Annotated in this window: 142 protein-coding genes, 6 tRNA genes and 1 other RNA gene (1 of these 149 running past the window's edge); 46 read left to right on the top strand and 103 right to left on the bottom strand. The window is 64.4% G+C overall.

Annotated elements, in window-relative coordinates:
* Positions 1–2 precede the first annotated feature (2 nt).
* From CSQ85_RS01025 to CSQ85_RS00965, 13 genes are all read right to left on the bottom strand, one after another.
* A tRNA-Arg gene (locus CSQ85_RS01025) sits at positions 3–76 on the bottom strand.
* A 120-nt stretch (positions 77–196) separates the two neighbouring features.
* Entirely contained in the window at positions 197–1,522 is a 1,326-nt protein-coding gene (gene clpX, locus CSQ85_RS01020) for an ATP-dependent Clp protease ATP-binding subunit ClpX (protein ID WP_150382477.1), read from the bottom strand.
* Between the two features lie 103 nt (positions 1,523–1,625).
* Complete coding sequence (locus CSQ85_RS01015; protein WP_150382476.1) at positions 1,626–2,327, bottom strand: ATP-dependent Clp protease proteolytic subunit; 702 nt, start codon at positions 2,325–2,327, stop codon at positions 1,626–1,628.
* Positions 2,328–2,332: 5 nt separating this feature from the next.
* On the bottom strand, positions 2,333–2,947 hold the full coding sequence (locus CSQ85_RS01010) for an ATP-dependent Clp protease proteolytic subunit (protein ID WP_107040650.1): 615 nt from the start codon (positions 2,945–2,947) through the stop codon (positions 2,333–2,335).
* Between the two features lie 52 nt (positions 2,948–2,999).
* Positions 3,000–4,442, bottom strand: coding sequence for a chloride channel protein (locus tag CSQ85_RS01005; RefSeq protein ID WP_150382475.1), 1,443 nt, complete (start codon positions 4,440–4,442; stop codon positions 3,000–3,002).
* A 164-nt stretch (positions 4,443–4,606) separates the two neighbouring features.
* A complete protein-coding gene (gene tig / locus CSQ85_RS01000; RefSeq protein ID WP_150382474.1) occupies positions 4,607–5,974 on the bottom strand; it encodes a trigger factor in 1,368 nt (455 codons plus the stop codon).
* Between the two features lie 54 nt (positions 5,975–6,028).
* Positions 6,029–7,279, bottom strand: a complete 1,251-nt coding sequence (locus tag CSQ85_RS00995) for an HRDC domain-containing protein (protein ID WP_395956120.1) — start codon at positions 7,277–7,279, stop codon at positions 6,029–6,031.
* Between the two features lie 43 nt (positions 7,280–7,322).
* A complete protein-coding gene (locus CSQ85_RS00990; protein ID WP_150382472.1) occupies positions 7,323–7,997 on the bottom strand; it encodes a DUF3000 family protein in 675 nt (224 codons plus the stop codon).
* Positions 7,998–8,067: 70 nt separating this feature from the next.
* Positions 8,068–8,946 (bottom strand): pyruvate formate-lyase-activating protein, encoded by an 879-nt coding sequence (gene pflA / locus CSQ85_RS00985; RefSeq protein ID WP_107040453.1) that lies wholly within the window; start codon positions 8,944–8,946, stop codon positions 8,068–8,070.
* 230 nt (positions 8,947–9,176) lie between these two features.
* Positions 9,177–11,552 carry a formate C-acetyltransferase gene (gene pflB / locus CSQ85_RS00980; RefSeq protein WP_150382471.1) on the bottom strand — a complete coding sequence of 792 codons (2,376 nt, stop codon included), beginning with the start codon at positions 11,550–11,552 and terminating at the stop codon, positions 9,177–9,179.
* Between the two features lie 273 nt (positions 11,553–11,825).
* Positions 11,826–12,047, bottom strand: a complete 222-nt coding sequence (locus tag CSQ85_RS00975) for a hypothetical protein (protein WP_150382470.1) — start codon at positions 12,045–12,047, stop codon at positions 11,826–11,828.
* Positions 12,048–12,069: 22 nt separating this feature from the next.
* Positions 12,070–13,767, bottom strand: a complete 1,698-nt coding sequence (locus tag CSQ85_RS00970) for an NAD+ synthase (RefSeq protein WP_150382469.1) — start codon at positions 13,765–13,767, stop codon at positions 12,070–12,072.
* 21 nt (positions 13,768–13,788) lie between these two features.
* Positions 13,789–14,949, bottom strand: a complete 1,161-nt coding sequence (locus tag CSQ85_RS00965; protein WP_150382468.1) for a M20 metallopeptidase family protein — start codon at positions 14,947–14,949, stop codon at positions 13,789–13,791.
* Between the two features lie 101 nt (positions 14,950–15,050).
* On the opposite strand from CSQ85_RS00965, the gene CSQ85_RS00960 reads away from it, so the two are divergent.
* The 5 genes from CSQ85_RS00960 (at position 15,051) to CSQ85_RS00940 (ending at position 19,072) form a co-directional block, all read left to right on the top strand.
* Positions 15,051–15,866 carry a Cof-type HAD-IIB family hydrolase gene (locus tag CSQ85_RS00960; RefSeq protein ID WP_190972858.1) on the top strand — a complete coding sequence of 272 codons (816 nt, stop codon included), beginning with the start codon at positions 15,051–15,053 and terminating at the stop codon, positions 15,864–15,866.
* A gap of 151 nt (positions 15,867–16,017) precedes the next feature.
* Positions 16,018–16,857 carry a MetQ/NlpA family ABC transporter substrate-binding protein gene (locus CSQ85_RS00955; protein WP_150382467.1) on the top strand — a complete coding sequence of 280 codons (840 nt, stop codon included), beginning with the start codon at positions 16,018–16,020 and terminating at the stop codon, positions 16,855–16,857.
* 119 nt (positions 16,858–16,976) lie between these two features.
* The gene (locus CSQ85_RS00950) at positions 16,977–17,789 is read left to right on the top strand and encodes a methionine ABC transporter ATP-binding protein (RefSeq protein WP_150382466.1); all 813 of its coding nucleotides are present in this window, start codon (positions 16,977–16,979) and stop codon (positions 17,787–17,789) included.
* A 2-nt stretch (positions 17,790–17,791) separates the two neighbouring features.
* A complete protein-coding gene (locus CSQ85_RS00945; RefSeq protein WP_150382465.1) occupies positions 17,792–18,472 on the top strand; it encodes a methionine ABC transporter permease in 681 nt (226 codons plus the stop codon).
* Positions 18,473–18,532: 60 nt separating this feature from the next.
* Positions 18,533–19,072, top strand: a complete 540-nt coding sequence (locus CSQ85_RS00940) for a peptidylprolyl isomerase (protein WP_107040446.1) — start codon at positions 18,533–18,535, stop codon at positions 19,070–19,072.
* A gap of 144 nt (positions 19,073–19,216) precedes the next feature.
* Here CSQ85_RS00940 and CSQ85_RS00935 read toward each other — a convergent pair whose 3' ends face one another.
* The 3 genes from CSQ85_RS00935 to CSQ85_RS00925 all read right to left on the bottom strand — a co-directional run bounded on the left by CSQ85_RS00935 (position 19,217) and on the right by CSQ85_RS00925 (position 22,413).
* A complete protein-coding gene (locus CSQ85_RS00935; protein ID WP_150382464.1) occupies positions 19,217–21,547 on the bottom strand; it encodes a RelA/SpoT family protein in 2,331 nt (776 codons plus the stop codon).
* An 88-nt stretch (positions 21,548–21,635) separates the two neighbouring features.
* Positions 21,636–22,118 carry a dUTP diphosphatase gene (gene dut, locus CSQ85_RS00930; protein ID WP_150382463.1) on the bottom strand — a complete coding sequence of 161 codons (483 nt, stop codon included), beginning with the start codon at positions 22,116–22,118 and terminating at the stop codon, positions 21,636–21,638.
* A 1-nt stretch (position 22,119) separates the two neighbouring features.
* The gene (locus CSQ85_RS00925; protein WP_034530006.1) at positions 22,120–22,413 is read right to left on the bottom strand and encodes a DUF4193 domain-containing protein; all 294 of its coding nucleotides are present in this window, start codon (positions 22,411–22,413) and stop codon (positions 22,120–22,122) included.
* A gap of 191 nt (positions 22,414–22,604) precedes the next feature.
* Between CSQ85_RS00925 and sepH the strand changes: the two genes are divergently transcribed.
* Positions 22,605–23,705, top strand: a complete 1,101-nt coding sequence (gene sepH, locus CSQ85_RS00920; RefSeq protein WP_150382462.1) for a septation protein SepH — start codon at positions 22,605–22,607, stop codon at positions 23,703–23,705.
* Positions 23,706–23,733: 28 nt separating this feature from the next.
* Here sepH and CSQ85_RS00915 read toward each other — a convergent pair whose 3' ends face one another.
* Positions 23,734–25,017, bottom strand: a complete 1,284-nt coding sequence (locus CSQ85_RS00915) for an alkaline phosphatase family protein (protein WP_150382461.1) — start codon at positions 25,015–25,017, stop codon at positions 23,734–23,736.
* A gap of 135 nt (positions 25,018–25,152) precedes the next feature.
* Here CSQ85_RS00915 and CSQ85_RS00910 point away from each other — a divergent pair, with 135 nt between their 5' ends.
* Together CSQ85_RS00910 and CSQ85_RS00905 are read left to right on the top strand one after the other, a co-directional pair.
* Entirely contained in the window at positions 25,153–27,861 is a 2,709-nt protein-coding gene (locus tag CSQ85_RS00910; RefSeq protein WP_150382460.1) for a DNA gyrase/topoisomerase IV subunit A, read from the top strand.
* A 706-nt stretch (positions 27,862–28,567) separates the two neighbouring features.
* Positions 28,568–28,753 carry a hypothetical protein gene (locus CSQ85_RS00905; protein WP_150382459.1) on the top strand — a complete coding sequence of 62 codons (186 nt, stop codon included), beginning with the start codon at positions 28,568–28,570 and terminating at the stop codon, positions 28,751–28,753.
* On the opposite strand, the gene CSQ85_RS13290 is transcribed toward CSQ85_RS00905, so the two are convergent.
* Genes CSQ85_RS13290 through CSQ85_RS00890 form a run of 3 tightly spaced genes read right to left on the bottom strand, consistent with a single transcriptional unit; the run spans position 28,740 to position 31,085 of the window.
* Complete coding sequence (locus CSQ85_RS13290; protein WP_223846746.1) at positions 28,740–29,729, bottom strand: tetratricopeptide repeat protein; 990 nt, start codon at positions 29,727–29,729, stop codon at positions 28,740–28,742. The genes CSQ85_RS00905 and CSQ85_RS13290 overlap by 14 nt on opposite strands.
* A gap of 16 nt (positions 29,730–29,745) precedes the next feature.
* Positions 29,746–30,246, bottom strand: coding sequence for a hypothetical protein (locus CSQ85_RS00895; protein ID WP_150382458.1), 501 nt, complete (start codon positions 30,244–30,246; stop codon positions 29,746–29,748).
* Positions 30,243–31,085 (bottom strand): J domain-containing protein, encoded by an 843-nt coding sequence (locus CSQ85_RS00890; protein ID WP_150382457.1) that lies wholly within the window; start codon positions 31,083–31,085, stop codon positions 30,243–30,245. The genes CSQ85_RS00895 and CSQ85_RS00890 overlap by 4 nt, the downstream gene beginning before the upstream one ends.
* A 142-nt stretch (positions 31,086–31,227) precedes the next feature.
* Here CSQ85_RS00890 and CSQ85_RS00885 point away from each other — a divergent pair, with 142 nt between their 5' ends.
* Complete coding sequence (locus CSQ85_RS00885) at positions 31,228–32,076, top strand: response regulator transcription factor (RefSeq protein WP_150382456.1); 849 nt, start codon at positions 31,228–31,230, stop codon at positions 32,074–32,076.
* Here the strand turns inward: CSQ85_RS00885 and CSQ85_RS00880 are convergent.
* The 6 genes from CSQ85_RS00880 to CSQ85_RS00855 form a co-directional block, all read right to left on the bottom strand.
* Complete coding sequence (locus CSQ85_RS00880; protein WP_150382455.1) at positions 32,073–36,848, bottom strand: DEAD/DEAH box helicase; 4,776 nt, start codon at positions 36,846–36,848, stop codon at positions 32,073–32,075. The genes CSQ85_RS00885 and CSQ85_RS00880 overlap by 4 nt on opposite strands.
* A gap of 41 nt (positions 36,849–36,889) precedes the next feature.
* Entirely contained in the window at positions 36,890–38,080 is a 1,191-nt protein-coding gene (locus CSQ85_RS00875) for an MFS transporter (protein ID WP_150382454.1), read from the bottom strand.
* A 100-nt stretch (positions 38,081–38,180) separates the two neighbouring features.
* A complete protein-coding gene (locus tag CSQ85_RS00870) occupies positions 38,181–39,170 on the bottom strand; it encodes a ribokinase (protein ID WP_150382718.1) in 990 nt (329 codons plus the stop codon).
* 82 nt (positions 39,171–39,252) lie between these two features.
* Positions 39,253–41,523 carry a DNA gyrase/topoisomerase IV subunit B gene (locus CSQ85_RS00865; protein ID WP_150382453.1) on the bottom strand — a complete coding sequence of 757 codons (2,271 nt, stop codon included), beginning with the start codon at positions 41,521–41,523 and terminating at the stop codon, positions 39,253–39,255.
* A gap of 88 nt (positions 41,524–41,611) precedes the next feature.
* Positions 41,612–43,111, bottom strand: a complete 1,500-nt coding sequence (locus CSQ85_RS00860; RefSeq protein ID WP_395955997.1) for an RNA polymerase sigma factor — start codon at positions 43,109–43,111, stop codon at positions 41,612–41,614.
* A gap of 160 nt (positions 43,112–43,271) precedes the next feature.
* On the bottom strand, positions 43,272–43,931 hold the full coding sequence (locus CSQ85_RS00855) for a DUF4192 domain-containing protein (protein ID WP_150382451.1): 660 nt from the start codon (positions 43,929–43,931) through the stop codon (positions 43,272–43,274).
* Positions 43,932–44,141: 210 nt separating this feature from the next.
* Between CSQ85_RS00855 and CSQ85_RS00850 the strand changes: the two genes are divergently transcribed.
* Positions 44,142–45,221, top strand: a complete 1,080-nt coding sequence (locus tag CSQ85_RS00850) for a polyprenyl synthetase family protein (RefSeq protein ID WP_150382450.1) — start codon at positions 44,142–44,144, stop codon at positions 45,219–45,221.
* A gap of 48 nt (positions 45,222–45,269) precedes the next feature.
* Entirely contained in the window at positions 45,270–47,621 is a 2,352-nt protein-coding gene (locus tag CSQ85_RS00845) for a protein kinase domain-containing protein (protein WP_150382449.1), read from the top strand.
* A 117-nt stretch (positions 47,622–47,738) separates the two neighbouring features.
* Here CSQ85_RS00845 and CSQ85_RS00840 read toward each other — a convergent pair whose 3' ends face one another.
* Positions 47,739–48,452 (bottom strand): lysophospholipid acyltransferase family protein, encoded by a 714-nt coding sequence (locus tag CSQ85_RS00840; RefSeq protein WP_150382448.1) that lies wholly within the window; start codon positions 48,450–48,452, stop codon positions 47,739–47,741.
* 49 nt (positions 48,453–48,501) lie between these two features.
* On the opposite strand from CSQ85_RS00840, the gene CSQ85_RS00835 reads away from it, so the two are divergent.
* Positions 48,502–49,107 carry a hypothetical protein gene (locus CSQ85_RS00835; protein ID WP_150382447.1) on the top strand — a complete coding sequence of 202 codons (606 nt, stop codon included), beginning with the start codon at positions 48,502–48,504 and terminating at the stop codon, positions 49,105–49,107.
* Positions 49,108–49,245: 138 nt separating this feature from the next.
* Here the strand turns inward: CSQ85_RS00835 and trpD are convergent, their stop codons facing one another.
* The 3 genes from trpD to CSQ85_RS00820 all read right to left on the bottom strand — a co-directional run bounded on the left by trpD (position 49,246) and on the right by CSQ85_RS00820 (position 54,683).
* Entirely contained in the window at positions 49,246–50,301 is a 1,056-nt protein-coding gene (gene trpD / locus CSQ85_RS00830) for an anthranilate phosphoribosyltransferase (protein ID WP_150382446.1), read from the bottom strand.
* Between the two features lie 240 nt (positions 50,302–50,541).
* Positions 50,542–52,503, bottom strand: a complete 1,962-nt coding sequence (locus CSQ85_RS00825; protein ID WP_150382445.1) for a methyl-accepting chemotaxis protein — start codon at positions 52,501–52,503, stop codon at positions 50,542–50,544.
* A complete protein-coding gene (locus CSQ85_RS00820; protein WP_150382444.1) occupies positions 52,500–54,683 on the bottom strand; it encodes an efflux RND transporter permease subunit in 2,184 nt (727 codons plus the stop codon). Before CSQ85_RS00820 ends, CSQ85_RS00825 begins: the two co-directional genes overlap by 4 nt.
* Before the next feature lie 186 nt (positions 54,684–54,869).
* Here CSQ85_RS00820 and CSQ85_RS00815 point away from each other — a divergent pair, with 186 nt between their 5' ends.
* Positions 54,870–55,598 carry a TetR-like C-terminal domain-containing protein gene (locus tag CSQ85_RS00815; protein ID WP_150382443.1) on the top strand — a complete coding sequence of 243 codons (729 nt, stop codon included), beginning with the start codon at positions 54,870–54,872 and terminating at the stop codon, positions 55,596–55,598.
* A gap of 77 nt (positions 55,599–55,675) precedes the next feature.
* Here CSQ85_RS00815 and secA read toward each other — a convergent pair whose 3' ends face one another.
* From secA to CSQ85_RS00765, 10 genes are all read right to left on the bottom strand, one after another.
* Positions 55,676–58,570: a preprotein translocase subunit SecA gene (secA, locus tag CSQ85_RS00810; protein WP_150382442.1), complete on the bottom strand. Its 2,895-nt coding sequence runs from the start codon at positions 58,568–58,570 to the stop codon at positions 55,676–55,678.
* Between the two features lie 315 nt (positions 58,571–58,885).
* On the bottom strand, positions 58,886–59,551 hold the full coding sequence (hpf, locus tag CSQ85_RS00805; RefSeq protein ID WP_150382441.1) for a ribosome hibernation-promoting factor, HPF/YfiA family: 666 nt from the start codon (positions 59,549–59,551) through the stop codon (positions 58,886–58,888).
* A 248-nt stretch (positions 59,552–59,799) separates the two neighbouring features.
* Positions 59,800–60,172, bottom strand: an RNA gene (rnpB, locus tag CSQ85_RS00800) — RNase P RNA component class A.
* A 58-nt stretch (positions 60,173–60,230) separates the two neighbouring features.
* Positions 60,231–60,944, bottom strand: a complete 714-nt coding sequence (locus tag CSQ85_RS00795) for a regulatory protein RecX (RefSeq protein ID WP_150382440.1) — start codon at positions 60,942–60,944, stop codon at positions 60,231–60,233.
* Positions 60,945–60,946: 2 nt separating this feature from the next.
* Positions 60,947–62,182 (bottom strand): recombinase RecA, encoded by a 1,236-nt coding sequence (recA, locus tag CSQ85_RS00790; RefSeq protein ID WP_190972815.1) that lies wholly within the window; start codon positions 62,180–62,182, stop codon positions 60,947–60,949.
* A 310-nt stretch (positions 62,183–62,492) separates the two neighbouring features.
* Positions 62,493–62,726, bottom strand: coding sequence for a DUF3046 domain-containing protein (locus CSQ85_RS00785; RefSeq protein WP_107042058.1), 234 nt, complete (start codon positions 62,724–62,726; stop codon positions 62,493–62,495).
* A 65-nt stretch (positions 62,727–62,791) separates the two neighbouring features.
* Complete coding sequence (locus CSQ85_RS00780) at positions 62,792–63,313, bottom strand: helix-turn-helix domain-containing protein (RefSeq protein WP_150382439.1); 522 nt, start codon at positions 63,311–63,313, stop codon at positions 62,792–62,794.
* A 64-nt stretch (positions 63,314–63,377) separates the two neighbouring features.
* Positions 63,378–63,962, bottom strand: a complete 585-nt coding sequence (locus CSQ85_RS00775) for a CinA family protein (RefSeq protein ID WP_150382438.1) — start codon at positions 63,960–63,962, stop codon at positions 63,378–63,380.
* A gap of 9 nt (positions 63,963–63,971) precedes the next feature.
* Complete coding sequence (gene pgsA / locus CSQ85_RS00770) at positions 63,972–64,625, bottom strand: CDP-diacylglycerol--glycerol-3-phosphate 3-phosphatidyltransferase (protein ID WP_190972814.1); 654 nt, start codon at positions 64,623–64,625, stop codon at positions 63,972–63,974.
* 108 nt (positions 64,626–64,733) lie between these two features.
* Positions 64,734–67,592, bottom strand: a complete 2,859-nt coding sequence (locus CSQ85_RS00765; RefSeq protein ID WP_150382436.1) for a DNA translocase FtsK — start codon at positions 67,590–67,592, stop codon at positions 64,734–64,736.
* A gap of 95 nt (positions 67,593–67,687) precedes the next feature.
* On the opposite strand from CSQ85_RS00765, the gene CSQ85_RS00760 reads away from it, so the two are divergent.
* Positions 67,688–68,422, top strand: a complete 735-nt coding sequence (locus CSQ85_RS00760; protein ID WP_150382435.1) for a Fic/DOC family protein — start codon at positions 67,688–67,690, stop codon at positions 68,420–68,422.
* A 55-nt stretch (positions 68,423–68,477) separates the two neighbouring features.
* On the opposite strand, the gene miaA is transcribed toward CSQ85_RS00760, so the two are convergent.
* Together miaA and miaB are read right to left on the bottom strand one after the other, a co-directional pair.
* Positions 68,478–69,488: a tRNA (adenosine(37)-N6)-dimethylallyltransferase MiaA gene (miaA, locus tag CSQ85_RS00755; protein WP_150382434.1), complete on the bottom strand. Its 1,011-nt coding sequence runs from the start codon at positions 69,486–69,488 to the stop codon at positions 68,478–68,480.
* Positions 69,475–70,935, bottom strand: a complete 1,461-nt coding sequence (gene miaB / locus CSQ85_RS00750) for a tRNA (N6-isopentenyl adenosine(37)-C2)-methylthiotransferase MiaB (RefSeq protein WP_190972813.1) — start codon at positions 70,933–70,935, stop codon at positions 69,475–69,477. Before miaB ends, miaA begins: the two co-directional genes overlap by 14 nt.
* A 29-nt stretch (positions 70,936–70,964) precedes the next feature.
* Between miaB and CSQ85_RS00745 the strand changes: the two genes are divergently transcribed.
* The gene (locus CSQ85_RS00745; RefSeq protein ID WP_223846745.1) at positions 70,965–71,765 is read left to right on the top strand and encodes a GTP pyrophosphokinase; all 801 of its coding nucleotides are present in this window, start codon (positions 70,965–70,967) and stop codon (positions 71,763–71,765) included.
* 50 nt (positions 71,766–71,815) lie between these two features.
* Here CSQ85_RS00745 and CSQ85_RS00740 read toward each other — a convergent pair whose 3' ends face one another.
* The 5 genes from CSQ85_RS00740 to CSQ85_RS00720 all read right to left on the bottom strand — a co-directional run bounded on the left by CSQ85_RS00740 (position 71,816) and on the right by CSQ85_RS00720 (position 78,493).
* A complete protein-coding gene (locus CSQ85_RS00740) occupies positions 71,816–72,769 on the bottom strand; it encodes a DMT family transporter (RefSeq protein WP_190972812.1) in 954 nt (317 codons plus the stop codon).
* A gap of 168 nt (positions 72,770–72,937) precedes the next feature.
* Positions 72,938–73,855, bottom strand: a complete 918-nt coding sequence (locus CSQ85_RS00735) for a Bax inhibitor-1/YccA family protein (RefSeq protein WP_150382431.1) — start codon at positions 73,853–73,855, stop codon at positions 72,938–72,940.
* 152 nt (positions 73,856–74,007) lie between these two features.
* Entirely contained in the window at positions 74,008–76,254 is a 2,247-nt protein-coding gene (locus CSQ85_RS00730) for an ArnT family glycosyltransferase (RefSeq protein WP_150382430.1), read from the bottom strand.
* 113 nt (positions 76,255–76,367) lie between these two features.
* Entirely contained in the window at positions 76,368–77,243 is an 876-nt protein-coding gene (locus tag CSQ85_RS00725; protein ID WP_223846744.1) for a dolichyl-phosphate beta-glucosyltransferase, read from the bottom strand.
* A 551-nt stretch (positions 77,244–77,794) separates the two neighbouring features.
* On the bottom strand, positions 77,795–78,493 hold the full coding sequence (locus tag CSQ85_RS00720; RefSeq protein ID WP_150382428.1) for a DUF4190 domain-containing protein: 699 nt from the start codon (positions 78,491–78,493) through the stop codon (positions 77,795–77,797).
* Between the two features lie 279 nt (positions 78,494–78,772).
* On the opposite strand from CSQ85_RS00720, the gene CSQ85_RS00715 reads away from it, so the two are divergent.
* From CSQ85_RS00715 to CSQ85_RS00705, 3 genes are all read left to right on the top strand, one after another.
* The gene (locus CSQ85_RS00715; RefSeq protein WP_150382715.1) at positions 78,773–80,074 is read left to right on the top strand and encodes a sensor histidine kinase; all 1,302 of its coding nucleotides are present in this window, start codon (positions 78,773–78,775) and stop codon (positions 80,072–80,074) included.
* A gap of 126 nt (positions 80,075–80,200) precedes the next feature.
* Positions 80,201–80,896, top strand: a complete 696-nt coding sequence (locus CSQ85_RS00710) for a response regulator transcription factor (RefSeq protein ID WP_263390557.1) — start codon at positions 80,201–80,203, stop codon at positions 80,894–80,896.
* Positions 80,897–81,037: 141 nt separating this feature from the next.
* Entirely contained in the window at positions 81,038–83,158 is a 2,121-nt protein-coding gene (locus tag CSQ85_RS00705) for a GmrSD restriction endonuclease domain-containing protein (RefSeq protein WP_150382427.1), read from the top strand.
* An 18-nt stretch (positions 83,159–83,176) separates the two neighbouring features.
* On the opposite strand, the gene CSQ85_RS00700 is transcribed toward CSQ85_RS00705, so the two are convergent.
* The 17 genes from CSQ85_RS00700 to CSQ85_RS00620 form a co-directional block, all read right to left on the bottom strand.
* A complete protein-coding gene (locus tag CSQ85_RS00700) occupies positions 83,177–84,658 on the bottom strand; it encodes a ComEC/Rec2 family competence protein (RefSeq protein ID WP_223846742.1) in 1,482 nt (493 codons plus the stop codon).
* A 311-nt stretch (positions 84,659–84,969) separates the two neighbouring features.
* The gene (locus tag CSQ85_RS00695) at positions 84,970–85,572 is read right to left on the bottom strand and encodes a ComEA family DNA-binding protein (protein WP_190972811.1); all 603 of its coding nucleotides are present in this window, start codon (positions 85,570–85,572) and stop codon (positions 84,970–84,972) included.
* 267 nt (positions 85,573–85,839) lie between these two features.
* The gene (gene leuS, locus CSQ85_RS00690) at positions 85,840–88,782 is read right to left on the bottom strand and encodes a leucine--tRNA ligase (RefSeq protein ID WP_150382425.1); all 2,943 of its coding nucleotides are present in this window, start codon (positions 88,780–88,782) and stop codon (positions 85,840–85,842) included.
* A 210-nt stretch (positions 88,783–88,992) separates the two neighbouring features.
* The gene (gene brxL / locus CSQ85_RS00685; protein ID WP_150382424.1) at positions 88,993–91,272 is read right to left on the bottom strand and encodes a BREX system Lon protease-like protein BrxL; all 2,280 of its coding nucleotides are present in this window, start codon (positions 91,270–91,272) and stop codon (positions 88,993–88,995) included.
* Positions 91,273–91,356: 84 nt separating this feature from the next.
* Complete coding sequence (gene pglZ, locus CSQ85_RS00680; protein ID WP_150382423.1) at positions 91,357–94,002, bottom strand: BREX-1 system phosphatase PglZ type A; 2,646 nt, start codon at positions 94,000–94,002, stop codon at positions 91,357–91,359.
* A gap of 91 nt (positions 94,003–94,093) precedes the next feature.
* Positions 94,094–94,471, bottom strand: a complete 378-nt coding sequence (locus CSQ85_RS00675) for a type II toxin-antitoxin system PemK/MazF family toxin (protein WP_223846741.1) — start codon at positions 94,469–94,471, stop codon at positions 94,094–94,096.
* A complete protein-coding gene (locus CSQ85_RS00670) occupies positions 94,471–94,728 on the bottom strand; it encodes an AbrB/MazE/SpoVT family DNA-binding domain-containing protein (protein WP_150382421.1) in 258 nt (85 codons plus the stop codon). The genes CSQ85_RS00675 and CSQ85_RS00670 overlap by 1 nt, the downstream gene beginning before the upstream one ends.
* A gap of 430 nt (positions 94,729–95,158) precedes the next feature.
* A complete protein-coding gene (locus CSQ85_RS00665; protein ID WP_190972810.1) occupies positions 95,159–96,199 on the bottom strand; it encodes an RES family NAD+ phosphorylase in 1,041 nt (346 codons plus the stop codon).
* Between the two features lie 44 nt (positions 96,200–96,243).
* Positions 96,244–97,233, bottom strand: coding sequence for a sce7725 family protein (locus tag CSQ85_RS00660; protein WP_150382419.1), 990 nt, complete (start codon positions 97,231–97,233; stop codon positions 96,244–96,246).
* Between the two features lie 25 nt (positions 97,234–97,258).
* Entirely contained in the window at positions 97,259–97,957 is a 699-nt protein-coding gene (locus tag CSQ85_RS00655) for a sce7726 family protein (protein ID WP_150382418.1), read from the bottom strand.
* A 14-nt stretch (positions 97,958–97,971) separates the two neighbouring features.
* The gene (locus CSQ85_RS00650) at positions 97,972–98,601 is read right to left on the bottom strand and encodes a hypothetical protein (protein ID WP_150382417.1); all 630 of its coding nucleotides are present in this window, start codon (positions 98,599–98,601) and stop codon (positions 97,972–97,974) included.
* A gap of 40 nt (positions 98,602–98,641) precedes the next feature.
* Positions 98,642–102,403, bottom strand: coding sequence for a BREX-1 system adenine-specific DNA-methyltransferase PglX (gene pglX / locus CSQ85_RS00645; protein WP_150382416.1), 3,762 nt, complete (start codon positions 102,401–102,403; stop codon positions 98,642–98,644).
* Between the two features lie 43 nt (positions 102,404–102,446).
* Positions 102,447–106,181 carry a BREX system P-loop protein BrxC gene (gene brxC / locus CSQ85_RS00640; protein WP_150382415.1) on the bottom strand — a complete coding sequence of 1,245 codons (3,735 nt, stop codon included), beginning with the start codon at positions 106,179–106,181 and terminating at the stop codon, positions 102,447–102,449.
* Positions 106,178–106,927, bottom strand: a complete 750-nt coding sequence (locus tag CSQ85_RS00635; protein ID WP_150382414.1) for a DUF1788 domain-containing protein — start codon at positions 106,925–106,927, stop codon at positions 106,178–106,180. The genes brxC and CSQ85_RS00635 overlap by 4 nt, the downstream gene beginning before the upstream one ends.
* Positions 106,928–107,018: 91 nt before the next feature.
* Positions 107,019–107,753, bottom strand: coding sequence for a DUF1819 family protein (locus tag CSQ85_RS00630; RefSeq protein WP_150382413.1), 735 nt, complete (start codon positions 107,751–107,753; stop codon positions 107,019–107,021).
* Between the two features lie 135 nt (positions 107,754–107,888).
* On the bottom strand, positions 107,889–108,233 hold the full coding sequence (locus CSQ85_RS00625; protein ID WP_150382412.1) for a type II toxin-antitoxin system PemK/MazF family toxin: 345 nt from the start codon (positions 108,231–108,233) through the stop codon (positions 107,889–107,891).
* A complete protein-coding gene (locus CSQ85_RS00620) occupies positions 108,230–108,499 on the bottom strand; it encodes an AbrB/MazE/SpoVT family DNA-binding domain-containing protein (RefSeq protein ID WP_150382411.1) in 270 nt (89 codons plus the stop codon). The genes CSQ85_RS00625 and CSQ85_RS00620 overlap by 4 nt, the downstream gene beginning before the upstream one ends.
* Before the next feature lie 94 nt (positions 108,500–108,593).
* Here CSQ85_RS00620 and CSQ85_RS00615 point away from each other — a divergent pair, with 94 nt between their 5' ends.
* Positions 108,594–109,742, top strand: coding sequence for a zinc ribbon domain-containing protein (locus tag CSQ85_RS00615; protein WP_190972809.1), 1,149 nt, complete (start codon positions 108,594–108,596; stop codon positions 109,740–109,742).
* A gap of 268 nt (positions 109,743–110,010) precedes the next feature.
* On the opposite strand, the gene CSQ85_RS00605 is transcribed toward CSQ85_RS00615, so the two are convergent.
* Positions 110,011–110,850, bottom strand: a complete 840-nt coding sequence (locus tag CSQ85_RS00605) for a nitrilase-related carbon-nitrogen hydrolase (RefSeq protein WP_150382408.1) — start codon at positions 110,848–110,850, stop codon at positions 110,011–110,013.
* Between the two features lie 219 nt (positions 110,851–111,069).
* Between CSQ85_RS00605 and CSQ85_RS00600 the strand changes: the two genes are divergently transcribed.
* On the top strand, positions 111,070–112,383 hold the full coding sequence (locus CSQ85_RS00600; RefSeq protein WP_223846740.1) for an ATP-binding protein: 1,314 nt from the start codon (positions 111,070–111,072) through the stop codon (positions 112,381–112,383).
* Positions 112,384–112,504: 121 nt separating this feature from the next.
* Here the strand turns inward: CSQ85_RS00600 and CSQ85_RS00595 are convergent, their stop codons facing one another.
* The 6 genes from CSQ85_RS00595 to CSQ85_RS00565 all read right to left on the bottom strand — a co-directional run bounded on the left by CSQ85_RS00595 (position 112,505) and on the right by CSQ85_RS00565 (position 122,596).
* Positions 112,505–113,410 carry an ABC transporter ATP-binding protein gene (locus tag CSQ85_RS00595; RefSeq protein WP_223846739.1) on the bottom strand — a complete coding sequence of 302 codons (906 nt, stop codon included), beginning with the start codon at positions 113,408–113,410 and terminating at the stop codon, positions 112,505–112,507.
* 160 nt (positions 113,411–113,570) lie between these two features.
* On the bottom strand, positions 113,571–114,818 hold the full coding sequence (gene glgA, locus CSQ85_RS00590) for a glycogen synthase (RefSeq protein ID WP_150382406.1): 1,248 nt from the start codon (positions 114,816–114,818) through the stop codon (positions 113,571–113,573).
* A gap of 254 nt (positions 114,819–115,072) precedes the next feature.
* A complete protein-coding gene (locus CSQ85_RS00585; RefSeq protein ID WP_107042556.1) occupies positions 115,073–115,549 on the bottom strand; it encodes a hypothetical protein in 477 nt (158 codons plus the stop codon).
* A 163-nt stretch (positions 115,550–115,712) separates the two neighbouring features.
* The gene (locus CSQ85_RS00580) at positions 115,713–117,251 is read right to left on the bottom strand and encodes a glutamate synthase subunit beta (RefSeq protein ID WP_150382405.1); all 1,539 of its coding nucleotides are present in this window, start codon (positions 117,249–117,251) and stop codon (positions 115,713–115,715) included.
* Between the two features lies 1 nt (position 117,252).
* Positions 117,253–121,824, bottom strand: coding sequence for a glutamate synthase large subunit (gltB, locus tag CSQ85_RS00575; protein WP_150382404.1), 4,572 nt, complete (start codon positions 121,822–121,824; stop codon positions 117,253–117,255).
* 175 nt (positions 121,825–121,999) lie between these two features.
* Positions 122,000–122,596 carry a TetR/AcrR family transcriptional regulator gene (locus tag CSQ85_RS00565; RefSeq protein WP_150382403.1) on the bottom strand — a complete coding sequence of 199 codons (597 nt, stop codon included), beginning with the start codon at positions 122,594–122,596 and terminating at the stop codon, positions 122,000–122,002.
* A gap of 209 nt (positions 122,597–122,805) precedes the next feature.
* Here CSQ85_RS00565 and CSQ85_RS00560 point away from each other — a divergent pair, with 209 nt between their 5' ends.
* Together CSQ85_RS00560 and CSQ85_RS00555 are read left to right on the top strand one after the other, a co-directional pair.
* Positions 122,806–124,134, top strand: coding sequence for an NADH:flavin oxidoreductase/NADH oxidase family protein (locus tag CSQ85_RS00560; RefSeq protein WP_150382402.1), 1,329 nt, complete (start codon positions 122,806–122,808; stop codon positions 124,132–124,134).
* A gap of 316 nt (positions 124,135–124,450) precedes the next feature.
* Positions 124,451–124,762 (top strand): DUF2442 domain-containing protein, encoded by a 312-nt coding sequence (locus tag CSQ85_RS00555; protein ID WP_150382401.1) that lies wholly within the window; start codon positions 124,451–124,453, stop codon positions 124,760–124,762.
* A 45-nt stretch (positions 124,763–124,807) separates the two neighbouring features.
* Here the strand turns inward: CSQ85_RS00555 and CSQ85_RS00550 are convergent, their stop codons facing one another.
* The 4 genes from CSQ85_RS00550 to CSQ85_RS00535 form a co-directional block, all read right to left on the bottom strand.
* Positions 124,808–125,287: a flavodoxin gene (locus CSQ85_RS00550; RefSeq protein ID WP_150382400.1), complete on the bottom strand. Its 480-nt coding sequence runs from the start codon at positions 125,285–125,287 to the stop codon at positions 124,808–124,810.
* A gap of 96 nt (positions 125,288–125,383) precedes the next feature.
* Positions 125,384–126,907 carry an amidohydrolase family protein gene (locus tag CSQ85_RS00545; RefSeq protein ID WP_190972808.1) on the bottom strand — a complete coding sequence of 508 codons (1,524 nt, stop codon included), beginning with the start codon at positions 126,905–126,907 and terminating at the stop codon, positions 125,384–125,386.
* Positions 126,908–126,944: 37 nt separating this feature from the next.
* The gene (locus CSQ85_RS00540) at positions 126,945–130,301 is read right to left on the bottom strand and encodes an FtsX-like permease family protein (RefSeq protein ID WP_223846738.1); all 3,357 of its coding nucleotides are present in this window, start codon (positions 130,299–130,301) and stop codon (positions 126,945–126,947) included.
* Positions 130,295–130,996, bottom strand: a complete 702-nt coding sequence (locus CSQ85_RS00535; RefSeq protein WP_150382398.1) for an ABC transporter ATP-binding protein — start codon at positions 130,994–130,996, stop codon at positions 130,295–130,297. The genes CSQ85_RS00540 and CSQ85_RS00535 overlap by 7 nt, the downstream gene beginning before the upstream one ends.
* Positions 130,997–131,291: 295 nt before the next feature.
* Between CSQ85_RS00535 and CSQ85_RS00530 the strand changes: the two genes are divergently transcribed.
* Complete coding sequence (locus tag CSQ85_RS00530; protein ID WP_150382397.1) at positions 131,292–131,972, top strand: TetR/AcrR family transcriptional regulator; 681 nt, start codon at positions 131,292–131,294, stop codon at positions 131,970–131,972.
* A 38-nt stretch (positions 131,973–132,010) separates the two neighbouring features.
* Here CSQ85_RS00530 and CSQ85_RS00525 read toward each other — a convergent pair whose 3' ends face one another.
* Together CSQ85_RS00525 and CSQ85_RS00520 are read right to left on the bottom strand one after the other, a co-directional pair.
* A complete protein-coding gene (locus CSQ85_RS00525; RefSeq protein ID WP_223846737.1) occupies positions 132,011–132,430 on the bottom strand; it encodes a GntR family transcriptional regulator in 420 nt (139 codons plus the stop codon).
* Positions 132,427–133,422, bottom strand: coding sequence for a hypothetical protein (locus tag CSQ85_RS00520; RefSeq protein WP_190972807.1), 996 nt, complete (start codon positions 133,420–133,422; stop codon positions 132,427–132,429). Before CSQ85_RS00520 ends, CSQ85_RS00525 begins: the two co-directional genes overlap by 4 nt.
* 221 nt (positions 133,423–133,643) lie before the next feature.
* On the opposite strand from CSQ85_RS00520, the gene bcp reads away from it, so the two are divergent.
* The gene (gene bcp / locus CSQ85_RS00515) at positions 133,644–134,162 is read left to right on the top strand and encodes a thioredoxin-dependent thiol peroxidase (RefSeq protein ID WP_150382709.1); all 519 of its coding nucleotides are present in this window, start codon (positions 133,644–133,646) and stop codon (positions 134,160–134,162) included.
* A 2-nt stretch (positions 134,163–134,164) separates the two neighbouring features.
* Here bcp and CSQ85_RS00510 read toward each other — a convergent pair whose 3' ends face one another.
* From CSQ85_RS00510 to CSQ85_RS00480, 7 genes are all read right to left on the bottom strand, one after another.
* Positions 134,165–135,157, bottom strand: a complete 993-nt coding sequence (locus CSQ85_RS00510) for a Gfo/Idh/MocA family protein (protein WP_150382395.1) — start codon at positions 135,155–135,157, stop codon at positions 134,165–134,167.
* A gap of 196 nt (positions 135,158–135,353) precedes the next feature.
* Positions 135,354–136,691, bottom strand: a complete 1,338-nt coding sequence (gene hemW / locus CSQ85_RS00505; protein ID WP_150382394.1) for a radical SAM family heme chaperone HemW — start codon at positions 136,689–136,691, stop codon at positions 135,354–135,356.
* A gap of 169 nt (positions 136,692–136,860) precedes the next feature.
* Positions 136,861–138,741, bottom strand: a complete 1,881-nt coding sequence (gene lepA, locus CSQ85_RS00500) for a translation elongation factor 4 (RefSeq protein WP_107042540.1) — start codon at positions 138,739–138,741, stop codon at positions 136,861–136,863.
* Between the two features lie 157 nt (positions 138,742–138,898).
* Positions 138,899–139,159, bottom strand: a complete 261-nt coding sequence (rpsT, locus tag CSQ85_RS00495) for a 30S ribosomal protein S20 (RefSeq protein ID WP_043163770.1) — start codon at positions 139,157–139,159, stop codon at positions 138,899–138,901.
* 82 nt (positions 139,160–139,241) lie between these two features.
* Positions 139,242–140,024, bottom strand: a complete 783-nt coding sequence (locus CSQ85_RS00490) for a trimeric intracellular cation channel family protein (protein WP_190972806.1) — start codon at positions 140,022–140,024, stop codon at positions 139,242–139,244.
* 308 nt (positions 140,025–140,332) lie between these two features.
* On the bottom strand, positions 140,333–141,460 hold the full coding sequence (locus CSQ85_RS00485) for a branched-chain amino acid aminotransferase (RefSeq protein WP_107042546.1): 1,128 nt from the start codon (positions 141,458–141,460) through the stop codon (positions 140,333–140,335).
* 223 nt (positions 141,461–141,683) lie between these two features.
* Positions 141,684–142,316, bottom strand: a complete 633-nt coding sequence (locus CSQ85_RS00480; protein WP_107042547.1) for a 50S ribosomal protein L25/general stress protein Ctc — start codon at positions 142,314–142,316, stop codon at positions 141,684–141,686.
* Positions 142,317–142,659: 343 nt separating this feature from the next.
* On the opposite strand from CSQ85_RS00480, the gene CSQ85_RS00475 reads away from it, so the two are divergent.
* Complete coding sequence (locus tag CSQ85_RS00475; RefSeq protein ID WP_150382393.1) at positions 142,660–143,667, top strand: alpha/beta hydrolase; 1,008 nt, start codon at positions 142,660–142,662, stop codon at positions 143,665–143,667.
* Between the two features lie 130 nt (positions 143,668–143,797).
* Here CSQ85_RS00475 and CSQ85_RS00470 read toward each other — a convergent pair whose 3' ends face one another.
* Genes CSQ85_RS00470 through CSQ85_RS00460 form a run of 3 tightly spaced genes read right to left on the bottom strand, consistent with a single transcriptional unit; the run spans position 143,798 to position 146,693 of the window.
* Positions 143,798–145,222 (bottom strand): NAD(P)(+) transhydrogenase (Re/Si-specific) subunit beta, encoded by a 1,425-nt coding sequence (locus tag CSQ85_RS00470; protein ID WP_107042549.1) that lies wholly within the window; start codon positions 145,220–145,222, stop codon positions 143,798–143,800.
* Complete coding sequence (locus CSQ85_RS00465; protein ID WP_101622745.1) at positions 145,223–145,522, bottom strand: NAD(P) transhydrogenase subunit alpha; 300 nt, start codon at positions 145,520–145,522, stop codon at positions 145,223–145,225.
* A 19-nt stretch (positions 145,523–145,541) separates the two neighbouring features.
* Positions 145,542–146,693 carry an NAD(P) transhydrogenase subunit alpha gene (locus tag CSQ85_RS00460; protein WP_150382392.1) on the bottom strand — a complete coding sequence of 384 codons (1,152 nt, stop codon included), beginning with the start codon at positions 146,691–146,693 and terminating at the stop codon, positions 145,542–145,544.
* Positions 146,694–146,938: 245 nt separating this feature from the next.
* Here CSQ85_RS00460 and CSQ85_RS00455 point away from each other — a divergent pair, with 245 nt between their 5' ends.
* The gene (locus tag CSQ85_RS00455) at positions 146,939–148,996 is read left to right on the top strand and encodes an AMP-dependent synthetase/ligase (protein ID WP_150382391.1); all 2,058 of its coding nucleotides are present in this window, start codon (positions 146,939–146,941) and stop codon (positions 148,994–148,996) included.
* 88 nt (positions 148,997–149,084) lie between these two features.
* Here the strand turns inward: CSQ85_RS00455 and CSQ85_RS00450 are convergent, their stop codons facing one another.
* From CSQ85_RS00450 to CSQ85_RS00420, 7 genes are all read right to left on the bottom strand, one after another.
* Positions 149,085–150,899: an AMP-dependent synthetase/ligase gene (locus CSQ85_RS00450; protein ID WP_150382390.1), complete on the bottom strand. Its 1,815-nt coding sequence runs from the start codon at positions 150,897–150,899 to the stop codon at positions 149,085–149,087.
* A gap of 153 nt (positions 150,900–151,052) precedes the next feature.
* Positions 151,053–151,751: a M23 family metallopeptidase gene (locus CSQ85_RS00445; protein ID WP_150382389.1), complete on the bottom strand. Its 699-nt coding sequence runs from the start codon at positions 151,749–151,751 to the stop codon at positions 151,053–151,055.
* 197 nt (positions 151,752–151,948) lie between these two features.
* Positions 151,949–152,024, bottom strand: a tRNA-Gly gene (locus tag CSQ85_RS00440).
* Between the two features lie 33 nt (positions 152,025–152,057).
* Positions 152,058–152,130: transfer RNA gene (locus CSQ85_RS00435), tRNA-Val, on the bottom strand.
* Positions 152,131–152,181: 51 nt separating this feature from the next.
* Positions 152,182–152,253 (bottom strand) — tRNA-Val (locus tag CSQ85_RS00430).
* Between the two features lie 43 nt (positions 152,254–152,296).
* A tRNA-Cys gene (locus CSQ85_RS00425) sits at positions 152,297–152,367 on the bottom strand.
* Between the two features lie 29 nt (positions 152,368–152,396).
* Positions 152,397–152,469 (bottom strand) — tRNA-Gly (locus CSQ85_RS00420).
* Between the two features lie 211 nt (positions 152,470–152,680).
* On the opposite strand from CSQ85_RS00420, the gene CSQ85_RS00415 reads away from it, so the two are divergent.
* Positions 152,681–153,508, top strand: coding sequence for a PAC2 family protein (locus CSQ85_RS00415; RefSeq protein ID WP_223846736.1), 828 nt, complete (start codon positions 152,681–152,683; stop codon positions 153,506–153,508).
* Between the two features lie 123 nt (positions 153,509–153,631).
* Here CSQ85_RS00415 and CSQ85_RS00410 read toward each other — a convergent pair whose 3' ends face one another.
* A complete protein-coding gene (locus tag CSQ85_RS00410; protein WP_107041689.1) occupies positions 153,632–154,555 on the bottom strand; it encodes an undecaprenyl-diphosphate phosphatase in 924 nt (307 codons plus the stop codon).
* 201 nt (positions 154,556–154,756) lie between these two features.
* Here CSQ85_RS00410 and CSQ85_RS00405 point away from each other — a divergent pair, with 201 nt between their 5' ends.
* Positions 154,757–155,548 carry a fructosamine kinase family protein gene (locus tag CSQ85_RS00405; protein ID WP_150382706.1) on the top strand — a complete coding sequence of 264 codons (792 nt, stop codon included), beginning with the start codon at positions 154,757–154,759 and terminating at the stop codon, positions 155,546–155,548.
* A 108-nt stretch (positions 155,549–155,656) separates the two neighbouring features.
* On the opposite strand, the gene CSQ85_RS13285 is transcribed toward CSQ85_RS00405, so the two are convergent.
* The 5 genes from CSQ85_RS13285 to CSQ85_RS00385 all read right to left on the bottom strand — a co-directional run bounded on the left by CSQ85_RS13285 (position 155,657) and on the right by CSQ85_RS00385 (position 158,787).
* Positions 155,657–156,163: a tyrosine-type recombinase/integrase gene (locus CSQ85_RS13285; RefSeq protein ID WP_223846735.1), complete on the bottom strand. Its 507-nt coding sequence runs from the start codon at positions 156,161–156,163 to the stop codon at positions 155,657–155,659.
* Positions 156,052–156,846 (bottom strand): tyrosine-type recombinase/integrase, encoded by a 795-nt coding sequence (locus CSQ85_RS00400; protein ID WP_223846734.1) that lies wholly within the window; start codon positions 156,844–156,846, stop codon positions 156,052–156,054. Before CSQ85_RS00400 ends, CSQ85_RS13285 begins: the two co-directional genes overlap by 112 nt.
* Before the next feature lie 50 nt (positions 156,847–156,896).
* Positions 156,897–157,307: an ImmA/IrrE family metallo-endopeptidase gene (locus tag CSQ85_RS00395; RefSeq protein ID WP_150382388.1), complete on the bottom strand. Its 411-nt coding sequence runs from the start codon at positions 157,305–157,307 to the stop codon at positions 156,897–156,899.
* Positions 157,304–158,314: a RhuM family protein gene (gene rhuM / locus CSQ85_RS00390; protein WP_150382387.1), complete on the bottom strand. Its 1,011-nt coding sequence runs from the start codon at positions 158,312–158,314 to the stop codon at positions 157,304–157,306. Before rhuM ends, CSQ85_RS00395 begins: the two co-directional genes overlap by 4 nt.
* 77 nt (positions 158,315–158,391) lie before the next feature.
* Entirely contained in the window at positions 158,392–158,787 is a 396-nt protein-coding gene (locus tag CSQ85_RS00385) for a hypothetical protein (RefSeq protein WP_150382386.1), read from the bottom strand.
* Positions 158,788–158,953: 166 nt separating this feature from the next.
* Between CSQ85_RS00385 and CSQ85_RS12965 the strand changes: the two genes are divergently transcribed.
* Positions 158,954–159,124 (top strand): hypothetical protein, encoded by a 171-nt coding sequence (locus CSQ85_RS12965; protein WP_190972805.1) that lies wholly within the window; start codon positions 158,954–158,956, stop codon positions 159,122–159,124.
* Positions 159,125–159,174: 50 nt separating this feature from the next.
* Positions 159,175–159,435: a helix-turn-helix domain-containing protein gene (locus CSQ85_RS00380; protein WP_150382385.1), complete on the top strand. Its 261-nt coding sequence runs from the start codon at positions 159,175–159,177 to the stop codon at positions 159,433–159,435.
* A gap of 2 nt (positions 159,436–159,437) precedes the next feature.
* Here CSQ85_RS00380 and CSQ85_RS00375 read toward each other — a convergent pair whose 3' ends face one another.
* A complete protein-coding gene (locus tag CSQ85_RS00375) occupies positions 159,438–160,058 on the bottom strand; it encodes a hypothetical protein (RefSeq protein ID WP_150382384.1) in 621 nt (206 codons plus the stop codon).
* 236 nt (positions 160,059–160,294) lie between these two features.
* A complete protein-coding gene (locus CSQ85_RS00370; protein ID WP_150382383.1) occupies positions 160,295–160,492 on the bottom strand; it encodes a hypothetical protein in 198 nt (65 codons plus the stop codon).
* A 131-nt stretch (positions 160,493–160,623) separates the two neighbouring features.
* On the opposite strand from CSQ85_RS00370, the gene CSQ85_RS00365 reads away from it, so the two are divergent.
* A complete protein-coding gene (locus CSQ85_RS00365; protein ID WP_150382382.1) occupies positions 160,624–160,818 on the top strand; it encodes a hypothetical protein in 195 nt (64 codons plus the stop codon).
* A 114-nt stretch (positions 160,819–160,932) separates the two neighbouring features.
* On the opposite strand, the gene CSQ85_RS00360 is transcribed toward CSQ85_RS00365, so the two are convergent.
* Positions 160,933–161,436: a hypothetical protein gene (locus CSQ85_RS00360; protein WP_150382381.1), complete on the bottom strand. Its 504-nt coding sequence runs from the start codon at positions 161,434–161,436 to the stop codon at positions 160,933–160,935.
* A gap of 72 nt (positions 161,437–161,508) precedes the next feature.
* On the opposite strand from CSQ85_RS00360, the gene CSQ85_RS00355 reads away from it, so the two are divergent.
* The 15 genes from CSQ85_RS00355 to CSQ85_RS00295 form a co-directional block, all read left to right on the top strand.
* Positions 161,509–161,706 (top strand): hypothetical protein, encoded by a 198-nt coding sequence (locus CSQ85_RS00355; RefSeq protein WP_150382380.1) that lies wholly within the window; start codon positions 161,509–161,511, stop codon positions 161,704–161,706.
* 322 nt (positions 161,707–162,028) lie between these two features.
* On the top strand, positions 162,029–162,241 hold the full coding sequence (locus CSQ85_RS00350; protein ID WP_150382379.1) for a helix-turn-helix transcriptional regulator: 213 nt from the start codon (positions 162,029–162,031) through the stop codon (positions 162,239–162,241).
* Positions 162,238–162,384: a hypothetical protein gene (locus CSQ85_RS12960; protein ID WP_190972804.1), complete on the top strand. Its 147-nt coding sequence runs from the start codon at positions 162,238–162,240 to the stop codon at positions 162,382–162,384. Before CSQ85_RS00350 ends, CSQ85_RS12960 begins: the two co-directional genes overlap by 4 nt.
* Entirely contained in the window at positions 162,381–162,773 is a 393-nt protein-coding gene (locus CSQ85_RS00345; RefSeq protein ID WP_150382378.1) for a hypothetical protein, read from the top strand. Before CSQ85_RS12960 ends, CSQ85_RS00345 begins: the two co-directional genes overlap by 4 nt.
* Positions 162,770–163,267, top strand: coding sequence for a hypothetical protein (locus CSQ85_RS00340; protein WP_150382377.1), 498 nt, complete (start codon positions 162,770–162,772; stop codon positions 163,265–163,267). Before CSQ85_RS00345 ends, CSQ85_RS00340 begins: the two co-directional genes overlap by 4 nt.
* The gene (locus tag CSQ85_RS00335; RefSeq protein WP_150382376.1) at positions 163,264–164,100 is read left to right on the top strand and encodes a recombinase RecT; all 837 of its coding nucleotides are present in this window, start codon (positions 163,264–163,266) and stop codon (positions 164,098–164,100) included. The genes CSQ85_RS00340 and CSQ85_RS00335 overlap by 4 nt, the downstream gene beginning before the upstream one ends.
* On the top strand, positions 164,097–164,567 hold the full coding sequence (gene ssb, locus CSQ85_RS00330; protein ID WP_150382375.1) for a single-stranded DNA-binding protein: 471 nt from the start codon (positions 164,097–164,099) through the stop codon (positions 164,565–164,567). Before CSQ85_RS00335 ends, ssb begins: the two co-directional genes overlap by 4 nt.
* Before the next feature lie 2 nt (positions 164,568–164,569).
* Positions 164,570–164,722 carry a hypothetical protein gene (locus CSQ85_RS12955; protein ID WP_190972803.1) on the top strand — a complete coding sequence of 51 codons (153 nt, stop codon included), beginning with the start codon at positions 164,570–164,572 and terminating at the stop codon, positions 164,720–164,722.
* A 16-nt stretch (positions 164,723–164,738) separates the two neighbouring features.
* Positions 164,739–165,059: a hypothetical protein gene (locus tag CSQ85_RS00325; protein ID WP_150382374.1), complete on the top strand. Its 321-nt coding sequence runs from the start codon at positions 164,739–164,741 to the stop codon at positions 165,057–165,059.
* Between the two features lie 284 nt (positions 165,060–165,343).
* Positions 165,344–166,300, top strand: coding sequence for a hypothetical protein (locus tag CSQ85_RS00320; protein WP_150382373.1), 957 nt, complete (start codon positions 165,344–165,346; stop codon positions 166,298–166,300).
* Positions 166,297–166,599 carry a hypothetical protein gene (locus CSQ85_RS00315; protein WP_150382372.1) on the top strand — a complete coding sequence of 101 codons (303 nt, stop codon included), beginning with the start codon at positions 166,297–166,299 and terminating at the stop codon, positions 166,597–166,599. Before CSQ85_RS00320 ends, CSQ85_RS00315 begins: the two co-directional genes overlap by 4 nt.
* Complete coding sequence (locus tag CSQ85_RS00310) at positions 166,596–166,781, top strand: hypothetical protein (protein ID WP_150382371.1); 186 nt, start codon at positions 166,596–166,598, stop codon at positions 166,779–166,781. Before CSQ85_RS00315 ends, CSQ85_RS00310 begins: the two co-directional genes overlap by 4 nt.
* Positions 166,778–167,599 carry a hypothetical protein gene (locus tag CSQ85_RS00305; RefSeq protein ID WP_150382370.1) on the top strand — a complete coding sequence of 274 codons (822 nt, stop codon included), beginning with the start codon at positions 166,778–166,780 and terminating at the stop codon, positions 167,597–167,599. The genes CSQ85_RS00310 and CSQ85_RS00305 overlap by 4 nt, the downstream gene beginning before the upstream one ends.
* Positions 167,583–167,786 (top strand): hypothetical protein, encoded by a 204-nt coding sequence (locus tag CSQ85_RS00300; protein ID WP_150382369.1) that lies wholly within the window; start codon positions 167,583–167,585, stop codon positions 167,784–167,786. Before CSQ85_RS00305 ends, CSQ85_RS00300 begins: the two co-directional genes overlap by 17 nt.
* Positions 167,787–167,795: 9 nt before the next feature.
* A protein-coding gene (locus CSQ85_RS00295; RefSeq protein ID WP_150382368.1) for a hypothetical protein crosses the window boundary here: on the top strand, positions 167,796–167,848 show its 5' end (the start). The gene runs 169 nt beyond the window's last position; only the first 53 of its 222 coding nucleotides appear in the window; its start codon is at positions 167,796–167,798; the stop codon falls past the right edge of the window.

Genomic DNA, 167,848 nt, shown 5'->3' with positions numbered 1-167,848 from the left:
TGTGCGCCGGACAGGATTCGAACCTGCGACCTGCTGATCCGTAGTCAGCTGCTCTAATCCGCTGGGCTACCGGCGCATGTTGCCCTCGCGGCAACTCGAGATATATTACATGCTTCTTCGATTCATGCAACTCGGCGTGTCGCGCTTGGACGACGATATATGCAGGCCGTATCCGAACCCGTGCACAGCCCCGCACTCAGGCCGTCCGAAGCTGTTCCGAGCGCACGAGCTTCGGCTCCGAGCGCCCCAGCACCGCGGCCTCGTCGACGATCACCTGACCGACGTCGGGCATGCTCGGCAGCCGGAACATCGTGTCCTGCAGCGTACGTTCGATGATCGATCGCAGCCCGCGCGCCCCGGTGCCCTGCTCTATGGCGGTGGCGGCGATCGCGCGCACCGCCTTCTCGGTGAAGGCGAGGTCCACCCCGTCCACCGCGAACAGCTTCATGTACTGCTTGACCAGCGAATTGGCGGGCTCGACGAGCACGGCCGCCAGATCGTCCTCGGTGAGCTCGTCGAGCACGCTGATCACCGGCAACCGCCCGATGAACTCGGGCAGCAGGCCGAAATCGGCGAGGTCGTCGGCGGTGACGTGCCGCAGCACGTCCCTGTCGGGCACCTCGTTGTCCCGCCAGGAGGCGGAGAAGCCGCTCTCCCTCGCCCCCAAACGGTTCTTGATGATGTCGGGCAGGCCGACGAACGCGCCGCCGCAGATGAACAGGATGCCACGCGTGTCGATCTGCACGGTCTCCTGATCACGGTGCTTGCGCGTGCCCTCCTCGGGTACGGTGGCGATGGTGCCTTCGAGGATCTTGAGCAGGGCCTGCTGGACGCCCTCGCCGGACACGTCACGCGTGATGGAGGTGTTCTCGCCGGATTTGCGGGCGATCTTGTCGATCTCGTCGATGTAGATGATGCCGTGCTCGGCGCGCGACACGTCGCCGTCGGCCGCCTGGATGAGCCGTTGGAGGATGGTCTCGACGTCGTCGCCCACGTATCCGGCCTCGGTCAGCGTGGTGGCGTCGGTGATGACGAACGGCACGTTCATGACCTTGGCGAGCGACTGGGCGAGGTAGGTCTTGCCGACGCCGGTGGGTCCCATGAGCAGGATGTTCGACTTGGCGACCTCCACCCCCGCGAGCGGATCGGCTCCGACGGCCCCGGGACCCATGTCCAGCACCCCGGCGTGATACCGCCCGAGCTGGCCCGCGGCCTCGTCGAGTTCCATGTTGACGCGCTTGTAGTGGTTGTACACCGCCACCGACAGCGCGCGCTTGGCGTCCTCCTGCCCGATCACGTAGCGGTCGAGATAGGACTTGATCTGCATGGGCTTCGGCAGCTGGAGGGCGTTGACCTCGGCGTCCTTGCGGCGTTCGTCGGAGATGATGCCGACGCACAGCTCGATGCATTCGTCGCAGATGGCGGCGCCCTGCCCGGTGACGAGCTTGCGGACCTGATGCTCCGTCTTGCCGCAGAACGTGCAGGCCGGCACCTCCTCGTCGTAGCTCATCACACGGCCCATGCGCCCTCCCTGTACTCCCCTGTATGCGGGACTCCCTCATGCGGGTATGCCGAAATACAACATTACCCCCGGTCCCGCGGGATCAGGGGTAATGACGGACCGCTCACTGGCGGTGTTCGAGCACCTCGTCGACGATGCCGTAGTCCTTGGCCTCCTGGGCCGTCAGGAACGTGTCGACCTCGATGTCCTTGCGGATGCGCTCGACGTCCTGGCCGGTGTGCTTGGCGAGCGTGTTCTCGAGCCATTCGCGCATGCGCAGCATCTCGCGGGCCTGGATCTCGATCTCGGTGGCCTTGCCGAAGCCCTGGTCGATGGCGGGCTGGTGGATGAGCACGCGGGCGTTCGGCAGCATCAGGCGCTTGCCCTTGGTGCCGGCTGCCAGCAGTATCGCGGCAGCGGAGGCGGCCTGGCCGAGGCAGACGGTCTGCACGTCGGGCTTGATGTACTGCATCGTGTCGTAGATCGCGGTCATGGCGGTCATCGAGCCACCGGGCGAGTTGATGTACATCATCACGTCGCGGTTCGGGTCCTGGGACTCGAGCACGAGCAGCTGGGCCATGATGTCGTCGGCGGAGGTGTCGTCCACCTGCACGCCCATGAAGATGATGCGGTCCTCGAACAGGCGCGTGTACGGGTCCTGCCTCTTGAAGCCGTAGGGCGTCTTCTCCTCGAACTGCGGCAGGATGTACCGGTTCTGCGGGGCGAACGCGGCCTCGCGGCGTGCGGCGGGCATGAAGCCCACGACTCCGGCGGGACCGGCCAGACGGTCGACGCGTGCGGCGAACTTCGCTTCCTCGCTTGCCATGCTTGTCACTCTCCCTTCGTCATCGAATCGTGCGTGGTGATGATCTTGTCCACGAAACCGTATTCCAGTGCCTCGCTGGCGGTGAACCAGTGGTCGTACTCGTTGTCGCGGTAGATCTCCTCGACGGTGTGGCCCGTCTGCTCGGCGGTCAGCTCGCTCATGGTCTTCTTCATGTCCATGATGAGCTCGGCGTTGATGCGCACGTCGGTGGTGGTGCCGCCGATGCCGCCGGAGGGCTGGTGCATGAGCACGCGGGCGTGCGAGGTCAGGAAGCGCTTGCCCTTCGTGCCCGAGCTCAGCAGGAACTGGCCCATCGAGGCGCACATGCCGAGGCCCACGGTGGCCACATCCGGCTCGATGAGCTGCATCGTGTCGTAGATGGCCATGCCCGCGGTGATGGAGCCGCCGGGCGAGTTGATGTACAGCCAGATGTCCTTCTTCGGATCCTCCGCGGCCAGCATCAGCATCTGCGCGCAGATGCGGTTGGCCATATCGTCCTTGACCTCCTCGCCCATCCAGATGATGCGGTCCTTGAGGAGCCGGTTGAAGATCGGATCGGCGAATCCGGCCGGCGCGTCCTCGCCCGCCATGGTCGGAAGGGTTGCAAGAGTGTTGCTCACCTTGTTCTCCATTTCGAATGTCAGTCGTAAACAACAGTCAAGACTACCGCCTTCAAGCGACGGAGGCGGCGGAGGCGGCCGTTTTCGGCTCGACGCGTAGCGCGGCGAGGAACCATTGCGAGACGAACGCCGAGACCGCGACACCCAGCCCCACGGGCACGAGGAAGCCGATCGGGGTCTCGGTCAGCTCCGCCACGAGGCACATGGCCATGAGCGGCGCCTGCTGGGACGCGGCGAGCAGCGCGGCGGCGCCGATCAGCGCGCAGGCGGTCACCGAGTCGTTCGGGAAGGCGAACATCCAGACGAGACCCATCATCGCGCCCAGCGTGGAGCCGAGGGCGATGCCGGGCTGGAGCACGCCGCCGGAGGCGCCGGAGCGGATGGTGACGAGGGTCATCACGGCCTTCGCCGCGAAGGTGAGCGCAAGCACGCCGAACACGATCCAGAAGCCGTCGAGCGACAGAGGCAGCCCGGCGTGCGGCGCTGCTCCCCCGTCGGAGCCGATGAGCGTCCACGGGGACGCGGCGGCGGATGCGGACGACTGTTCCGCCCCGGACAGCGCGGCGAGGCCGGGCAGGAACGTGGAGAACCCGAGTTGGGCCGCGGCGCGGCCGTTGCCCATGACCTGCGGGACGAGGATGGCGACCAGACCGGTCAGCACGCCGGCGAGCGGCATCTGCCACAGGATCGCGGCGTCCTTGGGCTGGTGGGCGGTCGCCCATGACGAGCCCTTGCGGAACAATGCGCCGACGAGCCCGCACATGGCGCCGCACAGGAGCGCGAACAGCATCAGGCTGGGCGTGTAGTCGGGCTGCATCGCGGTCACATCGTAGAACGTGTGACGGCCCTTGACCAAGGACGCGACGAAAGCGGCGGTCGCGGACATGCCGAGGCCGAACGCCACCTTCTCGATGGTCACGTCGACGAGCAGGATCTCGACGGCGAAGAACATGCCGGCCAGCGGCGCGTCGTAGACGCCGCCGAGGCCCGCGCCGGCGGCGACTGCGACGACCATGCGCCGGTCGATCGCGCCAGAACCGCCCGTTCCATCCGTTCCTCCCGTTCCGATGTGGAACAGGTCGCAGAACCGCTGCGCAAGCATGGCGCCGAGTTCGCGCGGGGCGACCTCGCGGCCTATCGAGGCGCCGGAGCCGACGATGAAGATCTGCAGCACGACGTGCACGATCGTCTGCCAGAGCGGCATGCGCTCGCCGCCCACGGCCTTCTTGACCGACGGCACTTTGGCGCTCCTCGTGCGCAGCAGATACCAGATGACGCCCGCCACGGTCAGGCCCACGGTCACGGAGACGGCACGCCGCACTCCCGGAACCCCGAACGGGCCGGGCAGCCCCGCCCCCTCCACGTAGCCGAGCATCACATGCTCCACGCCATAGAGCAACAACGTGAGCAGGCCCGCGCCCGCACCTATCAGGGCGCCGAGCGCCAGCGTGGCGCAGGTCAGCCAGCCTATACGACGCGGATCCGGTGATCGCATGTTCCACTCCTTGCTCATGCATGACGGAAAGAGCCCGGAGTCATTACACTCCGGGCTCTTGACCTACGCATGTACGAGCAGCGTTATGAGTTGCCACACCGCGTCATCATGACGACGCGGGAACTCGTTCGCGGCCGCTAGCGCTTATCGGCGCTCATTCGCGCTCACTCGCCGTCCTTGGCGGACAGCTCGTCGGCGACCGCGGCGGCGGCGGAAGCGGCCTCGACGGACTCGGCCTCCTCATCCTCGGCGGCCTCGCCGAGGAAGGCGGACAGGTCGACCTCCTCGCCGTTGGCGGTGAACTTGACGGCGCGCATGCCGGCCAGCAGGCCCTTGGAACGGCCGACCTCCTGCACGGCGGAGCCGAGCTGTCCGTTCTTGATGATGGCCTGGATGAAGGCGTTCGGGTCCATGCCGTACTGCTGGGCGATGGAGGCGAGGAAGTTGAACACGTCGGCCTGGGAGACCTCGACGTTCATCTTCTCGGCGAGGGTGTCAAGCAGGATCTGGTCCTTGAGCTCCTTCTCGGCGCCCTCCTCGGCCTGCTGCTTCTGCTCGTCGGTGGCCTTCTCCGGGTCCGGGGTCAGGCCCTTGAGGTGCTCCTCGACGGCCGCGGCCTTGACGCCCTTCGGCACCGGGATATCGAGGCCCTCGGCCAGCTTGGCCAGGAAGGCGTCGCGCGCCTCGGTGGCCTGACGACCCTTGGCGTCCTCGCCGGCGGCCTTGCGGATGTCGGCCTTGAGCTCGTCGAGCGTGTCGAACTCGGAGGCCTCCTGGGCGAAGTCGTCGTTGAGCTCCGGGAGCTCCTCGGCCTTCACGGAGTTGACCTTGACCTTGACGGTGGCCTTCTGGCCCTCGTGCTCGCCGGCCTCCAACGTGCCCTCGAAGGTGGTCTCCTCGCCGGCGGACAGGCCGTCAAGGGCCTCATCCAGACCGTCGAGCATGGTGTTGGAGCCGAGCTCGTAGCTCACGCCCTCCTGGGAGTCGACAACCTCGCCGTCGATCTCGGCGGACAGGTCGATGTTCGCGAAGTCGCCCTTGGCGGCCGGACGGTCGACGCCCACGAGGGTGCCGAAGCGCTGGCGCAGGGTCTCGAGGCGCTTGTCGACGTCCTCATCGGTGACCTCCGGGGCGGCGATGGCGATCTCCGTGCCCTCGAACGCCGGCAGTTCGATCTCCGGGCGACGCTCGACGGTGGCGGTGAACTTGAGCTTGGTCTCGTCCTTGGCGGACTGCGGAACCTCGACGACGTCGAACTCCGGCTGGGCCATCGGGTGGATCTTCTTCTCCTCCAGGGCCTTGGAGTACAGCTCCGGCACGCCATCGTTGACGGCCTGGCCGGCGACGGCGCCGAAACCGAAACGCTGATCGATGATCTTGCCCGGAACGTGACCCTTGCGGAAGCCCGGCACGTTCACCTGCTTGGCGATGTCCTTGCGGGCGGCATCGAGGTACGGGTCGAGCTCCTCCGGTTCGACGGTGATGGTGAGCTTCACCTTGGTGGGTTCGAGGTTACGAACGCTGATCTTCACGCTAAACGCTCCTGAAAAGTCGTGTTTTCATCAATATCTGCCCGAAGGCAACCGTCACAGTATAGCGCGCGACACGGACGCGGCGATCAGCCGCACCTGCCAGTCGCGTGCGCCCTGCTCCCTGAGGAACGCCGCCACGTCGCGGTTCGCGGGCGAATCGGTCCAGCACAGGTTGCGGATGATCTGCGGCTTGATGATCACCTCGGCGGGCGTTCGCGTGTCCTCGGCGATCTGGTTAACGACGCGGCGCACGCGCTGGAGCCGCTCCTTGCGCTCGGGACGTCTGTCCCACAGGCGCATCGCGCGCGGGGCGTTCGCCTCGGCGTCCGGCACGCATCCGCCGGCCGGCATGGACGGCAGCTGGCTCGCGGGCAGCGCCAGCGCCTCCTGGATCGCGGTCTTCCACACGGATGGCTTGACCGCGCGCTGGATCGGCGCGTAGCGTTCGAACATCTTGTCCTGTTCGCCCCCGGTGTGGATGCGCACGCGTTCGTTGAGGGAGCGCACGGCGCGGAATTCGCGCGCGTTGCGGGGTTTGCGCTCGGCGGCCTCGATGATGGAGGCGTCGGCGAGCAGCAGCGTGGGGGCGATGTCGTAGCGTCGCGCGAGCTCGTCGCGCTTGGTCCACAGCGCCCTGGCGATGGCCAGGCCCCTGCGGTCCCGTCCGAGGCTGGTGATGTGCGATATGCGCAGCCACGGAATCGGATGGTCGTGCCGGGGAACCCCGGATGTGCCCTCGGCGAGGATGTGTGCGAACTCCTCGTCGGCCCACTCGGTCTTGCCGTGCGACTTGAGGTCGGCGCGCATCAGGCCCTCGAGCTCGATGAGCAGCTCCACGTCGAGCGCGGCGTAGTTGCGCCAGTCGCGCGGCAGCGGACGGTAGGACCAGTCCGCCGCCGAATGTTCCTTGGCCAGGGTGATGCCGAGGTAGTGCTCGGTGACGGCCGCGAGGCCGAAGCGGTGCAGTCCGAGCAGCCGCGCGGCCATCTCGGTGTCGAAGAGCCCCTGGGGTCTCAGCCCGAGGTCGGCGAAGCCGGGCAGGTCCATCATCGCGTCGTGGAGGATCCAGACGGCGTCGCCGACGGCCCCGTTGAATTCGTTCCAGTCGACGCCGACGCGGTTGAGCGCCACCGGATCGAGCAGGAAGATGCCCGCCCCCTCGCGTTTGAACTGGATGAGCCAGTCCTCGTGTCCGTAGCGGAAGCCGGAGGCCCGTTCGGCGTCGGCGGCCAATGGCCCGGATGCACCGGCAAGCGCCTCGCACGCCCTGTGGTATCCGGCGAGCGTGTCGGTGACGTCCGGCACTCCCCCGCGCGGTTCTTTCTGCAGTCGTGGTTCCTGTCTGGGATCAGTCAACGGTTGCGCCCTCGTTGAAGTGGATGGTGGATCGGAGGAAGCTGGCCCATGCCGCGACGTGCGCGCCGGCATCGAAGGGGACGCCGGTATGGACCGCCGGGGTAAAGGATACACGCATCTCGCATCCCGCGGAACCGCCGTCCCCGAGGGACCCGAAGGTGGTGTTCTGCGTGACGGTGACGGTCCCGCCGACGCTGTCGGGCTCGGCGGCCTTGAGCCAGCCGCACATGTCGTCCCAGTACATGCCCGGCGCCAGCGGATCGTTCTCCGCACGGGGCAACGGCAGGCTCGCGAAGGCGACGCAACGCCAGTGGGAGCCCCAGTCGGGGCGTTCGTCATTGCTGTAGAGCGTCATGATCCAGCCCGTGGCCACGGCCGGGGCCGATGACGGCAGGTCGTCGAACGGATATGTCCCGTCCGCGCCACGCCCGTGTGCCGCCGACGCCACTTCGATCGCGACCCCGATGCCGTAGTCGGCCAGGGTGGCGGGCACCGGGATCTCCCGGTAGCCCATGCCGTCGATCCGGCGCATGGCGCGTATCGACTCGACGGCGTCCCATACGGCGTCGGGGACGCCGCAAGGACGCCCCGGCAGGTCCTGCGCCGCGTCGTCGCGGGTGGTGCCGTGCGGATTCGCGCCGGTGGGAAACGCATAGATGTCGGCCATGTCTTCAGCCTACGTGCGCGTACGGCGTTTCGCGGTATCGACACGTGAAGATCGCCATGCGACCTTGCGATTAATAGACGGTGAACCCGTGCGATTCGAACTGCTTCGTGACGCGTTCGCGCAATGCGGCGTTCGGCCCCTTCTGGTTCTCCAGCGGGTACGGGATGCGCATCTCATGCCACTTCGGCCTGCCGAGCTGGTGGAAGCCGAGGACGTCGATGTGCTCGACGGAGTCGCCGAAACTCTCGCAGATCCTGGCCACATTCTCGACGTTCTCCTCGGAGTCGGTCAGCCCCGGCACGAGCACGAAACGCACCCAGATCTTCTTGCCGGCCTTCGCGAGCCTGCGGCCGAAGTCGATAGTGGGCTGCAGGACGCCGCCGGTGACCTTGTGGTAGGTCTCCTCATCGCCGGACTTGACGTCGAGCAGGCACAGGTCGATGTCCTCGAGCATCTCGTCGGTGTAGTTCGTGTTGAGGAAGCCGGAGGTGTCGAGGCAGGTGTGCACGCCCATCTCCTTGGCCGCGTGGAAGACGCGGGAGACGAACGCCGGCTGCATCATCGACTCGCCGCCGGAGAAGGTGATGCCGCCGCGCGTGGCCTTGAACAGGTCCTTGTAGCGGTCGACCTTCTTGATCATCGCGTCGAGGTAGACGGGCTTGCCGTCGCGCATCTTCCAGGTGTCGGGGTTCTGGCAGTACTGGCAGCGCAGCGGGCAGCCGGACATGAAGACGGTCATGCGGGTGCCCGGACCGTCGACGGACGTGTTGATGTCCCACGAATGGACGAAGCCGATGTCGCCGGACTTCAACGCGGCGATGCGGTCGCGTCGGTCGAGTCCGATCGGGGATTCGAATCCGGACAGGCCGCCCATGAGGGTCTGGGACGCGTACGACTTGGATTCGCGCAGCATGTGGCGCGTGGTGGTGCGGAACTGGGTTTCGGGCATCGTTGTCCTCCTGTTCCAAAAGTGATGCGTATGTCGGGTATGTGTGTGGCTTGGTATATGTGATATATGCGCATACCCGGTATGTGCGCGACCGGGTATGCGCGCTGGGCGTCGGTTTTCGAAAACGGTGTTCGGCATGACGAAGGGGCGGGATCCTTGAAAGTCCCACCCCTTCGTTCATCTATCGCCTGCGGCCTTCATGGCCGGGCGGCGTGCACCGGATGATCGGATCAGTCGGTGACGGCGCCCTGGTGGAAGGTACGGGAGATGACGTCGAGCTGCTGCTCCTTGGTGAGCTTGACGAAGTTCACCGCGTAGCCGGAGACGCGCACGGTCAGGTGCGGGTACTTCTCCGGGTGCTCGACGGCGTCCTCCATGGTCTCCTTGCGCAGCACATTGATGTTGGCGTGGTAGAGGCCATGGCCGTTGCCGGCGTCCAGGATGCCGACCAGGTTGCCGATGCGCTCGTCCTCGTCACGGCCGAGGCCGTCGGGGGTGATCGTGTTGGTCAGCGAGATGCCGTCCAGCGCGTCGTTGTAGTCGATCTTGCCGACGGAGAACATGGACGGCAGCATGCCGTGGGAGTCCATGCCGTTCTCCGGGTTGGCGCCCGGGGCGTACGGGGTGCCCTTCTTGTGACCGGACGGGAAGGAACCGGTGTTCTTGCCGTACTCCACGTTGGAGGTGATCGTCAGGATGGACTGGGTCGGGACGGCGCCGCGGTAGACCGGCAGGCGCTTGACCTGGCCCATGACCGTGGAGACGACCCACTTGGCGATGTCGTCGGCGCGGTCGTCGTCGTTGCCGTAGATCGGGAACTCGCCCTCGGTGCGGTAGCCCACGACCAGATCGTCGTCGGCGCCCTCGACGTACTCGTACTCGTGTCCCTCGAGGGTCTTGGCCTCGGCGTTGGTGATCGGGTACACCTTGGCGTACTTGATCGCGGCGAGGGAGTCGGCGGCGATGGACAGGCCGGACATGCCGCAGCCGAGGGTGCGGTACACCTCCTTGTCGTGCAGCGCCATCTCGATGGACTCGTACGCGTACTTATCGTGCATGTAGTGGATGATGTTCAGGGCCATGACGTAGGTCTCGGACAGCCACTCGAGGGCCTTCTCGTAGTTGTTCTTGACCTTCTCGTAGTCCAGGGAGCCGTCGGCCTCCGGGGTGATCGGGTCGATCACGCCCTTGTCGATGACCTGCATGCCGGTCATCTCGTCACGGCCGCCGTTGATCGCGTAGAGCAGCGCCTTGGCGGAGTTCACGCGGGCCGCGAAGAACTGCATCTGCTTGCCGACGCGCATCGGGGACACGCAGCAGGCGATGGCCGCGTCGTCGCCCCAGTGGCCGCGGATCTCCTTGTCGGACTCGTACTGGATGGCCGAGGTGTCGATGGAGATCTTGGCGCAGAAGCGCTTGTAGCCTTCCGGCAGCTTCGGATCCCAGAAGATCGTGATGTTCGGCTCCGGGCCGGGTCCGAGGTGCTCGAGGGTCAGCGTGTTGAGCAGACGGAACGAGGTCTTGGTGACCAGCGGACGGCCGTCGTCGCCGAAGCCGGCGTCGGACCAGGTCGCCCAGTACGGGTCGCCGGAGAAGATGTTGTCGTAGTCCTTGGTGCGCAGGAAGCGGACGATCCTGAGCTTCATGACGATGTTGTCGATAAGCTCCTGAGCGTCAGTCTCGGTGATCTTGCCGGCCTCGAGGTCGCGCTGGATGTAGCAGTCGAGGAAGGCGGAGTTGCGGCCGAAGGACATGGCGGCGCCGTCCTGGGACTTGATGGAGGCGAGGTAGCCCATGTAGGTCCACTGCACGGCCTCCTGAGCGGTCTGGGCCGGACGGGTCAGGTCAAGGCCGTACTCGTTGCCGAGGTTGATGAGCTTCTTCAGGGCCTTGATCTGCTCGTCGTGCTCCTCGCGGAAGCGGATCCAGTGCTCGATCTCCGGCTCGGTGAAGTCGTTGCGGTACGGCACGGAGTCCTTGTCGCGCTTCTTGAAGGCGATCAGCTTGTTGACGCCGTACAGGGCGACGCGGCGGTAGTCGCCGATGATGCGGCCACGGCCGTAGGCGTCCGGCAGACCGGTGAGGATCTTGTTGTGGCGGGCGACCTTGATCTGCTTGGTGTAGACGCCGAAGACACCGTCGTTGTGGGTCTTGCGGTACTTGGTGAAGATCTTCTTGATCTCCGGGTCCGGCTCCTTGCCTGCCTCACGGATGGCCTGCTCGACCATGCGCCAGCCGCCGTTCGGCATCATCGCGCGCTTGCAGGGGACGTCGGTCTGCAGGCCGACGATCACGTTGTCGACCTCCGGGGAATCGATGTAGCCCGCCGGGAAGGCGTCGATGTCGGCCGGGGTGTGGGTGTCCACGTCGTAGACGCGCTGCTTGCGCTCGACAGCCAGGTAGTTGTCGTCGAGGTACTGCCACAGGTGCTTGGTCTTCTCGGTGGCCGGGGCGAGGAACGACTCGTCACCCTCGTACGGGGTGTAGTTCTTCTGGATGAAGTCGCGAACGTCGATGTCCTTCTGCCAGTTGCCTCCCTCGAAGCCGTCCCACGCCTTGGCGTCCAGCTCCTCCTGAGTGAGTGCGGTAGATTCCACAGCTGTCATATCCACTCCTTGGTGTTGTGTTCTTGCGACGCACCATTGTCGTCGTTACTTCCATAGTCTAGCCGCTGGTCACTGGGAGTTAACGCAAAATACGCGTGAGCTATCTCACATTACGTTATCGTTCACAGTGACCGTTCACAGCCGAACAGGTATCGCGGCGGTCTCTCCCCCAGTCAGCCTGCGGCTGGCAGCCCCCTCGTCAGAGGAGGCCGGGTAACCGCCGATGCGCAGGCACTTCAGTGCCGGCCCCCTCATCAAGAGGGTGATCGGGCGTCAGTCGTCGGGCTGGCCGTCGTCCTGCGGACCGTTCCACTGACGGTTCCACTGGCGGTCCTGCTCCTTCCAGATCGTCTCGCGGTCCTGGAAGATCTTCCACGCGTTGAGGGCGTCCTCACGGGTCTTGTACGGCCCCATGCGCTGTTCGATGGGCGACTGCGGCCCCAGTTCCGGCTCCCCCGTATGGCTGTTGAAGTACCACCGCTTGTCCTGACTCATCGTCCGGTTCCTCCTTTCGGAACTACTCGCGGAACGCGTTGGTGATCGGCAGGCGCCGGTCGCGGCCGAACGCGAGCGCCGTGACCTTGGGGCCGAGCGGGTATTGGCGGCGCTTCCACTCGGCGCGGTCCACGAGGCGCATCACCGTGTCGACCGTCTTGGCGTCGAAGCCGTCGGCGAGCAGGTCCGCACGCCCGTGCGCATGCTCGATGTACGCGGCAAGCACCTTGTCGAGCAGCGCGTACTCGGGCAGGGAGTCGGAGTCCTTCTGCCCGGGGCGCAGTTCGGCGCTCGGCGCCTTCTCGATCGAGGAGACGGGGATCATCACCCCGTTCTCGAGCGGCGTGCCGGGGTTCCCGGCCTCGTTGCCCACGACCTTCAGTCCTCCGATGCCGACGCCCGCGGCTGCGGCGCGGTTGCGCCAGCGGGCGAGCTCCCACACGCGGGTCTTGAGCAGGTCCTTGATCGGGGCGTAGCCGCCGACCGCGTCGCCGTAGATCGTCGAATAGCCGCAGGCGAGCTCGGACTTGTTGCCGGTGGCCACGGCCAGCAGCCCCTTCGAGTTCGAGTACGCCATGACGATCACGCCGCGGATGCGCGCCTGCAGGTTCTCGGCGGCCACGCCGTCGAGGTGCAGTTGGTTCTGGTAGGCGTTGAACAGCGGTTCGATGGGCTGGACGTCATAGTGGGCGCCGATGTTGGTCGCGAGGTCGGCGGCGTCGTCTTTCGAGCCGTCGGACGAGTACATCGAGGGCATGGAGATGCCGTGCACGTTCCCGCCGCCCACCGCGTCGGCGGCCATCGCGGCGACGAGCGCGGAGTCGATGCCGCCGGACAGGCCGAGCGTGACGCCGGTGAAGCGGTTCTTGGCCATGTAGTCCTTGAGGCCGAGCACGCAGGCGGTGTACACCTCCTCGTCCGGGTCGAGCGGGGGCGCGATCTCGCCCTTGGCCTGATGGACCGTGTCGGTGTCGAGCGTCCAGAACGACAGGTCCTCCATGAACATCGGGGCCCGGGCGAGCAGCGTGCCGTCGGCGTCCATGACGAAGCTGCCGCCGTCGAAGACGAGGTCGTCCTGACCGCCGACCTGGTTGAGGTAGATGAGCGGCGCGTCGACCTCGGCCGCGCGGCGGTGCGCGAGGTCGAGCCTAACGTCGGTCTTGCCCTCCTCGTACGGGGAGCCGTTGATGGTGACGAGCGCGTCGATGTCTCGCCCGGCGAGTTCGGCGACCGGGCCGCCGTCCTGCCAGATGTCCTCGCAGATCGCGACGCCGAGGCGTGCGCCGTCGACGTCGAGGACGACGGAGCGCTCCCCCGCCTTGAAGATGCGGAACTCGTCGAACACGCCGTAGTTGGGCAGGAAGTGCTTGTCGTATCCGGCCCACACCACGCCGTCGTGCAGGACGACGAGACGGTTGTACGGCTTGTCGGTGGCGCGGTCGGTGCCGACCGTGCCGACCACCACATACAGGTCGCCGAGGTCGTCCCTCTTCAGGCGGTCGGCGAGTTCGTCGGCCTTGTCCCACGCGGCCTGACGGAACGTGCGGCGCAGGGCCAGATCCTCGATCGGGTATCCGGTGAGCGTCATCTCGGGGAAGACGACGACGTCGGCGTGGCCTTCGGCGGCCTTGCGGGAGTAGTCGAGCACCTTGTCCGCGTTGGCGTCGAGCGCGCCGACGCAGGTGTCGATCTGGGCTAATGCGAAACGAATCTGGGTCATGCTCACTATCCTATAAGCCCCTCAGGCGAGTTCCCGGCCGACGCGCAGCGCGGCGTTGACGTAGAAGTTCACGAACGCGGGCAGCGAGGCGTCGAGCCCGATGAAGCGGGGGCTGTGCCAGTCGGCGCAGCCGGGCTCCCCGTTGGAGCCGATGAACGCGAACACGGAGCGGGTCACCTCGGCGAACTCGCAGAAGTCCTCCCCCGCCATGGAGGGGCGGATCGGCTCGAGCGTGGCGTAGTCGCGCACGTCGCCCGCGACGGACCGCGCCAGCGCGGCGTCGGATACGACCGGGTCCTGGAAGTCGTCCCATTCCACGTCGGCGGTGATCCCGAACGCCTCGGCGGTGTGCCCGACGATGGCGCGGAACCGGCGTTCGGCGAGCAGGCTGTCCTCCTTGTGGAAGTAGCGCACGGTGCCCTGGAACCCGGCTTCGGCGGGCACGACGTTCCACACGCGCCCGCCGTGCACCTCGGTGATGGACAGCACCAGCGGGTTCAGCGCCGAGATGTTGCGACTGACGATGGTCTGCAGCTCGAGCACCATGCTCGCCATCGCCTCGATCGGCCCGGTGCCCTTGTGCGGATAGCCGGCGTGCGTGCCGTCGGCGTGCAGCGTGACCTGGAACCGCACGCAGCCCGCCATCATCGGATCCACGCCGACGGCGATCTCGCCGGGCGCGTAGTTGGGGTTGTTGTGGGTGCCGATGATCGCGTCCACGTCGTCGAGCAGGCCGGCGTCCATCATCGCCCGCGCGCCCTGTCCGGTCTCCTCGCTCGGCTGGAAGAGGATCTTCACCGATCCGGCGAACCGGTCGCGGTGCTCGGCGAGCCAGAAGGCCGCGCCCAGAAGCCCCGTCATGTGCAGGTCGTGGCCACAGCCGTGCATGACGCCCTCGTTGACGGAGGTGAAATCGAGTCCGGTGTCCTCGACGATGGGCAGTCCGTCGATGTCGGCGCGAAGGGCGACGCGCGGCCCCGGACCGCCCTCGCCGCGGATCAGGCCGACGACGCCCGTGGGCAGCGGGTTGTCGAGGATCTCGACGCCGTGCGCGCGCAGCTGGTCGGCCAGATAGATGCTGGTGTCGAACTCCTTGAAGCTGCGCTCGGGGTGGGCGTGCAGGTAGTGGCGGATGTCGATGAGGCTTGGATCCAACTCGATGTGCTCGATATGCTCGGTCATGCCTCCCAAGATACCCCTTGCGTCTCCTGTACACTGGGAATGTGATCGGAGGATGGGGCGGACCGCCGCCGTCCTCGCCGAGGCTGCGAAACGGGAGGTTCATCGTGACGGCTGCGGGTTCGGGCATCAAGGGCGTGTTCTTCGACATCGACGGGACGCTGACGAGCTTCGTCACGCATGTGGTCCCAGCCTCCACGATCAGCGCGTTGCACCGGCTGCAGGCCAAGGGGATCAAGGTGTTCATCTGCTCGGGGCGCGCACCGAGCCACATGACCGTCGTGCTCGACACGATCCCGATCACCTTCGACGGCATCGTCGGGCTCAACGGCCAGTACTGCTGCGACCCGCACGGCTTCCTCGCCAAGGAGCCTCTCGGCGGCGACGACATCGCCACGATCACCGCATGGCTCGACGCCCATCCGGACGTCGTGGCGAACTACTGCGAATCCGACTACGTGTACTTCAACCAGGTGACCGAGGCGATGCGCGCCACATGGCGCCAGCTCGGCAAGACCGCGCCAAAGGTGTTCATCGACGACCCGCATACGCGTCCGCTGACGCACGAGACGTTCCAGATCAGCCCGTACATCGGGTACGACGCGCAGGACGAGATCGTCTCCCTGTGCCGCAACGTGCAGGGCGTGCGGTGGCATCCCGACTTCGTCGACCTGATCCCGGCGGACGGCGGCAAGCCGGTCGGCATCCAGCGCTTCATGGACCATTACGGCTGGATGCGCGACCAGATCATGGCCTTCGGCGACGGCGGCAACGACACGACGATGCTCGCGTTCGCGGGGATCGGCGTCGCGATGGGCAACGCCACCGAGGAGCCGAAGCGCGCGGCCGACTATGTGACCGACGACGTCGACCATGACGGCGTGCTCAACGCGCTCAGGCACTTCGGCGTGCTCGACTGACGCGTACGGTACACGTAAACCGGTACGGCCCGGAATAACCCCTTATAACAAACGTCGATTACGAAACCGCGTGGCCGGCTCCCGCATGTCTGTATAGTTGCCAATCGTTACGGCGGGCAAACCGTCGCTATCGATTGAGAGGAAGAACATCATGCGTTTCACGAAGACCGCCGCGGCCGCCATCGCCGCGATCACCCTGGCAGCGTTCGGCCTGGCCGGGTGCGGCAACGCCTCCACCGCCACCAGCTCGGAGGACGACAAGACCATCACCGTGGCCGCCAGCCCGACCCCGCACGCCGAGATCCTCAACAAGGCCGTCAAGCCGATCCTCGAGAAGGACGGCTACAAGCTGGAGGTCAAGGAGTTCACCGACTACGTGCAGCCGAACACCGCGACCGAGGACGGCGAGGTCGACGCCAACTACTTCCAGCACAAGCCGTACCTCGACAACTTCAACAAGGAGAAGGGCACGCATCTGGTGTCCGTCGAGACGGTGCACTTCGAGCCGTTCGGCCTGTACCCGGGCAAGACCACGTCGCTTGACGCGCTCGCCGACGGCGCCACCGTCGCCGTGCCGAACGACGCCACCAACGAGGCCCGCGCCCTCCTGCTGCTGCAGGACGCCGGCCTGATCGAACTCAAGGACCCGGAGGACATCAACGCCACGCCGAAGGACATCACCTCCAACCCGAAGAACCTGCAGTTCAAGGAGCTCGAGGCGGCCGTCGTGCCGACCGTCATCAAGGACGTCGACATCGCCGCGCTCAACGGCAACTACGCGATCCAGGCCGGCTTCGACGTGACCAAGGACGCCCTGCAGCTCGAGAAGGCCGACGGTCTGGCCGCCAAGACCTACGCGAACATCCTTGTGGTCAAGGAGGGCAACGAGGACACCGCCAAGACCAAGGAGCTCAAGAAGGCCCTCAACTCCGACGAGGTGCGCGACTACATCAACGACAACTACAAGGGCGCCGTCGTCCCGGTCTTCTGATCGGGCCGTCGTCCAATCCACTTTCCGACCAGCGGTACGATGCCGCACGGCCCGGCGTGACAGACGCCCGCCGTGCGGCATCGCCGTGTCTTCCGAGACCTTCACGACAAGGACTGTTCATGATCCAATTCGACCATCTGAAGAAAAGCTACGGCACCGGCGCGGACGCGCATGAGGTGCTGCACGACATCAACCTGACCATCGAGGACGGCGAGGTGTTCGGCTTCCTCGGCTCCTCCGGCGCCGGCAAGTCGACGCTGGTGCGCACCATCAACCTGCTGGAGCGCCCCACCGAGGGCAAGGTGATCATCGACGGCAAGGACGTCTCGCACGTCTCCGGCCGCGAGCTGGCCGAGCTTCGCACGAAGATCGGCATGATCTTCCAGGACTTCAACCTGTTCCAGCAGCGCACCGTGCTGCGCAACGTCACCTTCCCGCTGGAGCTCGCGCACCGTCCGAAGGACCAGCGCATCGAACGCGGGCGCCGCCTGCTGCGTCTCGTCGGCCTCGAGGGTTTCGAGGACCGCTACCCCAGCCAGCTGTCCGGCGGACAGCAGCAGCGCGTCGCGATCGCCCGCGCGCTGGCGAACGAGCCGAAGATCATGCTGTGCGACGAGGCGACGAGCGCCCTCGATTCGACGACGACCGTGCAGATCCTTGACCTGCTGCGCCGCATCAACCGCGAGCTCGGCGTGACCCTGGTGATCATCACCCACTCGCTGGCCGTGGCACGCAACATCTGCGACCGCGTGGCGATGATCGACGGCGGCAACATCGTCGAGGTCGGTGAGACCGCGGAGCTGTTCGCGCACCCGAAGAGCGACATCCTCAAGGCGCTGATCGCCAGCGCGAACGAGCAGAACGGCCGCGACGAGAAGGACGACGCGGCCGGCGCCGGCACGGACACGGACGTTACGAGGGAGGATCGCTGACCATGGGACAGGTCGTTTCGCAATTCATCGCCGACTACGGCGAACTGCTGCTCGAGGGCACGCGCGACACGCTCATCATGACGGCCGTGTCGACGCTGCTCGCCTACGTGCTCGGCATCCCGCTCGGCGTGCTGCTGACCATCACCGGCCCGAAATCGCTCTGGCCGCATCGCGCGATCAACACGGTGCTCGGCTGGATCGTCAACATCGGACGCTCGATCCCGTTCATCATCCTCCTGGTGGCGATCATCCCGTTCACACGTCTGATCGTCGGCACCTCGCTCGGCGTCGAGGGCGCGATGGTGCCGCTGGTCATCTCCGCCGCCCCGTTCGTGGCGCGCGTCGTCGAGCAGTCCCTCGCGGATGTGGACGGCGGACTCATCGAGGCGGCGCAGAGCTTCGGCGCGAACAACTGGCAGATCGTCACCAAGGTGCTGCTCTTTGAGAGTCTGCCTTCGCTGGTGCGTGGCGCGGCCATCACGTTCATCAACCTGTTCGGCTACTCCGCGATGGCCGGCACGGTCGGCGCCGGAGGCCTCGGCGACATCGCCATCCGCTACGGCTACCAGCGCTACCAGTACGACGTGATGATCGTGGCCGTGGTCCTGTCCGTGGTGCTCGTGCAGGTCATCCAGTCGCTCGGCGACTGGGTAGCCCGCCGCATCGACCACCACGCGCGCTGACATCACACGCTGACACCGCGCGAACGAAGCGTTGAAGCCGATACGTTAGACTGGGGCGTTATGAGTACCATCATCATGCACACCTCCGAAGGTGACATCACGATCAACCTGTTCGACGACAAGGCGCCGGAGACGGTGAAGAACTTTCTCGGCCTCGCCACCGGCGAGAAGGAGTGGGCCGACCCGTACACCGGTCAGCCCTCCCACGAGAAGTTCTACAACGGCCTGACCTTCCACCGCATCATCAAGGACTTCATGATTCAGGGCGGCTGCCCGCTGGGCAACGGCACCGGCGGCCCCGGCTACGACTTCGACGACGAGATCGACCCGTCGCTCAAGTTCGACCGTCCCTACCTGCTGGCCATGGCGAACGCCGGTCTGCGCCGCGGCATGGACGGCAAGGTCCACGGCACCAACGGCTCGCAGTTCTTCATCACGACCGTGCCGACCCCGTGGCTCGACGGCCACCACACGATCTTCGGCGAGGTCGCGGACGACGAGTCGAAGGCCGTCGTCGACAAGCTCGAGGCGCTGCCGACCGACCGCATGGACCGTCCGACCGAGCCGGCCGTGATCCTGTCCGTCGACGTGGCCGAGTGATGTCCGCCGCGCTCTGACCCGCTCTGACCCGCTCTGACGGACGCGGCCAAGAGCAGTGCGAACAACGCGAGCAACGCGAATACGGAAGAGAGCCCCGATCCCAACTCACGGGATCGGGGCTCTCTCAATGAACAAGCGAACAGGCTACTTCATCCGGCGCAGGCGCGGCTCGGCGGAGTCCTTCGCGCCGGTGATGCGGTAGACGTCGAAGACGCCGTCGATCTTGCGCACGGCGGCGAGCAGCGTGTTGAGATGCTGCGGATCGGCCATTTCGAAGCTGAACTGGCTGGTGGCGACGCGGTCGGAGCCGGTGGAGATCGAACCGGAGATGATGTTGACGCCGTGATCGGACAGCACGCGCGTCACATCGGACAGCAGGTTGCGGCGGTCCAGCGCCTCGACCTGGATCTTGACCATGAACACGCCCTTGGTGCTGGTCCACTCCACCTCGACGACGCGCTCGGACTGGCGCTTCTCCAGATCGATCATGTTCTGGCAGTCGGTGCGGTGCACGGACACGCCCTGGTTGCGCGTGATGAAGCCGATGATCTTGTCGCCCGGCACCGGCATGCAGCAGCGCGCCAGCTTGACCCACACATCGCCCACGCCCTTGACGGACACGCCGGACGAGCTGGTGGCCTTCTGACGGCTTTCGACCGGCTTGAGCGGCAGCGCCTCCTGCTCGATCTCCTCGTCGACCTCGTCGGCGCCGGCGTCCTTGACCAGATGGGAGATGACGTTCTGTGTGGAGATCTGCCCGTCGCCGATGGCGGCGAACAGGCCGTCGGCGTTCGGGAAGTTGAGTTCGTCGGCGACGCCGACCAGCGCCTCGGGGGTCAGCAGCGTGTTGATCGGCAGGCTGCGCTTGCGCATGGCGCGCGTCAGCTCGTCACGGCCTTCCTCGATCGCCTCGGTGCGGCGCTCCTTCGAGAACCACTGGCGGATCTTGTTGCGCGCCTTCGGGCTCTTGGCGAAGCTCAGCCAGTCGCGCGACGGGCCAGCGGTGTCGGATTTGGAGGTGAGGATCTCCACCGTGTCGCCGTTCTCGAGCTTCGTGTCGAGCGGCACCAGACGGCCGTTGACGCGCGCGCCCATCGTGCGGTGGCCGACCTCGGTGTGCACGGCGTACGCGAAATCGATCGGGGTGGCGGCCGCCGGCAGGGAGATGATCTTGCCCTTCGGCGTGAACACGTACACCTCGGCCGAGCCGAGATCCTCCTTGAGGGAGCCGAGGAACTCGTTGGAGTCGGGCGTCTCGGACGTCCAGTCCGCGAGCTGCTGGATCCACTTGAGGTTGTCGGCCTCGCTCAGCTCCTGGTTCTCGGAGCCCTCGCGCTTGCGGTCGGACTTGTCCGGCGAGCTCAGGGCGCGGCCGGCCTGACCGTTCTCCTTGTACTTCCAGTGCGCGGCGATGCCGAACTCGGCGCGACGGTGCATGTCCCACGTGCGGATCTGGATCTCGACGGGCTTGCCGCCGGGGCCCACCACCGTGGTGTGCAGCGATTGGTACATGTTGAGCTTCGGCATCGCGATGTAGTCCTTGAACCGGCCGGGGACCGGGTTCCACCGCGCATGCACGGCGCCGAGCGCCGCATAGCAGTCCTGGATCGAATCGACGATGATGCGCACGCCCACCAGATCGTAGATGTTGGCGAAATCATGCCCGCGCACGATCATCTTCTGGTAGATGGAGAAGTAGTCCTTCGGACGTCCGGTGACGTACGCCTTGATGTGCTGGGCGTCGAGGTCCTCGTTGATCTCGGCGAGGATCTGCTTCAGGTACACGTCGCGCTGACCGGCCCTGCGGGCCACGAGCACGACGATCTCGTTGTAGATCTTCGGATAGATGACCTTGAAGCTCAGCTCCTCGAGCTCGGTCTTGATGGCGTTCATGCCGAGGCGGTTGGCCAGCGGCGCGTACACGTCGAGCGTCTCATGCGCCTTCTTGACCGCGCTGGAGGTCTTCACGTAACGCCAGGTGCGAGCGTTGTGCACGCGGTCGGCGAGCTTGACGACGAGCACGCGCACGTCGCGGCTCATCGCCACGACCATCTTGCGGATGGTCTCGGCCTGCGCCGAATCGCCGTACTCCATCTTGCTCAGCTTGGTGACGCCGTCCACCAGGCCTGTGACCGTGTCGCCGAATTCGGCGCGGCACTGGTCGAGCGTGTAGTCGGTGTCCTCCACCGTGTCGTGCAGGAGACCCGCGGCGACGACCAGCGGGCCCATGCCGAGATCGGCGAGGATCTGCGCGACGGCCAGCGGGTGGATGATGTACGGTTCGCCCGACTTGCGCCGCTGGGCGGAATGCTGGATGACCGCGCGACGGTAGGCGCGTTCGAGGATGGTGAGGTCCTCGCCGGGGTGGTGGACACGGCACGCCTGCATGATCGGCAGCAGCGGATTGATCGGATCCGTGCTGACCTCGCAACCCAGCTTGCGTGCGGAATCGAATTCCATCTCATCGCCTGCCATGTGCCACCTCCCTCGGTTCACGCCTTGCCACGGGCTTTTCTCTGGCTCTCTATCCTAACGCGCCTGACGCTGTTCGGACCAACGCGATTCAGGCCAGTCCGGTGGAGCCGAACCCTCGCTCGGCCCTGTCCGAACCGGGCAGGCTTTCGGCGGGGACGAACCTCGCCTCGACGTAGCGCTGGATGACCAGCTGCGCGATGCGGTCCCCCACCTCGAAGTGCGCGGTGCGCTCCGGATCGAGGTTGATGAGCGGCACCTTGATCTCGCCGCGGTATCCGGCGTCGATGGTGCCGGGCGCGTTGAGCACGGTGACGCCCTGCTTGACGGCGAGGCCGCTTCTCGGATGCACCAGACCCACGTAGCCGTTCGGCAGGGCGATGGCCACGCCGGTGGGCACCAACGCGCGTTCGAACGGCTTCAGGTCGAACGCCTCGGCGGCCCTCAGATCGGCCCCGGCGTCACCGGCGTGCGCGTAGAACAGCCGGGCGAGTTCGGCCGGCTGGTCCGGGCCGACCGCCCTGACGAGAACCTCGGTGTTCTCCGGCTCGTTGTATGCGGGATCGAAGGTCATGTCAGGCCGCGCACTCCTGGCACACGGGCTGGCCGTCGTCGGTCATGTAGGCCAGCTGGCTGCGATGCTTGACCAGGAAGCACTCGGAGCAGATGAACTCGTCTCCCTGCATCGGGATGACCGTCACGGAGGAGTCCTCGTTGCTCAGGTCCGCACCCGGCAGCTCGTAGTCCTCGGCAATGGCGTTCTCGTCGTCGTCGATGTCGCTCGAAGAGTTCTGAGAGCCCTTTCCCAGAGCCTGCAGCGATTCCTCGTCCTCGTCCTTGTTACGGGGGGAATCATAATCCTGAGCCATCGCGATCCTTTCGTCCGTACGTCCGCGCCTGGGTGACGCGGACATATCATGATTATGACCATAACGGTTATGATCATAGCGGTCCGTTGCGTTTACTCGGCATAGAATACACGATTTGAAATACTCGTAAAGTTCGACACGTGGGGCATACTTGAAGAAGTAACTCCAGTTTTACAGAAAGCGGTGCGCGCATGCCTGAGAATTCGCCGAGGGGGGCTCGTCTCGACCATGTTTCCGACGCGGGCGACCTGGTGTTCGAAGCGGGCGGCGAACGGTTCGTCGTCACGGTCGACGACGCGCTGGAACGCGCGGTGCTCGCGGCGAAGCAGATCCGCATGGAGTCCCACAGCCTGCGTCAGCCGCGCGCGAACGCCGCCCTGCCGATCTCCCGGATCCAGCAGCTGATCCGCGCCGGCGCGGACCCCGCGCAGGTCGCCGAACGATACGGCCTCGATCAGGCGCTGGTGCGCCGTTTCTCCGCGTCGGTGCAGATGGAGAAGCAGTACGCGATCGAACAGTTCAAGCGTATACCGGCGCCCAAGGAGAGCCGCGTGCGCACGGTCGAGGACCTCATCTACATGACGCTCGCGATGGCGAGGGTCGATCGCGGCACGCTCTCCTGGCAGGCGACGAGGCGCGGCCATGAGCCGTGGCGCATCTCGGCGATGTTCCTCGCCTCCGGGCGCAAGGTGCGCGCCGAATGGACGTGGGACATGCACGACAACACCGTCGTGTGCCTCAACCCCGCGGCCAAGAAGCTGCTCGGCGAGCAGAATCTGGGATTGGGCGGCGAGTCGGACATGCGCCGGCCCGATCTGGCGCCGATCATCGAAGAGTCCATGGCCCCGCAGCCGAGTCAGACGGCCGGTGACATGGACTTCCCCATCTCCCCCGCCGTCGCGAACGGACGGGCCGCCTCCGCCACGTCGCTGATGCCCGTCGTGCCGGAGCCTGATGACCCGTCGGAGGGCGGTGCCGCGGCGGACGCGACGAACGGGGACTCCCGCCCGGAGACGATGGGGGACATCCCCGTCGTGGAGGGCGATGCGTCCCGGCAATCCGCGCAACCGGAACGGACGGACGGCGTGAATGGCGATCTGCCGCCGGTCCCCGATCCGGAGGGCGGCGACCGCAAGTCCCCCGGTTCCGTGGGAACCGTGGCCGCCGGCGCGTCCGATATGTCCGACGACGCGGGCAACGGCGCACAGGACGGCCAATCGGCGCAGGCGCCGAAACGACATACGCGCCGCTCCGCGATCCCCAGCTGGGATCAGATCCTCTTCGGGGAGTGACCGCCCCGGCTGACGCCGATCACGTCGGTCACGCCACGTCGATCAGGCAGGGGATGTCCATCTCCAGCATGGTCTGCGAACCGTGCACACTGGGCAGGCGCGTGGCCTTGTCGGATTGGATGCGCGTGTCGACCAGCGTGACGGCCCCGGCGGCCTGCACGATGACGTCGCCGAGCATCGGCTCGACGCGGGGGTCGACCGGACCGAACAGCCCGTCGGCGATGGCCTCGCGCTTGGTGCGCACCAGCGCCCTGTCCTCCAGCCGGCTGCGCCATCTGCTGGCGATCGAATCGGGGTCCTCGCCCCGCTCGGCGTAGAGCATGAGCGCGCGCGGCTCCCCGCCGACCAGACGCACTCCCCTGGCGAGTTCCGGCTCGGCGGCGATGTCGATGCGCTCGCGCGGGTCGACGGTCACCATGCCGTGATCGGCGACGACGACGATCAGCGTGCCCTTCGGCGCCTCACGCTTCAACATCGACAATTGCGCGTCAATGCGTTCGAACGTGCCGACCCACTGTTCGGAATCCCATCCGTCGGCGTGACCGACCTTGTCGGCGTCGCGGATGTACAGGTATGTGAGGCCGGGTGTGCGCGCCGCGCGGGCCGCCGCACGCACGCGGTCGGACGGGGTGACGCCCGCCACGTACCGTCCGCCGCGCAACGCCGCCTCGGTCAGCGGCGATCCCTCGAACTTCGCCAGTCCCGAACTGGTGACCTCGACCCCCTCCGCGACAAGCCGCTCGAAGACGGTGGGCTCCCGCTGCAGGTCATGCGGGTCGACGAGCGGACCGGCCTTGTCCGCCTCGGCCTTCGGCATCAGCGGGTCCTTGAACTGGATCAGCTGGATGATCCGGTCGCCCTCCGGGTCGAGCTGCGTGTATCCGGCCATGCCGGTCAGACCGGGGCAGGTGCCTGTGCCGAACGTCGCCATCGCGGCCACCGTGGTGCTGGGCGCGCAGGTCGAGATCGGACGCTGGTTCGCGCCCTCGCGCATCAGCGAGCGCAGGTAGGGCGCGTGCCCCAGCCGCATGTTGAGGTTCCAGTAGCCCAGTCCGTCCACGAGCACGACGATCGCGGATGCGGCGTCGGGGAAACCAAGCGAGCGTTGGAGGGCCTTGGGGTCGGCGTGCACGCGCGTGGCGACCGGGTGCCCGATGGCGGCAGAGAGGGCCGGCAGCACGGCGGACAGATGCAGCGCGCCGCCGCGGGTACACTGTCCCGGTTGGCTTTCCGCCGCGGGCGTCCAGTCGCCGTACTCGGCAGTCTGGGTCAATCGGAGCAGTTCGTTCATTTCCGGCACATCCACACTCATATGGTTCATAGTAATCGTCGTCCGACATCTCCCGTTCGTCGACCTTCCGCCCCGTCCGGAACCGGTGGCATCGCTGCTGGTAGTATGGTGCGGGTTTGATTTTCGTCGGTTGTCTTTCGTCAGGGAGTCCGTCTTATGGCATCGCATCGCAGGAACACCGCCTCGGCATATGATCCGCGCACCGTCAAGGAGCATATCGTCGAGACGCCGTTGAACGAGGAGATGAGCAAGTCGTTCCTCGAGTACGCGTATTCGGTGATCTACGCGCGCGCCCTGCCCGACGCCCGCGACGGCCTGAAGCCGGTGCAGCGGCGCATCGTCTATCAGATGGGTCAGATGAACCTGACGCCGGACCGCCCGTACATGAAGTCGGCTCGTGTGGTCGGCGAGGTGATGGGCAAGCTGCACCCGCACGGCGATTCGGCGATCTACGAGGCGATGGTGCGTCTGGCGCAGCCGTTCGCGATGCGTCTGCCGCTGGTCGACGGCCACGGCAACTTCGGTTCGCTCGACGACGGCCCGGCCGCCTCCCGATACACGGAGGCGAGGCTCGGCCCGGCGGCGCTCGCGATGAATGCGGATATCGATGAGGACACGGTCGATTTCACGCCGAATTACGACAACAAGCTCAAGGAGCCGACCGTGCTGCCGTCGGCGATCCCGAATCTTCTGGTCAACGGCGGCTCCGGCATCGCGGTGGGCATGGCCACGAACATGGCGACGCATAACCTCGGCGAGGTGATCGCGGCAGCCAAGCATCTGATGGCGCATCCCGACGCCACGCTCGAGGAGCTCATGCGCTACGTGCCGGGCCCGGACTGGCCCGGCGGCGGCATCGTGATCGGCCGCGACGGCATCCGCGAGGCGTACGAGACGGGCCGTGGCACGCTCACCACCCGCTCGAAGACCCATATCGAGAACGTGACGGCGCGCAAGAAGGCGATCGTCGTCACCGAACTGCCGTTCATGGTGGGTCCGGAACGTGTGCTGGAGCGCATCTCGGAGGGTGTCAAGGCCCGCAAGCTGGAGGGCATCACCGGCGCCATCGATCTGACGGACCGTCATAACGGCACGCGCATCGTCATCGAGATCAAGACCGGCTACGACCCGAACGCGGTGCTGGCGCAGCTGTTCCGCCACACGCCGCTGCAGGACAACTTCACCATCAACAACGTGGCGCTGGTCAATGGACGTCCGCACACGATGGGTCTGAAGGAACTGCTCGAGGTGTGGGTGGAGCATCGCCGCGTGGTCGTGCGCCGGCGCAGCGAGTTCCGCCGCAGGAAGGCGCTCGAGCGTCTGCATCTGGTCGAAGGCCTGCTGCTCGCGATGGTCGACATCGACGAGGTCATCCAGGTGATCCGCTCCTCCGACGACGCGGACGCGGCGAAGAACCGGTTGATGGCCGTGTTCGATCTGGACGAGGTGCAGGCGCAGTACATCCTCGACCTGCGTCTGCGCAGGCTGACCCGCATGAGCCGCATCGAGCTCGAGACGGAACGCGACGACCTGAAGCAGCGCATCGAGGAGCTGGATCGTATCCTCGCCTCCGCCGAGGAACTGGACCGAGTGGTCGTGTCCGAGATGGACAAGACCGTCGAGGAGTACGGCACGCCGCGTCGCACCGTGCTGCTGGACGAGGGGCCGGACGGCTCGCTCGCGCCGGTCTTCGCCAAGGGAGATGACTCGGGCGCGTCATCCGCCGCGTTGGAGGCGGCGCGCGCCGCCGAGACGCTGTCCTCCGCCGAGGCCGACGTGGAGGCCGCGACGGCCGCACGCAAGGCCGGCGAGGACGATGCCGCCGCCGCGGCCCTGCAGATCGAGGACGAGCCGTGCGTCGTGATGATGGGCGCGACCGGCCTGATCGCACGCACCACCCCGTCCGCGATGGACGTGTACGAATCGCGTTCCGTCTCCGACAAGCGCGTGAGGAACGACGAGATCACGACGATCTTCGCGACGTCCACGCGTTCCACGTACGCGCTGATCACCTCCGCGGGCCGTCTGGTGCTCGGCCATGTGGCCGACCTGCCGGCCCTGCCGCCGTCGGACACGCTGAGCGTGACCGGCGGAGTCAAGGCCGACGAACTGATCGGCATGACGGAGAACACCGATCCGGTGCCCGGCGAGCATGTGGTCACGGCGATCGCGATGACCCCGGCCGACGGTACAGGTGAGGGTTCCGACGACTCCGATGCCGCAGCCGCGGCACCCGCCCCGCTGACGATCGGCACGAGGAACGGCGTGATCAAGCGCTGGAACCGTGAGGCGCCGACGACGATGGACTCCTGGCCGGTCATCGACCTGAAGGACGGCGACGAGGTGCTGTTCGCCGCGCCCGCCGCGGACGAGGACCGTCTGGTGTTCGTCTCCTCCGACTCCTCGCTGCTCACCTTCGAGGCCGGCAACGTGCGCCCGCAGGGTCGTACGGCCGGCGGCATGGCCGGCATCCGCCTGGCCGAGGGCGCGCATGTGGCCGCGTTCAACGTGGTGCCCGCCGGCAAGGTCGCGTGGACGTACGAGGAGGGCGACAACGGCCTGACCGCCGCGTCCGGCGCCGTGGTGCTCACCGTCGCAGGCGACGAGGACGCGCTCGCCGGTACGGAGAACGGCTCCGCGAAGCTGACGCCGCTGGAGATGTACCCGACCAAGGGCCGCGCGACCGGCGGTGTGCGCTCGCAGCGTTTCCTCAAGGGGCAGAACACGTTGATCTTCGCGTGGGTGGGCCTCTACCCGCTGCACGCCTCCACCGATTCCGGCTCCCCCGTCGAGCTGCCCAAGCCCGATATGCGCCGCGACGGCTCCGGCGTCGACCTCGCCGCCCCGATCGCGGTCATCGGCTGATCATCCACATCGGAAGTTCGTTCCCGCCGTCCTTCGGCTCCTCCTGCCCGGGGAGTCGAGCCGCGGGGCCGGGACGGACTCCCGACACAGGGCACACGGGCACTGGGTGATGTGTACCCTGAAGACCTCTGTCATGAAGACCTCCACTTCAGGCTGTCTCAGAGTTGGTCTTGGAGTCGGTAGGTGTCACAACGTGATTCCAGCCCGTTTTTCGATGCGTTGTGACAATTTTCGTTGTCACAACTCGCTCGAATCAGCAAAAAACGCACGTCGTGACAAGAACGACGATCCCGCGACGGACGACGACTGAGACCGTCCCATCGAAAAGCTTGGAATTCCGCCATTCTGACGATTCCCTTCTGCGCGTGATCGCATGTGTCGCCGACAATCCGTGTCACGACGCGCAAAAAGCGACGAAAACCACACGTTGTGACAAGGTCCCGTGCCATTCAGCGACGATTCGGAGTATTCTCACGTTGAACGGCAGTGCAGGGTGCAGAGAAACGATGCTCAACGAATGTTCCAACAGTGAGCAGGCAGAACCGAGTGGATATATGCCTCCCCTTGTCGGCCTTGTCCCACGCAGTGACGACGAGAATACGGTTTACCACCTACACTGACAAGTATGCGTTTGTCGAGGATCTCCACGTTGTATATGGTGACGACCGCGCTCAATGCCACAGACTGAACGTATCTCGGAGGTGAAATGAGCGAATATCAGGAATCCAAAGTCGGTGACGACAAGCAAAGCTGGCCGAAACCGAAACAGAGCCGGCGTGCAGGCAAAGGCATGGGCGTGGCCGGCAAACCGGCGCCTGCCTTCGCCGGTAAAGACAAACGCGCGATGCCGTTCAAAGCCACCGGGCACAAGGGTGGCATCAGCTTCCGGTGACTCGTTTCGTCCCCTGTGCCGACCGTCCTGTCAACCGGAGAGCCTGACGCATATCCATGACACCGGCCTCGGCCTCCCACAGCCTCGCATCGTATACTGAGCCACCATCGCGCACTTCCAGTTCCAGACCAGTGCGTGCAACCGAATACCAGTGGAGCGCCCGCTCATAGTCCAACGTGCATCCGCGTGCGTTTGCGTACGCCCGTGCAAGACGCAGTGCTACGCTCCCCCAGATGCGTGGCGTACCATCACGACCGTACCGGTACGCTCTCAGGAACATGTCAAGAGCCTTGGCGTAGTCAATTTTGCATCCCCTGCCTTCGGAGAGCATGTCACCGAGTTTGTAGCAACCTTCGGCGATACCGGCTTCGGCCGCGTGACGGAAGCAGTCATACGCCAATACATCCGTATCCGGCTTGGGCGGCACTTCGCCGAAGGTATCGAAATACGAGCGATAGTACTCCCCCTCGCACCTGTCATAGGCGTACACATAGCCAAGGCAGAGCCAGCCGATCGGGTTACCACGGCCCGCCGCATGCCGGTACAGGATTTCGGCGGCCTTGAAGCAGTCAATACGCAGCTCATGGTCCTCTACTCGGGTGTAGCCCATGCCCTCCCCGTAGTACATACCGCCGTAATGCAGGGCTATGTCGCCGTCAGGATCACTCAGATCCGCCACATGACAGCAGTCGTCCTCGTCGGTACCGGCGTCGTAGAACGGCACGCCTTCGGACGCCTCATCCGCATGCCCGATACCCACTGGCTCGATGTCCACGAAGTCGGGATCGGGATAACAGCCAATGCGGTCCCGTCCGGCAGTTCCGTCTTCGTCCCGTACCGGCATGGTGATGAACAGTAAAGGCAGGATGGGCCCGACCACCGGATCATCATAGAGGAAATACTCGTCGCCGTAATCGATAACGGGTATGTCATCGTGCGCGTTAATCAGCGGATTGCCGCTTTCGTCAAACACCATGGCTATGCCTTCCCGATCAATCTTTCATGACCAACCGCACCCAGATGCGATGATATTCGCCCAGCGTCTCCGTCTCCAGATATTCGGCATAGACGTGTTTGCCTGCATCCAGGAGACGCGCGATGATCTCGTTCTCATGCGCACGCACGAAGCCGATGGACGTCTCGCCGAGCAGTGCCTCCACAGTCCACGGGTCATCGGCATCATCCGGTTCGCGCCGCAGCACAATGGTCTGTCCCGTTCCAGCTTTACGTATATGCTCGAGCATGTCGGCATTCGCACCGCTGTCCGCGAATCCGCGTCCCCCGATCAGATACGTACGATCCACAAGCACGATGGTCGCCGCATATGGCTGTGGCAGTCCGAGTCCGTCTCCCGATCCCGTGAACGGCACTAACGTAAATCCATCGTCGGCAAGCGATATTAGGTCCACCGCAGCATTCCCATCATCAGAGCCGTTCCGCATCGTCTCGTCCTTCCCGTTCGCCTCGTTCGGCGTCTTCGATGCCGTTGTCATTGCTCTCGGTCCTCCTTGACCAGTCTCTCGTATATCTCATCGTAACGGGTCTGTTCCCGTTCGTATGTTTCCACTTGCGTTCTTATGACACTCACCGTCGCGCTCACCCATTCCGGGTCCGTGAGTCTGTCGCGCAACGTGTACGGCTCCGTGGAAGTCAGCTTGTCAAGTCTGGTTGTACAGGCCTTAAGCCGATCGTCCAGCAATTCGCATTCGGTTTCCAGTTCATCGACCGTCAATCGTGAGTAATCAACGTCATCCGCCATGTCCACGGTGGCTACGTCCAGCGCCCGCATGAGCTCCAGATCACCGTGGGCGAGCGCGTTCTGCGCCATGGCGTAGTAGTCGGCGCGTTCCTCATCTCCGGGGAACAGGTCGGGATGAAACCGGCGAGCCAGTTTGCGGAACAGCCTGTTCAGTTCCTTGGATTTCGCTGGTCCCATGGGACGCATGCCACTGTGCCAGCGCAGCAGGTCGTTCAGTTGCCGTGTCTCCCGCGCGATTCGCTGCTTCCACTGAGAGAACTCCGCGTCGAGTTGTTTCGTAACGGCTTCGGCGTCCACCGGTTTCCCCTGATTGGTGGACATCCTAGCCAACGCGTTTCGTCGTTTGGCACGTCGAACCGCCAGTTCCGCCTTGATCAGTCGAGTCCTCCACACGCCGATCTTGGTGGCGTAGTCGGCTTTGATCTGCGGGATCTCCTGTTGCCGGATCTCATCGATACGCGCCAGCGTCCGTGCTATGGCCGCACGCAGATCCCTTATACGTTTCATAGATTCTGCCGTCAGTTGCATGGTCTTGCGATCATATGGCCCGGCGGTGTCCTCACAATTCGCCATATCGGCTCCTTATCCTCTTCCAGTATGCCATCACCGCTAATACGTACGCATGTCCCCCGGAACGTTGGCGAGAGACCGAAGACGGGGATTATGTCCCGCGGCGATGGCATGGCTACTACACTGGGACTGCAGGAGGCGAATCATGAGACTTCTGGTGGCGGTAGGCAATACGGCGTTGTCCCATGCGATCCAAGGGACGCTCAGCAATGCCCGGTACACGGTGGTGGCGGTCGAGCCGAAAAGCATGGCCTCCCCCGAGGCGGCGCCCAAGGTCGTCGCCGCAGTGCTCCGCGAGCATACCGACGATCCGGCCGAGAAGCCGTTCGACATCGCCGTGCTCGGCTCCCCCGATCTGGTGCCTGCCGTCAAGGCGGTGCAGCCGTCGATCAGGACGCTGCTGCTCGCCACCACCGCCCTGCGCGGAAGCGTGGCTGATGCCGCGCGCGCGGCGTCCAAGGCGGTTCCGAACGCGGGGCTCGGCGGTGATACCGCCTCCGAGTCGTCCAAGTCGTCCGTTTCATCCGATCGCCCGTCTGATCAATCGCACGGTCAAACTCACGATCAGGCATCCGGTCAACCCGCCGCCTCGACGCAGCCGGCCGATCCGACGAAACCGGACGCCACACTGCGACTCCCGTTCTCCGATACGGAACTGCTCTCCTACGTCGAGTTGTTGGCGCGTGATTCCGCCGGGGCCGGCGCCGAGACGATGATGATCCGCGGCGATCTGACGCTGGACCTGACGAACCGCAAGGCGTATTTCGCCAGCACGCACAACGCGATGCCGCTGTCCCGACTGGAATACGATATCCTCGAGACGCTGGTCAGGGCGCGAGGACGGTTCGTCGGCCTCGATGAGCTGCAACATTCCGGTGGCTCGTATTTCACACAGGAAGGTCTGGTCCGCCGCGGCGTCGAATCGCTGGATCGCAAGCTGCGCAGCGCCGGTCTCATCATGACCAAGCGTGACGGCTACTATCGCGTGCTCTAGTACAGGCGCATGCCCTGTGGGACCGGGGTGAAACCGGCCTGATGCAGGACGCGCATATAGGAGTTGCTCGCGTTCAGGGGCCAGCCGTTCACGTCGGTGAAGGTGAACGTGCCGGGACCGTTGCGACGCAGGGAGTATGCCAGCTCCGTGAGAGCCGGCCTCAGCGTCTGCGCCTCACCGTCGCGATCAACGGTGAAGGGTCGCGTGGCGGCGGTATCGGAGACTTTCTGCTCCCCTTTGTCACCGAACACGGTCAGATGCTTCGATCTTGGCGTGGCGTAGGCGACGGGAGCCCCGTCGGAGAGCACCACGATGCCTCCTGCACGTCTGGTCGGCTTGCCGGCGCCGCTCGGTGTGGGCGGCCAGGCGATCGCGGAACCGTACAGGTTCGCCGGGTCCAGCACGCTGATCGCGACGGGTGAGCGCATGTGACCGTCATCGGCCGCGGTCCGGCTGCCTTCCACATTCGCGGAACCCATATTCCGCAGTGCGTCGACCGTGTCCCGCTCGGCGAACTGGGCGGCACCGAAGCCCTTCACGAACATGCCTCGCGAAAGACGCCCGTGCTCCTCCATGCGTTTGAGCAGCGGATAGATGCCGGAGAATCCGCCGAGGATACCCTCCCTGTCGATCAGGGGCTGTGCGATGACGCCGTACCGGTCGAGGAGGATCTCGACCCGTTCCAACGCCTGACGTTCCGGGGTCGTCGACGGATCACCCTCGATGTCCTCGACAGCGTCCGAACCGATCGTTTCGGTCATTCCGATCGTTGCGTCGACCGTGACTCCCGTTCCCACACCTCCGACCAGCGACCACAGGCCGCTCACGGTCATCGGGATGCGGGTCTGCACGCGGATGCGTCGACGTGACGCACGAACCGGCGTGCGAACCTTCCGACCGCCCGAACCCAAGCCCAATCCCGATCCAGCTTCCAGCGCGCGTACGGGCACGAGCGAGCTATTGGTGACCTTGCCCTGCCACACCAGCGACCATAGGGCCTCCTCGAACTGGCTGTCGGACCATGGACGCGGCGAAGCGTCCGGCGCGGGGACGTCGAGGATCTCACCGGTCTCGGGATCGACGGTCTCCACCGTCTCGATGAACCGTGCCGCGTCATCCTGCCAGCGTGCGCGGGTCATCGCGGCCAGTTGCGATACATGATAGGCGCCACCGGCCGAGAGGACGTCGAGAATGGCATCGGGAAGCGTCATACCGTCATCGGCTGCGGAAGAACCATCATCCCCATCCCCCGCGCCGTGTACCAGCAGCAGCGAATCGGCGGGATGGAAGGCGATCAGCCCCGGCTCCGACGCCTTGGTGCCGCCGGTCTTGGAGCCGATCCACACGATCTCCCCGCCGGTGATCAGCTCGTCGAGCATCGCGGGCGAGTATCCGCCGACACGCGAGGGGAACACGTTCGACTCCCACACGGATGCGGGCAGCGCCACCCCCTCAAGTTGTTCGATGACGCGCATCAGCCCGTCCACGCCCTCGTACCGTTCGCCGCCGACCGGCCCAACGCCCTGACGTTCCAGCAGGAACGACTGGTAGACGGCCGGCTCGACGGGTCGTACGGCCGAACGCGCCTTGGCGAGGGAGCGTGCGCGGATACGACGGAACACCTCCCGGTGCAGCCATTGTGTTGAGGTGGATGCCGAATCGTTCGACGCAGTGTCGATGAAATGTCCGCTGAGAAGCTCCCCGCGTCCCGCAAGCTCGTCGAGCGCATGCACGGCCTCGTCGGCCGCGATACTCAGGTCGGCGATCATCCGTTCGGCGGTGAACGGTCCATGCGTCTTCGCGTATCTGGTCACACGTCCCATCACGTCATCCGGTGCGAGGTCGTTCCAGAAGGTGCGCCCCGCGAGCTCCCCCTCGACCTCGGCGATGACGGCCGGGTCGAGCACGGTGGCCATGTCGGTGACGCCGAGCAGCCGTTCCAGCACCTCGGGGTCCATGGACAGCAACCGCACGCCGCGCTCGGCCTGCGGCACGTCGTACTGGTACATGACCGATCCGACGAATCCGAACAGCAGGTTCTCGGCGAACGGCGAGGGAGTCTCCGTCGCCACGGCCCGCAGGGCGACGTTTCCGGAGTCGAGACCGGTCATGAGCGTACGCAATGCGGGCAGGTCGTATACGTCCCGCAGACATTCGCGGGCGGTTTCGAGCAGCAGGGGGAAGTTATGCCGGACGCGCGCGGCGTTGAGCAGTTGGGCGGCGCGCAGCCGCTGCTGCCACAACGGCACGCGTTTGCCGGGTTCGGTGCGCGGCAGGAACAGCGACCGTGCGGCGCATTCGCGGAATCGGGCCGCGTACAGCACGCTTTCGCCCACCCCGGTCTCGACGATCCGTTGCAGCTCGTCCGGATCGAACAGGAGCAGTTCGCGGATGGGGATGTCGCCGACGCCGTCGGGCAGACGGATGACGATGCCGTCGTCGGCCGCATACGCCTGCCCGTCGAAGCCGTATCGTGTCTTGAGCCGTGCGGTGACGGCCATCGCCCACGGCTGGTGGACGCGCCGGCCATACGGCGAGTGGATGATGACGCGCCAGTCGCCCTCCTCGTCGGGACAGCGTTCGACGACGATGGCGGTGTCGTTCGGCACGGTTCCGGTCGCGGCCTGTTGTTCGGCGAGCAGCCTGGCAAGGTTGGATACGGCGTTGCTGTCAAGGCCGTCGGCGTGCAGACGACGTGCTGTGGATTCATCGAAGGAGGGCGACGCATCCGATGACCGCGGCGTGACGAGGCCCGCCGAAACCTCCCGCAGGAACCGTCCTTTGGCGCGGCCGAAGCCGGCGTCCCGGCCGGATTCCTCGCCATGCCAGAACGGCAGACGCGCGGTGCGTCCGGGCGCGGGCGTGACGACGACGCGGTCGCGGGTGATCTCCTGGATCTGCCAGGTGGAGGTGCCGAGGGTGATCACGTCACCGACGCGCGACTCGTAGACCATCTCCTCGTCGAGTTCGCCGACGCGGCGCTGCCCTTTGCCGGCGTCCGCCTCGGGCAGGATCACCGTGTACAGCCCCCGATCCGGGATCGTGCCACCGGAGGTCACCGCAAGCCGTTGCGCGCCGGGGCGCGCGGCGATGAGATCGGCCTCGTGGTTCCACATGAGCGGCGGCCGGAACGCGGAGAACTCCTCGGTGTTGTACGCGCCGGTCATCATGCCCATGACCGCGTCGAACATGTCTCGCGCGAGGTTCTCGAACGGCGCGGACCGGCGCACCGTTCCATACCATGCGTCCGGTTTCAGGTCGTCCATCGCGGCCGCGGCCACGGTCTGCTGGGCGAGGATGTCCAACGGGTTCGACGGTATGTCGAGCGGTTCGATATCCCCCGCGCGCATGCTCTCGATGCTGGCGGCCACGCCGACGATCTGCTCTCGCGTGAGCGGGTAGAACAGCGCGTGCGAGACGCCGCCGACGCGATGGTCGGCGCGGCCCACGCGCTGCAGCCCGGACGCGACGGACAGCGGCGGCGAGATCTGGATGACCAGATCGACCGATCCCATGTCGATGCCGAGCTCGAGGCTGCTGGTCGCGACGACGCAGCGCAGCTCGCCGCGTTTGAGCCGTTCCTCAATCTGCTTGCGGCGGTCCTTGGACACGGAACCGTGATGCGCCATCGCGATCACGTCATCCGCGCCGTGCGAGCCGACGAGCATCGTGGTCGAACCGACGACGGCGTCGTAGTGCCGGGCGAATCCCTCGCGCCCCTCGGGCGACGTCTTGTCCCCGCTTCCGGCGTTTCCGACTCCCCCGCTCCCCCGCCGTTCGGCGTACAGGTCGTTGAGACGCGCGGTGAGTTTTTCGGCGAGACCGCGCGAATTGACGAACACGAGCGTGGTGCGGTGCGCGAGGATCTCGTCGAGGACGCTCGCCTCGACCACTGGCCAGATCGACCCGGACGACCCGGAACCGGAATCCGAACCCGAGCCACTGCTGAGGTCGCGCATGTCGGGCAGAGGCTCGACGACTTTCAGGTCCATGTCGGGCCGTTGCCCGGGGTTGACGATGCTCACGGGCTGCATACCCCCAAGGAACCGCGCGGCTTCGGCGGGCGGGTTCACCGTGGCGGACAGGCCGATGCGCTGCGCCGGTCTGTGCGGCGCGTCATGCGCGCCGCCCGCGCCGTGCACAGACGTCTGCGCGCCGTCCCGTCCGGATCCGGTGATGAGGTCGTCGAGCCGCTCGAGGCTCAGCGCGAGATGCGCGCCGCGTTTGGTGCCGGCGAGCGCGTGGACCTCGTCGACGATGACGGTGTCGACGGTTCTGAGGATGCGACGGGCCTTCGAGGTGAGGATGAGGTAGAGCGATTCGGGTGTGGTGACGAGGATGTCCGGCGGATGCGTGGCGATGGCCCGGCGTTCCTTGGGCGTGGTGTCGCCGCTGCGTGTGGCCACGCTGATGGGTGGCGCCGCCAGCCCCATCGCCTCGCACTGGCGTGCGATGCCGGCAAGCGGCGCCTCGAGGTTCTTCGCCACGTCGACGGCGAGCGCCTTGAGCGGTGAGATGTAGAGGATGCGTACGCCACGCGGCCGTTTGCCTGAGGCGCCCGCGGCGATGTCGGCGCCGTCCGTCATGAGTCGGTCGATCGCGGAGAGGAACGCGCACAGCGTCTTGCCGGAGCCGGTGGGGGCGATGACGAGTGTGTTCGCTCCGGAGTGGATGACCGGCCATGCCTCACGCTGCGCTTCGGTGGGCGTGCCGAAGGCGTGTCTGAACCACTCCCGTGTGGGGTTCGAGAACGACGCCAGAGATTCGCACATATGTTCGATTATGGTGCGGGGGCGCGACTGACCGACACGGCTCACGCGCGCTTGCGGCGCAGCGATTCGTGCATCGCGACCATGAGCGCGAGGAAGACGAGCAGGTAGAACGGGAACAGGGAGATGGTCACGTACTGGGCGATGAGGCCGAACAGCGGGGGCATGAGCATCGAGCCGATGTAGGCGCACGCCATCTGCACGCCGACGATGGCCTGCGAGTTCTCCTCGCCGAAATAGGACGGCGTGGAGTGGATGATGCACGGGTAGACGGGGGCGCAGCCGAGTCCGATGATCGTCAGTCCCGCGAACACGCCGAGGTGATGCGGCAGCGGCAATAGCAGGACGATGACGCCGGCGAGGATGAGCGCCTGCCCGAGGCGGATCATCTGGTGGTCGGCCAGTCGCATGGTGAGGAACCCGCTCAGCGCCCGGCCGACGGTGATGCCGATGAAGAACAGGCTGATCCAGCTGGCAGCCTCGGCCTTGCCGATGCCGTGCCCCATGACCATGTAGCTCGCGCCCCACAGCATGCAGGTGGATTCGATGGCGCAGTAGCACAGGAACATGAGCAGGATCTCCGCGGCCCCCTTGATGGCGAGCACGCCTTTGACGCCGAGCGGTTTGCGGGCGGTTTCGACGGGCTTGCGCGCCGAAACCGGGGATTCCTCGACGGCGGCCGCACGTCTGCGCGACTTCCACAGCGGCAGGCTGACGATGAGGATCACGGTCAGTGCGATCTGCAGGAAGCCGATGTACCGGTATCCCCATGACCATCCCTGTCCGTGGGACAGCGCGTAGCCCATGACGTACGGGCCGGTCAGCGCGCCGACGCCCCACATGCAGTGCAGCCAGCTCATGTGACGGCTCTCGTAGTGGATGGCGACGTAGTTGTTGAGCGCCGCGTCGACGCCGCCGGCGCCAAGTCCGTACGGCACGGCGATCGCGAGGAGCGTCCAGTAGTTCGGCGCGATGGAGAATCCCATCAGCGCGGCCGCGGTGAGGCCGACGGACACGGCGGTGACCCGACCGGCGCCGAAGCGCAGGGTCATGCGGTCGCTCATGAGGGCCGAGCAGATGGTGGCCGCGGAGATCGTCATCGAGATGCCGCCCGCCCATGAGACAGGGGCGCCGAGGTCCTGGCTCATCGTGGGCCATGCGGCGCCGAGCAGGGCGTCGGGAAGGCCCAATGAGATGAACGACAGATAGATCACGGCGAGCAGCAGGCTTGCCATCAGCCCTCCTTTGGGGTCACAACACGCGATATGTACGGTCGTACATACTACGGTGCGCCGGAGATAAGCAGGGCGCATCACAGCGCGTCGCGTCACATGGCTACGCCTCCTGGATCGGAGCGCGGAAGTAGCCGGCGATCTCGTCGGCCGTGCCGTAGGAGGACTGCGCCCCCAGTCCGGTGGCCGCATAGGCCGCCACATAGGAGGCGATCTGCGCGGATTGGAGCAGCGTGTACCCGGCGGCGAGGCCGGCGAGCACGGTGCCCATGAACGAGTCGCCGCATCCGGTGGTGTCCTTCGCGACGATCGTGGCCGCCGGCACGCGGTGCCAGCGCCCGTCCTCGATGACGATCGAACCGTCCTCCCCCAACGTGACGACCGCACGTTCGAAACCGTAGTCGACGAACCGTTCGACCACGTCGGACCAGTCCAGCGCGTTCCAGTCGTCATCCTCGGGCGGGTCGAATTCGAGCAGCTGCGCCGCCTCGTGCTCGTTGACCAGCAGGATGTCGGTCGATTCGACGAGCTCGTGGGGCAGCTCCGCCAGGAACGGGGATTCGTTGAGCAGCACGGTCACGCCGTCGGCGTGCGCGAGGCGGGCCGCCTCGATGACGGTGGGCATCGGGCTCTCGAGGCACAGGCCCAGCACACTGGCCTCGGCGAGCGCCGTGCGGTGCGCCTGCACGTAGCCGGCGCTGACCTTGGCGTTCGAACCGGCGGAGTAGACGATGGTGTTCTCGCCGTTCGCGTCGACGGTGATGACGGTGGTGCCGCTCGGCCCCTCGGTGTGCAGGACCTCGCCGGTGTCGACGCCAGCCTCGTCGAGGCGTCCTAGAAGGAAGGCGCCGTTCGCGTCGTCTCCGATGGCGCCGTAGAAGCGCACGTCGACGCCCATACGCGCGGCGGCGGCCGCCTGATTCGCGCCCTTGCCTCCGGGCAGGATCTTCAGGGGGCCGCCGTTGACGGTCTCACCGGGTGACGGCAGACGACGGGTGGTCACGGTGTAGTCGGCGTTCATCGAGCCGACGACGGCGACCGACCCAGCCGCGTCACGAAGGCTGATCAGCCGTTCGCGCACGGCGGGAGGCATCTGGGAACGTTCGCCGCCTCTGGCGGAGGCGGAATCGGGATTCATCACGATATTCACGTCCCCTTAGCATACCCCACCGGGATCAGGTGTCGATCTTGGAGCGGTCGAAATCGTCGGCGTTCTCGACGATGAAGGCCTTGCGCGGCGGCACGTCGTCGCCCATGAGCAGGCTGAAGATCTCGCTGGCCTGGGCGGCGTCCTCCATGCGGATGCGCCGCAGCATGCGCGTGCGCGGGTCCATCGTGGTGTCGGCCAGCTGGTCGGCGTCCATCTCGCCCAGACCCTTGTACCGCTGGATGTCCGGGTTGTAGGCGATGTGCCTGCCGTCCAGATCGGCGAGCTTGGCGGCGAGCTCGTCGTCGGAGTACGTGTAGATGTACTCGCCCTTGCGCGGGCCCGCCAACGCGATGCGGTGCAGGGGCGGCACGGCCGCGTACACGTAGCCATGCTCGATGAGCGGGCGCATGTAGCGGTAGAACAGCGTCAGCAGGAGGATGCGGATGTGCGCGCCGTCCACGTCGGCATCGGTCATCATGATGACCTTGTGGTAGCGCGACTGCTCGATGTCGAAGCTCTGGCCGCTGCCGGCGCCCACCACCTGGATGATGGCCGCGCATTCCTTGTTCGACAGCATCTGCGTGATCGACGCCTTCTGCACGTTGAGGATCTTGCCTCGGATCGGCAGCAGCGCCTGGAAACCGGAGTTGCGGGCGGCCTTGGCGGTGCCGAGCGCGGAATCACCCTCGACGATGAACAGCTCCGCCACGTCGTCGTTGCCCGGCTGGCAGTCGGACAGCTTGGACGGCATGGACGCCGATTCGAGGGCGTTCTTGCGGCGCGTGACCTCCTTGGCCTTGCGCGACTGCACACGCGCGTGCATCTCGCCGACGATCTTGTCGAGCACACGGCCCGACTGCTCCTTGTAGCCGCGTTTGGCGCCGGAGATCATCTCCCCGAACTGCGCGTCGGCCATGCGCGTGACGATCGGCTTGACCTGCGCGGTGCCGAGCACATCCTTGGTCTGCCCCTGGAACTGCGGCTCGGCGATGCGCACGGTGACGACGGCCACGAGTCCGGCCATGATGTCGTCGCGCTCGATGCGCATGTTCGAGTCCTTGAGGTTCACCTTGAGCCTGCGTGCGTTGGCTTCGACGGCCTTGCGCACCTGCTTGGTGACCGAGTTCATGAGGCCGTCGACGTGCATGCCGCCGCCGGGCGTCTCGATGATGTTCACGAAGCTGCGGATGTCGGTGTCGTAGCCGTTGACCCAGCGCAGCGCGATGTCGACGCCGCAGGTGCGGGTGACCATCTGCGCGTGCAGCTCGCCGTTCTCGCCGACGGCCTGCGTCTCCTCCTCGTACGTGTCCTCGCCCTGGATGCGCCAGATGTCGCTCACGGGTTCGCCGTGCGACAGGAAGTCGACGAAGTCCCTGACACCGCCGGTGTGGCGGAACTCCTCGACGCGGGCGTGCGTGTGGCTCGCCGCGTCGGCCTTGGCGACGGCCACGGCGTCCACCTCGTCCGTGTCATCCGCCGACGCCTCGGTACCATCGCCGGCCGCGGCGGCTACCATGTCGGAGGCCGTATCGACGGGATCCGCGTCGATCTCTCGCATCTCGTCGACGGCCGCGTCCCCGGTTTCGGGCACGTTCTCGTCGACGACGGTGATCTTGAGCCCCGGCACGAGGAAACTGGTCTGCCGCACGCGGTCGATGAGCTGCTCGTACGAGAACTCGGCGGTGCTGTTGAAGATCTCCGGGTCGGCCCAGTAGCGCACGCGCGTGCCGGTGCGCTTGGCGGGCACCTTGCCGATGACCTCCAGCTCGGTGGGACGGTTCTTGCGGGTGCGCTTGAACGGCGAATCCGGCGAAGGATGCTCGGGGTCGGCGTCCGTGTAGACGCCCGGATGGCCCTGATGGAACGCCATGTGGTGGGTCAGACCGTCACGGTCGACCTCCACGTCGAGACGGGAGCTCAGCGCGTTGACCACGGACGAGCCGACGCCGTGCAGGCCGCCGACCGCGTTGTACGAGGAGTTGCCGAACTTCGCGCCCGCGTGCAGTTTGGTCATGACGACCTCGACGCCGGACAGGCCGGTCTTCGGCTCCTTGTCGACGGGGATGCCGCGGCCGTTGTCCGCGACCTCGATCGATCCGTCGGTGTGCAGGGTCACGACGATGTCGTCGCAGAACCCCGCCAGCGCCTCGTCGACCGAATTGTCGATGATCTCCCACAGGCAGTGCATGAGGCCCTGGCTGTCGGTCGTGCCGATGTACATGCCGGGGCGCTTGCGCACCGCGTCAAGCCCTTCAAGGACGGCAAGGTCCTTCGCGCCGTATTCTTCTTTGGCCATAATCCTTCCGTTGGCTGGATGAACAAGTCACATGCGAGTCATATGATGCGGATCCCGCAGGCCGAAGCACCGGCCCGCCCGCGGCGGCTCACTGGTCGAGGAAGTCGCGCAGGGTCTGCGAGCGGGACGGGTGGCGCAGCTTGGACATGGTCTTGGACTCGATCTGGCGGATGCGCTCACGGGTCACGCCGTACACGCGGCCGATGTCGTCCAGGGTCTTGGGCTGGCCGTCCTCCAGACCGTAGCGCATCTTGATGACGCCGGACTCACGCGGGGACAGCGTCTCGAGCACGCTCTTGAACTGCTCCTGCAGCAGGGAGAACGCGACCGCGTCGGACGGGGCGATGGCGTCGGTGTCCTCGATGAGGTCGCCGAACTCGGAGTCGCCGTCCTCGCCGAGCGGGGTGTGCAGGGAGATCGGCTCACGGCCGTACTTCTGGACCTCCTGCACCTTCTCGACGGGCATGTCGAGCTCGCGCGCCAGCTCGTCGGGCGTGGGCTCGCGGCCCAGATCCTGCAGCATCTGGCGCTGCACGCGCGACAGCTTGTTGATGACCTCGACCATGTGCACGGGCACGCGGATGGTGCGCGCCTGATCGGCCATGGCGCGGGTGATGGCCTGACGGATCCACCATGTGGCGTACGTAGAGAACTTGAAGCCCTTCTTCCAATCGAACTTCTCGACCGCGCGGATCAGACCGAGGTTGCCTTCCTGGATGAGGTCGAGGAAGAGCATGCCGCGGCCGGTGTAGCGCTTGGCGAGCGAGACGACGAGTCGCAGGTTGGCCTCAAGCAGGTGGTCCTTGGCCTTCTTGCCGTCGTTCGCCGCCCACTTGAGCTCGCGCTTGCGCTTGAAGTCCATCGTGTCGCCCTCGGTGTCCAGCAGGTGCTGGGCGTACAGGCCGGCCTCGATGCGCTCGGACAGGTCGACCTCCTGTTCGGCGTTCAGCAGGTTCACGCGGCCGATCTGCTTGAGGTAGTCCTTGACCGGATCGGCGGTGGCGCCCGCGGTGATCACGCGGCGCTTCGGGTTGCCGGCCTTGCCACGGCGGCGGGGCTCGTCGTCCTCGTCGTCGTCGCGTACGACGAATGCGCCCTTCTGCTTGGGCTCCTCGACGGCTTCGGGCTTGTCGTCCTCATCGTCCTCGTCATCGACATCGACGTCGTCGTCCTCATCGGACTCGTCGACGTCGTCCTCGTCCTCATCCTCGCCTTCGGCATCGGGATCGTCGACGTCCTCGCCGTCCAGCTCCTCGTCGATACCCTCGATGCCCTCGTCCTCGAGGTCGTCCCCCTCCTCGAGCTGGTCGACGGCGTCCTCGGCCTCGACATCCTTCGGCTTGTCGGGTTCCTCGGACTTCTTCCTGCGGCTCGTGCGCTTCGGCGCGGCCTTCTCGGCGGTCTTGCCGGCTGCGGTCTTCCTCGCGGTCGACTTCCTTGCGGTGGTCTTCTTCGCGGTGGTGGCTTTCGTGGCGGAGGCGGCCTTGGTCTCGTCCTTCGTTTCCTCGGTCTTGTCGCCGGCCGTCGTGCTCTTGGTAGCCAAACTTTCCTCCTCGCGGGTCCTCGCCCCGGCCTGCATATACCACATGGGCACACTTATGGCAAGGGCAAATCGTCAACTATGTGAGTAAACCACTTCATAGGGACGATTATTCCCGGATGCCGTCCGCATGCCGTCCGAGGATCATCAGACCGGGGCGAGAACACGGCGAGGACACGGTGAGGACGCGGAAGGACGAGGCACGGCGTCAGCCGCGCATGCGTCCCCGTTCATCGCAGGGGCGTGCGTCCCTGTCGGCCGCGTACAGGATGAGGGCCGCCAGCGAGCACTCCCCATCGGCCTCGAGGCTGCGCATCGCGTACATCGGGGCCCGCGGGTCCTCGACCCACCACAGGATGTAGGCGATCGACGCCAGAGGCTGCGCGGCGAGCCTGTGGGGCACCAGCATCGCCATCCGGTCGAACATCGCGATGCCGGTCCTGCACCGTTCCATATCGGGGTGCCAGGCGTCGCCGAAGGAGTCGTACATCAGGTCGCGCACGGTCAGGGCCACCTCGGGTGCGGCGGGACGCGACAGGATGTCCATCATCACGTCCCTGTCGCATTCCCCGCAGCGCGAGACCAGCGACAGGATCAGCGCGTCGCGGATCGCCAGCGTCTCGTTCATGCCGACCGCCAGCGCCGCCATGACCTCATCGTCGAGGTCGTCGTCACCGTCGTCGAGATGGTCGAGCCACTCGTCAAGGGGCCCCTCCATCCACTCCCTGTTCGCCCGTTCCGGCCCCTGCTCGCGCCGGGCGCGGCGCAGATGCTCCGTCATGTCCTCGACCAGATCCTCGATCGGCTCCTCGATCGGCCCATGGCCGCGGTCGCGATCGTCCCTGCGTCGTTTCGTGTATCTGCTCATGTCATCCTCCTTGATGAACGCTGTCGCATGGTTGGTTGGTGATTGGGTTGGGTGACGGCGATCCGCACGGCGGCCGCCGCCGGGCCCAGTATGCAGGCCGATGCGTCGCGGCCGCCACGCACGCGGCCGCTGTGGACGAAGCCCCGCGCCATCCACCGGATGACCGCCGCGCTGTTGTAATCGCCGCGGGTTGTGGATAACTTAGAAGGCATGTGCAGAACCGACGATGACCGTTCCCTGATCGAACCCCGTATCGCCGCCCTCGTGGCCGGACGGACGGGCGCGCCCCGCGACGCGGGGGTGCCGGGCGCGTGCCAAGACGTGATGGACGAGGTCATCGCCCAGGGCGTCTCCTCGAGCGAGGGCGGCAAGCGCCTGCGCGCGCTGCTCGCCCTGACCGCCTACGACGTGTTCGGCGGGGAGTCCGGCTCGCGCGGCGCGATGGTGGACATGGCGTGCGCGATCGAGGTGTTCCAGACGGCGGCGCTGGTGCACGACGACATCATCGACGAATCCGACCTGCGCCGCGGCAAGCCGAGCGCCCACCGCGCGCTGGAGGACTGGACGGGGGACACGGCCATCGGACGCGGGCTCGGGCTGATGCTCGGGGACCTGCTGGCCACCGCGTGCGTGGCCATCGCCAACGACGCCGCCAAGGGTCTTCCCGACTCCCCCGCCCTGCTCGACGCGTTCCTGGACATGCAGCGTGAGGTGGAGATCGGACAGGTGCTCGATCTGGCGGTCGAACGGGCCGACCTCAACGACCCGGCCACGCTGGCCGAAGCGTCGCTGGGCGTGTTCCGATGGAAGACCGCCAGCTACACGACGATCGCGCCGCTGCGTCTGGCGCTGCTCGCGTGCGGCGCGGACCCCGATCGCGCGCGCCGCACGGCCGAGGCCATCGGCCTGCCGCTGGGGCTCGCCTTCCAGCTCGAGGACGACCTGATCGACGTGATCGGCTCCAGCCGCACCAGCGGTAAACCGGTCGGCGGCGACATCCGCGAGGGCAAGCGCACGGTGCTGCTGGCCGACGCGCTCGAGGCCGCGTCGAGCGTCGAACGCGGCGAGCTCATCGCCATGTTCGAGGCGGAGTCGCGTTCCGACGACGACGTGAGGCGCGCGATCGGCCTGTTCCGCTCCACGGGCGCCGTCGACCGGTCGAAGGCGCGCATCGGCGCACTGTGGGACGAGACGCGTCGGGCGATCGACGCGGCCGTGCCGGACGAGGACGGCCGCGGCCGCCTTGCCGGCATGTGCGCGAGGTTCGTGCCGGACGTGGCCGGCCGGTAGAGTAGTTCGTGACATTTCCAGCACATCGAGGAATCTACGATAACCACTATGAGTGAAGCCGCAAACGCGCCCGAAGGCCAGTTGATCGAAGGACGGTACCGCGTCGTGCGCAGGATCGCGCAGGGCGGCATGGCCACGGTGTACGAGGCACGAGACGAGCGTCTGGCACGCACCGTCGCCATCAAGGTCATGCACACGCAGCTGGCGCAGGGGCCGCACCGCGACCAGTTCATCGAACGCTTCCGCAGGGAGGCGCGTTCGGCGGCGCAGATCGCCAACCCGCACATCGTGCAGGTGTACGACACGGGCGAGTTCAACGGCCTCGCCTATCTGGTGATGGAGTACGTGCACGGCGTGAACCTGCGGTACGAGATGAACCGGCAGGGCACGTTCACCGTGCGCGAGACCCTGCGCATCATCGCCGAGACGCTCGACGGGCTCGCCTCCGCGCACCGCGTCAACGTGGTGCACCGCGACATCAAGCCCGAGAACATCATGCTCAACGACCGCGGACGCGTGCAGATCACCGATTTCGGTCTGGCGAAGGCCACCTCGCAGGCCACACTCTCCTCGACCGGCATGCTGTTGGGGACGGCCGCCTACCTGCCTCCGGAGACCATCGAACGCAACGAGGCCACGCCGCAGGGCGACCTGTACGCGGTGGGCATCATGGCGTGGGAGATGCTGGCCGGCGAGGTGCCGTTCATCTCGGACAACCCGGTCACGCTCGTCTTCAGGCACGTGCACGAGGACGTGCCCTCCGTGGCGGTGCCGTGCCCCGGCATCGACCCGTCCGTGGCACGGTTCATCGCGCATCTGACGGCCCGTTCGATCGACGCGCGCCCCCGGAACGCGGCCGCCGCGCTCGACGAACTGCAGTCGGTCGCCTCGGCGCTGTCGCCGGAGGCATGGGCGTACCGCAGACCGGAACATGACGCTTCGGCGGACGTCCGACCGGCGCCCGCCGGTCCGATGCTCGCCGGCACCGGCGCGACCCCGGTCGCCGGCGGCACGGGTGAGGCGGACGCAGCCCCCGCAGCCGGCACAGGCACGGACATGGGCACAGGCACGGTCTCCCCCCTGTTCCCCGATCATGGCACCGCAGACGGATCCGACGTCGATGCGCGGACGCTGCGCTCGCAACGTCTGCCCGACATCCCGCCGGCCCCGACGCCGTCGCCCCGGACACAGACGGTGGACCACGCGGACACGGCGCAGCCCACCGTCGCGATCGGATCGGCCGAGACACGCATGATGCCCACGCCGGAGGCCACCGGGCAGACGCAGACCATGCCGGCGACCGCCGCCGACGCCAAGGGAACCGGCGAAACCGGCGACGCCAACGGGGCCAACAGGGCCAACGCGACCGCAGACAAGGCCACGGATGGCGCCGTCGCCAAACGCAAAAGCCCGAAGAAGGCGATCCTCATCGCCGTCGCCGTCATCCTCACGCTCGCGCTGGCGGGCGGCGGCACCGGCGCATGGTGGTACTACCTCGGTCCGGGAAGCTACTGGACGCTGCCCAAACCGTCAGACGTGACCTGCACGGAAGGTCAGGCGTGCCGGATCGCCGGCGCGAAATGGCAATCGTACGAGAGCCTGCTCAAGACGGCGGGCATCCCGTACAAGACCTCGGAGGACTACAGCGATACCGTCACGCAGGGCGCGATCGTCTCCGCGAAGCTCGCCGGCGCGGATGCCGTCGTCGACGGACATGTGAGCAAACGCCACACGCAGACGCTGACCGTGGTGGTATCCAAGGGCGTCAGGATGGCGACGATCCCCACGGACATCCTCGATCCGAACTCGTCGAACGGCAAGGCGCCGCTCGACGCGCTGAAGAACGCCGGGTTCACGAATGTCAAGCACGACGAGTCGAAGGACGCCTACTCGGAGACCCTGCCCGAAGGCGTGACGCTCACCGTCTCCCCCGATCCCGGCACCACGCTCAAGCACAACGACGAGGTGACGGTCACGCTGTCGAAGGGCCCGATGCCTGTCCAGATGCCCGACATCGTCGGCCGTTCCAAGGACGAGGCCGCGCAGGCGCTGTCCGACCTGAAGCTCAAGTCGAACTTCACCGAGCAGTTCAGCGACACCGTGGAGGCCGGCAAGGTGATCTCCGCGTCCGTCGCGAAGGACACGCAGCTGCACTGGGGCGATTCGGTCGACGTGGTCGTCTCCAAGGGCCCGCAGATGGTGACGATGCCCGACGTGCGAGGACAGGCCTACGACGACGCGGCCAAGACCCTGCAGGCGCTGGGACTGGACGTGCAGAAGAGCGCGCCGCTCGGCGACCTGACGCATACGGTGCGTCTGCAGGACCCGGCCCCGGGCCAGCAGGTGCGCGTGCGCGACGCGAACGGCAAGAAGACCGTGGTGACGCTCACGGTCGTATGAGCTGAATCGCGAATCGTGTGATCGCATGATGAAGGGCGGACCCGTGAAAGGGTCCGCCCTTCATCATCCTGTGTCCAAGTTGTATCCAGACTGTGCCGGGTTTTGCCGGCCGACAGCCTACCGCGCGGTCTCGTCGGCTTCCTCGGCCTCCTGCTTCGCCTTGAGCTCGGCCTTGACCTTCTGAGCGTACTCCGGCACATATTCCTGGCCGCTGAGCTTCTGGATCGCGGCGGTCAGCTGGTCGGTGAGGGCGCGCAGATCATCGTGCGTGATCTCGTCCGCCGGCTTCTTCTCGACCTTGATCGGCTTGCCGTAGATCACCTGCGTGCGGCCCTTCTTCGGGATCGTCGTGCCGATCGGCTGGAGCTTGTCCGAGCCGATGAGCGCGGTGGGCACGATCGGGCAGCCGGTCTCGAGCGCGAGTCGGGCCACGCCGGTGTGCCCCTTGTACAGGCGCCCGTCGGGGCTGCGCGTGCCCTCGATGTGGATGCCGAACAGGTGGCCGTCCTCGATGATCTCACGCGCGTGCTCGAGCGCGCCGAGGGACTTGTTGCCGCCGGAGCGGTCCACCGGGAAGACGCCCACGGACGTGAACCACCACTTCTTGAACTTGCCCTTGATGCCCTTGCCCTCGAAGTACTCGGCCTTGCCCATGAAATGCACCATGCGCGGGCAGGTGATCGGGATCAGCGCGTCGTCGATGACGGCCAGATGGTTGGCGGCGATGATCGCGCCGCCCTTGCGCGGAATGTTCTCCAGACCCTTGGCGGTGGGACCGAGATGATGACGTGCGATGGGACCGAAGACCTTGACGAAGAACCAGTAAAGCACTGCGTTTCCCTCCCCGCGCAAACACCCGCGGCAGATTAGAGTGGTATGTATGACTGACCTCAACAATACCAACGCGGACGACGAGCGCACAAACCCCGCGCCGGATGGCGACGCGGCCTCCGGCAAGGCGCAGGGCCCACAGGCCCCGGCGGCGAAGCCGGCCGACCTCGGCAACCTCGACGAGGCGTGGGCCGCGTTCGAGGCGGAGCACCGGGACGACCTCGACGACGTGGCCTCCTCGCGCAACGCGAAACGTTTCCAGAAGCACGCCGAACGCAAGGAGAAGGAGCAGCTCTTGCATGTGCGAGACCTCGCCCCGGACTCCTTCTCCCGTACGGGATCGACCCACGGGCCGCGTGATTTCACCGGTTCCAGCTGGCTGGACACCGATGCCGTGATGGACGCCGAAGGCGACGACTTCGTGCCGCCGAACCCCAGCATCGGCCCGGTCAAGGGCACGAAGCTCGTCTTCTGGATCCTGCTCGTCGCGGGCGTGGCCGGTGTCATCGGCTCGGTGTTCGTGCCGGCGCTCACCGGCATCCTCGGCACGGTGTTCGGCGTGTGCGCGCTGATCGGGGGCGCCGGGCTTATCGTTCAGCACAAGGGCCACAAGGAGACCCGCGAGGACGAGTTCGACGACGGTGCCCGCGTCTGAAGCCTTGGGGAGCCTCGGTCGGGAGTTCACGACGCGGAACGTATGAAGGCCGCCCCGTTGCTGAGGGTGGCCTTCATGGAATCATATACCGGGACTACGGGAAGTGCGTCCGAAGCGGGACACGTCTCCCGCTTCGGATCACGCCTTGGACTTGGCGGTCTCAATCCACTTGTCGAGCAGGGTCTGGGCCTTGCCGGAGTCGACAGTCTCCTCGGCGAGCCTGTACGCCTCGCGGAACCGCTCGGCCAGCGTGCCGTCGGCGGCGTCGGAGATCAGGTGGCCGTCGGCGACGATGGCGGACGCCGTGTTGAGCAGCGCGGTGGTGCGGGCAGGGATGTCCTTGCCCGCGAGGAAGTCGCGGAACGCGGCGGCGTTGACCTCGGGCTCACCGCCCTTGAGCTGTGTGACATCGATCTTGGCGAGGCCGAGCTCGACGGTCGGGTCGAATTCGGTCTCGGTGACCTTGCCGTCGCGGATCTCCCACACGGAGACCGGGCCGGTGGGCGCGAGTTCGTCGAGACCCTCGTGCGAGGTGTAGACCATGCCGGACTGGCCGTTGGCCGCGTACACGGCGGCCATGATCGGGCTGACCTCGCGCTTGGCGCAGCCGATGGCCACGTGGGCGGGCTTGGCCGGGTTGGTCAGCGGCCCGAGGACGTTGAACACGCACGGGATGCCGAGGGCGGCGCGGATGGGGCCGACGAAGCGCATGGCCGGGTGGAAGGTGCGGGCGAACGCGAAGGTGATGCCGACCTCGTCGCCGACCTCGCCGACCGCCTCGGGCTTCAAGTCCAGGGGAAGGCCGAGCGCCTCAAGCACATCGGCAGCGCCGCACTTCGAGGAGGCGGCGCGGTTGCCGTGCTTGACGATCTTGACGCCCGCGGCCGCGGCGGCGACCGCGCCCATCGTGGACAGGTTCACGGTGGAGAAGCCGTCGCCGCCGGTGCCGACGATGTCAGTGGTCTCGCCGGAGACGTTGAGCGGCACCGCGTGCGAGACCATGGCCTTGGCCGCGCCGGACACCTCCTCGGGAGTCAGGCCCAGCTGCTGCTGCATGGCGAGGGCCGCGCCCACGGCCGCCGGGTTCGCGTTGCCCTTCATCAGATCATCGACGAACCACTCGGACTCCTCGGCGCTCAGATGGTCTCCCCCGACCAGCTTGGTGAGAATCGACTTCCATGTGATCTCTGCCATTGTTCCTCCTTGGCGCTTCACGCGCCTTCATAACCCAAGTGACGGGCCTTATTCTAGCCGTCTCAGGTTTCCTGCTCCCCCGGCTTCCATATTGCAGAACCAGCGGAACCAAGGACGGCACGATGCGACGACCGTCTGGACGAGTGGGAGCGTCGCTTGAGGCTCTACGCCGCCTCGCAGGGCTTCACCGTGAAATGAGCGGCATGTACTCCGATCCTTATGCGATCCTCGGAGAAACCGCTACTTGCCGATGCCGGGCAGGACGTAGGTGAACTGGACGCGGTCCACAGCGGTGTTGGCGGGGGCGACGAACGAATGCACCTTGAAGCCCTTGCCGAGTTTCTCGTCGATGGTCTTCTGCAGTTCGTCGAGCACCTTGTCGTCCATGCCCTTGACGGAGTCGGCGAGCTCACGGGCGCCGTCATCAAGCCGGTCTGCGCCGTCGGCGGCTGAGACGGCCCCCGAGGCGAGGCTACGAGCGCCCGAGTCCGCCGCGGCGGCTCCGGTGGCGAGGCTGTTGGCGCCGTCACGCGCGGCCGACAGTCCCTTCGCCAGCTCCTCGGCACCGGAGGCGGCGGATTGCGCCCCCGTGTTGAGCTGTCCGACGGCGGTGTGCACCGACGCCAATCCCTCGGCCAGTTGCGCAAGGGACGCCTGCGTGGCCGCGGAGTCGGCCGACGATCCGTTGGACGAACCGTTCACCTTCGCGTCGAGCTGATCCACTCCCCCGCTCAGCTGGCCGATACCGGAGGAGATGTTCGTGTAGCCGTCAAGCGCCTGTCCGAGCGCCTGATACTGCCCTTTGGCGTTCTCCACCTGCGCCATGGCGGTCACGGCCTTGTCGAGCGCCGCGATGGCCTGAGCGTCGCCGGGATTCTGCTTCACGGCGGCCAACGCCTGGGCATACGCCTGTCGCGACGCCGTCTCGGCCGCATCGATGTCGCCGCCGACCTGCGTGAGGGTCGCCTGTTGTCCGCCGTCGAGCGCCTGACGGTACTGCCCATCCCCCTGTTTCAGGGCGTCCGACCCCTGTTTGAGCGTGGTGACGCCCTGCGAGAGTGCCGTCATCTGTTCGGGCAGTCCCTTGACGCCCGCGCTCATGCGTCCGCTGGCGTCGTACAGTTGCGCCAGTCCGTCGGCCAGTTGCCGGTTGCCCTGCGCAAGTGTCCCGGCGCCTCGGGCGAGTGTTTCCGTTCCGCCGGCGAGGGATTGCGCCCCGCGGTTGAGTTCGGCGGTTCCGGTGGCGAGCGAACCGATTCCCCGGCTCAGTTCCCGGTTGCCTTGGGCGAGGGATGTCGTGCCGTCCGCCAGCTGCGCGGTGGCGTCGCCGAGTTTGCCGGTCTGCTCGGTGAGCTGGGAGGTGTCCTGATCGCGCACATCCAGCGCCATGTCGAGGCTCATCGCGATGATCTGCCATCCGGAGCTGGTGAAGTCCTTGGCCCGGCCGCGGATGGTGAACGTTCCGGTTTCCCCGGGCAGGACCATGCCGGAGACGACGGTGTTGCCGCCGGATTGGGCGAGGGCGGCGTCGCCGGCGTCGGTGATGTCGAGCGCCTCCTGCGGGAACGTGCCCTGCGCCTGGATCACGTAGGCGTCGGCGAATTCACGGGTCGCCTTGTCGGCGGATTCGTTGGGCGCGATGCGCAGGGTCATGGCGAGTTCGCCGTCAGCCCCGTCCAGCTCCTTGGCGCCGACGGCCCTGCCGTCCAGCGTGTAGTCGACGCTGACGTTCCAAGGCAGTGCGGTATCGGCCTTGAGATCACCCTGATAGTAGAACGGTTTGTTCTCGAGGGTGGTGACGTCCACCTTGCCGTTTGTCTCCTTGAGTTTGGCATCTGTGGTGAGGTTCGTGACCTTGGTGTACGAGCCCGGGTCCTGGACGGTGCGTGGCTGCCCGGCGTCGAAGGTGTTGACCACGTAGATGCCGGAGACGGCGCCGTTGGCCTTGGCCTTGATGTAAACGGTCTCGTCCTTGCCGTTCCCCTCTCCGCTATCGCCCCCATTGCTCGCCGGTGTCACCACCGCCGTGGTGTGCGCGGGTGTTCGGGACGCGTCCGTGCCCGCGGCATTCGCCGGGGACATCGCCGGAACCGTGAGGAGCACGGTCGCGAGGAACGCGGCGATGGTGGGCGCGAGGATTCTTCTGACCGTCGTGCGTCGACGGTCGGCGATGGGGTTCGTGGTGTTGTCGGTCGTGGTCATCGTGCGATCTCCTTCATGGTGTGGGTGGCGGTATTGGTCGTCAATTGGGTGGCGGGTTGGTCATTGGGGTGATCGGATCGCGCGCCGGATCGCGCGCCGGATTGTTCGTCGTCGCGGAGGCCCAGTCCGATCGAGGTGCGTCGTATCAGCCCGTCGGATACGCGGAACAGCCACGGCAGCAGCAGGAACATGAGCAGCATCGAGACGAGGGCGCCGCGGGAGATGAGCAGGCCGATCTCGCTGATCACGCCGTTGGAGGCGATGCGCCACACGGCGAATCCGGCGCTGATGAGGATCGTGGCCGAGGTGAGGATCGTGATCGCGGAATGCTGGATGGACAGGCGTGTCGCCTCATGTGGCCCGTGCCGTCGTCGCTGGTCCAGATATTCGCGTGTGTAGATGATGCCGTAGTCGACGGCCGCTCCGAGCTGCACGGCCTCGATGACGAGGTATCCGATGTAGTTGATGGTGTCGCCGGTCACGTATGGCACGGCGAGGTTGAGCCAGATCGAGATTTCGATGGCGAGCAGCACGACGACCGGAATCGCGATCGACCGGAACACGATGAGCAGCACGAGCGCGATGCTGCCGATGGAGAACAAACGCACCTTGCCGGTGTCGGCGCGCACCACATCCCTCAGATCGTAGGTGCTCACCGTCGTGCCGACCAGTCGGTAGTCCTCGCCGTAATGACGAGCGACGGTGTCACGCACCTCGGGCACAAGCGCGTAGGCGTCCTTCGATTCGGTCTGCACATCCATCGATACGACGAGACGCGACCATCCGTGCGAGATGAGCTGGTCCAGCTGATTGCCGGGGACGATGGCGGTCGGCATCGCCCTGCCGGCCATGGTGATGTACGAGGTGACGTCGGTGACGTGCGGCAGCTGTTCGACGTCGTCGATGACGGCCTGCTCATCCGACCATCGTCCTTCGGGGACCATGATGACCCATGTCTCCGAGCGGCCGAAGGCGTCGTTGACGTGGTCGGCGTCGGATTTGAGCCGGCTGCCCGGCTGCACGAAGTCAGCCGAGCCGTAGATGAAGTCATTGCGATCCTGCGCCACATAGGCGGGAACGGCGGCGATGAGGATCGCCAGCGCCGCCGGCAGGGCGATGCGCATCGAGACTCGCGCGAACCGGGAGAACGAGGGCATGAGATACCTGTGCTCCAGTGCGTTCAACGGTTTGAGACACACGAGGATCAGGCAGGGCATGAGCATCATGATCGACAGGAAGCTGAACACGATGCCCTTGGAAAGCACGATGCCCATGTTCACGCCGATGCCAAAGCGCATGACCGTCAGCGAGAGGAATCCGAAGAAGGTGACGGCCGCCGAGCTCAGGATCACCGTGAAACTGCGGATCACGGTCTCGGTCATCGCCTTGACCGGCGTGGCGCCGGGCATCTCCTTCTCCACTCTGCGGAACGTGTGCAGCAGCACGATCGCGTAGTCCATGGACACGGCGAGCTGGAGAATGGCTCCGCAGATCTGGCTGACGAAGCTGATCTCGCCGAGTATGATGTTCGACCCCATGTTCATTACGATCGCGACGCCGATGACGATGAGGAAGATCACCGGCTCGAACCATGAATGCGAGGTGATGAGCAGGATGCCGACGACGATCGCCACGGCGATGGCCATGATCAGCACGATCTCGGTGGCGGTGGATCCCTGGGCCTCAGCCGTGGTGACGCCGTCGCCGGTCATCGTCACGCGCGCCGCATGCGCTTGTTCGGCCACGGCCCGGGCCTCGGGCACCGCGTCAACCAGCTTGGACGAGTCGATGGTCAGCTGGTACAGGTACCCCTTGTCCGTTTTCCACGAAGAGACGGTGTCCGCGTCCTGGATCTCCGCCGGCGCCTTGGTGTCGACGACCGAGCCGAGCCACATGACCTCATCGACGCCGTCGATGTCGGCCAGATCGTCGGCGAGCCGGTCCGCCTGCGTTGCGGTGATGTCCTCGACGTACAGGCGCGCGTTCGGCACACCCGCGTCGAAGGACGCCTTCATGTCGTCGAGCGCGATGACGGACGGCGCGTCCTTCGGCAGGTAGTCGGCGAACGAATAGTTGACTTTGACCTGTGGATAGGCGATCGCCCCGAGTATCGTCAGCATCGCGAAGACGACGATCACGATGACGCGATGTTTCAGAAAGCCGTTGATGATCCGTCGCACCGGATACCCCCTGACAGTTTCCTTACAGCCGTGTGTTTTACTACAACTGTTGTCTTACGGGGTATCATTATTGGAGACGCCGGATCGCCTTGCAACCATCAGCTTGGACGCCTTCCGATGGATAAGCTACGAATATGACCAACAGCTGTAGGAAAAACGACAATGAACACTAAAAATGACGTCAAAATGGATCGCCGAACACGGCGCACGCGTCTTCTTCTGCAGGAGGCGCTGCTACGTCTGCTGGCCGACAAGCCCCTGAACAGGATCACGGTCACCGAACTGACGGAACTGGCCGATGTCAACCGCGTCACGTTCTACGCGCACTACCACGATGTATACGACATGTTCGACCAACTCAGGCTCGATCTGATCGACATGTACACGGACATGACGCACCGGCACACCCAGGAGATGTGCAACGGCGACTACCGGCCGTTCATTCGCGAGGTCTACATGTCACTGGACGGACGGGAACAGCTCCTCTCGCTGCTGTCGACGCCGTCCGGCTGCGGGTTGTACGCAGACATCATCGACGCGATTTCCAAGGTCTGCACCGAGACGGTCGCGCCGCAGATCACTCTGGGGATAACCACCGGCCACGCCATCGGGACCGACGGCGTGGCCGGCGCGGACGACGCGTCCGGCGCCGGCGAGACGACGACTGATCGGATGACGGTCGACCCGACGATGGTCGACCCGACGATGGCGAAGACGCTCATCGACTACCAGTTCGGCTACATCGCCGGAGGGGTCGTGAACATGCTCAAAGACTGGTTCCGCCGAGGCAGGCGGGAGTCCATCGAACTCATGGTCGGCATGACCTCGAACCTGATCTCGCATTCGGGGCCCGAGGTCTACCGGGAGAACCTGCAGCTGCTCGACGAAACGACAGAGACAGCGGAAACTCGCTGAGTAGATACGGGAAAGCCCCGCCGATTCATCATCACGTGAACCAGCGGGGCTTTCTTCATTCGTGCAGAGCGGTCAGCTCACTGCTCGTTCTGGCCGTGGCACATCTTGTACTTACGGCCGGAACCGCACGGGCACAGCGCGTTCTTGCCGGTGCCGGGGAACGTGCGGCCGTCAGCCCACGGGGTCTTGAGCTCCTCGTTCTTCGGGCGCTTGTTGGCCGGGACCTTGCCCTCGGCGTGGCTGATCGGGGCCGGGCCGGAGATGGCGGAGGTGGCCTCGCCAGCCTCGGAGGCCTTCGCGGCCTCGGCGATCGCCTGCTTCTCCTCGGCGCTCTCCTCCTCGGCTTCGGTCTCGCCCTCGCCTTCGGCGGCCTCGGCGGCGGTCTCGCCGTTCTCGTCCGGGCCGGTCGCGTTGACGGCGTCGGCCGCGGCGGAGGCGTCGGTCTGCTCCTCGGCGTCCTCGGTCCTGGCGATCTGCTGGATGTCGACGTGGAACAGCAGCTGGACGGTCTCCTCCTTGATCGCGTCGATCATGGAGTTGTACATCTGATAGCCCTCACGCTGGTACTCGACCAGCGGGTCGCGCTGACCCATGCCGCGCAGGCCGATGCCGTCCTTGAGGTAGTCCATCTCGTAGAGGTGCTCGCGCCACTTGCGGTCAAGCACGGCGAGCACGACGCGGCGCTCGAGCTGGCGCAGGCCGTCGGCGCCGAGCTTGTCCTCGAACTCGGCGTACTTGGCCTTGGCGTCGGCGACGATCACGTCGCGCACGGCCTCGACGGCCTTCTCGCCCTTCTTGCCTTCGGCGGCCTTCTCGGCCTCCTCGACGGTCACGTCGGTCGGCAGGACGGTGTTGAGCGCCTTGAACAGGCCCTCCCAATCCCAGTCCTTCGGCTTGTCGGAGCCGTTGTTGGCGCCCTTGACGTAGCTCTCCACGGTGTCGGAGATGAAGCGCTCGATGTCCTCGTGGATGTCCTCGCCCTTGAGCACCGCCTGACGCTCGGCGTAGATGACGGTGCGCTGCTTGTTCATCACATCGTCGTACTTGAGGACGTTCTTACGGATCTCGAAGTTCTGCGACTCACGGGCCTTCTGCGCGGTGCGCACGCCCTTGGAGACGCTCTTGGAGTGGATCGGCTCGCCTTCCGGCAGGCCCTTGGCCATCACGCGGGCGACGAGCTGCGTGTTGAACAGGCGCATCAGGTCGTCCTCGAGGGACAGGTAGAAGCGGGACTCGCCCGGATCGCCCTGACGGCCGGAACGACCGCGCAGCTGGTTGTCGATACGACGGGACTCGTGGCGCTCGGTGCCCAGCACGTACAGGCCGCCGAGCTCCTTGACCTCCTCGTGCTCGTCCTTGACCTGGGCCTTGACCTCGTTCAGGGTGCCCGGCCAGCGCTTCTCGTACTCCTCCGGGGTGTCCTCCGGCGAGTAGCCCTCGGACTTGAGCTTGGCGTCGGCGAGGAACTCGACGTTGCCGCCGAGCATGATGTCGGTACCACGACCGGCCATGTTGGTGGCCACGGTGACGGCGCCCTTGCGGCCGGCGACCGCGACGATCGCGGCCTCCTTGTCGTGCTGCTTGGCGTTGAGGACCTGATGCGGGATGTTGGCGACGTCGAGCAGCGTGGAGACGACCTCGGAGCTCTCGACGGACGCGGTGCCGAGCAGGACCGGCTGGCCCTTGGCGTGGCGGGCGGCGACGTCCTTGATGACGGCGGCGAGCTTCTCCTTCTTGGTGCGGAAGATGAAGTCGTCCTGGTCCTTGCGGATCATCGGGCGGTTGGTCGGGATCGGCAGCACGCCCAGCTTGTAGGTGCTCATGAACTCGGCCGCCTCGGTCTCGGCGGTACCGGTCATGCCGGAGAGCTTGTCGTACATGCGGAAGTAGTTCTGCAGGGTGATGGTCGCGAAGGTCTGGTTCTCGGCCTTGACCTCCACGCCCTCCTTGGCCTCGATGGCCTGATGCAGGCCCTCGTTGTAGCGGCGGCCCGGCAGCACTCGGCCGGTGTGCTCGTCGACGATGAGGACCTCGCCGTGGGTGACGACGTAGTCGCGGTCGCGCAGGAACAGCTCCTTGGCCTTGATCGCGTTGTTGAGGTAGCCGATCAGGGCGGTGTTGGCCGGCTCGTACAGGTTGTCGATGCCGAGGAAGTCCTCCACCTTGGTGATGCCCGGGTCCTTGATGCCGACGACCTTCTTCTTCTCGTCGACCTCGTAGTCCTCGTCGCGGGTGAGCTTCAGGACCAGCTTGGCGAAGGTGCGGTACCAGCGGGTGACGTCGCCCTCGGCCGGGCCGGAGATGATCAACGGGGTACGGGCCTCGTCGATGAGGATGGAGTCGACCTCGTCGACGATGGCGAAGTGATGGCCGCGCTGCACCAGCTCGTTCTTCTCCCACGCCATGTTGTCGCGCAGGTAGTCGAAGCCGAACTCGTTGTTGGTGCCGTAGGTGATGTCGGCGTTGTACTGCTTGCGGCGCTCCGGCGGCTTCTGCTCGGTGAGGATGCAGCCGACGTTCATGCCGAGGAAGCGGTAGATGCGGCCCATCAGCTCGCTCTGGTAGCTGGCGAGGTAGTCGTTGACGGTGACGACGTGCACGCCCTTGCCCTCGAGGGCGTTCAGGTACGCCGGCAGGGTGGCGACCAAAGTCTTGCCTTCACCGGTCTTCATCTCGGCGATGTTGCCCCAGTGCAGCGCGGCGCCGCCCATGAGCTGCACGTCGAAGTGACGCTGGCCGAGGGTGCGCTTGGAGACCTCACGCACGGTGGCGAAGGCCTCGGGCATGATGTCGTCGAGCTTCTTGCCGTTGTCGAGCTCCTGCTTGAACTTGGGCGTCTGGGCCTTGAGCTCCTCGTCGGAGAGCGCCGAGACCTGATCCTCGAGGGCGTTCACGGCCTTGGCCACGTTCTCGAGCTTCTTGATCTGGCGGCCTTCGCCCATGCGCAGGGCCTTATCAACGATATCTACCACTATTCGCTCCTGTGTCGTTCGTTACGTCCGCCGCCTGTCACATGTGTACGAACTGTTTGTCGGTCTCGTGCATCGCGTTGACGATGCACGGGCGGCGGACACACTGCCGACCATCATACGCGACATTGCCGATAACGTCGCCGTATTCCCACATTGAGGTATGGGAAGGCATGGGAAAGGTGATGGAAAAGTCGCGCGGGGCATGCGAAGGGGCTCCCCCGCGCGATGTCCTCGGCGAGGGAGCCCCTGCGATCCTTCAATGGATCATCTGGAATGGATTATTGGATTGCCATTGGATTGCGGATCGTTCCCGGATCACTTGCCCTTCGCGACGTTCTCCGGGGTGTCGATCTCGAACACGCCGTAGCTCCAGCCGTGACGGTGGTAGACGACGGACGGGCGACCGGTCTCCTTGTTGACGAACAGGAAGAAGTCGTGTCCGATCAGCTCCATCTCGTACAGGGCCTCGTCGATGCTCATCGGCTCGGCCAGGTGCAGCTTGCGGCGGATGACGATCGGCGTATCGCCGACCTGGACCTCCACGGACTCGCCCGGACCCAGATCGGAGGCGACCGCGGCGGCGGGGCTGTTGTTCGGCTCCTCCGCTTCGCTCTCCTCCACGACCTCGGGCTCGACGACGCCCAGATCGACGGGAGCGGGATTGGTGTAACCGCGACGGTGATCCTTGCGGCGGTCGCGGGTGCGGCGCAGGCGGAGGGTCAGCTTGTCGAGCGCCATGTCGAGCGCGCTGAACTCATCGGCGCTCGAGGCCTCGGCGCGCACCACGGTGCGACCGGCGATAATGGTGATTTCCACGCGCTTGGCGGTGTCCGCCTGACGCGGGTTGCCCTCGTGCGTGAGCACGATCTGCGCGCGCTGCGCATCCGGGGCGATAGCGGTCACACGATTCATCTTGCTCTCTACGACATCACGGAACCTCTGCTTGACCTGCGTGTGACGTCCGGTAACGACGATTTCCATGTGGACCTCCCTTGACTCAAGCGGTTGCCCGCTATTTGCGTCCCGATCGGCGTCTTCACCGGCCGGGTATGAATCATTGTAGACGAACCTCGCGTAAACGACGGTAGAACTCGCGGGGAGCGATATGTTTCTTTTCCGACTTCGCCGTGAAATATTCCGGTGTGTATGCTGTGCGTTTGCCGCCGACCCCAACGGATCGGGTGATCCCGGACCGGGGAGGATGCGGGAAGTCGCAGGAAACCAAAAGAAAAGTGAGACCCCTTATACCCCGGGTTCTGTCGTTCCCGCGCGAACGCGGGAACGGATGGCCATCCATCTCGACCTGACGTCGCCGCCAGGCTCTAGCAGCCTACCCGATGGCACGGGCGAGCAGCCCTTACCGCCATCTGCTTGGCCTTGCTCCCGATGAGGCTTGCCATGCGGCTCACTGTTACCAGCGGCCCGGTGGTCTCTTACACCACCGTTTCACCCTTACCCGTCGTGGACGGGCGGTCTGTTCTCTGCTGCGCTATCTCTCAGGTCACCCTGGGCGGACGTTATCCGCCATCGTGCTCTGTGGAGCCCGGAAGTTCCTCAGTCACTCGCAATGAAGTCCGCGACCGCGGCCATCAAGAGGTCTCACAAGCGGACCATTATACATAGCCCACGGATAACACCCGATACCACCTGAGCCGGAGGCTCAGTCCAGCAGTTCGTGCGCGACCCGGCGCAGCGTTTCGGGATCGTGTCCCTTTCGCCCGCCGGCCGACCACAGGCGGCGCTGGCGCACCTGCCGCTCAAGCCCCTCGGTCCGGCGCGCCACCTGACGCCCGAGCTCCCATGCGGCATCCTCGAACACGCCCTGACGCTCGGCCTCGTCGGCCACGGAGGCGGCCATCGCGCGGTCGACGCCCTTGCGTGTGAGCTCCATGACTGTTCCACGCCGGCCCATCATGCGACCGGCGCAGCTACGCACCACCGATTCGGCGTAGTCGCGGTCGTCGAGCAGATGAAGCTCGGTCAGCCGGTCGATGACCTCGTCGACGACATCCGCGGCGTATCCCCTGTCGAGCAGCCTGCCACGCAGCGTACCGGACGACCGCGCCGCGGCGTCCAGCAATCGAAGGGCCGCCTCACGGCAGGCGTCGGCGTCGGCCGGATTCTCCACCTCGCCGGATCCCCTCCCCCAGCGGGAGAACCGCGGAGTGCGGGCGGCGAGGGAATCGCCGCCATCAGACGCCTCCCCATCGGAGTCATCGACGTCGGTTCTCTGACCGGGACGAGATTGGACGGGCCTCCCCACGAAACGCTCGCGGATGCCTTCGCCGCGCATGGAATCCCCGTACGTGTGGCGCCCGGCGTCCTCCTCCGGCGCGACGGGATGGCGCCGGAGGAACTCCTCGGCACTGATCATCGTCAGGCCTTGGCCCCGGACTTCGCGGACGGGGCGGACAACGAAGCCGAGACGGCGGAACCGGCCGCGGTCTTGCCTGATTTGGCACCGGTGTTGGCCGCGGTGGCGGACACGTCCTCGGTGTTGGCGTCCGCTTCGGAGGCGGCCTTGGTGGCATCGTCCTCGGCGAACTGGTCGGTGGGCTTGATGAGGCCGAACTTCTCCTTGACCTTGTTCTCGATCTCCTCGGTGACGGCCGGATTGTCCTTGAGGAACTGACGGACCTTCTCGCGGCCCTGCCCCAGCTGGTCCTCACCATAGGTGAACCAGGAACCGGACTTCTTGACGACGCCGACCTGGATGGCCATGTCGATCACGGAGCCCTCGCGGGAGATGCCCTCGCCGTAGAGCATGTCGAACTCGGCGGACTTGAACGGCGGGGCCATCTTGTTTTTGACGACCTTGACGCGCGTGCGGTTGCCGACGGCCTCCTCGCCGTTCTTGATGGTCTGGATGCGGCGGATGTCGAGACGCACCGACGAGTAGAACTTGAGCGCCTTGCCGCCGGTGGTGGTCTCGGGGCTGCCGAAGAACACGCCGATCTTCTCACGCAGCTGGTTGATGAAGATGGCGGTGGTGCCGGCCTGGGCGAGCGCGCCGGTCATCTTGCGCAGCGCCTGGCTCATGAGCCTGGCCTGCAGACCGACGTGGCTGTCGCCCATGTCGCCTTCGATCTCGGCTTTGGGCACGAGGGCCGCCACCGAGTCGATGACGATCACGTCGAGCGCGCCGGAGCGGATGAGCATGTCCGCGATCTCCAGCGCCTGCTCGCCGTTGTCCGGCTGGGAGACGATCAGCGAATCGGTGTCGACGCCGAGCTTGCGGGCGTACACCGGGTCGAGCGCGTGCTCGGCGTCGATGAACGCGGCCATGCCGCCGGCCTTCTGCGAGTTGGCGACCACATGCAGCGCCAACGTGGTCTTGCCGGAGGATTCCGGTCCGTAGATCTCGATGATGCGGCCCTTGGGCAGGCCACCGATACCGAGCGCCATGTCGAGGGCGAGGGATCCGGTGGGGATGACCTCGACGTTCTGCTCCGGACGGTCGCCCAGCCTCATCGCCGAGCCCTTGCCGAAGCTCTTCTCGACCTGCGCCAGCGCGGCGTCGAGCGCCGCCTTGCGGTTGGGGTCAGAATCGTGCCGCAGATCCTGCGGCTGCCCCTTCGTCTTCTCTGCTGCGGCGCTTGATTTCTGTGCCATGGTGTACTCCTTCGACGGTTGTGGCTGATGATCGCCCCTCACGCTACGCAACGCGTTTCACGCTTGGCAAGGCGCACCGGCCCATGTGGTCGAAGCCCCGCCGATGTGCACAACATTCACGGACGTGCCCATGGGCGTCCCGCACGAGTCCCGCACGAGTGGAGGGGAATCGACCACATCGATTCCGCATTGTCATATTCGCTGGAGACCACTATAGCCCACAGACGCGAACATTTGTTCGAATTTTCGTCAGGACACGCCGAAAGGCACCGAAAAGGCACAAGGAAAGACGGAAAAACGATGTTCCACCTCATCGTGCGGGCATCGGCGGCGCGTTGTGATCGCGCCCCCAACGCGCCGAATCGGGGATGCCCATCTGGTCGCACAGCACGTTCCAGACGACACGGGGCTCCTCCCCCGACTCCAGCGCCTCGACGACGGTCATGTTGTCCAGCGCGGTCAGCTCCTGATCGCGCGACAGCGCCCGCCCGTAGCTGCGGCCGAACACCTCTTCAAGCAACTGCCAGAATTCACGTTCCCTCACGGGCACATAAGTGTAGCCGGTGGCCGGCCTACGCCGCCACCGGCTACTTCTTCCGTCCGACTTCGTTACGCCTCGACCATGTCGAGGCGGTCGGCGACCATGCGCAGCAGCTGCGCGGTGCTGACGCCCAGCGCCTCGGCGATGGAGCTCAGCAGTTCGGAGCTGGCCTCCTTCTGCCCGCGCTCCACCTCGGAAAGGTATCCGAGCGAGACACCGGCCTTCTCGCTGACCTCGCGCAGGGTCTTGCGGTCGCGCGAACGCAGGTCGCGCAGCACGCGGCCGATGGCCTCGCGCAACGTCAGCTCGGTCGTATCGCGCGACTGCGGCTTGGCGGACTCGACGGCGGATGCGGACGCGGCGCGGGGAGCGCGCTCGACGTTCTCGGCCTCGTCCCACATGCGACGGCGGGCCTCCTCGGCCTCATCCTTCGCCTTCTTGGCGGCACGGGCCATGATCACCTGCTGCTGGGCGAACATGACAGCGCGACGCTGGGCCGGGGTCAGCTCGCGCATGCGCGCGGTGCCCGGACGCACCATCGAAGTGGTCTTGATGTCGTTCTGCTCCTCAATGCGAGTCATCGTGCTCATAACCCCATCCCTTTCGTACGATTCGTTTGCCTTCTATTACGACCAACAGCGAACGGGACCGGTTTTATTCCTGTGAAATGCCTGTGAGTATGCTCACGATTCGCAGGAGACTGCCGACGGTGCGCGTCCGCACCTGTTCGCGGGACCCGTCGAGCCTCAGTTCGACGGCCACGGTGAGGCGGCCGTCCCGGTCCTCGACGACGCCCTGCGAGCCCGGAATCTCCCTCATCGGAGCGAGCAGGTCGGGGATCGACGGGGCAGCCGGAACGGAGATGCCGGCGTAGACGAGACCGGCCGGCTTGTCGCCGTCAGGGCCGGGGCCGGCGACGCCGGTGGTCGACAGCCCCACGATCGCGCCGTCGTATTCCGGTTGCGCGTACAGGTGCGCGGTGGACGCGGCCATCTGCCGCGCGACCTCGGGATGGACCGCCCCCTCGCGCTCGAGCAGCGCCCTGTCGACGCCGAGGATCCTGGCCTTGGCCTTGATGTCATAGGTGACGGCGGATCCCAGAAAGACCTTGGAGGCCCCCGGCACGCGCACGAAGGCGTCGGCCAGAAGACCTCCGGTCAGTGATTCGGCGCAGGCGATCTTGAGCCCGCGCCGTTCGCACCACCGCAACAGCGCCGCGGCGAGCGTGTCAGGTTGCATGTTCGCTTCCTATTCCCCCTGCTTCTTCTTCGAGCCGACGAACGTGTTGTACAGGTACACGCCGCCGGAGTACAGGCACAGCACCAGCGCCACGTAAAGCAGCGCGTAGGTGAGGAAGTAATAGCCCTGCAGCCACGCGGGCATGGCCTGCCCGTCGTCGAAGACCCAGAACGGCAACAGCAGCAGGGACAGGCCGATGCACTGGAAGAGGGTCTTGAGCTTTCCGGGCCATGCGGCGGCGATGACCTTGCCGCCGGGGCGTTCCATCACGAAGAAGCGCATCACGGTGATGCCGATCTCGCGGATGAGGAACAGCGCCGTGGCCCACCACGGGAATTCGTCGAAGACGGAGGCGACGATCAGCGCGCCGCAGGTGAGCAGCTTGTCGGCGATCGGATCCATGAGCTTGCCGAGCTCGGTGACCTGATTGTACTTGCGTGCCATCCAGCCGTCGAGCTTGTCGGTGGACGCGGCGACGATGAAGATCACACCGGCGACCCAGCGCATCGTCGGGTTGTCCTCGCCCCACGGTCCGGCGGCGATGTACAGCCCGAGGAAGATCACCACCAGCACGATGCGGGAGTAGGTGACGAGGTTCGGCGGGGCGTTCCAGCCATCAAAAAGCGACGACTTCTTGTTTTCGATAGTCTGTTCGTCAGTCATGATTCCTCACACTACCCGCACTTATCTACACCTTCGCTGGACCCATGACGAACGGAAGGCGGGTGGATGCTGACGATACGCTGGGAATCCGCCCTCCACCACCGGCCGCTACTGCAACTGGGGCTGGCCCTGCTGGCCGGCGGCCGGGCCGGACGACTGCAGCGAACCGGTCTCGCCCCTGATGAAGGACAGCACCGCCGGCAGATCCTGCGGCTGGACGAGCACCTGACGGGCCTTCGAACCCTCGGAGGGACCGACAACGCCACGGGACTCCAGCAGGTCCATCAGACGGCCGGCCTTGGCGAAACCGACCCTGAGCTTGCGCTGGAGCATCGAGGTGGAACCGAACTGCGTGGTGACGACGAGTTCCGCCGCCTGCAGCAGCACGTCCATGTCGTCGCCGATCTCCTCGTCCGGCTCGAGCCCCTTCTTCTCCGCCTCCTGGGCCATCTGCTCGATGTCCTCGCGGTATTTCGGCTTGCGCTGCGTGCGCACGAACTCGACCGCCTTGCGGATCTCCGATTCGGAGACCCACGAGCCCTGCACGCGCCTCGGCTTGGCCTCGCCCATCGGCAGGAACAGCGCATCACCCTGTCCGATCAGGGTCTCGGCGCCGGTGGTGTCGAGGATGACCCTCGAATCGGTGGCGGACGACGTGGCGAACGCCAGTCGCGACGGGATGTTCGCCTTGATCAGGCCGGTGACCACGTCGACGGACGGGCGCTGCGTGGCGAGCACCAGATGCACGCCGGCCGCTCGCGCCAGCTGCGTGATGCGCTGGATGGAGCTTTCGACGTCGTTCTTGGCGACCATCATCAGGTCGGCCATCTCGTCGACGACGACGAGGATGTACGGGTACGGGGCGACCTTGCGCCCCGAGCCGGCCGGCGCATGCACCTTGCCGGCTCGCACGGCCTCGTTGAAGTCCTTGACGTGGCGGAACCCGAAATACTCGAGGTCGGAATAGCGCGCGTCCATCTCCTTGACCACCCATTCGAGGGCCTGCGCGGCCTTCTTCGGATCGGTGATGATCGGGGTGAGCAGATGCGGGATGCCCGCGTACGCCGACAGCTCGACGCGCTTGGGGTCGACCATGATCAGACGCACCTGATCGGGCGTGGCGCGCATGATGATCGAGGTGAGCATCGAGTTGATGAAGCTGGACTTGCCGGAGCCGGTGGCGCCGGCGACCAGCAGATGCGGCATCTTGGTCAGGTCGGCCGTGACGAACTTGCCCTCCACGTCCTTGCCCACGCCGGTGAGCATCGGGTTGGGGTCGCTCATCGCGCCGGACGAACGCAGCACATCGCCCAGATGCACGATCTCGCGGTCCTCGTTCGGGATCTCGATACCGATGGCGGACTTGCCGGGGATCGGCGAAAGGATGCGCACGTCGGAACTCGCTACCGCATAGGCGATGTTGCGCTGCAGATTGGTGACCTTCTCGACCTTGACGCCGGGCGCGAGCTCGACCTCGTACTGGGTGACGGACGGGCCGCGCAGGAACCCGACGACCTTCGCGTCGACCTTGAACTGCTGGAACGTCGACGTCAGTGCGCGGATCACACGGTCGTTGGCGGGGGTGCGGGCGGCGTGCGGCTGCCCCTTGACCAGCAGGTTCAGACTGGGCAGCTGGTACGGGGGCTCGACCGCGGGCATGTCTCCGTCGGAGGTCGGATCGAACACATCGTCATCGACGCCGACGCCGGCACCCGGTGCGGCCGCGTTCGGCGTGAGCTGGCGCTCGTCGGTGTCGGCGCCGTAAGCGCCGGACCCGGCTCCCATCGCGACGGTCGGCGTCGCGGATCGAGGATCGCCGGCCTCGGAGCCGGCCGCGACAGGCGCCCACGGGTCGACGCCCACGCCGCTCGGCACGGCGGACAGCGGCACGGAGGAAACCGGCACGGCCGACGTGGCGTCGTCCTGCGCGGCGGGATCATGCGGCTCATGCGCCGAAGCGGGCATCGCGTCGAACGACGTCGGGAACGACGGCATCGACGTCATCGGCACGGTGGCCGACGGCTCGACGACCGGCGTCTCCGCGGTCTGGCCATGATGACGCGCCGCGGTGACGAACGGGTCGTCGGCCTCGTAGCGGTCCAGCGAACGGTCCTCCTCGTCCTTCCTCCCGACGAATCGTCCGAACAGTCGCTGGAACAGGGACGGCCGGCGTTTGGCGGCATCGGGGTCCTCGCCCTCCTCGGTACCGTCATGCGTGGGCACGCCGTCGGCGAACCGGATCGTGTCGTCGTCGACGCGCACCTCGCTAGGGGAACGGCCGTCCGCGCCATCGCCGTCCACATCGGCCCGCTCGCCGCGGATCCTCGCGACGGCGCCTTTGGCGAGACCCGGCAGATCGGTGACGTGCACGCCGGCGATGAGCATGATCGAGAACAGCGCGACGACGACGAACACGACGATCGCGAACGCCTTCGACAGGCCCACCTCGAGCGGCATGCCGAGCGCGTAGCCGACCAGGCCGCCGGCGTCGCGCAGCTGCTCCCAGTCGAACCCGTTCACGCCGGCGGCGCGCGCAACGTCGATGATCGAGCAGATGGACCACAGCAGCAGCCCCCAGCCGGTCATCACACGCGGGTTGTTCGATCCGCTGCCGGAATTGCGCATCAGCCTGATCGCGGTGAGGAACAGCAGCACCGGCAGCACGACGCTCATCATGCCAAGCACGCCGGCGGCGATCGAATGCAGGAACACGCCGAACGGACCGGAGACACGGAACCATTCGGAGGCGCAGAACAGCACCGCCAGTACGATCAGGATGAAGCACAGCCCGTCACGCCGGTAGGCGGGGTCGTACTCCCCCACGCCGGATATCGAACGGACCGCCGCGCCAAGCGCGCGCGGGACGGCGAGCAGTATCTTCTTCCACACCGGTTCCTCGAACTCGCCGGCGGAATCGCCTTTCGCGCCGGTTCTCCCCGTGCCTGCATCGGATCGTGTCTTTGCCATAACGTTACCAATCTACCGAACCGGCAGTATCCGGATCCCGGTCTTCACCCAATCGTCGCGAACTCTTCCCGTGCGCGATGGTCTACCATATTGGTATGACTCCAGCGGAACGTGCGAGCGCAGTCGCATTTGCACTCAGGAACTGCGCGTTGGAAGCGATGACCCCGGGCGAGGCGACGATGCGCGCCGCGGCCGGCCATGAGTCGGGCGACGTCGACGTGGCCCGGCTGATCGACGTGGCGGACGGCGAGGGGACGCCGGCCTCGGGCGTGTTCGCCCGCACCGTGCTGCTCGCCGAACGCGGATGGGAGCCGAGCGGCGATCTGCGTGAACTCGTCGCGATCCACAGGGGGCTGTTCGAGGGCGTGTTCGACGACGCGGGGCTGCTGCGCACGACGGATACGACGCGCAAGGAGACCGAAGACCCGCGGCGCGCGGATGACCCGGAGGCGTTCTTCCCCGCCGCGCTCATCGAGACCGGTGCGGCGAACATCGCCTCCGAACTGGCCGAGAAACGCAATCTTCAGGTGATGGACCGACCCAGGTTCGTAGCCGAGTTCTCGCGTATCTATGACGAGCTCGGCTACCTGCACCCGTTCCGCGGCGGCAACGCGATGACGCTGCGCATCTTCGGCTCCCGTCTCGCGCACGACGCCGGATGGGATCTCGACTGGGGATCGGTCACACGCGACGAGTACAAGCACGCCAAGCGCGCGGCGTACATGGCCGACACCTCCGCCTTCGAGCGGATGTTCGCGAGGATCATCCGGCCCGCGAACCCGACGCGCGTGTTCCTGATCGCCGGGTTCGAGCAGGGGCCGGCGCACTGACGTTTCGCTCGCTTCGCCCGCGCCGCCCGCCCCGGCCCCAGGCACTTCAGGCACTTCAGACGATGTCGCCCAGATGGTGCTGCGTGTATTCGTCGGCGCGGGCGTCGATGGCGTCGTAGTCGCCGGCGTCGGCATGGACGATGATCGCCATCGCGTTGTCCACCAGACGCGGGTTCAGGGCCTCGAGCCAGTGGATGCGCGGGTCCCGGCCGAACCAGCCCATCTGCTTGCGGGCGAGACGCCGGGTCTTCTGCGCGATGTCGATCCACGCATCGTCGTCCTCGTCCCACATGCCATCGAGCAGGTCGATCATCTGCTGGTAGCCCAGGGCCCGGCCCGCGGTGAACCCCAGATGGGGGCGCAGGCGGCGCACCTCCTCGAGGAAGCCCTGTTCGCGCATCCGCGCGGTGCGGATCTCGATGCGCCGGTCAAGCTCCCTGCGGTCCAGATCGAGGCCGATCTGCACCGAGGGGATCACGTAGCGGTAGCGCGGCAGGCTCGCCGAATACGGCCTGCCGGTCAGCTCGATGACCTCGAGCGCACGGATCGTGCGGCGAGGGTTGCGCGGGTCCATGCGTGCGGCGGCCTCGGGGTCCTTGGCCTTGAGCTCGGCGAACAGCGCGCCGGCGCCTTCGGTCCTCTCGCGCTCCTCGAGACGCTCCCTGACCGCCGGATCGGTGCCGGGGAAGCTGATGTCGTCGATCGCCGCCCGCGCGTACAGGCCCGATCCGCCGACCAGGATCGGGCGGACGCCGCGCGACTTGAGGTCGGCGATCGTCTCGCGGGCGATCCTCTGGAACTTCGCGACGGTCATCGTCTCGTCTGGGTCGATGATGTCGATCAGATGATGGGGCACGGCCGCCTGCTCCTCGGGGGTGGGCTTGGCGGTGCCGATGTCCATGCCGCGGTACATCTGGTAGGCGTCGGCGTTGACGATCTCGGCCCGCTCCCCCTGTTCGGCGAGGCGTTTGGCGATGGCGATGCCGAGACCGGTCTTGCCGGAGGCGGTGGGGCCGACGATGGAGACGACGCGGGGTTCGGTGACGGCGCTCTCAGTGACGGACATGATAGGTCTGGCCTGCCTTCGGATCGGGGTCGGCGAGCAGGTTGTGCCGGCCCGCATGGGTGACGGTGACGGTGACGAAATCGCCGATCTGCGGAATGGGCTCGCCCTCGGGCACGCGGATGTGCACGAGCACGCCGGTCTTCTCACGGCCGGTGACGCGATGTGTGTCGGAGTCCTTCTTGCCCTGCATGCCGGTGATCATGACCTCGACGTCACGCCCCTCGAACGTGGCGAGGTTCTCCTCGGTGATCTGCTCCTGCAACGCGACCAGACGGTCGAATCGGTCCTGGACCACGTCGTGCGGGATCTGCGGCATCGAGGCGGCCGGCGTGCCGGGACGCGGCGAGTAGATGAACATGAACGCTGAGGAGAACCGCGCCTCACGCACCACGTCCAGCGTGGCCTGAAAGTCCTCCTCGGTCTCCCCGGGGAATCCGACGATGACGTCGGTGGAGATCTGCGCGTCCGGCATGGCGGCGCGGATGCGGCCGAGGATATCCATGAACTTGGCGGATCGGTAGGAGCGGCGCATCGCCCTCAAGATCCGGTCGGAGCCGGACTGCAGCGGGAAGTGCAGCTGGTGCATGACGTTCGGGGTCTCGGCCATGGCGGCGATCACATCGTCGGTGAACGCGGCCGGATGCGGCGAGGTGAAGCGCACGCGTTCGAGGCCGTCGATCGTGCCGCAGGCGCGCAGCAGCTTGCTGAACGCGTAGCGGTCGCCCATGCCGTAGCCGAACGAGTTGACGTTCTGGCCGAGCAGCGTGACCTCCTTGGCGCCGTTGGCCACGCATGCGCGGATCTCGTCGAGGATGTCGCCGGGACGGCGATCCTTCTCCTTGCCGCGCGTGGTGGGCACGATGCAGAACGTGCAGGTGTTGTTGCATCCCACCGAGATCGCGACCCATGCGCTCACACGCGAGGCGCGGGCGGCGGGCAGCTCGCTGGGCAGCAGGTCGAGCTTGTCGGCGACCTCCACCTGCGCCTTGCCGGTGATGCGGTTCTGGTCGAGGAGCTTGGGCAGCACGTCGATGTTCTTCGTGCCGAAGACGGCGGACACCCACGGCGCCTTGTCCGCGATCTTCCTGCGGTCGATCTGCGCCATGCATCCGCCGACGGCGATCTGCAGGTTCGGGCGGTGGAGCTTGATGCGGTTGTATCGGCCCACGGTGCCGTACATCTTCTCGGTGGCGTTCTCGCGCACCGCGCAGGTGTTGAGCACGATCAGGTCGAGATCGTTGGACAGCACCTGCTCCTCGGTGGCCGGCACGTAGCCGTCGGCCTCGAGCACGCCGGCGATGCGCTCGGAGTCGTGCACGTTCATCTGGCATCCGAGCGTGTGGATGTGGAACACGCCCTTGCCGCGCCGTCCGGCGAGCCCCTCGGCTTCGGCGGAACCGGCCTGAATCGAGGCGCGCTCCGCCTCGGTCATCATGTCTTCATTCATAGCGGCTCATTCTATGAGACGGTCGGGTCATGCGAAGATTCCTTGTATTCCCCGCAAACGTTCAGCTCGGACGCGGGCCGAACGGTATATTGGTGTGCGTGATACTTGACCGTCATTCCAGATTGAGCAGCGCTGATCTGAAGGCCCGACTCAAGGGCCTCAATCTTTCGGACGCCACGTTCGACGCCGAGCAGATCACCGAATTCGTCGACATCATGCAGGTGTATGAGGGCGCCATGTACGAGATCTCCACGAAGCTGGAGATCCTCGACAACGAGTTCCAGGTCCGGTTCAGCCATGACCCGATCCATCACATGGAACGCCGGCTGAAGTCGGTGAACTCGATCATCGGCAAGCTCGAACGCAAGGGCCTGCCGCTGGCCGTGAACTCGATCAAGGACAACCTGTTCGACGTGGCCGGCATCCGCGTGATCTGCAACTACCGCGACGACGTGTATTCGGTGTCGAACTACCTGTCGGCGCAGTCGGATATCCAGGTGCTGCGCGTCAAGGACTACATCAAGAACCCGAAGCAGAACGGCTACCGTTCACTGCATGTGATCTACGCGGTTCCGGTGTTCCTCTCCTCCGGCGCGCACTACACGCCCGTGGAGGTGCAGTTCCGCACCATCGCGATGGACTACTGGGCAAGCCTCGAGCACGCGCTGCGCTACAAGACGGATCTGCCGGACGCCAAGCTGAGCGAGCACTCGCAGACGCTGCTCGACTGCGCGCGCTCGCTGCAGAACATCGAGGTGCAGATGCAGAACATCCACCGCGACATCAACGGCGCGCCGCAGGTCGAGGAGACCCCGAAGACGACGAGCTGAGCCGAACCGCAGTCCGACGGTTCGACGACTTAACGGCGTGGCTTGGCGGCTCAACTGCGGCTCAGCCACGCCGGCAGTTTCGCCGGCGTCTGGGCCAGCAGGGTGCCCGCGAAGATGAGGGCGCATCCGAGGTATCCGCGCGGGGTCATCACCTCGCCGAGGAAGATCGCGCCGCCGACCACCGAGAAGAACGATTCCAGACTCATCAGCAGGCTGGCTCGGGTCGGCGGCACCCACTGCTGCCCCACCGCCTGCAACGTATAGGCGACACCCACCGATCCGACGCCCGCGTAGACGATGGGCGGCCACGCGGCGGCAGCTCCGGACCAGTCGATGGACCCCTCGATGCCCGAGCCGATCCAGCTCAGGACCGCCGTGGTGCAGAACTGGACGAACGAAAGCGTGATCGCGTCGACGCGGGCGCCGAGTTCGTCGATGACGAGGATGTGCGTGGCGAACAGCACCGCCGTGAACACCAGCAGGAGATCGGCGATGCCCAACGAACCGAAGCCATCGGTCACGCACAGGAAATAGAAGCCGACGACCGCGAGAAGAACCGCGACACCGACGAGCGCGCCGATGCGACGGCGCAGGAACACGAAGGCGAGCAACGGCACCATCACGATGTACAGGGCGGTGAGGAACCCGGCGCGTCCGGCCGATTTGCCGTACAGGATGCCGTACTGCTGCAGGGTGCTCGCGGTGAACAGCACGACGCCGCAGATCACACCGACGACGAGCGGATTGGCGAGGAGGCCCTTGACTGCGGTTCCGGTGGCTGCGGTTCCGGTCCCGCCGGTCGTGGCCGCATCGACGGCGGTCTCTTCGGTTCCGCTCCGTCCGCCATGCCTGCGACGCAGCACGAGCATCACCGGCAGCAGCGAGACGGCGCCGAGGCTGAACCGCGTGGCGTTGAAGAACAGCGGCGTGACGGCGTCCATGCCCTGCACCTGCGCGACGAACGCGAACCCCCAGATCAGCGCGCACACCGTCAGGCATGTCATTCCCACGATTTCCTGTCTTCTCATAGCGTTCCAACGTAGCGCCGTCACGTTGCGGATATGAAAAGGCCCGACCACATGGTGATCGGGCCTTCGCCGTCCGGTGACGGCCGTCCGGTGACGGTCGTCGACGAGCGGACCGTCATATCAATTCATCAACGTATCAACGTGTCAGTCCCTGTTGCCGAACAGCTGCAGGATGTACAGGAACATGTTCACGAAATCGAGGTACAGGTTCAGCGCGCACAGGATGGAGATCCTCTTGACGGCCTCCGGTCCCTGCGCCTCGTACTGGGCGAACAGGGCGCGCGTGGACTGCGCGTCGTACATGGTCATGCCGGCGAACAGGATCAGGCCGAGGGCGCACACGACCTGGGTCATGCCGCTGACGCCGGGGATGAGCATGAGCACGAACTGCGAGATGATGAGCACGATCAGGCCGACCATGAGGATCGGTCCGAACTTGAGCATGTCGAACTTGGTGGTGAGGCTGAACATCGTCAGGGCGAAGAAGAACCCGGCGGTCACGCCGAGGGCGATGCCGATGGAGCCGAGATCGTAGACCATGAAGATCGAGCTCAGCGTGAAGCCCATCAGGGCGGCGTACACGTAGAACATCGCGCGGGCCGCACCGACGCTCATCTTCATGATGCGCGCACCGAGCATCACGGCCATCACGACCTGCACGATGCACAGGCCGATGAGGCCGAACATGCCGGTGGACATGAGGAACGCGTAGTACAGGCCGGTGGCCTGTCCGAGGACGGCGACCACCGCGGTGACGATGAGGCCGATGGTCATCTCGCCGTACGCCTTGGTCACCGACACACGGCGCGCCTGCTCGTAGGAGTAGGCGACCTGTCCGTCGATGGCGGCGCCGGCGCCCGCCCCCGCGGCGCTGCCGGCCCCCGCGTAGGCGTACTGAGGCTGGGCGTAGGGCTGCTGCTGGTACTGCTGCTGGTTCATGTTCGCGTACTGATACTGCGGGTTCTGCTGGTACTGCTGGCCGGCGCCGTACCCGGGATTGAGATTGCTGCCGCCCTGCGGCTCGTAGTTCGGATTGGGCTGGGGCTGCTGACCGAATGTCATGTTGGCTCCTTTTGTATTCGTTGTACCCACCATCCTAGGGGAACAAAGCTTACGATTCCATGAATACGTTCGCTGTGGACGTATGTGGACACGGAAACGGGCCCCGATTCCGTACGGAACGGGGCCCGTCGACCGATAACCGTCCTGCCGGCTCAGTCGGTCAGATCGTAGATGGTGACGCCGTCCACGGTCTGTGCCTCGAAGTTCTCGGCCACCCACGAGGCGATCTCGCTCGCGGCGTCGGATCCTCCGAGCTGGTTGCCGCCCATGCCGCCACCGGAGATGTAGTAATGGATGAGCCCCTGCTCGACGTAGCTCTTGAACTGCTCGAGGGTGGGCGCCGGATCGGAGCCGTTGAAGCCGCCGATGGCCATGACCGCCTGTTCGCTGGCGAGCTGGTAGCTGGCCGCGTTCTGCGATCCGGTGGTGGCCGCCGCCCAACGGTACTGGCCGGCATCCTCCTGCAGCATGGAGACGATCTGATCGCTGGCGGTGCCGCCGCCAAGCAGTCCGCCGCCCATGCCGCCACGTCCGCCGGCGCCGCCACGGCTGCCGTCTCCATCGGATTCACCGGTTGCGCCGGACTGCCCCGGCATCGCCGGCATGGACTGGCCGTCCGAGCTGGAGCCATCGGACTGCCCCGGCATACCCATGCCGCCGGAACCGCCGGGACCACCGCCCGGGCCTCCCATGCCGCCACCGGGACCACCGCCCATGCCGGTCGCGTTGGTGACGTTCGGACCCGCGGTGACGATCGATCCCGTATGACCAGTGGACACGGTGTATGCGGTCCATGCCAGCGGCCCGGCGGCGAGCGCCACCGTCGCGAGCGCGCAGGCCACGGCACCGGCGATGGAGATGCCGCGACGCACGGACGGGGTGCCGCGCAGGAAGCTCATGTCGCGCATCGGCGCCGCGGCGGCGGCCGCGATGACGAGCAGCAGGGTCGAGAGGAGTCCCGCGGCCATGACGATGTACTTGAGCCAAGGCAGCCATGTGGAGCGGCCGAGCAGCTCGACCGCCCAGAACGTGTTGACGAGGACGAGCGCCGTGGCGACTCCGCGCGCCCAGAACAGCTTCCGCTTGCTCCACAGCCCCGCGACGGCGATGGCGACGAGCGCGGCGACGGCCGGCGCGAGGGCGACCGTGTAGTACTGGTGGAAGATGCCCGCCATGAAGCTGAAGGTGAGCCAGGTGACGACGAGCCACGATCCCCATGCAATGACGTTCGCGCGGCGAAGGTCGGTGCGCAGGCTGCGGCGGGCGACGATGAGCCCGATCACGATGCCGGCGAAGGCGATGGGCGCGAGCCAGGCTATCTGCCCGCCGTATTCGCCGTCGAAGAGGCGGCTGAGGCCGGTCTGGCCCCACATGCCGCCACCATTGCCGCCTCCACCCATGCCGCCACCGCCGACGACGGCACCGGTCTCGTTGCCGGTGAGTCGCCCGAGTCCGTTGTATCCGAAGGTGAGTTCAAGGAAGGAGTCGGTCTGGGAACCTCCGATGTAGGGTCGGGAGCCGGACGGCACGATGACGGTGAGCGCGATCCACCATCCTGCGGAGACGATCACTGCGACCACGGCGACGAGCCCGTCGACGATACGGCGGATCAGCCCGGTGGGCGACGCCACGAGGAAGGCGAGCGCGAAGCCGGGGACGACGAGGAACACCTGCATCTGCTTGGTGAGGAATCCGAAGCCGATGCACACGCCGGCGAGGATCATCCACAGGGTACGGCGTCGGTCGCCGGCCTTGTCGCGCGGGTATTCGAGGGCGCGCATGACGGCCGCCGTGGCGCCGGTCATGAGCAGAACGAGCAGCGCGTCGGGGTTGTTGAACCTGAACATCAACGCCGCGACGGGCGTGGTGGCGAGCGTGAGACCCGCGATGACGCCGGCCCAGTTGCCCCACGCGCGACGGACGGTGGTGTAGAGGATCCACACGCTCGCCATGCCGCACAGGGCCTCGGGCAGGAGGATCGCGAAGGAGTTGAGGCCGAAGACACGGATGGACAGGGCCATGAGCCAGATGGCTGCCGGCGGCTTGTCGACGGTGATCGCGTTGCCCGAGTCGAGCGATCCCCACAGGAACGCCCACCAGTCCTGGGAGCCGGCCTGGGCGGCGGCGGAGTAGAACTCGTTGGCGTAGCCGGATGCGGTGAGGTTGACGAACATGATGACGGCGGTGAGCGTCATCATGCCGCCGAAGCCGATCCAGTCCGCGGTGGTGCGGCGGGTGGCGATGCTGGATCGCACGGTGGCGTTGCCGCCGGTGTCGACGTATCGTCCGGCTGGCATGGGGGCGCCGGAGTCCGGGCGATGGTACCGGCCTTTCGCCGTCGCGGCCGAGGAGGCTGGACGGACCTGCGAGGGGGCGGCCGATGTGGTTGAGATGGTCATGGATGAATGGTCCTTATGTCAAGTGATCGAAGCGACTAAGCGCTCTCAGCGATCAAGGTGATCGGTGAACAATGGTCCGTCGGGAAATGATCCGCGCATGAGGCGATGCACGATCAGGCGGCGGCGACGCGCATGCGGCTCAGCGTGCCGTTCATGCGCCACATGCCCTTGAGGTCCTTCTTCACGGTGTCGGGGATGTTGACCGTGCTGCCCGGGTCCTCGACCCAGCGGACGGGGAACTCGTACATGCGCATGCCGGTGGCCTGTGCCAACAGCAGCATCTCCGTGTCGAAGAACCACTCATTGTCCTGGATGTAGGGCAGCAGATGGCGCGCCGCGGGTGCGGTCATGGCCTTGAAACCACACTGGGCGTCGTGGAAGGCGGCGCCGAGCAGCACGCGCAGCATGCCGTTGTAGGTGCGTGAGATGAATTCGCGTTTCGCGGATCGCGTGACCTCGGATTCGTCGAAGAGACGGCAGCCGAAGGACACGTCGGCGAAACCGTAGACCAGGGTGCCCACGAGGGTGCCGGTCTGCGAGATGTCGGTGGACAGGTCGACGTCCATGTAGGCGACGACCTTGGCGCGCGACTCGCCCCAGGCGAGTTTGAGCGCGCGGCCACGTCCCTTGCTTGCGATACGCACGGCGCGTACCCGACCGGGGTATTGGGAGGCGAGGCGTGTGGCGATGGGCCAGGTCTCGTCGGTGCTGGCGTTGTCCGCGATGACGATCTGCCATGTGTAGGCCCAACCCTCGATCTGGCTTGAGGCAAGATGGTTCATCAGTGTGAGGACGGATTCGGCGAGCTGCTCCTGCTCGTTGTAGACGGGGATGACGATGTCGGCGTCCACGCGACCGGGCTCCCCTACACGCTCGACGATGCCGGTCGGCGTGATGCGGGCTGCACTGGATGTGCGGGATGTACGGGTTATCATCGGCTGCGATGTCGCGGCAGCTGGCGTTGTTCCTGCGGTGTTCATGGTTCCCATGGAACAATCGTTTTCCTAGCGGCGTCTTAGCCGCAAGTAAAGCGTTCCCGGCAGTCCCGGGGAAAAGGTCTCAACGTTTCCTGAACGCTTTCTGAACGCGTTCGGCCGGATTGGATCCCCCCGAGCCCCTCCATGCCCACTCCATATCCACTGCACCCGCTACACCCGCTACGCGAAGCCATCACCAGTCAATCACCGGTTCTCCGCGCAACAATCTCCGAAATCAGCCTTGAGTTCGCGAGATTGTTGCGCTGAGTCAGAGTCAGTGCAACAAATTCGGGAAATCACCGTTGATTTCCGGAGATTGTTGCACTGAGCAAGGGCAAGCGCAACAATTTCGGGAACACGGGACTCTTTTCCCGAAATTGTTGCGCCGGGATCGATATGACATAGACGCCGGGGATGCCGCACCGATGGTCACCACCCCGATGACCACCGATACCCCCGATGACCACCGATACCCCCGATGACCACCGATACCCCCGATGACCACCGATACCTCGATGGCCACCGTTATTCCGATGACCACCGGCGCGGCATCCACCGGACCGTCACTTGCCGGCGTTCCAGTCCACGGGGATGTCGCAGAACGCGTTCGCGCCCGCTCCGCTGCCGTCGTGCTTGGAGACGCTCTTGCCGTTCACGATGATCTCGCACGACAACTGGATGCCGTTCTGATCCGGGTTCTCGTAATCGCTGGAGGTGATGCTGAGCGTCGGATACTCACCGGCCTCCTTGCCGGTCATGGTCTTCTCCCACGTACCGTTGAAATCCTCCGTATGGGTTTCCCCCGTGCCCCCGTACATCGCGGTCGCGGGGCCGTTGCTGGTGGCTTTCATGGTGATCGTCCGCTCCTCGTCGGCCTTCTTCTGCTCGGCCTGACTCTGCTGGACGCTCTGCTGCAGTTCATTGGCGGCGTTGTCCATCGCCTTGCCGTAGCTGTTCTGGGTGACCAGCACGATGACGATGGCGATGACCGACAGGATCGCCGCGGCGATCGCCAGACCCTTGCCGCGTTTACGCCCCTTGGAACGCGTCGCGACGATTCCGACAATGGCGAAGACGACGCCGATCACACCGAGAACCGCGGCGAAGTTGTTGACGATCGGCACCCAACTGAGCAGCACGGCGAGCACGCCGAACACCAGTCCGACGATGGCGCTCGCGCTCAGCCCCTTGTTGACGTGGGAGGCGGGCGCGTGCCCGGGGCCCGGTCGACCCTGCTCCGGAAGCGGAATGTTGTTGGTCATGGTTCCTTCTTTCTCTGTGCGCGCGGGACTTGCGCGGTATGTCTTCGACGCTATCGGAACCGGCGCGGGGTCGTCAGTGTACGAACGGACGTTTCCGGATGCCCGTTCGGGCGGCGGCCGCGTGCGGAATGCGCCCGCATGTCCAATGGCGACGCGGCTTGCTCCGGCAATAGAGTGGGATGCATGGGATTCGAGAAGAAGCATGACGAACCGCGGCCGGCGTGGAATCAGGATGACGACGAGGTGCCGGTGCGCACGCGACGCTGGTGCGTGTTCGTCATGATCCCCGTGGCCGCGTTGTTCGCCCTGGTGCAGTGCTCGTTCGCGGCGTTGGAGTACGTGGCGAATCCCGACGGGATCATGTATGTGTGGATGGTCCTGTCCACCCTGTTGTCGATCGTGTTCCCGTTCATCCTCATCATGCGCGACCGGCATCCCGAACCGGTCTTCTGGGCGGCATGCGCGATCGTGATGGTCTTCCCGTACGATCCGATGCTCGTGCTCATGGCGATGACCTCGCTGCTGGCGCGCCGGTCGTCACGGACCCGCACAATACGGGTCATCGTGGCCGGCACGGCTGTATGCGTCTGGGCGCAGCTGCGCGACGCGCTGCATCCGGCCGAGGCGTCGCTCTGGCATCTGTTCTTCGCCAAGCCGAACACCGGCAGCAACGGCGTGCCGATCGAGATGCTCACCGGTGACGGACCGATCATCGCGACCGCGGTGGTCGCGGCACTCATCAGCGTGGCGATCGCAGCGCTCATCGGCCTGCACATCCGCTCGCGCGCGAGCCTCGACACCGCGCAGGCGAAGGCCGACGCCGCGGCCACGCATGCGGCGACGCTGCAGCACGATCTGACCAACCAACAGCTGGCCGACGCGATCGCGGCAGAAGCCCACGACACGCTCGCGCACTCCCTGTCGCTGCTGGCGTTGAACGCGAGCGCGCTGCAGGCCGAAACCGCCCGACTGGAGCCGTCGGAGACGTCCGAGTCGATCGCGCGCAAGGCCGAGGACATCCGGCGTCAGGCGGCCGGCGCCTTGGACGAGGCGCATCAGATCATCGACATGCTGCGTCACCCGCAGAGCGCCTGGGAGCAGCTCGCGCCCACGGACGAGACGGCGTTGACGCGAGAGTCGCTCGACGCATTGATCGCGCAAACCCGTGACGCGGGGCAGCGCGTCGATACGTGGATCGACATCCGGCAATTGGGCGAGCTGGACGACATATCGGCCAAGGTGGCCTACCGAGCGATTCAGGAGGGGTTGACAAACGCTCGCCGGCACGCGCCGGGCGCCCCGGTGTCGCTTGAGGTGACGGCGAATCCCGCGACGGGCGTACATGTGCATCTGAGCAATCCCATGGTAGGGCCGGGATCGAACGGGAACAACACGCCGGGAGGCTCCCCCGCCGGCGCCGGGCTGCCGGGTCTGGCGGCCCGCGCGCATTCGGCCGGAGGGACATGCCGGTACGGGTTCGACAACCGTCGCATGTTCCATCTGGACGTGCTGCTGCCGTGGCGGCGGAACGCTGGCGACGCGGCGGGCGAGATTCCGTCCGTCGCGCGTCCGGTGCAATAGGATGGCAGGGTGAGCGAAAGCGAAAGACAAGACGAGGGGCCGCAGACCAACGGCGGTAACGGCATCGGCCGGCCAACGCCAGTGGCGGACACTTCCGTCGCGCCCACGACAGCGGTCTCCGCCGCCGTGGGCGCGACGGGCGTAACGCCGCCGACAGCACCCGTGAAGGTGAGCGTCGTGGACGACGATCCGATGATCTGCCAGGCGATGAGGCTGATCCTCACCGACTATTCGTCCGGCAGGATCGAGGTCGTGTCCACGTCGACGTCCGGATCGGACGCGGTGCTGCGCGCACAGCGAGAGCATCCTGACGTGGTCCTGATGGACATCGCGATGCCCGATATGGACGGGATCGAGGCGACACGGCGTCTTCGTGCGCTCCCCCGGCCGCCGCATGTGATGATCCTGACGTCGCTGAGCCCGTCGAACACCGTCGAACGCGCGGTGGAGGCCGGCGTCGAAGGCTTCGTCTCCAAGACGGACGCTCCGGATGAGATCATCCGACGCGTGCTCGGCGTGTGCGCGGAGACGCCGCAGTTCAACGCGGCGAGCCAGCGCCAGCTCATCGGCGACCTGCACGCGCAGCAGCCGCTCTCCCGTCGCGACGAGGCCCGCGCGATGCTCGACGCGCTGCCCGAACGCGAACGAGAGGCCGTGCTGCTGGCCGCGGAGGGGATGACGAACGCGCAGATCGCCGAACGCATGTTCATCTCGGAGAGGACGGCGAAGGCGCATCTGTCGTCCGCGGCGGACAAGCTCGCGATGGGTCGCGTGCAGATGGCCCGGCTGGTGGAACGCGCGGACCTGCCGCCGCAGGTGTGATCTCGCGGGCAACCACAAGCGGGCAATCACACGGAACCACAGGAAATGCATGCGAGCGACTGACCGGATGCCGAGGCATCCGACGGAACGCTGCTAGGCTTGGAGACGACAACCGTTGCACGGGAAAGGGTCGGGGATCACATGGCCATCAACGCTAAGGAACTGCCGCTGGAGAAGATCTTCACGTCGGACTACCGGTTCTTCATCCCCTCGTTCCAGCGCGCCTACATCTGGCAACCGGAGAACATCCAGCAGCTGGTGGACGATCTGGCCGGGGCCGCCAAGACGCCCGGCACCCCCTACTTCCTCGGATCGCTGATCCTGGTGCGCACCGGCGAGGTCAACCGTTACGACGTGATCGACGGCCAGCAGCGTCTGGTGTCGCTGGCGATCATCATCGCCGCGTTGCGCGATCTGGAACGGGACTCCGAATGGATGCGTCTGCTGGACGCGCTCATCGTCGAGCCCGGCGACAAACTGCGCGGCATCAGGAACGAGCCGCGTCTGACGCTGCGCGAACGTGACGCGGCGTTCTTCCGCGAATACGTGCAGGAAGGCAATCTGGAGGCGCTGTTCGATCTGGGCGAGGAGGACTGGACCACCACCGCGCAGCGCAACATCACCCGCAACACCAAACGCGTCTATGACGAACTGTCGCGTATGAGCGAGGACGAGCGACGCACGTTCGCCTCGTATCTGGTCAACCAGGTCACATTGGTGATCGTCACCACCGACGATCTGGACAGCGCGCACCGCATCTTCGACGTGATGAACATGCGCGGTCTGCCGCTCACACCGTCGGACGTGTTCAAGGCGCGCGCCACGTCCGGACTCACATCGGTCGAGCTCGACGCGTACGCCCAGCGCTGGGACGACATCATGGACCCGCTCGGCGACGATTCGCCGGCCAGCGAGGAGTTCTTCTCCTACCTGCATCTGATCGTCACGCACAAGCCCGACAGCGACAAGCTCATCGAGGACTTCCTCACCGACGTGATGCAGCCGCATCTGGACAACGGCACGATGACGGCGTTCATCGACCAGGTGCTCGCGCCGTACGCGATGGCGTGGCTGGTCATCACGCGCCCCTCCGACACGATGCTGCCGGAGGATGTCAAGGCGCGGCTCGAATCGCTCAATGACTATCCCGGCCATGAATGGAAGCCCGTGGCCATGTGGGCGCTGGTCCATTCGTTCCGCAATCTGGGCGCCCCGGACATCTCGCCGTTCGCCTCCAGAGGGGCCAGGGCCTCGCGCGCGTCGACCACGGTGAAAACGCTTGGGGGCCATGATTCGCAGCGGCTGAACGAAATACTCGCGGCGTTGGAGCGCGTCACCGGCGTCGATACGCTGAACCGCACGGCTCCGTTCCGCCGGCGTGGGCACGCGGCCGCCGCCGTGCGCGACCTCGACAAGGGCTATCCTGTGCGCACGATCCGCGCCCTGTCGGTGTCTCCGAACGATCGCGCCGGCGCTCTGGTACGTCTGCACGGCGAGATGCAGGGCGACGACGAGCTGATCCGACTGCTGCTGGTACGCGCCAACGAGCAGGCGGCCGAAACGCACCTGTCGCGTCCGCGCAGACTCAGCGCCCTGCCGATCATGCCGGTGGTGTTCGATCCGAAATCCTCGTTCGCCGCATCCGGATGGACCCAGGACGTGCACGACTACTGGATGTACCGGCTGGGCAACATGGCGCTCGCGCAGGGCGCCGAGGACCAGCTCGACAAGCTGCCCGACTATGCGGGTCGCCGCGACCGGCTGCTCATGCGCGCCGATTCGCGCCGGTTCCCGCTGACGGAACAGCTGAAGCACTTCAACGAGTGCACGCCGGAGATGCTGCGTCACCGTCAGGAGGAGACGATCCGTCTGATCGCGGACCGTTGGGAGATCCGCTATGACGAGAACCACACCGACCTGACCAGTCAGGATATCGAGGAGCTGGCCGGCGGCGGCAGGATGTCGCGTCCGGTGCACAGCTCGCGACGGGTCACGATCAAGCAGGTCGTCGACGCCGGTCTGCTCATCCCCGGAGAGAAGCTGGTGTGGGATCGCCCGCGCAAGGGCGAACGCTGGTTCGCGACCGTCACCGAGGACGGCAGGTTCCGTCTTGACGACGGGTCCACGTACGCCTCCCCCACCGCGGCCGCGAAGGCCGCCGCCGGCGGGAAAAGCTCCGCCGGGCTGTCCGTCTGGCGTCGGACCTCGGACAACCGCAACCTCGCGGATATCTGGAAGCAGTTCCGTCAGCAGGCGGGATGACCCATCCGCTGACCTCCGTCACCGGTAGTCGTCGAGATGCCGGACCATGCGCATCGTGTCGTTCCACCAGATGCGCAGGCGGTTGCGCGGGTTCGAGGTGAACGGTTCGCCGGGCATCGCATGCTCCGCGCGGGACGGTCCCATGAACCGCGCGACCCTGATGACGACGATGATGACCGCCGCTTCGAGCGCGGCGAGGGCGAGCGCTCCCCCGACGCCTCCCGCCCACGGCATCACCGCGTGATCCCCGCTGCCCAGCCACATGGCCACGCGTTCCATGATACGGGTCCCCCACGAGGCGATCCATGCGAACGGCGTCGCGGCGTCGACGCTCACCCATGCGATGGCGAGTCCCGCAAGTCCCGCCATCGTGGCGAAATCCACGACCGGCGAGACGAGGACGTTGGCGATGACGGACCAGACCGGCAGTTGCGGTTCCAGCATCACCTGTATCGGCAATGTGGCGGTCTGCGCGGCGATCGTCATCGCGGTCGCGTCGGCGAGACGGTCGGGCAGAGCCAGGGCGATCACGTCGGCGATCGGACGGGACATCAGCACGATGCCGAGCACCGAGGCGCATGACAACGCGAACCCGTAGCTCCATGCGAGCGACGGATCGAGCGGCAGCATGACGACGACGGTCACGCACAGCGCGCTCAGCGCCTGCGTCCTGCGTCCGAGATACAGCGCGGCCGCGCCGATCCATCCCATGACGAGCGCGCGGGAGACGCTGTCCCCCGGAGCCATCAGCGCGGCGAGCACCGTCGTGACCGTTACGAGCAGCACCGCGACGATCCGCCGCGGGACGAGGAGCCTCGCGCACAGTCGCCGTATCAGACCGGCGACGATGACGAAATGCCCGCCGGAGACGGCCATCAGATGCATGATGCCGGCGGCGCGGAAACGTTCCTCCAGCCGTGTGGCGTAGGTGTCGTTGACCGGCTGGGCCTCGTAGGCGGCGGGCAGATGATCCTGCCCGAGGAACCCCATGGTGAGGCCCGGCACGAGCACCCGACCCTGTTCGGACAGGCGCGAGGTCGCACGGAAGAACGATTCCTGTACGTGTTCTCGCCAGCGTTCCGGCCATGGCTGCTCCCCGATGGCGGCGAGCCCTTCGGACGAGTGCACGGTCAGCCATAATGGGGTCGAGCCGAACCGCGCGGCGGAAAACGTTCCGGACGCGCGGTAGACGGCGCCGCGGTGGATGCGCCCGCAATCGTCGCCCGACGCGAACAGACGCACCCCGGCGCGGGATGCGACGCGCACGCTTCCGTCGTCGATGGCCTGCAGGCGCAGTTCGGCCTGACAGTCGGCCTCGCGGTTGGAGGAGACCTGCACCGGCGCCGTCACGGTTCCCTCGACGGTCAGATGACCGGTCGTCTCCCGCCCTCTGACAGCCGCCGGATCATGCCACGCGGTCGCGAGGCCGGACCATGTCACGATCGCGCCAAGGAGCGCCGCCATGATGCACACCGCGACGATCGTTCGCCCGATTCCCATATGGACGAGTCTTGTCGATATGAGCCAAATCACGGCGCATGCAATGCCCGACGCCATGATGATCACGGCCACATGATTGTTCGACACTATGTCGAACGAATTGGTTTCACCTGCATGCACACCGTTTGCATATACGTCGTCTGCACTCGCACCGCCACCTACGATCATGGTGAACAGCCATCGCGTTCCCAGACATGACGCCCACAACACGATTGCGACGGGAAGGAGACGCCGGTCGCGGCTACCGCATTCGATGCGCGGATTCCGGATTCGACGCGCCCGCCGTGTCAGAAGTCGCATCAGACCACGCATCAGACCTTCACCCCCGGACGGATCTTCTCAAGCGTCTTCGCGCCGATGCCTGACACGTCAAGGAGCTGGTCGACGCTGGTGAACCGCCCGATCTTCCGCCGATGGTCGAGGATCTTCTGCGCGGTGACCGGTCCGATGCCGGGGACGGAGTCGAGCTGCTCCAGCGTGGCGGTGTTGAGGTCGACGCGCGTGTCCGTAGGGTCGGGTGCAGGCGCAGGCGCGGGAGCGGGTGCGGCGGATGACGCACCGTCGCCGGATGCGGCTTGTCCGCCTGAATCCGGCGACGCATCGCCGCCGGTTTCACCGCCCTCACTGCCGGGAGACGGCTGATCGACGGTCTTCGATGCATCGCCCGAACGGCCGAGCGCCGCATAGTTCACCGATTGGTGGATGAGCAGCGTCAGACTGACGCAGGTGACGAACGTCATGATGAGGATCGCCGCCAGCGCGTGGGTCGCGGTGAACTTCAGACGCGGTTTGCCGTGTTTCGCCCGCCGCTCGAAGTCGTCGCCATCCATGTCCTCGCCGTGTACGCCGGTCAGCCGCGACAAGGATCGGAACTGCGATTGCGCATCATCGGGCAACGGGCCGACAACCTCCATCGATGCCGATGGCCGTGGCGGCAGCGGCACGGAGGCCATCGACGGCCGTGACGACGAAGAAAACGAACACGACGACGAACGCGGTGAACCGGAGCCGTCATCCGACGCCGCATAAGACTCGACATATGACTCAAATGGCCGGGGATCGCCGTCCGGCCGGGAATGATAAACGCCCATGCCTCCACGGTGGGAAGGCATGGGCGCGAAATCAAGTCACACGGGGAATGTGGACGAAGCCCCAGGACGAAACCCTAGGGCTTATGCACCTCACTCGGCCGGGACGATCGAGACGATCTTCGGGGCCTTGACGATGACCTTGCGCGGCTCCTTGCCGCCGAGACGGTCGGCGACCGCTTCGAGCGCGAGCTTCTGGAGCTCGGCCGGATCGATGTCCGGGGAGACCTCGAGCTTGGCGCGAATCTTGCCCTTGATCTGCACGACCGCGGTGACGGTGTCCTGACCGACATACCGCTCGTCGGCGACCGGCCACGGAGCCGCGGACAGGGACTCGTCGTGTCCCAGACGAGACCACATCTCCTCGCAGATGTGCGGCGCGATCGGGGCGAGCATGAGGATCAGCGGCTCGACGGCGGCACGCGGCACGGACTCGAGGGAGGTCAGGTGGTTGTTGAGCACGATGAGCTTGGCGATCGCGGTGTTCGGACGCATGCCCTCCATCTCGACCGTCACGTCGGCGATCGTGTTGTTGAGCAGCTTCAGGGTCTTGACGTCCGGGGCGTCCTCGCTCACATGGGCCCCGCCGGTCTCCTCGTCGATGACGTTGCGCCACAGACGCTGCAGGAAACGCATGCCGCCGACCACGTTGCGCGTGTTCCACGGACGGGACTCGTCGAGCGGGCCCATGCTCATCTCGTACAGGCGGAACGTGTCCGCGCCGTAGTTCTCGTACATGTAGTCCGGGGTGATGATGTTCTTGAGGCTCTTGCCCATCTTGCCGAACTCGCGGTTGGCGTGCTCGCCGTGCCAGGTGAACGTCGGTTCGCCGTTGGCGTCGGCCGGACCCTCCACGACCTCGTCGGCCGGCACGTACTGGCCGCGGTCGTCGGTGTAGGCGTACGCCTGGATCATGCCCTGGTTGAACAGCTTGTGGAACGGTTCGGCCGAATCCACGTAGCCCAGATCGAAGAGGATCTTGTGCCAGAAGCGCGAGTACAGCAGGTGGAGCACGGCGTGCTCGACGCCGCCGATGTACAGGTCGACGCCGCCCTCATCACCGGAGTACTTGTTGTGGTTCGGGCCCATCCAGTAGTCGAACTCGTTCTTCTCGACCATGTGGGCGGTGTCGGACGGGTCGATGTAGCGCATGTAGTACCAGCAGGAGCCGGCCCAGTTCGGCATCGTGTTGGTGTCGCGGTAGTAGGTCTTCGGGCCGTCGCCGAGATCGAGCGTGACCTTGACCCAGTCCTCGTTGCGGCTCAGCGGCGCCTCCGGGTTGGATTCGGCGTCCATCGGGTCGAAGGTGCGCGGCTGGTAATCGGGCACGTCCGGCAGACCGATCGGCAGCATCGAGTCGGGCAGCAGGTGCGGGGTGCCGTCCTCGCCGTAGACGATCGGGAACGGCTCGCCCCAGTAGCGCTGGCGGGAGAACAGCCAGTCGCGCAGACGGTAGGAGACGGTGCCCTTGCCGACGCCGGCGGACTCGAGCCACTCGTTGACCTTGGCGATGGCGTCGTCGACCCTGAGGCCGTCGAGGGAGAGCGCGTCGCCCTTGGCCTTGGTGGCCTCGACGGAGGAGTTGATGACGATGCCGTCATGGGAGACGAACGGCGCCTTGCCCTCGTAGTTGGCGAGGTCGTCGCCGGATTCGGGCAGCGGCTGGACGGTGTAGATGACCGGCAGGCCGAACTTGGTGGCGAAGTCGTAGTCTCGCTGGTCTCCGCCCGGCACGGCCATGATCGCGCCGGTGCCGTAGTCCATGAGCACGTAGTCGGCGGTGAACAGCGGCAGCTTCGCGCCGGTGATCGGGTTGATGGCGTACAGGCCGGTGAACAGGCCGGTCTTCTCGCCGGCCTCGTCGACGCGGTCCTTCGCGGTCTTCGATTCGGCCGCGAGACGGTAGGCCTTCACGGCCTCGACCGGGTTGGCGTAGCCGCCCTTCCAGTCCTCGGGGGTTTCGGCCGGCCATTCGGCGGGCACGTCCTCAAGCAGGTGATGCTCCGGGGAGACGACCGCGAAGGTGGTGCCGAACAGGGTGTCGGGACGGGTGGTGTAGATCTCCATGTCCTTGACGCCGCTCGGGGTGTCGACCTCGAAGTGCACGGAGGCGCCGTGGCTCTCGCCGATCCAGTTGCGCTGCATGAGCTTGACCTTTTCGGGCCAGTCGATGCCGTCGAGGTCCTCGATGAGGCGGTGGCCGTACTTGGTGATGCGCATCGACCACTGGCGCAGCTCACGCTGGAAGACCGGGAAGTTGCCGCGTTCGGACTTGCCTTCGGCGGTGACCTCCTCGTTGGCGAGCACCGTGCCCAGGCCCGGGCACCAGTTGACCGGGGACTTGGAGATGTAGGCGAGGCGGAAGTCGTTGAGGATGTCCTGCTGTTCGGCGTCGGTGAGGTCGGCCCACACCTTGCCGTCGGACTCGTGGCCAGGGATGGCCTTCTCGCCGTTCTCGAACTTGGCGACGAGCTCGGTGATCGGGCGGGCGGAGCCCTTCGTGCCGGACGGGTTGGTGGCGTCCTCGTCGTACCAGGAGTCGTAGATGCGCGAGAAGATCCACTGGGTCCAACGCACATAGCCGGGGTCGATGGTGGCGAAGGTGCGGCGGTTGTCGAAGCTCAGGCCCATGCGGTGCAGCTGGCGGGACATGTTGGCGATGTTCTGCTCGGTGGTGATGCGCGGGTGCTGGCCGGTCTGCACGGCGTACTGCTCGGCCGGCAGGCCGAAGGCGTCGTAGCCCATGGCGTGCAGGACGTTCTCGCCCTTCATGCGGTGGTAGCGGGAGACCACGTCGGAGGCGAGGTAGCCGAGCGGGTGACCGACGTGCAGGCCCTTGCCGGACGGGTAGGGGAACATGTCCATCGCGAAGTAGGAGGGACGTCCCTCGGCGTTGCGGCCCTTGCCGTCCTTCAGGTCGCCGGAGACGTTGGCGGCCCAGAACGTGCCTTCGTCATCCCACTTCTTCTGCCATTTGTTTTCGATGTCCTGCGCCAGTGCGGCGTTGTAACGGAACTTCGGTTCAGTCTCACTCATACCGCACGATAATACACGCGCCCGCACCAATAGCCGCCGCCCGTCGCGCATGGCGGGCGGGTGGCTTTCTACAGTTCAATAACCACACCGGTGCCATACCGAATCCGGGCCATATGGCCCATTGGGCACATTCCCGTAGTATGAGGGAACTTTAGCAAAGTCATGAAACAGCACAGCCTGCATGGCTATATGCCCTTCATCCCGAGGATTTCATTTGTCGGCACGACGGAGCCAAGTGATGCCGAACTCCGTGGTCTTGCGCAAACTCTGCTGGCGCAACTGCGGGTTGAGCCAATCACCATCGAACTTCTGGAACATATCCAATCCCTTGCCGAGAATGATGTCCCAGCCGGTATCTGTCTTAATCCAGCGATCATGGGCCGTTTCGCTGAATTGGTAGGAGAAGACGATGCCGAATTGGGCGAAATTGGATCGTATCTGCTCGAAGCTCTCCTTCTGCTGCTTCAGCCGATCTAGGTTCTCCTCGTCACTAAAACGCGGATTTCTGAACTGCCCGGTGATCAGACGCACCTGTACCTCTTCGGAATGGTCCGTATAGTTATATACGGTTTCCAAGAATTCGGACAGGTTGCGCATCTGATACGTGTTTCGGATGTACGGGTCCTGCAGCAGGACTCGCTTCGCTCCGGCCACGTAAGGTCCAAACAATCGGTTGTAGCTGACGCCTTTGCCGTCTTCGACAAACTCCTCACGCTTTTCCCTAGCCATGGCGGCTATCTTTTCTATGCGAGACATGGGTTTGGCCGGTTGGGTGGGCCCGGAAGATACAGCCACCGAAGCAGCTCCCTCCGCGGATTTCGCGTCAGGACTCTGCCCCAGAGTGGATCCGGGCATATCTACGACTCCGGCTGCCGCAGAACCAACGTCCTCACCATTCCGCTGGCCGTCCTGCCCCTCGTCAGTCATGAGCGATCCGCGGTGGTACAGCGCGGGATAGTCGATCTCCTCCAGCGTCTGCACGGCGATCGGCTTGTCCGGCGAGCCAGCCCGCGTGTAGGTGAATTCAACCTCCTCCATGGTGGAGTCGATGCGGCACAGCTGGTCCTTGACGCGCTTGCGTCCCTCGATGGCGCAGCGCAGCAGCGGCTCCATCTGCTCCGGGGTCGCCTTGCCGTCCGGGTAGATGAGCTTCATCAGTCCGGAGAAGGTCTTCCTGACGCCGTCGCGGTCGCGGGTGGTCAGGGACGGCGAAAGCGTGAAGTACGGCTCGAACGCCAGACCGTAATCCGCGTCGCGCATGTTGTGCAGGATCTCGGCGAGGTAGTCGACCACGAAACCGTAGCCGCGCGTGAACATCTCGGAGCGGATCTGCTCGAACTCCCATCCGGGCAGGTAGCAGTGGATACGGTCGAGGAACGCGGGGTCATGATACTGCTTCGGCAACTCCTCGAACAGGTCGGAGTTCTTGAGCATGTACGGCACGTTATGGGAGGTGTTGCCGACGAACACCATGGACGCCTCGGCCTGCTGCGGCAGCACGCCGCGCGAGAACGACCGGTTCGCCATGTAGTTCTTCATGATGTCGACGAGGTCCTTGCCGGCCTTCTTGGCCTTGCCCGCGAACTCGTCGAACGCGACCGTGTCCCAGTAGCCGACGAGGCCGAGCCTGCCGGTGGCGTTGTTGATGAACAGCTTCGCCACGGTGATCTCGCCGCCGGAGATGAGCACACCGTGCGGGGAGAATTCGGAGTAGATGTGCGATTTTCCGGTGCCCTTGGGGCCGAGCTCGATGAGGTTGTAGTTGCGTTCGACGAACGGGACCATGCGCACCAGATGCAGCAGTTTCGCGCGCTTCGAGAACAGTTCGGGGTTGAAGCCGATGGACTGCATGAGCAGGTCGATCCACTCGTCGTCGGTGAACCGTTTACGCATTTCGAGATAGTTCGCGCGGTCGTCGTGCGACATCTGCACCGGCGTGAGCTTCTGCAACCGCCACGGCACGTCCTTCGGGTCGCCGGAATAGGCGTAGGAGAGTGTGCACATGCACCAGATGCCGGTAACGAGCAGCTTGGGGTTGTGCTCGACGGTGTCGGAGCTGACGATCACCCCGCTGATGCCTAGGTTTTCGAACGAGGCCTCATACTGGTCGAGTTTGTCGTTGAGTACGACCTGCACCCTGTCGATGATCGAGTAACGCCCTTTTTCGCGGATCTTCGACTGGACAAGGTTCGCCTCCTCACGATGCACGTAGTTGTCGGCGAGGATGGCCTTCACATGCTCCACGCCTCCCCCGATGCTGCTCGCATCCGAGGTGGATGCGTATTTGCCGAGCAGGTATTCGAGCACGTACGTGGGCACGAGCGCGTTGCCCTTGACCTCACCGACCAGATCCTTGCGAACCGTGTACCCGGAGAACTCCTCGGTCACCTTGCGGTCGAGGTCGCTCATCTGAGGCTCCTCGGCAGTCGGAGCGGCCGCAACGGCGCCACCATCGGCCGTCTCATCCATATGCTGCTGTTCGTCTGTCATGATTCCACCTTACGCTTGAGACCTCAACGGTCTCGGGGTCCATTTCAGTTCCGGGAAATGATTCCAAATGCAACGACAAGCCGTTCAGAACTCGAATCCATCGTCGAAGACAAGTCCCCGCCGCAACCGGTATTCGGCCTTGGCGTCCAGCTCCCGCAGCTGGCTGGAACCAGCGATCCGCTCGCGCAACCGAAGCTCGACCACGGAGTTGTTGAAACCGTCGGCTTGCCCGGACAGCAGGAACGTGGCCGGCGTGTGACGGTCGGCCGGATCCTTGGATGTGGAGGCGAATGCGATCGGTACCTCATTGGAGATGAGCGTGGCCGTGCCGTCCGGGTTCACGCCCCACAGTCCGGCGAGCACGGTGCGTTCGGCGATCTTGCCACCCACCGGTTCGGCCTGCAGGAAGTCGACCGTGATCTGCCCGCTGGTGATTTGGTCGGTGTCCTGCAGGATCCTGAACTCCACCTGCCGCACATCGCCGGCGGCCGAACGTCCCTTGTTGATGTGCACCACCGGCACCACGATCTCAGGCAGCGCGGCGCCGCCGTGCACGTACCTCACCCCATCTCCTTGGATGCGCAGACGGTGGATGCCGTTGGGCACCTGGATGGTCACGCCCTGCGCCTGCGGGTCCTCCAAACCGACTTGTGACGCGGCGAACGTGGTGAACGCCGGCTTGTCGGCGAGGTTGGATCCGACGACGAAACGCCGCTTCTTCACCCAGATCACGTCGCCGGACGGGTTCTCGCTGAGCCATTCGGAGTCCGCCACGTCATGATCCTGATAGAGGAATCCATGGTCGGCGGTGACGATCATGTTGGTCACATTCGCGTTGGCCAGTCGTTTGACGATAGCATCGAGTTCGTCGAGTGCGTGCGCGCAGGCGCCGAAGGCGTTCGCTTCGCTTGCAGCCTGGTCGCCTACCGCGTCGATGTCGTTGTGGTAGACGTACAGCACGTTGCAGGATTTCACCAGATCGCGGTATTCGTCACGCTTCATGTTCAGCAGCGTTTTCGCCTCCACCGCGTGACCGTTCACCGTGGCGAGCACCGCGTCCCGCGCGGCCAGTCCGGCGGTGGGCCGCCCGTCCGCCAGCACACCGTAATGGTCAACCGGGCTCAATGTCAGGGTGGCATGCGGCAGCAGCGCGGCCATGCCGAGCTGCGTGTAGGAGGGCAGTACTCCCAGCTGCGCCTCGATCGTGGCGTTCCAGCGGCTTTGCGCGTTGATCCGTTCGCGGAACTCCTCGGCGACCTCGTAACGGAACGCATCGGAGATGATGACGGCGATCTTCTTGTTCGCGTCGGTCACCTTCTTCACGTTGCGCGTGTAGAAGTCCCGCTGCGAGGGCACGTCGTCGATCGTCCACTCGTCCAGCTTGTTGATCTGGGCCTGCCAGATCGCGCCCAGATCGGACTGATAGCACGAGTACTCGCGTTCGAGGTCGTCGGCGACCGCTTTGCCGTTGAACCTGCTGCCCGCCTTCCACGCGGCGATGAAGCGGCGGTAGCAGCCGTCGACCCCGTACAGGTCGTCCGCATACAGGCGGAAACCCTCCTGTACGGATGACACGGATTCCATGACGGGTCGGGCCGCGCGCAACCGCGTCCGCAATGCGCTGGCCGCGGCGATGATGGCGTAGTCCGAAGCGAATTCGTCATACCACAGGCCGTATCGACGCGAGCCGACGATGCGCTGCACGTCGTCGTCGGTGATATTCTCGTTGCCCAGCTCCTCGTACAGCAGATCCACAAGCTGCTCGTCGACCTCGCGGAACAGGTCGTGCGATTCCAGCTCGCCGGGGCTCATCGCGGTGATGACACGCGTGAGCGACAGGTCGTCGAACGCGGTGTCGGCCAGTTCGCGCACCACCGGCGTGAACCGGGGGTCGTTGCGCCACATGGTGAAGTCGCGGCGGATGTTCGCGTAATAGTCGGCGCCATGCTCGGTGTCGGTAAAGTTGTTCCATGCCAGGCGGAACAGCCACAATACGAAGTCCTTGACCGTCGGGTTTCCGGACTCGCCGCCCGTAGCACTGCCCGTGTCAAACCGGTAGATCCTGCGGGTGCCGGTCCAGTGGTAGTCGGCCAGTTCCATCGCCGTGATGCGGTCGATGCCGTCGGTGTCGCCCTTCGCGTACTGCGCGAGCAGTTCGCGCCAGATCGATTGCAGGCTGTGCTCCCCCGCCGGCAGGTCGAGCAGCGAGGCGATCATCTTCGCCTGGAAGTCGCGTTCGTCGTCGTTCGCGCGCAGTCGTCCGGCCAGTGCATCCACCAGTTCGTCGTCGTCGAAGAACGACTTGGTGCGCTGCATGATTCCGAGCCATGCCGTGCGCGTGGATGCGTTCGCCTCGTGCGGGAACATCTCGTTGACGATCATTGTGAGCCGGTCGGCGGTGAACAATGGCCCGTACGCCAGTTCGAGGTCCAGCAGCCAGTTGTCCTCGTCCGCGGGCAACTTGCCGGTGAGGTATACGAGGAATTTCGCGGCGGGCTGTTCGACGAGGATGCGGTATTTCACGGCGAACGGATTGCGTTCCAGCCGTATCGTCTCCACGTCGCGCAGCGCCTCGTTCTCCGCGTTCGGTCCGGCGATCTCGTCGAGCAGGTCGGCGAACTCGCCGGCCTCGTCATGCCAGAACACCACGCGGCCATCGCTGTGCGGGGTGCCGTCGAACGCCGCGAATCTCGCCGCCAGCAATCTGCCGATCTGTGTACCGCTGCTCATATGAGTTCCCTTCTGATCTTCCCACGTTGGTTGATCCCGTGTCGTTTTCACGTCAGGCATGGTGCAAGTCGCACCGTATGGATTCATGACTTCATGACAACAAGTCGCTCGACAACACCGACTGGTCGTCACGCAGCAGGCAGGACAGCAGCCGATCGGAGATCTCCTCCATGACGGAGTCCGGAGCGGTCCCGACCTTCTGCGGTTCCCTCACGGTCAGGTCAAGCGACTTGGTCTGTTCGACGGCCGCGTAACCGTTGATCAGCGCGTTCTCCTCGCCCATGATGAGCCCGACGTTGACGTGCAGAGGGTACCCGTTATCGGTGTGGGTGATGGGCGTGACGAAGGTGAGATTGCACCGGCTGTTGAATCGGTCGTTGCCGACGACGACCACGGGCCGACGCTTGTTCTGCTCGTGCCCCAGCGACGGGTCCAGATTGACGTAAACGATGTCACCATAGCGGAACATCAGATGATCTCCCCGCCCACCGGAGCACCGGTGTCGAGTTCCTCACCCTGATATTCACCGTGATACCCCTCAAACAGACGGTCCAGATCACTGGACCGGACCTCTTTGCGCACGGGGGTGAGCACCAACGAGCCGTTCTCCACCTTCGGGGACAGCAACGCCCCTTTCTGCACACCCAACTGGGCAAGCAGCGTCTTGTCCAATCTGATGGCGCAGCTGTTCCCCCACTGGGAAATCGTCACGGTCTGCATGACCATCACCACCCTTCCGTATCTACAATGTATATCCTACTGTTGCGCGGAGTCATCGGCAAGGACGTATCGGGTCGATCTCCCTGCGCCCAATCGCGAACTAATCGCGAACTAACTGCGAACTAATCGCGAACCGATTCGGCAGCATCGCGCACTCCGGATTCGGTATCCGGCACTTTCCGGCAGTATCCGGCACTTTCCAGCAGTATCTGGCAGGCCAAACACAGTATCCGGCAGTATCCGGCAGTATCCGGCACTTTCTCACTAAAATCACACCCAAGACGGAAAGCAACTACGGTGCAAATTCCCGCAGCGTCATCACTCCCTTCTCAATTTCATCCATCGCTTGCTCAACGTTCCTGCCCGACGGAATGACCTGCATACCTAGGAATTTAGGGAGACATACTTTACAAACATTTATAGCTCTCAGTATCATTTAGCGCACAATTGAATATGTCACTTCGCTAACTCGTTTAGTGTAAGTTTTATCACATTCATAGGCCCCCGGATCAAACAAGCAAAGATTCATGCCACCACTTCTTAGCGTGCTGGCATACTTCACCCCATCGTATGGCCCACCCTGCTTTTCACCCAAACTCTTGATAAGCTCAGCAATATATTGCGACGGAATGTATTCAAGAGGATTGTCCCCTCTGCGCATTGGCTTGGAAATCTCCCGGGTCATGCCGCGTAGAATATCAAGATTCGCCGCAAACATGGGTAAATCACCGCTGTCGATATCAAATGGACTGATTTCTGAGAGCTTCGATAGGTCTGCAATCGTAATGTCCCGTTTAAGTGAGAACTTTCCAAACGTCACATAATCATGCATTCCTGCACGGATCTCGTGTAAAGCCGTGTCATCCGCCTCATCATCGTTGCCCAGAGTCGTATACAACTCACTGATTCCCACCGGATTGATGCGCCCGTTACCAGCAACCCCTTGCGGCGGAGCCCCCATTTCAGCCCCCGCAGCATAGCCTTTCATATCCTTGGCGATCCTCGCACGTGTCAGCACCGTGCCTTGTCCACATGTATCTCGCGTATAGCTAATCAGACGTGCCAATTCATCAATATCGATGAAAGAGACAAAGAATCGATTATGATATTTCAGATGGTCGGCAAATTTATCCCAATCATGCTCACCTACGCGTCCATCATCACTTAATCGAACCATGCCTTGAAGAAGGGAGTCCATCGCATAACCATCGAACACTCCCTTGGGGGATTCCGCATACATTGTATCCAACAACTCTTGTGCAGTTTCTTCTGCGATAGCGAATAACCGCCATCTGCTCGATAGCTCGTGAGCTAACGTATATACATCCGCTTTGGTCTGAGTGCCACACGATTCGTAGAGCCCAATGATTGTCAGCAATGAGTACTGAAGATCAGCACATGCGCCGAACGCATATGTAGCGACGCCTTCACTCCCACAATAATCACAATCACCTTGTACGCCTAGTCCCTGCACCATACTACGCAACACATGGTCTCGGAAACAATTCACGCAACAGTTTGTCATCGGTCCGGCCTTTCAGAGAGGAACCATCCCATGAGCTCAAGATGATGCATGATGCAGAGTTTCTTGATGGTCGGCAATCCCGGATATGTATTAGTCTTCGCATGACCGATGAGCTTCTGCAGACCTATCGTCAGGTGTTCCTGTTTCATCCCGTTGCGACAATCGTGCCACACATCCAGCATTCGCGCCGTCTGCACGAATTTCTCCGGTGTCTCATGAGCATCGTCACTGACATCGGACACGAAGTGGTGAATGCGAAGATCCCATTTATCGTCGAAGTACACGATATGGAGCGCAACCGCTTTAGGCATTCCTCCATGTTCGTCATAGTTATCGCCAACAATTGAATAATCACCGAATCCTTCATACTCATCGTCATACCACATATGGTCATCTGAGAAGAACTCGTCCTGACAATCCTCCTCTCCATATGCAGCATTGTTGTCACGTTTAATGAACGGGTCTGAGAACAAGATTCTCTTCGCGACAATTCCATTACGCTCCAAGTCACGGGCAAGACGTTTGCTGTCCGATGCCGCGACAGCATGGAAATCGAAATTGCGTAGTTCTTTGATACGACCGCGATCATTTTCAGACACGAAAACAATACCACTGTCTCTCAGTAAATCGGAACCAGACTCCTTGACATGCTGCGCAACTTCTACAGCATCGTTATTTAATAGCACAGCAGGGAAAACAATTCCCAATTCCCCAGTCAACGGAATTGACTCATTGGAACCGTATATGTCCAGTCGACTGTCAAGATCAGTGGCTACAGCCAAGTCTCCCACATCCGGGTTCAAAACGACACCAAGGGACTCACCCTCCCGGCTACGAAAAGCATGCAGAACCTGCCGAAGTTGTGGCATATCGCGTATTGGCTCGATGATGGGCACTACTTGCGAGGTTAGTTTCCCTGCCGCCAATAGTTCCCGGAGCGCGAGCAGCTCATACTGACGCGCCCTAAGATACGGGTAGTAGACCATTATCAACCCCCTTGTTACGGCAACCCTACAAATGGAGAAGCTCTGCTTCTGGCACGTTCTTCATTCTATTGTAGGCAAAGTACAGGGATAGCCGTCGTTCTTCTGGAAACTGCTCCAAATCTTCGCGCGTCCAAATATTACGCTGTTTGATTGTACGCATGACCAAGGCTTGCGCTTTCAACACAGGGATGTCGAAGAACATCTCGCGGCATGCCCTATAGAACATAGCCGACGGAACATCAGGCACGGTGCCGAACTCGGTTTGCAGAATCTTCGTATACTCCGGTTTGCGCAGTACCTTCAGAAGCTCGATCTTGCTTAGATCGTCGTTGTACTCGCTTGGCTTCAACGCACATCTGAGCGCATTGCGGCGGGTCATGACGTAAATTCCGACATGCGCGCCAAATTCAGGCATGGCATCAAGACGCTCACGCAGACAAGCCAGTTTCTCTTCGGGAATCACCACGTTCACATAAGAGAACACGGTGAAATAGTCCCGCAATTGGCCTTCAAGCCGATCGAACGTATCGAGATCGGATTTGATCTCATACACCGTTCCATGCCCGTTAACAATGACAGTATCCGCAACAGAACCAGCCACCCGGAACTGTCGGAACGCTTTCGAGGTCCGCAGACTATGCGAACGCAACAATAGTCGATAAGCTACCACGTCCTGATAGAACGCTTCATTCCTCGTAACATCTTTCATATCCAGAACACTCACTTATATCCGATATATTATCTTGCTATTTCTCCTATCTGCCGAGAAATACCACGTATTGCATGCTCAATGTTTTTCAACTCTGGATTCTTCCCGCCAGAGCGGGTCATTCCTGTGCCAGGAACAGGAATAGGTGCTTTCAAGCAATCATACGCAAGAAAGTCGTAAAAATCCAGCTCATCCTCTTCTCTCAACCAAGAATAATGGACCCTTATCTTCCCTCGTAATGGAGCGCCATCTATAACATCACCTTTCCCATCTGTAATGATCCAATACACACGTTTGCTGGATTCCGGCATAAGGTCAAATGGAGTTTCCATAAACCATCGAAGATGGTCAGAAACATGATGATCATCACTAGATATAACGAATTGTTGATCCACAAGTTCAATAGTTATTGATCTTGCTGCAGTGCCTCCGGTATTTTTCAACTTCAAATCCCAAACACCGATTCCACCAATGCTGGGAATTACATCCATGGAGATATAGGGACGGTTTCTGTCCTCACTTTCTCTTTTTGCCTGTTCAGACGACTCACGTATCTGAACAGATGCCTGACGGATTTGACAGGCCGTAAAACATAATGCAATTAAAGTAAAACCTGCCCCCACCATAGCCGAGATGGCTTGAGCTGCATCAGTCCACATCAGAGTATCGTCAGCCGACATGTACATCATCCCCATTAGATCACGCCTCCAGCGGGTTGACGGGCCAGGTCCAGGATTGGACGGTTTTGCGTTTGGCTTCGATGGGTTTGATGGTGCGGAGGGATTGGCCCATACGCAGGTAGTTGACCAGCACTCCGTCATCGAGGTCGATGGGGAGGTTGCGGGTGGCGAGCGGGTAGAGGATGTCGCGCTCGTAGTCGGTGCACTCCTTGATGGCGGTGCGCAGCTTCTCGCCCTTGCGGACCTCGGACGCCTTGGAGGATGCGAGCAGGGCTTCGGACTGGGCGTTGAGCTTGCCGGTGAACTCGCGCAGGTATTTCAGCACGGTGTTCGTGGTGGCGGGCGTGTACCGGTGCAAGTAGACGAGCGCCTTGAACGTGGCCTTCTTGTCGGTGCGGCTGGAGTACATCCAGTAGATCGGCCGGTTCTTGTACATCCGCACATGGTCGTCGTAGAAGTCATCGGCGAAGTACTTGCGCAGGGGCTTGCCAAGTACCTGTTCAATGTAGGCGACGTTCTCGTTCACATGTTGTTCGTCGAGAGCCACGGCGAGGAACGTGCGGAAGCGTGCGACGAGGTCGTCCTCGAACCATTCCTCGTCGGTGACGGGGATGACGTTGTCCGCATCCGGCTCGAACGAGGGGCTCGGGATCTGCGCGTGATAGTCGTCGATGGTTTCGCCCTGCGAGGCAAGGATGAGACCCGGCTTGTCGAGCGAATACCGTCCGAACATGCAGCCGACCGCGTAGGAGATGATCTCCTTGACGACGTCCTCAGCCATTTTCGCGTCACGTTCGGCAGACGTAGCCTTCGGATAGGCGAACGCCGGATTGCGCTTCAGCGAGACGCGTTCGATCGGCACATCGCACGGCACCTCGTCGCGCACACCGTAGGCATCCGCCACCAGCTCGTTGTTCCTGATCTCGCGCTGGCGCTGCTCTTCGGCGATCTGCTTGCAGCGGGCGATGTAGGTGGGAATCGACTCAGCCAGCACAACATCTCGGCTCCCTCTGACGAGGGAGCTGTCAGCCTGCGGCTGACTGAGGGAGAGACCATTCAACACATTCAAGTTCTTGAAATCCCACGAAGTTTCGCAGGAGTCCCAATCATGACGAGAAATCTCGACTAAAGCATCAACTTCTGAACAATCAACTTGATCACAGATAGGAGTATAGCCAACTGGTCCCTGCATATAGTGTGTAGACGATCCCAGTATATTCAATATCTGAACAGCAAAAGAACTATTCATGATAGACAAAAGCACATCCGGATTACCACTCTCTGAATAGGAGAGGAAGCCACTAGTCTGATCACATATGAATCCAGCTCCATCAAAACGAAACGAAGGATCTCCGGAAGTTACCGTAGACCACGAAACAGACGGCAAAAAATATGATTCGGTATTTTGCGCTCTCGAACGCGGTTTCCCGCCATTCCCGGTACCAAAAAATCTAATTTCAGAGCCGTCGTTCTCCCAATTGACAACATATTCACGATTCCCGTACCACTTCCGAAATTCACCACCCTTGTTGTAGGAGAACCACCGTTTGCGACTCACAACAGATTCTTTGCCCGACAAGCAACCGAATAAATTACGTGATTGGCTAACTTCCCACCATTCACGTAAGAATCTCGGATTATCAGCGGTTGCCAATCCCTGTCGTGGCTTCACATAATTTACAAGACGAGTCCCATATCCAAAAGCATCTCTCATTGATTTCGACAACCAATAAGCTAATGGAGATTCAGGAATCTGTGCAAAATCATGCTGGTTAACAGTGAAAAGCAGACCGTTATTCGCCCCCTTGACGACACCGGCACAGGTACGCGCTTGGTCTTCATCTCCATGCACGTACACCAAGCGCAGGTACGTGCCCTTGCCATCAGAAACACCATTGCGAATGGTGAATGCCGTGGTAGAGACGACTTCGCCGCCAATGCTGTCGAATGCGCCGGCCCCGAGATGTGCCATCGTTTCGATGGATTGCTTTGCGAGCAATCCCCTGCGTAGTTCCTCGAACGAGGAGAGGAACATCCAGCTCTGCATGGTGATCATGCCGAGCAGTGCGTTCGGCTTGATGAATTGCAGGTTGCGCAGGATGAATGCTGCGAACAGGTCAGACTTGCCGTCCTTGTAGTGGTACTGCACGTACTGCTTGAGCAAAGTGCCCATGTTGCTGGAACCCATGTAGGGCGGGTTGGCTACGACTGCGGCATACTTGCGGGCTAGGTAAGTGGTTTGGGTGAGGACGGTGCGAGCTCGGTCGGTGAGGGTGTCGGAGAAGAGGGTGGTCTCTCCGCTGTCTCTCCCCCACCCGGCTCCGCCGGGAGCCCCCTCGTCAGAGGGGGCCGAAATAGCGGCGAGGTCGGTTGGGGGTTGGATGAGGGAACCGTAGACGTCGGCATGCTGGTAGGTGTTCCAGGTGTCGGCGTCGAGGGTCACGTTGTAGAGGTCGTTGAGCTCCTGCACTTCCGCGTCGGTGAAGTATTCGGGCGTGATGCGCTGGATATTCGGCTGCACCTGCTTGCGGAAGAAGCGGCGGTAGCGGCCGCGCGCCTTCATCGTCAGGGCGAAGGCGGCGAGGTTGGCGGCGCGTTCGTCGATCTCCATGCCGAACAGGTTGTGCTTGAGAATCAAGCCAGGGATCTCGTTGGCGGAGTAGCCGGCCTCGTCGTAGATGTCGTAGAGCAGGTCGAATGCGTAGGTGAGCATGTGGCCGGAGCCGCAGGCGGGGTCGCAGACGGTGAGGTCCTCGGGGGTGGAGATCTTGAGTGTGTCTCTCCCTCCGTCAGCTTCGCTGACACCTCCCTCGTCAGAGGGAGGCAGGATGTAGTATTCCCATGTTTTGTGGAGCTGGGATTCGGGGTGGGATTGGGTCCAGAGGCGGCCTACGGTGTTCTGAACCAAGTACTTGACGATCCAGTCGGGGGTGAACAGCTGGGTGGCGGCGGGGATCTCGGCGGCGCCGGCCTTCTTGTTCTTCTTGAAGCCGGCCATCACCTCGTCCTTGCGTTCGGCGATGTAGAACTGGTAGAGCCAGCCGATGATCTCCACGTTGCCATTGCGGGTATGGTCTCTCCCCCACCCGGCTCCGCCGGGAGCCCCCTCATCAGAGGGGGCCGAAGCAGAGGATCCGGCTCCATCGTCAGAGGGGGCCGAACCAATGCAATCGGCGACGGGCATCGCCTCCACGGCTTTGCGCAGCACGGAGTCGGAGGCGAGCAGGTCGGCGGGGAGCAGCAGCTCGTCGGCGGCACCGGCCTTGTCGAACATGAACGGCATGAACCGGTTCCAATACCCGCAATAGGCGCGCAGCAGCAGACCATAGGCCTCGCCCTGCGGATCGTTGCTGCGCTTCGTGCCGTCCAGCAGCGCGGTGATGGTGGGCACCACCTTGGTCGCCGAGCCGACGGCCGAACCGAAGACGTCCTCGTCGAATTCGCCTCGTTTGGCGGCCGACAGCACGGCCGGCAGCGCGTTCGGATTGTCCGCGTCATCACCGGACACCGCATGCGTGCGCGTGAACTCGTTGGCGTCCATGTACCTCAGGGCGACGATCCGGTTGAACCAGCGGTAGGCGTGGCGTTCCGCGGTCTTCGCGCGCCCTTCCTCGCCGCCGCCGTTGGCGCGGATCTCCTCCTCCAGCTTGGCGAACGCCGCCGGGCTATCCACCCGCGCCGCCGAATTCGGCTCCATAGCCGCATCCAGCTTCGCGCGCACCGCCTTGATGAGCTCCACGCGCGCCCACGCCGCGAACCCCTGCAATTTACTCGTGTTCATCGTTCCATTTCCTCCCGCAAGTTCCCGTCATTGAAGATACGGTTCACAGCAGAATGCGTTTTCCTTCCTTGATGGCGTCCATGAGCTTATGGCGGTATTCGTCAAGGAAGTTGTCCACGTCGGCCTCCGTGAGCAGCATCGGCTTGGGGCGCGGCGGCGTGACGCGGATCGTGCGGTTGCCCTGCTCCGCCTCGGGCGCGGGCTTGACCGCCTGCACATGCTTGGGTCCGGGAGCGACGGTCGCATCGTCACCGTTTTCCGCTGTCCCGTCCGCTTCCCGCTCTCCTCCCCGCTCACCCGGTGTGGGCGGAACCTTGTCGGGCTTGGCGGACGATTCCTGCCGCTCCGGCTGCACCTTCGCGGCGTCCAGCTGGTTGACCAGCGCCAGATACAGGTCGCCGCGCACGGTGTCCGCGGTCTGCCTGATGTCGGCGATGTACTTCGCATGCTCGATCTTGGCGGCCGCGTCGTCCAGCGAGCGCAGGGCGCCCTGCCGCGCGTCCTCGCGGGCGTCGCGGTAGGAGTCGATGCCGACGATGGTGTCGCGGATGGCGGTCACGATCCCCAGAGCGCGCCGCCGCTCCTCGTCCACCAGTTCGCCGAGATGCTGGCGCAGACCATCCAACCCCCTCTTGAACTCGTTGACCCTGTTGCCCTTGAACAACAGCGGATCATCCGCGATGGCCCGCACGGCGTCACGCTCCCGCCGGAGGTCGTCGGAGGCGAGCGTGAAGTTGGAGTCGTTGGCGTCGATCCACTCCACGCCATCGGTCAGCACGGTGCGCTGGCCGCCGTTGAGGAGCTTGCGGATCGGGCCGATCACATCCTCCATGTCGTCGAGCAGACGCTCCGTGCCATTCTCCTCGTCCTCACCGGGGAAGTCCTCCAGCAGCCATTCCTCCGATTGGCCGGTCACGGCGCGCAGACGCTCCAGCGGCCCGTTGAGCTGCCCGACGAACACGAACCGGCTGTTGGCGGCCTTCAGGGTCTCGAGGTCGTGGACCGTATCCGAAAGCCCATCCCTGATGAGCCGGGCCATGTCCTCGGCGTCGCTTGGCACCTTGCTGGCGGTCAGGCCGAGGTACTCATCGGCGAAGGTGCGCAGTTCCCGGAGCTTGCCGGCGTCATAGTGCTTCGGGATCGCCACGCGCATGCTTTCGGTCTTCTTCTGATTGGTCAGGTACTTGACCACATCGGTGCGCGGTACACGGATGCTGTCGATCACGAGATGAATCCGTCCGGTGCCGTACAGGTAGCACAGGCACGCCAGCGTATCCGCGAACGGCCAGCCGTACGGCACGGCCTCGTAATGCAGGACGACATCGCGTACGGTGGGCGTCAGGTTCCGCCTGATCTGACCGGACACGTAGTCGTAGACATCCTGGGCAGGCGTATCCAAACGGTCCTTCGCCGAATCGGCGGCACCCAACGAAGGAGTCTGGTTGGATGCATCGTCAAGCACTGCCGCCAAGTCGCGTTCGGTGTAGGAGAGCCCTTCCACCATGGTGAAGTTGGTGTACAGGCGACCGATCAGCGTCTGCATGGCCTCCGAGATGACGGCGGACGCATCCTGGCCCGTCTTCGTCTCCAACGTCGACCCGTTATAGGCGATGGTCGCCGAGCACAGGGCCTTGTTCACTTCATCACGGAGACGATGGCCCATGCCCTCAAGTTCGATGCGCTTGTCGTCGATGATGCGCTTACGCGGACCCTGCTCGTTGGAGTGGAGACGCAGGTACTTCTCGGTGCGCTCGACCATGGCCAGATCCCGCAGCAATGTCGAGCCATCGGCGTTGAGGATCACACGCAACACCTCACGCTCGCCGGACGAATGCAGGACCTTGGATTCCACCGACATGCCGTCCATCGGGGTGCCAATGTGCAGCGTGATCGGCTGGGGACGGCCCTGTGCGACGTTGTCGATGGTCAATCCATATCGGAACGAAACCTTCTGCCTGCCTTGGCCGTACTCCACGCGCAACGGCTGGCCGAGGACCTCATCACTGAGGATCTTGCCCAGACGCCCGCGAATCTGGGCGTCGTCGATGTCGGTGTTCTTGATCTCGCTTTCGACGGCCTGTTCCTCGTTGGTCAGGTACTCGTACTCGTCGCCGGTACGATGCACATAGTTCTGGCGTTCCAGCTCGTCGAGCGTCGACTGGATGCGCTGCTCCAGCCCGGGCAGGTTCTCGTCGAATCCACCGAGCACGAGGATGCGCAGGTTGCGTACGTTGGCTTTGAAACCTTTGACGTGCTTGACCAGCAGCAGCGCCTTGAGCAACGGCAACGCCAGCTGCTGGACGCCGGGGTCGAGTTCGCGTTCGGCCTCGTTGATGCGATGGTTCACCGAGCTTTGGATCGTGCCGGAGATACCGTCGTAGAAGGCGCTGAACGGGATCAGTCTGCCGACGGCATCCATCTTGTGCTCGGACAGCGCACTGCTGACGGTGGACAGCAGCGAGCGCTCTCCGACCGAGCGGTGCTGGCCTTCGAAGAATCCCGCGCCGCTCATGCCTCGCATTGCATCCTGGAACAGCGCGAACTGGTAGTTGATGAACGGATAGGTGGCGGTGAAATCATCCTCCGTGCCGAACCGGAGGTTCTTGAACTGACGCACACCGCCCTCGCCCTGGAAGGTGAACAGGGCGTCGAGCTCGTCATGATGCGCGTGCCACAGATCCTCGACCGCCGATTCGCCCTGCTCGTTCTTGGTGAGCAGACGTTTCTGGATGACCTCGATGGCATCGGCGCTGGAGAGCTTCAGATTGACCGCGAACCGGCCCTTGATCTTGGTGAAATCGCCACCCTGGCTTGCCGTACGATCGCCGATGATGGAGTCGATGTCCTCCTGGGAGGTGACGATCACCCACACACGGCCGTTGGTGCGGGAGAACAGCTCCTCGGTCACGGTCTGTAGATCGAGCATGAAGCCCGCATCCGTGCTCACGAACTGTCCGATCTCATCCACGAGGAACACCAGACGGTAGCCCTTGGGCTGGTGCTGCAGCCAGTCGTTCACATCATCAGCGAAATCGGCGATGGTCGGGTTGTACTGCTTCTGGTAGTCCTTGAGGATGTCCGTGCGCCTCTCGCCACCAGTGGCGGCGGAGAACGCCTGATCGATCTTGGGGCCACAGAACGCGGCCTGCGGGCGGCCCTTGGACCACGGCCTGCCCGCGATCAGCTCGAACTGGCGCTTGAATTCGTCAAGGCAGCCGTTGGAGTCCAGATCGCGTTCCATCTTCGCCACGTACTTGTTGGCGCCGTAATACCCGCGAGCCTCGTCGAACACGCGGATGAAGGCGTTCATGAGCGTATCCTTGCTGCCCTTCTGCGCCTTGCTGTCGATGTTGAACAGCAGGGACATGGCGGGGATGCGCAGATTGACATCCAGAAGCCCTTCAAGCGCGTGGTTCTCGGCGTCACGGACCTTGGCCTTCATGATGTCGATGACCTGCGCGCGGCTCAACGATTCGGCTCCATTCGGATGCACGCTTGCGGGAATGTCGCCCAGAATATGGGAGAGGATCTTCAGCAGGTGCGACTTACCGGACCCGAAGAAACCGGAGATCCACACGCCGTTCGTATAGCTGACGGACGTGTCGTTGTACGCATCAAGGAAGCGCTCGAGATTGAGCTGGATCTCGTTGGTCAACACGTATTCGCGCACCTCGTCGGCGAGTTTGCTGTCGTCGCTGGCCTTGATGACGCCATCGATCTTGTCGTCGATGTTCTTGTCGAAGATCCCCCTGAGCTGCAATGCACTGATGTCGTTCATGCGTCGGCTCCTTCCGTAATCGCCGTGGCAATCATTGTGTTGAGACTGAACGCGCGGTAGTAGTTGTCCGCGTCGAGACGATGGAACAGGCGCATCACCGAAACAGTCGTCGCCGTCTTCTCGTACGTTCCCGGGAAGAACACCACCACCGGCGTGTGCTCGGGGATGATGTCCTGGATGCAACTGAACAGCGCATGCGCGCGGATGTACGGATACACCCGGCCCACGCCGGTCAGGAACACCAGATCGGCCTCCTGATTCGCCGCGGCTTGCGCGTAACGCTCACGCAGAGCATCCCTGAGATCGTCGTTGTCGGGACCGAGCATGCCGGCGAGCGCCTGATAGAAATCGTCCTCCTGCAGCCTCGGCCAAGGCGTGTGACCGGTGACATCATCGAACTCGTCGTCGCCGTGCATGTCGGGCTCCTGTTCGATGGCGGAATCGAAGACGTCGTTGTCCTTCATGATTTCGATGGCCAGATCGTACAGGTCGATGACCAGCACGGCCGGGGCAGCGTCATCGTCGTCGACGGGATCCATGCCCTGCAGGCGGTCAACGAGCATCGGGATGCGACGCTCCACCTCCAGCTCCCGTTCCGGAGGATAGGCGTAGATGAAGTTCGCCGGTTCGCCGCCGGTGTCCTCGCCGTTGCGGAAACGCTTGGAACGCATAATCCCGAACAGGCCGTCGAAATCCTGCTCGACGGTCGTTCGAGGACGACGGTTCACGTCGCTGATGGATGTCATCGCTTTCCGATCTCCTTACGCCATGGTCCTGCGGCTACTGTGCCCACGTCCTGCTGCGTCCCTGTCCGCCGCCCCCGCTCAGCAGTCTTGTTCATCGGTTCCGAAGCGGGAAGAACAGGAACGATTCCGGCCTGTTGTCAAGGATACCGGTCACGGTCCTGCCCAACAGGGAAGGCAGCAGCGTGTTGTCGTCGGCATCCATCAGACCGGCCTCGCCCATCGCCCGGAACATGTTCGAACGAAGCTTGTTCGCGGTGGTGGTTTTCATCTCCTCCAGTTCGACGTGCCACATGGCCTTGTCGAGGATGAACCGATCATAGTCCTCGTAGGTCACCTTCGTGACGCCCATAAGGTAGTGGTCGCGCAGCACTTCGCTGGCGAATTCGCCGATCAGCGCGTAGTAGCGGCACATCGCCACCCACATCAGGGCCCGACAATCGGTCGCCGGCGCATCGGAATCGGCGAGATAGCGGATCTCCGTTTCGGTGAGCGCGCTCAGACGCTTGCAGACCTCGCTGACCATGCGGGTGTTCGCAGCCCGCGTCCGGATGGACAGCACGTTCTCGTCAAGGGCCTGACGGCGGATCCGTGCTATACGCTCCCCCAACTCATCCGGTTTACCGCCGACTCTCCCGCTCGTGACGGCACCCGCGACTTCATCAGTCGCGACGGTCGCATCAGTTTCATCGGCGATGGGGCCATCGAGAAAACCATTGCGCACGAACAGCGAGGCGATGATGCGACCCTGCGGCGCGAGCAGACCACCGACCGTGAAGGACAGCCGATACCGCCCACCGGGTGTTTCCGCACCATACATTCCCGCCATCGGTTTCCTTTCCTCTCGAGACTCTTCGAACAATCGCAGTATCCGACGATAATTATGCCCTTGCCCGCATCACCTTATCCAACCGGACAACCCGTCCTCGGATCTCGGCTACATCACCGTACGAGGTCGTTCAGCTCATGCGAAGCAGGCCAGAATCATCCCGGTGATGCGATCCATTTCATCACTCGGCACCCATCCGACGACTTCGGCACCCCTCGCTGCCAGATCCAGCGCCTTGAGCTGCTCCACCTCAACAAATCCCTCGATCGATTCGCCCATGGAAATCGGATGGACCGGGACATGCAACGGGTATCCGTTGTCGGTCGACGTGATGGCGCACGCCAAAGTCAGGTTGCAGGTACGGTTGAACTGTTCGTTTCCCACAACCAACAGGTACCGTCGTTTACGCTGTTCATGACCGGCCGATGGATCGAGATCCGCGACGACGATGTCTCCCCTGCGGTATCCGTTACCGGTCACAGCTCCTCCCTCCCCACGGGATTGGCGAACCCGTCCTCCGTAGGCTGCGGGCCCTGGTAGTCAGAGAACAGTGCGTCAAGGTCCGGCAGGACATATCGACCCATCCTTCGTGTGGGCGTGGAGACCGGGCGTATGACGATCGCGCCGTCCTTCACCTCCATGGTCACCGAGCTCCCCTCATGGATGCCGGCAAGCTCCCTGACCTCCCGCGGGATTCGAATTCCCTCGCTGTTCCCCCATTTCGTGACGGTAGCCGTAGCGAGCATGCGCCACCACCTCCTTACGTATACACATAAGGATATACGTTGTTCGTATCAAACGGCAAGCCGTTGCGATCGTTTTCAGCGCTATAGTGGTGCCATGAGCATGATGATGTGTCCTGAATGCGGAACAAACATCTCCGAACAAGCAAGAGTATGCCCGTATTGCGGTTTTTGCAGCGCGGATGCCGACTCGCCGATCCAAGGACGGTCGCAGTATGAGATAGTCCCCTCACTCGCCTACGACGTGACACGCGTGGGAAATGACGGGGAAGAGACTATAGATACGCTGGAAATCGTCGCCGATGACCGGAGGCGTCTCCTGCACATACTTGAAAACTGGGATCATGTGCGGTTGATGATGCCAGGCATCGTGCAATTCCTACAACAAACATTCGCCGAAGGCGACGCACAAATGGTTGCAAAGTTACCCCGGCGCTTCCAACAGCTTGTAGAAGAAGGTAAGCTTCATTTCCAGCAGGATTTGAATGGAGAGACGCTCGCGGCGCTATTTGACGACAAAGGCCACATAGTAAAGCAGGTGAGGCTGGAAATGTCCGAGCAGATTCCCGATCTTCTGCCTACGATACAACACCTTCAGACACAAGCCGCCATATCGATGGTGCTCTCGGAGATCAAAGATGTGAAGGCTGCTGTCCATGAGCTTCATGTCGAACAGCAAAACGACCGTCTGGCGAAGGTGGATACGGCATGGGACATGTTTCTACAAGCACGCGCGGTCACTGATAGGCGTCTACGTGATCAGCTGCTGATGCATGCCATCATGCAGGCGAATGACGCGCGCAGCATCCTAGCCCGGAACTTCGAAGAGCAGATGCATGCCATTGCAGATCCCAAGCGGCATGGGAAGAAAGACGGCAAAGCCGCCGATGCCTTGAACGACCTCACGGGAATCACGGATACGATTCAGATAGCCTGCAACGGATACATCGCTCTTGGACAGCCGAAAGCGAGCCATGAGGTATTGCACCAGTTTCGGACATTCATCCGAGACAATGACCTTGCCGATGAAGACACGCTGATACGGCTCAACGAGCATCTGAGCATTGAAGCGAAAAGCAAAGCGAGCGATCGTCTGGATCGTTTGACCCACCTCTTGACAGGAATAGCCCAATCGCAGGAAACATGGCCGACGACGATAGGTAGATCCGTCAATGTAGCAGCAATCGGCGATTCAGCACAGCAGAAGGAGTACCACGATGATGTTCTCGAAAAAGACCAAAACTGACGATGCGACCGCGCAGCGAGAGGAAAGCGCTCCCGAGGATCGCAGGCATTGCAAGCAATGCGGCGCCCCGCTCGCACGGGACACTAAGGGAGAGTACTGCGCGAATTGCAAAAGCAACAGAGAGGGGAAACGGAACAAGCTCCTCGTTGGCGTAGCAGCCGTTATCCCTGTCATCAGTGGTGCAGTTATGAAATATGGACCGAAAATCGCAAAGTCCATCTTCAAAAGCAAGTGATGCCTCGGCGTTCTCCAAGCTTTGACGTCGTCTTCACCCGCGCAGCACCGGGCCGGCGAAGCGGCGGTTGTTGAGGACGGGCAGAGTGCGGCGGGTATCCGTCAGTTCCTCGTGGTTGAGGTCGGCGGCGATGAGGGCGGGACCGTGGCCGTTGGCTTCGACCAGCGTCTCGCCCATCGGGTCGATGATGCGGCTCATGCCGATGTTACGGGCGCTCACCTCGCTGCACGCCAGCACGTAGCAGGTGTTCTCCAGCGCGCGGGCCGCGGTCAGCAGCGACCAGTGACGTTCCTTGAGGGGCCCGCGCACCCATGCGGCGCTCACGACAATCACGTCGGCGCCACGTACGGCCAGCGAGCGCGCGGTCTCCGGGAAACGCAGGTCGTAGCAGGTCATGACGCCGACCTGCCAGCCGTCGATGTCAACGACGGGCGGCAGTTCCGTTCCGGGCCTCACCACGTCGGATTCGCTGGCGTTGAATGCGTCGTACAGGTGCAGCTTGCGGTAGGCCGCGCGGATTTCGCCGTCGTCGATGACCAAAAACACGTTGGATACGCGGGTGCCGGGGTTTGATGTCTCCGACGACATCGGCTCGGGCAAGACATGCACCGTGCCCATCAGCGCGATGCCACGCGCCTTGCTGATGCGGCGCAGCCCGGTCACGAACGGCCCGTCCAACGGCTGCGCGTGCGCGGCGGCGAACCCATCATCATCCCCATCGCGAGCGATCAGTCCTTCGGGCAGCACCAGCAGACGCGCGCCGCCGGCCGCCGCGTCACGCGCGAACCCGTCGATGATCTCCAGATTGCGTTCCGGTTCACGCGCGACGGTGAACTGCGCCACCGTCACGGCAAGCGTCGTCAGGAATCCCATGCACCATATCATGCCACGAGACCGCACCGTGTGGATCATCAAACGCGACGAAAAACGTGACGAATGTCGATATAACGACCACACGAATCATGACGAGCGTCGATATGGGAGTCACCGAAATAGCGATAAGTGCTCAAAATAAGGTATTCCAAAATCAGATAAGTGCAATAAACGGTTTATACTGAAATCAGACGAATGTCGTCTACGGAGGTGGAAACGTTGAAACGCAAGGCTTACGAGCGTATCAGATTCTGGAAAACCCATAAGACCAAGCAGGCGTTGCTGGTGACCGGTGCGAGGCAGGTGGGCAAGACCTTCATCATCGAGGAGTTCGGCCGCGCCGAATACAAGCACATGGTCGAATTCAACCTCGTGCTTGACGACAATGCCCGACAGTCCTTCGCTCAGGCGACCAGCCCAGACGACCTGCTGTTCCGTATCTCCGTCGCGGCCAACGAGCCACTCGTTCCGGGGGAAACGTTGGTGTTCCTCGACGAGATCCAGCAATGCCCCCATATCGTGACCTTCATCAAAGGGCTCGTGGATAAGGGCGACTACGACTACATTCTCTCCGGTTCGCTGCTGGGCGTGGAACTGGAGGATGTCAGATCACTGCCCGTCGGTTATCTGGACGAATTCGCCATGTATCCGCTCGACTTCGAGGAATTCTGCTGGGCGAACGGACTCGTGGAAACCGCGTTTGACGTCGTACACGAGTGCTTTACGAACACGAGTGAGGTCCCCGATTTCATTCATCGCCGACTCATCGACTTGTTCCACCGTTATCTGCTGGTGGGTGGCATGCCGGCAGCCGTGACTTCCTTCATCGAGAACAATACCATCGACCCCGTGCGGGCCATCCAATCGAACATCCGCACATACTATGAGCACGACATCAAGCAATACGCGCCCAAGGAGAACCGGCTCACCATTCAGGAAATCTACCGGCTCATCCCCAACGAGCTGCAAAGCCAGAACCGACGGTTCCGGATCAGTTCCATCACCGACGTCAAACGATTCAGCCAGATCGAAGACGAATTCCTGTGGCTCACCGGGGCCAACGTGGCACTGCCGGTCTTCAACGCCGCCGCCCCGATCGCCCCGCTGCGAGCCAATTCGGAACGTCGGCTGATGAAGCTGTTTTACTCGGACGTCGGCCTATTGGTCGGGTCCTACGGCAAGAAATCCGCATTGGGTATTCTCGACGGCAACGCCGCGATGAACATGGGCGGCGTCTATGAGAACGTCACCGCGCAGGAACTCGTCGCGCACGGGTTCGATCACCTGTACTACTTCACCAAAAAGGGCATCGGGGAACTTGACTTCCTCATCGAGACGGACGACGGCGACATATTGGCGCTGGAAATCAAATCGGGAGCCAGATTCCGATCTCACACCGCTCTCGACAACGCTTTGTCGACGCCCAGGTACGACATCGACAAAGCCTATGTCCTCGCCGAAACCAACGTGAGCGAGAAGGACGGCGTCACATACCTTCCCATGTACATGCTATCGATGCTGCGTAACGAATAGGGCATGACGACGCCGCATCGAATCCGATCCGTCTCATTCCATGCATTCCACGCATTCCGTACGCTCCGCAGCTCCCGTGTGATGCGACTCCCCACACGGAACCGCATCACACGGAACCTCCTCACACGGCGAAGGCGGACCAGCGGTTGTGGGAGTGTTCGACCTCGATGGGCATGCCGAACAGGTCGGACAGGCGCTCGTTCGTCAGACCCTGCTCGAGCGGTCCGGTGTAGATGATGGTGCCGGCGCCGGGGTTGCCGGCGGAGTCGAGCCCCTCCTCGGTGGCGTCCTCGGCGGGGATCGGCTTGCGTCCCATGATCGCGATGTGGTCGAATCCGGCGGGGATCTCCTCCAGACGATGCGTGACGAGCACGACCGCACGGTTGGAATCCTCCTCGCCGATGCGGCTCAGCGTGCGCATCACCTGCTCGCGTCCGCCCAGATCGAGACCGGTGGTCGGCTCGTCCATGATGAGCAGCTCCGGGTTGCCCATCAGCGCGCGGGCGATGAGCACGCGGGTGCGTTCGCCCTCGGACAGGCGCCACATCTCCTTGCCCTCCAGATAGCTCACGCGGAAGTCGCTCAATAGTTTGCGGGCGCGCGCGTACTCCTCCTCGGTGTACGTGTCGCGCCAGCGGCCGGTCACGGCGGAGAGCCCGGTGACGACCGCATCGAGCGGGTCCTCGAACTCCGGGAACTGACGTCCCAGATCGGCGGACGCCAGTCCGATGCGCGTACGCAGTTTGAACACGTCGTACTTGCCGAGCTGATGGCCGAGGATGAACACACGTCCCTCCGAGGGGAAGGTGCGCGTGGCGAGCATGCCCACGGCGGTGGACTTGCCGATGCCGTTGGGGCCGAACAGCACCCAGCGCTCCCCCGCGCGGATGGTCAGGTTCACGTCGGTGATGATCACGCGTCGCTTACGGCGGAACTCGACGTCCTCGAGCCTGAGCACGACGTTGTCGGCGTCGTCGATGTCGGCGGCGCCGGCGGTGTTTGCGGTGTTGCTGGCGTTGTCGGTCATGGTGATGGATCCTCCCGTTGCCATTGGTATCTGTTCGTGTTTTCTCGTTGTGCGGTCCCGCCGATTATCGACGATGGGCCTCCCCTCATGCAAGGGAAGGCCCATCTGTCAATCGGTTATCCGTCGATCAGTCGTCTGATCGGCAGCCGATCGTCGGTCATCACTTCTGCTCGGCGAGCACGTCCTCGTAGACCTTGACGGTCTTGTCGGCGATGGACTCCCAGCTGAAGTGGTCGCGGGCGCGCTCGTAGCCGGCCTGTCCCATCTTCTTCGCGAGTTCCGGATCGGCCATGACCTTGTCGATGGCGGCGGCCATGTCATGCACGAACTTGTCCGGGTTCGTGGGGGTGCCGGTGCCGTCGCGCAGCTGCTCGATCGGCACGAGATAGCCGGTCTCGCCGTCGACGACGACCTCGGGGATGCCGCCGGTGGCGGAGGCGACGACCGGCAGGCCGCAGGCCATGGCCTCGAGGTTGACGATGCCGAGCGGCTCGTAGATGGACGGGCAGATGAACGCGTCACAGCCATGCTCGAGGGCGTTGAGCTCCGGACGGGGCAGCATCTCCTCGATCCAGATGATGTTGCCGCGCTCCTCGTCGAGCTTGGCGAACGCGGTCTTGACCTCCTCGGCGATCTCCGGGGTGTCGGGCGCGCCGGCGCACAGCACCACCTGAATGCCCTTGTCGATCAGGTGCAGGGCCTGAAGCAGGTACGGCAGGCCCTTCTGGCGGGTGATGCGGCCGACGAACAGCAGGGTCGGCTTCGAGCGGTCGATGTGGTAGCGGTCGAACACGCCCCACGCCGGGTCGTCCTCGGCGGGCGTCGCGAAATCGGACATCGTGATGCCGTTGTGCACGACGACGACCTTGTCCGGATCAAGGTCCGGGTAGGCGGTGAGGATGTCCTCGCGCATACCGCCGGAGACGGCGATGACGCGGTCGGCGTGCTCGTAGGCGTCCTTCTCGGCCCAGGAGCTCAGGTTGTAGCCGCCGCCGAGCTGCTCGCGCTTCCACGGGCGGAACGGCTCAAGGCTGTGCGCGGTGATGACCAGCGGCGTGCCGTGCAGCATCTTGGCGAGGTAACCGGCCAGGCAGGCGTACCACGTGTGGGCGTGGGAGATGTCCGCATCCACGTCGTTGGCGATCTGCAGGTCCACACCGAAGGTCTTCAGGGCCGGGTTCGCGCCGTCCAGCTCATGCGGGGTGCCGTAGCCGACGACCTTGAGCGATCCCTTCGCCTCGGCGGCGTTGGGGATGGCCGGCACGTCGGCCTCGGTGCGGGGACCGTCGAACGCGCGTACGGTCACGTCGACGCGCTCGGCGAGCACTTTGGACAGCTCTTCGGCGTGCACGCCGGCTCCACCGTAGACATGCGGCGGGTATTCACGGGTGAGGATGTCGACCTTCATTTCACAGACTCCTTCTTCGGACCGTTATCGACGTTTTCAGTATAACCGGCGACGCCGCGACGCCCCGGATTGCCGTCTGTCCGACGCGCCCTGTCCGACGCGCCCCACGTTCCGTCATCGCGAGGAAACGAAAAACGCACGACCGGTGTCGTGCGTTTTTCTATGCCGAGACATAGTCCCGGGCTTTCTCTCCCCCAGACAGCTCCGCTGACAGCCCCCTCCCAGAGGGGGCCAAGGTAACTGCCGAAGCCTGATCAGACGGCGGTGCCGTTTTGGTCGAGGTTCGGATTGTGCTTCGAATCGCCGGCCGTGAAGAACAGGCTCACGACGCCGACGATGAACACGCCGGCGACGGTGGCGACCAGCCACATCGGACGGGCGGCGCTCGGCAGCCACATGACCACGAAGAACGCGATGACGGCGATCGCGATCAGCGTCCAGCTGCCGACGCGGAACCACTGGCGGGTCGAATGCGGGGCCTTGAACGCCTTCGGGTTCCTGTAATCGGGGTTCGTGGTGAGCGTGGCGGCCTCGACATCGGTCTCGACCGTGCCGCCGGTCGGCTTCCACGGACCGACGGACTCGCCTTCCTGCAGCCTGCGGGAACGCTCCTGTAGCTGATATTCGTCGATCATTCCCGCGCGACCACGGCCGCGGGTGGAGTCGTACTGCGACGGCACTCCCCTGCGGTCGGCCTTCGCCTTGGCGCGACGTTCTGCACGATTCGGCATCTTCAAACACTCCTTCTACCGTTCATACAAGATGACACTGGGTGATACTTTACCTCAGCGCGTCACGAAAAACGCAAAACGGCTCCCCCGGTGAGAGGGAGCCGAATCACGCAAACCGTACGGGCGGATCAATCCGGATGCCCGGATCAGTCCGGATCAGTCATCAGCGCGGCAGCATCATCGGACGCTGCGAGGCCGTGATCGGGGCCGGCAGCTCGCTGACGTGCTCGCTGGACAGGTACTCGTCGACAGCGGCCGCGCAGGAGCGGCCCTCCGCGATGGCCCACACGACGAGGCTCTGGCCACGGCCGGCGTCGCCGCACACGAAGACGCCGTCCTGGGAGGTGGCGAACTTGTCGTTGCGGGCGATGTTGCCGCGCTTGTCGAGGTCGACGGGCAGCTGGTCGAGGATCGTGGTGGTATCCGGGTGCAGGAAGCCGACGGAGATGAGCACCAGATCGGCGGGCAGGACGCGCTCGGTGCCCGGCTGACGGGTGAACGGGCCGTTCTCGCCGGGGGCCACGGAAACGACCTTCAAACCGGTGACGTGGCCGGTCTCGTCGGCGATGAAGCCCTCCGCGGTGGTGGAGTTCTCGACGTGGATGCGCCCCTGCTCCTCGTCCGTGCCGATGAAGTTCACCGAATCGGTGGAGTACAGGTATTCGCCGCCCTCGGCCATCGACGTGGTCTTCTGGTAGGTGCGGGCGAAGGTCGGCCACGGCTGGTTGGCCGGACGGGTGGACGGCTCCTTCGGCATGATCTGCAGGACGGTGACGTCCTTCGCGCCCTGACGGATCGACGTGCCAAGGCAGTCGGAGCCGGTGTCGCCGCCGCCGATGACGATGACGTGCTTGTCCTTGGCGGTGATGTCGTTGACCGGCTTGACGCCGTAGATGCGACGGGTCGCATCGGGCAGGAAGTCGAGGGCGAAGTGGATGCCCTTGAGCTCGCGGCCCGGGATCTTCATGTCGCGCGGCACGCGGGAGCCGATGGCCACGACGACCGCGTCGTACCGGTCGCGCAGGTCGTCCCAGGTGATGTCCTTGCCGATCTCGACGTTGGTCTCGAATCGGGTGCCCTCGGCCTCCATCTGCTCGACGCGGCGGTCGAGCAGCGTCTTCTCGAGCTTGAAGTTCGGGATGCCGTAGCGCATGAGGCCACCCAGCGCGTCGTCCTTCTCGTAGACGACGACGGTGTGGCCGGCGCGCGTGAGCTGCTGCGCGGCGGCGAGGCCTGCGGGGCCGGAGCCGACGACCGCGACGGTCTGGTCGGTCAGGCGCTGCGGCGGCATCGGCTTGACGTAGTCGAGATCCCACGCCTGGTCGATGATCGTGCACTCGTCGTTCTTGATCATCGTCGGCGGCTGGTGGATGCCCAGCACGCAGGCCTGCTCGCACAGGGCCGGGCAGATGCGGCCGGTCACCTCCGGGAAGTTGTTGGTCAGGCTCAGACGCTGGTAGGCGTCCTCCCACTGCTCCTGCCGAACCAGATCGTTGAACTCCGGGATCAGGTTGCCCAGCGGGCAGCCGGTCATGCAGAACGGGGTGCCGCAGTCCATGCAGCGGGCCGCCTGCTCGGTGGTCCACGGCTGCAGACCGGATTCGGCGTGCACGTCGAACCAGTCCTTGATGCGCTCGGCGACGGGACGCTCCGCCAGCTCCCTACGGGTGCGGACTTTCAGGAATCCTCTCGGGTCGCCCATCTCAGTGCGCTCCTTCCATGACGTGCTCGTACACCTGCTCCCAGGCACCGGGCGTATTGAAATCGATGTGTTCCGCTTCGGCCTCTGCCATGGCCTTGGTCATGGCAAGGAAGTGCTTCGGCACGACGTGCGTGAAACGCTTCGCGGTGGCGTCCCAGTCCTCGAGCAGGCCCGCGGCGAACGCGGAGCCGGTCTCCTCGGCGTGGCGCTTGACGAGGCCGCGCACGAGGTCGGAGGTCTCGGCGTCGAGCGGTTCGAAGAGCAGCGCGCCGGACTCGACCGCCTCGGGGTTGACCTGCTTCATGTCGAGGTCGAGCACGTACGTGTTGCCTCCCGAGAAGCCGGCGCCGAAGTTGCGGCCGGTGGGGCCGAGCACGACGACCGTGCCGCCGGTCATGTACTCGCAGCCGTGGTCGCCGACGCCCTCCACGACGAAGGTCGCGCCGGAGTTGCGCACGGCAAATCGCTCGCCCGCCTTGCCGGCGACGAACATCTCGCCGGAGGTGGCGCCGAAGCCGGTGACGTTGCCCGCGATGACGTCCTCATGCGGGTCGAAGGTGACGCCGTCCTCCGGGCGGACGATGAGCCGGCCGCCGGACAGGCCCTTGCCCGCGTAGTCGTTGACCTCGCCGTAGACGCGGATGGTCTCGCCGCGCGGGATGAACGCGCCGATCGACTGGCCTCCGGAACCGTGCAGGGTCATGTCGATGGTGTCGTCGGGCAGACCCTCGGCGCCGTAGCGGCGGGTGATCTCGTAGCCGACCATCGTGCCGACGGTGCGGTTGACATTGCGGATCGGCATCTCGATGCGCACCGGTTCCTTGTGGTCGAGCGCGGGTTCGGCGAGCTCGATGAGCTTGTTGTCGAGCGCCTTCTCGAGCTCATGGTTCTGCGGCTCGGTGTTGTGCAGGATGGTGCCGGGGACCGGGCCGGACTGCTTGAGCACGTTGGTCAGGTCGACGCCGTCGGACTTCCAGCGCTTGATCGCCTCGTCCTGATCCAGGCACTCGACGTGGCCGACGGCCTCCTCGAGCGTGCGGAAGCCGAGCTGGGCGAGGATCTCGCGCACCTCCTCGGCGATGAACATGAAGAAGTTCACGACGCTTTCGGGCTTGCCGCGGAAGCGGGCGCGAAGCTCCGGGTCCTGGGTGGCGATGCCCTGCGGGCAGGTGTTCTTCTGGCAGGCGCGCATCATGACGCAGCCTTCGACGATCAGCGCGGCCGTGGCGAAGCCGAACTCCTCGGCGCCCAGCAGGGCGGCGATGACCACGTCGCGGCCGGTCTTGAGCTCGCCGTCGCACTGGACGACGATGCGCGAGCGCAGGCCGTTGAGGATCAGCGTCTGCTGCGTCTCGGACAGGCCGATCTCCCACGGGGTGCCCGCGTGGCGGATCGCGTTGAGCGGGGCCGCGCCGGTGCCGCCGTCGTAGCCGGAGATCAGCACCACGTCGGCATGGCACTTGGCCACGCCGGCCGCGATGGTGCCGACGCCGAACTCGGAGACGAGCTTGACGTGGACGCGGGCCTTCGGGTTGGCCATCTTCGCATCGTAGATCAGCTGCTTGAGATCCTCGATGGAGTAGATGTCGTGGTGAGGCGGCGGGGAGATGAGCTCGACGCCCGGGGTGGCGTGGCGGACCTTGGCGATCCACGGCGGGACCTTGGCGCCCGGCAGGTGGCCGCCCTCGCCCGGCTTGGCGCCCTGGGCGAGCTTGATCTGCAGGTCGGTGGCGTGCACGAGGTAGTCGGAGGTGACGCCGAAGCGCGCGGAGGCGATCTGCTTGATGCGGCTGTAGCGGCGCGGGTCCTCGATGCGGTCGTCGGACTCGCCGCCCTCGCCGGAGTTGGAGCGGGCGCCGATCTGGTTCATCGCGATGGCGAGCGTCTCGTGGGCCTCCTGCGAGATGGAGCCGTAGCTCATCGCGCCGGTGGAGAAGCGCTTGACGATCTCGCTGGCCGGCTCGACCTCGGAGATGTCGATCGGCTTGCGGCTGGCGTTGAACTTCATCAGGCCGCGCAGCGTCATGATCCTGTTGGAGGTGTCGTTGATGTGCGCCGAGTACTTCTTGAACATGTTGTAGTCGCCGCGCTGGGTGGACTGCTGCAGCAGGAAGATGGCCTCGGGGTCGTTCAGGTGGTCCTCGCCGGTGCGACGCCATTTGTAGATGCCGCCGGTCCTCAGGTTGCGGTGCGGGGAGGCGGTCCACTGGTTCGGGTAGGCGACGCGATGGCGGGAGGCGACCTCCTCGGCGATCTCGTCGAGGCCGACGCCGCCCACACGGGTGGTGGTGCCGGTGAAGTACTCGTCGACGACCTCCTGGCTCAGGCCCACGGCCTCGAACAGCTGGGAGCCACGGTAGCTCATGATCGTGGAGACGCCCATCTTGGCCATGATCTTGAGCACGCCGGTGGACAGGGCCTTGGTGAGGTTCTTCACTGCGGTGGCCGGATCGACCTTCACGTAGCCTTCGCGCGACAGGTTCTCGACGGATTCGAACGCGAGATACGGGTTCACACAGGCCGCGCCGTAGGCGATGAGCAGCGCGACGTGGTGGATCTCGCGCACGTCGCCGGCCTCGACGGCCATGGAGATCTGCGTGCGGGTGTGGCGGCGCAGCAGGTGGTGCTGTACTGCGGAGGTGAGCAGCAGGGACGGGATCGGGCCCCACGTGTGGTTGGAGTCGCGGTCGGACAGGACGATGAAGTTCTTGCCGTTGTCGATCGCCTCGTCGATCTCGGCGAAGATCTCGTCGAGACGCTGCTGGAGGGCCTCGCCGCCGCCAGCCACCTGATACAGGCCCTTGACGACGTACGGGCGGTAGTAGCCGCCGAGGATGCGCGCCTTGTCGAGGCGCTTCAACTGGGCCATCTCGTCGGAGTTGATGACCGGCAGCGGGATGAGGATCTTCTTGGCGTGCAGCTCGGTGTCGGACAGGAGGTTCGGCTCCGGGCCGATCGCGGATTCGAGGCAGGTGACGACCTCCTCGCGCTCCCAGTCGAGCGGCGGGTTGGTGACCTGCGCGAACTTCTGGTGGAAGTAGTCGAACAGCATGCGCGAGCGCTTGGAGAGCACCGGCAGCGGGGTGTCGTTGCCCATCGAGCCCAGCGGCTCCTTGCCGGTGTTGGCCATCGGCGTCAGGACGATCTTGAGATCCTCCTCGGTGTAGCCGAAGGCGCGCTGACGGCGCTGGACGGACTGGCCGGAGTGGTTGACGTGCTCGCGGGCGGGCAGGTCGCTCATCTCCACGGAGTTGCCCTCGACCCACTTGCGGTACGGATGCTGGGAGGCGAGGGTCCTCTTGATCTCCTCGTCGGGGATGATGCGGCCCTCGGCGGTGTCGACGAGGAACATCTTACCGGGCTCGAGGCGACCCTTGGAGACGATGTGCTCCTGCTCGATCTCGGGCAGGACGCCGGCCTCGGAGGCGAGGACGAGGTAGCCGTCGTCGGTGAGCTGCCAGCGGCCGGGGCGGAAGCCGTTACGGTCGAGCAAGGCGCCGACCTGGGTGCCGTCGGTGAAGACGATGTCGGCCGGGCCGTCCCACGGCTCGATCAGCGTGTTGTTGTACTCGTAGAAGGCCTTGAGATCCGGATCGAGCTGGTCGTTCTTCTCCCACGCGGGCGGCAGCATCATGCTGATCGCATGCGGCAGGGAGCGGCCGGCGAGGTGCAGCAGCTCAAGGCACTCGTCGAAGGTGCCGGAGTCGGAGTAGCCGGGCGTGGCGATCGGCAGCAGCGGCTCGAACTCGCCGAGCAGTTCGGAGCTCAGACGCCCCTCGCGGGCGGACAGCCAGTTGCGGTTGCCCTGGATCGTGTTGATCTCGCCGTTGTGGGCCAGCAGGCGGAACGGCTGGGCCAGCGGCCAGCTCGGGAACGTGTTCGTGGAGAAGCGGGAGTGCACGATGGCGACGACGGCCTTCATGCGCTCGTCCACCAGATCCGGGAAGAAGTGGGTCAGCTGCATGGTGGTCAGCATGCCCTTGTAGGTGATGGTGCGCGCGGACAGGGAGGCGAAGTAGACGCCCACCTCGTGTTCGACGCGCTTGCGGATGCGGAACGTCTTGCGATCCAGCTCGATGCCGGCGAGGCCGCCCTGCGGATCGGCGACGACCAGAGTCTTGAAGCTCGGCATCGCGGCGAGCGCCTGCAGGCCGAGGCCGTCGGGGTTGGTCGGCACGACGCGCCATGCGAGGACGTCGAGGCCCTCCTCGCGCACGATCCTGGCGATGGCCTGCTCCTGCTGGCCGGAGGTTTCGATGTCGCGATCGAGGAACGCGATGCCGGCGGCGTAGTGGCCGGCCCCGGGCAGTTCCGCGGGCACGGTGGCGCGCATGAACTCGTCCGGCATGCTCATCAGGATGCCGGCGCCGTCACCCGTGTTCTCCTCGGCGCCCACGGCTCCACGGTGGTCGAGATTGACCAGCACCTCAATGGCGTCCTTGACGATCTTGTGCTCAGGGCGCTTGTTGAGGGTGGTGACCATACCCACACCACAGGCGTCATGCTCGTTGGAAGGGTCATACATGCCGTCCGGAGCATGGACCGTGAGATCAAGCGGGGCTTTAAGTGTCACCGAAATCACCTCAATTATTCGCGAGCGCGCGTTGAGACGCGACTCTTGGGCTTATTGCTGTTGACAGCGTAGCGTCGCGGTGTATCGTTCACGTTTCGCTGTCCATATACCGAATTGGCGAAAAAGTCAATACCCAATTTTACGCGACTCACCGACCCCGGCGCGCTGAGCACGTTCACAATGCGGTTCGCGGTTTCGGCCGTTCCACGCCCTCGAGCAGAGCGTGAACATAGTCGTGCAGTTCGGGGCGCGTCAGCGTGTGCCCGCGCAGGTACGACCAGTCGAGGACGAGCATCAGGGTGTTGGCATAGTGATCTGCGATCAGTTCGGCCGGTAGCGCGTGGCGCTCCCGGTCGACGCAGGTGCGCATGAGGTCTCGCGAGCGTTCGGCGATAAAGGCTCGCAGGCTGGCGAACAGCGGCCCGTCGACCGGATTGTGCTCAAGCACCTCCTTCAGCAGGGCGGCGTTGTCCTCGAGCATGTCGGCCATCATGTCGAGCGCGAGGTCCACACGGCGCTCCGGCTCGGCCGATTGGAGGTCACCGATCCTTGATTTTCCGGACAGGGCGGTCCAGCAATAGGTCAGCAGATCGTCGCGGTCGTCGAAGTAGTTGTAGAACGTGGCGCGCGGATACGAGCTGCGTTCGCACAGCTCGTTGACACTGATCGACATGAGCGGCTTGGTGCGCAGCAGGTCCATCATCGCACCGGAGAAGGCGTCAAGCGTGCGCAGCGCGCCGCGGGAGAGTTTTGCATTCAGATCCTTTTTCATGTCACGTCCATTTCGTTTTCTCACTCATCCATTCGGGGCCAATCGGCAACGACACGGGGGGACGCCGGCGTGTTGCCAATGATGCCAACGGCTTTACCCTAACCTATCGTCCAGAATTTTGCAAATGTCCAAAAATGGATTATCGTACAGATCAAATGAAGTTAGACAAGTGCAAAAACTTGGACGTTCATACACAGGAAAGGAACATCATGAACGCAGACCGCACTTCGGAAATCAACCCCGGAATCGCCTCGGGGGCCGTCTCGGGGATCGCAACGCCCCTCACCCTGCCCTGCGGGGTCACGGTGAAGAACCGCTTCTACAAGTCGGCCATGAACGAGGCGCTGGCAGGGCGCGACTGCGCGCCGACCGAACGGCACGTCCGCCTCTACCGCACATGGGCGGAGGGTGGTGCCGGCGTGCTCGTCACCGGCAATGTGATGGTCGACCGTACGCAGCTCGGCGAACCCGGCAACGTCGCGGTCGAGGACGAACGCGATCTGAACATGCTGCGCCGTTGGGCCGCCGCGGGAACCCGTAACGGAGCCCATTGCTGGATGCAGATCAACCACCCGGGACGCCAGTCCCCCATCACCATCAACCAGCATCCGTACGCGCCCAGCGGCGGCAAACTGGAAGGGGACTACGGACGGTTCTTCGCCGAACCGACCGCGCTCACCGTCGAGCAGATCCACGACATCGTGCGCCGTTTCGCCACGACGGCGCGGATCGCGAAGAAAGCCGGGTTCACCGGCGTGGAGATCCACGCGGCGCACGGCTACCTCATCAACCAGTTCCTCTCGCCCGAGGACAACCGGCGAACCGACGAGTACGGCGGCGACATCGAGCATCGCGCACGATTCCTGTTCGAGGTGTTCGACGCGGTGCGCGCGGCGGTGGGGCCGAAGTTCCCGGTCGCGGTGAAACTCAACTCCAGCGACGCGCCGATCGCCGTGAAGATCGACGATCGCGGCGGGTCGTTCGCAGGCTTCGATGAGGAGGAGTCCACCTGGGTCATGAAGCAGCTCGAGAAGCGCGGCGTCGACCTGATCGACATCTCCGGCGGCACACTCGAGAAGCCGGTCATCCAAACCAACAGCGGCGCACTCGAGGATCGCAGGCGCGGCGTGTACTTCACCGAATTCGCCAGACGCGTCAAGGGCGAGCTCACCGTGCCAGTGGCCCTGACCGGCGGGTTCCGCAACGCGCGGGACATGGAGCGCGCGCTCGACGAGGGAATCACGCAGATGATCGGCATCGCGCGTCCGTTGGCCCTCGTGCCCGACCTGCCGAAGCGGATCATCCGCGACCGTTGGGACGGCAGCGTGGATCTGCCGTGGGTGACGACCGGGGTCAAGGCGCTCGACCGTGCGTTCGGCGGCATCCTCGTCATCAGCTGGTTCGAGCTGCAGATGAACCGCATCGGACGCGGGCTACGTCCCGATCCGAGGATCGGCGGATTGCGCGCGCTGTGCTTCACGATCGGCAAGCACGGCCCCGCGGCCCTGACGCCTCGCCGCCGCAAGGGCCATCAGTGAACATCCATGACAGATAGCCGAGAAACAACCGGTCGTACGCACGGCGGATGAGGGATATCAGTCATCACGGCATTGAACCGGCTCGATGCCGTGATGACTCCCCTGCTGCCCGAAATAGGAATACACTAGGCAACAAAAGACGTTTTCGTGCAGGACGCGGGATTGAAGGTGCCGGAATGCCGGAGCTGAGTCGGTTCTTCGGAATCATCATTCGCATGATGTATCAGGATGAGAAGGCATGGAACGAAGCGGTGTCCGGCCGCCCGTTCGACCGAATCAAACCACTTTCGTGAGCCAGTAAAGAAAAGAGATCGCCATGTTTGAGGTGAATGGCATCCTGTATGCGGATGAGCCCACTCAGGAACTGGAGGTACGCTCGGCCCGTATTACCGATGACCACATTATGCTGGTAACGTTCTCCACCGGCGAGACACGCCTGTGTGACTTCACTGAGATGTATGATGATGTGCCCGCTTTCGCCCCGCTGCGTGAAGAGAAAGTGTTCGAGGATTTCCACATCGATCACGGCGTTCTGACGTGGTGCAACGGTGACATCGATATTTCGCCCTCATACCTGTATGCCCATTCGTATGAGTACGCCATGCAAGGGGAACTGGCGTCAGCCTGACGGACAGGTCGACGGCGTTCACGGCGCGATGGCCGACTTTACAATTTACAGAGCCAGCCCCTCGACCCACTTGGCGAGTTTGGCCTCGCTTTCGTTTGCGCCCACGCGGCGACCCGGCACCCAATGAGCGGCGGGGGCCGAATCGTGCAACTGCACGCCGTCGGCGCCGCGCGTGCTGGACCCGGAGGTCGCGAACGTGACGATGGTCCCGCCATCCCAGTCCTCGCTTTCGAGGAACGTGCGCACCACACGCGGCGCGGTCTCCCACCACAGCGGGTACCCGACGAACACGACGTCGTAGCCGCTCACGTCGATCGGCGTCTTCAACGCCGGACGAATGGCGCGGTCACGATGCTCCACGCTGGAGCGGCTGCCGGAGTCGCGCCAGTCGAGGTCGGCGGCGGTATACGGCTCGGCGGGTTCGATCTCTTTGAGGTCGGCGCCGATCGCGTGCGCGAGACGTTCGGCGACCTCACGGGTGGTGCCGGTGGCGGAGAAATACGTGACGAGCATGCGCTTGGACATGATGCTTCCTTTCCTTCATCCCGATACGGGCAGTCTGTCGTTCGATTTCAGTAATACCCACCTCAAGCGCTCGAAGACAAACGCATGCGAGATCGATCAGCGCCGCTGGCCGGTGAAGGGCATGGGCCTGCGATGGGGCGCGACGGCCGTGCCCACGACCGAGCCGTCGGGTTCGGACACATCAGCATTGAGGTGGACGGTGAGCGGGCCGAACGGCAGACGCACGCGAATGTCGAACGAATGCCGCGTCCCGTCGCGCACGCCATCCCGGTAGGATGCCACGATTCCCATGATCTTCGCCTTGCCATGGAACGAGGTTCGGGTCATGTCATCGTAGGAGACAATCACAGGGATCGCGATTACGCCCACCGGCGAGTTGAGCCGCACGTCATAGCGGGCGGTGAGCGCCGGGTCGTCGCAGGGATCGGGTGCAAGGGGCGCGGCGGCGGCATCACGAACGGCTCCGGCGATCTGTGGGGCGGCCTCGTGCGGCGGGACGGGCACGCGCACGGCCACATGCCTATGCGGGAAGAGATCGTGCAGGAGCCGCACATACCACCGTCCGTCCCGCTCCCCCACCGCATCCCCCGTGGGCTCGGAAGCCGCCCGGGCCAATGCCGGGATCCCCGCGAGCTTCGGGTTGACGGCGAGCGCATTGCCGGTGAACGCCATGCGCTTCTGCTCCTCGGTGAGCTTGTCGGTCCCTTCCAGCGCCCGAGCCTGACCGAGCACCGCCTCGATGGGTGTGTAGGGGGTGTCCGACCCGTACAGCAGGTGGGTGTCCGGCACATTGCGTAAAAGGTCGGCGAGCTGCTTGGGCTCACTGAATCCGGCAAGGTCGTAGTACACATGGGACATGGCGTCCATATAGTCGACACGACGGTCCGGGTCAGCGAAGCGCAGCATGAACTCGAAGCTTTCGAACCGGTCGGCGAGGATGGAGACGAACGCGCCGGCATGCGGCATCACCCAGCGGATGTTCGGGAACTTGACGAACGTGTCCTCCAGCACCATGTTGGTGAAGGCCCGCGTGGTTTCCACGAAGTATTCGAAAGCAGGAAGGGACAGGCCCTCGCATGCGCCGGGCACGGACACGGGCGGCGCGGTGGGATGGACGATCGCCATTGCGCCGCGGTCGTCCAGTTCGCGCATCACCGGATCGAGTCGGGGGTCACCCAGATACACGCCATGGTGGTTGGTCGTCAGTCCCACGCCGTCGGCCTTGAGCTCGTCGAGCGTACGCCGGGCCTCCGCCGCGGACTCCTCGGCCCATGGCAGGGGCAGTGTGGCAATCAGCCCGAACCGGGTCGGGTTCTCGGCGACGATTGCCGCCCCCTGGTCGTTGATCTTCCGGGCCAGCTGCAGACAGTCGTCCGCCTGCGGCAGGAAGATATTCGGCGAGGAGAGTTCCAGATGTGCGTAGGCGATGCCGAGCAGGTCCATCTTGTCACGCTGCCAGTCGGGAGTCCAGTAGTCGGGCGTGGGATAACCGTCCGGGTTGCCGGGATAATGTGCGCGCAGGAATTCCAGGTACGCGGGAGGCAGGTAGTGCGACTGGAAGTCGACCTTGCCGCGGAAGCGCAGCGGGGCGGCATCATTCGATTCGACCGGATGGTTCATAGTTTTCCTTTCTTTCTCTTTTTTCTCCATTCCCGGCTCATTCCACGCTCTTCAACGCGCCGAGCATGTCCACGTCCTTGAGACGGCGGTACACCACCCAGCCGAGCATGGCGAGCACCACAACCACCACGGCGAGCGGCACGGCGAATGCCGGCCAGGCGAGGGCTGGGTCGAACATGACCTCGTCCGGCGGCACCTCGGTGATGATGTATCGGTGCAGGCCGGCACCGAACACGTATCCGACCAGCACTCCGAACGCGGACAGGACGATCGTTTCGCGATAGATGTACATGGTCGTCTCCCCGGTATGGAAGCCGAGCACCTTGATGGTGGACAGTTCGCGGATGCGTTCGGACACGTTGAGGTTGGTGAGGTTGTAGAGAATCACCACCGCAAGCAGCGCGGCCACCAGGATGAGCACCTCCATGATCTGGTCGAGCGAGTCGACGATCGTGGCCACCTGGTTCCTCATGGTGATGTTCTGCACCACGCCCTTGACCCCGTCCACGGTCATAAGGTCAGCTCCCTGCCTGTTGGCGTTGCCCACGGACGAATCCTTGAGACGGACCATGTAGGCGTTGGACTGGTAGTCGGCGTCGAACGCGCGACCGTAGCCGCCGGAGGACATGAACATGAAGTGACCGATGTACATTTCGGTCACGCCGTCCACGCGCACCTTGCGCTCCGTGCCGTCGGGATCCGTCACGGATATGGTGTCCCCGGCCTTGGCACCGAGCATATCCGCCATACGTTCGGAGATGATCGCGCCGCGGTCAGTCAGGACCTGCGGGTCATGCGAGACACGGTCGCGCAGGGTGATGTAGTCGCCGAAGTTGTAGGTGTCGTCGGTGACGATGAGCGTGATCGTCTGCTTATCACCCTGCTTGCCGGCGGTGGCGGTGAGCTCCTCGTAGCGGATTGGCGCGGATTGGTCGATCGCCCCATTGCCGTCGTCCCCGTCCGCCGGGGCGACGGCCTTGGATACGGCGTCGCGCTGGTCGGCGTTGTTGTCTGATTTCTCCGCCACGATCAGGTCGTAGTGTATGATGCCGCCGAACTGGAACTCGCCGATTTGGCCGATCGACGCCTGCACGCCCAGGCCCGCGGTGAGCAGCGACACTGCGCCGGCCACGCCGAAGATGGTCATGAAGCCGCGAGACTTGTAACGGAATAGGTTGCGGGCCGTGACCTTACGGGTGAAGCTCAGGCGGTCCCACACGGGCGTGATCCGCTCGAGGAAGATCTTCGAGCCCTTGGCGGGCGGTTTGGGCAGAAGCAGCGCGGCGGGCCTCTCCTTGAGCTCGCGGGACGCGGCGATCCACGCGGGCGCCACGGCGCTCGCCCATGCAAGCAGGAACGCGGCGGCGGTCACGCCGGGATGGAAGTGCAGCTCGATGCGCGGCATGGTGAATCCGGAATCATAGGCGTGGTAGACGATGAGCGGCAGGATGGTATGCCCGGCCGCCACACCCAGAATCGTGCCAGCCGTGGAGGCGGAGAAGCCGTAGACGAGGAATTTCTTCATGATGTCCGCGTTCCCATATCCCAACGCCTTGAGGGTGCCGGAATTGGTGCGCTCCTCATCCACCATGCGGCCCATGGTGGTGAACGTGACCAGCGCGGCCACGAAGTACAGGAAGATCGGGAAGATGCGCGCGAGTTTCATGACGATGTCCGCGATGATCTCGTACACGCGATATCCCTCGGAGGTGAGTCCCTCGCGCCGTCCGTCGATCGAGTACGCGGGCACTTCAAGGGTGTCCACCTTTTCGCTCGCCAGTTTGATCTGACGTTCCGCGTCGGCGATCTTCTTCTCGGCCTCGGGCTTGGCGTCATTGAATTCCTCGAGCTTCTGGTCGTATTCGTCCTCGGCCTTCTCGAGGTCGCGCTGGCCTTGGATCATCTGTGAGGCACCGTCGGACGCCGATCCGGATGCAGCCGTGGAGACGGCGTGCCCGAGTTCGGTCTGCTTGGATGCAAGCAGTTTTTGAGCTTCCGCGATCGCGGCCGCGTTCTTTTGGTACTCCTCGGATCCCTGATCAAGCTTGGCGGCCCCTTCGTTGAACTGTTCAAGGCCGCTGTTGTATTGGTTCAGCATGGCGTTGTACGTGTCCGCAGCCGTGTTCCAGTCGGCGAGCGCCTGATCGTAGCGCCCCTTGAGGCTTTGATACGCCTTGCCGGTTATCCCGGTTTTCTCCCATGAAGCGAGGAGACGACCGGTGGCGTCAAGCGCGGCCTTGGATGCATCGAGTGCCGCGCGAGCCACGGTGAGCTGCTTGCCGGCCTGATTGAGCTGCAGCCAAGCGAGTTCGAGACTGCCCTGGCCCTGATTGAGTTGCTGGGCGCCGGCAGCGAGCTGGGTTTGGGCGGCGGAGAGCGTGGAGTTGGCGGAAGCGATCTGCGAGGTTGCGCCGGCGAGTTCGGCGGCCGCGGAGGATGCCTGGTCGACGGCGTCGAGCTGTCCCTGGGTAATCTGGTCCTTGCCGGATTCGATCTGTGCCTTGGCATCATCAAGCTGGGCTTGGGCGTCCGCGAGCTGCTGTTTGGCGTCGTCCACCTGCTCTTGCGCCTTGGCGATCTGTTCGCGACGTTCGGAGCGGATGGAGTCACGGCGGGCGGCGGGCTGGTTGGCGAGCCGTCGGGAGAGCATGGTCTTGTGGTCCTGCACGCGGTCACGGTAGGCGTCATCCCAGTAGTTCAGTCCGGCTGTGTCCTCAAAGGTGACGCGGCCGATCATCGCCACTGACGAGTCGAACGTGGCCGCAGTGACCACGGCGTATCCGTCGAGTTCGCCGGATCCGGCGGTGGACTGTCCCATGTTGAGGTTGGAGACGGTGTCGCTGGCCTCCACGAAGCCGACCACGGTGAAGTCGGTCCGTCTGAGCACGGTGTCGCCGGCGATGTCCGGCATCTCGGTCACGCTGATGGAGCTGCCCACGGCGAACCGGTCGCGCTCCCCCGTGTCAAGCGCGATCTCCCCGGTCGCTTGCGGCAGCCGCCCCTCCGCGACCTCGTAGGTGGAGACGGTCTCGGGCAGCGAGTGGACGCGCAGGCTGTGATCGCTGTCCGCGATCGTCACATCCTTGAAGTAGCCGAATTCAGCGTCCTTCACACCAGCGGTTTCGCGGATGATCGCCTCGTCGTCGGCGGTCAGGCCGTAGTCGCTGATCACGGTCACATCCGCGAGATTGTGCTCGCCGTAGAACGCGCGGCCTGTGGCCCGCATGTCGGGCGCGGTGGCGAACAGACCCACGAGGGCGAACGATCCTAGGGCCATGAGGCTCACGATGGAGGCGAACCTCCCCTTGGACTTGGCGAGGGTGGCACGGATGTCGCGCCACAGCATGCGTTTGCGAGGTCTGCGAAGCCTGCGAGACGTCATAGCGCTCACCATTCCAAGTCCTCGATGTCCATGGGGTGCTCGTTGACCTCGATGGATTTAACTCGCGCGTCATGCATGTGGATCACGCGATCGGCGATGGGCGCGATGGCGGAGTTGTGGGTGACGATCACCACGGTGGCGCCCTTGACGCGGCTCTGGTCCTGCAGGATGCGCAGCACCTGCTTGCCGGTGTTGTAGTCGAGCGCACCGGTCGGCTCGTCGCACAGGAGAATCTTGGGGTTCTTGGCCACGGCACGGGCGATGGCGACGCGCTGCTGCTCACCGCCGGAGAGCTGCGCCGGGAAGTTGTCGATGCGGTCCTTCAGCCCCACATCCACGAGCGCCTGGACCGGGTCCTGCGCATCGCGCACGATTTCGGAAGCGAGTTCGACGTTCTCCCGGGCGGTGAGGTTGGCCACGAGGTTGTAGAACTGGAACACGAACCCGATATCGGTGCGGCGGTAGTCGGTCAACTGCCGTGCAGTGTAGTTCGAGATGTCCTTGCCGTCGATGATCACCTGCCCCTCGCTGTTGGTGTCCATGCCGCCCAAAATGTTGAGTACGGTCGATTTCCCTGCGCCGGACGAACCGAGGATGATTGCCAGTTCACCCTTCTCGATGCCGAAGCTCACGTCATTGTTGGCGACGATGACGGTGTCTCCCATGTGGTAGCGCTTGTAGCTGTGCACCATCTCGATATATGCCACAGGTCCTTCGCCTCCTTGTGTTCCTTATGGTTGCCTCAACCACTAAATAAACAACATGTTGATATAATGATGTCGATGATAGGAAGCGTCGGCATATCAGGTCAATCAACAACTTCCGACGATCCGTTCAGATTGAACACTGTCCCCCAAATCGTTCATATCACCATGAATCACCCATTAAAAAGACAACATGTTGATATAATGCATCGGTATCAGCATCCCCAAGCAGCAATGCAGACCCCTGCAGACCCCACGGCGCGGCCACAGTCGACCGCACGAATCCAAGGAGCACCACATGCCTTCCACCACACACACCCCAGTATCCGCGAGCACGCCGGCAAAGCGCAACACGAAGACCGAAGCCCGAATCAAGGCGGCCTTCACCACGCTGATGCAGTCCAAGGGCTTCGACGCGATGACGGTCAGCGACATCGCCCGCACCGCGGGCATCAACCGCGGCACCTTCTACATGCACTATCTCGACAAGATGGACCTGCGCCAGCAGCTCGTCGACGACGCCATCGAAGACCTGACACGCATCCTCGTCACCGACGCCGCCTCCCCTGATCGTGACCGGAAAGCCGTCTCCCTTGGCGGGAACGCCACCGCACCGCACCGGGGCAAGGCCATCTGCGACGCGTTCCAGTCGGCATCCATAGCCGACGCCCTGCGCTACATCCGCGACGACTACGCCTTCTTCAGCGTCGTCTCCCGCTCCGGCAACGACATGCAGCTCTACTACCGCATGAAGGAGGTGCTCAAACACCTCATCGTCGCGCAGGCAACGCGGTTCGGAGCCGAACCGAAAACCGACTACAACGGCATCCCCGCCGACTACGCGATGGAGATCCTCGTCTCCGCGGTCTCCTCGATCATCTGGCTGTGGATCCGCCGCGGGTGCAAGGAGAGCCCGGAGGAGATCTGCCAGATCATCGAGGTCAACAAGACCACCGCACCGGTGGACATCCTGTGGTGATCAGGCAACCTCCCCGCCGTCCATCATCCATCATCTCATCACCACTTGGCGCGCAACGCATTCACCGCCTCGTCGAAGCCCGCACCTGATCGGCGCGCCTCGCGGGCGAACGCCTCGGCGGCGGTGAGCAGCGGATCGGGCAGCGTCTCCACCCGTTTCACGCGCGCCGCACGCCCAAGTCCGGTGTCGATCAGCCCCCGCCCGGCCAGCTCCCCGTATGCCTTGGACACAGTGCCCGGCGCGATGCGCAGATCGCCCGCCAACTGCCGCACCGAAGGCAGCCGTTCGCCGCCCCGCAAGGCACCACTGCGGATCGCCGCCTCGACCTGCGCGCGTATCTGCTCGTAGACGGGCATGGGGTCGTCATCACGGACCATGATCCGCAGTTCCCCGGTCTGTGCGGGCATCGTCGTGTTCCCGACCGCCATGCTCCCGACATTGCCGCCACGCTCGATCATCGCGCATCCGCCTTCCACATCCCGATCCACAACCTCGCCGCGGCAAACACCGCCATCGCGAGGTATACAAGGGCCAGCACACCCATCACCCCGCTTACGGCCATCTGCAACAGGCCAAGCGTGGGATACACGTCGTCCGCATAGGTGGGCGGCAACGTATCGAAATTGGTACCGACCCGTCGGGTCGCCCCGCCGGCGAAATACAGCACGCCGGCGGCGCAGACCAGCATCGACCCCGAGGACAGGAAGACGACGAACTTGGTCATCGTCGAGCGCCACATGCGATCGGCCCACCCACCGCCTCCACCGGCAGCGGCCGGGGTACGCGAGATCCGCAGCAACGCGGCGCAGACGAGCACGACCAGCAGCACGGTGACCGCGATCAGGGGCAGCGCGTAGTACACGCCCGGGAACGGGCCGGACTCACCCACTACGCCGCCGTAGGCGTTCTCCTTCGTCAACCTGATCGACCGTCCTGCCCCATCGCCGTCCGTGGTTCCCATGCAGGCGGTGATGGTCAGATACCCGATGAGCATAACGGACACGACGATCGGCTGGGCGAGCACGTACCAGCGCGCGTAGGTCCATGGCTCACGGGACCGCAGCGACGCGACGCGCACACCGCCGGCTCCCCCGGAGCCATTCTCGGCGATGCCGTTGTCGTACGGCATCGCAGCCAGCCCGGCGGCGATGCAGGACGCGACGACGGGCAGCAGAGCGAGGTTGAGCCCGTACCGCAGCACCCCTCCGCACAGCCGCGCGATCAGCGTGACCGCGACGACGCCGACCACACACATGAGTACCCTGCGTCGGGCGACACCCGCCAAGGCGAAGCGCTCCCCCTCATCGAATCCGACCTGCGACGGCCTGAACTCCGACGCCCGATTCATGACCACCAGCGCGATGACGGCCACGGCCACAGCGACCACTCCCAGCCCGATCAGGATGAGCCACATCACCATCACGTCCACCAATGAGAACGGACCGAACATCACGATCGCCTCCTGTTACGCTTTGCCTGCCGCATCGGTCTCCATCGGCCATATCGGCTATACAACTGTGCCACTGGTGTGACACAGTTCAAGTGTATCACAATGATGATACGGTTTGCGAACCCACGAAAGGAGCGACCGAAGCGGGACCGCGGCAGGACAGCGGCGGGACTACGCTGACACATATGACCGATAGCACTACCGACAACACCGGCAACACCATGGACGCAACGACACAGACCCCTGCACAGGAGCCGCCGACCAGACTCGAAGCCGGTCAGACAGCACCGGACTTCACGCTTCCGGCGGTCGAACCGGACGGCACGGAATCGACGATCTCACTTGCCGATCTGACCAAGCAGGGCCGCAAGGTGATCCTCTACTTCTATCCGGCGGCGATGACGCCCGGTTGCACCACCGAAGCGTGCGACTTCCGCGACAACATGGCCCGTCTGAGCACGCTCGGATACACGGTGCTGGGCGTCTCGAAGGATCCGATGACCAAGCTGCAGCGGTTCCGCGAGCGCGATCATCTGTCGTTCCCGCTGCTTTCCGACCCGGAGCTCGGCGTGCATAAGGCGTACGCCGCCTGGGGCGAGAAGAAGCTGTACGGCAAGACGCACGTCGGGGTCATCCGTTCCACGTTCGCCATCGACGAGCATGGCGTCATCATCCTGGCGCGCTACAACGTGCGCGCCAAGGGACACGTTGATTCGCTCATCAAGCGGCTGGGAGACTGAAACTACCGTTCCTCCTCCGGGTAGGTCATCTTCCACTGGCCGACGCGGATCTCGGTCATCATGGCCATCACATCGCGCGTATAGTCCAGATGCATGACGGACGGGTCGCCGGCGATGGCCGTCTCCATATCGTCCACCTCGTAGGAGAGCGCATCGGCGGTACGCCCCGCTTCCACCACCTCCGTGCGGCCGTCGTCCACCCATGTGATGGTGGCGCGCTCACCGCGCGGATAGTCGACGACCTCCACATAGGCCCTGTCAAACACGGCGAGCCCGCGCTTGGGCTGCTTGGCGTGCAGCGACAACGTGACCGTGGCCATCTGACCGTGAGGATTGGTCAGGAGGATGCCGGCCTGCTCGTCCACGCCGGTGGGGGCGGTTTTGACCTGCGAGAGGATCCGGTCAGGCTTGGAATCCATGAACCAGCGGACGAAGGAGAGCGCATACACGCCGATGTCGAGCATGGCGCCGCCCGCAAGGTTGCGGTTGAAGAATCGGTTGGCCATGTCGTACTCCTTGTAGGAGCCGAAGTTCATCTGCAGGAGCTTCAGCTCGCCGAGCGCACCGGAGTCGATGATCTCGCTGAGCTTCCTGTAGAGCGGCATATGGTAGATGGTCATGGCCTCGGCGAGCACCACATGGTTGGCCTCGGCGAGCGCGACCGCCTCGTCCAGTTCGTCGGCATTGAGCGTGATGGACTTCTCGCACAGCACGTGCTTGCCGGCTGCGAGCGCCTTGCGCAGGAACCCGATATGCGTGTTGTGCGGAGTGGAGATGTAGATCACGTCCACCTCCGGGTCGTCGAACACGTCGTCGATGCGCTCATAGACCTTGCCGATGCCGTATTTCCCCGCGAAGGCGACCCCCTTGGCATGCGTGCGGTTGGCCACCGAGTACAGCCTGCGGCCTTTGGATTCCAACGCCTGCTCGAGCTGGTTGGCGATGACGCCGGTTCCCAGAGTCGCCCAGTTGAGTTCGCGTGTTGCCGTCGTCATCGCCGATTCCTTTCCGCCGTCGCATTGTTTCGGCATACTTTTTTGCATATCTCATCTATATAATATGCCATATTCACTTTCCATGAGGAGATGTATCGGGGAGGCGGGATGGATGAGACCAACGAAAAGGGCCGTGCCGCGGGGCTCAAAGACGAATCCTCACGCAATCACACTGAGTCCCCCGTATCCGCGGGGCTCACACGCCGACGAGATCGAAGAGGCGTTCGATGACGGCGTCGTTGAGCAGACGGCCCTTGCGGGTGGGAACGACGCGGACACCGGAGTTTCCGGCATCACGGGAATCCTGGGTCAAAGTGATGAGTCCCCCGTCGACCATCGGCATGAGCTGCGCGGGGTCGATGGGCTTGAGGCTCGAGGTGCCGACCACCCCGCTACCAGCGGCTGAGGCGATGGCACGGTTGATGCGGTCCAGATCGAGCCCTTCGCGGATGCGCAGGCCCAGCATGATGAACTCCTCGAGGTTCTCGTCCGGGGTGATCTCCTCGCTGCCCGCCCACGGCACACGGCCTTCATTGATGGCCGTGCCCCACAGACGCGGGTGCGCGATGTCCCATGCACGCAGGGCGTTCATGCCCGTGATCTGTTCCCTCGGTTGGGCCAACGCCGTCTCTCCCCCGGCCAGCTGCGCTGACAGCCCCCTCGTCAGAGGGAGCCGGGCCCCCGCATCGGCGCACGCGTTGTAATGCGAGTGGGCGCCGGGTCCGAGTCCCGACCAGTCGACGTTCCTCCAGTAGCCGAGGTTGTGACGGCTCTCATATCCGGGCCGCGCCCAGTTCGAGACCTCGTACCATTCAAGACCGGCGGCGGAGAACAGGTCGTCGGCGATCTCGTACTTGGTGGCCTCGTCGTCGTCATCGGGCTTGGGCAGTGTGCCCGCGGCGATCCGGCGCCCCATCTTTGTGGTCGGTTCGACGGTCAGCGCGTAGGCGGAGATGTGGTTGACGCCGAGGCCGATGGCCGTCTCGACCGAGGTGCGCCAGTCGTCGAGGCTCTCCCCCGGCGCCCCATAAATGAGGTCGACGCTGGTTCGAAGGCCGGCGGCGTCCGCGGCGCGCACGCCCGCCTCGACGTTCGCGGGCGTGTGCGTGCGGTCCAAGATCTTCAGCACATGCGGCACCGCCGACTGCATGCCGAAGGAGACGCGCGTGAAGCCGCCCTCGGCGAGACGGTTGATGTAGTACTCGTTGACGGTGTCCGGATTGGCCTCGGTGGTGATCTCCGCGCCGGGCTCGAGTCCCCAGATGCGTCGGATCGCATCCAGCATGGCCACCAGATCATCCGCGGAGAGGATGGTGGGCGTGCCGCCACCGAAGAACACGGTATCCGCCGGCGGTTCGTCGACGCCGTGGGCCTCCTGCCAAGCACGCACGAGTTCCATCTCACGAATGACCATGTTCGCGTAGTTGCCGCGCGATGCCCCGGCGCCTAAATCGACCGCCGTATATGTGTTGAAGTCGCAGTAGCCACAACGCCGAAGGCAGAACGGCACATGAATGTACACCTCAAACGACATTCCGATTGCCCTCCCCTCATTTCCTAGGCAGATTTCGCGTTTCCTAGGCAGGAGCTCCCCGGATACCGATACGAACACCCTTGGAAAGACAGGGATTTTGAACCATCTCCGGACCAACACCTGCCTAGGAAACGATAAAAGTGCCTAAGTTTTGCGAATCCGTTCCGGCTCAGCCTTCGGTCTTCTGCGCGGCGCGGATCTTGTCCTTGGTATCGCGGTCGTTGGAGTCCTCGCCGGTGGACAGCGCGGCGATGAACGCCTCCTGCGGCACCTCGACATGGCCAAGCATCTTCATGCGCTTCTTGCCGGCCTTCTGCTTCTCAAGGAGCTTGCGCTTACGGGTGATGTCACCGCCATAGCACTTGGCGAGCACGTCCTTGCGCAAGGCGCGGATGTTCTCGCGCGCGATGATGCGCGAGCCGATCGCGGCCTGGATCGGGATCTCGAACTGCTGGCGCGGGATGAGCTCGCGCAGCTTCTTGGTCATCATCACGCCGTAGCTGTACGCCTTGTCGCGGTGGACGATGGCGCTGAACGCGTCGACCTTCTCGCCCTGGATGAGGATGTCGACCTTGACGAGGTCGGCCGACTGCTCGCCGTCCTCGTGGTAGTCCAGCGAGGCGTAGCCCTTCGTACGGGACTTGAGCTGATCGAAGAAGTCGAAGACGATCTCGGCGAGCGGGATGCGGTAGTGCATCTCGACACGGTCGGTGGAGATGTACTCCATCGTGCCCATCTGGCCGCGGTTCTCCTGGCACAGGTCCATGACCGCGCCGATGAACTCCTTGGGGGTGATGATGTCGGCGGCAACCATCGGCTCGACGATCTTCTTGATCTTGCCGTCCGGGAACTCGCTCGGGTTGGTCACGTGGTGCACGCTGCCGTCCTCGCTCGTCACCTCGTAGGTGACGTTCGGCGCGGTCTGGATCAGGTCGAGGCCGAACTCGCGGGAGAGACGCTCGGAGACGATCTCCATGTGCAGCAGGCCGAGGAAGCCGCAACGGAAGCCGAAGCCCAGCGCCACGGAGGTCTCCGGCGCATAGACGAGGGCGGCGTCGTTGAGCTTGAGCTTGTCAAGCGCCTCGCGCAGTTCGGGGAACTGGGCGTTGTCGATCGGGAACAGACCGGAGTAGACCATCGGCTTCGGATCGCGATAGCCGGGCAGCGGCTCGGTGGCGGGACGCACGGCGGAGGTCAGGGTGTCGCCGACCTTCGACTGGCTCACGTCCTTCGCGCCGGTGATGATGTAGCCGACCTCGCCGGCGCCGAGCGCCTTGGTACGGGTCATGTCGGGGCTGATCACGCCGATCTCGATCGGATCGTGGGTCATGCCGATGCCCATCATGTGCACCTTCTCGCGATCGCGCAGCTCGCCGTCCTCCATACGGATGTAGGTGACGATGCCACGGTAGGAGTCGTACACGGAGTCGAAGATCAGGGCGCGGGCGGGGGCCTCCGGATCGCCGTGGGGCGCGGGCACCTCCATGACGATGCGGTCGAGCAGGTCGGCCACGCCCTCGCCGGTCTTGCCGGAGACACGCAGCACATCGCTCGGCTCGCAGCCGATGAGTCCCGCGATCTCCTCGGCGTGCTTGTCCGGCTCGGCACTGGGCAGGTCGATCTTGTTGAGCACGGGGATGATGGTCAGGTCGTGGTCGACAGCCATATACAGGTTCGACAGCGTCTGCGCCTCGATGCCCTGCGTGGCGTCGACGAGGAGGACCGCGCCCTCGCACGCGGCGAGCGCTCGGGAGACCTCGTAGGTGAAGTCGACGTGTCCGGGGGTGTCGATCATGCCGAGCGTGTACTCGGTGCCGTCGAAGGTCCACGGCACGCGCACGGCCTGCGATTTGATGGTGATGCCGCGCTCCTGCTCGATGTCCATGCGGTCGAGGAAGCGGTCTCGCATCTCGCGTTCGGGGACGATGCCGCTCAGCTGCAGGATGCGGTCGGCCACGGTGGACTTGCCGTGGTCGATGTGCGCGATGATGCAGAAATTACGGATCAACGACTGATCGGTGGAACCGGGCTGGTTGTGCTGGCTGACCACTGAACGTGCCTCCTACTGGCTTCAGGTCTTACTCAAGTCAAACGAAATCAGTGTACTCGACGCGAAAGACCCCGCGGACCGGATGGGTTCCGCGGGGTCTTTACGGCAATGTCGCCGATGCGGGCGACTCACACCCTGATCACCGGGTGTCTGTCACTCACAGAGCGTTGATCGCGACGGCGAGGCCGGACTTGCGGTTCGCGGCCTGGTTCTTGTGGATCACGCCGGCGCCGGCGGCCTTGTCGAGCTTCTGGGCGGCGACCTTGAAGGCGGCCTCGGCGGCGGCCTTGTCACCGGACTCGATGGCCTTGCGGGTGTTGCGGATCGCGGTCTTCAGCGCGGACTTGACGGCCACGTTGCGCTTGTGCGCCTTCTCGTTGGTGATGACGCGCTTCTTCTGCGACTTGATGTTTGCCAATGTAACTCCAAACGACGTTTGCTATAAGGACATACGAGACGTAGATGATAGCACGCGGCGCGGATAAACGACACAGCAGCAGTCACCGCTTGTCGTGCCGTTCGTCCCCGGCCTTGTCGCGGCGTCCCTGCGACGTCCCGTCCTCGCCGTCCGACTTGCGCGGGGTGATGTCCGGACGCTTGAGGTACCGGGCCTCTCCCGGCAGGTACACGTTGTGGCGTTCCATCGCGCCTGGCAGCTTGATGTTGAAGATCACCGACGTCAGGCGCATGCCGACGACCAGCGCGATGATGACCAGATCGAGCGCGATCTCCTGTTCGGCGTTGAGCAGGCCCGCCATGCGTCCTTTGCACACGAACACATCGATGATGCATCCGACCGCCGAGGGCACCGCATACCAGTGCTTGTCTCGGATGATCATCGGCACGTCGTTGAGCAGCATGTCACGCACCAATCCGCCTCCAAGCGCGGTGGCCATGCCGAGAAATACCGAGGTCATGCCGGAGGCACCGAGGTACATGGCCTTGGACGTGCCGATCACGGCGAACAGGCCGAGCGCCAATGCATCCAGGGTCAGCATCGACCATTTGAGCTTGTCGACCTCGAGATGCAGCACGGCGATAGCCACGCCCGAGGCGAGCGCGGACAGCACGGACCATCGGTCGGTGATGCCCACCGGCGGCACCTCGAGAAGCACGTCACGCAGCACGCCGCCGCCGAGCGCGGTCAGCCACGCGGTCACGAGGATGGCGAACAGATCGTAGTTCTTGTGCACGGCGGCCAGTCCGCCGACCAGACCGCAGCAGAACACCGCAAGGTATTCCACCAGCATGAAGAACACGTTGCTCTCCAGCGCCAGCTGCATGGGGTCGCCCTCCCTCCGGTGGAATTCTCATGGACACGGAACCTCATGGAACCGCACAACAAGCTACCACAGGGAGCCGGCGCCACGGCGCGTTCCCGCCAGCCGATCACATGTCACATGTCAATGGACCAGTTCGCGCTCCCGATCCTCTTGCCGGATGCGCTCGGCCAGCCACATGTTCACCAACGCGTTCCTCGACACCGCAAGATGCCCGGCTTCGCTGTCGAGACGTTCGGCCATCAAAAAACAGAAACCCCTTGGAAACATTGGTGTTCCAAGGGGTTTCGGAATGGATGGCCTAGGCTAAATCAGCACACCTTCCACATCCAGTTGTGCGGGTCCTCGACCTCGCCGAGCTGGATGCCGAGCAGCTCGTTGCGCAGGTCGACGGTGAGCTTGCCGGATTCGCCGTCGGCGACGGTCACGTCGAAGTCCTTGGACTTGAAGCGGCCGATCGGGGTGATGATGGCGGCGGTGCCGCAGGCGAACACCTCGGTGACCTCGCCGGACTTGATGTCCTCGATCAGCTGCTTGAGCGGGATCATCGTCTCGACGACGTCGATGCCGCGATCCTGCATGAGCTGGATCAGGGAGCGGCGGGTCACGCCCGGCAGGATGTTGCCGGTCAGGGACGGGGTCTCGACGTGGCCGTCCTTGTGCACGACCATCATGTTCATGCCGCCGAGCTCCTCGAGGTAGGTCTTGGTGGCGGCGTCCACGAAGCACACCTGCTGGCATCCGTTGTCGATGCCGGTGTACTCGCCGAGCAGGGAGGCGGCGTAGTTGCCGCCGCACTTGGCGAAGCCGGTGCCGCCGGGGCCGGTGCGGAACCACTTGTCCTCGACCCAGATGCTCACGGGCTTGACGCCGCCCGGGAAGTACGGGCCGGACGGGGATGCGATCACGCAGTAGTCGACCTCCTGCGGGGCGCGCACGCCGAGGAACGGCTCGGAGGCGAACATGAACGGACGCATGTACAGCGTGTACTCGCGACGGGACGGCACCCAGTCGACGTCACGCTTGACGAGCGCGGCGACGGAGCCGAGGAAGTCGTCGATGGACAGCTCCGGCAGGTAGAGGCGCTTGGCGGAGTTCTGGAAACGCTCGGCGTTCGCGTCCGGGCGGAACAGCCAGGTGGAGCCGTCGGCGTGACGGTACGCCTTGAGGCCTTCGAAGACCTCCTGCGCGTAGTGCAGCACGGAGGCGCCCGGGTCAAGCTTGAGCGGCGCGTACGGTTCGACGCGGCGGTCGGACCAGCCCTCGCCCTTGGTCCAGGTCATGTGGGTCATGTTGTCGGAGAAGACCTGTCCGAACGCCGGCTTGTCGATCAGCTCCTGACGCTTGGCGTCGGAGGCGGGGTTCTCGTTCGGCAGTACGGTGAAGGGTTCGGTCAGCTTGTCGAGCTGAGCCGGATCGTGATGCGTGTTTTCAGTCATGTTCACTTCTTTGGTATCAAGCCGCCATGGGCGGTGTTCGTTGCGAAGGTCAGTCGCGCGCTCGTGGCACGCGGTGCTGTGGGATACTCTGTCACATTCCGGCGTCCGGAATATGGTCTGGTTCACATTATGAAAGGAAACGAAAAGACCCGCGACGGTTCGGTCGCGGGTCGATTCCATTCAGATCATATGGGATCATATGCCGGATTCACTCCGGCGCCGATCACTTGGCGGCAGCGGCGTCCGCAGCCGGAGCGGCAGCGGCGTCGGCGGCCGGAGCGGCGGCCTCCGGGGCGGCGGTGGACTCGGTGGCGTCCTCCGGGACCTCGACGGTCACGACGGACTCCTCCGGATCCTCGATGTCCAGCTCGGCGCCCTCCGGCAGGACGACGTCCTTGGCGAACACCTTGGCGCCGTCGGCCAGGCCGTCGACGTTGATGACGATCTTCTCCGGCAGGTTGGCGACGTCGGCGCGGACCTTGAGCTCCTGGATGTCGACGAACGCGACGGCAGCGCCCTTCGGGGTGCCCTCGACGAAGACCGGCACCTCGACGTCGATCTTCTCGCCGGCCTTGACCTCGTAGAAGTCGATGTGCTCGACGATGCGCTTGACGGGGTTGCGCTGGACGTCCTTGACGACGGCCATGGCCTTGTCATCGCCGAAGGTCAGCTCGAACAGGGCGTTGGTGTGGCGCAGGGCGTTGGTGGTCTCCTTCATCGGGAGGGTGATGAACTTCGGCTCGGTGCCGCCGGCGTAGATGGTGGCCGGGATGCGCTTGGCGACGCGCATGCGGCGGGCGACGCCCTTGCCGAACTCGTTGCGGACTTCACCGTTGAGGGTGATCTTGGTAGCCATAATCGGACTCCTTAGGTTGGTTAACAGTGTTGTGTCACTTGTCGTTCTGTCTTGTTTGACGCCACGACGCGCCGCAGAACGATCCCCAAGGAGGAAGTATTCACGCCGAGTCGATAACGGAGGAACGAACCTTGCGGAGCGTTTCTCCCTCGCCAAAGCAACAGCATTCAAGTATATCCGCGGGCGGGACAAATGTGGCACCGCCTCGACTACCCCTCAGACCCGCTTCGCGGGCCAGCTCCCCTGACAAGGGGAGCCGCGAAATATGGTGGACGGATGCACGACGACTAGACTGGAAGGCATCGATATTGTCCAAGATATTGTCCGAGGGAATCGAGTTGCGATGAAGCGCATCAACAGGAACCTGCTCGTCGTCTCCGGGGTCGCGGCCGGCGCGATCGGCGTGATCGGCGCGGGGCTGTTCACGACCGCCGAGCTGATGTTCCGCCTGTCGTTGGACACCCATTACTCGCATTGGATGAAGCGGCTGATGTCAGGGTCGGCGGCGACACCGTACCTCGAGACGCCCCACCGCGACGCCGCCGAGGAGGCCGAGGCCGTCCGATGGTTCGAATCGGCGAAGCAGCCGGTCTCGCTGCGGTCCGAGGACGGGCTGAAGCTCAACGGATGGCTGTTCGACCCCGACTGCGCCTCCCCCGCCCCGCATCTGTATGCGATCTCGATGCACGGCTACAGCGGAGGCCCGGAGGAGATGGCGAAGTACGCGCACCGGTTCGCCCGGATGGGCTTCACCGTGCTCGTGCCCGAGCAGCGCGCCCACGGGCTGAGCGAGGGGCGCTACATCGGCATGGGATGGTTGGAGCGCCGCGACCTCATGGGGTGGATCTCGCTGATCACGGCGAGCGACCCCGATGCGCGTATCCTGCTGCAGGGCGTGTCGATGGGCGCCGCGACGGTGATGATGACCACCGGTGAGCCGGATCTGCCGCGCAACGTGGTCGCCGGGATCGAGGATTGCGGCTACACGTCGGTGTGGGACCAGTTCCTGTTCAACGCGAAGCACATGTACCACCTGCCCTCCCGCCGCCTAGGCGTGCCGGTGGTGTCGCTGATGTCCGCGATCTCCCGACGGCGCGCGGGATACGGGTTCAGGGAGGCGTCGTGCGTCGCCTCGTTGCGGCGTACGATCATCCCGATGATGTTCATCCACGGCGGCGCGGACACGTTCGTCGATCCCGGTTTCCTCGACCGCGACATCGCCGCGTGCGCCGGACCCGACCGCGAGCGCCTGCTCGTGCCCGGCGCGGGCCACGCGATGAGCGCGAGCACCGATCCGGAGCTGTACTGGAGCCGGGTCACGGCGTTCGTGGAACGGGTGTTCGGGCTGTAACCGTAACGCCGAATCCAGCCGAATCGCGTTGGGCCCCGCGAAACCGTGGGACTCAACGCGATTCGCCGCGATTCGCCGCGCTGAGTCCCGCGGAAACGAGCGGCAGTGTCCGCGCCCCCGAGGGGTCCCGTTACGCCAGCAGCTCCTTGACCGCGGCGATGACGGCCTGCAGGCTCTTCTTCGCGTCGCCGAACAGCATCTGCGTGTTGTCCTCGAAGTAGAGCTCGTTCTGGATGCCGGCGTAGCCCATGCCGCGGCCGCGCTTCATGACGACCACGTTCTGCGCCTTGTCGACGTCGAGGATCGGCATGCCGGAGACCGGGGTGCCGGGACGACGCGCGGCCGGGTTGGTCACGTCGTTCGCGCCGACGACGAGGGCGACGTTGGCCTGCGGGAACTGCGGGTTGATCTCGTCCAGATCGACGAGCTCCTCGTAGGGCACGTTGGCTTCGGCGAGCAGCACGTTCATGTGGCCCGGCATACGGCCAGCGACCGGGTGAATCGCATAGGAGACCTCGACGCCGTGCGCCTTGAGCAGCTCGCCCAGATCGGCGAGCTCGCGCTGGGCCTGCGCCTGCGCCAAGCCGAAGCCGGGCACGAAGATGACCTTCTCGGCGTAGACGAGCTGGACGGCGAGATCGTCCGGCGTGGTCTCCTTCATCGTGCCCTCGGGGCCGTCGCCCGCGGCCGCGGCGCCCGAGCCACCGCCGAAACCACCGGCGAGGACGGACAGCAGCGGGCGGTTCATCGCCTGGGCCATGAGGATGGACAGGGTCACGCCGGCCGAGCCGACGAGCGCGCCGGCGACGATCAGCGCGACGTTATCGATGGCGAGGCCGGACATGGCGACGGCAGTACCGGTGCAGGCGTTGAGCACGGAGATGACGACGGGCATGTCGGCGCCGCCGATCGGGATGACGAACACAAGGCCGTAGCACAGGGCGAACACGGTCGTCAGGATCGACCACAGCAGACGCTGCTCGGGCTGGATGCACAGCATGACGAGCGCCGCGACGGACAGGACGGCGAACAGCACGTTCCACACGCCCTTGCCGGGCAGGGCGAGCTTCTTGACCCACTTGATGCCCTGCAGCTTGCCGGCGGCGATGAGCGAGCCGGTGAACGTGACCGATCCGATGAGGATGCCGAGACCCGCGGTGATGAGCACGACGATGTCCGGCGTGCCCTCCTTGGTGAGGATGTCGTTCAGGGCCACGAGGGCGGCCGCGCCGCCGCCGACCGTGTTGAACACGGAGACGAGCTGCGGCATGTCGGTCATCTTGACCTTCTTGGCGGACACCACGCCGGCGACCGCGCCGATGAGGATGCCGACGACGAGCACGACGACGGCGACCACGTTGACGAAGCCCTTGGCGAACAGCACGATGAACGCCATGAGCACCGCGACGACCATGCCGAACGCGGAGATCAGGTTGCCCTTGCGCGCGGTCTTGGGCGAGTTCATGAAGTGCAGGCCCACCACGAACATGACGGCGGAGAACAGGTAGACGAACCAGGCGACGATGTCGATGGTTCCGACGGTTGCGGAGGCCATTTACTTCTCCTCCCCCTTCTTCTTGTTGGACTTGAACATCTCGAGCATGCGGTCGGTGACGACGTAGCCGCCGACGACGTTCATCGTGCCGAGCACCGCGGCCAGGAAGATGAACACGTACGCGAGCGGCGAGTTGGCCTCGGCTGCGACGATGACGACGCCGACGATGACGATGCCGTGGATGGAGTTCGCCCCGGACATGAGCGGCGTGTGCAGGGTGGCGGGCACCTTGCCGATCACCTCGATGCCGATGAGCAGGGCGAGCACGAACAGTGTGATGGAAACGACGAGCGTAGGCATGTTTCCTTGTCCCCTTTCTTTACTTCTTCTCTTCCGGCTGCCGTTGCGCCCCGGCGCGGCCGGACACGATCAGCGCGTCGTCAAGCTCCTCGCCCAGGTCCTGCGCGAGCTTGCCGTCGCGCACGAAGTGGGCGAGCACGTCGGCCACGTTGCGCGAGAGCAGGTTGGATGCGGTGGTCGCGACCCCGGACGCCAGATACGGCGCGCCGATGATGGTCACTCCCCCGTCGGTCACATGCGTGCCGACGGCCGAGCCCTCGACGTTGCCGCCGAGATCGGACGCCGCGCAGTCGACGATCACGGCGCCGCGCTTGAGCCCGTCGACGCCGGCCTTGGTGAGCAGCACCGGGGGCTTGCGGCCCGGGACCTTCGCCGTGGTGATGACGATGTCGAAGCCGGCGGCCTTCTCGTCGACCGCCGCCTGCTGCTGCGCCTGCTCCTCGCTCGTCAGCGCGCGGGCGTAGCCGCCCTCACCCTGCCCGGCGGAGAAGTCGAGTCCCAGATCGAGGAACTTCGCGCCGAGCGACTCGACCTCGCCCTTGGATGCGGGACGCACGTCGTAGGCGGTGACGACCGCGCCGAGACGGCGCAGCGTGCCGATGGCCTGCAGACCGGCGATGCCGGCGCCGAGCACCAGGGCCTTGGCCGGACGGATCGTGCCGGCGGCGGTGGTCATCATCGGCAGGAACGACCCGTAGGCGTCGGCGGCGAGGATCGCGGCCTTGTAGCCCATCACGGAGTTCTGCGAGGTCATCTCGTCCATCGACTGCGCGCTGGAAAGCTGTCGGGGCAGCTTCTCCATGGCGACGCCGACGAGTCCGGCCCGCTCCAGCGAGGCGACGTAGTCGGCGTCGGTGAAGGAGCCGAGCATGCCAATCACCCACTGGCCCGCCTTGAGTTTCGCGAGGACGTCGGCGCCCGGCCTGTCAACGAAGCCGAGCGCGTCGGCCTTCGAGATCACCTCGTCGCGGGTGGCGACGGTCGCGCCGGCGGCGGCGTAGTCCTCGTCCGTGTATTGCGCCGCTGCACCGGCGCCGCGTTCGATCAGGCAGGAGACGCCGCTCCTGCCGAGCCGGGTGACGATGTCGGGGGTGAGCGCGACGCGGGATTCGACATCCGACGTCTCGTCCAGCACGCCGAAAGCCACCGTGGCTTCCTTGATTCCAGCCATGAGAGCCCTTTCTGACATTGGCCGAACTAGTGTCATTGCTAGCTGTACGCCGCCCAGTGTAGCCGAAAAAGCGCGCCGCGCCGGGAAATATCCGCCAAACGGTCGGTTTCGGGTGCCTCCGGGCGCCTGCGCGCACCCTCGGACCGGGGCTTTCCCTACGCTACCGTAAGGTGACGTGTCGCGGCCCGGCGGCTAGACTGGCCTACTTGAGACAGGACATAGCAGGATTGGGCAAGGAGCGTCACGTGTCCGTTTTTTCCACGTTGAAACAGCAAACCACGAACATCACGCGGAAGGTGTTGAGGCTCGGAGACGACTTCGCGCATCCTGTGGGCGACGACTCGGGCATGGACCCAGACTACGCCGCCGACGAGGCGCGTGAGGAGATCGCCCGCGAGGGCGACATCACCCTGCCCCACACCGACGAGTGGGGTCCGGGCTATCCGACCACCACGTTCATCGACGGGAAGACCGGCCTGCTGACCGCCGAGACGGCCGGCAATCCGCCGCTCGACGAGCACACGACGATCTACAGCATCTACGAGGACCGCGCCCGCCGCATGGGCGACGAGCCGCTGTACGTGTACAAGGAACACGGCGAGTGGGTCTCGAAGACCGCCAACGAGTTCCTCGCCGAGGTGCGCAAGGTCGCCAAGGGCCTGCTGCACTACGGTCTGAAGAAAGGCGACGCGGTCGCGTTCATGTGCCGCACTTCCTACGAGTGGGATCTCGCCGACGCCGCGATCATGGCGTGCGGCGGCGTGCTCGCCTCCATCTACGACACCGACTCGGCCGAGCAGATCCGCAACATCGTCAACAACTCCGACGCCCGCCTGCTCATCGTGCAGGACACCGCCATGCGCGACAAGGCCGACGGCGCGATCGAGGACTGCCCGTCGCTCGAGCAGATCGTGTGCATCGAGACCGGCGGACTGGACGAGATCGCCGCCTATGGCGACTCGGTGAGCGACGAGGAGCTCGACGAGCGCATCAACTCGCTGCGCAAGACCGACCTGTGCTCGATCATCTACACCTCCGGCTCCACCTCCGCGCCGAAGGGTGTCGAGATGACGCACGAGAACTACTGCACCGACGCGTTCAACCTGCGCGACTACATGCCCGACCTGCTCCAGCACGACAAGCACGGCTCCATCCTGCTGTTCCTGCCACAGGCCCACACGTTCGCCCGCGCGATCAACTACATCTGCGTGGCCAGCAACCTGCGCATCTACATCGCGACCGGCATCAAGACCCTGCTCACCGACCTGCAAGTCGCCCGCCCCACCGTGATGATCGTGGTGCCGCGCGTGCTCGAGAAGGTGTACAACGCCGCCTCGCAGAAGGCCGGCCATGGCGCCAAGGGCATGCTGTTCGCGGCCGCGGTGACCTCCGCCCAGAAGTACATGAAGGAGGTGAGCGTCAACGGCAAGGCCGGCGTGCTCACCGCGATGCGCCGATCCACCTTCGACCCGATCGTCTACAAGTCGCTGCGCGAGGTGCTCGGCGGACGCATGCGCTGGATCGTCGCCGGCGGCGCGCCGCTCGATCCGGAGTTGCTGGCCTTCTTCCGCGGCGCGAACGTGCCGGTGTACGAGGGCTACGGCCTGACTGAGACAACCGCCCCCTGCGCGTTCAACCCACTCGGCGTGCCGTTCCACGAGGGATCCGTCGGCGTCCCGTTCCCGAGCTTCAAGCTGCGCATCGCGGAGGACGGCGAGATCCAGGTGGCCGGCCCGGTGGTGTTCCACCGCTACCACAAGAACGACGAGGCCACCGAGAACGCATTCACCCCGGACGGCTGGCATATGACCGGCGATCTGGGCCGTCTCGACAACGACGGGTTCCTGTACATCACCGGCCGCAAGAAGGATCTCATCATCACCGCCGGCGGCAAGAACGTGGCGCCCGGCCCGATCGAGGAGGTCATCCAGCGTTGCGAGATCGTCTCGCAGGCGCTGGTCCTCGGCGACAAGCGCCCGTTCATCTCCGCGCTGATCACGCTGGACGAGGAAACGCTGCGCCCGTGGCTCGAGGCCAAGGGCCTCGACCGGAACATGTCGATGGAGGACGCGGCGAACAACGCGGCGGTGCGAGCCGAGGTGCAGAAGTGGGTCGATCAGGCCAACGAGGGCGTCTCCCGCGCCGAGTCCGTGCGCAAGTTCATCATCCTGCCCGAGGAGTTCACGCAGGAGAACGGCCTGATGACCGCGTCGCTGAAGGTCATCCGCCCGAAGGTGATCAAGCGCTACGCCACGCTGCTCGCCACGCAGATGTACACGAAGAAGACCGCTCCGCATCAGTGACGGCCGGCGGCCTTCCGCCGCGTAATTCCGATTCCGCAAATCGGCCCCCTCATCAGAGGGGGCCGATTTGTTCTTAGTTCATCCTAGTTCAGCGCTTGCCGGCGTAGATCACGTTGTCGATGAGATCCCGGTAGCGTTCGGTGATCGCCTCGCGGCGAGCCTTCATCGAGGCGGTGACGAGGCCGTTGTCCTCGGTGAAGTCGTCGGGCACGATCTCGAACTTGCGGATCGACTCGGCGCGGGAGACGAGCTCGTCGGCCTGGTTGACGGCGCGCTCCACCTCCGCATGCACGATCGGGTTGCGCGCGGCCTCGGCGAGATCCCTGCACGGCGCCGCGCCCTGCGCCTCGAGCCATGTGTTCGTCTCGGCCAGATCGAGCGCGATGATCGCGGCGATGAACGGCTTGCGGTCGCCGACGACCACGCACTGGTTGACGACCGGCGAGGTCATCACCGACGCCTCGAGCTCGCCGGGGCTCACGTTCTTGCCGCCGGCGGTGATGATGAGGTCCTTCTTGCGGCCGGTCACGCTCACGAAGCCGTCGTCGTCGAGCGAGCCCAGATCGCCGGTGTGCAGCCATCCGTCGACGATCTGCTGCCTGGTGATCTCCGGGTGGTTGTGGTAGCCGACGCACACGGCGGGGCTCTTGATGCACAGCTCGCCGTCCTCGGCGATGCCGACCGCGGTGCCCTGCATCGGCAGTCCGATCGTGCCGATCCGGTATCCGACGGTCGGGTTCACGGAGGCCGGCGCGCAGGTCTCGGTCATGCCATAGCCCTCGAGCAGGGGCAGGCCGATGCCGTTGAAGAAGTGCGCGATCGACTTGTCGAGCGGCGCGCCGCCGGAGACCGCGTATTCGACATGGCCGCCGAACACCTGCATGATCGACTTGTAGACGAGCTTGGAGTACAGCGCGTGCTTCACGCTCAGCCAGAACGGGATCGGCTCGCCGGACTGCTGTGCGACGCTCCATGCGCGGGCGGTGCCGGTGGCGCCCGCGAAGATGCGCCCCTTGAGGCCGGCGCCGGCCTTCTGCGAGGCGGCGTTGTAGATCTTCTCGAAGATGCGCGGCACGGCGAGGATGAACGTCGGCTTGAACGCGGCGAAGTCGGCCAGGATCGTCTTCAGGTTGCCGGACAGGCCCAGCGTGACGTTGCCGGCGAAGCAGAAGAACTGCATGTAGCGGGCGAACACATGCGCGAGCGGCAGGAACAGCCACAGGCGCGCGTATTCCGGCATCGCGATGTCCGGCATCGAACGCACACCGGAGTAGGTGATGAACAGGAAGTTGCCGTGGCTCAGCTCGATGCCCTTCGGCGTGCCGGTCGAGCCGGACGTGTACACGATCGTCGCCAGATCGGTGCCGTGCACCGCACGCTCGCGTTCGCGGAACTCGGCGTCGGTGACGGTCCTGCCGTACTCCTCAAGCGTGTCGAGCGCGCCGAAGTCGATGACGTACACGTCGTCCAGATCCGGGCAGGAGGAGCGCACGGACTCGATCTTGTCGCGCTGCATGTCGTTCTCGGCGAACGCCATCTTCACGTTGGAGTCGTTGAAGATCATGCTCACCTGGCTCGGCGAGTTGGTCTCATACACCGGCACGGTGAGCGCGCCGATCGACATGATGGCCATGTCGAGCGCCGTCCACTCCCAGCGGGTCTTGGAGATCACGGAGACCGAGTCGCCGGGCATGACGCCGCGCGCGATCAGCCCCTTGGCGAGCGCGATGACCTTGTCGCGGAACTCGGTCGCCGTGAACGACCTCCATGCGCCGCTCTTCGGTTCCTTGTATTCGATCAGCGGCTTGTCCGGCGTGCGCGAGACACGGTCGTCGAGGATCGAGAACAGGTTGCCGTCGGTGTCGATCGGCTGTTCCAAAGGCCTGAGATATTCCTTGATCATATGCTTCCCTACAACTTCACGTATTCATGTACCGATTGGGTACTGGCGTTACGTACCGGCATCGCGTACCGACACCGATTGTAGCCACCGCGATGGAGCCCGCCGTCACGATGTCCGCCGGGCCGCCGGGCCCCATCCCCCATCGGGTGTGGTTCAGCTCACCGGTTTGAGGCCGATGCGCCGTCCGCCGGTCATCGCCGTCGGATCGATGTAGGCGCGGTCGCCGCGGCGCACGCCCCAGTGCAGGCACGATCCGACGCAATGGTCCGATCCGATCGCGACCTCGCCGAACCGCTCGCCCCGTCTCACCCGCGTGCCGCGGGGCAGATCCGTGGCCGCCGGTTCGAACGTGAAGGTGAGGCCTTCGTCGGTGCGTATGCTCACCACCTGCTTGCCTGCGACCTCCCCCGCGAAGGAGATGACGCCCTCATCCGGCGCGACGATGTCCTCGCCCTCCTCGGCCTCAAGATCGACACCGCGGTGTCCGGGCAGCCACGGCTTGGCCGGACCGTCGAACGATTCGGCCACGACCGGCTCGTCCAGCGGCCAAGCCAGACCCACCCGGCACGCCCCGACGGCTGCGGCCGTGTCCACTGTGTCCACTGTGCCCACCATGTCCACCGTCCGCGACGTGATCGACGACCTGGCCTGTGACGCCGACGCCGACGCCACGGCGACGTCACCGACCGGGAGCACCGCCATCATGATGCCCATCATGCCGGCGGCGGTGAGCGTCGTCGCCATAAGACGCCGGTGATGCCCGTGATCCGTTTTGCGTCGGCTCGTCCGACTGCGCGATGCACGCGCCATGTACGCCGCCCATCGGCGGCGCAGTTCCTTGAACAGTCCCATATCTGGCTCCTTTGCCGTTGATGAAGGGCCTTCGGTGCAAGGCCCACGCTTCACGATGCGGGTGTCGGGCCGGGCGTGTCCAGCCGGAAAGGGGTCTGTGGACGAAGCCCTGTGAGGAAGTCATGCGGAGGGGGAATCGGACAGGAACGCAGTCGAGAGACAACAGAAAATGAAAAACCCCGCACGAGGCGGGGTGATGGAGCGGACAACGGGACTCGAACCCGCGGTCTCAACCTTGGCAAGGTTGCGCTTTACCAACTAAGCTATGTCCGCGTAGGATTCCCGCCGTGAGAAGCGGGATTCCAGTGGGCGATGTAGGAATCGAACCTACGACCCCTTCGGTGTGAACGAAGTGCGCTAGCCGCTGCGCCAATCGCCCGAAATCAATCGGTATTCAGTTATAATATTCGCCGGATTGCTCCGACTTGCGTGGGCGATACAAGATTCGAACTTGTGACCCCTTCCGTGTCAGGGAAGTGCGCTACCACTGCGCCAACCGCCCGGCCTGCGATGTCTTCCGATCGGCTGAACACCGACCGTCCGAGAGGTGGGTACGAGAGTCGAACTCGTCTATACGGCTTTGCAGGCCGCTGCCTAACCGCTTGGCTAACCCACCGTAAGGTTCGTCAACTCTTCGGACCTTAGAGCGGACAACGGGACTCGAACCCGCGGTCTCAACCTTGGCAAGGTTGCGCTTTACCAACTAAGCTATGTCCGCGTGATTTCCAGCGGTTGTTCCCGCCGAAGCACGAGTAACTACTATAACGGCATCTTCGAGTTTCGCAACCACGGCGTGTCGCGTCCATCACCCACTCACGATCCGCCCGTCATCCGCATGCCGCGCACGGGGCGCGAAGCCAAGCACGCCCATGGCGAAAACCGCATGAGACGGCCCTTCCCGGCCACTTCGGCAGGTTACTGTAAGGGGTATGAGCGAAGAACGAGACGAACGGCGGAACGTGATGATCGCGGCGTTCGAGGGATGGAACGACGCCTGCCAGGCCGCCACGAACGTGGTACGGCATCTGGTGGACCATTACGAGGCCCGCGAGATCAGGCACATCAGCTGCGACGGCTACTACGACTATCAGGTGTCGCGCCCGATGCTGTGCCGTGCGCTCGGGGCGCCGCGCATCATCTGGCCGCAGACCACGTTCTACGAGATCACCCTCTCCCCCGGCGTCCGCATCTACGCGCAGATCGCCCCGGAGCCCAACTACCGGTGGCGTGAGTACTGCCGGCAGAGTCTGCATATCGCGGACGAACTCGATGTGGACCACATCGTGACCCTCGGTTCGATGTTCGCCAACTGCCCGCACACCCGTCCGGTGCCGGTGGACGTCGCGCACGATCTGGAGTGCGAGGACCCCGGCGAGGGCTACACCGGCCCGGTCGGCATCCCGACCGTGCTCGACGACATGGCGCGCGAACAGTCGTTCGACACCACGTCGCTGTGGGCCTCCATCCCCCAGTACACCGGTAACGACGACTGCCCGAAGGCCACGCTGGCCCTGCTGAACCGTTTGGGCGAGGAGCTGGGACTCGCGCTCGAGCCGGGGGAGCTGGAGGCCGAGGCCCGCGCATGGGAGGCCAAGGCGTCGATGATGCTGCACTGCAGCGACCAGCTCGCCGAATACGTGCATCACCTCGAACGCGACTGGGACGCCGCCGAACGGGCCCGCAATGCTTCCCGGACCAACCCCGCCCAGGCCGAACAGCTGGTCCGTGAGGCCGAGGACTTCCTCAAGAACCTCTGAAGATCTTCCATTCCCTGAATATTCCCCGAATCGTCGGCGTACGGGACCGGGATATGGGCGAGGGCCGCACCCGTTGCGCACGGGTGCGGCCCTCGCTGTCATCGACCTCTATCGCCCAATCGGTCACGCGCCCGCGACGGACGGGTCGATCGCCGGCAGGACGCCGGTCAGCAGCAGGATCGCCACCACGACGGCCAGACCGATGCGGTAGATCGCGAACGCCCTGTAGGAGAACGTCGAGACGAATTTCAGGAAGCCGATGATCACGATGTATCCGACGAAGAACGCCACGATCGTCGCGGCGATGGTCGGGCCCCAGCCCGGCCACGCGGCGCCGCCGATCGCCGCGCACGCGTCCGCGGCCTTGGTGGCGGAGCAGGCGCTCACGTCCTTGACCGCGGAGACCGCCTCGAGGATGCCCGCGCCGAACACGGCCGGGATCGCCATCAGGAAGCTCACGCGCACCGCGGCCTCGCGGGTGTAGCCCATCGCGCGGCCGAACGTGATCGTGCCGCCGGAACGGGAGACGCCCGGGATCAGGGCGAGCATCTGGCCCACGCCGAACAGGATCGCGTCCTTGACCGTCATCTGGCTCATCGTCTTGACCTGTTTGGCGCGCGCGTCGAAGATCCACAGCAGCACGCCGAACACCGCGAGCACGGTCACCGTGATCCACAGGTTGCGCAGCGTGGTCTCGATCGCGTCCTTGAACAGGAGTCCGGCGATGAGGATCGGCATGGTGCCGATGATGATGAACCATCCCATCTGCGTATCCGGGTTCTTCGCGCCCAGACGGGACTTCAGATCCTTGCCCTCCTTGCCGAACAGCGAGCCGAACCACGCGCCGAGGATGCGGATGATGTCACGGCGATAGTACAGGATCACCGCGAGCTCGGTGCCGAGCTGGATGATCGCGGTGAACGCGGCACCCGGATCGGAACCGATCATCAGGTCGCCGATGATGCGGATGTGCGCGCTGGAGGACACCGGCAGATACTCGGTCAGCGCCTGCACGAGACCGAGGAGAATCGCCTGGAAGAAATTCATAGCCCCTCTTCACTCCTACTTCATGTCGCTAGGTTTGCTAGGGAATTCGCAATTGCCGTGTCCACTGTACTCAGCGGGAGGCTAAGACGGCGCTTGGGGCGGCGCGCAGGGCGGATGTCTTGCACAATGCACACAATAAGGCCAACGATCGCGGGATCGGAAACGACGATGCGCCGTTTTTCAGCAACAAGGAGCGTCATGATGGACACATACCGCAAAAGCAGGGCGTTCGCCCCGAAGGGGTTCTTCGAGTGCGAGGGCCGCGGCCTCGAATGGCTCGGCGAGGCGATGGAGCAGGGCGGACCCCGCGTGGTCAAGGTGATCGGATGGGGCGACGACCATCTCGACATCGAACGCGTCCATTCCGCGATGCCCACCGTCAAGGCCGCGCACGACTTCGGGGCCGCGCTGGCCCGCATGCACGACGCCGGCGCCCCGCACTTCGGCTCCGCGCCGGAAGGGTACGACGGCACCTGCTACTTCGGCCCGCTGCAGGACCCGGTGCCGATGGACACCGGAACATGGGACGACCCCGCCACCTACTTGGCCGAAGGCCGACTCCTGCCGATGGTGGAGCTCGGCATGCGCCGCGGCGAGCTCGACAAGTACGACATGGAGCTGACCCAAGGCGTCATCGACGCGCTGCCCGACCTGCTGGGCCGCGCCGCCAGCGACAAGCCCGCGCGCGTGCACGGCGACCTGTGGAGCGGCAACGTGATGTGGACCGCCGACCGCGGCCACAGCGAGGCGGTCCTCATCGACCCGGCGGCCCACGGCGGACACCGCGAGGAGGACCTCGCCATGCTCGGCCTGTTCGGCATGACCTATCTGCGCGACATCCTCGACGGATACCAGTCCGTGCACCCGCTCAAGGCCGGCTGGGAGGAACGCATGACGCTGTGGCGGCTGTACCCGATCGCGGGTCACTGCGTGTTCTTCGGCGGCGGATACGTGAGCGAATACCGCTCGATGTGCCGGTCGCTGCTCGGCTGATCCCCGCAGCTTCGGCTCGGCTCGGCTCGACTCAGCTCAGCTCAGCTCAGCGCGTCCTTCAGCTTGCTGAAGAAGCATGATGCGCAAGAACAGCCATATTCCGCCATTTCAAGCCATTCTCACAGCCTCCCGCGCCATTTTGCCCACATTTTGCCCACACCCCACGGAACCACCCTCAACCTGCACCGCCGCATCGAGCAGCCGGGCCACATCCATGAGGTCGCTGTCGAACAGGTCGGCGTACACGTCCAAGGTCATGCTCGCGTTCCTGTGACCGAGCATCCGCTGCAGCGCCTTCACGTTCGCGCCCGCATGCACCGCCAAGCTCGCCGCCGTATGACGCAGATCATGGGGCACTGGCCAGTCATCCCGCTTCCAGCCGAGCCGCGTGAGCGTACGCACCCACCAGCCGGATCCCCGCGCGAGGCTCTGCTTGCGGAGCGGCCCACCATGCGCGTCACGGAACACACGATCATCCGGCCCGCGCCGCCCGCAGACGGCCTTCAGCGCATCCATGACGACGCGAGGCATCGGCACGTCGCGGCGCTCATGGCTCTTCGGGGTGCCCTCCGCCCAACCGACCTGACTGTTGACGTAGACAAGGTTTCGGCGCACATGCAGCACCCCCTGTCGAAGTCCAGATCGCCGGCACGCAGCCCCGCCGCCTCGCCCCACCGCAGGCCGCAGAAGCCGAGCAGCAGGACGAGCGCCCGACGTTCATCCCCCAGCACACGGCAGTTGGCCGCCTCTTCAGCGAACGCGAGCAGCTCCGGTATGGTCAGGTACACGCGCCGTTCCTTGCGCGACGGCAATTTCGGCAGTTCGACGCCGTCGCAGGGATTCGCCGGAATGAGCTTGTCGCGCACGGCGATCCCGCAGACGCCGGAGAGGATCCCGAAGGGGCGGCCCACGGAGGGCCGTCCCGACCGTTCGATGATGCCGCCAATCCACTCCTGCACATCCCCGCGTGTGACGTCACCGATCCGATATCCCGCCCACTTCGGCTCGACGTGGACCCTCCAGGCGTTCTCTATGTTCGCCGTGGTCACCGGTTTCCAGAACGGGCGGCGTTCCGTCAGCCACTGCTCGTACAGGTCGCCGACGAGGCGCTCGCCCGCCTGCGGGTCGATGAACGTGCCTTGGGCCTTGGCGACCGTCACGTGCTCCGCGGCCCAGTTCTCCGCGTCGACCTTCCGCAGGAACCCGCGCTTGTCGGTCTGGGTGCCGTCGGGCTTGCGGTACCGCACCCGGTACCGTTTCTCGCCCTTCGCCGTGACATATTTCGTTACGCTCGCCATGAGACGACCTTCCTTCCGGCCTTCCGCCCCGGCCCTGCGCCGGGGCTTTCCTATGCGGCCCGTGATTCATGCAGCCACTCCCGGTAGTCGAGGACGACCTGCACGGTCACGTTCAATTCGTCGGCCATGAGCCACGGGTCGCCCTCGTACATGGCCTCGGCGCGCGCGTACTCCTGCTCGTCGATGAGGAGCCGGGCGGTGACGATCCGGCACCGGCGTTCGCGCTGATGCCCGTAATCCCCGTAGGCGCGGTGGACGAGCTCGTGCACCAGGGTGCAGCGTTTGCGCGTGTACGTCATGCTGCGGTCGATGACGATGGTGTCGTGCAGCAGGTCGTACACGCCGTGGAGATCACCGGCGAGGATGGCGCTGCCGACGGTCAGGCCGGGCGCGACCTCGTACAGGAGCATGCGCATCGGCCCGTAGTTCAGACGCGCCGACACCGGCAGGATGGGGGTCATCGGAGCGCGCCGTCTTCGACGCCCTTGACGAATTTGTCGAAGTCGTTCTCCCTTGCCTTGTCCCATTTGCGGTATTCGTCCATCGCCTTGTCGACCGCCTGCCTGTGGCCGCGGTTGCCTTTGCCTTCGAGCAGGGGCATACCCGCGAGCTTGAGATATTGGTCTATGAGTTCGGCGCATTCGCTCATGCTGGTGAGCGTGCGCCGCCGGACCCTTGCCTCGGTCAGATCGAGCAGGCCGGTGGTCAGGGTGTTCAACGCCTCCAATTCGTCCTTGCTGAGGTAGTTCTTGGCTATCGCGACGTCGCCGGCGTGCGGATGCCCCTTCGGTGACCCCTTCCAATTCGTCAGTCCCATGTTCGTCTTTGAGGAATCGACCCGGCTGGTGATGATCTCGGCGGCGGTCAATCCGGTGATGGCGTAGTGCATCTTGTTCTGGAAGCTCGCGAAGAAGTCGCGCGCGGTCTGCGATTTCGGATCGTAATCCCAGCTGACCTCGCTGAACAGGTCGGTTATCTTCTGGTAGAAGCGCCGCTCGCTGGTACGGATGTCGCGGATGCGCGCGAGCAGCTCCTCGAAGTAGTCGTCGCCGAAAGGACGACCGTTCTTGAGCATGTCGTCATTGAGCGCGAACCCCTTGACGATGTATTCGTGCAGTACGCTCGTGGCCCAGATGCGGAACTGGGTGGCCTGTTTGCTGTTGACGCGGTAGCCGACCGCGATGATCGCGTCGAGATCGTAGAACGTCAGGGAACGGCGAACCGTTCTGCCGCCTTCGGTTTGAACTTGTACAAAAGACGTACAGGTTGACTTCTCGTCCAGCTCGCCCTCCGCGTATATGTTCTGCAGGTGGCGGGTGATGGTCTGCGGGGTCACGCCGAAGAGTTCGGCCATGCCCTTCTGCGTCATCCAGAACGTCTCGTCCCTGTACGTGACCTGCACGGGCACGTTCCTGCCGTCCGCTTGGTAGAGGACGATGCTGCCCTCCTGCGGCTCCTCGTTCTCCATGAAATGCTCCTTTCCGATAAAAGGCGTCGAATTCGACCCCTTTTACTCCATCTACGTCCGGGTCGGGTTTCCTCCTCTCATGCGATGTTGTCGGGGTCGGGGTCGTGTTTGTGGGGGTCCTCGTAGGCGGCGAGGCTCATGGGATCGGTCTCCAGCGCGTGGAGCGCGGCCTCGATGTTCGACCGCTCGCGGGCCGCGGTCTCCTCCAACGACGAACGCGCGGAGGCGGGCGCAGTCGCACCGCCTTCGATGACCATCTGGCACGGCTGTAGGTGCCAGATCCGGCAGATTATCTCAATGTCGTTGAGGGTCCATTCCTTTTCGTCGTTCACACGAGCTCGGACATAGCTTTCGCTGCGCTCCATCTGTCTTGCCAGCTCGCGATTAGACATGCGCCTGATTCCTAGCTGCGCGCGAATGTTCTTGCTGGCAACGCGGCCCAATCCGCTGACTTCTATCTTTTTGCTTCCCATGTTTCCCATGGTATCGCCCTATGCGTCTCGACGCGCTCATTTGCTGTGCGACATAAAGCAAGTGCGGCTAATCGCGTTCAATTGCGACACGCCGCGCGTCATTTTGACTTGCCATGCGTGCAATTGCGTGCATAATAAGAAGCGTCAACAGAAAGGACGGACGGAGATGGACAGCAGGAACACGGAGCGGATGCCGGAGCAGCCGGCCGGGGTCTCGAACTCGGAATGGCTGACCTACAGGGCGAGGGCCACGGCGGCTCAGGGGCTGGAGGCCCGACGGAGGCTCGCCGAGGAATTCGGACTGCCAATCATTCCGCCCACGGTCCTCGCCATCTGACGCCGAGCACGGCGCCGTCAGGTTCAAACAGATACTTCACAAGGAAAGTCATGGCAGTAGATCTCAACTCCATTGTGTCCGACCGATTTCGAGCGGTTCTTTCGTCACAGCACATCAGTATCGCGGAATACGCCAAGAGGACGGGACAAAGCCGGGACGCCGCCAACCGTCGCATCAATGGCAATGTCCCGCTCTCTCTTGCTGACCTCAACGAGTTCTGCACGGTCACGGGATACAAGCCCTATGAACTGCTCCAAGAGGAGTTCGTGTTGAAGCCGCTCGTGACCGCCGACCCGAGGGAGGTGGAGTGATGTCAGGCGAGGATCTTCTTTCGCTTCGCATAGCCGAAGCCCTGCTCGCATTCCAGACTGCGGTACACCCCGAGCTCGCTGACCCAGACGACACCGATCGTGACCTTGACATGCGGCGAGCCGATGACACCCGACCGTCTCAGGGAGACGGCCTCTTCGTGAAGCTTCTCGACCAGGAGCGGGACCTCGAGCGTCACCTGTCCGTATGCGGGCATGCGGTCGGCGCCCCCTTCCCCTACCGTCTGGCCCTCGAATCGGACGACGACATGAACGTCTCGTGCGTCGAGACCGCAGTCATCGATGAGACGGAGTACGGCACGCTCTGCATCGAACTCGGACGCCCAACGATAGACGGTCTGATCGCGGCCGGCAGACAACGCCCGCTGCGCGATCAGGTTCGCGTGTTCTCCTATCTCGTTCGCCTGTCGTGCCAAATCGTTGGCTCGCGAGGCGGCGTCACGGGACTCTCCGGCGATGCGGTTCGCTTCCTGCGCGATCAGGTTCGCATCCTTCGCGAGCTTGTTCGCCTTGCGCGTCTGGAACAGGGCAACGAAACCGGCGACGGCGCCGAACATGCCGACGACGGCGCCGAATCCAGTCCAGAACAGATTCCACCAATCCATGCCACGGATTCTACCCGCAGGGAGGTGGCGTGATGGCCGTGGAATCCCGGTTGCTGAACATCTGCACGGAGTTGGAGTCGGGACTGAGGACGGGTGGCCTGCACCTGTTGGAACAGGCCACGTTCAATCCCGATCTCTTCCGCGACGCGCTCGACGCGAAGGAGTTCGAACAGTTGGGCCGGCGTATGAGCCATAGGGCGTTGCTCTTCCAGCTCGACGCCGTGAGCAGGTGCGCGCTAGAGATCCTTGATACGGCCCTCGTCGATCAGGGCGTGGACGATTTCCTGCGCCCCGTAGCCGATGAAATGCACGGCCTTGGCGAGTTCCCGTACCTGCGGGTCATGCGCGCTCTCCTTGACCCTGACGGCGATGTTCGTGCCGTTGGCGATGTTGCTCAGCGCGTTCCCCAACAGCTCCCTCTGGGATGCGGTCATGATGCTTCTCCTTTGAATGCGCATCGCGCCCTTTACACGATGCTGGACAACATCCTAGGAGAAAACGGGGGCGGCGGCTTCTCCTCCGCCCCCACCAACAACACGGAAAACAACGGAAGGGAGGTGGCGTGATGGCCGTGATCACCCGCATGCCGTGGAACGGCGACTGCTCCATCGACCGCCAGGGGCCGGCGGGCTCGTGGCGCATCCAGATGGCCAGCGCCGACCGCGTGCACATCGTCGAGGGCATGACCACCACCGCCCTACGCGAGTTCGCCCGCCAGATCAACAGGACACTCAAGGAAACGAAGGAGACGGAACGATGAACGGGATCATCCTGCTCGCCGTGGTCACGACCGCCCTCGCGGCCGAGACCGCACTGGTGGCGTGGTGGCTCGCGATCGAACACCGGACACGAACCATCCAAGTGGACACCACGATCACGAACCGCGAGACGGCAGCACTGTTGTCCAGGATCGAATCCCACCGTCATGCACCCACGTCACCGTCAACTCGCGCGACTCGGTCGCCATCGTCGGCACGATCATGAAGGTGCGTGACGACATGGGCCCTATCTCCCCGAACTCGAGACCAGACGCGACGGCGCAGTTGTCCGGCGGAATGATCCTGACGTCCCGCTCCGTCGCGCTGCCGCCGTTGGTGATGGCGAACATGCTGCCCCGATACCAGTCGATCCGCCACGGAGGCACGTACGGGACAACCGACGCCCGCCCGACGGCCCCGGCCGCGGCGTCCGCGTCCAACTGCTCGCGCATCACGTCGAGCTGGCGGCGGGCGATGTCGTTCGCCGTCCGGCTGATCCTGTTCGCCTCGGCCGCGGCATCCGCCTGCCGTTTCGCGAACACGACCGACACGACCGACACCCCCAGGGCAACGCCGGCGATGACCGCCGACACCAACGCCAACCAATCCGAAGCACCCACTGATCCTCCCCTCCGCCTGCCGACGGCTATCAGCCTACCGGCGGGAGAGGCCACACGAAAGGAGACGGAACGATGAAACATGAATCGTTCTCGGACCGTTACCCGTACACGACCGGCCTGATCTGCGCGCTGCTCCTTGTGGGCGCGTTCCTGTACGTGGGCACGCACTGGTGGCCGGCCGACCCGTGGGGCATGACGAGCGCGTGGGTCATCGGCGCGGGCGGTTTCATCCGCCTCGTCTGCCTCATCCTCGCCGACCTCGACGAATGACAAGTCTTGCCCGCCCGCGCTTTCCTTTCTTTCCCGCGGCGGGCGGCGGTAAAGGAGACCGTACAAATCCCAAATAACTCAAAAGTCAATAAAAACCATACGGGATCGGGGTGATGCCGGTCCGTTGATTGTCGATTTCACTTCAGCATCACCCCACCTAGGGCGGAGCAAGCAGCCCCCAGCCGAGATCGCGGTGTCATGTACGCGGCAAAGGCCGGGACCGTGGTGCGATTCCACGGCCGTCCACGAGCAGACAGCTCAACAAAGAAAGCCCCGGCTGCAACCGGGGCCAGAAAACGATTCCGACAGAAAGGATACCACAATGGAGCAACTGCTGTCATACGCCGATCTGGCCAGACATTACGGCATCACCGTGACCTCGATGTACGACCGTGTGTACCGCGGCTCAGCACCGACGCCGGTGCTCGGCCCCGGAGGACGCGTCCGTGGATGGCGACCCGAGGAGGTCGAGAAATACGACCGCGCCCACACCATGACCCGCAGGGAATACCTCTACCCGAGAAAACGCAAATGACCGATGACGACCTGCCCCGGCTCCTCGACCGGCTCGTCACGGACGTGACCCTGCGCCGAATCCTCTACGAGGCCGACCGGAACACGTTCCACATCCTCCAGAACGCAGCGATCAACCAACTCATACGAAGGAAGCACACATGAAAACCGAAACCCCGATGAGCGACTACGCCGATCTGGTCGGCGCGTTCGCCGACGAGCTCCACGACCGCCTCGACCATCTCAGGGCCATGCCCGACCGCCGGGCCCTCATGGAGCTCATCCTCCAGAGCATGGGCGCCTCCCGTACCACGCTCACCCCCTACGACACCCAAGCCGACAACGACGCCGAGGCGCTGGCCCGGTTCGGCCGCTACCGGAACCTGCTCGACGGGGCGTACGAGGCCGTCGAACAGGTCCTGCACGAGGCCATGACCCACAGCGACGGATTCATCGCCCAGGACGCGAACGAGGCGATCGCCGGCATCGTCGCCCTGCGCGCCAGCATCGACGAGTTCGACTGCGGCTACCAGCCCGAGGAGGACATGCAGTGAAACAGCTCGACGAAATGACCGACGCGGAACTCCGCACCTATCTGGCCGGACTCGCGAAGATCGGCAAACTCCAGAAAACCGCGATGGACAACGCCAAGGCCGAAGCCCAGCACCGTGGTCTCGCCCTCGACGACGCCGAGGACGTCACGTTCGACGGCGAGAAGGTCGGCGTGCTCCTCGCCACCCACGACGGCACAGGCAAATACACGGTCGACGACCCCATCGCCTACGCGAACGTCCTGCACGACATCAAAGCACAAGTGCCCGGCGGCAAGAACGCATGGCAGACCGTCAACTACCCGAAGCCCGAAGCCACCACGGCCGAATACCTGCGCGACCTGATCACCGCACATGACGGCGAGCTCCCCGCCGGCGTGGCCTACAAGCCCGGTCGCAGGGGCGTCATCACCGTCCGTCTCGACCGCGCGTTCGTCCACAAACCATTCACCCTCGAATCATTCGCCAACCTCGGACTCTTGGAGGCATCCAAATGAGCAACGATCTCGTCCAACAGCAGCAGCCGATGGCCATCTCCCTCGGCGATCAGATGAACTACGCGAAGGCTGTCTCTCAGGCCGGCATCCTCCCGCAGGCGTACCGCGGCAAGCCCGCCGACGTGCTCGTCGCCATCGGCCTCGGCCAATCCATGGGTCTGACCCCGATGGAAAGCCTGTACCGGATCAACGTGATCCAGGGCAAACCCACCGCGTCCGCGGAGCTGATCGCCGCGCAGGTACGCCGAGCGGGCCACCGCCTCCGCATCACCAAGGACGAGCAGCATGTGAGCGTGACCGCGACCATCATCCGCGCCGACGACCCCGAAGCGCCATTCAGCGTCACGCGCGATCAGCAGTGGGCCCAGCAAATGGGTCTCGCAGGGAAGGACAACTACAAGAAGCAGCCGTTGACGATGCTCACATGGCGTGCGATCACCGCCGTAGCCCGCGAGGCATGCCCCGAAAGCCTGTACGGCATCGCGTACACGCCCGACGAGATGCACGACCTTGACCGAATCCCCGCCCCGTCAGTGGATACGGGCGTGCACGTCACCGTCGAGGACGACTCCCCCGCCGACCCCCCGGTCGCGCAGCAGAACGAGGTCATGGCCAGCACGGAACAGGCGCAGCGAATCAACAACCTGCTGCGACAGGGCGGCGTCACCAACACCAATCAGGCGCACGCCGCGTTCAGGGCGCTCTGCGGCCAGGACATCGGCAGCGCAGCCCAACTGTCGCAGATCGACGCCGAGAACCTGCTAAGCGCGCCGGAACTCGTCATCTCCCGAGTCAAAGACGCAATCAAACCCCATGAGGAGGAACAGCAATGAGCGTCCCCACCATCACCATCGTCGGCAACCTAGCAGGCGATCCGAAAACCGGCACCGGCCGTAGCGGCAAGGAATGGTGCAACTTCACGGTCATCGCACAATCCCGACGACAGGACCAGCAAGGCAACTGGGTGGACGGCGACAAATGCCCCCTCCGAGTGGCATGCTTCGGCCGTCTCGCCCGAAACGCCGCCATGTCACTGAGCAAGGGAACGACCGTGATCGTACAGGGCCGTCTACGCCAGACCCAATACCAGACACAGGACGGTTCCACCCAATACTCCTACGACATGACCGCCGACCACGTCGGAGCCGAGCTCACGTTCGCCTCGGCTCAGGTGACCCGCAACACCAAAGGCGGCAGCGGCGCGCGAACCGTCCCATCTCCGACAGCCAACCCATGGACAGGCAACGCTCCCACGGACCCGTGGGGAAACGTCGGAGCGGACGACGGGACCGACTTCTGACGATGACCCGACTGCACCTGTACCACGACGAGACGCCGCCGGACGTGGACGACGATCGCACGTGCCCCGGATGCGGGGCGCCGTTGAACTGGAGGGGCTACTGCCCCGACTGCACACGCGAACACTACGAGGACGACTACGGCCTCGAATTCTAGGGGAAGGGAGCCGAGGATGGGCAGGAACCGCAAAAGCTCGAAGGCGGCGGGCACCCGGTTGGAGACCCAGATGGAGCGATGGCTCCAATGGGCGTTCCAGGACGCGCGCATCCGTCGCAACCGGCTCCACGGGCACAAGGACCACGGCGATATCGGCGGTCTCTACTACTCGATGGATGAGGTGTGCATCGAATGCAAGGCCACCGCGAACAGCGAATCGGGCGCGCCGCTCAACGTGCGCGCCGAGTTCGAGCAGGCTCTGACTGAGGCCGACAACATCGATTCGCCGTGGCCGGTGCTGATCAAGAAGCGTGACGGGGTCACCGACCGCGACTGAAGGAAGGGAGGCGACCAGCTGGGCATCATCCGACGCTCCGACTGGCTGCTTCTGCGCAAGAACTGCGCAACGCCCCTTCTGTCCCAGTCGCTGATCGATTTGCCGCGGCAACCCAATCACGGCAATCCTCGGCTGATCGGCATGCCCTGCACCGAACTGTTCATCCTGTTCAACCACGGGCTCCCGTTGGGGCCGGAGGACTGACATGACCGGATTCTACCTGACGATCGCACTGCTCGCGCTCACGATCCTTATCGGCTGGCTCGGCGGAAGGAAGTGACACCATGGCGCGACAGGGATACGCGAAACTGTCGAACGGCCTGTGGCTCAACGACAAGGTCAACGACCTCATCGAACGCAGCCCGCGCGCGTTCGCCATGTGGACGCTCGCCATCAGCTACTGCTCCGACCAGCTGAACGACGGGATCATGAGCATGCGCGCATGGCGCCGCATCGGCGCCGACGACGAGGACGTGCTCACGCTCGTGGCCGCCGGACTGGTCGACAGGACCGACGACGGCATGTACGCGATCCACGACTACCTCCAGCACCAGAACAGCAGGGAGAGCGTGGAATCGGAGCGGGAGGCCGCAAAGGAACGCATGAGCCGCAAACGCGCGGGCAAGCGTTCGACCGAACAGGACAAGTCCACACCCGAACAGGACGAAACATGTTCGGACGAAGTTCGCGCGAACACCGACCGAACAGCCACCGAACGTTCGGACGAAGTTCGGACGAAGTTCCTTGGTTTAAACCAAAACCAAAACCAAATACTTCCTCCCCCTACCCCCTCCGCGGAGGGGCCGGAGACGGACGACGAAACCAGCGACGAGGGATTCCGACGCTTCGAGGCCGCGTACCCGAAGCACGGCAACCGGCAACGCACGCTCGACGCGTACGCGAAGGCGCTCGTCGCCGGAGCCACACCCGGCCAGCTCGAAGCCGCCGCCACCGCGTACGCGAAAGCCTGCCGCGACGAGGGCAAGCCCACGAGGTTCATCCCACAGCCAGCGAACTGGCTCACCAACGGCCAATGGCGCGACCACCTGCCCGCCCCGGCAAAACCCGAACTGCCAAGCGACGCGTGGATCGGCCGGCACCTGCTCGAGAAGCTCCCCGACGGGTCGGACGGATGGACCGCCCAACGCCGCCTCATCCAACTCATCCGCGACGGCACCCCGCCCGACCAGGCCGCGGAAACCATCATCAGCGAACACACCGGCGAATCGAGGACACCATGAGCATGAGCTTGGACGAGTACATCGCCTACTGCCGCAGCGGCCAATCCACGCGCGACCAACGCCGCCGCACCACGAACCTGCGGAACCTCGGCGTCACCGCCGTATGCGAGCTCTGCGGCAGCCCGTGCAAGCAGAACCCGGACGGACTGTGCGGCTACTGCCGGGCCGCGCGGCACAACGCCGAACAGCGGAAGTTCGACTGGGAGACCTGCACACGCTGCGGGAGACGCTGCAAATGGAACACCGACCACATGTGCACCCGATGCCGCAAACGCGGCACACGAAAGGACAGCCGATGAGCACCACCTTCCCGACCCCGCGCCAACGGGCGATGCACGCGCTCACCACGCTCCCCGTCGACCTGACCCAACTCCACAAACCCGAAGTGTTCATCCTCGCCTACGAGCTCGCATGGCAGGAATCCCGCCTGCTCACCGAGGACATCATCAACGCAATCAACCAAATGGAGGAAACCGAATGAGCGTCGAGCCCGTCGAATCTATCCTGCGCGAAGGCCGTTGCACGCCCAACTGTCTGCTCGCGCTCGGTGACGAGTCGAAGCATTGCCGCTGCCGATGCCACGGTGCCTACCACGGCGCTCTTACGGACAGCACGGTGGAAAGACGATACGATATCGGCATAGTCGATGAATGGTGGGAGCACTTCTGCTGCCTTGGCCCGAGAAGGCGGATGTCGCGGCGAGAAATTCAACGCCTATACCCCGACGTAACTGTTGAGCCTAGCATTATTCCTTTTGATGGGGATTATCATCGAGTCATCGATCTTGGAGATTCGTTTATGGTAGCGATAAACGATACAGGCGACTTCGATGGATATTGGTGTGCAGGTATTGATTACTATCACAGTGCGGGAAAAGGACCCAAGATTCTTGACCTGTTCCTACGCAGTCTGACAGAACAGCATCGAGCCTCTCGCTGCCATAGTTCAAAAATCATCCAATGCGACATTGGTAATCCGTATGGTGTGTATGTGGAAATAACCGGTATCCGCGATCTATGTGAGGCGGTTGTAATCTGTGAGGCCATATGGCAGGCAATCGGCGTATCGTCTGGTGGCGGTTACTCCATGGATATGCTCATGAGTTCCATATGCCTCGTAAACAACTATTGTGATGAATGCATCGAGTCCCATCACGACTTGTTCATTTTTTCCCCATCAGAAGCACACATCAATAAACATGTCGTAATTCCCTACGAATTAAGCGTTGAGGAGATTAAGAAAAAGTTGATAGAAAGAAATAAATATTACAAGGAGAACCCATATGAGCGGGAAGTTTGAGTTCGACAACATCGCCTATGACACGGTTTTCCGGGTCGTGGAACGCCGGAACGGTGAGGCGTTCGCCCGGTGGAACGCTCGCGTGGTCAAGAACCCCTCGTGGGACGAGACCGGCACAATGTGCACGATCACCCTCGAACGAACGATTGACCCCGCCATATCCGGCACCCTGTACATCAACGAGTAAGGAACGGCAATGAGGGAAACCATTTGCATCAGCTACCGGTGCGAGGACGAGACAACCGGCAA

The organism is Bifidobacterium rousetti, from assembly GCF_008698235.1.
GTDB lineage: Bacteria > Actinomycetota > Actinomycetes > Actinomycetales > Bifidobacteriaceae > Bifidobacterium > Bifidobacterium rousetti.
The sequence above is the reverse complement of the archived record's forward strand: the minus strand, read 5'-3'. Positions and strand labels throughout refer to the sequence as shown.

Bases quoted from the DNA above. Each gene is read 5' to 3' on its own strand.
- glgA (WP_150382406.1), bottom strand. From the start codon at position 114,818: ATGAAGGTCGACATCCTCACCCGTGAATACCCGCCGCATGTCTACGGT.
- CSQ85_RS00365 (WP_150382382.1), top strand. From the start codon at position 160,624: ATGGCCGTGATCACCCGCATGCCGTGGAACGGCGACTGCTCCATCGAC.
- CSQ85_RS00335 (WP_150382376.1), top strand. From the start codon at position 163,264: ATGAGCAACGATCTCGTCCAACAGCAGCAGCCGATGGCCATCTCCCTC.
- CSQ85_RS00720 (WP_150382428.1), bottom strand. From the start codon at position 78,493: ATGACCAACAACATTCCGCTTCCGGAGCAGGGTCGACCGGGCCCCGGG.
- CSQ85_RS01015 (WP_150382476.1), bottom strand. From the start codon at position 2,327: ATGGCAAGCGAGGAAGCGAAGTTCGCCGCACGCGTCGACCGTCTGGCC.
- hpf (WP_150382441.1), bottom strand. From the start codon at position 59,551: ATGGAAATCGTCGTTACCGGACGTCACACGCAGGTCAAGCAGAGGTTC.
- CSQ85_RS00325 (WP_150382374.1), top strand. From the start codon at position 164,739: ATGGGCAGGAACCGCAAAAGCTCGAAGGCGGCGGGCACCCGGTTGGAG.
- CSQ85_RS00970 (WP_150382469.1), bottom strand. From the start codon at position 13,767: ATGACCCAGATTCGTTTCGCATTAGCCCAGATCGACACCTGCGTCGGC.
- CSQ85_RS00460 (WP_150382392.1), bottom strand. From the start codon at position 146,693: ATGGCTGGAATCAAGGAAGCCACGGTGGCTTTCGGCGTGCTGGACGAG.
- recA (WP_190972815.1), bottom strand. From the start codon at position 62,182: ATGGCACAGAAATCAAGCGCCGCAGCAGAGAAGACGAAGGGGCAGCCG.
- CSQ85_RS00880 (WP_150382455.1), bottom strand. From the start codon at position 36,848: ATGTGCGAATCTCTGGCGTCGTTCTCGAACCCCACACGGGAGTGGTTC.
- CSQ85_RS00925 (WP_034530006.1), bottom strand. From the start codon at position 22,413: ATGGCTCAGGATTATGATTCCCCCCGTAACAAGGACGAGGACGAGGAA.
- CSQ85_RS00510 (WP_150382395.1), bottom strand. From the start codon at position 135,157: ATGACGACGGCAACACGCGAACTCAACTGGGCGACTCTGGGAACCGGC.
- hemW (WP_150382394.1), bottom strand. From the start codon at position 136,691: ATGTCGTTTGAGGTGTACATTCATGTGCCGTTCTGCCTTCGGCGTTGT.
- CSQ85_RS01005 (WP_150382475.1), bottom strand. From the start codon at position 4,442: ATGCGATCACCGGATCCGCGTCGTATAGGCTGGCTGACCTGCGCCACG.
- CSQ85_RS00815 (WP_150382443.1), top strand. From the start codon at position 54,870: ATGGATCGCCGAACACGGCGCACGCGTCTTCTTCTGCAGGAGGCGCTG.
- miaB (WP_190972813.1), bottom strand. From the start codon at position 70,935: ATGAATGAAGACATGATGACCGAGGCGGAGCGCGCCTCGATTCAGGCC.
- brxC (WP_150382415.1), bottom strand. From the start codon at position 106,181: ATGAACGACATCAGTGCATTGCAGCTCAGGGGGATCTTCGACAAGAAC.
- CSQ85_RS00650 (WP_150382417.1), bottom strand. From the start codon at position 98,601: ATGTGGACTGATGCAGCTCAAGCCATCTCGGCTATGGTGGGGGCAGGT.
- CSQ85_RS00855 (WP_150382451.1), bottom strand. From the start codon at position 43,931: ATGAGCAGATACACGAAACGACGCAGGGACGATCGCGACCGCGGCCAT.
- pglX (WP_150382416.1), bottom strand. From the start codon at position 102,403: ATGAACACGAGTAAATTGCAGGGGTTCGCGGCGTGGGCGCGCGTGGAG.
- CSQ85_RS12960 (WP_190972804.1), top strand. From the start codon at position 162,238: ATGACCGATGACGACCTGCCCCGGCTCCTCGACCGGCTCGTCACGGAC.
- CSQ85_RS00795 (WP_150382440.1), bottom strand. From the start codon at position 60,944: ATGATCAGTGCCGAGGAGTTCCTCCGGCGCCATCCCGTCGCGCCGGAG.
- CSQ85_RS00450 (WP_150382390.1), bottom strand. From the start codon at position 150,899: ATGATCAAGGAATATCTCAGGCCTTTGGAACAGCCGATCGACACCGAC.
- CSQ85_RS00320 (WP_150382373.1), top strand. From the start codon at position 165,344: ATGGCGCGACAGGGATACGCGAAACTGTCGAACGGCCTGTGGCTCAAC.
- CSQ85_RS00630 (WP_150382413.1), bottom strand. From the start codon at position 107,753: ATGGCGGGAATGTATGGTGCGGAAACACCCGGTGGGCGGTATCGGCTG.
- CSQ85_RS00895 (WP_150382458.1), bottom strand. From the start codon at position 30,246: ATGACAACGGCATCGAAGACGCCGAACGAGGCGAACGGGAAGGACGAG.
- brxL (WP_150382424.1), bottom strand. From the start codon at position 91,272: ATGACAGACGAACAGCAGCATATGGATGAGACGGCCGATGGTGGCGCC.
- CSQ85_RS00660 (WP_150382419.1), bottom strand. From the start codon at position 97,233: ATGGTCTACTACCCGTATCTTAGGGCGCGTCAGTATGAGCTGCTCGCG.
- CSQ85_RS00670 (WP_150382421.1), bottom strand. From the start codon at position 94,728: ATGGTCATGCAGACCGTGACGATTTCCCAGTGGGGGAACAGCTGCGCC.
- CSQ85_RS00665 (WP_190972810.1), bottom strand. From the start codon at position 96,199: ATGGTGCAGGGACTAGGCGTACAAGGTGATTGTGATTATTGTGGGAGT.
- CSQ85_RS00865 (WP_150382453.1), bottom strand. From the start codon at position 41,523: ATGGCCAAAGAAGAATACGGCGCGAAGGACCTTGCCGTCCTTGAAGGG.
- clpX (WP_150382477.1), bottom strand. From the start codon at position 1,522: ATGGGCCGTGTGATGAGCTACGACGAGGAGGTGCCGGCCTGCACGTTC.
- CSQ85_RS00945 (WP_150382465.1), top strand. From the start codon at position 17,792: ATGGGACAGGTCGTTTCGCAATTCATCGCCGACTACGGCGAACTGCTG.
- CSQ85_RS00530 (WP_150382397.1), top strand. From the start codon at position 131,292: ATGCCTTCCACCACACACACCCCAGTATCCGCGAGCACGCCGGCAAAG.
- CSQ85_RS00735 (WP_150382431.1), bottom strand. From the start codon at position 73,855: ATGACATTCGGTCAGCAGCCCCAGCCCAATCCGAACTACGAGCCGCAG.
- CSQ85_RS00910 (WP_150382460.1), top strand. From the start codon at position 25,153: ATGGCATCGCATCGCAGGAACACCGCCTCGGCATATGATCCGCGCACC.
- CSQ85_RS00305 (WP_150382370.1), top strand. From the start codon at position 166,778: ATGAGCGTCGAGCCCGTCGAATCTATCCTGCGCGAAGGCCGTTGCACG.
- CSQ85_RS00580 (WP_150382405.1), bottom strand. From the start codon at position 117,251: ATGGGCGACCCGAGAGGATTCCTGAAAGTCCGCACCCGTAGGGAGCTG.
- CSQ85_RS00620 (WP_150382411.1), bottom strand. From the start codon at position 108,499: ATGCTCGCTACGGCTACCGTCACGAAATGGGGGAACAGCGAGGGAATT.
- CSQ85_RS00990 (WP_150382472.1), bottom strand. From the start codon at position 7,997: ATGGCCGACATCTATGCGTTTCCCACCGGCGCGAATCCGCACGGCACC.
- CSQ85_RS00560 (WP_150382402.1), top strand. From the start codon at position 122,806: ATGAACGCAGACCGCACTTCGGAAATCAACCCCGGAATCGCCTCGGGG.
- CSQ85_RS00300 (WP_150382369.1), top strand. From the start codon at position 167,583: ATGAGCGGGAAGTTTGAGTTCGACAACATCGCCTATGACACGGTTTTC.
- CSQ85_RS00520 (WP_190972807.1), bottom strand. From the start codon at position 133,422: ATGTTCGGTCCGTTCTCATTGGTGGACGTGATGGTGATGTGGCTCATC.
- sepH (WP_150382462.1), top strand. From the start codon at position 22,605: ATGCCTGAGAATTCGCCGAGGGGGGCTCGTCTCGACCATGTTTCCGAC.
- CSQ85_RS00905 (WP_150382459.1), top strand. From the start codon at position 28,568: ATGAGCGAATATCAGGAATCCAAAGTCGGTGACGACAAGCAAAGCTGG.
- CSQ85_RS00410 (WP_107041689.1), bottom strand. From the start codon at position 154,555: ATGAATTTCTTCCAGGCGATTCTCCTCGGTCTCGTGCAGGCGCTGACC.
- CSQ85_RS00760 (WP_150382435.1), top strand. From the start codon at position 67,688: ATGACTCCAGCGGAACGTGCGAGCGCAGTCGCATTTGCACTCAGGAAC.
- CSQ85_RS00915 (WP_150382461.1), bottom strand. From the start codon at position 25,017: ATGAGTGTGGATGTGCCGGAAATGAACGAACTGCTCCGATTGACCCAG.
- CSQ85_RS00595 (WP_223846739.1), bottom strand. From the start codon at position 113,410: ATGACCGACAACGCCAGCAACACCGCAAACACCGCCGGCGCCGCCGAC.
- miaA (WP_150382434.1), bottom strand. From the start codon at position 69,488: ATGTCCGTCACTGAGAGCGCCGTCACCGAACCCCGCGTCGTCTCCATC.
- dut (WP_150382463.1), bottom strand. From the start codon at position 22,118: ATGACCTTCGATCCCGCATACAACGAGCCGGAGAACACCGAGGTTCTC.
- CSQ85_RS00850 (WP_150382450.1), top strand. From the start codon at position 44,142: ATGTGCAGAACCGACGATGACCGTTCCCTGATCGAACCCCGTATCGCC.
- CSQ85_RS00775 (WP_150382438.1), bottom strand. From the start codon at position 63,962: ATGCAACCTGACACGCTCGCCGCGGCGCTGTTGCGGTGGTGCGAACGG.
- CSQ85_RS00540 (WP_223846738.1), bottom strand. From the start codon at position 130,301: ATGGTGAGCGCTATGACGTCTCGCAGGCTTCGCAGACCTCGCAAACGC.
- CSQ85_RS00355 (WP_150382380.1), top strand. From the start codon at position 161,509: ATGAAACATGAATCGTTCTCGGACCGTTACCCGTACACGACCGGCCTG.
- CSQ85_RS00955 (WP_150382467.1), top strand. From the start codon at position 16,018: ATGCGTTTCACGAAGACCGCCGCGGCCGCCATCGCCGCGATCACCCTG.
- CSQ85_RS00565 (WP_150382403.1), bottom strand. From the start codon at position 122,596: ATGAAAAAGGATCTGAATGCAAAACTCTCCCGCGGCGCGCTGCGCACG.
- CSQ85_RS00835 (WP_150382447.1), top strand. From the start codon at position 48,502: ATGACTGACCTCAACAATACCAACGCGGACGACGAGCGCACAAACCCC.
- CSQ85_RS00480 (WP_107042547.1), bottom strand. From the start codon at position 142,316: ATGGCTACCAAGATCACCCTCAACGGTGAAGTCCGCAACGAGTTCGGC.
- CSQ85_RS00385 (WP_150382386.1), bottom strand. From the start codon at position 158,787: ATGGGAAGCAAAAAGATAGAAGTCAGCGGATTGGGCCGCGTTGCCAGC.
- pflB (WP_150382471.1), bottom strand. From the start codon at position 11,552: ATGACAGCTGTGGAATCTACCGCACTCACTCAGGAGGAGCTGGACGCC.
- CSQ85_RS00415 (WP_223846736.1), top strand. From the start codon at position 152,681: ATGAGCGAAGAACGAGACGAACGGCGGAACGTGATGATCGCGGCGTTC.
- CSQ85_RS00700 (WP_223846742.1), bottom strand. From the start codon at position 84,658: ATGGGAATCGGGCGAACGATCGTCGCGGTGTGCATCATGGCGGCGCTC.
- CSQ85_RS00605 (WP_150382408.1), bottom strand. From the start codon at position 110,850: ATGGGATTCCTGACGACGCTTGCCGTGACGGTGGCGCAGTTCACCGTC.
- CSQ85_RS00485 (WP_107042546.1), bottom strand. From the start codon at position 141,460: ATGACTGAAAACACGCATCACGATCCGGCTCAGCTCGACAAGCTGACC.
- CSQ85_RS00555 (WP_150382401.1), top strand. From the start codon at position 124,451: ATGTTTGAGGTGAATGGCATCCTGTATGCGGATGAGCCCACTCAGGAA.
- CSQ85_RS00695 (WP_190972811.1), bottom strand. From the start codon at position 85,572: ATGGAGGTTGTCGGCCCGTTGCCCGATGATGCGCAATCGCAGTTCCGA.
- CSQ85_RS00375 (WP_150382384.1), bottom strand. From the start codon at position 160,058: ATGGATTGGTGGAATCTGTTCTGGACTGGATTCGGCGCCGTCGTCGGC.
- CSQ85_RS00875 (WP_150382454.1), bottom strand. From the start codon at position 38,080: ATGGCAAGCCTGCTGCTCGCCGTGATCTATCTGTCGTTCATCTCATTG.
- CSQ85_RS00400 (WP_223846734.1), bottom strand. From the start codon at position 156,846: ATGGCGAGCGTAACGAAATATGTCACGGCGAAGGGCGAGAAACGGTAC.
- pgsA (WP_190972814.1), bottom strand. From the start codon at position 64,625: ATGACTGACGAACAGACTATCGAAAACAAGAAGTCGTCGCTTTTTGAT.
- CSQ85_RS13290 (WP_223846746.1), bottom strand. From the start codon at position 29,729: ATGGTGTTTGACGAAAGCGGCAATCCGCTGATTAACGCGCACGATGAC.
- CSQ85_RS00585 (WP_107042556.1), bottom strand. From the start codon at position 115,549: ATGCCGAATCGTGCAGAACGTCGCGCCAAGGCGAAGGCCGACCGCAGG.
- CSQ85_RS00745 (WP_223846745.1), top strand. From the start codon at position 70,965: ATGCGAAGATTCCTTGTATTCCCCGCAAACGTTCAGCTCGGACGCGGG.
- CSQ85_RS00705 (WP_150382427.1), top strand. From the start codon at position 81,038: ATGGCCATCAACGCTAAGGAACTGCCGCTGGAGAAGATCTTCACGTCG.
- CSQ85_RS00525 (WP_223846737.1), bottom strand. From the start codon at position 132,430: ATGATCGAGCGTGGCGGCAATGTCGGGAGCATGGCGGTCGGGAACACG.
- CSQ85_RS00395 (WP_150382388.1), bottom strand. From the start codon at position 157,307: ATGACCCCCATCCTGCCGGTGTCGGCGCGTCTGAACTACGGGCCGATG.
- CSQ85_RS00350 (WP_150382379.1), top strand. From the start codon at position 162,029: ATGGAGCAACTGCTGTCATACGCCGATCTGGCCAGACATTACGGCATC.
- CSQ85_RS00445 (WP_150382389.1), bottom strand. From the start codon at position 151,751: ATGGGACTGTTCAAGGAACTGCGCCGCCGATGGGCGGCGTACATGGCG.
- CSQ85_RS00845 (WP_150382449.1), top strand. From the start codon at position 45,270: ATGAGTGAAGCCGCAAACGCGCCCGAAGGCCAGTTGATCGAAGGACGG.
- CSQ85_RS12965 (WP_190972805.1), top strand. From the start codon at position 158,954: ATGGACAGCAGGAACACGGAGCGGATGCCGGAGCAGCCGGCCGGGGTC.
- bcp (WP_150382709.1), top strand. From the start codon at position 133,644: ATGGACGCAACGACACAGACCCCTGCACAGGAGCCGCCGACCAGACTC.
- CSQ85_RS00870 (WP_150382718.1), bottom strand. From the start codon at position 39,170: ATGCCTCCCGCCGTGCGCGAACGGCTGATCAGCCTTCGTGACGCGGCT.
- CSQ85_RS00635 (WP_150382414.1), bottom strand. From the start codon at position 106,927: ATGACATCCATCAGCGACGTGAACCGTCGTCCTCGAACGACCGTCGAG.
- CSQ85_RS00475 (WP_150382393.1), top strand. From the start codon at position 142,660: ATGAAGCGCATCAACAGGAACCTGCTCGTCGTCTCCGGGGTCGCGGCC.
- CSQ85_RS00465 (WP_101622745.1), bottom strand. From the start codon at position 145,522: ATGCCTACGCTCGTCGTTTCCATCACACTGTTCGTGCTCGCCCTGCTC.
- CSQ85_RS00615 (WP_190972809.1), top strand. From the start codon at position 108,594: ATGAGCATGATGATGTGTCCTGAATGCGGAACAAACATCTCCGAACAA.
- CSQ85_RS00315 (WP_150382372.1), top strand. From the start codon at position 166,297: ATGAGCATGAGCTTGGACGAGTACATCGCCTACTGCCGCAGCGGCCAA.
- pflA (WP_107040453.1), bottom strand. From the start codon at position 8,946: ATGCCCGAAACCCAGTTCCGCACCACCACGCGCCACATGCTGCGCGAA.
- CSQ85_RS00490 (WP_190972806.1), bottom strand. From the start codon at position 140,024: ATGCAGCTGGCGCTGGAGAGCAACGTGTTCTTCATGCTGGTGGAATAC.
- CSQ85_RS00885 (WP_150382456.1), top strand. From the start codon at position 31,228: ATGAGACTTCTGGTGGCGGTAGGCAATACGGCGTTGTCCCATGCGATC.
- CSQ85_RS00545 (WP_190972808.1), bottom strand. From the start codon at position 126,907: ATGAACCATCCGGTCGAATCGAATGATGCCGCCCCGCTGCGCTTCCGC.
- CSQ85_RS00405 (WP_150382706.1), top strand. From the start codon at position 154,757: ATGGACACATACCGCAAAAGCAGGGCGTTCGCCCCGAAGGGGTTCTTC.
- CSQ85_RS00725 (WP_223846744.1), bottom strand. From the start codon at position 77,243: ATGGGAACCATGAACACCGCAGGAACAACGCCAGCTGCCGCGACATCG.
- CSQ85_RS12955 (WP_190972803.1), top strand. From the start codon at position 164,570: ATGACCCGACTGCACCTGTACCACGACGAGACGCCGCCGGACGTGGAC.
- CSQ85_RS00890 (WP_150382457.1), bottom strand. From the start codon at position 31,085: ATGGCGAATTGTGAGGACACCGCCGGGCCATATGATCGCAAGACCATG.
- CSQ85_RS00825 (WP_150382445.1), bottom strand. From the start codon at position 52,503: ATGACCACGACCGACAACACCACGAACCCCATCGCCGACCGTCGACGC.
- CSQ85_RS00370 (WP_150382383.1), bottom strand. From the start codon at position 160,492: ATGACCGCATCCCAGAGGGAGCTGTTGGGGAACGCGCTGAGCAACATC.
- ssb (WP_150382375.1), top strand. From the start codon at position 164,097: ATGAGCGTCCCCACCATCACCATCGTCGGCAACCTAGCAGGCGATCCG.
- CSQ85_RS00345 (WP_150382378.1), top strand. From the start codon at position 162,381: ATGAAAACCGAAACCCCGATGAGCGACTACGCCGATCTGGTCGGCGCG.
- rhuM (WP_150382387.1), bottom strand. From the start codon at position 158,314: ATGGAGAACGAGGAGCCGCAGGAGGGCAGCATCGTCCTCTACCAAGCG.
- CSQ85_RS00470 (WP_107042549.1), bottom strand. From the start codon at position 145,222: ATGGCCTCCGCAACCGTCGGAACCATCGACATCGTCGCCTGGTTCGTC.
- CSQ85_RS00765 (WP_150382436.1), bottom strand. From the start codon at position 67,592: ATGGCAAAGACACGATCCGATGCAGGCACGGGGAGAACCGGCGCGAAA.
- CSQ85_RS00675 (WP_223846741.1), bottom strand. From the start codon at position 94,471: ATGTTCCGCTATGGTGACATCGTTTACGTCAATCTGGACCCGTCGCTG.
- CSQ85_RS00950 (WP_150382466.1), top strand. From the start codon at position 16,977: ATGATCCAATTCGACCATCTGAAGAAAAGCTACGGCACCGGCGCGGAC.
- CSQ85_RS00310 (WP_150382371.1), top strand. From the start codon at position 166,596: ATGAGCACCACCTTCCCGACCCCGCGCCAACGGGCGATGCACGCGCTC.
- CSQ85_RS00730 (WP_150382430.1), bottom strand. From the start codon at position 76,254: ATGACCATCTCAACCACATCGGCCGCCCCCTCGCAGGTCCGTCCAGCC.
- CSQ85_RS00935 (WP_150382464.1), bottom strand. From the start codon at position 21,547: ATGGCAGGCGATGAGATGGAATTCGATTCCGCACGCAAGCTGGGTTGC.
- CSQ85_RS00780 (WP_150382439.1), bottom strand. From the start codon at position 63,313: ATGAGCACGATGACTCGCATTGAGGAGCAGAACGACATCAAGACCACT.
- CSQ85_RS00715 (WP_150382715.1), top strand. From the start codon at position 78,773: ATGATCCCCGTGGCCGCGTTGTTCGCCCTGGTGCAGTGCTCGTTCGCG.
- leuS (WP_150382425.1), bottom strand. From the start codon at position 88,782: ATGAGTGAGACTGAACCGAAGTTCCGTTACAACGCCGCACTGGCGCAG.
- CSQ85_RS00550 (WP_150382400.1), bottom strand. From the start codon at position 125,287: ATGTCCAAGCGCATGCTCGTCACGTATTTCTCCGCCACCGGCACCACC.
- pglZ (WP_150382423.1), bottom strand. From the start codon at position 94,002: ATGAGCAGCGGTACACAGATCGGCAGATTGCTGGCGGCGAGATTCGCG.
- CSQ85_RS00860 (WP_395955997.1), bottom strand. From the start codon at position 43,111: ATGTGGTATATGCAGGCCGGGGCGAGGACCCGCGAGGAGGAAAGTTTG.
- CSQ85_RS00740 (WP_190972812.1), bottom strand. From the start codon at position 72,769: ATGACATGCCTGACGGTGTGCGCGCTGATCTGGGGGTTCGCGTTCGTC.
- CSQ85_RS00975 (WP_150382470.1), bottom strand. From the start codon at position 12,047: ATGAGTCAGGACAAGCGGTGGTACTTCAACAGCCATACGGGGGAGCCG.
- CSQ85_RS00940 (WP_107040446.1), top strand. From the start codon at position 18,533: ATGAGTACCATCATCATGCACACCTCCGAAGGTGACATCACGATCAAC.
- CSQ85_RS00965 (WP_150382468.1), bottom strand. From the start codon at position 14,949: ATGACCGAGCATATCGAGCACATCGAGTTGGATCCAAGCCTCATCGAC.
- CSQ85_RS00380 (WP_150382385.1), top strand. From the start codon at position 159,175: ATGGCAGTAGATCTCAACTCCATTGTGTCCGACCGATTTCGAGCGGTT.
- trpD (WP_150382446.1), bottom strand. From the start codon at position 50,301: ATGGCAGAGATCACATGGAAGTCGATTCTCACCAAGCTGGTCGGGGGA.